The organism is Clostridium merdae, from assembly GCF_900176635.1.
GTDB classification, from domain to species: domain Bacteria; phylum Bacillota; class Clostridia; order Oscillospirales; family Acutalibacteraceae; genus Faecalispora; species Faecalispora merdae.
The window spans coordinates 1-230686 of the sequence record NZ_FXLN01000003.1; the positions used below are offsets into that span (position 1 = coordinate 1).

Here is a 230686-nt window from a genome sequence, read left to right on the forward strand (position 1 = left end):
TAACGGGCACTGAAAACTGAATAAAGAAGAAACAGAAGTAAAGCGATTGAGCAAGGCCCAACCAAGAAATATGGTCAAGCCCTCGACCGATTAGTACTGCCAAGCTAAATGCATTGCTACACTTACACACGCAGCCTATCAACCTTGTAGTCTTCAAGGGGTCTTACTAGCTTAAGCTATGGGATATCTTATCTTGGAGTCGGCTTCACGCTTAGATGCTTTCAGCGTTTATCCGATCCGTACATAGTTGCCCAGCTATGCTCCTGGCGGAACAACTGGTGCGCCAGAGGTACGTCCATCCCGGTCCTCTCGTACTAAGGACAGCTCTCCTCAAATATCCTACGCCCACGACAGATAGGGACCGAACTGTCTCACGACGTTCTGAACCCAGCTCGCGTACCACTTTAATCGGCGAACAGCCGAACCCTTGGGACCGAATACAGCCCCAGGATGTGATGAGCCGACATCGAGGTGCCAAACCTCCCCGTCGATGTGGACTCTTGGGGGAGATCAGCCTGTTATCCCCAGGGTAGCTTTTATCCGTTGAGCGACGGCAATTCCACTCTCATACCGCCGGATCACTAACTCCAACTTTCGTTACTGCTCGGATTGTCATCCTCGCAGTTAGGCTAGCTTACGCGTTTACACTCTAAGGCACGGTTTCCGTCCGTGCTGAGCTAACCTTTGAGCGCCTCCGTTACCTTTTAGGAGGCGACCGCCCCAGTCAAACTGCCCGCCTAACAATGTCCCCCGGCCGGATTCACGGCCGCAGGTTAGAATTTCAACCATTTAAGAGCGGTATCCCAAGGATGACTCCACCATAGCTGGCGCCACGGCTTCCAAGTCTCCCGCCTATCCTGTACATAAATGATCAAAACCCAATATTAAGCTGCAGTAAAGCTCCATGGGGTCTTTCCGTCTTGTCGCGGGTAACCGGCATCTTCACCGGTACTACAATTTCGCCGGGCGGGTAATTGAGACAGTGCCCAGATCATTACACCATTCGTGCGGGTCGGAACTTACCCGACAAGGAATTTCGCTACCTTAGGACCGTTATAGTTACGGCCGCCGTTTACTGGGGCTTCAATTCAATGCTTGCACATCTCCTCTTAACCTTCCAGCACCGGGCAGGTGTCAGCTCCTATACTTCATCTTTCGATTTGGCAGAAACCTGTGTTTTTGCTAAACAGTTGCCTGGGCCTATTCACTGCGGCCACATTTCTGTGGCACCCCTTTTCCCTAAGTTACGGGGTCAATTTGCCGAGTTCCTTAACTACCCTTCTCCCGTTGGCCTTAGAATTCTCTTCCTGTCTACCTGTGTCGGTTTGCGGTACGGGCGCCTTAGATATACATAAGACTTTTCTCGCCCTCGTCCAAGCATACTTCCCTACTCTAATTTCGGTCCCTTACGCCCAGGTCAACCAACGCCTGGGTTATGCCCTTTCAAGGTGTCCTCTTACTTAAATCTTTTGGCGGCTACGGAATATCTACCGTATGTGCATCGGCTACGCCTTTCGGCCTCACCTTAGCTCCCGGCTAACTTGGAGCGGACGAACCTTCCTCCAAAAACCTTAGACTTTCGGCCAATATGATTCTCACATATTTCTCGCTACTCATTCCGGCATTCTCACTTGTGTAAAGTCCACCAGCGCTTCCGCTCTGACTTCACCCCTTACACAACGCTCTCCTACCATAATACCATAAGGTATTATCCCAAGCTTCGGTATACAATTTAGCCCCGTTAAATTTTCGGCGCAGGGGCACTCGACCAGTGAGCTATTACGCACTCTTTTAATGAATGGCTGCTTCTAAGCCAACATCCTGGTTGTCTGTGCACCCCCACATCCTTTTCCACTTAACTGTATTTAGGGACCTTAGCTGTGGGTCTGGGCTCTTTCCCTTTTGACAATGAAACTTATCTCACACTGTCTGACTCCCGTACATCAATTATCTGGCATTCTTAGTTTGATAGGGTTCAGTAACCTTTCGGCCCCTAGCCCATTCAGTGCTTTACCTCCAGTAATCTAATACGAGGCTAGCCCTAAAGCTATTTCGGAGAGAACCAGCTATCTCCGGGTTCGATTGGAATTTCTCCGCTACCCACACCTCATCCGCTACCATTTCAACGGGAGTCGGTTCGGTCCTCCATGGAGTTTTACCTCCACTTCAACCTGGACATGGGTAGGTCACCCGGTTTCGGGTCGAATACAACTGACTTCATGCGCCCTATTCAGACTCGCTTTCGCTACGGCTCCAGACCTTAAGTCCTTAACCTTGCCAGTTATACTCACTCGCCGGACCATTCTACAATAGGTACCCGATCACCCATTGACGGGCTCTCGGTGCTTGTAAGCACAAGGTTTCAGGTTCTATTTCACTCCCCTCCCGGGGTTCTTTTCACCTTTCCTTCACAGTACTATTCGCTATCGGTCACTGAGTAGTATTTAGGCTTGGAGGGTGGTCCCCCCGTATTCCCACCGGGTTTCACGTGTCCGGCGGTACTCTGGATACAGCTAGCCGACTCAAAATTTCGCATACGTGACTCTCACACTGTTTCGTTGGCCTTCCCATGCCATTCTGCTATCTCTTGTCGTACATGTTGCTGTCCGAACCCCAGAGGTATTGCTACCCCTGGTTTGGCCTCTTCCGCGTTCGCTCGCCACTACTAGCGGAATCTCTGTTGATGTCTTTTCCTCGCCCTACTTAGATGTTTCAGTTCAGGCGGTTCCCCCTGCATGACTATGTATTCATCATGCAGTGACTGGACATGACTCCAGCCGGATTGCTCCATTCGGAAATCTATGGATCAATGCCCACTTACGGCTCCCCATAGCTTATCGCAGTTAGTCGCGTCCTTCATCGGCTCTCAGTGCCAAGGCATTCCCCTTGCGCTCTTTGTAGCTTGACCATGTGATTTTCTTGGTTCTTGCTATTTTATCAATACAGCTTTGAACTCGATAAAACTGTATTGTTTGGTAAATTGTAGATTTAGATAAAAAACAATTTTTCTCGCTTTATCTGCTTCTTTTCTTTATTCAGTTTTCAATGTCCGGCCACACGAGTGTGGTTTTCGTCACGATTAACAACCCCGAAGATTATCTCCCCGCAGTTGCACTCTTGATTCAACTACTGTGTGTCTGCATTATGCAGTTGTTACCACTTGCGTGGTTGGTGGGCTCAAGTGGACTCGAACCACCGACCTCACGCTTATCAGGCGTGTGCTCTAACCAGCTGAGCTATGAGCCCATATCTTCGGCTAGAGGCCGTCGGCTTTCGCTGCCTCTGTTACCCGTTTTGTTCCAGACCAAGTCTGGTGGTGGAGATGAACGGAATCGAACCGATGACCCCCTGCTTGCAAAGCAGGTGCTCTCCCAGCTGAGCTACACCCCCATATTCTATTGAACACGAAGCTTCTCTCCGCTGGTGCGGATTCCTTCATTCCATGAAGTTCCTGATGTTACTCAGGGCCTTCAAAATTAAACAACGATAATAGACTGAGTTCCGTAATCCTGACCTTTGGATGTCTGAATCAACCGTAGCTGGTTCATGTCTCCATAGAAAGGAGGTGATCCAGCCGCACCTTCCGATACGGCTACCTTGTTACGACTTCACCCCAGTCGCCAATCCTACCTTCGACAACGTCCTCCTTGCGGTTAGACTATTGGCTTCGGGTATTACCGGCTCCCATGGTGTGACGGGCGGTGTGTACAAGGCCCGGGAACGTATTCACCGCGGCATGCTGATCCGCGATTACTAGCAATTCCAACTTCATGTAGGCGGGTTGCAGCCTACAATCCGAACTGAGACCGCTTTTGGGGGTTTGCTCCACCTCGCGGCTTGGCTTCCCTCTGTTAGCGACCATTGTAGTACGTGTGTAGCCCAGGTCATAAGGGGCATGATGATTTGACGTCGTCCCCACCTTCCTCCGTTTTGTCAACGGCAGTCTGATTAGAGTGCTCTTGCGTAGCAACTAATCACAGGGGTTGCGCTCGTTGCGGGACTTAACCCAACATCTCACGACACGAGCTGACGACAACCATGCACCACCTGTCTCAACTTTCCCCGAAGGGCACCTAATGCATCTCTGCTTCGTTAGTTGGATGTCAAGACCTGGTAAGGTTCTTCGCGTTGCTTCGAATTAAACCACATACTCCACTGCTTGTGCGGGCCCCCGTCAATTCCTTTGAGTTTCAACCTTGCGGCCGTACTCCCCAGGTGGATTACTTATTGTGTTAACTCCGGCACGGAAGGGGTCAGACCCCCCACACCTAGTAATCATCGTTTACGGCATGGACTACCAGGGTATCTAATCCTGTTTGCTACCCATGCTTTCGTGCCTCAGCGTCAGTTAAAGCCCAGTAGGCCGCCTTCGCCACTGGTGTTCCTCCCGATCTCTACGCATTTCACCGCTACACCGGGAATTCCGCCTACCTCTACTTCACTCAAGCTCTCCAGTTTCGAACGCAATTTGTGGGTTGAGCCCACAGCTTTCACGCCCGACTTAAAGAGCCGCCTACGCACCCTTTACACCCAGTAAATCCGGACAACGCTTGCTCCCTACGTATTACCGCGGCTGCTGGCACGTAGTTAGCCGGAGCTTCCTCCTTGGCTACCGTCATTATCTTCACCAAGGACAGAGGTTTACAATCCGAAAACCGTCTTCCCTCACGCGGCATTGCTGCATCAGGCTTTCGCCCATTGTGCAATATCCCCCACTGCTGCCTCCCGTAGGAGTCTGGGCCGTGTCTCAGTCCCAATGTGGCCGTTCAGTCTCTCAACCCGGCTACCGATCGTCGCCTTGGTAGGCCTTTACCCCACCAACTAGCTAATCGGACGCGAGTCCATCTTTCAGCGGATTGCTCCTTTGATACCAGTGCCATGCGACACCAATATGTTATGCGGTATTAGCGTTCTTTTCAGAACGTTATCCCCCTCTGAAAGGCAGGTTACTCACGCGTTACTCACCCGTCCGCCACTAAGTAAGAGCTAAGCAAGCTTCTCTCTTACTCCGTTCGACTTGCATGTGTTAGGCATGCCGCCAGCGTTCGTCCTGAGCCAGGATCAAACTCTCTAAAATATAGTATCAAAACGGCCGAAGCCGATCTAATCAATTTTAGAGCATTTTGTATCTGCTCAATTAGTACGCTTTCGCGTTTCTTAGGTTTTTATAGAGTCCTAAGAACTCTTATCCGGAAGTACTCACTCCTCGTCTCCGAGAAGCTTTCTCTCAAAAAATTACGGGTTCTTTTGTCTTTCTCGTTGTTTAATTTTCAAGGTCCTGTCTCTGTCGATTTTTTCAGAAGAGATGCTTTGTATTATATCACAGCGTTTTTCGCTTGTCAAGCATTTCTTTTCTTTTTTCGACATTCTTTTCGTCATTACTGACGAAGCGGCTTTTTCGAATTTGAAAACTTTCGTTCATCTTATCGAATTTTCGCCCCCGTCTCTCGACGGCTTAGCTATAATACCATGACCACAATACAATGTCAACTCTTTTTTTCACTTTTTTTCAATTCTTTTTTCAATTCCCCCTTTGGCGTCGATTCTTGAACTATATAAGCTCTTTTGCTATAATGGAAAGCACTCTAACAAAAGGAGGCCTTTGCTATGCCAATTAAAGTTCAAACATCTCTGCCTGCTATCAATGTTTTAGAATCGGAGAATATCTTCGTAATGACGCAAGAGCGAGCCATGGCTCAAGATATTCGCCCTCTAAAGATTGTGATTTTGAACCTAATGCCAACTAAAATAGAAACTGAGACTCAGCTGCTTCGTTTGCTGGGCAACTCCCCTTTGCAGGTTGATGTTGAACTCATGCATATGGCAAGCCACTTTTCCAAAAACACCTCTTACACGCACATCGATACTTTTTATAAAACCTTCGACGAGCTAAAGAATGAGAAATTCGACGGAATGATTATCACTGGTGCGCCAGTGGAACTGATGGATTTTGAAGATGTGGATTATTGGAATGAGCTTTGCGAGATTTTTGCCTGGAGCCGAAAACACGTGTATTCGCTCCTAACAATCTGCTGGGGAGCTCAGGCTTCGTTATATTATTTTTATCAAATCCCAAAATATACCTTATCGAAAAAACTTTCTGGAATTTTTAAACATCGCGTACTCACACCAATGCATCCGCTCATTCGTGGATTCGATGATGTATACTTTGCACCACACTCACGAAACACCGAGGTTAAGAGTGATGATATAAGCAAGCACGATGAATTAGTGATTCTCTCGGAATCAGACGAAGCGGGCGCCCACATTATCGCAAACAAAAACGGCAGACAGTTTTTTGTAACTGGTCATGCAGAGTACGACCGGGAGACTTTGTCAAACGAATACTTTCGCGATGTAAACAAAGGCATTGAGCCTGAGGTACCCGAGCATTACTTTCCGAATGATGACCCAACACAAATTCCTCCCCTCACATGGAGAAGTGGTGCAAGCCTCTTAATTTCAAATTGGTTGAACTATTATGTATATCAGCAGACCCCTTACGATTTGAAAGATCTCTCGGAATAAAGCTTATTGAAAGCCTTTTATCGAACTCCACTTTATATAGGAGTGTACGTTTTAAAGTACAAACATTACAATATATAGATAAAATAGTGGAGCTCTGCCTGATAGGATTCAGACAGAGCTCCACTTGCCATATTTGGAGGATCAACTACCATGTATACGCACACTTCCAATTGAAAGAGGGAAAATCAGAGTTCTTTTTTCAATTCATTTAAAGAGAGTACCAAAACTGTTATGTCATCATCGTGCCCGTCGTTTCTGCGCTTCATTGCTTGAGAAACAATTTGCTCTGCCAGCTCCTGCGGCACAGTACCCTTCCATTCGGTGACCATCTCACGCACCCAGTCGTCGCCAGAAGCCACAACGCCATCTGAGAACAGCACCAAAAGATCACCCGAAGATAGGCGAACTGTTTCTTTCGCAAATTTTGCTTCCGTTAAAATGCCAACCGGTAAGGAAGGCGTATCAATAATAACGGCTCGTCCATCTCTACGCATAATGCTAACAGCCGCTCCCGCTTTCATTAATTCTACTTTTCCATTGAACAAATCAATTGCGGCAACATCTAAAGTAGCAAGAGATTCATCTCCCGATTTCGCTAAAAGTGCAGAGTTCACTATTTTTAATGCACAATCAAAACCGATGCCTGCCTTCACTAGCTTTGCCATAATTCCCGCTGCCATTGCGCCATCAACCGCAGCACGACCACCGGTTCCCATTCCATCACTGATAATGGCAATTTGGCGCCCGTTTCCATCCGGGAACATCTCTTGGCTGTCTCCGCAAAGCTGACCGTTCCCGCTCACATGCTGGTAGAATCCGCTCTGCACACGGTACACGGGTCGTTCGCTCATCTGCATTCTGCATTTACCTTGTGCGGTACTAATGCAGGGCATTTCGAAGGTTCGCCCGCATGCTTGTGAAATATGCCTTGTCAGCTCGGCTTTGTTCAGGCGAGCCTTGTCCACCTGTGCCGCTTCTGCTTCAATGGTCATACGGTCGTAGCGGTCTACCCGGCAGCTCACATCAATGGGGATAATCCCACTCTCCGTCATTACCTCGCTGACACGCTGAGCAGCCGTAAAATCAAAACGCTCAAACAGCTCGAGCTCCTCCGCCATATTTTTTAACATTTGAGAGGTAGTATCGAATTGGTCTGCTACAACACCGCGTATCTGCGCCACACGCCGCTCTGCCGCTTCTCGGGTTAAAAACTCCGTGTACTGGCTGTTAAGGTTTTCTACGATTTCGCTCATATGGCTGCAATGGTCGGTAAACTGCTTCGGGAAATCATCTTTTGTTATTTTCCCATTTTTACGTAAAAGTTGAGTTAGGGTTCCAAACGCACGCATGGTTTCATCGTAGTTACGCTCCCAGCAGTACACCCGAAGGCCGCACCGAACACAGGTATTGTCTATTACACGATTGTAAACGGCGTTAATGTCTGGGGCACTGAATTTGTCGAGCCTGCGAGAGACCTCTTCTACGGAATCCGAAATACTCTCCAGTGCCTGCGAAGCATAGTCCAGCTTCATAATAACGGAGCGGCGTAAGCCCTCACTATGTAATAAATCTGCTGGGCGAGAGAATACAGTGGTAAGCCGACTGCCAACATCTCTTGGCCAGATCATATAGATAACACTTGCAGCCATCACTTCATACAGCCCAATCAGAACCGATTCACGGTTGCCAACCTGCAAGGAGGCCACTGCATTTGAAATAACAAACGCGCATGCAGCTACGAGTCTTCCCAAAGGCGAAAACACACCCGCCATTAGTCCACCAAGTGCATATGCGCCTGACAGGTAGCTCACCCCGGCAGTAGACAGACTTAAAATAACGCCCGCTCCAATTCCGGTAACACTGCCACCAGTCACACCGCCATAGCGTGCGGCAAGCAAAATGCCGAGCACTGCCAGCACATGCCCCAAAGAAAGCCCGCCAACGGTAATGCTGGAAAATGCCAGAATCAAAATTCCTGCGGAGAGCGTAACACATGCTAAATCCTGACTTTTCATTGCGGTAAGGCCTGTCCCTTTTAACAGCAGGTTTCCCGCACGAACCAAAAAATAGGAAGCGCCAGCCGCCAGCATGGATTCTGCCACATACATTGCAATGCCTGCGGCATCCGTTCCATTTACAATCGCCATGGCCATTCCCGTCATTAATATGGGCGAGGCCGAAATCAACGGAGCAAAAAACGGGTGCATCCGTAGTTTTACTAAATCGTTAAGCGTCCAGCGAATGGCCGCAGCCGCAAGCAACGCAGCAACATACCGCACAGGGAACAACGTACTGGAGGGCAACAAATAGCCGAGCAGAACACCCAGCACCATTCCCCACATACCGCCAAACGGAACCGCCGCAATTGCCGCAACGCCAAACGGCGCATACCTCCCAAACACAATTGCACGTGAGCAGGCAAAACCAATAGCAAAGCAAGCAGCTTGTACCATTAATTTTTTCGCGACCGGTGTCTCTAGCAATTCCCCAACCGAAAGTCTCTGCCGAACAACAGCTTTTTCTTTCATCTTATCCGCACCACCAATTTCTATCAGACTTGTCCTTTCATTATACATAGCGTATAGTTACATAATTGTCACAACACGCTGTTTTATTTTGGCAAAAATTGCCGTAGATTTGTTAAAGTGTGCAGAATTGATTCTTTTTCCAAATTGTGTTAGACTATTTGCAAAGATTTTAGCTGGAAAGGTCGTTTTAGCTATGGAATATTCATTTTCGGACCGAGTACAATCCCTGAAGCCTTCCGCCATTCGTGAAATTCTAAAATCAGCGACTGCACCGGGTATGATTTCTTTATCCGTAGGGAACCCTGCACCGGATGCTTTCCCCGCAAAAGAAATTGGAGAAATTTCTTCGCAGATTTTTCAACAGCGCCCCATCGACGCATTACAATATAATGTGACCGAAGGTTACCCTCCACTGCGAAAAACGCTTTCTTCTTATTTAAAGGAGAAGCACGGAGCGGGGCGTGAATTTGACGACCTGCTCATTACCTCAGGCGCACAACAGGTAATGGACTTAGCAACAAAATCCCTTTGCAACGCAGGGGATGTTATTATTTGCGAAGCACCAAGCTTTATTGGTTCGCTCAATTCGTTCCGTTCTTACCAAGTTCGCCTGCGCGGCGTGCCGATGGAATCGGACGGAATGAACCTTATTGAGCTGGAGCATGCATTAAAGGAAGAGCCGAAGGCTAAAATCATTTATACTATCCCCAATTTTCAAAATCCCTCCGGCATTACCATGAGTGCCGAAAAGCGGCGCGGCCTTTATGAGCTGGCAAAGCAGTACGGCGTTTTGATTTTGGAGGATAACCCATACGGTGACCTGCGCTTTACAGGCGAGGAGATTGCACCCATTAAAGCACTGGATGAAGACGGCCTTGTAATTTACGCCGGCTCTTTTTCAAAGGTGATTTCCCCCGGTATGCGTGTTGGCTATACACTTGCTCCTGCACCCATCATTCAAAAAATGGTGGTTTGTAAGCAAGGCGAAGATGTTCACACCAACATTTGGTCACAGCTTATCTGTGAAGAATTCTTAACTAAATATGATTACGAAGCGCATCTTCAGCGCATTCGCGGCGTATATCGTAATAAAGCAAAGCTGTTGCTAGAGCTTGCAGAGCGTTGCCTTGCGCCTTATATCACCTGGGAACCAATTGAGGGCGGCTTATTTCTATGGTGCCGCCTACCCGATGAGATTAATATGATTGATTTTTGCCGCAAGGCGATGGAGCGCAAGGTTTGCGTTGTGCCGGGCAATGCCTTTTTAGTAGACGAAACCCAGCCTTGCCAGTCGTTCCGAATCAACTACACTGCCCCCACCAACGAGCAGCTTACACAAGGTATTGAAATATTGGGCCAGCTTGCCAAAGAGCTGTGCACAAATGAAAGATAGGAGTCCCACTCATTATGGAACTAGAAACGCAACCAAAACAAATTATTTTTAGTGCCGTACAGCCCAGCGGCACCATTACTCTGGGCAATTATTTGGGTGCCATCCAAAACTGGGTAAAAATGCAGGAGGATTACCGCTGCGTATTTGCATTGGCAGACCTTCATACCATTACCGTTCGCCAAGACCCAGCTACCTTCCGCCGGCACACACTCGAGGCCTATGCACTTTTTCTTGCCTGTGGAATCGACCCCCAAAAGAGCCTCTTCTTTTTGCAGAGCCAAGTTCACACCCATGCAGAGCTTGCTTGGATTTTAAACTGCTACACTCAGTTTGGTGAGCTTTCCCGTATGACGCAATTTAAGGACAAATCTGCAAAGCATGCAGACAATATTAACGCCGGGTTATTCACCTACCCCAGCCTGATGGCGGCAGATATTTTGCTGTATCAGTCGAACCTTGTGCCGGTTGGTGCAGACCAAAAGCAGCACTTAGAGCTGGCAAGAAACATCGCCGAGCGTTTTAATGGCGTATACAGCCCCACCTTCACCGTGCCAGAACCATACATTCCAAAGGTTGGCGCGCGCATTATGTCTCTCCAAGATCCCACTCGTAAAATGTCTAAATCCGACGAGAATGCAAATTCCTATATTGCTATCCTTGATAAACCAGATGACATTCTGCGTAAATTCAAGCGTGCCATTACCGATAGCGAAGCAAAGGTTCATTTTGCACCCGAAAAAGATGGTGTGAATAACCTGATGGGAATCTACTCAAGCGTTACAGGTCTTTCCAACGAGCAGATTGAAGCCGAATTCGAAGGCAAGGGCTATGGCGACTTTAAAGTACGGGTGGCCGAGGCCGTGATCGAACAGCTTCGCCCGGTGCAGGAGCGCTACACAAAGCTGATTGATGATAAGGCGTATTTGGAGCAGTGCTACACCGAGGGCGCACAGCAGGCACTGGCAATCTCTCTTCGTACACTTAATAAAGTGATGAAGAAGGTTGGTTTCCTTCCGAAAAAATTCTAATATCTTATGCTGATTTAAAACAAGAAGGGTACCTCCGTCACACAGGAAGTACCCTTCTTCATTTTATGATTTTATTTTGTATTGTACCTGCAATTATTTCTCATTAACTACGCTTTTCATAATAAATACCAGCAATCATATCTACCAAGAAACCAACATTCCATATGACTGCAGTCGCAATCAAAAAGGGAATCCACCCTATGTTGCTGGTAAGCTTATAAACAACGGCGAATACTCCCGTAGCCAGCAGCAAAAATATTTGCAGAACCTGAAATGCTTTTGCGCCACTCTTTAACTTAATGAGTCTATTTCTTTCATCCTCTTGTTCTATTTTGTCTTGAACCGTTGCCTTTTTTGAAAATGCCCGCACAAATCCATTCACTCCTAACAAGAGAACAACAACTGAAATTAAAATGTCTTTGATTTGCCCCATGAGAAAATCATCTGGCGAAAGAATTGAATGATACAGATTAAAAGCTGCAATCAATGTCCAAAAAACTCCCCAAACAAGACCTTTTCGATTATAAATCTTCATACTGTATATCCTCCACCTCTTTGTTTTCTTTTAAGCAGCACAGATATTCCACGTTTGTTTCAAACACCTCGGCCATTCGATATGCTAGCATGAGCGAAGGGCTGTATTGCCCTTTCTCAATCGAAATTATCGTCCTTGATGAAACGTGTACCAAATCGGCCAGCTGTTGTTGCGTCAATTGAGCTGCCGTACGAAATTCTTTTACCCTTGTTTTCATATTTTTCCTTTCCCCATATATGAAGTAAGCTTCGTATGAAGTTTACTTCATATTATAATAAACAGGAAAAAATGTCAACATAATTTCTTTTAGAAAATCCTCCGGTATTTCATGCAGAGCAAAGCTCTGCATGAAATACCGGAGGATTGTTTTAAATAGAGTTTCTATTTGACCAAAAAATAAGTATATTTTAAATGAGTTAGTATTCCAAAACTAAGTGCGTGTACGGAAAACTCGACGAGAACCGGGGTACGACGGCGTGAACAGGCGCTTAATTTCTGGCATCTGTTTCTTTGTCTCTTCGTAGCCTGCCTCCATACAGGTTTCCATCATATTAAAATCGAGCAGGCGAGTATGATCCGGCAGGCGGGGTGTAATTTGCATTTTCTCACCGTGTGCCACGTATTCCTGCAAGCGCTCCTGCATTACGGACAACGAATGGGTCGCAACCTCCCAAATGTTAATTTGTTCCGGCATTCGGTACGCTTTTCCTACGTCTACGGCAAGCACACTCGGCTCACCTGCGGCGATTAACAGATTGACCGGAAGCACATCGGTTACTCCCCCATCCACCAAGCACAAATCACCAATTTGCTTTGGTCGGAAGACCGCAGGTACTGCCGAGGTTGCACGCAACACCTCACAAATGCGAAGTCCTGAGTTCCAGCGCACACGCTCCATTTGCTGAACCCCTCTTAAGTGGCTGGTGCACGCAAGAGTAAGCCCCGACGTTAGGTCTGCACAGGGGATAACCGTAAGCATGTTTAAATCTCGCATCATCTTCCCACCGGTAAGCCCGCAAAAGTAATCTTCCAATCGGTTTCCCTTTAAAAAGCCAGAAAAACGAACCTCTCTCCCGCTTATAAGCTGCGGTACAGCGCGTAGCAATCCCCAATAATCTGGGTCCAGTAAAGAGCGCCCTCCTTTTGCTAGCTCCTGTATAATACCGCGCAGCTCATGGGCAGAGTAACCGGCTGCGTAAAGCCCAGCTACAATTCCGCCTGCGCTTGCACCTGCAATGGAATCGGGTACCATTCCCGCTTCTTCCAGTGCCAGCAGCACCCCAACATGTGCCGCACCACGAATCCCCCCACCTGAAAGTGCCAATCCAAAAGACATGTCCAACCCCTCCGTTTGCTGCTGAATTTCTGATACAGCTCTTCCGCGAGACAAACCGCCCTCCCCTTTTCTTCCAGAGAGGCGGCCGCCTTGTTAACACGCTATGCCGTTTCAGTTTGCAATCCTTAGTCATTGATATGAGCAGCAGTCGAAGATTTTTCCTATAAAATAAAATTTTGGTGGCTTTTTCTTTGGAGCGAAAGTGTTATTGCATAAAGAACAGGAAAAGAACAGAATATATGCAATATATCCCAATTTAATCCCGCAAACGTATTTACTAGATTGAAAAGTTGTCGTAATATAGATAAAAGAAGAATTCTGCAATTTCATAATGCTTTCTAAGACTATATAGTGACTCGATTACAAAATGTTCGCAAAGCAACGAAGTTTTATGATAGCTGGAGTAAGTTTGCTGTTAAGCTTTCATCTATCCTTCAGTTGGATTTTATAATTGGTAAGATGATAAATGAATCAGTACATAAATTTAGATAAAAAGGGGGGCCTTTGGTGCCGGCTGACACAGAAAAAGCGAGAATACAAGAAATTAAGGATACGTTATCGCGTCTGTTTACCATGATTTCAGAAGACGGCAGGCTTAAAAATTACAGTGCGCGCTGGCTGGCTGAAGTCACGGATTACGCCCTGTGGTTTGAAGAGAAGTACAAATATAAATTTCGCAACCCGCAAAATTCCCTTGTTGTAAAAAAGGGAGAGATTTATCACTGCAATTTTGGCCGGAACATCGGCTCTGAGCAAGATAAGTTTCGCCCTGCAATTGTGCTGCAAAATGATAAGGGCAACCTGCATAGCCCTACTACTATAGTGGCACCAATTACCGATGAAACAAAGGCAAAGCTGCCTACCCACATTTATATTCGCCGCCTAAAGCCGGACTGCCCCGTTCGCGGCGTTATTTTAATTGAGCAAATGCGCTGTATTTCAAAGAACCGCCTGAGCAACCGTATTGATGTTATCGATACAAAATCTGCTTCTTGGGAACAGGTGATGGATGCTATTAAGGTTGAGTTGGATTTGTGTAAAAAGAATTGACAGCGTGCCTGAATCGTGCTATTATTGTGGCATATACATAAACTTCTGTGTTACAGGAGTGACCCGTTCTGGCGGGGGTCTGATAAAAATATTCCATGTATTCTGAGGGATTCGGGCGATACTCTTGGAGTTTTATAGCATGGATGTTTTAGAAAAAGGAGTCAACACGTTGTTGACTCCTTTTTCATATGCTTTTTCACCTTGTTAAGTAGTATAAAATCTAATAAAAAGAACCCGCCGTGTAAAACAGTGGGTTCTTTTCCGTTATTGGGGAATGTTAAGAAAAGGAACGCCCGGTACCGTGAATCACACGGTCATTGAGTTCTGCTAGCTTTGCGTCGTTCCAGCGGTCCGTACCGCCAACCAAATAGCCTGTAATTCGCCGAATGCGGTCAAAAGCCACTGGTTCAAGCTCGTATTTTAAATTCACAAACTCACCGTCGAGTTCCACTTCCATCGATTTAATGTGCCGGCCCGGATGATTCTCTTGTACATAATCAATGTAACGATTCAGCTCTTCCCGATTGAGCTCCCCGCCGGTAACAATCACATTTTCGTACATGTAGATCCCTCCTAATCGGATTCATGCTCTTAATATACCTTATCTTGTGTCAAAAGTCAACACACAACATATATATAGAGCGAAAAAGACATGAAATAAGAAAAATCAGCCCCTATGCCCGTGTTTCTGTATGTTTCTATTCTTTTCAGCAATACTAGAAAAATATCCTTGGGAAAGGAAGGAATACGCATGATATGGGATTTTTTACAACGTAAAGTAGGGTTTTACGCCCATAAACAAAGTGGCGGAAATATGCAGCAAGAAAAACAAAGCAAAGAAGAATCTGGTAAAAAAAAGGATTCGCAAGACCCTGAAATTACCGATTATCTAGAAGATAATTTGTCATATGTAAAAAACGCATTGGGAAACAGTGGAGATATTAAAATTCACCGTTTTCGTATTGGAAAAAGCCGAGAATGCGCCGCTGCCCTACTGTTTGTAGATGGACTGATTAACCAAAAGGTTATTTCAGACGAAATTATGTATCCGCTCTTATCAATGGAATATACCATTCCCTCTTCCCGGCAAGAAGGAAAAGACCGTATGAATCAGCTCCAACAAAAAATTCTATGCTCGGGCGATACACAGGTTTTGCTGAAACTTTCGCAGGTTATGGCAGGTATTTTATCGGGAGACGCCGTTCTGCTTGTAGAAGACTGTTGTATGGGCCTGAGCGTAAGTGCAAAAGGCTGGGAAAAGCGTGGTGTTTCAGAGCCGGAAACCGAATCAGTCGTACGTGGCCCAAGAGAAGGGTTTACCGAAAATTTTCGTACAAACACCTCCTTGCTGCGCAGAAAAATCAAAAGCCCCAGTCTGCGCATGGAACAATTGACGATTGGAAAAAAGACGCTCACCAATGTTTGCATTTGTTATTTGGACGGAGTGGCTCAAGATGAGGTTGTTAACGAGGTTCGAGATCGATTGAATCGATTAGACATTGATTCTGTGCTGGATGCCGGATATTTAGAAGAATATATTGAAGATGCGCCATTCTCTCTTTTCCCCACCGTTGGTTACACCGAAAAGCCAGACGTGGCAGCAGCAAAAATACTGGAAGGAAGAGTCGCGATTATAACAGATGGCAGCCCATTTGTTTTAACCGCTCCCATGCTATTTGTGGAAGCATTTCAAAGTGCGGAGGATTATTACATTCGCCCTTTGTTTGCCAGCACCATGCGCCTTCTACGCTATGTGGCGTACTTTATCTCTGTGTTCTTCCCCGCCATTTATATTGCTCTTACCACATTTCATCAAGAGCTGATTCCAACCACGCTTCTGCTTACCATTGCAAGCGCTCGTGAAGGTACGCCCTTCCCCGCTTTTTTTGAAGCACTTATTATGATATTCTCGTTTGAGATACTTCGCGAAGCCGGCTTGCGCCTGCCAAGGCCAGTTGGTCAAGCGGTTAGCATCGTTGGCGCCTTAATCATGGGCGATGCGGCAGTTTCAGCCGGCCTGGTGGGAGCACCGATGGTAATTACCATTGCATTAACCACCGTTGCCGGTTTCGTCGTGCCGGAACAGAACGATTCTATGTCACTATTGCGAATCATTGCAATGATATTTGCTGCCGCTCTGGGCGGCTACGGCATTTGCCTGTGCTTTTTGGGCATCTTGGTTCATTTGGGTGCTCTCTCCTCCTTTGGAGTCACTTACTTTAACGGTCTCTCCATTTCAAGGGATTGGCAAGACAGCATCGTGCGTATGCCTTTGTGGGCCATGACCAAGCGCCCCACACGTCTTGTAAGTAAAGACGTTACCCGAAGAAAGTTTTTTATCCCACCGAACCCAAGGCCTCATAACCGCCCTAGCAGCGGTACATCTCACTCCGGTACGGGAGGGAATGGCTCATGAGACTCAAATTGAAACGCATATTTTGCTTGTTGTTTTGTTTTGTTCTGCTCTGTACGACCGGCTGTTGGGACAATAAGGAGCTCGACGGCCTTTCAATTGTAACCGGAGTGGGAATCGACGCAAGTAAGGACCCCGGCGATTTAGACCTTAGTTTTGAAATTGCTACCGTAGAAAATGGCTCCAAAAAGGATGGCGGAGGCGGAGGCGAAGCGCCTTATATTATTCGTGAAGCAAAAAATCGCTTCATTTTAGGCGGGATGGATTCTCTGCGATACGGGAACAGCCGAGAACTATTTTTGCACCATAATCAGATCATCATTTTTGGCAGCGATATTGCGAAAGCAGGACTAAAAAATTATTTAGATACGTTCATGAGGAATACGGAAACCCGTATGGAGGTTTGGGTTATCGTTGCAAAAAACGATGCCAGATCGATATTATCAACCGAAACCAAGCAAGATAAGGTAACCTCTGTTGCTCTATCTCGTATGATTCAAAACGAAAGACAAATCTCCACCTATTCCAGCACCAACATGCTTCAATTTACCTCTCGCCTGGTAGACCGCTCAACTGCACCGGTTACTTTAGTAGTGGAACGCAAAGAAGAAAATGGGCTGCAAACACTCAATTTCAGCGGCATGGCAGTGTTCAAAGATGATGTTCTTGTCGGGATTATGGACATGTACCAAATGCAAGGCTATATTCTCAGCATGGGTAAAGTAAATGGCGGCAGTGTGGAGCTTCTTACGAAATACGGAAATGCAAATTTAAGTATTACCAGCTCTGACTGCGAAAAGAAAATCATTCTGGGTGAAAACAACAGCATTACGTATCAATTAAAAATTAAGACAAATTTAGCAGTCGGCGAGCTGCAAAATTTTCGCAGCATGAGTATTAATCGTGTGATTGACTTATTGAATGCAGAAGCAAAAAAAGACTTAACGACTAAAATAAAGGCCAGCTTTGCAGAGTCACAACGCTTGCAGTCTGATATTTACGGGATTGGTGCGCATATTCACAAATACTACCCTAAGCAGTGGAAAAACCTGGAGGGCGCTTGGTCCGCTGTTTACCCCACCATTCAGTTGGAACTGGAGGTAGAAACCAACGTAAATTACAGCGGTAAAATATCAGAATCTTTGAATATGAGAGAGGGGCACGAATGATTACGGAAACAAAAAAGGTTCACGGTCTTGATTTTATGTTTGCCGTGGCTTGCTATATTCAGTCTTCCTCCCTACTATCCTCTTTCTTTGCCTCAATTACACGGCAAGACTCTTGGCTTATAGTTCTATTTGCTCTTGTTGTTTGCTGCCCCATCATTTGGTTTTATAGCAAGCTCATTGAACGGTTCCCAGATAAAAACCTCTTTAGCATCATGCAAAAAATTTATGGTAAATATTTAGGTAAATTCATTTGCGCTATGTATCTCATCTTTTTTATTGTTTTGACCTCCTTAAATTTAAGTGATTTAAGTCAATTTGTACAAGCAACCATTATGCCAAAAACACCACTCATTGTTGTTTCATTTACCTTCCTGCTCACCAGTGCGTGGGGAATTTATGGCGGTGGAATGCGCCAGATGGTAAAGTACGGTTTTCTCATGACAATGATTTGCTTATTTGTTGTAATAGCTTCCATTCTTCTTACGCTAAACGTGATGGAATTCGATAACTTTCTCCCCATTCTTGACCTAAATCCAAAGAAATATATTCAGGCTACCAATATTGTAGTAACAATCCCAATTTGCGAAATTGTTATTTTCTTAATGACCACAAATCAAGTTCGAACAGGGAAGCACGGCTACTTCCCTTATATTTTTGGTGGTGTGGCCATCGGCTGCTTTACCATATTACTGGTCATCATGCGCGACATTGCTGTTCTTGGCAACACTATCTCCCTCTTTTCTCTGCCCTCGTTTGAAACCCTGCGAATGGTAAGCGTAACACAAACCCTTAGCCGTATGGAGATTGTGTTTGCTTTTATCTTAATTTCTCTCTTATTTTTCAAAGTCACATGGCTTTATTATGTAACCGTGCTCAGTGCGGCACACGTATTTCGCTTTCAAGACCACCGCAGGCTGATTTTATTAACCGGAGCATTGGTAGTAGCCTCAGGTTTTATTTTGTACCCAAACCCTCTTGCCCACAATGAATCTGGTCAAAAGATTGCCCCTTTGCTTTGGCCTGTCTTTGAAATCATATTGCCCATTCTCACACTCGCTATCGCCAAATTTCGTGGGATTACCACAAAACAAGCAAACAGTAATCAGCAAAACAACTCTGCCAAGACAAACTCAAACGACACAACAGGTACACAATCGGTACCCGGCGGCAAAACTCCTACAAGCAGCAACAGTGGTTCCAAAGGGCAAGAGAAACCAAAATCCGATTCTTCTTCCCCAAGTGCTTCTTCCGGGTCAAACGGAAGCGTCAAATCGCAATCCCAATCTCATCCCAAACCCAACTCCTCTGGCTCTGGTTCTTACCAGTCGCAGTCTGTTTCATCATAGAAAGGAGACGGGCTATGTTTTTCGTTATTATTCTTTTTTTAATATTTCTCGCCAAAGATCTCCCTCCACTCATTCAAAGTAAGAATCGGCATGACCTGATTATCTATTGCATTTTGTTTGTATTTGTCTTCTCAATTGCCCTACTCCGCTCCATTGGGATTCCCATCCCCAGCATTATGATGATACTGGGTGAAGTCATGACAAAAGCTGGCCTCACGTATTAACGCAGAAGATGTTTTATGGTATAATATTGGCAACGGCATTTAACGACCGCTATATGAATATTGCAATTGTTTTCGGGGGGCGAAGCAAACGCTCCCCCACATCAATCATTTATAAAATACCAACTTGCTTACAGAAAGTAGGCTTACTTATGAAACTCGATATACCGTTACCAGTGCAAACGATTCTGCGCCGCTTCTATTCCGCCGGGTTTGAGGCCTCGGTCGTTGGAGGGTGTGTTCGAGACAGCCTTTTGGGGCTAACCCCGAAAGACTGGGATATTACCACCTCTGCAAGACCCGAACAGGTGCAGCATGTATTGGGGGATTTTAGGCTTTTGGCAACGGGGCTCAAACACGGTACCGTAACTGCCCTTAGCGACGGCATGCCAGTGGAGATTACCACCTACCGAATTGACGGAACATATTCGGACAACCGCAGGCCAGACAGCGTCTGCTTTACGAACCGCTTAGCAGACGATTTGTCTCGTAGAGATTTTACTATAAATGCAATGGCATACTCCGAGCAAAACGGATTGACCGATTGCTTTGGAGGGCAGGAGGATTTACAAAATAGTATTCTGCGCTGTGTTGGAGAACCCGACCGACGCTTTGAGGAGGACGCCCTGCGAATTCTGCGCGGGCTGCGTTTTTGCGCTGTTCTTGGCTTAACGCCAGAAAGTGCAACTGCACAAAGTATGCAAACGCATTGTAGGTTATTGGATCACATTGCGAAAGAGCGCATTGGCAGTGAATTCATCAGGCTCCTCTGTGGTAATTATGCCCCGCAGGTTTTGCGGGAATATCCGCTCATCGTCGGCCAGATTCTACCCGAAATACTCCCCATGATTGGCTTTGAACAGCATAATCCCCACCATATTTATGATGTTTGGGAGCATACACTCCACGCTCTGGACGTAATACCGGCAGACCCGGTTCTTCGCCTTGCCATTTTACTGCACGACAGCGGCAAGCCTTATACCTATACCCAAGACAAAAAGGGAGTGGGGCATTTTCACGGGCATGGCTCTGTGAGTGTAGAACTAGCCCAACAGGCACTTACTCGGCTTCGGTTTGACGGAAAAACCACCCGCCGTGTGTGTTCGCTCATTCGTATTCACGACATGCCCCTTCAGCCTGATCCTGCTTGGATTCGCCGTCGTTTGAGCCGAATGGGAGAAGAGGATTTTCGCGCATTGCTTGAAATACGCCGAGCAGATAGTCTTGCCCAGAACCCAGCCTACCGGGACAGGCTTACCCAGCTCGATGCCCTGCTCCCTATATTAGAGCAAATCTTAGCAGAACAGCAGTGTTTCTCCTTAAAAGATTTATGTATTGATGGAACAGACCTAATCACCCTTGGGCTAAGGCCCGGCCCTATGGTCGGCGAGCTGCTCAAACAGCTTTTGGATGCCGTCATTCAAGGGAAAACTGCGAACGAAAAGGAGGCTTTGCTTACTTTAGCAAAGCAGATACTCAATGAAAAGCATCGTTGAACATACCATTCCTCCGGTTTACAATGAGCATTCCAAAATTTTGATTCTGGGTTCTATCCCATCTCCCAAGTCGAGAGAGCAGGCATTTTATTATGCTCACCCGCAAAACCGGTTTTGGACAGTGCTCTCCGCTTTGCTCGCGGCGGAACTGCCGAAAAGCAATATCGAAAAAACAGACCTTCTTCTGCGAAATAATATTGCTTTATGGGATGTTCTGAAAAGCTGCTCCATCGAGGGGGCAGATGACTCCAGCATTACAGAGCCGCAATTAAACGACCTTACACCCATTTTAAACACCGCCAACCTGCAAGCGGTTTTCACCACCGGGGGTAAGGCTGCTGGTTTTTACCGGAAGGCATGGCTCAAGCAAATTCCACTACCGTTTATTCCTCTGCCCTCCACCAGCCCCGCAAACCAAGGCCGATACCCGTTGGAAAGACTACTGGAGGAATACAGAGTCATCCTGCCCTATTTACAGGAGTGAGTAACATTACACCGTTTTCTATTTGAACACAAGGAACTGATAATATAAAAAGCTCTTCGCAGCGTGCGAAGAGCTTTTTTCATGTACTGTATGAATCGTGAAGGCATCACCCCACTCGTTCCAAATCTTTTTTCAGTCGTTCAATAATTCGCTTTTCAAGGCGAGAAATATAGGATTGCGAAATCCCAAGGGTATCTGCTACCTCCTTTTGTGTGTGCTCTCGGCAATTATTCAGGCCAAACCGCAGCTGCATAATTTGCTGCTCTCGGGAAGAAAGATGACCCACCGCATCCAACAGTAAGTCCTTTTCCACCTCCTTTTCAATTCCTTTATTCACGGTATCCTGCTCACTGCCCAAAACGTCAGACAGTAACAGCTCATTGCCGTCCCAGTCTACATTCAGCGGGTCATCTATGGATACCTCATTTTTCAGTTGAGAGCTTTTTCGTAGGAACATTAATATTTCATTCTCAATACAGCGCGACGCATAGGTCGCTAGTTTTATATTCCTTTCGGGGCAAAAGGTATTTACCGCTTTAATAAGACCGATTGTTCCAATCGAGATAAGGTCCTCCACACCGGCAGCACTGGATTCAAACTTCTTCGCTATGTAAACCACCAAGCGAAGATTGTGTGTTATTAGGGGTTCTCGTGCATTTTCTCTGCCATTCCGAACATTATCCATAACAATGGATTCCTGTTCCGGCGTTAGGGGTGGGGGAAGCGTTTCAGGGCCATTTATGTAGTGCAGCTCCGCTGTGGGCCAAAAACGCCAAATCAGGCGCAATAGCCACCCCCTGATACCGGAAATCCGTTTTTCCATTCCCTTTTTCACAACGATATCTCCTTTCTGGCAATCCTCTTGCCTTGTGTCATCAACTCCGGATTCAGCAATGCGCTAAACCCTGTTGTGCCCAGTTTCTGGGCGGAAACAGCCAAGTATACCTCTCTGACTGTAATCCTTTCTTTTGCAGTCTGAATCTCAATACAATCCGGCCGAAAAGCCGGAAGAACGCCCTCTCCTCCCACGGAACGAAACGGTACCAAACGAAGCCCCGGCTGCACCTCTTCTCGCTTTTCTCCTGCCGTTACCATAAGGTATGATCGCACCGCATTGGGAACCAATTCTTCAATACAGTGGTATTCTGCCACCATAACCGGATACCCGGAAAACGGCTCCTTCAGACTATTACCTGTATCTATTTTCGTCGTAAGGCGTACACTTTTGCCCTTTACATAAATGGTAACATAACAAAAAAGTGCGGTGGGCTGCCTTTGGCCGGTTAAGCGATTGAGCAAAGTGACTCCTGCATAGCATACAACCGTTAATGCCAACAACATCAACGGAGAAATATTAAAATAAAGAACCGAGTTTTTTAGAATCATTCCACTCGGTGCTGCCAAATACCAAAGTGCAAGCATTGCACCCGCAAAGCCAAAGCTAGTAAGAAAGAACCCACCAACGGTTCTGAAAAAAAAGAGCCAGGAGGATGCCCCAAACGCCGTAATTACAATAAGAGCCGAAAGTACCAGCTTAATGAGAAAAGAAATCAAAACTGGTATGGGCGGAAGCAGAATAATGAGTGAACCAAAAGCTCCAACGGCGGCACCCAATACCATTCGCAGCCGGGAAGCTGAAATATGAAAGAACTTTGCAACAGTTAAAAGTAAAAAGTAATTCACAAAAAGGTTGACGGCGACTAAAACATCTACATAGATTATTTGTTTCATACCATCCCCCCTCTTTTTGCGCTGCAAAATTATTATAGCCGCTCAAAACGGCTGTTTCTGTCAAAACTTGTTTCTAATCTTTTGATTTCTACCTGCAAACTTTTCTTCTTTTTGCATGGTGTCCTATTGACATTCCTATTGAGTCATAGTAAAATTAAATCGTAAGTAGTAAGTAATATGTAATAAGTAGATATGAGGTGCTTCTCTTATGAGAAAATTGTCTTTTACGCAAGAATACCTGTTATGTGCTCTTACCCCCAAGGGAACACTCCCCACCCTACGGTATACCGAGGTGGCCTCCTGTTTGGTTGCTGGTGGTCTTTTAGAGCTACTATATTCCGACATCATTTCGATTGAAAAAAATAAGCTCATCATTCATAAAGAGCTGCCAGACAATCAGTCGTATTTAAAGCCATTATATGCCTCCTTACAAAGCAAGAAGCCACTTAAAATAGAAGATGTTGCCGCAAAATACCTGTTTTCTACCAGCACTCTTCTAAATGAGTATTTAAAGTCTCTTTCTGTTCCTTTGGTTGACCAACAAGTCGTTCAGCCGGAAACGGGAGGCGTATTTCGCAACAAACCGCTTTATATACCCAATCAACAAGCGGTGGAGAAGGTTGTTGAAAAAATACGAGCAGAGTTTCTGGAAGGTGGCCCGGTTGATGATGAAACCCTTATCCTCGGTCTACTCCTCCACAAAAGCAGCCTATTGAAGAATTTCTTTTCAAAATTTGAATCTGAAACTCTAAAAAAACGTATAGAAGAAATGAAAGAAGCGGAAGCCAACTCTGTAATTAAAAAAATAGTCGACTATGTTGATACAATGATTGCAGTTATCGCATCCCTTGGGTAATGGAGGGAAGCGACTTATGTCTAGACAAAGGCGACTAGAAGTAATCGAAGCTGCTGAATATGTAACCATCGGCGAGCTGGTTCGGCTTACCGGCGCAAGATACAGCACGCTCAAATACTACACAGAGGAAGGGATGCTGCCTTTTGAGCAGGAAGAAGAAAACCTTACCCGCCGCTACAAGAGAACAGCAGCCATTATGCGAATTGAGTATATTAAACAAATGAAGCAAAATGGGTACTCCATTTCTCAAATTAAAAAAATGCTTTGCCCCGAAACGTAAACATGCAAAATAAAGCTCCGATTTGCGTACTGATATTTTTCGTATGCAAATTCGAGCTTTATTTGTTTTTATTGCAGTAAAGTCTTATTTATATTTCTATTATTTTATAAATAATTATAATATTATACTATAATTATATTAACTAATGTATTTATATTAATATAAGATTAAATTCTTCTATTGCAGCTCTAAAAGATAAAACTACAAGAAAGTGTTGCCAAAATAATCTTAATGTAAAAACATATTAACTATATAATTCTTATTTAAATGTGCTTTTTCTATTGTGAATGTATACATTTTTTAGTTTTTCGATTCCTGCATTTTCTATTTGAGATAATAATTATTGTGTACAATAGCGTCTTTTTTCGCAGAAAACCACTCGTTCATTGATATAGTTTTAGAATTTTATTTTTCCAAATAAAAGGTCTTTCGTATCTGGTGAGATGTGATATAATGAAAAAGAATAAATTAAGAATATGTAAAGAAATGATTATGTTTTCATGTAAGGGGAGTGTAAATGACTGTATCATTAGCAGAATTTGTATCGTGGATTTCGGCTTACCCCATGCTGGGAATTACTGCTCTGCTCACTACGGGAGTAATTCTTGTTAACGGCTGGACGGATGCCCCAAACGCGATTGCCACCTGCGTATCTACCCGCGCAATGGCACCAAGACCCGCTATTTTAATGGCAGCGGTGTTCAACTTTCTAGGCGTTTTTGTAATGACCTCAATTAATGCGAGTGTTGCCGCAACCATCTATAATATGGTTGACTTTAGCGGAAACCCCCACGAAGCTTTGGTTGCCTTATGTGCGGCACTGCTTGCGATTGTGATTTGGGCCACCGCAGCTTGGTGGTTTGGCATTCCCACAAGTGAAAGCCATGCGCTAATTGCCGGTCTTTCCGGAGCGGCAATTGCTTTGCACGGTGGTTTCTCCGGTATTAACGGCTCCGAATGGATTAAGGTTGTTTATGGCCTTGTTCTTTCTACCATTCTAGGTTTTGTAATGGGTTGGGGCACCGCGAAGCTTACGCATAGAATTTGCCGCAATATGGACCGCCGGCGTACCACCTCGTTTTTTCAAAAAGCACAAGTTGGCGGCGGTGCTGCAATGGCATTTATGCACGGCGCACAGGACGGCCAGAAATTCATGGGTGTTTTTATGCTGGGTATGTTCCTTGCAAAAGGTGAATCAAATGTAGGGAACTTTCAAATTCCGATTTGGCTCATGCTCTTCTGTTCTATTATTATGGGTCTTGGCACCTCCATTGGCGGCTACCGTATTATTAAAGCCGTGGGAATGGATATGGTCAAGCTCGAAAAACACCAAGGCTTTACGGCAGACCTTGCCGCAGCAGGCTGCCTTCTCATTTCCTCTTTAACCAGCATCCCGGTTTCCACCACCCACACCAAAACAACTTCTATTATGGGTGTTGGCGCTGCAAAACGTGTATCGTCTGTAAACTGGGGCATTGTAAAAGAGATGGTTTACACTTGGATTCTCACCTTCCCCGGCTGCGGTATTATTGGTTACTTGATGGCGAAACTGTTTATGACGATTTTTTAAATCCGGCAAATGCCGACACCTTGACGAAACAGGAGAATCGAAACTATGGCAAGAAAAAACGATCAATATTATTACAGTGTATTGTCTGAGGGCATCGATTACTGCACACAGGCAGCCGACCTTTTGCTGGATACATTAAAGAATTACCACCCCGAGAAAATGGATGCCTGCATTCGGGACATGCACGCCATTGAGCATGCCGCGGATTTATCGAAGCATGTGATGATGAGCCGTTTGGTAAAGGAATTTATTACTCCCATTGAGCGTGAAGATATTATAGAGCTGGCGCAAACCATTGATGACGTAACCGACGGTATTGAAGACGTTGTGCTCCGCCTTTACATGTTCCACACCAAAACCATTCGCCCGGAGGCATTGGAGTTTGGCGCCATTATCGTTTCTTGCTGCAAGGCGATGAAAGCAATGATGGAGGAGTTCCACAACTTTAACAAATCGAGCTCCATCCACCAGATTATTATTGATATTAACCGTATGGAAGAAGAAGGCGACAAGCTTTATACACAGGCAATTCATGCCTTGTACGAGAACCCGACGGATCCGATTGAAATCTTTACTTGGACAGAGATTTTCAACCACTTTGAGCGCTGCTGCGATACATGCGAAGATGTTGCGAATGTAGTGGAAAGCGTTATTATGAAAAACACCTGATTAACAAAACAACATATAAATTTGCGGCGGGCAGTGATAAACTGTCCGTTTTTTATTTTTGAAAATTTAGTACTGTTCTATTGTTTTCTGTTTGGTATAATCATTTCTAACACCTCTTTTTCCATATTCTTAACCATTCCTGCTTTTTTAAAGCACCTCTCTTTTTATGGTTTTCCATGCAAATTTGTATTATTTCAACCAAAACCATTTGCTTTTCCCTATTAAAATAAAGTCCCAAAGCCTGCTATTCATTAGCAGGCTTTTTTCTTTTGTATATGGCTGTATTTACCAATACATATTCTTTCAGTTTGTTAATTCTTCTCTACAAGTCCTAATTTGTCGAAATTCATATAGTTTGCCTGAAATCACTTGTCGTTTTTTGAAGGTCTTTTCTTTATTTATCATATTCCTCAAAAGATTTTGATTTTCCGGCATATTGGTAGAGCCAATATTGTTTCATAATTTTTGTATGATGGTTATTATTATTCAATTATAATCGAAATGCACAATTTTTGATATTGACAAAGCACTTTTTCCAGAGGATAATAAGTAAAAGTGACTTGGCAAGGGGAGTGTCTTGTCATTCCATGCGTATTTTGGTAGTATCAATTATCAAGAACGCCAATAAGGAGGAGCAATTGTGTTTTTGCAATTTATTCTTGCGCTTCTGCCGATTTTATGGCTTGTAGTGTCTCTATGTTACATAAAAATGCCTGCCTACAAAGCCTGTCCAGTAGCGCTCGTCATCACTATCCTGCTAGCACTCTTGTATTGGAAAACCCCCGGGGTTGAGGTATTTACCGGCGGGCTGGAAGGCGCAACTATGGCGCTTTGGCCCATCTCTCTTGTAATTATAGCCGCTATTTTTACATACAACCTCACTGTTAAGACCGGGGCTATGGCACGTATTCAAAAAATGCTGACTTCCGTTTCAAACGACAAGCGAGTACTGGTTCTTATCATTGCTTGGGGCTTTGGCGGATTTATGGAGGGCATGGCTGGTTTTGGAACCGCCGTTGCGATTCCCGCTAGCATTTTGTGCGGTCTTGGTTTTAACCCTATTTTCGCAGCTGTTATCTGTCTTGTGGCGAACGCCACGCCTACCGCATTCGGCTCCATTGGTATCCCTACTGTTACAGCCGCTTCGGTTACCGGCCTTGATACACAGGCAACAGCGATTGTAGTTTCAATGCAGTTATTTTTAATGGTAGTACTTACTCCCTTACTGCTGGTTGTCATTACCGGCGGGGGACTCAAAAGCCTCAAAAGCAGCTGGCATATTGCCTTAATTGCTGGCCTTGGGTTTGCGACTGTTCAGTTTTTTGCTGCCCGATTTATTGGTGCAGAGCTGCCTGCGGTAACCGGCTCAGTAGCCAGCATGTTGCTAACCATTGGCGCAGCAAAAGTCTTTTGCAAAAATACTCCCGAGGAGTACCAGCTATCCCCTGAAACCAAAGAAGATTTACAAAAGCAACCTCTCCCCAGCTTGCGCGAAGCTTTGATATCGTGGTCGCCCTTCCTTTTAATTTTTGTATTCCTTCTTACCGTTTCAAAGCTCGTTCCTTCTGTTTACAATGTACTTGCCTCCGTAAAAACCAGTGTAGTCATTTACTCGGGCGCGGGTGCTTCCCCCTATACCTTCTCGTGGCTTACCACTCCCGGCGTATTAATTTTTGTCGCCGCATTCTTAGGAGGATTACTGCAAAAAGCAAGTCTATCTGTCATGGGCCAGGTATTGCTTCAAACCCTTAAGCAAATGATTAAAACGATGATTACCCTGGTTACCATCCTTGCAGCTGCAAAAATCATGGGCTACAGCGGTATGACTCGTGACATCGCAGCTTTCCTCGTAGTTACCACCGGTGCTGCTTACCCACTTGTAGCTCCCTTAATTGGCTCCATTGGAACCTTTGTTACTGGCAGTGCTACATCCTCCAGTGTACTCTTTAGCTCACTACAAGCTGAAACAGCCCGCGCAATCGGTATGCAGGAGATTTGGCTGGTTGCCGCTAATACTATGGGTGCAACAGCCGGTAAAATCATCTCTCCCCAAAGCATCACCATTGCAGTGGCCTCTACAGGTACCAGCGGAGAGGAAAGCAATATTCTTCGCATCACCTTAAAGTATTACCTGCTTTATATCGTGGTGTACGGTCTTATCTCTTACTTTGGCTACGGCCTACTCGCTTTCATTTAATCATACCTTGGCGTCTGCTTTTCAAATTGATTCTATGCCCCAAACTCCCCTTTGGGTATCCATTGAATTCGACCGTATGCTTTTAAAGCAGCCGCCTTTATCTTGAAAAATTTTCATTACTTGTATTTAGGAAAGGAACATGCAGTATGAGCCAGTACAATAAGGTTACACCGGAATTAATTGAACAGTTCCGGAAAATTGCACCCAATCGTGTGTCCGTCAATGCAGACATCAACGACGATTTCACACACGACGAAATGCCCATCTATGGTAAAGCATCCCCAGAGGTCGTTATTGAAGCTACCTCTACCGAAGAAGTAGCGGCTGTTATGAAGCTCTGCCACGAAAACAGCATCGCTGTCACCCCTCGTGGTGCAGGTACCGGTTTAGCCGGCGGCGCTGTTGCTCTTTGCGGAGGAGTGATTCTCTCCACCACTAAAATGAATCAAATTTTAGGCTATGACAAAGAAAACCTAAATGTTCGCGTTCAGTCCGGTGTTCTACTGAACGATCTAGCGGAAGATGCAATGAAGCAAGGTCTTCTGTATCCCCCGGATCCGGGCGAAAAATTTGCAACAATTGGCGGTAACGTAGCCACCAATGCCGGTGGTATGCGCGCTGTGAAATATGGCACAACCCGCGATTATGTTCGTGCAATGACCGTGGTTCTGCCTACCGGTGAAATTGTAAACCTCGGCGCGAGCGTATCGAAGAGCAGCAGCGGCTACAGCCTGCTGCACCTGATGATTGGCTCTGAGGGAACACTCGGTATCATCACCGAACTAACACTCAAACTAATCCCTCAGCCGAAAGAGGTTGTCAGCCTGATTGTTCTGTTCGAAAATTTGGATGAGTGCATTGCAGCAGTACCTCAAATTATGCTGGCTCACTTGCAGCCGCAGGCACTGGAATTCATGGAGCGAGAAATAGTTATTTCTTCGGAAGCATACCTTGGCAAGAGCGTATTCCCGCAGGAGTTTGAAGGCAGCCAAGTGAACGCTTACCTGCTGATTACCTTTGATGGTGAGAACGCAGACCAGCTAGATGAAATCATTGAGAAAGCATCTGAGGTTGTTTTGGAAGCCGGTGCTCTGGATGTTCTGGTTGCAGATACACCTGCTCTCAAAAAAGATGCTTGGGCTGCCCGCAGTTCGTTCCTTGAGGCGATTGAAGCACAGACGAAGTTACTTGACGAATGCGACGTTGTTGTACCTACCAGCAAAATTGCTAAATACCTCAACTACATTAAATCCATTGAAGCCGATTATGGCTTTGAAGTGAAAAGCTTTGGTCATGCTGGAGATGGTAACCTGCATATTTACACCTGCTCCAACGACATGGAGCTCGATGAGTTTAAAGCTCAGGTTCACGACTTTATGAAGAAAGCATATGCCAAAGCAACGGAGTTTGGCGGCCTTATCTCCGGCGAGCACGGCATTGGCCACGGCAAACAGGCTTATCTTTCTGAAATGGCAGGCCCCGTTAACATGCGCCTGATGAAAGAAATTAAAACGGTATTTGACCCCAAAGAAATTCTCAACCCCGGTAAAGTTTGCCTCAAGCTGTAAGCAAATAAAGCATTTTACTGTGGTCGTTCTCCTGAACGAATTCAAAAGAACGACCACCCAATAATAAAACAACCTATAAAATGAGCGGAGGAAAAAGCGATGGCATACATCATTTCAGAAGAAGGCCAAGAGCTGCTAGGTGCAGTAAAGGAATTCTGTGAAAAAGAAGTAAAGGAACAATGTAAAGAATTTGACAAAACCGGTGAATGGCCGAAAGAGATTTATGATAAAGCAATTGAAATGCAGCTGCACATGCTCGAGGTTCCCGAGGAGTACGGCGGAATGGGTCTTGATCGTGTCTCCATCGCTGCTTTGATTGAGCAAATGGCAATTGCAGATTCTGGCTTTGCCACCACTATCTCCGCCAGCGGCCTTGGCATGAAGCCCGTTTTAATTGGAGGAACTGAGGAGCAAAAGCAGCACGCTTGCGATTTGATTGTAGACGGCGGCTTCGCTGCATTCTGCCTTACCGAACCCGGTGCAGGCTCCGATGCTTCCGCTGGTAAAACCACCGCTGTAAGAGATGGCGACAGCTACATTCTAAACGGCCGTAAGTGCTTTATCACCAACGGTGCCGTTTCTTCCTTCTACTGTGTAACCGCTATGACAGATAAGTCTGCCTGTACCAAGGGAATCTCTATGTTCTTTATTGAGAAAGATACGCCCGGTCTTTCCACCGGACATGAAGAGGACAAAATGGGTATTCGCACCTCCAACACCTGCGACGTTGTTTTGGAAGATTGCCGCATTCCCGCTTCTAACCTAATTGGCGCTGAGGGTCAAGGCTTCTCCATCGCGATGAAAACCTTGGATCAAGCACGCGCTTGGATGGGTTGTATTGCAACCGGTATTGCGCAGCGCGGCATGGACGAAGCAATCGCGTATGGCAAAGAGAGAATTCAGTTCGGCAAGCCAGTTCTGAAAAACCAGGCATTGCAGTTTAAAATTGCCGACATGGCCATTAAGATTGAAACTGCCCGCCAGATGGTGGCACATGCTCTCACCCTGATGGACCTTGGCCTGCCTTACAGCAAAGAATCTGCCATTGCAAAATGCTATGCGTCTGACATTGCAATGGAGGTTGCCTCCGAAGCGATTCAGGTATTCGGTGGCTATGGCTTTAGCCGTGAGTACCCGGTTGAGAAGCTTCTACGCGATGCAAAGATTTTCCAAATCTTTGAGGGAACCAATGAAATACAGCGCATTGTTGTTGCCAACAATACCATTGGTCGCTTTTAATTAGAGCCCCACTTTGGGTGAACCATAAAACTTAGAGGATAAAACCAGTTTGGGGTGATTTACCCCGCCACCCCTATTGGGATAAAATCCCACTTTACATTTTAGCTTCTAAACCGTTTAAAACAGGAAATCCGTCTCCGCTTTTCGTGGAGACGGATTCAACCGCTTTACTATTCTGCAAGGAGAACAAACACATGGAAATACTCGTATGTATCAAGCAAGTGCCGGATGATACGGCAGAAATCCGCCTAAAGGCAGATGGAACCCCAAACCTTGACGGTGTGCCTCAAATCGTCAACGCATTTGACACCTACGCACTCGAAATGGCAACCCGCTTGAAAGAAGCCGTTGGCGGTGAAATCACCGTGATTAGTGTTGGCGGCGAAAGTGCACGCGATGCTTTGAAAAATTGCCTCGCCGTAGGTGCTCAACACGCTTTTCTGCTTACCGACCCCGCCTTTGAAGGCTCCGACAGCCTAGGCAAAGCACGCATTCTCGCAGCTGCTAAAACAAAGCTGGAAGAAAAAGCGGGCAAACCCTTTGACCTGATTTTCTGCGGACTGGAAGCAACCGACAAAGCAACTGGACAAACTGGTGTACAGCTTGCCGAGGTTCTCCATTTACCCCTTATCACCAATCTAATTGATATTTCTTATGAGAGTGATACCGTTACCGCAAAGCAGGAGACTGATTTTGGCTACAATCTGATTGATGCCAAAGCCCCGTGTGTGGTTACCGTAAATACCCCCGCCTACGCTCCCCGTTACCCTACCATAAAAAGCAAGCTTGCCGCGAAGAAAATGCCCATAGACCCAATCTCCTTGGCAGATTTGGGTGAGCAAGCGGAAAGGGTTGGCGAAAAAGCCGCCCTTACCCGTACGGTACGGTATACCGAGCCTGCCCAAAAGGTGGCCGGAGTTAAAATTAAAGAAGAGACCTGCGAGGAATCCGCCTGCCGGGCCGTAGCGATGATGGTCGAAGCAAAAGCGCTGTAAGGGAGTACTGAAACATGGAATTAAATCTGAATCAATCCATACTTGCATATGTAGAAACAAACGGCGGTAAACCCGTGAATGTAGGCTTAGAACTGCTTTCACTTGCCAGAACCATTGCGGATGCTGCCGGACAAAAGGTAACTGCTGTTCTGGTTGGCAGTGAGCTTTCAGAAGCCGCTCAGCGTGTTGCCGCGCTTGGCACAGACCAAGTGATTGTCGTGGATGCTCCTGCATACACCGCTTTCTCGGTAGATGAGTACACCGGTGTGCTGGAACAGCTTATAAAGGAAGAGAACCCCGCCGTGTTCCTGATGGGTAACACCTTGCAGGGAAAAAGCATCTCTCCCCGCCTTGCCGCACGTTTTGAAAGCGGATGTGTTGCCGACGTAACCGCTATTACGGCACAAGACGGCAAACTCCACTGGGTAACACCCTGCTTTGGCGGAACCGTACTGGCAGAAGAGGTAATAGATAACTCAGCCATACAGTTTGCCACCGTTCGTACCGGCGCATTCTCTAAGCCGGAAGCAAGTGCAAGCCTTGCTGAAATTGTAAAGAAGGATGTTGCTGTTGCTCCGGATTCCATTCGCACGCAGATTCGTGAGGCAGTAAAGGAATTGACCGAAAGCGTTAACCTAGAGGACGCTGAAGTGATTGTATCTGGTGGTCGCGGCATGGGCAATGCCGAAAACTTTAAGCTCGTAGAAGAGCTTGCAGCCCTTTTGGGCGGTGTAGTTGGTGCAACTCGCCCCGCTATTGAAGAGGGCTGGGTCTCCAGAGCACACCAGGTTGGGCAGTCTGGTAAAATTGTTGCGCCGAAGCTGTATATTGCCTGTGGTATTTCCGGCGCAACACAGCATGTCTCTGGTATGTCATCCTCCGGCTTTGTTGTTGCAATCAATAAAGACGAGGATGCCGCTATCTTCGACGTTGCAAACGTTGGGATTGTTGGCGATGTAGGTAAAGTAATTCCTGCAATGATAGAAGAAATCCGCAAGACAAAAGCAGAGGCTTAATCTATTTTGTTCCCCCTCCCCGTTTGCCTGTTCTCTCCACACTGTTAGAGCAAATGCAAAAGTGCTTTGTTCTTTATTCGCGTCTTTCCTACACCAGCAGTGCAAACGGTTTATTTACTCTTTTTCCGTTGCTAAAATAAGAAAGCAGGGCAGATTCACATCTGCCCTGCTTTCTTATTTCCAATTCCAAATCTATTATTCTTTTCATTTACGTATGGTCATTCTTGTTCCAGTTCTTGCTGAACCTGTTTAAAGTCTGCCATAAAGCCCTGCTCAAGCATATATTCATCAATGAGCTCAAAATGGTCTTGTACCGCGAGTGATAAATGCACTTTGTTTCTGCGGCATAGGGCATTTACGATTTGTTCGTGCGCATATTGCAGCTTGTGGCCTGTATCATCATGCAACAGTATGTTGCAACGCAGGTCGTGTATAAAACGGTCGATAGAGTCAGAGAGCGCACGCAAAATTTGTATGATTAATTCATTGCCCGAAGCAATTGCAATCAGCTCGTGCAGCTCCTTATCCAAAAGGTCGGCCTCCACGCCATCACGGGCATGGAGTTCCTTTACAATCTCTTTGAGTCTTTCTAATTGCTCCTCTGAAATACGGTCTACCGCCAGCATAGCGGCCTCCAACTCGAGCCCCCTGCGCAGCTCTGCCAATTGCCGGTAGCTGATTCTCTGTAATAAAGATAAAAGCCCAAAGGTGTCTTTCAGGCTTTGGCTAATGTCGCAGCAAATAAAGTTACCTGCTCCGTGTTCACTTCGTATAAAACCCATGTGCTCCAGCAGGCGCATTGCTTCTCGCACAGAATTACGCCCTACGCCCAACTCTTCCGCCAGCTTCCGCTCCGGTGGAAGTGGCTCCCCAAGCGAAAGGCTTCCATCTTTTAGCTTTTGCTGTAAATAATCCAATACTTTTTCGTAAGCCTTAACGCTCTTTTCCTTTTCCATGTCAGAGGGCCTCCATTGTTGATATTCCAAATATGTGTTAAGTTTCGCTTTGGTTTTACTCATTGAGTTAGGTTGTCAAAATCGTATAGAGTGAAACGAGCTTTAAAAAACATGTACTCCGTTTCTTATATACTAAGCCAATGATTCCATGCTCTCCCAGCTAGCAAAAGCTTGCTTTTGCTTGTAGCGTGACGTTATTATAACACATTTTCAAGAATTTTCGTAGCTCTCTGTAATTCAGTTTAAAAGCACAATGGATAAAGTAAGCTTTTTAAACCCGAATACCCTCTGTCCTCTCCTTTACCGCCTTAAGACCTCTCTCGCAGCGGTTTCCCCAGGCATCCAGCAGTTCATCGCCCCGGTAAAAACGTACAATTTCACAGTGATTAGGGCAACAGGAGCACTCACCAGCGCGTGTAGTGAAGGTCATCTCCAAAAGAACAGGATCAAAAGGATGTTCCCGCTCGGCTGAGCGAGACAAAATTGCGGCGCCGATTGCGCCCATCAAGTGAGAATCGGTATCTACCGTTACTCCGGCATGCAGTTCCTCCTCAAAGGCTTTTACGACCCCTTTGTTTTTGCTTACCCCGCCCTGAAACACAATTGGTTCTTCAATGTGCTTACCCTTACCTACATTGTTTAAATAATTCAATACAATTGCGCGGCAAAGCCCTGCAACAATATCTTCCTTGCTATGGCCGGTTTGCGCCTTGTGTATCATATCGGACTCCGCAAACACGGTACACCTTGCTGCTATTTTTGATGGTGATTGAGAACGCAGGGCAATGTCTCCCAGCTTTTCCACCTCCAGCCCCAGGCGCTTTGCCTGAGAAGATAAAAAGGCGCCGGTTCCTGCCGCACAAAGCGTATTCATTGCATAATCGGACACCACCCCACCGCGAATTAAGATGATTTTGGAATCCTGCCCGCCGATTTCCAGAATGGTACGTACACCCGGGTGGCGTGAAAGCGTACCTACCGCATGAGCCGTAATTTCATTTTTAACGACATCGGCACCCAGCATACTGCCAATTAAGCGCCTGGCAGAGCCTGTTGTTCCCACGGAACGCACACTTACTGGGCAAGGTGCCTTTTCAAATAAGATGCTTACAAGGCGCTTTACAGCGCCTACGGGGTCTCCCTCCGTCCACAGGTACTCTTCTGAGAGCACTTGACCGTCTTCCCCCAAAAGAACCCCCTTCGTTGAGATTGATCCAATGTCAACCCCCAGAGACACGGGCAGTTCCATACGCTTTTTTCCTCCTCATTTCAATCATATCGGCAAAGGCCTCCAGCCTTGTTTCTACGCCTACTTCACTTGTGTTGGCATCAAAGCTAAGGTGGAGTATCGGAATGCCATAATCCTGCTCAACACTGGTTAAAGCAGGCGTTGCATTAAGCTCTGGAATACAGCCGAACGATTTCATGTGAATAAGCCCATCGTACCCCAACTCTGCGTATTGCTTCGCCTGGCACACACTGTCTACTCCATTTGCCCCTACCGTATATTTTAAATACCCTCCGCTTTCGCGCAAAGAGATACGATCTTTCTTTCCGAACAATAAAAAAGATACACTCATACGTCTGCTCACGCTAATATTTCGGTGAGCAAGCTGCTTTTCAATATAGAAGTTACTAAACGGCTCCATTAGGGTATATAGCTCCCCAATAACTCCTACACGAAGTGGCATACCTATTTTTTTTACGGGGATTTTTTCAGCGGCATGCGCATACTTCTGCTTTATTCGCTCTAGCTGCAGCATAGTTTTTGGTTCGCTTAACTCTTGAAGTAGCTCTCTTTGAAGCTTTTCAAAGGAGCCCGGAACGACTTCAAACCCAACATTTTCACGAATATAGTAATCCAAAGCATCCATAATACGCAGGCTTTCGGCAGTACGCATCATTACGCTTACGATTTCACGCAAGGAAAGCGGGCACTCCAATTTTCGGAGCACCCGATAGATTGCCTCCGGTCGAATAAGGGCACGAGAGAAGCAAAGAAATTCAAAGTCATACCCCAAATCATGCAGGATTTGCTCCTGTACCTCACCATAATACCCGTAGCGGCAGCCAAGCCCCGTTTGTAGCAGCACATTGGCGCCCTTTTCTAAGGCTTCAATATAATTTCCCATATTAAATTTAAATGGGGAGCAAACAAAATCTGGGCTGTATTTACTGCCCAGCTCAAGTGTGCGTTGTGTAGTAGGCGGGGCAGAAATCACCAATCGCCCCGGGAACAGCTCTTGGAGCATGGTGCGAATTACCACATGGTAATCCCCCATATGGGGGAAGCTAAACACGAATTCTTTTTTCATTTGCTTTTTTCCTCTCCCCTAATATATCCAAAAAGCTTTCAATGCGGGTTTGAAGCCCTGCATCGGACTGATGCTCATCCATAAGAAGCTGAATTACCGGAATCTCGTGAACGCGGCGTATCACCAGTTCATTTACCAAAGAATCCGTTCCACAGGGAAAGGCCGTAAGCAAAATAACGCCATCCACACGGTGCTTGTACAGCTCAATTGCGCCAATCATCTCTTTATTCATTGTCCAGTAAAGCTGCTTTGAAATCGCTTTGGATTTTTGGCTGCAAGTGCGCCGATTACAATAATCAGAGAATAAAACGGTACCGTTTTGCTCCTGAATCATACGACAGATGGGCTCACCAATGTACGAATCATGGCTGATATAGGGCTGCCCGGCAATTAAAATCTTGAGGCCACCGCCATCACACACATGCTCCTGCTGTTCCATACAGGCCAAGTCTTGCTGAAGCTGATGCTGCTTTGCCCGCTGATATGCGCGAAAGCACTGGTCTGGGCTTTTGCCAAGCTGGCGCCCCATACTACAAAACCCTAAAAATTCCGCCCCCGGTCTGCTGCCCTTTAGATTATAAGTGATCAGCTCGGCATGGGGAAATGTATGGCGAACAATGTCATACAGCCCTAAAAAGCGAACACAAAACTCTTCACTGCCCCGTGTTCCTTCAAAACGTGGCACCATAATGTAATCGCACTTTGGAAGTAAAGACTCCACGTGACCTAAAAACAGCTTCATTGGCAGGCAGTTTTCTGTTTCTGAACGGCGTGTTCCATTCTCTAATATGCTTCTGCTGGTATTACTGCTTACAACAACCTCGCACCCTAACTCTAGAAAGAACGTTTCCCACAAAGAACCATACCGATAATATAAAAATGCTTTTGGAATTCCGATTTTCAATATTAATCACCCAAAAGCTATTATGGATTTTTTCCCTGTAAGTATTCATTTTGAACACCATTCCTTTGTATTCTAAATGAATAAGTAAAAAAAGATAAAACAAAAAGAACCATTCATATCTCATGTGAGAATATGAATGGTTTATTCTAATATAGCAATATTTTAATAAACAAGTTAAAATGTAGCATACTTAAACATAGGTTTCTTCATACAACTTGGTCTCTGCCAGCATTTTTCGCCTGATACAGCTTTTTATCTGCCAAATGTATCAATTCTGCCACATCGATTTGTGATTTATGTAAGGTAATGGTTTCTACTCCAATACTACACGTAATATCAATCTCACCATAAGAAGTACGAAAAACATGGCCACGAATGGAATCGCGAATTCGACAGGCAATTTGCAGGGCGGAGTCTCTCTCCCAACCGGGTAAACAAACTAAAAACTCATCTCCACCATAACGGGCAACCCAACCATTTTGCGTTGAAACCAGCTTTTTAAGCAAAACTGCAATGCCCTGTAAAACACAGTCGCCAGCCACATGGCCATTGTGGTCGTTAATCTTTTTAAAATAGTCAATATCCATAAACAAAATGCTAAGCGGCTGTTTTTGCTCCATACAATAATTTAAATCAATAGGCAAACGAAGATCAATATAACGCCGATTATATAAGTGTGTTAAAAAATCGGTATAAAGCGTATCAGGATTCACATTTTCGTAACCGCTTCTGTCATACGGCCGCACGGTTCGCCGAACCGAAACCAGCGTGCATTCTCTATCACCCACAGCAAGTGGTATTCGGGTAACACTGCAAATGGAGGATTCGTCTGCGGTAAAGCTCAATGCAGCACCCGGGCCAAAAATGAGTTGGTAATCAAAATTTTCTTCTAATCTGGTGGAAAAAAGATTTTCCGTATTCTCGCCCCATAAATTATCATATAGTATTAATCCGCAATTGGAGTCTACAAGGTAAATGGAAGACGAAAAGGCTCTTAAAACACAAAGCAGATTCTTTACCTCTGATAATGATTCTAATACCATTTTTTCCCTTTCTACTGAATCGGCTCGCTAAGTTTTCATTTTAGCAACCTGCTTCCGACTCAAGAGCAACAAAATAATTGTTAGCTACTCAGACCGCATTTCTCCTCAACAGCAGCCAGGCAGTTGCGGAATTTCGACGCTTTTAAGGGAAGAGAAGAAGGGAATATATAATTTTCCGCAAACCAACAATACACTTAATACGTGTTTTTATTTAAATTATACATATAATATTTGTGCAAGTCAATACGTAAATAGACCGTGTGATAATATCGTTTTCGTATCATTATATGTTGAAGGAAGGGTTGAAATGAAAGCAATAAATCAAATCATACGTGATTTACGCGAAGATAAAGATTTAAGACAATCAGACATAGCAGCCGTCTTAGGAACAACACAACAGCACTATTCTCGATGTGAAAAAGGTGAATCACAGCTTTCAACTCGCTCCATTATTGCACTAGCCGATTTTTACCAAGTTTCTACAGATTACCTGTTGGGGCGAACCGACTGTAAGCAAGGTGTGGATGTTCTGAACCAGCAGATCACAGGGGATTTTTCAACAGGCCGTTTTTTAACTGATCTACTTTCCCTGAGTATTGTAGGGCGCTATGCCGTAGTGGATTACTTAAAGCTTCATCTTCTCAAAGAGGAGGTGGAGCAAAAAAAACTCTTATAAAGGTTTTCAGTAATTAAATAGTATTTACTACTTCAGCCAAAAAGTCAAGCGAATAAAGAAAAGGAAGCAGCGCAAATGCGCTGCTTCCTTTTCTTCATTCATCAAATCAGTTGCCAACTTCCAAGCTAATCTGATTAAATTGATTGAGAATATCATCCGTAGACATTGCTTCCTTCTTCTCGTCTGCGGCATCTATTACGGCCTGCCCTTGGTGCATCATCAGCAGGCGATTGCCATACTGAATCGAATATTTTAAATTATGCGTTACCATCAGGGTCGTCAGCTTTTTTTCTTCTACTAGCTCCTGTGTCAACCGCATTACATTTTCAGAAGAACGAGGGTCGAGTGCCGCTGTGTGTTCATCTAAAATGAGCAAATCAATCGGTGTCATGGTAGAAATCAAAAGAGCCAGCGCTTGCCGCTGCCCGCCGGAAAGACTCCCCACCTGTACGCCAAGCTTATCTTCCAGCCCTAAGTCTAGCCGCTGAAGCAAGGTGCGGTATTCATCGGTGCGGCGACGGCTCACTCCACGGGAAAGGCCATAAAATGCGCCCTTATTGTCGGCAAGAGCCATATTTTCTAAAATAGAGAGCTCTGGGCAGGTTCCCTTTGAGGGGTCCTGAAACACTCTTCCAATGGATTTGGAACGTTGAAATTCCTTTTGGTTACTAATGTCTTCCCCTTTGAGCAATATGCTGCCGCTGTCCGGCAGGATGCTGCCGCAAATGAGGTTGAGCATTGTCGTTTTACCGGAACCATTGCTGCCTACTACCGAAACAAACTGCCCGGGCAGAATATCCAGATTAAAATCGGAAAATAGAACCACTTCACTTACCGAGTCCGGAGAAAACACCTTGCAGATGTTCCGCAGACTGACCATGCTGTCAGATTTGTGTTGGGTTAACGACATGTGGATGCTTCCTCCTTCCCGAAAATGCCCGGTTCCCTACCAGAGCAAACGTAAACAGTGCTGCCATGAGCAGCTTGAGGTAATTAGTGGGCAAGCCAAGCTGCATTGCAGCTACCAAGCAGGTTTTATAAAGTATGGCACCAATCACCACCATGGCAGTGGGGCGAATGAATTTGATTTTACCAAGCAGGCTGGTACCAATAATTACGGAGGCAAGTGCCATAACCACCATACCGGTGCCGCCGTAAATATTTGCGGTTTCTGTCTGCTGTGCCAAAATGGAGCCTGACAAAGCAGTACAGCCATTGCCAATGGCAAGCCCGGCAATTTTCATGCGACCGGGGTCTTTACCAAGCGAAATCACATACTGCGGGTTATTGCCAGAAGCACGCAGAAGCAAACCCGATTTTGTATTGAGGTACGTATCCAACAGCACCTTCACCAAAACAACCACCAGCAGTGCAATAAGCGCTACCCGGTAATTCTGTAAGCTTTGAGGCAAAAGGCTTGCAATCGGCCCCGACGTAAACACCGTAGGCTTATTGTAAAAGGGAAGTACCGCAGAGCCCCTTGTAATCACAAGGTTTACACTCCACAGACCCGTCATTACCAAAATACCAGAAAGCAGGTCGGTAATATGCAGCTTTACATGTAAAAGCCCGGTAACACAGCCGGCTGCTGCACCAGCTATAAATGCGGCTAGGCACGCTACCCAGGGGTTCACACCGCCAGCAATCAAAGCCCCTGTTACACAGGCCCCCATTGGAAATGTACCGTCAACCGAAAGGTCTGGGAACCCCAGAATTCGGTACGTAATATACACGCCCATTGCCATAATTCCGTAAATCAGGCCTTCCTCCAACACATTGAAGATCAGACCAACAAAAACATCCATTCGCCGTTACCTGCTTTCCGTACAAATCATATTTTCATGCAGCATCCCAGCCGCGCTTACGCTATTATTTGCTAGAAGAAGCCGAATTTTCTTTTACAGCCTGTGCATTCTGGTAATCCTTCGGCAGAGTCATACCAAAGATATTTAAAACATCTGCATTATATACCGGTGCAAAATCCTTTACTACATATACCGGTGTTTCAGAGGCTTTCTTTTCGCCCTTTAATATGGAGGCAGCCATTTTACCGGTTTGATTGCCGAGCGCAACATAATCGATGCCCTGAGACGCCAGGCAGCCATTCTTTACCTGCTCAATTTCAGAACCGAACACCGGAATATTGCCCTTATTTGCAGCCTGCAATACAACCTGCAGGTTATTTACCACATTATTGTCGGTAAAGTTGTTGATGCAGTCTACACCCTTGCTTACAAGGGAAGCGGCGGCAGACGCAACCTCTGACGCATTCACAATGCCAGACTCTACCACTTCTAAATTGTATTTCTTCGCTACCTCTTTCAGTGTGTTGAGCTGGCTGACCGAGTTCGGCTCGCTGGTGGTGTAAAGCACACCAATTTTCTTTGCCTCGGGCAGGAAGGAACGAATCATTTTCACCTGCTCCTCCAAGGGAAGAACATCGGAGCTGCCGGTAATGTTGTTGCCGGGCTTCTCAAGGCTCTTTACCAAACCAGCAGAAACGGGGTCCGAAATTGCGGTAAACACCACTGGAATCTCCGTGCTTTTTGCGGCACTGTAAGCAGACATTGCCGCTGGGGTTGCAATACCAACCAGCATATCGTATTTGGAAGAAACCATGTTCTTCGCAATCAGGTCACTGTTTGAGGCATCTGCCTGCGCATTTTGAAAATCGATGGTCAGGTTTTTGCCTTCTTCAAACCCGGCATCCTTGAGGCCCTGTACAAAGCCCTTATAGCAATTATCGAGCGAGGGGTGCGTTGCGTATTGAATCACGCCGATTTTCATAGCTTTTGCATTTGCTCCAGAAGAAGCGGAGTTACCATTTGAGCATCCGACGAAACCTGCGGCCATAACCGCTGCCAGGGAAACTGCTACAATTTTATGAATGAACTTTTTCATTGAAATACCAAACCTTTCTCTTTGCAATGTTTTATTTCTTTTTTCATTTTGGTCGGGTTCGTTTTTCCACCAGCCATCCGGCATTACGCCACACCTCCTATTCGGCAATAAAAAAAGCCCTTGCCCCTGATTACTCAGGGACAAGAGCATTCACTCCTGCGGTACCACCCAAATTGACGCTTGCGCGCCCTCTTGTTTCACATACCCAATCGATATGTGCTCCGCTGGTAACGGGTAGAGCCCCCGTCGCAGACTACTTAGGAATAATTCCCGTTCGCCCCGCCCTCATAAGTCCATTCACTAAGCGATCTCTTACCGCAATCCCACCATCTGCGGCTCTCTGAAAAAAAATCTTGCCCAGCTACTACTCTTAATCATTGGTTTTATTATTGCACCTATTATATGACGCAACATTTCATTTGTCAACACCACAAAATTTATTTTTATTTGCTTGTGCATGCCCAAATATAGTCCAAAAATTGACATTAAGAGTAAAAAACGGTAAGGTAATATACACTACTGCTTGTGTTTTTTAAATTAAAAAGCATGTTAAGTGCCAAAGCGCTTCACTAAATCAAGTGTAAATTAGAAGAAACTGACACAATATATAGCTGTTAGATTGTGTAAATCACTCAATTTATGGTAAGGCAAAGCGTTTCGCTTGCCAAAAACAGAAATCTGCATTACAATAGGAAAAGAAAAAAGTAGTTAAGCAACCTAACTAAATAAATCACGTTCCACATATAGCGTTTAGTCGTACAATCAGACGGCTAAAAACACAAATGCAAAACAGCCAAATATTGCGGAGGAAACGATAGGATGAGAATCGGTCTTGACGTAGGTTCCACGACCATTAAATGCGTCGTGCTGAACGATGACAATCAAATTGTATACCAATCTTATGAGCGGCATTTTTCACAAATAACAGAAAAAATGGCGGAGCTTCTGCGCAAAATTCAGGCAGAGGTATTAAAAGGGGCGCCCGCTTATTTATCGGTATCCGGTTCTGCTGGAATGGGAATTGCACAAACCTGCAATTTGCCTTTTATTCAGGAGGTATATGCTACCCGCGTTGCGATGGGCAAGCTTATACCGGATGCAGACGTGATTATTGAGCTGGGCGGCGAAGATGCTAAAATTCTGTTTTTAACTGGCGGAACCGAGGTTCGCATGAATGGTTCTTGTGCCGGCGGAACCGGAGCTTTTATTGACCAAATGGCAACCCTTCTCCACATTTCTTTGGAAGAAATGAACGAACTGGCGGCGCAGCATGAAAAAATTTACACCATAGCATCACGCTGCGGTGTATTTGCAAAGTCTGATGTTCAGCCGCTGCTGAATCAAGGTGCGCGCAAAAGTGATATTTCTGCAAGTATTTTTGCTGCGGTGGCGAATCAGACCATTGCGGGACTTGCACAAGGCCGCCCGATTCGCGGCAAGGTGATATATCTTGGCGGCCCTCTTACCTTCCTTTCGGAGCTGCGGCAAAGCTTTGACACAGCGCTAAAGGTAACCGGGGTTTGTCCGGAAAATTCGTTGTATTACGTTGCAATGGGTGCTGCATTCAGCAGTGAGGACGAAGTCGATTTAAACACCGCACTAACAAACATAGACGCATACAGCGGCAAAAGCGATTTTTTGTCCATCCCCTCCCTGTTCCGTGACGAACAGGAGTACCGCGAGTTCCAAGAGCGCCACCAAAGCTGCCGTGCAAAGCGCGGAGACATTGCACTATATAATGGAAAGGCTTACCTCGGCATTGACTCCGGTTCTACTACCGTAAAAGCAGTGATACTGGGAGAAGATGGTGAGCTTTTAGACTCTATTTACCAAAGTAACTCCGGCAACCCGGTACCTATTATTCGGGAATATCTGATGAACCTGTACGAACAATACCCTAATTTAAAAATCTGCTCCTCCGCCGTAACCGGTTATGGCGAGGAACTGCTGAAAAACGCATTCAATCTGGATTTTGGTATTGTAGAAACAATGGCACACTTTACCGCCGCTAAATACTTTATGCCCAATGTAGACTTTGTAATCGATATTGGCGGACAGGATATGAAGTGCTTTAAAATTCGCAATGGAGCAGTGGATAATATCTTCCTCAATGAAGCCTGCTCCTCCGGCTGCGGTTCCTTTTTGCAGACCTTTGCAAACACCCTCGGGTACGATATTGCAGATTTTGCCCAAAAGGGATTATTCGCAAAGCACCCGGTCGATTTGGGCTCTCGCTGTACAGTATTTATGAACTCTTCCGTAAAACAAGCACAAAAAGACGGTGCCACTACGGAGGATATTTCCGCAGGACTTTCCGTAAGCGTTGTAAAAAATGCGATTTATAAGGTCATCCGGGCGGCTTCGGCTGATGAGCTGGGCAAAAACATTGTGGTACAGGGCGGCACCTTTTTAAACGATGCCGTGCTCCGCGTGTTCGAAAAAGAGCTTGGTGTAAATGTAATTCGGCCTGATATTTCGGGACTCATGGGTGCGTTTGGTGCAGCACTGTACGCAAAAGGGCATGCAAATGAAACCAGCTCACTCTTATCGCTTCAAGAGCTAAGAGAGTTTACGCATGAGGTTAAGGTCGCTACCTGCGGCCTGTGCAGTAACCACTGCCGACTTACCATCAATAATTTTGGAGAGAATCGCCGCTTTATCGGCGGTAACCGCTGTGAAAAGCCCGTTACCCGCCAAAACAAGGAACCGGCACTCGACATGTACACCTACAAGCTAGAGCTGCTGCAAAGCTACCAGCCGGTTCCCGGCTCACGCGGAAAAATCGGTATCCCTCTGGGGCTCAATTTTTACGAGCTACTGCCGTTCTGGCACGCATTTTGGACGACTCTCGGCTTCGAGGTCATCCCCTCCCCCCTCTCAACCCGCACATTGTATTTGGATGGCCAACACACCATACCGTCAGACACCGTGTACTTCCCCGCAAAGCTGATGCACGGGCATATCGAGGCTCTGCTACGGCAAGGAATCGACACCATTTTCTACCCCTGCATGTCATATAATATGGATGAAGGGCTGGGGGACAACCACTACAATTGCCCTGTGGTTGCGTACTACCCGGAGGTGCTCTCGGCTAACGTGGAGGATTTAAAGAAAACAACCTTTATTCACGATTATGTGGGAATTCACCGTAAGAAAGATTTCCCGGTGAAGATGAATCAGATTTTAAGCCAGTATTTTACCGGCATATCCCTTCGTGAGGTTCAAAAAGCAGCCAAAGCCGCTTACGAGGAATACGACAGCTTTTTTGCAAAAATACACAAAGAGGGCAACCGTATTATTGATGAGGCAGAGCGTCAGCACAAGCCCATTATTGTACTAAGCGGCCGCCCCTACCACCTTGACCCAGAGATTAACCATGGTATCAATAAGCTAATTACCAGCCTCGGTGCCGCAGTGATTTCGGAAGACGTCATCAGTGACCGCGTTCAGAAATTCCGAACCGGAGTGCTCAACCAATGGACATATCACTCTCGCTTATATGCGGCGGCAAAATACATTGGCACCCGGCCAGATATGAACCTGGTGCAACTCGTTTCATTCGGTTGCGGCGTTGACGCCATTACTACTGATGAGGTACGAGAAATTCTGGAAGCAGAAGGAAAAATCTACACACAGATTAAGATTGATGAGATAACCAATTTGGGAGCGGTGAAAATTCGGCTACGCAGCCTGTTTGCCGCATTGGAACAGTGAGGTGAACAATCTTGGCGGAACTCAAAAGAGATAATACGGGGCGTATCCTGTTTACAAAAGAGATGAAGCAGGAATATACCATTCTTTGCCCGCAAATGGCTGAAATCCATTTTTCGCTGGTAGTAAACATCTTCCGCAACTGCGGTTATAATATGGTATTATTAAAAAATGATGGCCCTAACGTTGTGCACGAGGGTTTAAAGTATGTGCATAACGATACCTGCTATCCCGCTTTGCTAGTGATTGGTCAGTTCATGGACGCGCTGAAAAGCGGCAAGTACGATTTAGACCGTACCGCTCTTATCATTACACAAACAGGCGGCGGGTGCCGTGCCTCCAATTACATTCACCTGCTGCGCAAGGCTCTGCGCCGCGCCGGTATGGAAAACGTGCCAGTTGTTTCGCTGAACCTTTCCGGTCTGGAACATAATCCTGGCTTCTCGGTAACACTGCCGATGCTGCGCCGCATTGTCGCAGGCCTTGTGTATGGTGACCTATTAATGCTGCTCGATAATCAGGTAAAACCTTACGAGATTAAGAAGGGCGAAAGCTCCGCTCTTGTTCAAACATGGATTGAACGGCTCTCGGACCAGTTTAACCGCAGTGAGGGGTATTCCCTAAAGCAGCAAAAGGCAAATCTGGAAAAGATTGCGGCGGAATTTGCTGCCATTCCCGTTGAACGTGTGCCAAAGGTACGCGTAGGAATCGTTGGCGAAATTTTTGTAAAATACTCTCCTCTTGGCAACAACCAATTAGAGCAGTTTCTTGCCGAGCAGGACTGTGAAGTGAATGTTCCAGGCATATTAAACTTTGCACTCTTTAAAGTGGATAACCGTTTGGAAGACATTAAGCTATACGGTGGTAACCCGATAAAATATCGTGTGGTAATGACTTTGATGGATTACCTGTTAAAAATGCAGGAGATCTTGATTGCTGCCGTGAAAACCCAGCCTTGCTTTGAAGCACCCATGAACTATGCTCACACCAAGACACTCGTTAAAGACGTAATTGGGTATGGCAACAAAATGGGAGAAGGTTGGCTTTTAACCGCGGAAATGCTGGAGCTGGTAGAGTGCGGTTTTGAGAATATTGTTTGCACACAGCCATTTGGCTGCCTGCCCAACCACATTTGCGGCAAGGGCATGATTCGCCGTATTAAAGAGATTGATGACCGTGCTAATATCGTACCCATTGATTACGACCCCAGTGCAACACGAGTCAACCAAGAAAACCGCATAAAACTCATGCTTGCTGTTGCACGTGAAGCGTTAAAACAACGCACACAAGAAGCAGAAACTGCAATGGCACATTAGAAAGATAACTAAAAAAATCAACTTTGTTCCCCGGATTCCCTACCGGTACAAAGTTGATTTTTTCTTATTTTTCTGTTAGGATAATCATTATCAAATATCCTTGCAAAAGCAGTGATTCCGTATCTACATCTGTTTTTAGCCTCAGCAACTTTGGAGTGATACTTATGTTAAAACAGGAGGAACAACACGTGAAAAAGTTCGTCCAGGAATTTAAAGAATTTGCAATGCGGGGCAATGTCATCGATTTGGCAGTCGGTGTTATCATTGGTGGTGCTTTTGGTAAAATTACAACCTCTTTGGTTACCAATATTATAACCCCCGTGCTTTCGGCAATTACCGGAAAAATTAATTTAAGTGACCTTGCTTTGAAAATACCGGATGCGTTTGGAGGCAAGGACATTGTAATTGCCTACGGCGCGTTTGTACAAAACATACTGGATTTTGTGATAACCGCACTCGTCATTTTTATTATGATTAAACTGATGAACCGGCTACGCCAAAAGAAGGATGAAGAACCCGCCGAACCGGAGGTACCCGTACTAAGTAAGGAAGAAGAGCTTCTAACGGAAATTCGGGATTTACTCAAAAAAAAGAATATCGATGAAACTAATATTACGAAGAGAATTGAATAATTTGCGTGACAAGCTTATAAAACGCCCTCATATAAAAGAGGAGTCTGGTTTATTCCAGACTCCTCTTTTAGCATTATGTATTATACTTTTACCGTGCTCATATTCGTAATGGATTCCTGCACGGAGCCAACCAAATCGAAAATCTCTTGGTACACGTTGGAAGACCGCTGTGATAAATTTCCAATCTCTTCTGCAACAACCGAGAACCCCAAGCCAGCCTTTCCCGCATGAGCAGCCTCAACTGATGCATTGAGTGCCAAAATGCGTTCCATAGTTGCTACCTGCTGCAAATCCCGTGTCATTGCCTGTATCTTTTTTATCTCTTCTAGAGAACCCTCAATTTCTTTATCAAAAACCTCTATCTTTTTAGAATTCAGCTTTCGTAAATATTCGAGGTTCACTAATTGGTTTACAAACAGGCTCAATAAATTTGCCGCCGATCGAATCATCTTCTCAGAACGGACCGGCACTGTCTGCACCGCCTCAATGTAACGGTCTTCATTAATTCCCAGCTCCCGCGCTATCTGCCTAATATGCTCCAAATCCGGCGTTCCGGGCAGCACTTGCCCACCGATAATCGCACCTACCTTTTCTCCCTCCACAATAATGTCCGAAGCAAAATCCATTAGTCCGGCATGACAGAAATAGGTTCCAGCTCCCTCATTATCGCATTTTACGCAGCGCCGCTGGCCTTCCTCTACGCCACGGGTGTATTTCATACAAAAATCGGTAAAATTACTGCCCTTTGTAATGTAGTTCCCTTGCGAATCTACCGCTATTGCAGCCAGCCCGGTAGCATCTGAAAACAAATCTTGAATCTTTTGCAGCATGTCCAAATCTAAAAATGCTTTAATATCCATTTTTCTCATCCTTGTTTTAAAGTATTTTGCCGCAGAGGATTTTACGAGATAAGCATATCACAGTTTTCGTACTATTTCATCTATTTTTTTCCACTTTCTAACCAATTTTCATATCTTTGTACAATATTGATTCTTTATTGATATATTTGTTGTTAATTTATCCCAACTACATAGCCTATAGCCAATGGTGTCTCGCAAACACGCGCACGGGTAATCGCTTTCCGGTAGAATATATAGAACCTTTTGCAATCAAAATTTATTGAGAATTGCAAACAAAACTAATTTTATTATTTCATAAAATATGCTATACTTTTTTCAAAATATTACCAAGCGAAGAATACCAACCTGCACATCGTCTTCCTGAAAAAACGCAGCTATAAACACCCTGTAAGATTGGAGCTTCTGCCCCACCAGAATCCAATGGCCACAGCGTTTTACGGGGGGAGAAAACCCACAAAGCACCATGCGGTACTGCAAGCCAACTATTTTTATACCCCGGCAAGAACGAGGAGGGAATTCATAACATGAAACGAAAACGGAAACAAATCGGCAGCCTATTTCTAGCAGTGTGCATGGTACTAACTATGCTGCCCATTGCGGCATTTGCTGAAACAGGTGAAACAGAATCCGCCGCACCTACGGGTGAAAGCGGAACTATCACCTCTTTTGCGGAGTTAGATAGCGATATATCCACGCAAGCGGTGGAAAAAGGCACAGCCGAGAGCGAGCTGAACCTGCCAAACAAATTGTCGGTTATGGTTACCAGTAGCTCCGCCATAAAGGCCGATGTAAGCAGCTACAACACATCAACGAGTGACGCTCCTACGAGTGACGCTCCTACGGGTGACACTTCTACGAGTGACGCCCCTACAAGTGATGCTCCTACGAGTGACTCCCCTACGAGTGACACTCCTACAAGTGACGCTCCTACAAGTGACGCTCCTACAAGTGACGCTTCTACGGAAAGTGTTGCCGAGGAAGAAACCGTACCGGAAGAAAAATCAATAGAAACTACCGTGCCGGTATCAGGCTGGGACTCCACCCCCGCCTATGACGGCAACACCGAGGGGGATTATACCTTTACCCCGAAGCTGAAACTACCCGAGGGCTTGACCATAAAATCAGGTGTAGAAGCCCCTACCATCACCGTGAAGGTGGGGGATGCAAAGGAACCGGCACTCGCACCGAAAGGCGCGATTATGCCCCTAAGTACCAAAACTGATGATATTATTATTAACGAAACGAATTTCCCGGATGAAAAGTTCCGGGATTGGCTGAAAAGCAATGCTATTACCAAGGAGGCAGCGGCCGATGATATACTAACGCAAGACGAAATCGCTATGTTTTGGTTTTTCAATATGTCCAATCTACAGATTGCCGACCTTACAGGCATTGAACATTTTACCTCTCTAACGACTTTGATCTGCTCCAACAACCAGATTAGTGAACTGAATGTGAGCAGCCTAAGTAAACTGATAACCCTAGACTGCTCCAACAACCAGATTAGTGAACTGAATGTAAGCGGCCTGACAGCGCTGCAAACCCTGCTCTGCTTGAGCAACCAGCTTCGCGAACTAAATGCGAACGGATTAACGGCTTTAAAAGAACTCTACTGCTACAGCAACCAGCTTCGCGAACTAAATGTGACCGACCTAACGGCTTTAAAACAACTCTACTGCTACAGCAACCAGCTTCGCGAACTGAACTTGAGTGGCCTGCCAGCGCTGCAAACCCTGCTCTGCAACAGCAACCAGCTTTGCGAACTCAATGTGACCGGCCTAGAAAGGCTGGAAAATCTATATTGCTCTCAAAATCAAATTAGTAAACTGAATGTGACCGGCCTGTTGGCGCTGGAACGCCTAGAATGCTCTAGCAACCAGCTTCGCGAACTCAATGTGACTGGACTAGAAAGGCTGAAAAATCTATGCTGCCCTCAAAATCAAATTAGTAAACTGAATGTGACCGGCCTGTTGGCGCTGGAAGACCTAGAATGCTCTAGCAACCAGCTTCGCGAACTCAATCTGACCGGCCTAGAAAGACTGGAAACTCTATACTGTTCTCAAAATCAAATTAGTAAACTGAATGTGACCGGCCTGTTGGCGTTGGAACACCTACAATGCTCTAACAACTACATTTCTTCGGAAGCTGACATAACAGGCCTCGATAAGATCATTACGAAAAACTTCTACTTTGGACATCAGACTCCCTACACCGTCACGTTCCTCTTAAACGGCGGCAACCGCAATGGCGGCGGAGAGCTCATTCAGATGGTTGCAAGGGGCGAATCCGCAAGGCCACCCATCGTCTCTCGCAGCAACTATACCTTTGCTGGCTGGGACAAAGACCTTTCTAATGTAACTTCCGATTTAACCATAACGGCCAACTGGTTCTATAATGGCGGCGCAGGCAGCTCCGGCAGCACGGTGACTGCAACACCCGAAATCCCCCTCGACCAACCAGTAACTGTAACGGTTCCTGTGGTGGTCTCAGCAAGTAAAAACGGCACGGCAATTGCCACCATCCCTGAGAATTCCCTTACCGATGCCCTCTTAAAGGTTCAGGGCAGAACCACACACAGCATTACCGTCGCACTCAATATCACCATGCCCAAGCAAACCACCTCACTTACTACGAATTTGACCCAAAACTCATTGAATTGCCTTGTGGGTGCAGGAGTAAACTTACTGGAGGTAAACGGGGCACCGGTTAACCTTGGCCTTGATAAGAACGCCCTGAATCAAATTTTGAGGCAAAGCGGCGGTGGTAACATTAGCATTACCATTTCCCCGGCGAACGGGTTATCTAGCGAAGCAAAATCACTACTGGGGAACAGACCCACATACAGCATCACCACCCAAACCAGTAAGGACGGCAAAACCGTGAATGTAACCAGTCTTTCTAACGGAACCGCTACCCTTTCCATCCCCTACACACCGAGTAAGAACGAGACTGTTGGATACCTGTTTGGCGTGTATGTGGATACAAACGGCAAAGCACAGCGCATCCCCGGCTCCGCCTATGACGCAAACAGCAAAAGACTGTTGATACCCACTAACTACCTCTCAGTGTATGGCGTGGGCTACACAGCCCCAAGCGCCAAGTTTACCGATATTGGAGACCATTGGGGCAAGGATGCCATTGATTATGTTGTTGGCAGAGGGCTTCTCTCCGGCACAACAGAAACCACCTTTGCCCCCAACACTGCCATCACACGGGAGGCGTTGGTAACGGCCCTCGGCAAGCTGGCAAATATTGATACCAAGGCTTATACTGGGAACCACTTTTCCGATGTTAAATCAGACAGCGCGTGGCGCCCCTACATTGAGTGGGGATACAGTAAGGGCATCCTACAGGGGATAAGCGGTAATCTGTTCGCCCCTGACCAAGCAATTACCCGTGAGGAAATTGCGGTTATCTTTACAAACTTTACCAAAGCCACCGGCTACACCCTGCCCGTAACCCGCGCCGCTGTAACGTATGCCGATGCGGGAAGCGTCGGGAACACCTACAAAACAGCAGTCACAGCGATGCAGCAGGCAGGCATTTTGATGAGTGGTAGCGAAAACCAGTTTCACCCGAAATCCACCCCCACCCGTGCGGAGGTCGCTGTCATGCTCCACCGTTATATTAGGCTGACCATTTCGCCCGCAACAACACAGGGCTGGGCTCTGAACGATGCGGGGCAATACGAGTATTATAAAAATGGCGAGGCACTCACCGGTACACAGACCATTGATGGCGCAATCTATTTCTTTGGCACCGATGGAACGCTGAAAACCGGCTGGGTACAGAATGGCGGTAATATGCGGTATTACTCCGGCAATAAACTGCTGGTAGGCTTTGGGAACATTACCGTAGATGGGACCAACAAAACCTACTACTTCGACACCTACGGGAACATGGTAACCGGCAAGTGGCTTCAGATAGACGGAAAATGGTATTATTTAAACGCTGATGGCACACTTGCGAGAAGCACCACCATCGACGGTTATGCGATTGATGCGAACGGCGTGAGAAACACAAAATAAATTAAAACAAAAGGACGCACAGATTGAACATTCAATCTGTGCGTCCTTTTTCTTATTCATTGGTTCAAGTGTTGGCCTATTTATTAAGTGGCTCGAATTACTATCTCTCCCACTTTTTTGCGAGGGCCAAAATCTGGTCGGTAAAACGCGCTAAATCCTTATTGGTGCCGCCCTCATTGCGTAGAATGGTTTGGTAAAGCTGGCGCTCCGCAGATAACAGGCGCTGAAATGCAGATACAAGCCTGCGCGCTTTCGCCTTTTGGGGCTGCTCATCCCGCTGCAAAGATACATCTACGCCAAAATCCAGCTCTTTGTCTGCCAGCAGGTCAAAGCGGGCTTCAAAGTTAGGAACATACACTTCGTAGCCCAAATCATCGAGCTCTTCCGAAAATGCCAAGCAGGTTTCACGTTCCCCATGCACAATAAACACTCGCTGTGGCTTTGGCTGAAATGCACGCAGCCACTCAAGGAGACCATCGTGGTCGGCATGGCCGCTGAGCGCGCGGAAGTTATAGATTTGCGCCTGCACAGTAATCTCTTCCCCAAACAGCTTTACTTCTTTAATGCCGTCTACCAGCAAGCGTCCCAGTGTACCGTTTGCCTGGTAGCCAACAAATAGAACTGCACACTCCGGCCTCCAAAGGTTGTGCTTTAGATGGTGGCGAATCCGCCCCGCTTCGCACATACCACTGGAAGAAATAATCACCTTGGGCGTTTTATCAAAGTTGAGTGCACGGGAATCTTCCACACTCTGGCTGATTTTGAGGTTGGAAAAGGAAATCGGTTTAAAACCCGAACGAAGAATTTCCAGTGTTTCTTCATCCGCGTAGCCGGTAAGGTCACCGCTGAAAATACGTGTTGCTTCTGCGGCGAGGGGGCTGTCCACATATACTGGGAAATCGGGGAAGCTTTTCACCAGATGCCGCTCTTTAATCTCACGTATAAAATAGAGAACCTCCTGTGTTCTTCCGACCGCAAATGCAGGAATTACCACATTGCCGCCATTGGCAAGCGTTTTATCAATTAGCTCTGCCAGCTGGGGCGTATAGTCATCCACATGCTCGTGCTGCTTTAACCCATAGGTAGACTCCATTATGGCAAAATCCGCTTCGGTAACATATTGCGGGTTGCGAATTAACGGTTGATTTTTATTTCCAATATCTCCTGAGAAAACAACCTTTTTCGTTACATCACTCTCGGTGAGCCAAGCCTCTGTAAATGCAGAGCCTAGCAGATGACCGGCATCCGAAAAACGAATTTTAATGCCCGGTGCTGGCTCAAAAATTTCGCCATATTCATGCGGCTCTAAAAATGAAAGAGTAGTTTCAACATCTTCCATGGTGTAGAGAGGCTCTACCAGCTCAAGCCCGGCACGCTTGCCCTTGCGATTTTCGTTTGTCGCATCCATATCTTGAATGTGCGCGCTGTCTCGCAGCATTATGGAAAGCAGCTCACAGGTTTTACCCGTCGCATAAATTTTACCTTTGAACCCTTGCTTTGCTAATAAAGGGAGCCTGCCACTATGGTCAATATGTGCATGGGTGCAAATAACAAAATCCACGGAAATAGGCAAAAACGGCAGTGAGCGATTGTCTTTTTCATCGCGCCCCTGCTGCAAACCACAGTCCACCAAAAAACGAACGCCGTTTGCGTCCACACAATGGCAGCTTCCGGTTACTTCTTTATCTGCGCCGAAAAAAGTTAAATACATAAAAACGCCTCCCTTAACCATTTATCCATCTAGAATAATAACAAGCTATTGGAATTTGAATGCAGAACCAGAAAAGAAAAAAGAACATTTGCTAAATTATAGAGTAGATTGCAGCATCGAATTTCTCATCTAATTATATCAAAACTCCTTATCTCAAAACAAGCTTTTATTTTTGATAGAAGAATACCGGGGTCAGGCAAAAACTGCAAGACCCCGGCAAAAATTATTTTGTTACCTTTGGAGCAAGGAAGCCCTGGCGGTACGCATTGAGCAGTAATGTTAAATCGTAAATCTGGTTGCTAATATCGTTACCGTTATCCGTATCCATAACCATCATGCGGGCAAAGTGCGTTTCGAAAATATCGGAACGAGACTGTATGTCTTTATTCTCTTCAAGAGCACTGCGCACTCCATCAAATGGCTGGTGAGATTTAATGCGCATACCGTGCGAATTATAAATAAGTGTATAACCAGCAATCCCCGTTGTAGGGTGGTATGCCTCGCAGAAGCCGCCATCAATTACAATCAGCTTTCCATTGCCCTTAATGGGGCTTTCTCCATCACCGGCACGCACCGGTACATGCCCATTAATGATATGGCAAAACGGGGTGTTCAGCCCAAATTCTTTGAGCAGCATCACACAAGATTCTTCCTCGTTGTACCACTTGTAATACGGGTTTTTCTGCTCCGTCCAAGAGCTTTTATCGTCAATAAACATGCGCTCGAAGGTCGTCATTTTCTCACGCCCAAAGAGTGGTGAATCTTTACCGCTCCACAAATACCACATATAATCCAGGCAAAACGGTTTGTCTGCCGCAGTTTGCGGTGCAAAATAGGCGCGGCGCACAATTTTATCCGAAAGATCCATCAGCTCTTTTCCCTTAACAATGCGGCCGCCTACGTTTACACTGGTCAGCTCACCGTCATTTGTCATAGGAATGCAACCATGGAACAACAAGTTCTGGTTAAAGCACTTGTACATGCCGCCCTTTGCGTACAAGAATCGCATGTGGCGGTGCAAACGGTCACTTTCTTTAAAATCTTCCAAGAGACCGCGCAGAATGCTCTTTTCTTCTTCCGTCAGCTCATAGGGAGACTCATTGTGAATGGTTGGGAACTGCGTGGTATTGAGCGTGTAGGTTTTACCCTCAATTTCAATGGTGCCATTCTCATAATTGATTTTATGAAGAAGCATACGGTGCTCCATTTGGAACTCTGGGTGCCGGAGAATTAATTGCCCCTCCAGCTTAAACAGAATAATAGAGATTGCCTTGCGAATCGCATGGTTTAAATCGTCGCATTCGGGGTATTGCTCTTTGGCGAACATCGCCAGCTCACGCATGCTAATTCCATAGCCACTCTCTAAGGTGGCAAGGTTCCCGCCTGCTACGGTGTTGCGCACAACGGCGGCGGCGCACGCCTCACTGCCGGAGGCCGCACCCATCCATAGAATATCGTGGTTACCCCACTCAACATCTACCGCATGATGCTGCATGAGTAAGTCCATAATACGGTCTGCGCCGGGTCCTCTGTCAAAAATATCCCCTACAATATGAAGGTGGTCTACGGCTAGGCGCTTAATGAGTGAACAAAGTGCGGTTATGAATTCATCCGCATTATTAATGCCGATGATGGTATCAATAATTTTTGCATGGTACACCTGCTGGTTGCTGTCTTCCCCGGGCTGAGCATGCAAAAGTTCGTCGATGATGTAGCTAAACTCCGGCGGCAAAGCTTTTCTCACTTTAGAACGTGTATACTTTGATGCCGTGATACGGCAAACACCGATTAACTGGTGCAGCGTTTTCTGATACCATGCATCCATGTTCTCTTCCGACTGCTTAATGTAACGAAGCTTTTGCTCCGGGTAATAAATCAGAGTGCAAATTTTAGAACGTTCTTGCTCGTTGAGCGTCTTCCCAAATACCAAATCTACCTTCTCGCGAATAACACCAGAGCAATTATTCACTATATGGTAAAAGGCATCGTACTCACCGTGAAGGTCGCTCATAAAGTGCTCGGTGCCCTTTGGCAAATTTAAAATCGCCTGAAGGTTGATAATCTCAGTGCAAACCGCCTGAATGGTCGGATACTCCACCGCCAGAAGCTTTAGATATTTCAGTTCATGTTCTGACAGATGGCATTCTGTACCGCGCATGACTCACATCTCCTTTTCATCCGTTAATTCTGAATTGCCCCAAAAAATATTTCTATACTAATTGGCTGATTTTCTTTTCAAATCTTTTATAAATCCAGCTCCAGCCCTACGGGACAGTGGTCACTGCCCTCTATATCTGAATAAATTATGCTGTCACCCAGCTTTTCGCGAAGCCGCTCTGAAATGAGGAAGTAATCGATACGCCACCCGGCATTATTTTGGCGCGCCTTAAACATGTAAGACCACCAAGTGTATGCACCGGCTTTATCTGGGTACAGCTCTCGGTAGCTATCCAAAAATCCGCTCGCCAAGAGCTCGGTAAACTTCCCTCTTTCCTCATAAGAAAAGCCAGAATTACCAATATTGCTTTTGGCATTTTTCAAATCGATTTCTTGGTGGGCTACGTTTAAATCTCCGCATATAATAACGGGCTTCTTTTCATCCAGCATCATCACATACTCACGAAAGGCATTTTCCCATTCCATGCGGTAAGAAAGGCGAACCAGCTCCCGCTGTGAATTGGGCGTGTATACATTCACAAGGTAATAAGACTCAAACTCCAATGTTATAGCGCGGCCTTCCCCGGTATGTGCGGGGTTTTGTATATCGTAGTTAACGGAAAGCGGCTTTGTCTTTGTAAATACCGCCGTACCGGAATAGCCTTTTTTCTCTGCGGAGTTCCAGTATTGAAAATACCCCGGTAGATTGAGCTCTGCCTGCCCCTCCTGCATTTTTGTTTCTTGCAGGCAGAAAACATCCGCATCTACCTCACTAAAAAACGTGAGAAAGCCTTTGTTGAGGCAAGCCCGAAGTCCGTTCACATTCCAAGAAATCAATCTCATACTGCTGCTCCTTTTGCACAACGGCAGAACTCCCGCTGTAAAATAATTGCTAATTTCTCTTAATATTCTGTATTTCCTTGCTGAATCCGCATATAACGTTTATAATAGTACTACTGATTTTTTCTACCCCCGGCATGAAAAAATCCCCGTCACCCGTATTAGCCGCACATTACGGAGCGGGCGGCAAACAGCAAATAATAAATGGAGGAATTTTAGATGAATCCTGTTGTAACAATTGAAACCAACAATGGTGTAATTAAAGCTGAATTATACCCTGAAGTTGCACCGAACACCGTGCGCAATTTTATTTCCCTTGTAAAGAAAGGCTTTTACGATGGCACCATTTTTCACCGCGTCATTCCTGATTTTGTGATTCAGGGCGGCGACCCGGAAGGCACCGGTATGGGAGGCCCCGGTCACCACATTCACGGCGAATTTACAAAGAATGGCTTTAAAAACGATTTAAAGCACACCAAGGGTGTTCTTTCCATGGCTCGTGCCTCCAGCCCGAACAGTGCTGGTTCCCAGTTCTTTATTATGGCCGGCGATGTTCCTTATCTGGATGGCAACTATGCTGCTTTTGGTAAGGTTATTGAGGGTATTGAAGAGGTTGACCGTATTGTTGCCTCTCCCCGCAATGCACAGGACCGCCCGAAAGAAGACCAGGTTATGAAAAAGGTAACGGTAGATACCTTCGGCGAAGAGTACGAAGAGCCGGAAACACTTTAAGCATAAGCATAAGCATTTATTCGATTCAAAAGCGTCTTTGCTCTTCTGGGCAAAGGCGCTTTTTTATAGGAAAGCTAATTGTAAAAACCAACAGATTTCCTATTAAATAGTATAACATAATCCCTAAAAAGTAAAGGATAGATAAAAAAACAACGGTCTTTTTTATCTATCCTGATTATATTTTCTATGAAATAATTAACTATTATTTTTTGTTTTATAATTTAGTATTTCTTTTTGAATTATTGAATGCAAGCTTCATTTTATCAAAAACAAAAGTAGCCAAAATTAAGCTTATTACTATAAAAAAACAATTCGAATCTGCCATTTGAAAGCGGCAAAATTCGAATTGTCTTCGCAAAAATATTGCACTGTTTTGCATTCCGTATGTTCCACTTATTTTTAACATGGGAAGGAGGGGGAACCTAATGTTCTCCCTCTCTCCCGCATGGAAAATAAGTAAAAATCGTTTCTTGAACTCTTATTGAAATAGTGACAGCAGAATACCGGCAGCAACTGCGGAGCCAATTACTCCGGCAACGTTCGGGCCCATTGCGTGCATGAGCAAATAGTTGCCCGGGTTTGCCTTTTGCCCCTCAACCTGAGAAACTCTGGCAGCCATGGGAACCGCGGAAACACCAGCGGAACCAATGAGCGGATTAATCTTTCCTCCGGAAAGGAAGCACATCAGCTTGCCAAGCAAGAGGCCGCCAACGGTGCTAAAGCAGAACGCCATAAGACCGAGGAAAATAATCTTGAGTGTAGACGGGCTAAGGAACTGCTCTGCTGTTGCAGTTGCACCAACCGTTACACCGAGGAAAATGGTAATAATATTAATGAGCGCATTTTGTGCGGTGCTGGAAAGTCTCTCGGTTACGCCGGATTCTTTGAACAGATTACCCAGCATTAACAAGCCGATGAGAGGGGCCACAGAGGGCAGCAGCAAAATGCAGAGGATAGTAACCATAATTGGGAAGCAGACCTTCTCCAATTTGCTTACTTCGCGCAGCTGGGTCATCTTGATTTCGCGCTCTTTCTTAGTAGTCAGCGCACGCATAATCGGAGGCTGAATGAGCGGGATAAGCGCCATATAGGAATACGCAGCAATCGCAATGGAGGGCAAAAGATCTGGAGCGAGCTTTGAGGTTAAGTAAATGGCCGTGGGGCCGTCTGCTCCACCAATAATACCAATGGAGGCCGCCTCCTGCGGGGTAAAGCCCAAGGCAATTGCCACAACAAAAGCAATCACAATACCAAACTGTGCTCCCGCACCCAAAAACAGGCTGCTGGGGCGTGCAATCAACGGGCCAAAATCGGTCATGGTACCAATCCCCAAAAAGATGAGTGACGGGTAAATACCGAGCTTAACACCCTGATATAAGTAATAGAGCAAACCGCCGGCTTGTCCATTTGCCGGTCCGTCCATAAGCCCTGTAATCGGCAAGTTAATGAGCAGCATACCAAATGCAATCGGCAAGAGGAGTAGCGGCTCGAATTTTTTAACAATCGCAAAATAAATGAGTACTAATGATAATACAATCATGATAACGCTTTGCCAGGTAAGAGCCGCAAAACCCGAACTCTGGAGCAGCGTTTGAATCGCCTCAATAAACAATGTCCTTCCCCCTATCTTTGATCTGTTTTTTCTGTTTTTTTGCTCTCTATCTTACGGATGCCAACAGTAAAAATACTAATTAAGATAAATAGCACCGCCAAGATTCCAAAAACAAGGGCCATACAGAAAACACCAACCAATACGGCTTCCGACACAGTCATGTTAAATCCTCCCTTTCTCTCAACGCCATTACCGGCGAAATTGATACCAAAGAGAAGGCCGCTCTGTAAGAAGCAAAGGAAAAAGACGACAAAAAAGGATGGTATGCTTCTTTACAGAAGCTTCCCACCCTTAAAGCTCAAAATCTTGAAAACAGAAACAATACAGCATTTCTGCCCAACCGGTATTTTGTGTTTTTTCAATTTGTGTCCATTATACCCAACCCATTGCGAGAAGTCAAGCTTTTCTGCAAAATAGATTTTTTTACCTCTTAGAAAGAAAGCGAAAAGCCAACACCAACCTCTTTTACAGACACTTTTTGGTGAATCGCCGAACGCACGGAAAACGAGGTGCAATGGCACGGGTAAAGCCTTCGTATTCCAGATTTTTCAAAATAATCGATTGTTTTCTCTACTCTCTCATTTACCTGAAACAAGTGAAAACCGCCGATTACACCCGCCACAGTTTGTGTACCGCAAACCCGCTTTGCCTGCTCAATAATATTGCAAATGCCGCTATGTGAGCAACCTGTGATGATAAAAACACCGTCTTCCCCAAGGTAGGCTAAAGCGGAATCATCCATTACATAATCCTCACAAAAGCCTTGTCCCTCTTCTTGCTCTCCCAAAGCCACGCGAGGCTCAAAATCGCACACTGTGGGAATTTCCCCAAGAAAATAAAGGTGCTCACTCAGGCGCATGGGCTCTTTGGTTAAGGTAAGGTGACTGATTTTGCCGACCTCCTGCTCTGTAAAAGCCGCGCCTATGCGATCGGCATCATATCGTTTTGCTTTCCAAGTGTCCGGGTGCGAAATAATCTCTACGTTTGACAAGTCGTATTCATTTTGTAAAAACTCCAAACCACCGGTATGGTCGTTATGTCCGTGAGAAAATACGATTTTTGTTAGGGTACTAAGGTCGATTCCCATTTTGCGTGCATTTTTACCCGCAATATTGGAGTAGCCCGTGTCCAGCAAAATTCTTTCATCGCCGTCCTCAATATAATAGCAGGCACCGGGCTCCCCTAAGTAGTATTGGTTAATATAAGTGTTATTGTCTACCAGAACCGTAAGCTTCAATTCCATGCCCCTTTCCCTGATTATTTTGTTATACAATAGCATACGATTCTAGCTATTGTATCTTTTTTAGGAATAAAGGAAAACTCTATTTTCCCCTCTATCTTTACGAGCTCTCTCTACAACATGCAGTTCAGAAAAAAGGCACCTTACAAAGTAAGATGCCTTTTTCGCAGCCCAAAACAGAACGGAACGGTGACGTTCCAAACAACATTTCTCACTGCTGATAAATCAATGTATTATGTGTAATTACAGCTCTGTCTTCCACAGGCCATGCAGGTTGCAGTACTCAAAAACCGTAACCGGCTTCTCACCATCCTGCAATGTAAATACAGCTTTCGGAGCCTCACCGGGCTGCAGTGCGGTGCGGTGGCCTCCAGTAGAGGTCAACAGATAAATCCACTGAATAAAATGCTCCGGCTGCATGGGGTGCTCTACGCTGCCAACAACCGCAGTAACAGTATTTCCATCAACGGTTACAACGGGTACGTGCTTCTCTGTTGCGGCATCGGTTGTATTCGCAACCAGCTCCGTCATTTTCTCTCCACAGCAGGTCATAGGTGCTCCAGAGTTTTGAATCATACCAACCAAGTTACCGCAATGCTTACAGATAAAGAATTTTTGTTCCATGTTTATGTGCTCCTTTCTAATTTTCGTAAAGCGGCGTTTGCCGTTATTCTGATTATATACGAAATGAGCAGTAAAATCTACCTTAATTGACAAAATTGTCCTAAAAAATAATATTAATTCCCATTTTACTTTAAATCCGTTATTTTTACCTGTTTGGCTACAATTAGCAAGCGTCCATCTTCCCTAGAATACTCACAGGTTGAGAGCAATAGAAGCGAATCATCAAAGGCAACTTTCACACCTGTTTTATATATTTCATGCCTTTCACACGCTGAAAGAAAGCGGTGAAACTCCTCTTGATTCCTCGGAAAAGCCGCCTGTGTATAATCAAAGGCATCGGGGTTATTCAGCAATGCAGTGGTTTTTACCACCATCGCTATTTGATATTCCCCGTACTGCTTCAGCGTATCAAACTGAATCACCGGGTGCGATTGGTAAAAAGCTTTGTCCTCATACGCTACCAGTGCGCCAAATATTCCTTTGTTCTTGGTATGGTGACCATAGAGAAGCACGTTACCCTTCGTAAAATCGCTCCTGGAATCAGCATAAGGAACACCATAAGAACTGTTTTTACGCTGAAAATCGTGATTCAGGTAAAAATCTGGCTCTTTGGGCGTGAACATAACCGGGTAACTAATAGAAGTACCTTCAATTTGAACCCAACCAGCAAAATCGGGGTTCTTCTTTGCGAGAGAACCATACTTTTCAAAGGGAGATTGAGGAACCGCCGCCGGAGTAATGGACTCCCCGACGGCAGGTACTACAACTGATATTGTTCCGCGTAAATTCTCAAATTCCTCGTCAGCCGCTCTCTGGCTTTGGTTATCCAAGAGTAAAACACTACCAGAAACCAAAGCCATTATGCCGAACAGGATGCACCCGGCCGCGGCGAAACGGCGTTTTAACGACCACTTATTTGCCAATATAACGTCCCTTTTTTCTCTCTACCAATAGTGAGATAACGGAATAACCCAAACCCGCCAGAGATAGCCCCAACAGCAGCGCCCACAAAGGAGAGGCTCCGGTAAAGCCTGTTTGAGGCCCAAACGTTCCGCCTCCCTTAGGAACATCGTCGTCTGGAATGTTTTCAACCGGCTCGGTTGGTTTTGTTCCGCCACCACCCAAAGGCACCTCTTCCGGTGGAATGAATTCCTCGCGAAGTTTATTGACAAAGTTTATTTTTGTGCCAACTCCTGAGATGCGTACTGTCTGCGCTTTGGGGAGTTCGTATCTGTCCGTTACTCCCTCTTCTGCAATTTCACGGATGGTATACGTTCCTTTGGGCAGCTCTCCCGTCATAATGCGACCATCCGCATCGGTTACAAAGCGTTGAGTATAGGAATTGCCATCCGTAATCTCAAAGGTAAAGCCGGAGAGCACGCCATCTTCAGAGGTTTTTTGAATCACGATATAGCCCTCACCGCTGCCGCCTCCGGGGTTACCACCTCCGCCACCACCTCCACCGCCGCCGGAGCGACGGGTATTGGCAATTAGAATGGGGGTGCCACTGTCATCCATTGTAACCGCCTGTTTGTTCTGATTCACCGTCACGGTAAACACCGCGCTGGTATTTACCAAATACCTACTGGGTGCCGCCACTTCGGCAATCTTATACGTTCCATAGAGCAGATTTGTGAAAGTAAAAGAACCATCATTTTCACTCAAAACCGTAGCAATTGCCTTGTCTTTCACCAGATTCGTTTCTGCTGCGTTAAACAGGCCAATGGTTGCACCGGCCAATGGTAGACCAGAATCAGCAATCACTTTTTGACCCGTAATAGAGCCAATGGGGGTATTGAAAAAGTCTGATACAGAACCGTTATTGCTAACTGTAACTGCCTGCCCTTGAGTAGTGATAGAGAAGTCATACGAATGGAGTTTGTTTTTCTCATCCACATCGGGCAGGTAACCCGCAGGTGTCGTGGTTTCTTTTACATAATAATCGCCTACAATCAACTGATTATCTGACGAAAGGTACCAATCACCCACAGCGTTTTTGGCTGGAATATCCAAAGCGGAAAGCTGGTACAACCCAGTAGTACTATTGCTCTCCGTTAGATAAGCCACCGGGACGTCGCTGATTTTGCTGTACACTGTAAATTTCGCGCCTGACACAGGAACGGAATCAGCGGAATCCTGTTTTTGTAGCGTTACTGTTCCACGGGTACGAACATTGGTTACGATATAACCCGTTTCATCCGAATGGGTTAAGAAGTCGCCCCCCGTCATAGAAAGTTGACCACTTGTAGAAATTGTGATGGCAATTGTTCCGCCGATTTTTTCAAATCCATTCGGAGCGGTGCTCTCCTTGAGCTCATAGGTGCCGGGGTCTACATTTTCAAACTTTACAGAACCTGCTTGATCGCTGGTCGCTTCCTTGGCTTGCAAATTCGCTCCAGTTAGTGTGAACTTTGCCCCTTGCACAGGATTCCCATCATCACTCTGCTTTGAGAAGGAGAATGAATAAGCACCCTCTCCCTGATTGTTTTTGGGTTTGTTTTTGATCACAAGTGGGTTGGTGTAAGTTCCAGCCTTCTTTGTTATGGTACCATCAGGATATAATCCTTCTGGAGAGACATTTTCAGTGAACACAAAGTATCGGACTGTTGTATCCCGTAAATATCCACTTGGTGCCTGTGTTTCTTCCAGTTGATACAATACATTTTTGTTAAGATACAGGAAAAAAATCTTACCCGTCGATGGAGTTGTTTTTGTGAGCTCCGTGTCTTTATCCACCACCCATCTACCGCCCTCTTGTTTCATTTGGGTTAGGGTAAACTGTGCGCCGGATAAACGGAAATCGGGTGACTCTTCTGTACCAGTGGTATTGGTACTGGTTTTCAAGATACGCAGCTGCGCGCTGGTGTTGGCATTGGCAATCTGATCCATAGTCAATGTTTGGGCACCGTTGGCCTGCTGTTCTCCTGTTTCTGTTGAATCTCCCCCACTCCAAGCAAGAGAGGCGCTGTTAGACATTTTATCTTTTGATGTCACTTCACCGACCACCAAAGTGGTAAACGTGATCAGCAAGGGGGTATGGGCATATGTTTTGGGAATTTGAAAAGAGAACCCAGAATTCGATACTTTTAAATTTGCAAATTGGTCTTTCAGCTCATTCCCAATTACATATTTTTTTAATGAGGATGTTGGGCCTGTAATGGGGCCCGTACTTGAAATACTGTCTGGATTTACCTGCTTAATTGACAGAGAATCTTGATCCAACTGGAACCATTCCTTTAGGTGATCTGTTAGGGTGGCACCCTCCATATCCACTCCGTCGGCGTTCAATAAAATCTGCCAGTCTACACGGTAAACCGAATCATCGTCTTTGTATTTTCCGTAAACATATTGCCCTTGTTTCCCAATAGAAGGAACGCGAACCTTATGCGTCGCATTTTCAATGGCATCAATGGTTCCGTTTGCTTTCCCTGTGGGATTCACAATTTCGCCAGTCAATGAGCAATCATTTGTAAAGGAATACTCTTTTAGTTCCTTTGCAATCTCCCTGCGGTAATCCTCCTTTATAATAGTGGAAAAAACCATTACATAGGTATCATCAAAGGCATTTTCGAACTCAAATTGTACCTTCTGGCGTGGTATTATATCCGAACTAAATTCATCACTCTTCATTTTTATGGTCTGACTACCGACTGTTATGGTCTCTTCGGAGCCATCACTCGGAACAAACTGATTTACAGTTTGTGTTGTTACCGTACCATTCGAACCATCCGGATTCTTTGCAATTTGCTTAATCTCTAACAATTTACCAAACTCCGTATTGGTTGGTACGGTATCCGTTAAAATAGCTCCCGCCGCAATACTCGAATGGTTTGGGTTGACGGTAACACGCCAGTAAAGCTGGTGGTTTGTATAATCATAGTAGTTTGTTTCTTTATCGGTATACTTACCATCTGTAGTAAGGCCGATATTGTCTTTTATGAGAATGGTGTTGCTAACACTCTTTTCCGCTGTACTCGAATAGTCTTTGTCTGAGGGCAAACCATCCCCTGTGATTGTTGCTTTGTTTGTCAGCTTGCCAGCATTTTCGCTGTTTTGATTTAGAATTGACGGGTCGACAACAGTAGTTTTCAGTGTAATCTCATAGACCTGATCCTCTTCAATATCGCCAAGGGAAATTGTCAAGAGAGTTGTATGCGATTCTTCATCAGGCGTTAACGTATAGAACGGTGCATCCGTGCCATCCTTTGTGAATGTAATCGTTTTATTCGCTTCACCCTTTTGCTTCAGCACTGCGGAAAGGCTTTTAAAAACCTGCGAATCGTCTTGCAGTACATCCGTAATAGTAGCGTTTTTAATTTCTAAGTGGCTGTAATTGACTTTAAATGACCATGTCATTTCTCTGTTACTCTTTTGGTAGTTGCCTGCCTCTTTTTTAAGCACAGAATAATCCATCTCATATTCTTTTTTTATGTTAAAAGAAAAAGAGGGTAGCCCGGTTTCGGACCCACCGGTACCGCCTGTTCCGGGGTCATATTCAACACCTTTCCATAACATGGTAGCTTCATTTTTTAAATTCTTATCGGTATACGTACCATCTGCGGATGCAATTGCCACCGTGGAATAAGTGACCTCCAATGGTTTGTTTAGTTCACTTTCCGCCATAGGAATGATTAAAATTGCTTCATTCTTGCTGGCATTGGTGTAATAAATTGCCTTGGAGCCAGAGTCTGTCAACTCACTTAAAAAGTCCAGCGTATTTTTCAGGTTTGTTTGATTCTCCCCTGCTTTTAGAATAGTTGCATACGTCATTGGAGAAGAGGGCGTGCTTACCACTGCCGTACGCTCGTCATCATTCACGGTGAATTCTAGTTCATTCTTGCTATTCAGCAGGTATTTATGGGTTTGATCGATCCCTTGAATGGAGTCGACTAGATACACCGTACCGTTCTTACCCGTAAAATACGTGTTAGCTGTAATCGTCCATTTCCACTCCGGACTATTCAGACCAACTCGCTCACCCTTTTTATTCATAAAGCTTCCGCTCAATGTTGAAGTCACCTGTTCACTAATTGCCTCCGGTTTGGAGGGATCCTTCCCAAACAGCTGCGCTTTATTGTTAAAAGTAAGTGTGGGAGAACCGTTTACAATCTTCATATACTCCTGGTATTTCTCAGAAGTTAACATGGTAGTAATCGCAAGTGTAATCTCAGTTACATCCGCAGAATCCGGAATGGTATAAGTAAGCTTATCATTTTTATCAATGAAATACTTTCCTGCTTCGGCCTGTTCTGCTGGCAACACGTTGGCATCGATTACAGCAGGTGTACTGCTTTCAACTTCAACTTTTGTTACCACCAATCCCTTTGGGATTGAATCTACTATGGTCATGGCATTCAAAGTTTTGTTCGCCGGTGCCTTCGCAGTAATGGTATAGGCTAAAAATTGATTTGAATCCGCCGCGCTAATGTCGGATGCTGTTTTTGTAATGGTATATTTTTCATCATCCTCACCGGGTTGTGTTCCACCACCAGTGAAATTAACATCAACGTCAATTTTATCCCCTTTTTCCTTAATCACAGGTTCTTTGGTGCCTTCACCGGTTTTTGTAATCTCGAACCCGATAGATGCCGCGGCAGAGACATCTTTCCACTTATAAACGCGTGGGTCGAGTTTCGCCGTAACAGTCAGTAAGTTCGGTTTGCTTGCATCTGCCTGCGTAATGGAATACGTACCAACTTGTTCGTCCTTTAGCTCACCACTCTGAACTTTTAATGCCTTTGGGTTTCCAAGCAAGCTTTCTGGCAGCTGAAAGGTATTGTCAGCTAGAGACAATTGAAAGGTGAATCCGCTTTCTGGCAGTTTGGCTGCATATTCTTCAGGAATGGGGTCTGTGTCATTCCATTCCCCGATTATCCCATCAATTTCTTCATCCCCAAGCTCTGGGTGCACTGCTTTTACAGCTTCTCTCATCTTCGCCTGAAGCTGGTCATTGAGCAATGAAAAATCAAAGGACAACTTAAATAACTCTTTTCCATCTGGAATACTGGCAGAAAGGTTCGAAGATTTAAATAAATCCTTGGGGTAGCTTTTCTCCAGTAGATTAACCGCTGTTGTTGTAGCCCCTGAGCCACCGTCTGCCATAGCAACAAAGGGGAGCATTTGAAGTGAAACTAAAAGACACATAATAACCGCAGTCACTTTTTTACCAATCCATTTTTTCATGTTAATACCTCCTCAAAAATATGCTCCACCTCATTGTAAAAATAAGGGTCTTACCGCTTTTGTAATTGCACATCTTCTATCCTTTTTTAACATTTTATCAGGTGTAGCGCATGCAATACAATAACAATTTTCATTTTTGTTATTATCACAATTTCCATGGTCACAAACCGGTAAATTACCGTTTTTATTCTATTATTTTTCCTAATTATATATTGCACCGTCTCTCCCGATATTCTTACCATTAACGTTCTTTTCATTGGAGCCAAAAAGATAATCCGATAAAAGAAATATCCGTGCGTTTTTTTGTAAAATAGTAAGAATATTTGCAAATCTTCTTGCTTTCCGTTATGGTTGGAAATACACTGTAAGAATAGAAAGCAACCCGCTCATTGATTTGCAGGTTCGCAGAGAAGGAATGAAACACACTATGATTCAAAAACATCAACTTAAAACAGTATTACTACACTTCATATTGGTACTAGCCCTGCTCTTTACAGCAGCAGGAATTGGCTTTCTACTGCGGGGTTTCGGCCTGCCGGAGGCCAACATTGTAATTGTATTCTTCTTAGCCGTTTTACTTATCACGCTTTTAATCTCCAGCTATGTTTTTGCCATACTGGCTTCTGTACTGGCTGCATTTTTATTTAATTATTTATTTACAGAGCCATATTTCAGCTTTGCTGTAAATGCCCCCAGCTATATGGTCACACTATTTATCATGAGCATAGCGGCTCTGTTAACCAGCATGGTAACCTTCCATGCAAAGAAAAACGAACGCAACGCAAAAGAACGCGAGCAGGAATCGCGTGCCCTATATGCTTTAACCAACCTGCTAACGGAAGCCAAAACCTATGCGGAAATTGCAGAGATGGCAGCAGATACCATTAGCAAATCAGTTTGCACCGGTGCTGCCTGCCTTTGTTTTGATGATGACGGCAAGCCGGACTCAAACTATGTTCAGTGCCTGCCGGGGCAAGTGCTGCACCGTGAAACAGAAGATACAAATAGCCTGCTGGAGCGCCTTTCCGAGCTGGATAAAGGTTATGTAGTCGGCCCTGAATTCTGTGACTGGCCAATTTACGCAGAAGATTCCATACTGGGGTTAATCCGGTTGCCAAAAGAGAACGCACAGCGTTTGTCTGCGGCACAAGTACGCATACTTCGCTCTATGATTGAAAGCACCGCACTGGCGATGGATCGCTTCTCGGCCTCTGCACAACAGATTCGCCTCCATGAAGAAACCGTACAGGAACGCTACCGCGTGAATTTGTTACGGGCAATCTCACACGATCTTCGTACCCCCCTCGCTGGTATGATTGGCACCTCTGAAATGCTGCTCGGCATGACCAACGCGGATGACCCTCGAAGACAACTTATGGAGGGAATCTCAAAGGATGCAGGCTGGCTTCACTCTCTGGTCGAAAATATTCTCAGCCTCACACGCTTGCAGGACGGCAGGCTTACCATCCAAAAAGAGCGGGAAGCCGCTGAAGAAATCCTTGGTGGAGCTGCTCGCTACGTGATGCGCCACCACCCCGGCTACGATATTGAAGTGCACGCGCCCGAAGAGCTTTTTCTGGTTCCTATGGATGCAAAGCTTATCAGCCAAGCACTTATCAACCTGCTGGAGAATGCGGTAAAACACACCGACCCACCCGGCGACATTTGCGTGAGTGTGGAAGAAGATAAAATGAACCAAGCGGCTGTATTTACAGTTCGTGACCACGGCAGTGGAATTGGTGGAGCCGATCTTCCCCATATTTTTGAGCTGTTTTACACCTCACACGCAAAAGAAGCGGATTCCCGAAAAGGCGTTGGATTGGGATTAGCCATTTGTGAAACAATTGTAAAAGCACACGGCGGAAGTATTTTTGCACGCAACCGCACGGATGTCCCCGGAGCGGAATTTGTATTCAGCCTGCCATTGGAGGTAGAAGACAATGAGTGAACACGCACATAAAATACTGGTTGTGGAGGACGACAAGCAAATTCAAAGCTTTATCAGCTATGCGCTCGAGCAAGACGGTTTTTCTTACCTGTGTGCAAACAACGGGCACAGTGCCATGAGTCTTTTAATCTCAGAGCCAATTGAGCTTTTACTGCTGGATTTAGGTCTGCCGGACTGCGATGGTATGGATATTATTAAACGGGTACGCGAATGGTCCGACATGCCCATTATTGTTGTTTCAGCCCGCGACCAAGATAAAGAAAAGGCGGCGGCGCTCGACGCCGGAGCGGATGATTACCTAACAAAGCCATTTTCCGCCACAGAGCTTTTAGCACGCATCCGTGTTGCAATACGACACCTGCGCAGGCAGGGCGGCGATAAAACACAGGCGGTCTATCAGGTTGGCGAATTAAAGATAGATATGGAAAAAAGGCTGACCTATTTAAACGGGGCAGAGCTTCACTTAACCCCCATGGAGTATACCTTGCTGCAACTGCTTTTTAAAAATTGCGGCAAAGTTCTAACAACCCAATACATCATTCGTGAGGTTTGGGGAGTCGGCTACGGGAACGACACACAGGCTCTGCGCGCTTTGATGGCTGCCTTACGCCGAAAAATCGAGAAAAACCCTGCAAAGCCACGGTATGTGGTAACCGAAATTGGCGTTGGTTACCGACTAGTAGATGAATAAATTATTGATAAATAAAGTTTGTAAAAACAATGTGAAATAACTCATGAAAAAGACCGTATGCGGAACAATATCCGTTATACGGTCTTTTTTCTATTTAAAAATCAATATTTCATCTTTTATATGGATCCTCACAGCATTCTCACACCTATGTCTGCCTTTTCACACGCAACTCACACACTCTCCGCTACAATAAGAACGGAAATTGAGAAAGGCAGACAAACGAGGTGATACAGAATGAAATCCGCAACAACCATTCAACAAAAAGAACTGAGCCTGCTTTGCCAAAAAGCCCGGCTGCTGTTGGAAGAACAAAATTACACGGAATGCGAACAGCTGATTTCGAACGCCATGGGAACCTACCCCCATGCACCGCACCCCCATAATTTAATGGGGATACTTTTGGAGCAGGAAAACGACGTCCTCGGAGCGATGCGGCATTATCGGTCCGCTTGGGCACTGGATCCATCGTATTTGCCAGCCAGATACAATTTGAACCGGTTAGGCAGTCTCACTCCAGACGGCAACTGCGCGTTTGATGAATCAGACTGTAATGAACCGCTTCATCTCGCATTTACTACCCGGCGGGATCCCAACGGAATTATACATGTTATGGAACGGAGAGCAGAACGATGACGAAACAAAAAGAACAAAACACAACTCAACCGGCTGCACCCCCGGTAAATGATCTCCCTCGTAAAATACGGCAGCTACCCGTAGCAGAGGTCTTTGGTGCTTTGGAGACCACCCAACAGGGTATTTCCTCCGAGCAGGCGCAGGAACGCCTGAAAAAATACGGAAAAAACACCCTGCAAGAAAAGAAAGGACAGCCGCTCATTTTTAAGTTCCTTTCGAACTTTACACACCTTATGGCAGTTCTGCTATGGTTTGCCGGTATTGTGGCATTCATAGCCGGTATGCCTGAGCTTGCAATTGCCGTGTGGATGGTTAACGTCATCAACGGTTTATTCAGCTTTTGGCAGGAGTTTCGAGCTGGAAAAGCAACCGAGGCACTTAAAAAGCTTTTGCCAGATTACGTTCGTGTTCTGCGTGGCGGTGAAGAGGTTCGCCTGCTCGCAGAGGACCTTGTTCCCGGCGACATTATGCTGCTTTCCGAAGGCGATATGATTTCAGCCGATGCGCGCCTTGTGGAAGACAACGACCTGCGTGTGAATCAATCTACGTTAACTGGTGAGTCAAACCCCGTGCATAAGGGGCGCGACCAAGTGCTTCGCACCGACATTTCCACCGCAGAATCCCCGAACCTGGTTTTTGCAGGCACTACCGTTTCTTCCGGTACCGGAAAAGCCATTGTTTGCACCACCGGAATGGACACAGAATTTGGCCGTATTGCTGGTTTAACGCAAAGCCTAAAGGATGAATCGAGTCCTCTGCAAAAAGAAATGGGTAACCTCACAAAAAAGGTTTCTGCTATTGCGGTCTCCATTGGTATTTTATTCTTCCTTTTAGCAATCTTCCTTGCAAAATCTCAGGTAGTGGCCGCATTTATTTTTGCACTGGGTATGATGGTTGCATTTATCCCAGAAGGCTTACTCCCCACCGTTACTCTATCGCTCGCTATGGGCGTACAGCGCATGGCAAAACGCAACGCACTCATCAAACGCCTTTCTGCCGTAGAAACGCTGGGCTGTACCACCGTTATTTGCACCGACAAAACTGGTACGTTAACGCAGAATGAAATGACGGTTAGCAACATTTGGCTGGACGGCCGCAATCTGGAAGTAACCGGAGTAGGCTATAACGCTGAGGGCGGCCAAATTTTAGAAGAAAATGGTAGCCCTGCCGACAAGGACAACAGCCACTTAAGCCAGCTGTTAACTGGAGCCGGTTTGTGCTGCGACGCAAGGCTTCTCCCTCCCAATGAAGAAAACAACCATTACACCGTTCTTGGTGACCCCACCGAAGCCGCACTACTGGTCGTTGCAAAGAAAAACGGCCTTAACTTAGATGAGCTTGCAACTTCGATTCCCCGCCTGCGTGAGCTGCCTTTCGATTCAAGCCGCAAGCGCATGAGCACGATTCACCAGCCCATGAGCGGTAGTCGCATCGCCTTTGTAAAAGGCGCGCCGAAAGAAGTGCTCGACCTGTGCACTCGTCAGCGTAAAAATGGCACCGTCGCCGCTATGAGCGAAGACGAGCGCAGCCAAATCATGACCATTAACGATGAATACGCCAAAAAGGGATTGCGTGTACTTGCAGTGGCAATTCGCGAATTGACTGGTGACATTGCTCTGCCAACCAGCCTGAGCGAATACACCCCCGAAATGATTGAGCAGGATTTAACCTTCCTTGGCCTAATTGCCATGGTAGACCCGCCTCGTCCCGAGGTTGCCGCCGCCGTAAAAAAATGTCATAAAGCTGGCATTCGAATCATTATGATTACCGGAGACTATGGCCTCACCGCGGAGAGCATCGCACGTCGTATCGGCATTGTTTCTGGCAGCCATCCCCGTATTATTACCGGGCTGGAGCTAGAGACAATGAGCCAGCCTCAGCTGGAAGATGCTCTCAAGGATGAAGTGATATTCGCCCGCGTTGCACCGGAGCAAAAGCTACAGGTAGTAAGCGCCTTGCAGGACATGAAGCAGATTGTTGCCGTAACCGGTGATGGCGTGAACGACTCTCCTGCCCTGAAAAAGGCAGACATTGGCGTGGCGATGGGTCGCTCCGGAACAGACGTAGCCAAAGAAGCCGCCGATATGATTTTAACGGACGACAACTTTGCTTCCATTGTTAACGCGATTGAAGAAGGCCGTGCCGTATACAGCAACATCCGCCGGTTTGTGCTGTATATCTTCACCAGTAATATGTCCTGTGCCGTGCCCATGGTATTGTACTTGTTCTCTGGCGGGTTGATTCCTCTGCCGTTAACCATTATGCAGGTGCTTGCGATTGACCTTGGAACCGACATGGTTCCCGCAATGGGTCTTGGCTCTGAAGCACCGGAGGAAGGCGTCATGGACGCACCCCCGCGCTCTAGCAAGGACGCACTGCTCAACCGCCCCTTAATTATTCGGGCATTTCTCTGGTACGGTATGCTGGAAGCAATTTTCGGTATTGCAGCCTACTTCTTCCTCAATTACCTGATGGGCTGGCCCGCTGTACCGCTCGCTGCGGATGGACTTGCGTATCGGATGACCACCTCCATTACCTTTGCAGCCATTGTTCTGTCACAGGTTGGCGCTGTATTTGCCTGCCGTACTGACCGTACGTCCGTTTTTAAAATTGGTGTATTTACCAATCGCTTAATTTTAATCGGCATAGCGGTAGAGTTTACACTCCTTGCATGCCTTGTCGTGCTGCCGCTGCCCTTCCTGCAGAATCTGTTCAATACAGCGCCCTTGCCGCTAAGCCACCTAGGTATGCTTCTGTTTATTCCTTTTGCCATGCTTCTCTTAGACGAAGCCCGCAAAGCGTACCTCCGCTGGTCTGACCGCAAAAAGGCAAACCACCATAATAAACCCAATCACACAATGCCGAAAGACGCAAAAAGGGAGGCTATTCGATGAAAGTTATTATTGTAGGGTGCGGGCGCAACGGCTCCGGCCTTGCGCAGGCCATGAGTAAAGCCGGTCACTCTGTTACGGTTATCGACTCTGACCCAGCAGCGTTTGAAAAACTAGGGAAACAATTTCAAGGAAAAACCGTAGAAGGCATCGGCTTTGACAAAGACGTACTGCAAAAGGCGCAAATTGAGCGTACCGATGCGCTGGCGGCTTTTACCTCCAGCGACGAATCAAACGCCGTAATTGCTCGTATTGCAAAAGAAATTTACCACGTTCCCAAGGTGGTTGCACGGTTGTATGACCGTGAAAAGGCTGAAATTTATAAGAGGCTCGGCGTGCAAACTCTTTCCTCTACCACATGGGGAATTAAGCGTGCGTCAGACCTCCTCTCTTACTCCACCCTCAACCAGGTTTACAGCTTCGGCAGTGGCGAGGCAGAGCTGTTACGTGTTGAGCTTCCCTCCCTGCTGGTTGGTCACCGGGTAACGGAACTAACCGTGGTAGGCGACATCCATGTAGTTGCGATTGAACGCCAGAACAAAACGCTGCTGCCCACTACTGGCACGGTTTTTCAAAAGGGAGACGTAGTGTATATTGCAGAAACGTCTGCTTCTGGTGCCCAGCTCCGTAAGCTGCTTGGCAAAACGATGTGAGGGGGATATAAACATGAAGGTTATAATTGTTGGCGGCGGGCAGGTAGGCTGCTACCTTGCAACGCTGTTAATTGAACGAGGCCATTCCATTAAAATTATTGAGGCAAAGGACAGCCGTATTGAGGTACTAAAAAAGGTTTTGCCGCACGATACGATTCTGCAAGGCAATGGTGCAGAACCCCTGCTTTTAGAAACTGCTGGTATTCGTGAGGCGGACGTTGTGGCCGCCGTCACCGGTTCCGATGAAAACAACCTCGTAATTGGCACACTCGCTCGTTTGGAATATGGCGTTCGCCGTGTGATTGGTCGCGTAAACAACCCCAAAAACGCATGGCTGTTCACCCCGATTATGGGTGTGGATGCGGCTGTAAATCAGGCAGACTTGATGGCACGCCTGGTGGCAGAAGAAATGTCGATGGGCGACATGATGACCCTCTTAAAGCTGCACGGCGGTAAATACTCACTGATTGAGCGCATGGTAAGCCCCGGTTCCCCGGTACAGGGCAAGCTGTTAAGAGACATTCAGCTCCCCACGGAATGCGTTCTCGTTGCCATCATCCGCAATTCCGATTTGCTGATTCCCCGTGGTGAAACCATGCTGCAGGGCGGTGATAAGGTCGTAACCATCGTTCATATTGACCAACTGGAAAATATGGAAAAAATTTTGGGCCCGGCTCAATAAATCAGCTATAAAAGAGTGATTTTGCCAGCTATTTTCTTTCGTTTTACTCGTGCAAATTCCTCTTTTATGCAATAAGAAGCCCCAACCGTCGTAAAACTACGGTTGGGGCTTCCCTTTTGTGAATATTCCGGGTTCCTTTGCAACAGCGAAAGAAACTCTCTCTCTTTATTTCATTTCCTCAATTGCTTCTTCCCTGCCCACCAATTCATAAATGAGTGAGAGGATGTTTTTGGAAGACTGCGATTTATCAAAGCTTTGGCAGGACTGCCGCATTTTCTCAAGCTTTTCACGGTTTTGCAGCAATTCAGAAATAGTACCAGCACAATCGTCACCCTTACGGATACGAACCGCCATATCGTGGCTCATGAGGAAGTTTGCGTTATCCTCCTCCTGCCCGGGAATTGCATCAAACACCGCCAGCGGAACATTACAAGCCAACGCTTCTGAAACCGTAAGGCCACCGGGCTTTGTAATGATTAAATCGGACGCGTGCATATACTTTTCTACTTCATTGGTAAAGAAAACAAGGCGTGTGTGCTTGCAGCCTTTTTTTGGGCTTATGCGGCACTCTTCAATTTTGTCTTCAAATGCCTGGAACAATTTTTCGTTGCGCCCGGTAATTACAATAATCTGGAACGGGAAGTCGAGACAGACAATATCTTCATAAATTTGCAGGATGTTTGAAACACCAAAGCTGCCCGCCATAATTAAAATGGTCAGAACATCGCGCTGCATTCCCAGCTCTTCCAGTAGAGCAGCCTTATCTGCCTTATCAAAAAACACATCGTAAACTGGAATGCCAAACGGGAACACAATCTCGCGGCGAACTCCCATTGCTTCCATATCGGGAATCATGTCCTCATTTGAGACAATGTAAGCATCTACTTTGTCTGAAATCCATGCCTTGTGCGGGCCGTAGTCTGTCATTACACAAATAAGCGGTGCCTTTACATGCCCTTTTTCCTTTAAATGGGAAACCATTTCGGTAACAAAGGGGTGTGTGGCAATAATAACATCCGGCTGGTATTCCTCCAACAGCGGCATTAAACGCACGCCAAACAAACTGTTAAATTTTGGCACCATTTGTGCCAGTGGACTTTCTTCATTCGATTTTTGGTACAGCAAACCAAACATTTTCGGCGTTTTGGTAGCTAAAAAATGGTATCCCTCGCATACTGTTTTATCTAATATTGGGTGAATGGTTTTTAGTGCATCCACCACTTTCACTTCAACATCTGTGGTGTTTTCCAAAAGGTACGACTCAATTGCGTGGGATGCTCGTAAATGGCCGCCTCCGGTCGCCGCAGATAAAATGAGTATTTTCACCTGAAGGTTCCTCCTGTCAGAGCGGAACAATTCCGTTCTGCGTATTTTAAAATACAATTCCGGCCGTGCAGAAAAAGAAAAGGCCTACTTTCCGCAAAACAGCACAGTCAAAGCAAATTTGCTTTTATGCCTGTACTATTTCGCTAGTCTGCCGCATTTCTTGCCGCAGAGCCGCGTATTTATACAATATAGTATTTCCCACTAAGTTTCAAGCCTCCATTTGTAAATATTTTACGGAAAAAAGGGAGTTTTGAAACTTATGTAAAAGCTGTAACTTTACATTCTCTTTAAAAGGCGATAAAATAGAGTCGCGAAAAGCCTTATTGTTATTATTTTTTTCAGCTATTTTCTGGCTTTCTATTTATCTAACATTACGATTATTGGTTTCAAGGAAGGAAGGATTTAACGCATGAACCAAACGGCTCGAACACAACAAGAGGATTCTTTTAATGACTTATATTCTTCTTCCCCGAAACACAGCAAAAATGCCTCTGGCGGTTGGAAAAAACTACTGGCTGCAGCAGCGGGCATTCTTATTTTAGGAGGCGCTGTATTTGCCGGTTATTCCTATTACCAACAGCAAGAACAACAGCGCAACGAAAACAATCTTTTGCAAACGGATCATTATTACACCGGTACGGTTGTAGCCGGTATTGAATTAGGCGGAAAAAGCAAAGAAGAGGCTTTGAAAGCCGTAACGGATGCTGAGCCACAATTTTTGCCTAAAATTAATATAGAGCTTTCTTATGAAGATAAGAACTGGACTCTCACCGCGCAGGATTTAGGGTACCGCTTTAATACACAAGAAGTGTTAGACGAAGCGTATGCCTATGCCAGAACTGGTAGCGATGAAGAGCGTTTAAAGCGAATTAAAGAACTAAAAGCATCACATAAAGAATATAACCTTACTCCCACACACGACGAAGCGGTTTTAAAGCAAAAGCTGGCAGAAATTGAGAAAGCCGTGAACGTTGCACCTGTTAACGCTACCGTTGCATCGTTTGACACCACGACCGCTACCTTCCGTTATGCAGACGGGAAAGATGGCCTTGCGGTAGAAAGCGATTCTCTTTTTTCACAAGTGAACGCACTGGTGAAAAATAATGAATCAGGCAGCATTGCCGTTCCGGTAAAAGCAGTTGCCTTCGACGTAACGCAGGCACACCTACAAGGCCACATGCAAAAGCTGGGTACTTACACCACTACATCTACCAACTCGGCGGATGGCAACCATAATATGAAGCTGGCGGCTTCCGCCATCAATGGCGAAGTCATTAAGCCTGGTGCTGTATTTTCATTTAATACCGCTACGGGAGACACTAACCTGCCGCAAAACGGCTATCGCAAGGCTGTGGCGATTTCCGGTGGAAAAAAAGTAATGGAGTACGGCGGCGGTGTTTGCCAGGTTTCTTCCACTTTATATGGCGCCGCGATTCGCTCGAACATGGCCATTACAAACCGTTCCAACCACATGTGGCAGTCGTCGTATGTGCCAGTGGGTCTTGATGCAACCGTAAGCTACCCTTATTTGGATTTTCAATTTAAAAATCCTACCGAATTCCCGGTGTACATTGTGGCAGGCATGACCGGCACTAAGGTAACGGTTACGTTATATGGCTACCAATCGCCGGACTACGACTCCATTGAGGTGGTTTCGAACAATACTGGTACCGTTGCACAGCCAGCAGACCAATTTGTGGTAGACCAAAGCCTGAAAAAAGGCCAAAAGGTACTTGACCGCAAGGGAAACGCCGGCATTCGGGCCTCTGCAAAACGCATTTTCTACCGTGATGGTAAGGTTGTAAAAACAGAAGCTCTTCCAAACAGCTATTACCGAGCCATTGCGAATATTTATAAAGTGGGTCCCGGAACGGAAGGTACGGCATCTTCCGCTACTGCTTCCTCTGCGCCGCCAGCCTCTTCAGCGGCGGCAGGCAAACCAGCTTCCTCTGCACCGGCATCCCATGCACCATCCTCACAGGCTCCGGCATCTTCCCACACGTCATCCTCTCAGCCAGTTTCCTCGCAAAACGATCCTGAGGTTCCAGATGCTTCCGAACAAGTGGAGGCAGGCCAATAACTGCCTTTGAGTGGGCCAATTGCCTGTTCCCGCAGCCGTCATGTATCAATTTACATGAAAAGCGGGATACTAAGACTTGAATGAAAGGAGAAATGAGCTTTGCCGAATCATAACAATCAGAAAGACCCCAAAATCAGCGTGGTAATTCCCGTCTACAATGTGGAGCCTTTTATCGGCAAGTGTCTTTCCACTCTGGTTCACCAAACATTTCAAGATTTTGAAATTATAGCCGTTAATGACGGTTCTAAGGATGGCTCCCTTGCCATTCTTCGCGAATTTGAGAGGAACTATGCGAACATTGTTGTAATCGACCAGGCGAACGCCGGAATGTCGATGGCCCGCAACCGCGGGATGGAACAGGCCAGAGGAGAATACCTCTGTTTTGTAGACAGCGACGACTATGTCTCCCCTTACTTTTTGGAGGAACTATACCACGCCGCTACTGACAACGATGCGGACATTGCCTGTTGCTATTATTATTACCATTTTGTCCGTTCCGATGTATTGTACAAGTACCCCTTCCGCTGCCACGGTGTTTTCAGCCGTGATGTAGCTATGAACAAGCTTTTGCATGACACCCAGATTCAAAGTCTGGTTTGGAATAAAATTTATAAGAGAACTTTGTTTACCGATTACGATATTACCTTTCCTACCATGGCATTTGAAGATTTGGCGACTGCGAATAAATTATTTTCTCATGCAAACAAGGTTGCCGTTATAGACAAAGCGCTGTATTATTATAGCCAGCAGAGCACAAGTACACTGGCTACCATTAACGCGGACAAGATTAACGATTTTATTCGCGCTACTGCCATGGTTCGAACCACACTCGAGAGCGTGGGGGTTTACTCCGACTACGAAAAAGCCTACCGTGCTCTTTGCCGTAAAACCGGATTTTGCTGTGTGTATTATGTTTTGAAAATGCACCTGAGAGAGCGAAAGGGCGCGAACTGTTTAAGTAACTTGAACCGTGTGCGCCGCGGTATTTTTTATTGCAGCAGCAAGCAGTTTACACTGCAAGGTATGCGCCGCTATATGCCGGATGTTGCAGTGTGTCCCCCAGCACTAAAAGAGAATTATTCCACCCGTTAATGAGGGCGCGCCGAATGCGCGCCCTTTTCTCCGTTGTACTCACTCTACTTATTTTAGATTACGGAAAAGGCTTGCTATTTTTGAGCAATGAGCCATTCCAATTGGAGGAATATTTGAAATGAAAGACGGTTTTTTCAGAATAGCCGCTGCTACTCCGGTGATACGCATTGCGGACTGCCAGCACAACAGCACAGCCATCATTGAACTGATGCGTCAGGCGGAACAGCAAAAGGTAGGCGTTGTTGTTTTCCCCGAGCTGTGCATCACTGGCTACACCTGCGGCGACTTGTTTCGCGACAGCACCTTAATTGAGGGCGCACAGGAGGCACTCACTCGTATTCTGAAAGAAACACGAGATATGCAAACCATTGCGGTAATTGGGGTTCCCGTTGCACTCAACGCAGAGCTGTATAATACCGCCGCAGTAATCCATCAGGGTAAAATTTTGGGGCTGGCCACCAAGCGCAGCATTCCAAACTATTCCGAGTTCTACGAAGCACGCCATTTTTCGCCTTCGCCCGCCACCTGTGAAATCTCGTTTTGTGGGCAAAACACCCTGCTTGGCGGTGATTTACTGTTTTGCTGCCGCTCGATTCCAGAACTGGTTCTAGGAGTAGAAATTTGTGAGGATTTGTGGATGCCTGAACCACCCTCCGCAAAGTTGACCTCCTGCGGCGCTACCATTATTGTAAATCCCTCCGCGAGCGATGAAGTCATCGGCAAAGCCTCTTACCGCCGCTCCCTCGTTGCGGGTCAATCTGCGCGGCTGGTAGCTGCCTATGCGTATGCAGACGCGGGCGAGGGAGAATCCTCAACAGACATGGTATTCTCTGGGCATAACCTGATTGCAGAAAATGGCAATCTGTTGGCGGAGGCACCTTTATTTACCACCGGATTGCTGTGTGCCGATATTGATTTGCAGCGCTTGGTGCAGGAACGCCGCCGCATGACCACTTGGCAGAGCGGCAGCGGCTGTACAACCATTCCGTTCAATCTAAGTCCCGCTCCTCTTGAGCTACACCGCACCTTCCCCTGCCTGCCGTTTGTTCCTTCCGACTCTGCGGATTTATACGAGCGTTGCGAGCTGATTTTAAATATGCAGGCAGAGGGGCTGAAAACCCGTCTTCGCCATACCGGTGGCAAATCTGCCGTAATTGGCCTTTCTGGCGGGCTGGATTCCACACTAGCTTTGCTGGTTGTGGTACGAGCATTCGATTCACTTCACATTCCCCGTGAGGGAATTACCGCTGTTTCTATGCCAGGCTTTGGTACCACCAGCCGTACCAAAAACAACGCTTCTGGGCTTGCGGAAAGCCTTGGCGTTACTTTCCGCGAAATCTCGATTGCTGCCGCGGTAGAACAGCACTTTAAAGACATTGGCCACGACCCCAAGGTTCACGATGTGACCTATGAAAACTCGCAGGCAAGAGAACGCACGCAAGTTTTAATGGATATTGCAAACCAAACGGGTGGTATCGTTATTGGTACCGGCGACCTTTCAGAGCTTGCACTTGGCTGGGCAACCTATAATGGCGACCATATGTCTATGTACGGTGTCAATGCCTCTATTCCCAAAACCTTAGTGCGCCACTTGGTACGCCATGCCGCCGAATATAGCGAACCCACGGTACGGGAGCTGCTGCTTGATATTTTGGATACCCCGGTAAGTCCCGAGCTTCTTCCTCCGGTAAACGGAGAAATCTCTCAAAAGACCGAGGATTTGGTTGGCCCATATGAGCTGCACGATTTCTTCCTGTTCTATATGCTGCGTTTCGGCTTCCACCCAAAAAAGATTTACCGTATGGCATGCATGGCGTTTGCAGGAAGCTACGATGACCAGACCATCAAAAAATGGATGCTGATTTTTTACCGCCGCTTCTTCGCCCAGCAATTTAAACGCTCGTGCTTGCCGGATGGCCCCAAGGTGGGAACGGTCACCCTTTCTCCACGCGGAGACTTCCGCATGCCGAGTGATGCAAGCTCCCGTTTGTGGCTAGATGAAATTGAAGCACTATAATTGGATTCTTCCCCTTTTCAACGAATGAAAAAATGCGTCTTTGAATACACCTGTTAGTACAGGTTGTAGGAGGAGGCGCTTTTTTTGAACATTTCTGCGACAATTGAAAAACTAAACGATATTCTCCATCCCCTGCTTTGGGGGTGGCCAGTTCTCGCTGCCATTTTGCTTGCGGGAGCCAATTTCACCTTTCGCTCTGGCTTCTTTCAATTTACTCATTGTAGTTTGTGGGTTAAAAATACATTTGGTAAACTTTTAAGCCGAGAGTCACGTAGTAAGGAGGGCATTTCACCCTTTCAGGCGGTCTCTACCGCACTGGCAGGCTCCATTGGAACTGGCAACATTGTAGGGGTCGCCACAGCCATAACAATTGGCGGAGCCGGTGCTATATTCTGGATGTGGATTTCTGCACTGCTTGGAATGATGACCATTTTCTCTGAAAACGTTCTAGGCATGAAATACCGAATTAAAAATTCAGACGGCACCTGGATGGGCGGCGCAATGTATTATTTGGAGCGCGGCATCCACAGCCGGGGGCTTGCTATTATGTTCTCCATTGGCTGTGTGCTGGCATCATTTGGGATGGGTAACATGGCGCAGTCAAACTCCATTGCCGGTGCTCTGCAAGACAGCTTTGGCATTGCTCTGCCCGTTACCGGCGTGGTGCTTGCTGTTTTATTAATTATTATGACCTTTGGGGGCATTCGCCGCATTGCCCGCGTATCAGAATTCCTAGTACCTTTTATGGCAATCGGTTACCTCGTTGCGGCTGGCATTGTTCTATTTTGCCACCGTCAGGTACTGCCAGCGGTTTTTCAACAAATTATAGAAGAAGCGTTTGGCCTGCGTCAAGCCGCGGGTGGAATTGGCGGCGCCGCCATGGCAAACGCATTAAAAACCGGCGTTTCCCGTGGAGTATTTACCAACGAAGCCGGGCTTGGCAGCTCCGTAATGGCGCACTCCGGCAGTACGCTGAAAGAACCGGTGGAACAAGCCATGTGGGGCATTTTCCAAGTGTTTCTCGATACGATTATTATGTGCACGATAACAGCACTCGTTATTTTATGCAGCGGTAGTCTGGAGAGCGGTAAAGACGGAGTCGCGCTCTCTGCGGCGGCTTTTTCGTCTGTATTCGGCAACTATGGTGGGGTACTCATTTCTATTTGTATCACTCTGTTTGCATTTGCAACCCTGTTGGGATGGTCTTATTACGGCGAATGTGGGGTACGCTACCTAGTTGGTAACCGGGCTGTACCTGCGTTTCGCATTTTATTTGCCCTTTCCGCCATTGCTGGCTGTACGCTGGATTTACACCTTGTGTGGAATATCAGCGATATTTTCAATAGCCTGATGGCATTCCCCAACCTAATTGCACTGTTCCTACTGAGTGGCGAAGTCATAGACGAAACCTCAAATTATCTCGCAAAGTGCCGCCAGCGTAAAAAAGCAGAGGGAAAACAGCGCAAAACTGCCAAAAAGCAACCGAATTATAGGCTGCGCATTGAAAAATAGCGGAGTCATACATTAAAGCTATACCACTAAATAGATAAACCCTATATGTCTTATATGACTTTTTCGTTGACAAATACGGAAACGGTTCCTATAATAAATGTATCCCCATTAAACAAGAGCGAAACAAATAAACAATACCCGCAAGGCTTGTAAAATGCTTGGCGGCCACACAGCAAAACGCGCGCACTTTTGCTGTGATGATGAGCATTTTAGAACACTTGCAACCGCACAAATTCCATTTGAGCTGGCAAGAGAATTCTTTTTACAAAACCCTGTTTGAACCGCGATGCTCCCCATTTACTAACTGCGCATTTTGGTATATACTATTAGGGTTATTGTAGAAAAGGAGGGAATCTTGTGGCATCTCAAAACTTGATTGAGATTCAAGATTTGGAAAAGACATTCCAAACAAAAAACGGCACTGTTCACGCCTTAAAAGATATTAATCTGCAAATTCAGCAAGGGGATATTTTCGGTATTATCGGTATGAGCGGCGCCGGTAAAAGTACTTTGGTACGGTGCATTAACCTACTCGAGCGCCCCACGGCTGGCCGTGTATTGTTTGAAGGCAACAACATTGCCATGTTAAACGACGTTCAGCTTCGTACAGTACGCCGTTCAATGGGGATGATTTTTCAGCAATTCAACCTGCTGATGCAGCGTAACGCAGAAGATAACATCTGTTTTCCGCTTGAAATTTCAGGCGTAGACAAAGCAACGGCTAAAAAACGTGCAACAGAGCTTCTGGAGCTGGTTGGGCTTTCTGACCGTGCAAAATCATACCCCTCTCAGCTTTCTGGCGGCCAAAAGCAAAGAGTAGCCATCGCCCGGGCTTTGGCATCAAACCCGAAGGTTCTGCTTTGCGACGAAGCCACCAGTGCACTTGACCCCACCACAACCGCATCTATTTTGGCTTTGCTGAAAGACATTAACCAGCGGCTGGGCATAACTATTATCATTATTACGCATGAAATGAGTGTCATCGAGCAAATATGCAACCGCGTTGCGATTATTGACAAGAGCCATATTGCCGAGGTTGGCAGTGTGGAAGAAATCTTCTTTCACCCCAAAACAGCGGCGGCACAAAAACTGGTTTACCCGGATGGCCGCAAGAGCGAACCCTTCTCAGCTCAAGACGCCTCTTCCACCAGCTACCGCATTGTATTTGACGGTAACTCCTCTTTTGAGCCCGTTATTGCAGATATGGTGCTGGAGTTTAAAATTCCCGTAAATATTATCTATGCGGACACGAAAAATATAGACGGGAAGGCATTTGGCCAAATCGTAATTCAGGTGCCCCAGCAAGAATCCCTACGGGAGAATATGCTGCGCTACCTGCAAAGACGTGGGCTAACTGTTGAGGAGGTGACCGGCCATGTTGGATAATGCAACGATTCAAATGCTGCTGGTTGGCATAGGCGAATCGCTTTATATGACGCTCTTTTCCGCTATATTCAGTTACATTATTGGTTTGCCGCTTGGCATACTGCTTGTAATCAGCGCAAAAGATGGTATACGCCCCAATGCACCGGTTTATAAGACCTTAGACATTATTGTAAACATTACACGTTCCATTCCGTTCCTAATTTTAATGGTTATGATTATTCCGGTAACACGTGCTATTGTGGGCACCTCGCTTGGTTCCACAGCAGCTATTGTTCCATTAACCTTCTCGGCGGCTCCCTTTATCGCCCGAATGGTGGAATCCTCCTTAATGGAGGTTGATAAAGGTGTGATTGAGGCGGCTCACTCTATGGGTGCCTCAAACTGGCAAATTATTAAGAAGGTGCTTATACCAGAGGCTTTCCCCTCTTTAATTAACGGTGCAACCATTGCATTCGCTACCATTTTGGGGTATTCGGCAATTGCGGGATTTGTAGGCGGCGGCGGTCTTGGAGCCATTGCGGTGAATTACGGCTACTACCGCTATCAAACAGACATTATGCTTATTACCGTTGCTCTGCTGGTGGTACTTGTACAAATTTTTCAAGAAATCGGCATGCGCTTCGCCAGTAGAAGTGACAAGCGCAAATTCTAAAACAGATACGAAACGTATGGAGGTATATTATTATGAAAAAAATTCTTTCTCTACTATTAGTGGCAGCTCTTTCTGTTTCAGCTCTGGCTGGCTGCTCCAATGGTTCTTCCAACAGCAGTGCAGCTGCAGCACCCGGCTCTAGTTCAGCAGCAGAGCTGAAAACCATTAAAATTGGTGCTTCCCCCACACCTCATGCAGATATTTTGAAGAAAGCAAACGAGCTTCTCAAAGCAAAGGGCTACCAACTGAACATTCAGGAATTCAACGATTATGTACAGCCCAACCTTGCACTTGAAAACAAGGAGCTGGATGCAAACTACTTCCAGCACATTACCTACCTCAATGATTTTAACAAGGAAAAGGGCACACACCTTGTTTCTGCCGGAGATATTCACTACGAGCCATTCGGCATTTATGCAGGCAAAACCAAAGCCTTGGCCGATTTGAAAGACGGCGCAACCATCGCTGTTCCCAACGATACTACAAACGAAGCTCGTGCACTTCTTCTGCTGCAAGACCAGGGTCTGATTAAGCTGAAGAAAGATGCCGGAATCACCGCTACCAAGAATGATATTACTGAGAACAAAAAGAACCTGAAGATTCAGGAAATTGAAGCGGCACAAACCGCCCGTTCTCTGCCTGATGTTGACCTTGCCGTTATTAATGGTAACTATGCCATTGCAGGCGGCCTAAAAGTTGCTGACGCGCTTGCGGCTGAATCCGATGCTTCTCTGGCTGCTACTGCTTATGTAAATGTAATTGCAGTGCGTGAAGGCGACCAAAGCAAGCCCGAAATTAAGGCTCTTATCGAAGTGCTTAAAAGCGATGACATTAAAAAGTATATTGAAGACACCTACGCAGGTGCCGTTGTTCCTTCCAAATAATCATCGAATTATTATGATAAGAAAAAGGATGCTGTTTTACGCAGCATCCTTTTTCTTTTAGAGTATTTTTGAGAGAAACCGCAATTGTGTATTAAGTATTCTAAAACACAGTCGATATAAAAAGGGAGTAAGTAAGAATCAAACAAGCTGGAGGTTACGAATGTATACGTTAGGAGTGAGTGAATCCCCTCAAATACAAAAGGGGAAATCCAATACCGGATCCAAATTAGATGTTCCCAATTGGAATACTACCCCGCATAAAGGAATGGAACGGCCATCCGATACTGAGTTTGATTCTATTATTGATAATCTGGCAAAATTACTGGCGGAAGCACATTACCAGCAGGATGACAGTAAATATAACCGGCTATGGTCTGTTGCTGAAAATGCAAGGGCTCAGTATATTTCTGCCGTATCGCCCGATCGAGCTGCTTTAGCAAACGAAGCGCAGCAATATTTTAACAAATCGAGCAATGAACCCAATAAAAACGTTAATGGACCAAAAAATATTATTGATTATCTAAATCAAAAAGACCGTATGGAAAAGCCAACCAAGGACGGCCGTTACAACATTTCTCTAAACTCTGGCACAATGGTGGTAACCGGCTCAGATTTAGAGCCAAACACCTTTGATTTAAAGTGCAGTCCACTTGGTCAAACAGTGATGAGCCATAACCCATATGGATGGACTTGGACAGCAACACCGCAGGAACAAATGATGAGCAGCAGCTTTCTAAATCGACTGAACTCTGCGGAGGACAAATATTACCGTGAGATTTCAGGCATTCGGTTTTCGCCCTCTTTACCAACGGGCATAGAAAGCACTGGCAGCCGGTTGGATACCAGAGCGTAATAATCTCATCTACTTTCAATTGATCACAAAACGGGGTACTCTATTGTTAAGAGTTACTCCGTTTTCTTTTTATAACATTTAAATTATTTTAATTTAGGTATTGACTCTGACGCGGCGTCATAGCTTATGATTCTTTTTGAGAGGAGGAATTTCAAATGAATATCAACGAGGTTGCAAGTCTAACTGGCCTAAGCGTGCGCACGCTCCACCACTATGATAGAATCGGCCTCTTAATCCCGAAAAGAAACCGTGAAAACGGGTACCGGGAGTATTCCGACGAAGATTTGAACCGGCTGCAGCAGATACTATTCTTTAAGGAATGCGGATTCCCCCTCTCTGTCATCCGAGAAATGCTCGAAAACCCCGGGTATAACCAAGAACAAGCGTTTGAGATTCAAAAACAGTATTTAATGCACGAGCGTAAACGGATTGACACCATGCTCAATACCCTACTCAAAACTCACCAAACATGGAAGGGAGAAATCACCATGACACCAAAAGAAAAGTTTGAGGGCTTTGACCTTTCAAAAAATCCTTATAAAGAGGAAGCCAAACACCGTTGGGGCGAAGAGGCCGTTGAAAAAAGCAGCCAAACAATTGCCGTATTAGGGAAAGAGGGGCAAGAAGCTCTTTCAGAGCAAATGAACGAACTATTCCGTACACTTGCCGAGGTTCGCCATTTGCCGCCAGACTCACCCGAGGTAATGGAACAGATGGATGTGTATTATCATTTTCTGAACGACAACTTTGGCTACCACTACTCACCAGAAGCCTTTGCAGGGCTAGGCCAGCTTTATGTAAATGACACTCGATTTACAGATAACATTGACCGCTTTGGCGAAGGGCTGTCTTTATTCTTGTCGCAGGCGATGGAGCATTATTTCGCCAAGCAAAAGAAAACGAATTAAGCGATTGTTCCCTCGAAAACTAATCTCTCTAAAAAGGAAAGGCGAGCCTGCTTTGGCTCGCCTTTCCTCTTCTTCACTTCTCAATCTTTTACAAACGTGCCTTGCTCCAGCTCCAAAAAGGCTTGCTGTAATTCTTGGCGCGTATTCATTACAATGGGGCCTCCCCACGCAATGGGTTCGTTTAGTTCAGGGCCACTGAATACTAGAAAACGCACACCTAGTTCACTCGCGGTTACAGAAAACTCATCGCCCTTGCCATAAAGCACCGCATGCTTTTCGGGAACTTCACCATTCTGCTCGGCAAAGCTGCCCGCCCCACGCACCACATATAAAAAGACGGTATGATTGGTAGGCGTCGTGCACGTCCACTCACTGCCGGGCTTTAGCTCTACATCGAGCATCGTCATCGGAACATATTCCCCTTGCCCAGGGCCATTGGTTCCCTTGTAGCTACCGGCAATTACCCGCGTTATACCTGCATCATTTTCTACTGCGGGTACCTGCTCTGCCCGAATGTCGTGGTATTTCGGTACTGTCATCTTATCCTTTGCCGGTAGGTTCAGCCAAAGCTGAACGCCTAGCATACGGGGGCTTTCCTTCGGCATCTCTTGGTGCAAAATTCCCCTGCCTGCCGTCATCCATTGGCAACAGCCGTTATCAATACTGCCGCGGTTTCCGAGGCTGTCTTGGTGCTCTATGGTACCCTCTATGAGGTAAGTGACCGTTTCAATTCCACGATGGGGATGCCACGGAAAACCCTTCACATAATCTGCCGGGTCTGTTGAATCAAAGGCGTCTAACATTAAAAAAGGGTCAAATTCTTCTACGTCCGGTCGGCTAATCACACGCACCAAGCGCACCCCCGCACCATCGTACTGTGTGCTGCCGGTTACTGTTTTACGAATTGCTCTTCTCATGCTTTGTTCCCCTTTCAGTGCTCATAAAATGATAACCATTCTTACATTTGAAGTATAGCACAGTTTCGCACATTTTACCATACCCTAAAAGCAGCCATTTGAATGTGACTTTTCTCTATTTTTGTGCTATACTAACATACAGAAAGGATGTGTTATCAGTGGATAAAATGATACCACGGGATAAAATGAGTAAATCGCAGCGAAGAAAGCTAGACCTGCAAAAGCGTGCCAATTGGGGCGGCCTAAACCCCGTAACCCGAAAAACACAAAATGCAAAAGCATATAACCGTAAAAAGACTCAAAAAGGAGTGGAGGATGATATCCGCTGTTTTGGGTCTTTTTCTTTACCCATTATTTCAGTAGTGCTTCTTCCCATTCTTTCTCTCGGAAACCAACCAAAACAATTTTGCCATCAGTTACAATTGGTCGCTTAACGAGCATTCCATCCGTTGAAAGCAGCTCGAGCTGCTCTTCTTCACTCATTCCCGGCAGTTTTTTCGAAAGCTGCTGCTCGCGGTAAAGCAAGCCGCTGGTATTAAAAAACTTACGCATAGGCAAGCCGGATGCAAGCTGCCACTGGGCAAGCTCCTCTTTCGAGGGATTTTGCTCTTTGATGTTGCGCTCCTGTATTGCAATGCCATTCTCCAAAAGCCAACGCTTTGCTTTTTGGCAGGTAGTACATTTGGGGTAGCACACAAACAATAACTCCATTATGCTTCCTCCTGTTGCTCTAATACACGCTGTACTCGGCCTACAATGCCAGAATCCAGCATTACTTTTATTCCGTGAGGGTGGCTTGGGCTTTTGGTGAGTAAGCGAGAAACACGCCCTCGGGTTAATTTGCCCGTTCGCTGGTCTTGCTTTTGAACCACATCCACACATGCGCCAACCGTTATATTTTTTCTTTGGGTTCCATCCATTAGTACTGTACACCCTTTCTATCAGACAACAAATTAGCATAGAGAAAAATTACGATTTCACTCTTTTATTTATAAAGACAGCAACACTTTGCGCATAATTATACGATATAATAAATAAGAAGATTTCAATTTTTAGCTTTACTTTTGCTTACGCTGTGATGGTTATGAAAGCAGCTGCTTTCATAACCTCTATACATTCAAAGCTTTGCTTTATTATAACATAAAACCAAGAAAGCGAATACTTCCATATCATAACTACCAACATAAGGCTTGTAACAATTTCACTTTATTTGGCAACTCTTTATATGTGAAAGCAAAAGTGCCTGAAATTAGAATGAATTTTTTACTTCTTTTGGGTTCGTTATCCCGTGACAAACCTTACGTTTCGTTGTATAGTATAACACATTACTACGTTTATTTTTAATTTCTTGCGCTTTGCGTCCCAGTCCGATGGTGGACAGCCCCTGTTTCGCCGGTACTTGTATCGTACCCTAGACCATTATAGCTATAAAGGAATTGGTGTGATTTTATTGCACAGCAAAACGCTTCATATTATAAAACAAAAATCAATTTATTTATTAGAAAAATACCTATCTGGTAAGAGTATTCACTACCAGCAGATTCTCGCCCTGGCTCTCCCTGTATTTTTAGAGCAGGCATTTATTTTGGGTATCAACTTTTTTAACACCGCACTTATCAGCACCGCAGGTGTGAATGCGATCAGTGCCGTTAACATGGTGGATTCCCTCAACCTGCTCATGACTACTGTTCTAGTTGCGGTGGCAACCGGCGGAACCGTTGTTGTGGCGCAGTACCAAGGAAGCCATAACAACGAGATGGTGTCACGCTCTACGGAACAAACGGTATCTGCAGTGCCCCTTTTGGCGCTTGCCATGGCTCTTATATTGATTGTATTTCGAGACCCTGTTTTGTGGCTGTTGTTCGGCAGTGCCGATGCAGAGGTTTTTTCAAATGCCCGGCTTTACCTGCTCGGCAGTGTTCTTTCTTACCCTGCATTTGGAATTTACCAAGGCAGTGTATGCTGCCTGCGTGGTGTAGGTCGTACCCGCCCCGCCTTGGCGCTCACACTCATTACAAACGTATCTTACGTGCTGCTCAACCTACTATTTATTTCCGTCTTCCATTGGGGGGTTATCGGAATGGCAGTTGCCATCAACATTGCACGTTGGCTAGGTGCGCTCTGTTCCCTAATCTTTCTAATCCGCTTAGACGATACGCTTCACTTTAATTACAAAGGCGCTTTGCGCCCAGACCGCGATATACTTCGTAAAATCATGTTTATCGGCCTCCCCTTTGCCGCAGAGCAGGTATTCTTTAACGGTGGCAAGCTGCTCACGCAAACCTTTATTGTTGCGCTTGGAACCTTGGCGATTACTTCTAACGCAATTTGCTGGTCGATTATTATGATTCTGCAAATTCCGAGCAATACCATTAGTCAGGTAGCTGTAACCATCATCGGTCAGTGTATGGGTCGGCGGCAAGTTGACGATTCCCGAAAATTCATTCGTTCCTTTTTAATACTCTCCAGTCTTTGCTATGTATTTATGCTGGTGCTTGTACAGCCACTGTTACCAGGTCTTATCGGAGTTTTCAACCCGCCGGAGCAGATTATACCCGAGATACGCCGTATTGTAATTGTAACGGCACTCGCCATGCCCTTTGTATGGTCCCCTAGCTTTATTATACCAGCATCAATTCGAGCGGCAGGAGACGCCAAGTTCAGCTCCATTGTTGCACTTATCTGTATGTGGTCTTTGCGCGTAGCAAGCGGTTGGCTGCTGGCAATCCCGCTTGGCTTTGGTCTTATTGGCATTTACCTTGCTATGATCATTGAGTGGGGTGTTCGCGCAATCATCTTCTATCACCGTGTAAAGGGTAACAAATGGTATGCGCACCACCTAATCGACTAACCTACACGGAGAAAGGATGGCATATGCTACCGGAATATACCTTCATTCGCTCCAAACGCAAGACCCTTTCACTAGAGGTCACCCGAGATACACAGGTGATTGTAAGAGCTCCTATGCGCTGTTCGAAAGCGGTAATTGAAGAATTTGTGGCCCAGCGTGAAAGCTGGATAACAGACGCCATGGAGCGCCAGCGCGAACGGGCGCTCCAACACCCTGAACCAACTATGGAGGAGCAAAAGCAGCTTTTGTTGCGTGCAAAAGAAATTTTACCGGAGAGAGTCGCCTATTACTCCAAACAAATGGGTCTTGCCCCTACCGGTATCCAAATTACAGGCGCCGCAACTCGCTTTGGCAGTTGCAGCCCCAAAAACAAGCTATGCTTTTCTTGGCGGTTGATGCGCTATCCCACGCCAGCGATAGAGTATGTCGTGGTTCACGAGCTAGCACACATTCTCCATAAAAACCATGGGAAAGAATTTTACGCACTGATAGCGTCTGTTTTGCCAGATTATAAGGAACGCTGGCAATTACTAAAAGAATAAGGATAAAATCGAAAAAAACAGAACAAACCAGCACTTTTTGCATAGAAATTGCGCAAAATCCATTGACATAGCATACAAGTTATGGTATCATAACTCTCGCACCTTGTGTTGGAGGGGTGTCCGAGTGGTTTAAGGAGCTAGTCTTGAAAACTAGTGATCCCGCAAGGGACCAAGAGTTCGAATCTCTTCCCCTCCGCCATTCATTTTTATGGACAAACCTAAAATAAAATAATTTGGAGAAATACCCAAGTGGTGAAGGGGCTCCCCTGCTAAGGGAGTAGGTCGGGTAACTGGCGCGAGGGTTCAAATCCCTCTTTCTCCGCCAAAACCGCAATAACGTTATGTTATTGCGGTTTCTTTGTTATAGTTAAATTAATTTGTTTCAATAAAGAATTATTTATTTCTATTTTTTAATATTATCAATCAAATCCTCTCTACTGTAACTATCAGTAAGGGGATTTCTTTGCTATATGGCATTTTATGAAGCTTGCCTTATGCGAACCTCGATTCAGCAACTCTCACAATTATTAACAAAACAAATTTACTCACACGCATGGGACATGTCAAAAAAACTTAACATATTATGAAAAGCGCTGTTTTATTAAGCCAAATAGTTAATTTAATGAAAAATATAATACGGGAGAATGTTTATGAGTAATATTGCACTACAAATAGAACGTAGCAGTGCTGGTTCCGTTGCAGTTGAGGAAAACGTTTTCTTTGAATCTATCGTCTATTCTGCCGGAAATATCAACTACAACGCTCTCACCGGAATAATTACCTTCAATGAAACCGGAAGATATATGATTGAATGGTGGGTAGCAACGCAATCCTCAAGATCTACAAACGGGATAGTGTTCGCACTTTCTTCTTCTCAGGGAGATTTTCTGGAAGGAAACTCTCCTGCTAAAACAAGTGAAGTAGTCGGAATGGGAATTATAGATGTTACTGTTGCACCAGTTACAGTATCATTAGTAAATGCAAGTGATGCAATCGTATATTATTCAACTTTCATTCCTTTGTCGGCTACTCTTGTGGTAATAAAGGAGGATGACTCTACAACAGGTCCCACCGGTCCTACTGGACCTACCGGACCAACAGGCTTACCCGGCGAGACCGGTCCAACCGGGCCCACTGGTCCCACTGGTGTTGGCGAAACTGGTGCTACCGGGCCAACGGGACCGACTGGTCCCACAGGTCTAGGCGAGACTGGCGCGACCGGGCCTACTGGGTCCACTGGCCCCACAGGTATTGGCGAGACTGGTGCAACCGGGCCGACTGGGCCCACTGGTCCCACGGGTGTTGGCGAGACTGGTGCAACCGGGCCGACTGGCCCCACAGGTGTTGGCGAGACTGGTCCAACCGGGCCGACTGGACCCACTGGTCCCACGGGTGTTGGCGAGACTGGTGCAACCGGGCCGACTGGCCCCACGGGTGTTGGCGAGACTGGCGCAACCGGGCCAACAGGGCCGACTGGGCCCACTGGTTCCACGGGTGTTGGCGAGACCGGCGCAACCGGTCCTACTGGCCCTACCGGACCAACAGGCTTACCCGGCGAGACCGGTCCAACCGGGCCCACTGGTGTAGGCGATACAGGCGCTACCGGGCCAACGGGACCGACTGGTCCCACTGGTGTTGGCGAGACTGGTGCTACCGGGCCGACTGGGCCGACTGGGCCGACTGGTCCCACTGGTGTTGGCGAGACCGGCGCAACCGGGCCTACCGGGCCTACTGGGCCCACTGGCCCCACGGGTGTTGGCGAGACTGGCGCGACCGGGCCTACTGGGTCCACTGGCCCCACGGGTGTTGGCGAGACTGGCGCGACCGGGCCTACGGGTTCTACTGGCCCCACAGGTCTAGGCGAGACTGGCGCGACCGGGCCGACTGGGCCTACGGGTCCCACGGGTGTAGGCGAGACTGGCGCAACCGGGCCAACAGGGCCGACTGGCTCCACTGGGCCCACGGGTGTTGGCGAGACCGGCGCAACCGGGCCTACCGGACCTACTGGACCCACGGGTGTTGGCGAGACTGGTCCAACCGGGCCTACGGGTCCTACTGGCCCCACGGGTGTAGGCGAGACCGGCGCTACCGGGCCGACTGGGCCGACTGGCCCTACGGGTGTTGGCGAGACTGGTCCAACCGGGCCGACTGGACCTACGGGTCCCACAGGTGTTGGCGAGACTGGCGCGACCGGGCCTACGGGTCCTACTGGGCCGACTGGACCAACTGGCTTAACAGGAGATACGGGTCCAACCGGAGTGAGTGGGGTTCGATTGGCCAGCTACGTCAGCTCTAGCAATGTGACTATGTATCCTCCTATAAGCACAAGGGTACCTATATTGTCTGTTTCTGCAGCGGTGTCTGCAGGCAATCAAGTGAAAGTAAATTACTCATTCACCGTGTATATTGCTGCCACAGAGTTCTATCAATTTTACTCGGTCTATGAGTTATATCGTGACGGGGTCATGCTTTATCAAAATCCTATAAATCAAGCAGGAACTGTTACTAATAGTCCCGGTGGAAATCCTATAACCTATAATATATCAGACACTTATATAGACGTAGCTCCAACCACTACAACCTCCACTTATGAAGTGCAGACCTATGTTTACAACGTATCTAACGTCACAATAATGACCTCAAGCTATAACAGTTCTATTAACTTGCTTATCATCTAGCTTCAAAAGCAGGTAGCCTTGAAATTTCAAAGCTACCTGCTTAACATATGAAAAATTATTATCAAGAACAAATTGGTAACGTTCCAGCAGTTAAAGCCACTTCTTCTTTTTAAAAAAGATAAGCATGCCAATCACAATGCCCACCATCAATGCCCATACCATGGGGTACCCCCACGGCTGGCTTAGCTCCGGCATATATTTAAAATTCATGCCATACACACCCACAATAAAGGTAAGGGGAATAAAAATGGTAGAGATAATGGTAAGCACCTTCATGATTTCATTCATGCGAAAGCTAATGTTGGAGTAATGCAGGTCAGCTAGGCCAGAAAGCAAATCGCGGTAGGTTTCAGTGGAATCGATGGCCTGTATAATATGATTATAAACATCGCGCAGGTACGGCTCAGACTCCGGCGCAATCAGCTCACTGGATTCTTTATCCATGAGTGAGGCAACGTTGCGAAGAGGCCAGATATGCCGATTAACCAGCAGAAGATGTTTTTTAATGGAGCGGATTTGCAGCAAGTGCTGCTTACTTGTCCGCTCCATAATGCTGTCTTCCAAATCATCAATTTGGTTGCCAATGGTTTCAAGAACATCAAAGTAGCCATCCACAATGGCATCCAACAGCAAATAGGCCAAATGATCCGCTCCCATGGAGCGCACACGACCATCCACCTGAATGCGCCTGCGGATGCTCTCGAAAACATCTCCCTTGGTATCTCCAAAGGTAAGCACATAATTGTGCCCGAGCAAAATATTGGTGTGCTCTATGATTAACGTTTCACCCGAAAAATAAATCATCTTTGTTACAATGGAGAGAAAACCATCGTATTCTTCTACTTTGGCGCGCTGAAATTGATTGCGAAGATTATGAATCACCAAAGGGTGAATGTGAAATACTCTTCCCAGCTCTTTTAAGAGTTCTTCACCGCATGGGCCATCTACATTGACCCAGCGCACATGGTTCGTTTCAATATTCGCTAATGGGTCGAGGCATGGCGCGGAACGAACATCCCAAAATTTTATGTTGCAGGCCTCTGCGTTATAATCAAAGATTTCAACTGAAGGAGTCTCTTTTTCTGGAACAGAACTGTATCTTTCTTCCACCGGCAATACCTCCCACCAATCCATGTTTGCAAAGTCTCGCTATTCCATATGCTTATTATATCACTGTTGAGCCCAGCTTTTCTTTGTAATCTTTATAAGTTCTTTCAAATTTTAAGAAATATTTTGGTTGCATCTGGTAAATTCTATTACTAAGCTGTAAAATGAAGGCAGTTGGTATGAAACCCAGCAAGAATGGAAATAATTCCTAGTGATTACAAAAAGAAAGGATGTTATTTATGAAAGCAATGCTCGATAGATCTGGTTGCATTTCTTGTGGTCTGTGTCCAGAAACCTGCCCCGAGGTATTCCGTATGGGAGACGATGGCGTAGCAGAGGTTTATGTGGAGGATGTTCCAGAGAGTGCGGAGGCATCTGCCGTAGAAGCACAGGAAGGGTGTCCTGTTTCCGTTATTACCGTAGAATAAACGAGTATAAAAAGCTGAGGTCGCCTTATAAATGGCGGCCTCAGCTTTTTCTTTTTTACCCTATTCACTTAAATACATCGTGCGAAGCAATTGAATACCAGACTTTGTACGAAACACTTTCGTAAGCACTTTTCGAATTGCACCTTCACTCAGCGCATCTTCATATGCATTCACTAGAAAATCGGCTTCTACGAGTATTTGATGATCCACCTGCTCAATGGAATTGTAAGTATGGTGGTGACCCACCAGCCAGCAAACCCGGCTTACAAACGCCTGCGAATAGCCAAGCGGAATTAAAAGTGCTTCGGCTTCCGGCGGGCCTTCCAGCTCTTGGTACTTGCCGGCACTGCTATTATATTTCTCTTCGCTGCGCTTAATTCCAATGTCGTGAACCAAGGCAGCAACCTCAAGTATTTCTTGTGTTTTCGAATCAAGCTGCTCCAATTCCCCGATTAATTTGGCGAACTGATGCACCTTTAAAAAATGCTGAATTCGTTTTGGGTCACCAGAGTAATAATCAATCATACGAATTGTAACGTTCTGTATACCTGTCATCTTATACCACTCCTTTTGCCCTGCCATATCCTTTTCTTCTTTTATAGCACACGAATGGCATTCCTGCAACCAAATTCTGCATTCGCTAGACCTGTTCTTGCGTCAATTCACTGTCTTTCTGCGCCTGCTCCTGAATCTTTTTTTGGAACAATTCCAGGTTGAGCTGCAGCCGCTCATCCCCCGGGCGCTTGGCAATTGCCTCCTGCCCGTATTCCAGCGCTTTTTCATACAGCCCAAGGTAATAGGCAGAAATAGAGCCTAAATCGTAAAAATCAGCACCCCAGCAGTCTGGCTCCATCAAATAGCTTGTGCTTTTTGTTGGAATCGCCAGTGCAAGCTGTACGGTTGAAAACACCTGAGCCCAGTTATTCTGCCGGTACGCCAATTTGGCTAATGGCAAGTACGGCTCACGTTCCGTGGGGCATTCATTAACTGCACGGAGATGCCACGCCATTGCTTCACTGCTATTTTGCAGCCAGTCGTAGCTTTGAGCAATAAAGCGCATGGCAGCGCTTCGTTCTTCCTTCCACATTGCGGTAGGAATATTTAAATACTGTTTGAGTGTTTCTATTGCTAATTCAAATTTTTGGTAGTACATATATTCTCGCCCTAGCCAGAACGTCGCTCGGTCATCCAGCGGATTCTCTTTTACAGACAGCTCCAGCAAAGGAAGATATTGGCTTCTGGGTTTTGTTACATCCGGGTAGTGATGAAGAACCAATTTTTCAATCCACAATTCTTTTTCCGTACCCTCCCCGGTATACTGTAAGACCTCATGTACTGGTCTTACCCAGTGAAAGTCGTGCCGGCGGTGAATTTTTTCTCTGATATACTTTTGGTCGGGTCTTCCGTCGTCATGGTGACTCCAAATGTATGGGTACGTTACTCTCGTATACTCTGGTTTCCATTCCGATTCCAGAACGTCTCTCCACCCCGGCTCGTGAATTTCATCCAAATCAATGGAGACGCATATTTCCATATCATCCGGAACATGGCTCAATGCACGATTGCGCGCTTCATCAAAGCGCCATGGGTTAATCACTTCTTCATAAACGACTGCACCGCGCTCTTTGAGCTTTTCAACCGTATTGTCTGTGGAACCAGTATCCAGCACAACGACCAAATCTGCCTCTTTCACCGAATCCATCCAACGGTCTACAAACTTTTCTTCATTTTTACAGATGGCATACACACAAATTTTATAGTCACCCAAGCACATTCTCCCCCTTTTATGAATCAACTTCTACAAACAGTATATGAGCAAAACGGGGGGATAGTGCTGAACAGGGCAGCCGATTTAACGGCTGCCCTGTTCAACAATTTATTCGGTTATCGTAATTTAAACCAAGGAGGCAATTGCACTCTCACGGCTGCCGGCAAGCAAATCGATTACCGGAATTTCAATCATGGTATATGCACCGGGCTGTTGGCGCGTAGCGGCTCTCGCGCACGCAACCATAACCTGAGAGGTAAGCGCCGGGTTATTAATGGACATATGGAATTCAAAGCGCTGGTTGTCTGTTTTGCCAGAAACACCCTTTCGCTCCATGCTCACACCATGCCCTTTGTCGATTACCGCATTAATGTCCGGTACTTGAATCACGTGGGTTTCATCGTGCGCAAAATAATCGTCGCTCTTAATTGCAGCAGAAACCGTTGCAAGGTCTGCACCATCCTCCAGCTGTATGTACACCATACGTCTGTGTACGCCGGTTCCCAGCGGAATCGTCATTGAAAGTGCGCCCTGCACTCCTTTTATTGCTTTCGCTGCAACGGTGTGACCCATGCTCATACCGGGGCCAAAATTTGTGTAGGTAATCCCCTTGGGAGCGCAAGCCTGCATTAACGCACGCACTATTGAGTCACTGCCCGGGTCCCATCCAGCAGAAATCACAGCTACTCGTCCGCTTTCTTTTGCTGCTTCATTTAACGCCTTGTGCAGGCTGGGAATCGAGGTGTGAATATCGAAGCTATCTACGGTGTGAATGCCCATTGCAAGGTACTTTGTTGCGTATTCCTGCACACTGCGGGTAGGCACGCAAAGCAGAGCAACGTCTACCTTCCCCAGTTCGCTTATCTCTTGAACAACTGGAATTCCCTCCAGCTCTTTGGGAAGCTCTGAAGCGCTTCTCCGTACAATTCCTGCCAGCTCCATATCTGGTGCGGCAAGAACAGCCTCCAGCGCATATTTACCGATATTGCCATATCCAACGATAGCAATTTTTGTTTTGTTCATAAAAGAACCTCCTTTACTAATCAATTCTATTTTAAAAATAAATTGGGAATAATGCAACTCTTTTTTATAAACAACCTATTAACCAAGAATCCCAAAAGAGGATTTAGATGTGAATAAGTTGACAAGCCTGCTCATTCACTTTATACTATTGTTGAATCCCTTGCAGAGAGTTTTGCACCGGATTCCTTAAAACAGTGAATAACACCGCCATTTGCGCCAAGTATTCTCTTGCGAATTTGCCGGGAACAAAAACCGATGAAATGAATCTAACGGAAAAGCTTTGCTGATCTGAAAGAAATGGATGGAACGCCCTTTGGGAGTGACCCGTCTGTTTTCATGCGCTTTGATCAGACCTTATTGCCTTTCCGAGTAAAATCGGAGAGGCTTTTTTAGTTTCAAGGAGGAATGTATCATGAACCGAGTTGCCGTTATTAGCGCTATTTTAGAACAGCCAAATTTGTGCCAGCACGAATTCAACCAAGTAATTTCTTCTTTTCAGGGCATCGTAAAGGGACGTATGGGAATCCCAATGCCAGAGGAGAATATGGCCGTTATTTCTTTGGTTGTAGTAAGCAGTACCGATGAAATTAACAGTCTTACCGGGCGGCTGGGCAGGTTAGAGCATGTAACCGTTAAGACATCCATCTCAAAGAAGGAGGTCGACTAAATGGAGCAAAACCAGGCCCCACGCTCGGTAAGTAGCCATATTGCTCTCTTTGGCAGGCGAAACGCGGGAAAATCGAGCCTTATTAATGCGCTGACTGGCCAAAATCTTGCCATCGTATCTGACCAGCTCGGTACTACGACGGATCCAGTTTATAAAAGCATTGAGTTATTCCCGCTAGGGCCATGTGTGTTAATTGATACCGCAGGGCTTGACGACACCGGAACACTGGGCGAGCTGCGGCGAGAAAAATCGCTGGAGGTTCTGAGCAGAACCGATATAGCGGTGTATGTAGCAGACGCCCAGACTGGTCTTGACCAAAACGAGGAAGAATTTATACAGCATCTTCGCCAGCGAGAGCTCCCGGTAGTTCTTGTTTGGAACAAAAGTGACCTTGCGTGTCTACCTGCTCCGAAGGGGGCAATTGCCGTTTCTGCACAAACCGGACAGGGATTAGAGCAATTAGTCTCTGTTCTATCCAACGCAAAGCCACAACAGAAAGCCCCCGGCTTGCTGGATGGCCTTGTGTCGCCCGGTGACATCGTCCTGCTGGTAACTCCCATTGACTCCTCCGCTCCCAAAGGGCGGCTGATTTTACCGCAGCAGCAGGTATTGCGGGCACTCTTGGAGTTAGGCGCACCTGCATTGGTCGTTCAACCGGAGGAGATTCCCGCCGCACTTGCTGCCCTAGCCGCTCCACCTGCTCTGGTGATTACCGATTCGCAGGCATTTGCCCGGGTAGCAGAGCTACTGCCCTCAAGCATGCCCTTAACCTCCTTTAGCATTCTATTTGCCCGCGCAAAAGGGGATTTGTCGGAGTTGGCGGCAGGGGCACGTGCCATTGCCTCTTTGAAAGACGGTGACCGCATCCTAATTGCGGAGGCTTGTACCCATCATCGCCAAGAGGATGACATTGGTAAAGTGAAAATTCCACGCTGGTTACTCCAGAAAACTGGAAAAGAACTGCACTTTGATTTCACATCCGGTCTTGGCTACACAAAGCAGCTCTCAGACTATGCCCTGGTGGTTCACTGCGGTGCGTGTATGATTAACCGAGCAGAGATGCTAAACCGCATTGAGCAGGCACGTGTGGCAAATGTGCCAATTGTAAACTATGGGGTACTCATTGCCTATGTAACGGGTATTCTTGACCGTGTGCTAGAGCCAATCCCCGAAACCCAACAAAAGGAGGCCATTCATGCGTAACCTGAGCCGTATGAACCGTGAAGAGCTTGCGGAGTTTATTCGCAGCGGCGGTGGAAACGACTACGAGGAGCTAATGCAGGAGGCGAATCGCCTTCGCCGCATCAACTATGACCGTGACGTATATACCCGTGGATTAATTGAGTTTACAAATTACTGTCAAAACGACTGCCTATACTGTGGTATTCGCCGCAGTAACCCAAACGCAGAGCGTTACCGCCTAACAGAAAGCCAAATATTAGAATGCTGTTCTTTGGGGCGTGAGCTTGGTTACCGCACTTTTGTATTGCAAGGCGGTGAAGACCCATACTTTACGGATGAACGCTTGGAACGCATTGTGTACGCCATACGAAGCACCTACCCAGACTGCGCCATAACCCTTTCTGTTGGAGAGCGAAGCCGCGAATCTTACCAACGGCTTTATCAGGCGGGTGCACAACGTTATTTACTTCGGCATGAAACGGCGAACGACGAGCATTACCGCAAGCTTCACCCAGAGGCAATGTCTCCCGAAAACCGCAAGCGATGTCTTTGGGATTTGCGCGAGATTGGCTACCAAGTAGGTGCAGGCTTTATGGTAGGCTCTCCCTACCAAACAGCGGAGTATTTAGCGGACGACCTGCTTTTTTTACAGGAGCTTCAGCCGCACATGGTCGGAATCGGGCCATTTATTCCGCAAAAGGATACACCCTTTGGTACTTTTTCTTCTGGCACATTAGAGCAAACCATTTTAATGATTGCAATGCTTCGAGTACTGTTGCCCGGCGCACTTTTACCGGCAACTACCGCAGTTGGAACACTAGACCCCCTTGGGCGTGAAAAAGTATTGAAAGCTGGCGCGAACGTAGTGATGCCAAATTTATCACCGACGGACGTACGCAAGAAATACCTGTTATACGATAATAAAATCTGTACCGGAGATGAGGCGGCAGAGTGTCGTTTCTGTATTCAAGGCCGCGTTGAGCGGGCTGGATTCCGCTTGACGGTGGGCCGGGGCGACCATGTAGATTGGAGAAAACAGCATGATGCAGTTAAACCATAATGCCATTTACGAGTTATTAGAGAAAGCGAAGCAAAGTACCTATGAGCAGCGTGAGGTAGCGGTAAAGCGTGCCGAGAACGGAGAAACGCTCGATTACTTTGACATTGCCCTACTTCTGGAAATAACAGAAAAAGAACTATTAGACCGTATTTATAAAACTGCCGGTGAGATTAAACGAAAGATTTACGGCAACCGGATTGTGCTGTTTGCACCGCTGTATGTTTCAAATTTCTGCGTAAACAACTGTGTTTACTGTGGTTTTCAGCACTGTAACGAAATGCCACGCCGCCGCCTGACCCGGGAAGAAATTCAGCAGGAGGTTCGCGTGCTGGAGCGAATGGGTCATAAACGCCTTGCCTTGGAGGCGGGAGAAGACCCCAAAAATTGCGACATTCAGTACATTTTAGATGCGCTCGATGCCATCTACGAAACGAAGCTCGACAACGGAAGCATCCGCCGAGTAAACGTTAACATAGCCGCAACCACCGTAGAAGAATATAAAATGCTGCAAGAAAAAGGCATTGGTACCTATATTCTCTTCCAAGAAACCTACCACAAACCCACCTATGAGGCAATGCACCCCCACTGCCGCAAAAGTGACTACGACTACCACCTCACCGCATTTGACCGCGCAATGCAAGCTGGTATTGAGGACGTAGGCGCAGGTGTTCTATTTGGCCTGCATGACCCCAAGTTTGAAGTTCTGGGACTTATGATGCACAATGCTCACCTCGAAGAGCGATTCGGTGTGGGCTTCCACACCATCTCCATGCCGCGTTTAAAGCAAGCGGAGGGTATGAGCCTCAAGGATTTCCCCTATTTACTCGACGATGAAACTTTTAAGCATTTAGTAGCAATTCTGCGCATTGCCGTACCTTACACTGGCATTATTATGTCTACCCGTGAAACGGCTGAAATGCGGGACGAAGTGCTGCGCTATGGCGTATCACAAATCAGTGCGGGCTCCAACACTGAAATTGGTGGTTACAAGCAGGAGGAAGACTGTCCTCAACAGCCTGTTTCAGGGCAGTTTCAGCTTTCGGATGAACGCCGCCCACTTGAAGTGATTAAATCACTCATTGAAAACGGCTACATTCCCAGCTACTGTACCGCTTGCTATCGTCAGGGACGAACGGGTGACCGTTTCATGCAGCTTGCGAAAAGTGGTACAATTCAAAACACCTGCACACCAAATGCACTCATGACTTTACTGGAATACATGCTCGATTACGGAGACCCGGAGCTTTCTTCTATGGGAGAAACTTTATTGCTCAACGAGATTAATAAAATTGAAAATCCCAATGTAAAACGTATCGTAAACCGTAACATTGAGCGCATGCGTGCCGGAGAGCGTGACTTATTTTTATAACTCTTCCTATATAATTACAAAAGGCGGCAGTATCTGTTCTAGATACTGCCGCCTTTTGTAATTACAGCTTTGCTTTGCTAAAATGGTAGATTGAATAAAGCCATTGACTCTGGTAAAATGCAGTTGAATAGATATAAATATGGAAATAGGAACGGATGAGGTGTTATGATGAAGCGGATCATTCGCAGGAACATGACCGATTTACCTTATAGTCTGCACGATGCTAGAGTAATTGGCTTTGAGGTAAACGAAAATATCCTCCAAATGAAGTTTCAAAGTGGATTTGTTTGTACGGTTGCGCCATTTAAACAAGTGGAGGGATTTGTAGAGTTTGAAAAAATCGATTGGGATAGCTGTGTGTATCTACTCGAATATCAGGAAGTGCTTTGTGGAAACCCCGGTCATTTTATCGGTAAGAAAATGGAACTTCGAGAATTTTTAAAGGAGTTCGACAACGCAAGCTTTGAAATTATTGATGAAACCTATGGCTACAATTTGTCTAAATTCAGTGGCTACCTTTCAACAAAGAATTCTTTTGTTGAATGTATGATAGAACTCTACCATTGGGGAGATATGAGTTACATTTTAGAAGAATAAGCTGGCTTACAAAGCCTCTTTTCTCTTTCTAACCGACTCGGTCAATGCAGGCAGAACCTGAAACAAATCGCCAACAACACCGTAATCAGCCACTCCAAAGATGGGAGCGTCAGGGTCTTTATTAATAGCCACAACTACATCAGAGCCGTTCATGCCGACTAAATGTTGAATTGCACCCGAAATTCCGGCTGCAATGTACAGCTTAGGCCCTACGGTTTTACCGCTTTGCCCGACTTGATGCGAACGGGAAATCCAACCGGAATCCACCGCTGCACGCGAAGCTCCTACCGTTGCCCCCAGAGAATCGGCTAGCTCCTGAATCATACGGAAGCCTTCTGCTCCGCCTACTCCGCGACCACCTGATACAATAATCTCTGCTCCCTCTAAATCAACTAACTCTTGGCTCAGTTCGCTAATCACATCTAGAACCTTGGTGCGCAGGCGTTCCTCGGGTATATGGATTTCTTCCCGAAGAACGGTAGCATTATGGCTTTGTAGCGGCTCTGGCTTTTTAAAAACGCCGGGGCGCACTGTGCCAATCTGCGGGCGGTGGTCAGGGCACACAATGGTTGCCATCAGGTTCCCGCCAAAGGCAGGGCGGGTCCAAGCTACATTGCCGCTTTGCTCGTCAATGTCTAGTGCCGTACAGTCTGCGGTAAGTCCCGTTTTCAGCCTGCAAGAAAGACGGGGAGCCATATCGCGCCCATTGCCAGTGGCTCCAATTAGCAAAGTGGTAGGCCCATATTTGGTAATTAACTCATACAATGCATCGGTATACGCATCTGTGGTATAGCGGCCAAATTCGGGACCATCTACCACAAGCACTTCGTCTGCTCCGTATTCTTGCGCGGCTTTTATTGCGGAATTCAATTGTGAGCCAATCACAACTGCTATCAGCTTGCCCTTTTGAGCATCCGCAAGGCGGCGACCTGGGTTCAAGAGTTCAAGCCCCACGTTTTTGGCACTACCACTGGAATCCGTTTCAATAAATACCCACAAATCGTTTGTTTTCGCTTCCATGGTTTCCCCTCCTTTATATCACGCAGGTATCGCAAAGCGATGCAAACAGCTTTTTGCCCGAATCACTGTCGTTCTCTTCCTGAATACGAATTCCGCCTGTCTTTTGAACTGCGGTATACGTTTTCTTTACTTTTGTTGGCGAACCTTTTAAGCCGGCTCGGCTCAAATCTATCGGTAAATCCGCAGAGGTAAGAGTGGGTATTTCTATTTTCTTCGCCGCCAGCTTACTTTTAATGGTAGGGTAGCGCGGCTCATAAGGCAGTTTTGTCACCGTAATTAAGCAGGGCATGGTTACACCCAGCAATTCAAAGTCATCCTCAGCCTCACGTTTAATTTTAGCGGTGTCTTTGTCCGTTGTAATTCCTACGGCGCAGGTTACCTGTGGGTAATCTAGATGCTCTGCAATTTCAGGCCCCACCTGTGCGGTGTCGCCATCTATCGCCTGTTTGCCGCAGAAAATCAAATCAAATTTACCTTCCAGTTCTTCCACCTTTTTAATGGAACAAGAAAGTATGTAGCTGGTAGCCAGCGTATCGGAACCACCGAAGGCACGATCACTCACCAAATACGCTTTATCTGCTCCCACCATCAGGCATTGCCTTAACGCTTCCTTGGCTTGTTCCGGCCCCATAGACAACACTACAATTTTACTACCTGGATTTGCGTCCTTTAGTCTAGCGGCCATTTCCAGTGCGTAAGAGTCGAAGGGATTTACAATGCTGGGTACGCCCGACCGAATCAACGTATTTGTTTGGGGGTCAATACGAATTTCCGCTGTATCCGGCACCTGCTTCACACATACGAGTAGATTCATTTTCGTTCATCTCTTTCCTATGTTGTACCCCACCCAAGGGTCAAAGCTGCGCTTTTCAGCGCGATGATTTTACGGAACCCTATTTACGGATTTCACTAGGCCTTTTTCGAACTATACCGTAAATCAGAACCGAAAAACAGTCGATTGGTACTACCAATTTAATAATAGCTTTGATGGAAAGAAATGTCAATCATAGTTTCTTCCCTGTCAATCTATTATAAATAATTCACAAGTCTTTCTTTCTAACTATCACTTAAATGAAAGCAAGCGAATGAACTTATATACAAAAACGGGACTCATTCCTACACCAATGGCGAGGAATGGGCCCCGTTTTTACCGCTTTCTATAAAAAAGAAGAGGCTAACCAGCCTCTTCTTTTTTTAACTGAAAACAACTATTTATCTACTCCGGAACAACAGCCCTGCGCATTGCCCTTTTCTTCCTCTTTTGCAGTACGGCAAGCCGCACCACACGGCTCAACCTGAGAAAAGGTGTACGAATCAAGCTGTTTACGCACCGACTCCGAAATCTCGGCGTAAATTCGGTGGTACCGGCAAGCCTGGTGTGTACAGGCATATTCATCCTGCTGACACCGGCTAATCATGTATGGGCCTTCTACGGATTCAATGACTTCTCGCAGGGTAATTTGGCTGCCAGCGCGAGCCAACATATACCCGCCGTGCGCTCCTTTAAAGGACTGCACAATACCGTCTGAAACCAATTTACGAAGTATTTTCAGCGCGAACCGCGGTGGAACACAAGTGCCCTCCGAAATACTGCGCGCATCTGCCCTTTCACTGGACGCCGCTAGAAAATCAACAATTCTAACTGCATAGTCCGTTTCTAAAGTCATGTGCATGACAAGGCTCCTTCCATTAATCCAGGAAGTCCTTCAGCTTTTTGCTGCGGCTGGGGTGACGAAGCTTACGCAATGCCTTTGCCTCAATTTGACGAATACGCTCACGCGTTACGTTAAACTCCTTACCCACTTCCTCAAGCGTGCGGGAACGGCCATCTTCCAAACCAAAGCGTAGGCGAAGCACCTTTTCTTCTCTGGGGGTGAGGGTGTCGAGCACCTCGCCAAGCTGCTCACGCAGTAACGTGTGAGATGCCGCATCCGCTGGGGCGGGGGCTTCATCATCGGGAATAAAGTCGCCAAGGTGGCTGTCTTCCTCTTCACCGATGGGGGTTTCAAGTGAAACCGGCTCCTGTGCAACACGCATTATCTCGCGTACCTTATCCACGGGCATATCCAGTTCTAAAGAAACCTCGTCTGCCGTTGGCTCATGGCCATTTGTATGCAGAAGCTGGCTCGAAACCTTTTTAACCTTATTGATGGTCTCTACCATATGAACGGGAATACGGATGGTTCTTGCTTGGTCCGCAATGGCACGGGTAATCGCCTGGCGAATCCACCATGTTGCATAGGTAGAAAACTTAAAGCCCTTGGTGTAGTCAAATTTTTCAACGGCTTTAATCAGACCGAGGTTTCCCTCCTGAATCAAATCGAGGAACTGCATGCCGCGCCCAAGGTAACGCTTGGCAATACTAACAACCAGACGAAGGTTGGCTTCGGACAGACGCTTTTTGGCAGCTTCGTCTCCATTGGAAATACGAATGGCCAAATCAATTTCCTCTTCGGGGGTAAGCAGCGGAACGCGGCCAATCTCTTTGAGGTATACTTTAACAGGGTCATCAATCGCGATTCCTTCGGTAACTAAAGATGCCTCCACGTCCTCACTGTCAGTGGAGGGAACCTCGAGCCCCTCGAGCGGAATATTGGCAAAATCCTCTATGATTTCAACGCCCTGGCTTTCGAGTGTGTCGTAAAATTTTTCAATCTGTTCCGGGTCAAAATCCAGTTCGCCGAGGGCGTCCAGAATTTCTTTCGTTGAAAGCTGTCCTTTGCTTTTTCCCAGTTCAATCAGGTCTCTGATGACTGTTTTCTTATCAGGCATTTCCATTGCTTAGTTCCCCCTATTTTTTCTGCTCCCTAAGTCTTTGCAGATAGTCCCGAATGTCTTGCGGAGCCGCTTTTTGCGGGTCCAGCTTCTGCTTTTCCTGTAAAATTACATTCCGGTACTCTTTTGCGTCCTGAGCAGTTACATGAACCTGATGATAATCTGCCAGCATTTTCGCAACAGAAGAAATCTCTTCCACGGAGAATTCTCCCGCAAGGTCTGTAAGGCCGCATGCCTTGCCATCCTTAATCTTCCCCAGAATGACCGTATATAATCGACGATTGAACGATGTGACAAAATTTTCGGGCGGCAGAGCCGCTTCCAAGGCGCTTGCAGCATCTGGATGCTTCATTACATAAACAATCAGCGCTTCTTCTGCATTGGCGGCTCGCAAATTCTTGCTTTTTTCTGGATTCACTGTGTCGCGAATTCCGGCTGTTTGCTGCTGAAATGCACGAAACTCTTGCCGTTCTTTGTCCTTACGTCGTTTTTTTGAATTTTTTTCTACTTGCTGAAGAATAGAGGCACGTTCAATTCCAATCTCTTCTGCAAGGCGGCCCGCGTATATCTCCTGCTCCATACGGCTGTCGAGCGTTGAAAGAAGCTCTGCCGCACTCGTTAGGTACGCGACCTTACCATCTGTTGTTTGTACATTATGCTTTGCCCGCAGCTTTTGCAGGCGGTATTCCACATCGTTCCCGCTGCTCTCCATCAGTTGCCGAAAACGCACCGGCCCCTGTTCCCCATAAGAACGAATGAATTCGTCGGGGTCTTTCCCGGCGCTTAAATTCAGCACACGAACCGTAAGCCCAACACTTCGTAAAATGGGAATGGCACGCGCGCTTGCCTTTTGCCCCGCCTCGTCTGAATCGTAGCAAAGGTAAACCTCACCGGTATAGCGTGCCAAAAGCCTTGCCTGCTCTGTGGTAAGAGCCGTTCCTAGTGTTGCGATGGCGTTTTCAAACCCCGCCTGGTGTAAGGCAATAACATCCATATAGCCCTCTGCGAGTATGAGACCATCCTTTGCGTTATTCTTTGCAAAATTCATTGCAAACAATCCGGTGCTTTTATGGAAGACAAGCGTGTCAGAGGTATTTAGGTATTTAGGCTTAAAATCTCCTAATGTTCGCCCGCCAAACGCAATTACATTCCCGCGCAGGTCAATAATGGGGTACATTACTCGGGCAAAGAAACGGTCTATCACCCTTCCGGTAGACGCTCTTACCGCTACGTTCGCCTGCAACAGCTCTTCCGGCGTATAACCCTTTGCACTCAGTGTATTCACAAGCGCAAAGCGAGAATCTGGTGCATACCCCAGCCCAAAATGGCGGATGGTTTGCGGTGTAAGGCCACGGCCTAGCAGGTATTCTCTTCCCGGCGTTCCCGGTTCACCCAAAAGCTGGGTGTGAAAAAACCGTGCGGCCTCTCGGTTGATTTCTAAAATTCGTCCCTTCGCCTTGGCTAAGCCTTGGTCCGCTTCATTTTCCGGAACCGTCATTCCAGCCCTTTGTGCCAGCAGTCGAATTGATTCCATGTAATCCAGATTTTCAATGCGGCGCACAAAGGTGATTACATCGCCGCCCGCACCGCACCCAAAGCAATAAAACGAGCCATTCTCGGGGTATATGTGAAACGACGGTGACTTTTCGCTGTGGAACGGACAAATCCCCGAATATGTTCTGCCACTATGCCGCAAATCAATATAGGAAGAAACCACGTCTGTAATATCACTGCGGCTTTTCAGCTCCTGTAAAAAATCATCCGGCAGTGCCAACGGATTCCCCTCCTAACTCAGGTGCTCAATGGTCCCAAGATTTTGGAACGCTGATTTCTTGAAACAGCTCAACGGCGTAACGGTCGGTCATACCGGCAATAAAATCGGCGGCGGCACGTTCATTTCCCTCGCACAGCGCAGTCTCTTGTAAATCCGGCGGCAAGTGCGCGGGATTTTTCGCGTATTCAAACAGGGTGCGAAGTAAAAACGGAACCTTTTCTTCTTCCTTTTTAGCATAAGGATTAAAATAGACCCTTTGAAACATGAATTGCCGCAGCTCTAAAAAGAGAGGAAAAATGGGTTCTTCCATGCGAATAACGTCCCCATCACTCGCCCGAATAACCGACTTTACCAGCGTATCAATTCGCACCGATTTTTTGGTGCCAAGCACACGGGTAATTTGCTGCGGAATGTCGTTTTCATCTAAAACGCCTGCTCGCACTGCATCGTCAATATCGTGATTAATGTAGGCGATTTTATCTGCCAGGCGAACAATACGGCCTTCCGGTGTTTTTGCCTGTGTACCGCTGGTGTGGCACAAAATACCGTCACGAACCTCTTTTGTGAGGTTTAAGCCAAGGCCTTCGTTTTCGAGTTTTTCTACCACACGCACACTCTGCTCGTTATGGCGAAAACCATGCTCACATAAATCGTTTAACACCCGCTCACCTGCATGGCCGAACGGGGTATGACCCAAATCGTGCCCCAGTGAAATTGCTTCGGTTAAATCTTCATTGAGCTGCAAGCCGCGTGCAATGGTACGTGCAATCTGCGAAACCTCCAGCGTGTGGGTTAAACGCGTACGGTAGTGGTCCCCTTCCGGCGACAAAAACACCTGCGTTTTATGCTTTAACCGGCGAAACGCCTTACAATGAATAATGCGGTCGCGGTCACGCTGAAAGGGTGTTCGCATTTCGCATTCTTCTTCCGGCCGTTCCCGACCTTCCGAATTCTTCGCCAATGTAGCATAAGGCGACAAAATTTGCTCTTCAAGCAGTTCTGTTCTCTCTCTTACGGTCATAGTTATCACCCGCAATCCTCTCATAAGGATATACGCAAAGAAGGACTAAAACTCCTGCTTGCATTCAAAATATTTTTCTCCGGCTTCTTCCGCCTCTACCGTTCCTCCCGTTGCATCCGCCAGTCGTTTGCAAAATAGCGGAACCTCTTCCTTCGCCATATGAAAGCGCAGTGTTACAATTTCGGTAAATTCCGAATCATCTACCACGCCGCCACACTCCGGAATGAGTGCCGCTAAAATTCCATATTGTGAGTAATCACATTGTAAGTACAGCAGTGAGCAAAGGCGCATTACTATCGGCTGTGCCGCCTGAACACCAATGGAAGCCGCATGCGAATAGGCTCGCACCAAACCACCTGCTCCCAGCATTACGCCGCCAAAATAGCGGGTAACAACAACAGCGGTGTCTACAATACCAGGCTTTTGAAGAACCTCTAGCACGGGCATGCCCGCCGTTCCCTGCGGCTCACCGTCATCTGAATACCGGCGAAGCTGGCCACCACGTAAGGAATAGGCATACACATTATGGGTCGCATCCCAGTGCTTTTGGCGAATTTCGGTAAGGAAAGAAATCGCGTCCTCCTCGGTTGTAACCGGCCTAACATAGCCGATAAACCGGGAACGACGCTCCACAAATTCCGCACAGGCGTTTTCACGAACGGTTTTGTATTCTGCCATAAGCCTGCCACGCCCTTTTCACAGAATGATAAAAAGACGGGCGGCGCATTGCGCCGCCCCCCATAATTCCAGCTAAAACTTCCGCAGGATGATTCAGGATGATTATTTCTCCTGAATACCGTAACGCTTTTTAAATGTGTCTACGCGACCGCTCGTATCAATCAGCTTTTGTTTGCCGGTGAAGAACGGGTGGCACTTGGAGCATATTTCAACGCGGATATTGTCTTTGGTAGACCGTGTGTCGATCTCATTTCCGCAAGCGCATTTAATGGTCGTCTTCTGGTACTTCGGATGGATTGCTTCCTTCATTCCTGTCACCTCTTTCAACGAAAGTACAACTTAATTAACATAAGTATAACAAAGGAATTTTAGCACAAAGCGATTTAAAAATCAAGTAGTATTTCCAGTAAAATCTTATTTTTTTCTAAATTACAACGAAATTCATTGCGAATAATAGAAATCACCGCAAAAAGTACCGGCTATTTTTTCGATTGTTTGGCAAGATAAGACACATACTCTTCTAGGCAAAACCCCATTTGGCGCATCCGCTGGGCATTTTCTTGCCCCACATAGCGAAAATGCTGTGGCTCACCGTTTTTTTGCGTTACACTCGATTTATTATCTGGGTAGCGCAAAATAAAACCATATTGTGGACCATGCACCAGCAGCCATTTGGATTGCTCCCCACCGGTAAAATCAAAATCTACCGCAAGGCCGGTTTGGTATTCGCTGTAATTGCCACGCTCTACCAACGTCTGCGCTGAGTCCTCTGCACGCACCTGTGTGTAGCCGGAGGCGACTAACTCCTGCACTTTCTTTTTATACAGCTCTTCCTGTTGCTCCGGAGCAACATAGCCTTTGGTTATTTTTAGAGTAACACCGTCGCTGGCTGCTGCATCCTTCATGGGCTGAAAAGCGGCGGCAAGGCGTTTATCTACCGAGACGCCATCCACTTCGGTTAAATCCGGTACCGCATTTGGCATTAAGCCACGCTCGCTGGTAACAAGCAGCAAAAGCTCTGGCGCGTTACTTGCCGTGGCAGACTGCACCGGCTCGGAGTATTCCGCCGCAGACGAGGCTGCAAACAGCTCCTTTTCTAAAGATGGGTGCAGTTGGTACCACACAAGCAGCAACCCCGCAGTAAGTGAGATTAATATAACCACGGCAACCACAGTCATTAAAATCCGCAGGCGCCGAACCTGATTCACTCCACGCCAGCTCGGCTGGCTTTTCAGTACTTTATTTTTGCGGCCGGAACGACCATTTCTATTCCACAGCCCCACGCTCTACATTCCTCCCTTATGGCAGTACCGTACCATTGCAGGTACGTGTTTCATTTCTCCTTTATTGTATATGTTATCGTAAATTTTTTCAATATCTCTTATGATTACAGTTAAGTAACCTATTTTCTTTTACAGCAATAATGTTATGTTTGATTTTTCACAATAAATGATGTAGTATAGTGGGGAAGAAATCAGGATTTTTGCGCCGTGCGCCCAAACGAAAAGCGCCCGTTGAATGGAGGAATTACCGTGAGAAAAACGAAAATCATCTGTACCCTAGGCCCCTCAACTGACAAAGAAAGTGTTCTGCGCCAATTGATGCTGTCTGGTATGGATGTTGCCCGACTGAACTTTTCCCACCAATCTCATGCTGAACAAAAGGTTCGTTCAGATAAAGTGAAGAAGCTGCGCCAAGAGCTAGATGTTCCTGTGGCACTGCTGCTGGACACAAAAGGCCCGGAGGTTCGTATTAAAACCTTCTCTGTCCCGCAAATCACGTTAAAGCAGGGGCAGCAATTTACCCTTACCACGCAGCAGGTGGAAGGTACCGACCAAATTGTAAGTGTAACCTTTGCGAATCTGCCAAAGGACGTTACCCACGGTTCCCACATTTTAATTGATGACGGCTTAATTGAGCTGAGAGTCGAATCCTGTACGGATACCGATGTGCTATGCACCGTGCTCAACGGCGGAACGCTTTCCTCCAATAAAGGTGTAAACGTACCGGGCGTTCAGCTCTCTCTCCCCTTTATCAGCGAGCAGGATCAAAAAGACATTGCATTCGCTGTGCAGGAGGAATTTGATTTTATTGCGGCCTCTTTTACCCGCAGTGCACGTGATATTTTGGAGCTACGCAGTGAACTGGAAAAGCTCAACTGCCACAGCATGCGCATCATCGCTAAAATAGAAAACCGCGAGGGTGTCGATAACATTGATGAGATTATTCGCGTAGCGGACGGAATCATGATTGCCCGTGGCGATTTGGGTGTTGAGATTCCTCTCGAGGAAATCCCCGTAGTGCAAAAGCGCCTGATTAAAAAGGGGTACAACGGCGGCATGCAGGTCATCACCGCTACCCAGATGCTTGACTCCATGATGAAGAACCCCCGCCCCACCCGTGCAGAGGCCACCGACGTTGCAAACGCCATTTATGATGGTACCAGCGCCATCATGCTCTCTGGTGAAACGGCTGCCGGCAAATACCCCATTGAGTCACTCAAGACAATGTCTACCATTGCAGAGCGCACGGAGCGCGATATTAACTACAAATCTCGCTTTATGCAGCTAGTGGGCAAAGAATCCCCTAACGTTACCTCTGCCATTTCTCACGCTACCTGCACTACCGCGCACGACTTGGGTGCTGTGGCAATCATTACGGTTTCAAAGTCTGGCAGAACTGCACGGATGGTATCGAAATACCGCCCCGCCTGCCCCATTATTTCAGGGACAACAAGTGAGACCGTACGCCGCCAAATGAACCTTTCTTGGGGTGTTATTCCCATCATGGTAGACGAGCAAGTTAACACGGATAAGCTGTTTGACCATGTGGTAAAGGTCTCGAAAGACCGCGGACTTGTAAAAGATGGCGATGTTGTGGTCATCACCGCCGGTGTACCGGTCGGCTTCTCTGGCACCACCAACCTGTTAAAGGTACAGATGGTTGGAGACATCCTCGTTTCAGGCCGTGGTGTAAACCAAACCTACGCCTGCGGTAACCTTTGCGTTTGCCAAACGGAAGAAGAAGCCTGGCAACGCTTTAAGCCCGGAGATGTATTGGTTCTGCCTCACACAACCAATAAGCTGATGGAACTGATCCGTTTAAGCTCTGCGATTATCACGGAGCAGGACGGCCTGAATTCTCATGCAGCGATTGCCGGGATGGCGCTAAACAAGCCGGTTATTGTAAATGCAGAAAATGCCACTCATCTTTTGAAGAGCGGCACTACGGTAACAGTAGATGCCATGCGTGGAATTGTTTACAGCGGAATACACAAGCATGAGAAAGAGAACCTTTCGTGACAAAAAAAGAAAGCTGCCGATATAAATCGGCAGCTTTTTCAATATTTTTTGAAAACTACTTGATTTTCAATTTAAAATAGATTATAATAAAGCACGTTGTTCTTGCCGGTGTGGTGAAATTGGCAGACGCGCTGGACTCAAAATCCAGTCCTGGCGACAGGGTATCGGTTCAAGTCCGATCACCGGCACCAAACACACATAACCCGAACATTCACTTTATCGGTGAAGCGTTCGGGTTTGTGCTTTTATTGAACTGAAGAATGAGGGGTAGCCTTTTATGGTTATCCCTCATTTTATTTTATATAATTAAGCAGCTTCATTTAAAAGTGTAGTTTTCATGGAAAAATCGTAAAATATTGTTAGCAGCTATTGACAAATTAAAAAAACATGCTATTATTTTAAATATTATCTATAGCTGCTAGAATTAAGCAGCGGAAAGGAATTGCGATGCGTATAAGCAAGGAACTGATAAAAGCAGCCTCGTTTAACCCAACCAAAAAGAGTACACAAATGTCAATTTTTGATATGTGTCAAAAAATCGAAAATGGAAGTATCTCTTTACCACTATATCAAAGGGATTTAAGTTGGACATTAAAAAAGTGTATTGACCTTCTCAACTATCAACTTATCGGGAAGGCACCTGTGTCCCCCATATCTATGAATACAATTTTGAACACTGAAGAATGTGTACCCCAAGTGTCATTTGTTGATAGAGAAGTAATGTCAGAAATTGTACATAGCCAGATGTCTGTTGTAGATGGACAGCAGAGATTAACTACCAATTATAAAGCATATATTAATCATGATGACCTCAGAAATGTTGCTTTAGATTTAGGAAAAGGTTGTTTTGTCGAAGTGGGGGAAGCGATTCGCAATACACAAATACCCGTAGGTATTTTATTAAACAAAGAGGACAGTGTGCTGTTTGAGTATACTTCAAAAATAAGTTCATTAAAAAGCCCCGAGGTTATCAATGTTTTGCTGCAAGTTCGAAGCAAAATAAAAAACTACAACTACACAATAAATTCCGCGGAAGACTTAACTGAAGATGAGCAAATTGAGTGGTTTGAAGTTTTAAACAATGCCGGAAGTCGTGTAAGTATTGTGCAAATGAGGTTTTCCAAGCTCAAAGCACATGGTATTGATATATATAAACAATATACCAGCCTTTTCAAAGAGAGATTAATTGAATCTGGATATGGAGATTTTTTTACTCCCCAGAAAACCAGTGTATCATATCCGATTGCGGCGCTGAATCCTGCTTTTGAAATGCTGACTTCTCGCACGCATTCAGTCAACTGTGCACCTATATCTTCCGATACCAAGGAAAATCAAATTTGCACTTTGCCCCCCAGTACCTTAACAAAGTGTTTTTCTATGACGTTAGATGCTTTAGATGTAGCGCTTGATTTTATTAACGACAACGAATTGAAAGAGCCTATACGAATCGACTATATTAATTATCTCCTTGGATATTTTGTTTTCAATGGAAATGAAATATCGGGTGATGACAAAGAATTTTTGATTAAATGGTACGATAAAGTTAATTTTACAAACAAATCCAACTCTGCTCGGCGTGATATTTTTACAAACTTAATTGCAAAAAAAATGCCGTAGTAGAACCCTTTTCAAATTCACATAACCCGAACATTCACTTTATTGGTGAAGCGTTCGGGTTTGTGTTTTTATTGAGCTAAAACGGAACGAGGAACAGCCTTCGCGCGGCACAGGTTATTGCTGAGTACCTAGGTGATACCGAAATCATCTCTATGCGATGCGACCCAAAGGATGTTTCGTCAGAGGACGCCGAACGGATTGGTTTTGTTTTCCCGGTGTATCACTGGACGATACCGGAATATGCGATTCATTTTGTGGAGCAAGTAAAGCTGAACCCAAAGGCATACATTTTTGCAGTTTCCATGCCTGGGCTAATTAACGGAGGCTGTCAGGATAAACTTGCAGAGCTACTAGAGCAAAAGCATTGCACACTTTCCTATGGAGAAAAGGTGTACAGCGTTGCCAATTATGTAGCCATGTACCCACCGTTTCCGAATCCAGCCAAGCATGTTCCAAAGACGGAAGAAAAGCTTACATATATAGCACAAGAAGTTACTAAGAAGAAGCCGAGCAAGCATCCACAAGCGAATGCAATGACAAGATGGCTCGCACCTCAAATGATGCAGAAGTATATTGAGCATTGCCCCACAAACGACAAATATTTTTCTGTTTGGGACGACTGCATTTCCTGCGGCTTATGCGCTAGGGTATGCCCTTGCCATAATATCCGTTTTGAAAATGGCAAACCAACCTTTCTACATCAATGTAGCCAGTGTATGGCTTGTATCTCTTTTTGCCCCAAACAAGCAATCAACTTCCCCAAATTCACAAGGAAACGGAAAAAATACCACAATCCACACGTTACCGCAGCAGATGTTGCTTCAAACAAGAAACAATATCCACCGAAATAGTACGGTAGCTTTGAGCGTATGCATTTTTATGATGATAAAGAAGAACCCGCACAGATGAAAAATCTGCGCGGGTCTTTATCTAAGCAATGTTCTTTTATTCTTGTAAGTGAGCTAAAATAGCATCCTTGGCATTGAAGTAATACGAATCTGAGCCTACCACATCCGTAATTCCGGCGCGGTCCAGCATTTCTTTTACGCTTGGCTGAATGCTGGAAAAAAGTATGGTGACTCCCTTTTCCTGCTGTTCCCGACAATAGTCCAGCAAAAACGCAACGGCAGAGGTATCTACAAAGGGTACACCACGCATAGACAAAATCAACACGTCTGCATCTGCCTGAGCCAGTCCGGTTTCAAACTGCTCCAAGGAACCGAAAAAGACTGCTCCCGTAATATAAGCCACTTGAATATGGCGGCTAGCCTCTGTGGGCAGCTCCAGCCGTTTTGAATCCAGCTCACTAATAGAAATTTGAAGATTCGAAATATGAATGACAAAGATGGCAATGGAGAAGAGCACACCCACTGCAATGGCAATGGTCAGGTCAAACAGAACAGTGGTCAGCATGGTAATTACGAATTTAGAGATGCCGCCCTTGAACTTATGAACGCATAAATACCGGATGCTTTCCCATTCATTCATGCGCCATGCGGTGACCATCAACACACCGGCAAGTGCCGCCATGGGAATTTGCGACATGAGAGGGCTTAGTAAGAACATAGATAACAGAAGAACTGCGCCCTGTATGACACTAGTTAATCTCGTTTGGCAACCCGATTTTATCGCAACACTGGTTCGGGCGATTGCCGCCGTAGCGGGAACCCCGCCCAAAAAGGGAAGTAGCACATTGCCCACACCCTGAGCCACCAGCTCGCGGTCGGCATTCATTCGTTCTCCCTTCATGCGCCCTGCCGCTGCACCGCATAACAGGCTTTCAATCATACATAGTACTGCAATACTCACTGCAGGCAGTAGAATGACCTCAAGCTGCATCTGCGACAAAGAGGCAAAGCTTAAGCGGTTGGTATGTATTAAGGTCTGAGGAATTGTGCCTACGCTCTGAACCGGCAACTGAAACACTGCAGAAAGCACCGTAGCAATGATTACCGCAGCCAGAGAGCCTGGTACTTTGGCACCCAATTTTGCAGGCCATAGCATCATCAGCGCAATCACAAACAGGCCGATTGCCAGGGAGTACCAATTGGGGGTCACTCCCCTTTGCACCATTGATGCCACACGCTCCAGCGCGCTGTTCCCGGTAAGTGTTACCCCAAACAAATTGCCTACTTGCCCCAGTGCAATAATGATAGCGATACCGGAGGTAAATCCTGAAATAACTGGGGTTGGCAAAAAATACACCAAGTTCCCTAAATGAAAAAGCCCCGCCAGTATTAGCATAAGGCCTGCTAATAAAGACGCAGCGAATAAAGTGTCTAATCCATAACGGGCTGCCAAAGGAACCAAAATAGCAGTCATAGCTCCGGTTGGGCCAGAGATTTGAAAGGATGCGCCGGAAAGTGCGCCAATCACAAAAGCAGAAATAATTGCCGTAATTAGACCAGCAGCGGCATCTGCTCCACTGCCTACACCAAAAGCCAATGCCAGCGGTAGCGCAACCGCCGCAACGGTAATTCCCGAAAGAAAATCCTTGCGCAGTGCGGTGGTTCCATACCCATGAAATTCTCTTTTTAAATCTGCCGCGTAATCCGTAACCAAGTGAAACAATTGACTCCCTCTTTCTTAAGCTATCGTATCAATCCAGACCTTTAGAATGATAGCAAATTGCCCGGGGGGTGTCAAATAAACTGCCCCAATTTTGTATGACAAACTACAAACACAGCAAAAATATTCCTACAAATTTTAACCTTTGTCCTTATTTTATGATGACATCATCCAAGCAGTAAAATCAAACAAAGAAAGATGCCTAAAGAATTTTTACCAGCAATCAATTCTTTGGGTACATCCATGATTTTGCATTAAATAACGGTTTTTTTGAACGATATATTTTCAAAAAATTGCACTTTGAAAAACAACTGCTAAAACGGAATATGTTTGCAAACTTTTATTTCTATTTCACTGCTTTATTCCCTTGGCACCGAGCAAAAATGTAGCTCGGTACTAAGACGATATAAAAAGGGATTCCACTCTTTTTCCAATTTCCTATCCAGAAGCTTTATATGTTATAATGGCTTTATTATATTTAGAAAAGTTGAGTTCACCTATGAAAAAATTATCTCGGTTTTATGTTGAAATCACAAATGTATGTAATTTATCGTGCAGTTTTTGCGTGGGCAACGTTCGTACCCCGCGGTTTATGAGCACGGATGAATTCACACATGTCGTCCAGCAGGTAAAACCGTATACGGACTACATTTATTTGCACATTTTAGGGGAGCCTTTGGCACATCCCCAATTGGATAAGTTTTTAGCTGTGGCACACCATTTTGGCATAAAAGTAAACATTACTACAAACGGTACGTTACTTGCAAAAGTACAGAATGTACTTCTAAATTCTCCCGCATTGCGAAAAGTAAGCGTATCCTTACACAGCTTAGAGCCGGATAGTACTTATCGCAAAGAAGATTATCTAAAAGATGTGGCGACGTTTGCTACCGCTGCAACGGCCAAAGGGATTCTTTGCGAGCTAAGAATGTGGAACCTTGGTGCGAACAACATTGATAATGAATCGATTCTCACCCCGCTATGCCATCTTTTGGGATTAACTGCTGCGGCAAAAGAATTGGCACAAAGGGAGCTTTGTAACAGCGGCAGTACAACACTGGCACCGAACCTTTATCTTGGGAAAGCGGCGCGATTTACGTGGCCAAGCATGAATGAACCGCGTACGGAGCAACCCGTATTCTGCTACGGACTGCGAAACCAAGCGGGAGTACTAAGCGATGGCACGGTCGTGCCCTGCTGCTTAGACAGTAAAGGAGATATTGCATTAGGGAATCTTTTTCAAACACCTCTTGCTCAAATCCTGTCGGGAGAACGTGCCCAGGCACTCTACCATGGATTTTCGGCACGCCAGCCTAGTGAGGAGCTCTGCCGCCGCTGTGGGTATGCAACGCGATTTTGATAAAAATGGTCTGTCTACTATACTGTTGCTAGGCGCACATTAAATCAAAAAGCCTGCTATGATGAAAGAAAAAGCTTTCATTCATAGCAGGTTTTTTTGTTCAATAACTTAAAAACATTAGAAACCCAATAGCTCTTTTTTCTTTAAATTAAACTCAACTTCTGTAATAACTCCAGCATCGAATAACTCTTTAAACTTTTTTATTTCATCAGCCGAACTAATATTATTCGCCATAACAGGAGCAGTTAACTGATTTCGAAGTGCTTCTATTTTATCTTTAATTTGTGCAACTGTTTCATTATCTATCTTCTTAAAGACAACTGTGTTTTCATCGTTTATAGCTTCTTTGAGCCCGTTTGTATTTTCGACACCACCAGCTAATGAAAACTGTATGTACCCATTTGTTATGTTACCGCCATTTTTAACTTGAATACCGCTAATTTGATTTAGATATATTTCTTTATCTCCCTTATTAAAGCCTTGAGTCATTTTGGCCAAAAAACCTTTGCGCCTAATTACTACTTTATTGGAATATACCTCCAATTGTCCATTGACCCCATTCAAAACCAATATTGCATTTTCCACAATTATCCCCCCTTAATATATTATTAATATAGTATAATAACAATAAACTTTAGTCAATAGTTAACTAAATAAAGCTATATTTAGAAATTGGTATAAAAAAGAACGACCGTGAAACGGCCGTTCAAAAGATAATCAATTATTTAATTACTCGCATCTTTCAATATCAAACATTTTAATTGCCTGTATACAGGCAGTCTGCCCTATCCCAATTGATTACATGGAACCAATTGTCGATATATTCGTTTCTCAAATTAATGTACTGTAAAAAATACGCATGTTCCCACACATCAATTACAATCAGAGGGCAATACCCCGCAGATAAGGGAGAATCTTGATTCGCTGTTTCATAAAGGCTTAGATTCCCATTGCAGTCCTTTACAAGCCAAAGCCAACCGGAGCCGAAAACAGCCATTGCCTTTTCTTTAAATTTTAGCTGAAACACGTCAAACGAGCCAAACTGCTTGTTGATTGCCTTTTCAAGCTCGCCTATTGGTGCGTTGCCTTTTCTACCCGGCCGTAACGATGCAAAAAAGAAATTGTGGTTCGATACGCCTCCGCCAAAATCAATTATCTTTGTTCGAACACTGGGGGGCAATGCGCTCTTATTTCGCAGCATACAATCCAGCGTTAAGCCTTGCAGCTTGGGGCAATCTTTTAATACTGCATTTAACTTTTCAACATAAGCTTTTACCAGCCGATCGTGGTGAACCTGCATGGTTTGCGCATTGATATATGGCTCCAAAGCATCATAGCCGTAAGGCAACGGCTTGAGCTCGAACTCATAACAATTTTCAGACATAAACGCCCTCCTAACAAACGAGAAGATATAAAATCATACCATTGTATGCTTTTGATTTTTTATATGCTACAACAGAATACTCGTATCGACTCAAAATGCGAGCAGGCTTACCCTTACCCGTATTACTTTTCTTTCAATACAATTATCTTACTAAAGTTCATTTTTGGCAGGGAGAATCGAATTAAAAGAACAATCAGCAAGGTTCTCGCTTGTAGATCCTCGCTGCCTGTTTTTGCCTAAGCCCAAAAGTCAAGCCTTGTATGTCGAATAAAATCCGAGTATAATTATTATTCGTGTCTATAAAAAGGAAGGATGAACAGAGTGGACGAAATTAAGCAAATTTACATTGGAGACAGCTACTCGGACTTTCTCCGTTATTGCGATCTTCATAGCCTAAAACTCATGCGCGACCTGATAAACTGCCGGTTCGAGGAGCTGCCGGGGCTAATTCAAATTTCCCCCTCGCTTTTAAGCCGCATCAAAGCCGTGTATGTTCTTTATATCAAGAAACACCCGGAATGCCTGGCAACTGTAAAAACAGCCAAACCGAAATCCGCGTCTTCCATGGAGGATTTAAAGGATAAGCTTCTAGTTATTTTTCAGCAAAATGCGAATAAGCTCATTCGTATTACAGACATTACCAAGGCACTTGGCAAAGGAGCCAAACGCGGAGACATTATTCATGTGCTGGAACACCAAAGCTGGTGCCGTATTGTGGATAATACCACCTTCTTTTACACCCCGGCAGATTAAACCGTTAGAGAAGAGAGCACTTATGCTCTCTTTTTTTATACCCTCTTTGTGTCATATAATTTCACGCAAACTCTCACGCGGTAGCGGTATAAAGGAATCTGTGTTATAATAACGGTATTGAAAATAACAAATTTAAGGGTAATACTCTTTTTATAATTGCGAACGAAAAGGAGCCTTACATGCTACTATCGGCTGAAAAAATCTCTAAAAATTATGGGATGAAACAACTGCTAAAGGATGTTTCCCTTTATTTAAATGAAGGAAACCGGGTTGGTATCATTGGAATTAATGGAACCGGCAAAAGTACTCTGCTTAAAATTTTAGCCGGAGTGGAACCACCGGATGAAGGCACCATTTCTACTAATCCAAACATACAGCTCTCTTACCTGCCGCAAAATCCGCCATTTCAAGACCATTATACGGTACTCGAGCAGGTTTTTGCCGAGTTTCCCTCTCAATTTCGTGATCTAAAAGAATACGAAGCAAAGTCGATGCTCACTCGCCTTGGGATAACCGATTTTGAGGCAAAAATGGGTACGCTGTCCGGTGGTCAAAGAAAACGCGTGGCACTGGCTACGGCACTCATACACCCGGCAGACATCCTCATTTTGGACGAGCCCACCAACCATTTAGACAGTGAAATGGTCTCTTGGCTGGAACAAAAGCTGACTCGCTTTAACGGCGGCCTCATTATGGTAACCCATGACCGCTATTTTCTGGAGCGAGTAGTAAACCACATTGTGGAGTTATCCCGAAGCCAGCTTTACACATACGAGGCAAACTACTCCAAGTATTTGGAGCTCAAAGCTCAACGAGAAGAGATGGATGCAGCTAGCGAACGCAAGCGGCAATCCATTCTGCGAAAAGAATATCAATGGATTATGCGGGGCGCACGAGCCCGCAGCACGAAAAGCCGGAGCCGTATTGAACGCTACGAAGCGCTCAAAGACCAAGCTGCGCCTGAAACGGACGAAACGGTTCAGCTCTCTCACCTTTCTAGTCGCTTGGGTAAGAAAATTATTGAGCTGACTCATGTAACAAAGTCCTTTGATGGCCGCACTGTACTACGCGATTTTTCGTACCTGATGGAACGCGATGACCGAATTGGCATTGTTGGTAGAAACGGCGCGGGAAAATCGACTCTACTGAACTTAATTGCAGGTCAAATTCAGCCTGATGAAGGTACCGTTGAGGTTGGGCCTACTGTTAAAATCGGTTATTTCTCGCAGGAGAACCGAGAGCTAGACCCCAAGCAGCGAGTGTACGACTTTATTTGCGAGGTCTCGAATGAGATAAAGACCGAAGAGGGAACCTTTTCGGCCTCCCAAATGCTGGAGCGTTTTTTGTTTACCCCCGATTTGCAATATTCTCTGATTGGCAGACTCAGCGGTGGTGAGCGCAGACGCCTCTATCTTCTCAGCATTTTAATGTCTGCTCCCAACATTTTGCTACTAGATGAGCCAACGAATGACCTCGATATTGAAACACTTACGATTCTGGAAGACTATTTGGAGTCTTTTGCAGGCCCTGTGCTTGCGGTATCTCACGACCGGTATTTTTTGGATAAGGTCGCAACCACTCTCTTTGAGGTTACCGAGGGAGGGATTCTTAACGAGTACCAGGGCAATTACAGCGAGTATGAAGAAAAACGCAAAGAAATGCATCAGCCTGCTCCCAAAAAAGAATCGAGTACACCTAAGGGAGCTCCGAAAAAACAGCAGAAGCTAAAATTCTCTTTTAAAGAACAACGAGAATTTGATACCATAGAGGAAGACATTTCTGCATTGGAAACGAAAATAGCGGAATGTGAAGTAGAATCTCGCCTAGCTGCCAGCGATTACGTTCGTCTTCAATCTCTGATTGACCAAAAAGCTGAGCTAGAAACACAATTAGAGGCAAAAACAGAGCGTTGGCTATACCTCACAGAGCTAGCTGAGAAAATTGCGGCTCAATTATAGCCTGCGAAAAACTGCCTTTTAGGAGTACCCTATGGAACAGAACGAAGACCCGCATTTCTACGCTTATATGGTACGATGTGCCGATGAAACGCTGTACAGCGGCTACACCACAAACCTGAGCCGCCGAGTTGCGGCTCACAACAGCGGTAACGGCGCTAAGTACACCCGATCTCGCCGACCGGTGAAGCTGGTATGGGTAGAGCAGTACTCCACAAAGCATGAAGCTATGCAGCGAGAGGCCGCTCTTAAAAAGCTGAAACGAGCGGAAAAGCTGCGACTACTGGAGCAAGTAAGGCGATGTGGTGTAAATGAATTCATTGGAGGCGGCGGAAACGCGATGGAATTACTGGATATTGTTGATAAAAACGGTCTCCCTACCGGAGAAACCGTAGAACGAGAGTTGGCGCACCGCAATGGAATTCGCCACCGCACCTCCCATGTGTGGATTTTACGAAAGCAAAACAATACCATACAAGTACTTCTGCAAAAGAGAAGTACTAATAAGGATTCGTACCCAGGGTGCTACGATATTTCAAGTGCCGGTCACATTCCCTGTGGGGAAGATTATCTTGACTCTGCCCTGCGGGAATTGCAGGAGGAGCTTGGTATTCATGCCACCGCAGACGAACTTCAGTATTGTGGCTGCCGCCATATTGAATTTCATGGTAATTTTCACGGGCAAAGTTTTTGGGATAATCAGGTCAGTAACATTTATGTTTTATGGCGAGATTGGGACAAATCTCAATTTCAGTTGCAGGAATCGGAAGTTGAATCTGTTTTATGGATAGATTGGGATACCTGCCTCGATATGGTTAAGAATAACCGTGCTCCCCATTGCATTCGTGTTTGCGAGCTAGAGATGGTCTTTTCTTCTGCCGGTCTACTATAAATGTAAATAGAATAAGTGCAGAGCTTCTTTATTATTTAGAAGGCTCCACTTTTTCTGCTAAAACAAACAATTTATTTATATGCTTCCTAACACCAATGCTATTTTAAGTACAGATAGAAAGGTTGGTTTCAAATGAAAGATACCGCGAACCAACGGTTTTGGGAACGAATGGCGAAGCTGTATGCACCATTTATGAAAAGCTCTGAAAGCCTGTATCAAGACATATGCTCCCACTGCCAGCCTTATCTAAAAAAGGATATGGATGTTTTGGAGCTTGCCTGCGGCAGCGGACAGTTTTCTTTTCCATTAGCCGCTAATGTACAGACTTGGATAGCAACTGATTTTTCTTCCAATATGGTTTCGCAGGCAAAGAAGCAAAGTGCACCATCGAATCTTACTTTTGAAGTTCAGGATGCAACTAGCCTGCCCTACCCGGACGAACACTTTCATGCGGTATTCATTGCAAACGCACTGCATATTATGCCTGAGCCAGAAAAAGCAATGGAAGAAATTCACCGTGTATTAAAACCAGATGGGACTCTGCTTGCCCCTACGTTCTTATGGAATGAAAGTCGACAGACGCTCGGTTCTTGGCTTGTCTCAAAAGCAGGGCTTACCGTGTACCGAAAATGGAACGCGCAGGAGTTTGAACGATTCATTGAGTCACATGATTTTCGCGTAGTAGAACGAAAGATATTGGGTGGCGGACTTCGCCCGTTAAGCTGTATGATTGCAATAAAGAATCAAAATATAACGGACACCAGCAGGAATTAATAATCTTTTTGATTATTAATTCCATTTTTTGTTGAAATTAGATAGTTTTGGTAATATAATAAGAGTAATGCCTTCAAATCTACTCATTAGAGATAGTCCAAACATCATTTGCTTGTATAAGAGACATATCGAGAAGTGAGGAGGAAATTATGGAAGCACTCCGAAACCAGGAAGAACCCCTCAAAACCTCTAATTACATTCAAACTATGGAAAGGCTATTACAAGTTGTTCAGCAATTATCTGCCGCACACGATATTCATACGGTTATGAACCTTGTTCGCCATTCAGTACGTGATTTAACACAAGCGGATGGTGCAACCTTTGTATTGCGTGAAGAGGATGATTGCTTTTATGCACAAGAGGATGCCATCTTCCCACTATGGCAAGGGAAACGCTTCCCAATCCAGAGTTGTATCAGCGGTTGGGTCATGCTCAACCGTTCCCCAGTTATTATTGAAGATGTATACAGTGATCCCCGCATCCCCATAGAAGCATATAAAAATACATTTGTAAAAAGCCTTGCAATGGTCCCTATAAAAACAATAGAGCCAATTGGCGCAATTGGCTGCTACTGGGCAAAACAGCATTATGCAACTCCTGAGCAGTTAAAAGTTTTGCAAGTGTTGGCCGATTCCGCAACAATTGCCCTCGATAATATTCATTACCAAAATATTTTTGCAGAAAAAACAAAGCAGCTTGAAAACGCAATTGACGGAACTCTGCTTGCCATTGCTAACATGGTTGAACAAAAAGATTTATATACCGCAGGCCACCAAAAGAGAGTCGCAACCATAGGGCTTGCTATTGCACAAGAGCTTGGCTGCAGCTTAGAGAGCTGCGAAAAAGTATTTCGTGCGGGAGTGGTTCACGATATTGGTAAAATCGGAATCCCCAGTGAACTGCTTGCAAAACCCGCTAAACTAACAGACATTGAATACGCGCTTATTAAAACTCATGCTGAAATTGGGTATATCATTCTGAAGGATGTACCCTTGCTTTCGGTAACAGCAGAAATCATTTTACAGCACCATGAAAGATACAACGGGAGTGGATATCCCAATGGACTAAAGGGCAACGAAATACTCCCGGAAGCACAAATTCTTGCTGTGGCAGATGTGTTTGAATCTATGATTTCACACAGACCCTATCGTGCTGCCCTTGGAGTAGATGCCGCCATAGACGAGCTAGTTCAGAACAAAGGGATACTCTACCACCCAGATATTGTAGATGCAATTGTACATCTTGTTAAAACAAAAGGGTACAAAATACCAGAATAGCAAATGCTTTACAAAAGTAGTGCCCAACAGAAGAAATATCTGTTGGGCACTACTTTTGTAATTTCAAGCAATCATGTATAGACTAGAATTTAACCGAGTCTTTCTATAAATAAAAACGCTCTGTTCTATATTATTTTTATGGGAGGGTAGTTCCCCCCTCTACTAACGTTACGTTGTGCACAAATTCGGTTACTCCACCTTCTTTATGCTCTATTTGGTAGACGAGAGAGTTCACAATCGATTTTGAAATTGCATAAAAGTCTTGGCAAACGGTAGTGAGTCGGGGATGCGTTAGCTCAGAAGGCTCTGATCCATCATAACCCACGATTTTCAATTGCTCCGGAACCGGAATTCCACGAAATAGAGCCTCTTGCAGCACCCGAACGGCCACACTGTCTACCGCAAATACTCCGTCAATTTTTTTGCTAGCTGTAATAACAGATTTCACAACATGATTGTACTCTACACGCGATAAAAATTCATTCCCTTTTATTTTTAAACTGGAGCAACGAATACCATTCTTTTTAAGCGTTTCTCGAAAAGCGATATGTCTTTCCATCAACGCGGTTTTCCCACGGCTCATTCCAATCACATGCACCACGTTTTTGCAACCGCTCTCAATGAACTTTTTTGCAGCTAGCTCACCACCTAGCCGATGATTGGAGGTAACATGTGGAATCCTCTCCCCAAGATTTCGGTCAATTGAAACAATGGGAAGCGTTAATTTTTGATAATCTGAAGTATCCTGTGCAAAGCTGTACACAATAATACCATCCACCTTATTTTGCCGCAGCATTGCTAGGTACTCTTTTTCTTTCGCGGGATTCCCAATGGTATTGCATAATATCATCTTATAGTCCCGTTTGTTGAGTTCGCACTCTATGCACTTTGTGAGCCGGGCGAAAAAAGGATGACTTACGTCTGGAATAAGCAAACCAATAATAAATGTTCTTTGCATAAATAAATTTCGAGCCACTTGATTTGGGTAATAGTTCAATTCCTCAATTGCGCAGTTCACTCGCCGATACATTTCTTCTGAAATATAGCCGCGTTTATTGAGCACCCGCGAAACAGTGGTTACTGAGACGCCGGCTCTATCCGCCACATCTTTTATACCTGCCATTTTACCCATCAATCCTTCTTTTTGGTATTCTTGTATTCTCCTCAAACTTACTATAGTGCACAACACACATGTGTGTCAATTAGTTACAATACAATTATAAAATGAAATTTAAATGATAAAGTTTTAATTTACATAGTTTAAATGATTAATTTAAAACAATTTACTAAATTTTAGATTGATAAATAAAAAGGAATGGGGTATTCTAAACTCGAAATCTAATTTAAGAAAGTAGATGAATTAATTATGAGCATCATTACATGGATTGTATTAGGTGCGTTAGCAGGATGGATTGCAAGTATGATTGTTGGTAAAAACTCTGAAATGGGTGCGTTTGCAAACGTATGCATTGGCATTGCAGGCGCATTTATTGGCGGATTTATATTTAACATGGCTACTGGTGTAGGCTTCACCGGTTTTAACGTTTGGAGCTTAGTAGTAGCAACGGTTGGAGCCGTTATTCTATTGTTAATTATTAATGCCTTTCAGAAAACCAGACACGATAAAATGGATCAACCTGTTAATCGCTAACGTATTCCAAGAACCCCCGCTGGAATTATCCAGCGGGGGTTCTTGTTGTAATTCATTTTTATTTGGATAAAAACTAAACACGTAAAATAAGGTCTTTCCATCGTTTTATCAACTTTCTCTATTTTTACGCTGGTACGATTCTTTTACATCTGTCATATCTAATAAATAGTCGATACTAGTGTTAAAATACAAAGACAACTTCTTTAATATTTCGATGGGTATATTAATTTTTCCTAATTCATAATCAGAGTAGGTTGTTTGGGCTATATTAAGTATTTGCGCCATTTGCTTTTGATTTAAGTCTTTATCTTCTCGCAAGCCTCGAATATTCTGGTACATAGTATCACCTCGAAATTATTAAACCATAACGTAAATACCGTTATTGATTTTTAACGGTATTTACGTTACAATCTGTTAAAGGGGTGAATATTATGTCAGACTATAAAGAAATGTATTACTTATTATTTAATAAAATCACTGATATTGTAACTGATTTACAAGAAATACAACGGCACACAGAAGAGCTATACATAAAAACAGAAACGCCACTCATCAAATTAAGTTTGAGAGAAAAAGAATGAGAAGAAAAGAGACCACAAACCCGCATAAATATAGGGTTTGTGGTCTTTTTTATTATATTTTTATTATTCCCACTCAATCGTAGCCGGGGGCTTACTGGTAATGTCGTAAACGATGCGGTTTACACCGCTTACCTCGTTAATGATGCGGCTGGAAGCTTTCTCCAGAACATCGTAGGGAATTCTTGCCCAGTCTGCCGTCATAAAATCGGTGGTGGTCACACCGCGAAGTGCGATGGTAAAGTCGTAAGTGCGGCCGTCGCCCATTACGCCAACGCTCTGAATACCGGTGAGCACTGCAAAGTATTGGTTGATCTTACGGTCAAGACCAGCTTCGGCAATCTCCTCGCGGAATATCGCGTCGGCATCGCGCAGAAGATCAAGCTTTGCCTTTGTAATATCGCCCAATACGCGAATGGCAAGGCCAGGGCCAGGGAATGGCTGGCGGAAAACCAAAAACTCCGGAATATCAATTTCCAGGCCAACTCGGCGAACTTCATCTTTAAACAAGTCGCGCAGAGGCTCTACAAGGCCTGTAAAGCCGATATCTTCCGGTAAGCCGCCAACGTTATGGTGACTCTTAATCACAGCTGCTTCGCCAACGCCGCTTTCCACAACGTCCGGGTAAATAGTACCTTGGCACAGGTAATCCATATGGCCAAGCTTTTTCGCTTCTTCTTCAAAGACGCGAATGAACTCTTCACCAATGATTTTACGCTTTGTTTCGGGGTCAGAAACACCTGCAAGGCGGTTTAAAAAGCGATCCTGTGCATTTACACGAATGAGATTCATGTCAAACTGCTTGCGGAACACCTGCTCTACCTGGTCGCCCTCATCCTTACGCAGAAGACCATGGTCTACGAAAATGCAGGTCAAATTCTTACCGATTGCCTTATGCACCAAAACGGCGGCAACGGAGGAATCCACACCGCCGGAAAGTGCACACAGCACCTTTTTATCGCCAACGCGTTCCTTAATCTGGAGAATAGCATCCTTGGCAAAGGTGTCCATTCTCCAATCGCCGGAGCACTCACACACGCGGTACAAAAAGTTCTTAAGGAATGCATTTCCGCACTCGGTATGCTCTACTTCCGGGTGGAACTGTACGGCATAAAGCTTCTTCACTGCACAATCCATCGCTGCCACGGGGCAAGCAGCGCTGTGCGCGCGCACTGTAAAGCCCTCTGGAAGCTCCACAATTTTATCCGTATGGCTCATCCAGCATACACTGGTTTGTGCTGTGCCATGGAACAGCTCGGAAGAAAGGTCAAACTCCACCGGAGTTTTTCCATATTCCTTTACCGTAGAGGGCTCCACCTTACCGCCAAGTTTAAATGCCATAAGCTGCGCGCCGTAGCAAATACCCAAAACCGGAATTCCTAGCTCGAAAATCTCCTTCTCACAGCTGGGTGCTCCCGGGGCATAGGCACTGTTAGGGCCGCCGGTGAAAATAATCCCCTTATAGCCCGCCTTTTGAATCTCCTCAATTGGCGTTTTGTACGATTTGATTTCGCAGTACACATTGAGGTCGCGCACACGGCGAGCGATGAGCTGGCTGTACTGGCCGCCGAAATCTAATATTAAAACAGCCTCGTTTTGTATCGTCATAAAACTCCCCTATTCTATTCCACTCTTATTCCACAGTTACGGATTTTGCCAGGTTACGCGGTTTATCAATATCGCAGCCCTTCATAGAGGCAACATAGTATGCAAGCAGCTGAAGCGGGATAACCGCAAGAGACGGCCGCATAATTTCACAGGCAGTTGGCACAGAGAATAAGAAATCCACGTCCTTACCAATGTCCTGCGCATTTTCTTCTGTTGTAAGCCCCAGTACCAATGCACCTCGGCTTCTTACCTCAATAACGTTGCTCATCATCTTATCCAAAAGCTGCTGGTGGGTTGCAATGGCAACAACCAACGTGCCTTCTTCCATCAAAGAGATGGTTCCATGCTTGAGCTCTCCAGCAGCATAAGCCTCGGAATGGATATACGAAATCTCTTTGAGCTTTAAGGAACCCTCAAGAGAAATGGCGTAATCCAGATTACGGCCGATGAAGAAAATGTCCTTTGCGCTGAAATGCTTGGAGGCAAAGTACTGAATGTCTTCTTTATTTGCAATTGCAGTCTCAACCTTATCCGGCAGGTCATGCAATTCCTGAATATAATTGGCATACTCCTCGGGCGTAAGGCGACCAAGCAGGTCTGCCATATAAATAGCCAGCAGGTAAACAACAGCAAGCTGTGTGCTGTAAGCCTTTGTAGTTGCAACTGCAATTTCAGGGCCAGCCCAAGTATACAAAACATCATCCGAGTCATTCGCAATGGAACTGCCGACCACGTTTACGATAGAAATCACGCGTGCGCCGAGGCGTTTTGCTTCACGCAAAGCAGCCAGCGTATCTGCTGTTTCACCCGATTGGCTAATGACAATCACCAGAGAATTGCTGTCTAAAATCGGGTGGCGATAACGGAACTCCGAAGCAACATCAACTTCTACGGGAATGCGGGTCAGCTTTTCAATGACATATTTAGCAACAACACCAACATGGTAAGCCGAACCACAGGCTACAATGCTAATGCGATTAAAATTCTTTAACTGTTCTGCGGTAAGGGTTACATTATCAAGTACAATACGGCCATCTTTAATACGGGGAGAAATTGTGTCGCGCAGAGCCTTGGGCTGCTCCATAATTTCTTTAAACATGAAGTGCTCATAGCCGCCCTTTTCCGCAACGGAAAGATCCCAATCCACATGAACCAGTTCTTTTTCAATTGGCTCTTTCTCCATATTGCAGATGCGCACACTCTCGCGGGTCAGCTCCACAATCTCGTTGTCCTTCAAGCGGTAAAAATCGCGAGTGCGATTCAAAATAGAAGGAATGTCGGAAGCTACATAGTTCTCATGCTCGCCAAGGCCAACCACAAGCGGGCTGTCTTTGCGAACCGCATACAGCTTCTCGGGGTCATCCACACATAAAATACCCAATGCGTAGGAACCCTGCAAACGAGAAATTACTCGGATAAAGGCATCGAGAATATCGCCATCGTAGTAGTATTCCAAAAGCTGTGCCACTACTTCGGTATCCGTTTCAGAAACAAAGCTGATTCCCTTTTTGATGAGCTTCTCTTTAATTTCCTGGTAATTTTCAATGATGCCGTTATGAACAACCGCAAATTTACCGGAATTACTCACCTGGGGGTGAGAGTTTACGTCGGAGGGTTTGCCGTGGGTTGCCCAGCGGGTATGACCAATACCAACAGAACCTGTTAAGGCTTTGCCGCCATCCACCAAATCGCTAAGCACCTGCAGGCGCCCCTTGCTTTTTACAACACGCAGAGCGTCTCCCGTATATACTGCCATTCCTGCGGAATCATACCCGCGGTATTCCAGCTTTTCCAGACCGTTTAACAAAATGGGCGCCGCCTGATCACCGCCGATGTATCCAACGATTCCACACATGATAAATGCCACCTTTCTTTCCCTGTGATAGGATTACAATGTAAGTACGTTTTGTTCTCTTCCCTATTCTAACCGAGAGAGAACGCGTTAATATGCCGATTTGTAGGCTCAAATAAGAAAGCAATTAAAAATAGGAAGAAGCGCCAACCAATTTTTCAAGTTGACGCTTTTATTACAATCCCAAGCAAATAACTGGATTGAATTACCGGTAGATAATATCGCTGCGGGCAGGGCCATTCGAAACGATTTTCACCGGAACACCAATCTGCTCCTCCGCAAACTCAATGTAGCGGCGGGCATTTTCGGGGAGATCCTCATAGCGGGTAATCCCACGCAGGTCGCATTCCCAACCGGGCATCATCTCGAGAACCGGCTTGCACCGGCGAAGCTGAGAGGCGGGCGGGAAATGGTCAATGCGCTTACCGTCAAGCTCATATGCCACGCAAACGGGAATCTCTTTGAGGTAGCCGAGCACGTCGATTACGGTCAGCGCAACACTGGTAGCACCCTGTGCTGCACAGCCATAGCGGGAAGCCACTAAATCGAGCCAACCCATTCTGCGCGGGCGGCCTGTTGTAGCGCCAAACTCGCCACCATCACCACCGCGGCGGCGCAGCTCGTCGGCCTCGTCACCAAAGATTTCACTCACGAACTCACCGGCGCCAACCGCACTGGAGTACGCTTTCACTACCGAGATAATCTCTTTAATCTCATACGGCGGAACACCGGCGCCAACCGCACCGTAGCCTGCCAAGGTGGAGGAAGAGGTTACCATGGGGTAAATTCCAAAATCGGGGTCTTTCAGTGCGCCAAGCTGGCCTTCGAGCAAAATGGTCTTGCCATCTTTCACTGCCTGATGCAGGAGTGTAAAGGTGTCTGCCACATAAGGCTCAATTAGCTGGCGGTATTCCATTAGCTTATCGTAAACGGATTCCACCGTAAGGGGCTCTTTGTGATACAAGTGCACATACAGTGCATTCTTTACATCTAATACTCTTTGAATTTTGTCTTTCAGCTGTGCTTCATCGTCATACAGCTCGCTGACCTGAAAGCCAATCTTCGCGTATTTATCGGAGTAAAACGGCGCAATGCCGGACTTCGTAGAACCAAAGGACTTGGAAGACAACCGTGCTTCCTCCAACGCATCCATTTCAATATGGTAAGGCATTACGATTTGCACACGGTCTGACACCATCAATTTCGGCTCTGGAACACCGCGCTGACGCAGGGAATCCATCTCCTTAATCAGGTTCTCAACACTCAGGGCAACACCGTTGCCAATAATGTTAATTGTGTGGTCGTAAAACACGCCCGAGGGGAGCTGGTGCAGCGCGAACTTGCCATATTCGTTGATAATGGTATGGCCCGCATTACTGCCGCCTTGGTACCGAATTACGATGTCGGACTGTGCCGCCATAACATCGGTAATTTTCCCTTTTCCTTCATCGCCCCAGTTAGCGCCTACTATTGCTTTTACCATTAGAACTGCTCACTCTCCGCCGGTGCCGCACCAGCAAATTTTTCCGCTGCCAGCGGCTTTTCATTCGGCAGCAAATCCATTGGACTCAAATGACCCAAAGGCACGTATGCACTCATTTTGGCATTTGTTCCAATCGCGCTCAAAACGCTTTGCTTCTATCATACCACAAAACACCTAAAAAGCCTATAATTTTCTTTTCAGCTGATTCGAATTTAACGTTTTGTTTACAAATTGATTTCTGCTTTTTCGAGTTTAATGGAATCATATTCCTTTAATAGAGAATTGACAACTTCACCAATGAACTCCTCCGTTTGTACACCGGCACAACCCGTATATTGGGAGGGGTCTACAAGACCGGATAATTCCTCGCGTGTTACTCCAAAAATCGGATCTGCGGCAATACGGTCTAACAAATCGTTTTCGCCACCCTGCTCCTTAATTACCTTTGCTGCCTCCATGGAATGCACACGAATCTGCTCGTGCAGCTGCTGGCGGTCTGCGCCACGCTTTACGGCATCCATCATGATATTCTCGGTTGCCATAAAGGGCAGCTCGCGCAGAAGATGCTGCTCGATCACCTTGGGGTAAACCACAAGGCCGTCTGCCACGTTGCTGTACAAATCGAGAATTCCATCCACTGCCAAGAATGCCTCCGGCACGCTCAAGCGCTTGTTTGCGGAATCGTCGAGTGTACGCTCAAACCACTGGGTCGCAGTGGTAATGGCAGGGTTCAGGCTGTCAACAATTACATAGCGTGCCAAAGAGGCAATGCGCTCACTGCGCATCGGGTTTCTCTTATACGCCATTGCAGAAGAACCGATTTGCCCTTTCTCGAAAGGCTCTTCAATTTCTTTCATGTGTTGTAATAGGCGAATATCGTTCGAGAATTTGGTAGCACTCTGGGCGATTCCGCTTAAAACCGAGAGAATCTGGCTGTCGAGCTTTCTCGAATACGTTTGGCCAGAAACCGGGAAGCAAGAGTCATAACCCATTTTTTCCGCTATTTTGCGGTCGAGTGCCTTTACCTTTTCGTAATCACCGTCAAACAGCTCTAAAAAGCTAGCCTGCGTACCGGTGGTACCCTTAGAACCGAGAAGCTTTGCCTTGCTAAGCTGGTATTCCACATCTTCTAAATCCATTAAAAGCTCTTGAATCCAGAGTGTGGCACGCTTGCCAACCGTAGTGGGCTGAGCGGGCTGGTAATGCGTAAACGCCAGCGTGGGCAGGTCTTTATATTCCATTGCGAAATGCGACAGAATGCGAATGACCCCAACGAGCTTGTCTCTTACCAGACGCAGTGCCTCCGTCATCACAATCACATCGGTATTATCTCCCACATAGCAGGAGGTAGCACCGAGGTGGATAATAGGGCGTGCCTTCGGGCACTGCTCGCCATAGGCAAAAACATGAGCCATTACATCGTGGCGCACAATTTTCTCACGCGCTGCGGCAACATCATAATTAATGTCATCGACAAAGCGGCGCATTTCATCAATCTGCTCTTGTGTAACGGGAAGACCCAGCTCCATTTCAGACTCCGCCAGTGCAATCCAAAGGCGGCGCCAGGTTTGGAACTTTTTGTCCGGCGAAAATAAAAACTTCATTTCGGTACTGGCATACCGTGCCGAAAGAGGGGATTCGTACGTATTTCTCAATGCTGAAACCTCCAAGCGTATTTCCAATCAAAATTAAGAAAGAAAATTCCTTTTATAAGCCAGCGTTTACTCAAATAAAATTAATTTCCACGATGGCTTACTAAAAGAAGGAATCTCTTATTATAAGCGCTGTATTGGTGTGCAGTAGCTTTGCGGCCTGTGGTCAATCATCTCCTGCGGAATCTCAGTGGGGTACTTCCCGGAGAAGCAGGCATCGCAATAACCCGAACACTTGCCTTTCAGCATGTCGGGCAGGTTGTCGAGCGACAAAAATGCGAGGGAATCTGCATAATTCATCTGAGCGATTTCTTCAACAGTATGCTTAACGGCAATTAAATCTTCTCTGGTGGGAATATCGGTCCCATAGTAGCAAGGCCACAAAAAGGGCGGCGAGCTAATGCGCAGGTGAACCTCTTTTGCTCCGGCATCCTTGAGCATAGACACAATGCGTCCGCTGGTGGTGCCACGTACAATGGAATCATCTAATAAAACTACTCGCTTGCCGCGCACTTCGCTCTCGAGAGCGTTGAGCTTAATTCTTACACTTCGCTCGCGTTCCAATTGTGTGGGCTTAATAAAGGTACGGCCAATGTACGAGTTCTTTACAATTCCCTTTTGGTAAGGGATGCCAGATTCCTCACTGTACCCAATCGCGGCATCGATTCCAGATTCCGGCACACCAATTACCACATCGGCTTCCACCGGACTTTGGCGAGCGAGCAAACGACCAGCCTCTTTGCGGGATTCGTAAACACCGAGGCCGTCAATTTTGCTGTCGGTACGGGCAAAATAAATATACTCGAACACACACAAGGAGCGATTTGCCGGTTTTTTATTGTAGTGGTATTTTAGCCCACTGGGGCCCGCGGCAATCAGCTCACCGGGCTCAACATCGCGCACAAATTCCGCACCCACGGCATCAAGTGCACAGCTTTCGGACGCAAACACAATATCGTCGCCGATTTTACCCATACAAAGCGGGCGGAAACCATTGGGGTCACGTACGGCAATCAGCTTCTGCGGGCTCATAACAAGCAGAGAAAACGAGCCCTCCACCTTCTGCATGGCACGGAATACCGCTTCTTCAATGGAAACCGCGCCCACTCGCTCTCGGGCAATCATGTAAGCGATAACCTCAGAATCAATGGTGGTTTGAAAAATGCAGCCGTTTTTCTCTAGCTCACGGCGTAACTCATGGGCGTTGGTTAAATTGCCATTGTGGGCAATTGCCAGCGTACCCTTAATATAGCGCATAACAAGTGGCTGGGCATTTTCACGAACACTGTCTCCCGAAGTGGAGTAACGAACATGAGAAAGCGCGATTTGCCCGCCCAGACGATTCAGAACCGAATCGCTGAACACTTCGGACACCAGCCCCATGTCTTTGGAGTAAGAAATCACGCCGCTGTCGTTCACGGCAATGCCGCAGCTCTCTTGCCCACGGTGCTGTAAAGCCAAAAGGCCATTATAACAGGCATAAGCAGGCGGAATCTCTTTTCCGTCCTTACTGTAAATCCCGAATACACCGCATTCCTCGTGCGGCTTCCAGGAGGTATCTTCAAAATTCGTCAACGAATTCACTCCTCATTAGTCTTTGCAAAGGTATTTTTAGAACTACCACCTAAAAAAGACGGTGGGTTTCTCTCTCTGCCTTAGGCAGAAAGAGAAACCGTCCCTTTTACTGTAAGTCGCTTTCAAAAGCGGCTGTATTTGCATTACAGGCCAATGCGCTTCATCACTTCGGCATAAGCCTCTTCCACGCCGCCTAAATCGCGGCGGAAGCGGTCTTTGTCGAGCTTCTCGTGAGTGTTGATATCCCAGAAGCGGCACGTATCGGGGGAAATTTCATCCGCAAGAATAATTTTGCCGTCGCAGCGGCCGAACTCAAGCTTAAAATCGATGAGCTCAATATTGACAGAGCGGAAAAATTCGCACATCAGCTCATTGATGCGCAGAGCCATTTCACTAATGGTGTCTACTTCTTCCTTTGTTGCAAAGTCTGCGGCAAGAATATGGTATTCGTTCACCATGGGGTCGCCTAGGTCATCATTTTTATAGCAGAACTCCAGCACTGGGGTGCGCATGGGAGTTCCCTCCTCCAAACCAAGGCGCTTGGCAAGGCTGCCGGCAGCTTTATTGCGGGCAATCACCTCAAGCGGAACAATCTCTACTTTTTTCACAACCGTTTCACGGTCGCTTAGCTCTTCTACAAAATGAGTGGGAATACCGTTCTTCTCCAGCATTTGGAACATAAAGTTGGACATACGGTTGTTTACAACACCCTTGCCCACTATGGTTCCCTTTTTCAGGCCGTTGAATGCGGTAGCATCATCTTTATAATCCACAATGTATAAATTGGGATCCTCCGTGGTGTACACCTTTTTCGCTTTTCCCTCGTAGAGTAATTTTCCTTTTTGCATGATTCTTTTCCCCCTGTTCTTGTTTCCGTATGCAGGCTTTTCTAAAACTCGCACACATTCGTTTAAGACAGATCCGCTGGCAGGCGCCGCGGGAATTTATTAGAATCTCACGCCGATTCGGCAGTATTTACTGCCGACGGCTGAGAGAGACTTAAAACGACTAGGGCTTTCTCTTATAAGAAAACCAGGAAAGAGGATACTTTGGTAATATCAACCACAGAAAGATTGGTGCTCTCCACATGCTGCACGCAGCGCAGGAAGGCATTGGCTGTATCGAGCGAGGTAAGGCACGGAATACCGGCCTCCACCGTATTGCGGCGAATGAAGAAGCCGTCGCGGCGGTGCTCGGCGCCCTTGGAGGGCGTATTGATAACCAAATCGATGGTGCCGGAAAGGATGACATCGAGAATATCGGGAGATTCACCGCCTACTTTATTTAGGCGGGTATTTGGAACGCCGTTCTCTTCCAAATACTTAGAGGTTCCCTCAGTGGAATAAATGCTCCAGCCAAGGTCACGCAGTCCCTTTGCAAGAGGAAGAACCTCTTCTTTATCCTGATCCTTTACGGTGATAATCACATTGCCATTGGTAAGCAGGTGCATACCCGCTCCCTGGAATGCCTTAATCATGGCCTCTTCAAAGCTTTTTGCAATACCGAGCACCTCACCGGTCGATTTCATCTCCGGCCCAAGGTTTACGTCTGCCCCGTAGAGCTTTTCAAAAGAGAACACCGGCATTTTAATGGCAATGAGTGCTTTGTTTGGCTGTAAGCCATACTGGTAGCCCATCTCCGGCAAGGTTTCACCAAAGAATGAGCGAACCGCAAGGTGAACAATCGGAATATCGGTAATTTTGCTAATATACGGCACGGTTCTGGAAGAACGAGGGTTGGCCTCAATGATATAGACCTGCTCATCCTTTACAATGAACTGGATATTTAGAAGACCCTTTACCCGCAGTGCAAGTGCCAGCTTTCTGGTGTAATCCACAATGGTGTCTTCCACCTTCTTTGAGAGGCTCTGTGCCGGGTAAACGGAGATACTATCTCCCGAGTGAACGCCCGCGCGCTCTACATGCTGCATAATGCCGGGGATGAGAGAATCTACGCCGTCGCAGACGGCATCCACCTCTACTTCAATACCCATGAGGTACTTGTCCACCAAAATGGGGTGTTCCTGCGTGATGGTGTTAATAATTGCAATCTGCTCGCGAATGTCGTTGTCGTTATAGGCAATATCCATTCCCTGCCCGCCCAGCACATAAGAGGGGCGAACCAATACGGGGTAGCCAAGTTCATTTGCAGCTTTGAGGGCTTCGTCGCAGGTAAATACCATACGTCCTGCGGCGTGCGGAATCCCACATTTTGCAAGAATGGCATCAAAACGTTCACGGTCTTCTGCTTCATCAATGCTGTCAAAACTGGTACCAAGCAGCGGAACGCCCATTTTTTCAATGGCTCCTGCCAGCTTAATGGCAGTTTGACCGCCGAACTGAACGACGGCTCCATCGGGCTTTTCCAGTTCTACAATATGCCAAACGTCCTCTGGAGTCAAGGGTTCAAAGTATAGTTTATCTGCTATATCGAAATCTGTGCTGACTGTCTCCGGATTATTGTTCACAATAATGGTTTCAAAGCCAAGCTTTTTGAGTGCCCACACACTATGCACCGAGCAGAAGTCAAATTCAATACCCTGACCAATTCGAATGGGTCCGGAACCGATAACCATAATTTTCTTACGGCTATTTTGAGGGCGTGCTTCATTTTCATCGCCATAGCTTGAGTAATAGTAGGGTGTTTCTGCCTCAAACTCTGCGGCGCAGGTATCAACCATTTTATAAACAGGCTGAATGCTCCACTTGGTTTTCAGCTCACGAATTTCTTCAACGCTGATACCGGAGAATTTCCCAACCGTTTCATCCAAAAAGCCGAATGACTTGGCTTTCAGGAGCAGTTCCTTACTCATGGGTTCATTGACCAGACGCTTCTCCACCGCAATAATGGACTGAAGCTTTTGCAGGAACCAACGGTCGATTTTGGTCACGCTGTGAATTTTCTCCACCGCAAAGCCACGGCGCAGGGCTTCTGCTACCGCAAACAGGCGGCGGTCATCCACTGCGTGAATGCGTTCCGAAACGTCTAGGTCTGAAAGACCGTCGAGCTCGGCATCGGTTAAATCGTACATGTTCTGTTCTAAGCAGCGAATCGCTTTCATGAGGGCCGCTTCAAAGGTGGGTGCAATTCCCATTACCTCACCGGTCGCCTTCATCTGGGTGCCTAGGCTGCGACGGGCATGAACAAATTTATCAAACGGCCACTTGGGGATTTTTACAACGCAGTAATCGAGCGTCGGCTCAAAGCAGGCATAGGTTTTCTTTGTAATGGCGTTCTGAATCTCATCGAGCGTATAGCCCAGCGCAATCTTGGAAGCCACCTTTGCAATCGGGTAACCCGTTGCTTTGGAAGCCAGCGCAGAGGAACGGCTCACGCGGGGATTCACTTCAATAACGCAGTATTCAAAGCTTTCCGGATTCAGAGCAAACTGAACATTGCAGCCGCCCTCTACCTTCAGCTCGTTGATAATTGCAATAGAGGCGCTGCGCAGCATCTGAATCTCTTTATCTGCCAGAGTCTGGCAGGGCGCAACCACAATAGAGTCGCCGGTGTGAACACCAACGGGGTCGAAGTTTTCCATGTTGCAAACGGTGATGCAGTTGCCGTTGCCGTCACGAATTACCTCATACTCAATCTCTTTCCAACCGGAGATACAGCGCTCAATGAGAACCTGCGTTACACGGCTGCGGTGCAGGCCCAGAGAGGCAATAGCGTGAAGCTGCTCTTCTGTGTAGGCAATACCGCCGCCGCTGCCACCTAGCGTGTAAGCCGGGCGCACAACTACCGGGTAGCCAATGCGTTTTGCAATGAGGATACTGTCTTCTACGGTTTCTGCAATTTCGCTTTCGGCACAGGGCTGCTGAATGCGCGCCATTGCTTCTTTAAACAGCTCACGGTCTTCTGCCATACGGATAGTATCGGCATTGGTGCCAATCATGCGAACATTATGTTCGGTTAAGAAGCCGGTTTCTTCCAGCTCAACTGCCAGATTCAATGCATTCTGACCGCCAAGGGTCGGCAGAACACTGTCGGGCTGTTCTTTTAAGATAACCTTTTTCAGGGTGTCAATCGTAAGCGGTTCAATGTATACCTTATCGGCAATCTCGCCATCAGTCATAATTGTTGCCGGATTGGAGTTAACGAGGATGACCTCTACCCCTTCTTCACGCAACGCACGGCATGCCTGTGTGCCTGCATAGTCAAACTCTGCGGCCTGACCTATGACAATAGGGCCAGAGCCAATAATTAAAACTTTCCGGATGCTATCAATTTTACTCATATGCGGCCCCCTCCCATCAAATCCATAAAGCGGTCAAACAAAAATCCTGTGTCGAGCGGACCGGAGCAAGCCTCCGGGTGGAACTGCACCGAGAACACACGGCCATTCTTATAATCAAGGCCTTCCACGCTCTGGTCGTTCATGCTCACATAGCTTACCTCTGCAATAGCAGGGTTAATAGTGCCTGCATCCACCACATAGCCGTGGTTCTGCGAAGTAATATACACGCGGTTGGTTTTCAGTTCTTTTACCGGGTGGTTAATGCCACGGTGGCCATACTTGAGCTTGTACGTATTCGCTCCCTGCGCAAGCGCCATGAGCTGGTGCCCCATGCAAATTGCAAAGGTGGGAATACCGCTGTCATACACACGCTTTAATTCTGCTACCTCTTTTACGCAAGCCTGCGGGTCACCCGGGCCGTTTGAAAGCATGATGCCGTCTGGGTTCCACGCCTTAATTTCCTCAAACGAAGCCGTGTTTGGGAAACGGCGAACTGTGCAGCCCCGGCGGGTTAGGGAACGAATGATGTTCTGCTTGGTACCGTAATCGAGCAGTGCCACTTTCACAGAGCCATTGCCATAATCGCGTGTATCTTTGGTGCTTACCAGTGAAACGCCGTTCGGCACACAATGAGCTTCGATACTGCGCTTCATTTCTTCCTTATCAATGGAATCGCCAAAGCAAATCATGCCTCGCATGGTACCGCTCTCCCGCAGGCAGCGGGTAAGCGCGCGGGTGTCTATTCCGCTGATTCCGGGAATGTGGTTGTTCTTTAGGTATCCATCTAAATCAATATCGCAGCGAAAATTGCTAGCGATTCCCGAAACAGAGTGAACGATAAACGCCTCCACCCAAGGGCGCTCTGCTTCGGCATCTTCATAACAAATTCCGTAGTTGCCAATCATAGGGTAGGTCATTACCACGCCCTGGCCAGCATAGCTAGGGTCTGTGAGAAGCTCGGTATATCCGCACATAGCGCTGTTGAATACAACCTCGCACAAGACATCGCGCGGTTCCCCAAAGCCCTGACCCTCACAGGTCATTCCGTTTTCCAACATCAAAATTGCTTTCACGCTAAAACCACCATTTCTTCGCGCCGCTATTTTACAGTTACTGTGGCAGCGCGCGACTTGCCACAGCACGGAGTAAGTTAAGTTTCATTGGCGGTATCCCCCCGCCGGTAGGCCCTGCTGCCGAGTTCTCCTCTCGGCCGCCAAACAGCCAGAGCTGGAGCATTCCCGGCGGCAGGGCCGCTGTAACCTGAATTGTGACGGTTAGGCTTGAAAGGACTCGATGATTCTTGCCACAGCCTTTTCCGTGTTTTCTTTGGTATTAAAGGAGGTAAGGCGGAAGTATCCCTCGCCATTTAGGCCAAAGCCGGAACCCGGAGTACCAACAACGCCCGTTTTCTCCAGCAATAAATCAAAGAATTCCCAAGAGGTAAGACCGCCGGGAGTCTTAAGCCAAATATAGGGGGAATCGATACCGCCGTACACTTCAAAACCTGCGGAAGCCAGACCCTCGCGAATGATTTTCGCATTGTTTTGGTAATAGGCAATATTTTCACGAATCTGCTTTGCACCCTCTTCGGAATACACCGCCTCTGCCGCACGCTGAATTACGTAAGGCACACCATTCATTTTGGTGGATTGACGGCGGCTCCAAAGGCGATTGAGAGATGCTCCGTCGAACTCCAGCTCCTTAGGTACTACGGTGAATGCACAACGGGTACCGGTAAAGCCCGCGGTTTTCGAGAAGCTACGAAACTCGATGGCACAGGTTCTTGCGCCTTCAATCTCATAGATGCTGTGTGGTACATTTGGAGTTGTAATAAATGCTTCATAGGCAGCATCAAAGAGGATAAGAGACTTGTTCTCATTCGCGTAATCCACCCATTTTTTCAGCTCTTCTTTGCTAATGCCCACACCAGAGGGGTTATTGGGGAAGCAAAGGTAAATTAAATCGACCGGCTCTTTGGGAAGCTCCGGCAGAAAGTTCTTTTCTTTTACGCAGGGCATGTACACTATGCGGCTCCAGCCCTTGCCCTCCACATATTCACCGGCACGGCCAGCCATTACGTTTGTATCAACATATACGGGGTAAACGGGGTCGCAAACAGCAACTACGTTGTCCTGCCCGAAAATATCGCCAATATTGCCAGTATCGCACTTGGCACCATCACTGACAAAAATTTCGTCGATATCAATGTTAACACCGCGCTTGATAAAATCATTCTCTGCAATGGCCTTGCGGAGGAATTCGTAGCCACACTCCGGGCCGTAGCCACGGAAGCTTTCCATTTTTCCCATTTCGTCGGCGGCATTCTTCATTGCGTCGACTACTGCCTGCGGCAGAGGAAGTGTAACGTCGCCAATGCCCAAACGAATGATGGGGCGATCGGGATTATTTTTCACAAATTCATTGACTCTCTTCGCGATATCAACAAAGAGGTAACTTGGCGGAAGCTTCACGAAGTTTGAATTGACCTTTAGCATACTACAATCTCCTTTAATATCGTTTCCTATATCCATTCGGGCAGTTCTTAATCGATTTGCCCGTCAAACACAAATTCTGCGGGGCCCTGCATAAAGACCTCGTCCGTTTCCTCATCCCAACGGATGTTCAGGTCGCCGCCCTTTAGGTGAACGAGTACCTGCCGCCCGGTTTTTCCGCCCAGCGCACAAGCAACTGCAACCGCACATGCGCCGGTGCCACAAGCCCATGTTTCGCCGGAGCCGCGTTCCCAAACACGCATTTTCACTTCGTTCTCCGCAATCATCTGCACGAACTCGGTATTTACACGCTGGGGGAACATATGGTGAAATTCAAACGAGGGGCCAATTGCCTCAAGCGCAATGGCGTCCACATCATTTACAAAGGTTACGCAATGCGGGTTACCCATTGAAACGCAGGTAACACGGTATTCTTTGCCTGCGACCTCCAGCGGATGGTCAATCACCTGCTCCGGCTCAAACAAGGTCGGTATTTTTGCGGCAATCAGCTCAGGCTTGCCCATGTTAACCGTTACGCTGGTAACGTGGTCGTTTTCATCCACGGTTAAAAACAGTGTTTTCACACCGCTTTGGGTGTCTACTGTTAGGGTTGTCTTTTTGGCAATGCCACGCTCGTACGCATATTTGCCCACGCAGCGAATCCCGTTGCCGCACATCATGGCGCGGGAGCCATCCGCGTTGTAAATATCCATTGAGCAGTCTGCCTTATCACTGGGGCCGATAAGAATGATTCCATCGGAGCCAACTCCAAAATGCCTGTCACTCAGGCGAATGGAAAGTGCGGCAGGGTCTGCTATGGGCTCATCAAAACAATTAAAATATAAATAATCGTTGCCGATGCCGTGCATCTTTGTAAACTTCAAACCTTACTCCTCCTCTATGCGATACAACTCTGGCTTTGCCTTTTGTGCCCATCCCAGCAGAAATAATTAATAACGGGTCTGCTTTAGAACAACTCCAGCACAATAGCCGCAATTTCTATAAGCCGTTTTCCCGTATCCATACTCTTTTTTTGGATGAATCGATGTGCCTGTGCTTCCGTAAAATAATTGCGCTCCATTAAAAGCAGCTTTGCTCGCTGAAGAAGCTCTTTCGAATCTTCTTCAAAATTCCTGCGAACCGGTATCCCCGGTTCTGGAAGATTTAGAAGCATATTAACAGAAGCAGTTAAATCTGGTTTGTTCAGCGGTGTCATTAGGCATGCCGATTCCAGCTCTGCGGCTATTTCAGCTTGATGCGGTTTTACCACAAAGAGAAAATCGTAGCTTGGGGCCATTTGCGGAAGCTCCCACGCCGCCATAACGTCCTGCAAATCGAGCGTACTCACAACCACTCCGCCACGGTAATGGTAACTGGTCATTTCCAGAAGCTGAGCACCCGTGGTGCAAGTGCCGTACACCAGCACTCCTCCTGATTTTAACACTGCGCCAATCCGTCGGGCAGAGTCTTTATTTGGATTTGCAACAATTACACTGCCCATTCACGGTCACACCCCCGTTGGAAAAATTGGTACCTTAGCGGCTGCTCTCAGAATTTCTCGAGATATTCCTCTAGCTCCCATTGGGTTACCGTGCTGTTAAAACGGTTCCATTCCTGCTCTTTGGCTTCAATGTACTTTTGGTACACATGCTCACCCAAAACCTCGCAAAGAAATGGCTCTTGCTTTAATTCCTGAACCGCTTCAATCAGATTCGCGGGGAGGCAGTCAATTTCTTTCTCTTGCCGTTCGTCGGGCGTCATATCGTATATATTGGAACCAACCGGAGCGGGCGGTTGCAGCTCCTCACGAATACCCTCGAGCCCGGCGGCAAGCAAAACCGCCAGCTGCAAATACGGGTTTGCCGCAAGGTCTGGGTTGCGTAGCTCAACGCGTGTGCCAATTCCCCTTGCACTCGGTACGCGTACCAAAGCACTGCGGTTGCCGGTCGTCCATGCAATGTAGCGGGGGGCTTCATAGCCTGTTACAAGGCGTTTATAGGAGTTTACAATCGGGTTTGTAAACGGGCAGATAGCTTTTATATGGCGAATTACACCCGCAATAAAGTGGTGCGCCAATGAGCTAAGCCCGTTTTCACTTTCGGGGTCATAAAACACATTTTCCCCGTTTTTAAAGAGAGAAATGTTTGTATGCAAACCCGAACCTGCCTGACCAGAAAGCGGCTTTGGCATAAACGAGGCGCAAAGACCATGCGCATTCGCTACGTTTTTCACCACCATTTTAAAGGTCATCATTTGGTCGGCGGCACACAGTGCCTCCTGGTATTTAAAATCGATTTCATGCTGTGCCATCGCAAGCTCATGGTGAGAGGCCTCTACCTCGTAGCCCATTTCTTCCATGGTAAGGCAAATATCGCGGCGGGCACTCTCTCCCAAATCGGCAGGGCCAAGGTCAAAATACCCGGCAGTGTCGTGTGTAACGGTAGTGGGGTGCCCAAACTCATCCGTATTAAAGAGGAAGAATTCGCACTCAAGCCCCACATTGAGGGTAAAGCCCATATCGGCAGCATTTTTAAGAGCTTTTTTCAATATAAAACGAGGGTCACCCTCAAAAGGAGTTCCATCCGGCTTGTAAACATCGCAGATTAAACGGGCAGTTTTACCGCCCAGCTGCCTGCTCCACGGCAGAATCAGGAACGTGTCTAAATCCGGGTGCAAATACATGTCGGATTCCTCAATGCGAACAAAGCCCTCGATAGAGGAACCATCGAACATGCACTCATTGTCCAGAGCCTTTTCGATTTTCCCGCTGGTGATGACCACGTTTTTAATCGCGCCGAACATATCGGTAAACTGCAGTCGGATAAAGCGGACGTTATTTTTCTGAATCTGCTCCAGAATATCCGCCTTTGTATACCTGCTCAAACACCTCTACCTCCTTAAAAATAAAAACAGCAAGGCCGCTCTTTGTCAGAACCTCCTCGCTGTTTCAAAATTTATGAATAATATCGTATATATTGTAACTATTTATACGTTACTTGTCAATCGTTTTCCGAGTACTTCTCTTATTTTATGGTAATGCACAAATTTCCCCGTTTCGCCGATTCATTTCCTGCCTTTCTCACAGATTACAGGCCATATTTCACCTCAATTCTTCCACCTTGCTGCTTTGCAAGAATGCACAGCCCTAACGATTTTTCTGCACAAATTGCCAGATACAAGAAGATTTTTTTGATTATTATGCAGGAATTTCATTGAAAAAATGCAGATTCATGCCTAGTTTCGCATACATAGTAAGCTTGATATGCAAGGATGCCCATGTAAGGCTATCTTGTGTGCGATCGAAAAAAGAACGCTATCTCTTTACAAATTTAACTTTGCTAACTTTAATTGACAAAAAACAGTAGAAACGAGCGTAAAACGCGCCCAAACAGCGGTGTATTGGGATTTTCTATCTAATTTGATGCAAAATACCAATCATTATAGATTCCTGAAAAAAGAAAGAAATCATCTCAATTGTTACTGAATAATTATTCACTAACGCCGTAATAAATCAGGTTATTTTTCTCTCAAAACATGCAAAATAGTAAAATTCAATTGTAATAAATATATTTATTAGGGTGGGCTTAAAGCGGTCTTACGTTACCGTCAAAATTTTATAAACGACACATTTTACTTCAAAATAAGCGGGCTTTGCTTGATTTTGCGCTCTTGTTTCTGCAAATGTAGTTTTAACAAAAAAGAAATAAATACAGACTTTAGAAAAGGCAATGAAGATTAATCTTCATTGCCTTTTCGCTCCGCTTCATCGCAGAGAGCTATTCAATTATTTGCAGTCGTAGCAAGCCTTACCCGGGTAACGGGAAGATTTATCCAAGCCCTCTTCTATGCGAAGAAGCTGGTTGTACTTTGCAACACGCTCACTGCGGCTGGGAGCACCGGTCTTAATCTGGCCTGCGTTCATCGCAACCGCCAAATCAGCAATGGTGGTGTCCTCTGTTTCACCGGAACGGTGAGACACAACGGCAGTATAGCCTGCGCTATGAGCCATTTTAATAGCATTGAGTGTTTCAGTCAAGGAACCAATCTGGTTGAGCTTAATCAGAATGGAGTTACCGCAGCCGAGCTCAATACCCTTTTGCAGGCGCTCCGTGTTAGTTACAAACAAATCGTCGCCAACAAGCTGAACCTTGTCACCCAAACGGTCGGTCAGCTTCTTCCAGCCATCCCAGTCTTCTTCGTCAAGGCCATCTTCAATGGAGCGAATGGGATATTTGGAAACCAAATCCTCCCAGAATGCAATCAATTCATCGGTGGTATAGTGCTTCTGGCTCTTCGGCAGCAGGTAGGTGCCTTTATCGCTCTTCCATTCGCTGGAAGCCGCGTCAATTGCCAGCATGAAATCATCATAGGGCTTGTAGCCAGCCGCCTCAATGGCACGAAGCAGGTACTGAACTGCCTCTTCGTCGCTCTTCAGGTTCGGCGCATAGCCGCCCTCGTCGCCGACCGCAGTGGAGAGACCTTCTTTTTTCAGAATTGCTGCCAGAGAATGGAATACCTCTGTGCACATACGCAGGCCTTCACGGAAGTTCGGAGCGCCAACAGGCATAATCATAAACTCCTGAATGTCAACATTGTTTGCCGCATGAGCGCCGCCATTTACAATGTTCATCATAGGAACCGGAAGAGTGTCAGCAGCAGCGCCGCCCAAGAAGCGGTACAGCGGAACACCCTGTGCCTTTGCAGCGGTCTGTGCAGCAGCAAGAGAAACTGCCAGAATCGCGTTTGCACCCAGGTTCGATTTATCCTTGGTTCCATCGAGCTCAAGCATCGCAGCATCAATGGCAGCAACATCAGAAACGTCCATGCCAATCAGGCGGTCACGGATGATGGTGTTGATGTTTGCAACAGCCTTCTGAACGCCTTTTCCGCCAAAGCGGGCTGCGTCCTTATCTCTTAGCTCCAACGCCTCAAACTGACCCGTAGAAGCACCGCTGGGAACAGCCGCACGAGCTGATACGCCATTTTCCAGTAAAATCTCCGCTTCAACGGTTGGGTTTGCGCGGGAATCCAAAATCTCCCTGCCTTTTACGTCTTTGATTTGATAAGCCATAAAACCGCTCCTTTATATTTATTGGCAGCATCTTAATATGCGCCGGTATAGCAGCTTAGTGATAGAAAAGCAAGCTGATATTGCCTTCCACACCCATAAATATATCATATGTTTTTATTTTGTCAAGCGAATTATAAGCAATCGGACATACAAGAATTCATTAGAAAAATAGCCATTTTTTCCTCACTAAAAGTGGAGGCGAATGCACGGTATCTCAGTATTGGTACGAAATAGAATTTAGCCCAATGCCACATCTAGTATCATCATCAAAACAAAACCGCCCATTACGCCTAGTGTTCCCACATTGGAATGCTCCCCGCGGCTAGCTTCGGGTATGAGCTCCTCTACAACAACATAGAGCATTGCACCTGCCGCAAATGCCAGCAGCCAAGGCATGAATGAGAGCACATGGCTTGCCAGAAGAATGGTGACGATTGCAAACACCGGCTCTACCGCACCGGAGAGCATCCCGCCCAAAAAGGATTTGGATACGCTAAGGCCTTCTTTTCGCAAAGGCAAAGAGATAGCGGCACCCTCGGGGAAGTTTTGAATTCCCATACCGATGGCAAGTACAACCGCCGCACTAAGTGCTCCCTGCTCTCCACTTTGCATTGCGAGTGCAAAAGATAGCCCCACGGCCATGCCCTCTGGAATATTATGTAGGGTAACGGCTAAAAACAATAGCGTAGTTCTCTTCCATGAGGAAGAAACACCCTCCGGCTGGCTTTCTCCCAAATGCAAATGCGGGAGCACATTATCCAATGCCAAAAGAAAGAGGCCACCTAATATGAAGCCTCCCGCAGCGGGAATCCACCCTACCTGCCCTTGTTGTTCTGCTTGTTCTATCGCTGGAATTAACAGCGACCAAACCGAAGCAGCAATCATAACACCACTGGCAAAGCCCAACAACACCCTTTGTACATTTTCGTTAATCGTACCACGAAAGAAAAACACGAGCGCCGCACCCAACGTAGTCATAAAAAACGGGAACGCAAGGCCAAACGTTAGCCAAGAAACTGAGTTCATAACATCTCCTATTCTATTTCTAAAAGAAAAACAGATTGCGCACTGCATATGGCGCAATTTCCCTGCCATAAAGCAGAGCCAAACCACACATAGTAAAACAGGGTGATACTTTGTGAAAGCAGAAAATTTAAAAGATTTGATTCGCAGAAGCAGCAGTAGCAGGCAATTTTTTATGTCTCTGCCCGTTCCGGATCAAATGGAGCTGCACCGGTACAACGAGCATGTTAAAACAGCGGACCAATTGCGCCGCTATGCCGATTACCTGCAAACCAATGGTCATTTATAGTTTCCACTTTTACCGGTGTAACAAAAAAGGGTTTGTCCTGTTGGGCAAACCCTTTTGCGGTTCATGGACTAAGGTGGTAACAACCATGTGAATTACACATAATGTTACGCCGTTATCCGTTTACCCACAGACTGTTACTCTTACAGTACTAAGCTGGGTGCCGCATACACTCTGGCTGCCAACTCTTGATCCAGCAGGTACAAGCCCTTGGAGTCCGAACCGAACAGCTCTATTTTTTTAATAATCGTTTCTGCATTGGTCTCTTCTTCGCCCTGCTCTTTTACGAACCAGTCAAGAAACTGCATGGTGCGAAAATCTTTTACCGTATAAGCCTCTTCATAAATTTTATGAATCAGGCTGGTTACATATTGCTCATGTGCAAGCGAGGCCTTTGCTGGGCTAATTAAATCACTAAATTTTGTATCGGGTTTTGCAATTGCCTCCAAAACGATTTTCTCGTTATTGTTCTGCAAATATTGCAGGAACAGCATTGCGTGGTCACGTTCCTCCTGCGCCTGAATCTGGTACCAATTGGAGAAACCATCCAGCCCTTCGTCCTTATAGTAATTGGCAATATCCAAATACAAATAAGCTGAGAAGAACTCTTTATTAATTTGCGTATTGAGCAGCTCTACTACTTTTTCATTTAACACAAATATCACTCCTTTGGTTTTTTAACATTTAACTGCCAGTATGGCTTTACCCGCAATATATAACATATTATTGAGAAGCTAAACCATTCCTTTGCAGTGAAAAAACGATTGTATTTATATATTCTTATTATACCATGTTGCCTTTGTAAAACAAGACTACATAATAGAAAAAATGCCAGCATTCCCATTCATCTTCTTGGTGAAAATTGATAATCAATCTTATTTTTAGAAAAATTGCTTTTTCTTTATAAGCTTTAAATCCTCCTCATAAAACACAACGCCCAGAACCGCTTCAATATCCTTTACAATCTTAGCGTCAATCAAGCCTTGTTTTGCCATTGTGTCTAAAATGCTCACGGCATCTTCATGAGAGAGTGCGGGGCGGTAGGGTCTGTCTTCCGTTAATGCTTGGTATATGTCTACACAAGCAAGCATACGAGAGTTAAAATCAAGCTGCTCCGCAGTTAAACCGTAGGGGTACCCCTTGCCATTGAGTTTTTCGTGGTGGTTCGCTGCCCATTCAGTAATATCTTCAAAGCCTTGCACCATTTCAAGCGCCTTGCGGGTGTAATAGGTATGCGATTGTACCACATCAATTTCTTCCCGAGTAAGGCTTCCGGGTTTATCTAATATTTCATTAGGTACCATAATCTTCCCTAGGTCGTGCAGATCTGCTGCAATGCGCATTTTCCAATACTCATCTTCTCCATAACCATAGTACCGGCACAAGATGCCCACTTTTTTACTGATACCGCGAGAGTGTCCGCCAGTAAAGGGGGACTTCGCATCAATAATATTACTGTACAGCTGTGAGATACGGCGAATATTGCGAAAACCAATTTCTTTGGTTTGCTGGGGAAGCAGCCGCTCCAGCTCCGCCTCAATAAACATGGGCTGCATATTGAGCCAGAATTCCCCATGCTGCGATACGCGATAAAAGAGCTGCAATAGCTCGGGGTCGTAAAGGTGCGAGTCTTTTTGCAGCATCGCCATAATGTCGCGTGTAGGGTTCCCCTGTGCATACTCCACTGCAATTCGGTTTGCCAAAGAGATTAAACGAGAGTAAAAAGGAATATCTTCTCCTGTCTTACCAAAAAAACCGCTTCCATCGTAGTTTTCATGGTGATACAAAATAACACCGGAAATGGGGTTGTTAAAGGGGAAGAAAGACACGTTTTCTTCCCCTATTTCACAATGCCGAACATTATTTTCTAGCCCAGCCATATTGACCGGCCCTCTGTCTAACAAAGAGCGCGTAATTCCATTGTCGTGCAAAAGTGCATAAGAAATTAAATCAAAAAAGTCTGACTGCGGAAGATTTAATAATCTTGCAATTCGAGCGCAAATATACGCTACATGTCTGGTATGATTGGAAACGTCTTTGAGTAAATCTCTTTCCACAAAATCCAAGGTAAAGGAAAAGGAAAGTAGCATTTGGTTCACATTTAGTTTCATGATTCAGCCTCTTAATTTCGCATCCGATTGCTTAGCTATGTAAGTATAATTCCAGAAAAATAATATTTGTAATTATTTTATCGGATGTTTCGTCTGAAAATGAATGATTTTAGGAAAAAACTTCCATGCCCTTAAAATTAAATACGGTACTTCGACTTCCAGTCGATAAGCTGCCGCAATATTTCATCACGGGATTCTCCCTTTTTCAGCGCCATGTCGTCTAAAAGGCGGTAAAAGCTAGGAAAACCCGTACCAAAGGGGTCTTTCACCTGCTGAATTCTGCGGTCCATTTTTTTAATTTCATCCTGCGTCACAACATTACCCCCTATTTTAAATAACCTTTATTCACTAAATTCCCTTTTTACACCGCATTATTGAAAAGAAACGAATTTTCAATATTTTATTTACAAAATATTCTTATTTATTTGTTATATTATAACATGGTTAAGAATATTAATCAATTTTGCTTCACATAAAATAACATAAAATGAATATTTCTCTTTTGGAATTTTGACTATTCTACATAATGAAATGCGACTTCTTAGCTGTTTGCTTTCTAATTTGCTATTAAATCTACAAAAAAAGAAAGGCTAAATGACATAGCCTTTCTTCACAATATGAGCAAATAATTTCTATTAATAAAGCTTCTAATTTATTCCTGCTTTTCGTGGTATAAGCTTCTTAGCAATGCGATTTCCTTTGCATAGCCAGGAAGCTCATTCGGTGTTTCCAAATAAAAAGGAAGATTTCGCAAAACCGGATGATTGATGATACGTTCCATTGCAGAAAGGCCCAGACTGCCCTCACCAATTTTTTGGTGGCGGTCTTTATGGCTACGAAAGGGATTCATGCTGTCGTTGAGGTGAATGGCCTTTAACCTGCTAAGGCCTATTTCTTTGTCAAACTGGGTTAGTACACCATCCAAGTCATTTACCAAATCGTAGCCGGCATCATACACATGGCAAGTGTCTAAGCATACGCCCATCTTATCCTCTAAAGAAACTTGGTCTATTATTTGGCGTAGCTGTGAAAAAGTGCAGCCTACCTCAGTGCCTTTCCCAGCCATTGTCTCAAGCAGCACCGTAGTGGTTTGCTCTGGAGTTAATATGGCATTGAGCACCTCCGCAATCAGTGCAATACCAACCTCTTCCCCTTGGCCGGTGTGGCTGCCGGGGTGAAAATTATAATAGCTGCCGGGAAGGTATTCCATCCTCTGCATATCATCCTGCATTACCATGTGTGCAAACTCTCTTACCTTAGGGTCGGCAGAGCAGGCATTCAAAGTGTAGGGAGCGTGAGCCAATATGTGGCTGATTCCCTCCTGCTTTGCTAAATCGCGAAGCGCGGCTGCGTCGTTTGGGTCAATCTCTTTTGCCTTGCTGCCACGTGGATTGCGCGTGAAAAATTGAAATGTATTAGCACCAATGGAGAGTGCATCCTTCCCCATTGCGTAAAACCCTTTTGCAGACGATAAATGGCACCCAATTTTTAGCACGGTACTTCCCTCTTTTCTATATATTTCATTTTTCATTTGTAAACGAATCGATAAATTAAAAGTCATTCTTCATTTATAGATTTCAGTATACCCTTATTTACAGTTTTTGTCTCCCTTCTTTTTCTATATCAATAGAATTGATACTATTATTCTTTTGTTCTCACTTTCCAAAAAATTTCTGTCCATTGACAAAATAGAGGAATCGTGTACTATTATTAACCATGCACAAACCGGAAAACCCGTTTGTGGGCAATTGGCCCACCCCAGAGAGGAGCACACATGAAATTTCAAAACATGCGTAAAGTCTTTGTAAAAGATTGGCGCAGAATACTACGAAATCCCGTCGCTTTAATTATTACCATTGGTATTTGTATTCTCCCGGCACTCTATGCTTGGGTAAATATAAAAGCGTGTTGGGACATATATGAGAACACTGGCAATATACCGGTTGCCATCGTCAATAACGACCGCCCCGTTGAATTTCACGATAAAGAAGTAGACATTGGCAGCGGCGTCGTTGACAAGCTAAAAGAAAACAATAAAATTGATTGGAAATTCGTGAGCAAGCGCCAGGCAGACCTTGGCCTTGCAGACGGCACCTACTTTGCCTCCATTGAGCTACCCGAAGACTTTTCGGATAGCTTTACCACCATGTTTTCAGAAAACCCTGTCAAACCAAAGATTATTTTTAAAATAGATACAAAAGTAAACCCTGTTGCTGAAAAAATTACAGAAGGCGCAAAAAACACCTTAGTACAAGAAATTAAAACGAATTTTGTTTCTACGGTGAATGAGGAAATTTTCTCTTCGTTAAACCCTGTGGGTGAAGATGCGGATAAAAACCTGCAAAACATTATTAAGATGAAGGATGCCATCGTAAACCTGAATCGAAATATGGATGTTATTACGTATTCGCTTGATAATTTGAATACGAATTCCATCAATCTAAATCAGTTTTTAGTCAGCATGAATGCTGCGTGGCCAATGGTAGAAAGCAGCCTAGAAACAGCAAATAAGAACGCAATCAGCCGGCAAGAGCTTTCGCGGGATGCGCAGAAGCGGCTCGACAATTCTCTAACTTATATGGATACAAACCTTACCTATGTGCAAACCTCTAGTGAGCGTATTCACGCGCTGCTTACCGAACTGAATGATGCCGCAAAAGAGGGCAGCACCGCAAAAATGGATACCGCCTTTTCGAATTTGGATGCGGCTTTTGAAGGTATGACTTCCTCGATTGACGCAACCTCTTCCTACCTTAAAAAGTACCGCCAAATCGACTGGGGCAAGGATGCGGAAAGTGCACAGAAAAACTTAACCACATTACGTGCTGCTCTGGTAAAAACACGCTCCCAATTGGTGGAGCTGCAAAAGGGGCTGAAAAGCCTGGATGCAGGCTCAAAAGCCTTTTACGATTATTTAGACAAAACGGTTCCGGAACTGGCAAAACAAGCACAAGCGCTTGACCAGTCCCTCAGCTCTATGATAGCGACGCTTGAGGCACTTAACAGCTCGTTAAATTCCCCCGAGCTGCAAGGCTTAATTAACTCCCTTAAATCGTTGCAAGATTCCGGTATGGCAAAGAATTTGATTCTAACTCTTAAACAGCTTCAGGCCTCCCGCAATTCCACTGCGGATGCAATTGCTTCCGCAAATCAAACCGCAGCTACCGTTATTGGACTGATTGACGATGCCATCCCGAAATTAGATAAAGCAAATGAGTTTTTGAAAAAAGTGGAGGGCAATCAAGAGGATAAAACAAAGCAGCTCACAAAAATGATACGTTCGCTTGATTCCGTTGCTGCCGAGGTGGACAGTATGCGGGGCAAGCTTAATACCATTCATAAACAAGCAGATGCCGTGGCTCAGATTACTGCCGGTAAGGCGAATACCATAAACGACGATTTATATCTGATGGAAAGCCAATTTACCACCCTTTTAAAGGACTATAATGATAGCATTCGCGGCGACGTAAATGTAATCGGCCAGCGTTTGGTATCTTCCGCAGACAATGCCGCCAAAATTTCGCAGACTACGCAAAAGCTGGGCACTGAAATTGGCACCATGTTAAAGACGGCGCAGTCCGGCTCAGAGCTTTCTACTGATGTAACCGGTACATTAAAAAGCAAGCTGAAGGAGTTTAAGGGAAGTATTGAATCTCTTGGCAGCAAGCTGGAGCTGATCGACAATAACGACATTGTACAGATTATCTCCATTATGCAAAGCAACCCCGAGTTTATGGGTGATTTTGTAGCGAAGCCGTTTGAGCAAAATGTTGAGTATATTAACGCCATTCCTAATTATGGTTCTGGTATGGCACCAATCTATACTACCCTGGCGCTTTGGGTCGGCTGTCTCATTTTAAACTCCATCTTAAGGTCCCGCCCGCGCGATATGGAGGGGCTCGAGCACTTATCGTTGCGCGAAAAGCATTACGGTAAAATGATGACCTTCTGCTCTATGGCGCTTATACAGGGGCTTGTCATCTCACTTGGCAATATTCTTTTATTAAAGATTTATGTAGTAAACGCCTTACTATTTGTTATGGTCGCCGTGTTCTCCTCGCTTGTGTTTTGCATTATCACGTATACCCTGTATTCCACACTGGGCAATGCCGGCAAAGCTCTGGCAATTGTTTACATGATTTTTCAAATTCCCGGCAGTGGAGGAACCTATCCCATCCAAGTGGATCCCCCTATATTCAAAATTCTTCAGCCGCTGTTCCCGTTCTCTTACACCGTGAGTGGCTTGCGCGAGGCGATTGGCGGCCCCCTCACCAGCCAGGTTCTTTTGGATTTTTCTGTACTAGGGCTGTTTGCCGTTGTGTTCCTCATTTCTGGGTATTTTGTTGTTCAGAGAATGGCGGAACCGGTGCATCGCTTTGAAGAAACATTTGAAAGCTCCGGCCTAGGCGAATGAAAGGGAATGTAACATGAAACGACTCAAAAAACTGGGGGCTATCCCCGCTAAAATAAAATCGGGACTGCACTACATTGTTCAAAACCGCATTCGTCCCGTTTTTATGGTCTTTTTTCAAGATATGCGCACCATCCGCCATAACAAAGCCACACTTGCCGTAGTCATTGGTTTATGTATCCTCCCCTCCCTTTACGCTTGGGTCAATATTTACGCCTGCTGGGACCCCTACGCCAACACCGGCAATCTCCCGGTGGCAATTGTAAACAACGACGAAGGTGCTGTGGTAAATGGAGAGATTATCAATGTGGGCGATAAAATTATAGAGGAACTCAAAGAGAACAAATCAATCGGCTGGCAATTTGTAAGCGATTGGCAAGGCAACTATGGCCTAAGCCAAGGGGATTACTACGCCATGATTGAAATTCCCCGTAATTTTTCGCAGAGGCTGGCGAGCTTAACCACGTCTACTCCACAAAAACCAGTTTTAACGTACCGTGTAAATGAAAAGCTTAATGCCATTGCTTCTAAAATCACAACGGTTGCAAAAGACCGTCTTATTGAAAGCATTGAAAGCAGCTTTGTAAAGACGGTGAACGAAAAATCGATGGATATTATCAACGAGAAAACAGAGGATACTGATATATCCCCCTCCCGGCTAGAGGATTTAAAATCGACTCTTAAAAAGGCAGACGGAGATATTTCCAGCGCCAAATCCATTATCGACGAAGCCAGCAAAAATACCAAAAGCTTTCAGATCTACCTTGATGAAGCAGCGGCGCTTTCCCCCACCATTTCAGACCAAATCAGTGGTTTGCAACAAATCACATCGTCTGCGGCATCACTTACCCAAAAAACACAAAGCACCGTACAGTCAATTGCCGCTAATATTAGTGCGGATTTGAACCGTATGCAGGAGCTTAACCAACAGAACCAACAGCTCATTGCCGCACTTCGCGGCATCAATAACAATACGCTGGATGAAAACACCAAGCGCATTGCCCAGCAAAACATTACCCTTTGCAAATCGATGGATATTCTATTAAAAACGGATATAAAGGACCTTACCGAGCTAAACAAAGCGTATGATATGAGCGCGCTTACCCTGCTGATTAACTCGTTAAAGTACGCTGACCGCCTTGTAAATACCCAGCATGATTTGCTCCAGAAAATAGTGGATTCCAAAAACAGCACCTCAAAGGAAGCAAGAGATGAAATGCTTACCACTCTTGCGAAGCTAAGTGACGAAAATGCTCAGCTTACCAGTAACCTTGCAACAACCTATTCCACGCAGGGAGCACCGCTCCTCAGCAGCCTAGGCAACAGCATGGTGCAGTCTCTTTACAACACCAGCGACCTAATTGGCTCAACAATGGCAATCGTTCCCCAGCTGGATGCTCTTGCGGCACTTTCAAAGGCTTCCAGTGAATTATCACTGCAGCGCGGTATACAAATGACAGATTTGCTCAATACCCTCCAAAAGGATTTAAACCACGTACTCGAGAAGCTAGATGACATCTCAACCGAAGACCTTGAAACCTTGCAGGACTTAGTAGAAAACCACCCGGACTCCATTGCAGATTTTATCTCTTCCCCTCTGAATGTAGTGGAGGAAGAAATCTATAAGGGCGGTACCTTTGGGGAAGGCCTTACCCCGTTCTATTCTGTTCTTGCTATTTGGGTGGGTGCGTTGCTTCTTTGCGCATTCTTAACGGTACACTGCAAAGACCCCGAGGGCTACCATTTAAACCTGAAGCAAAAGCATTTCGGCAAAATGAACCTATTCTTATTCTTGTCGCTGATTCAGTCAACCATCATTACTGTGGGTGACGTTGTTGTTTTGGGGGTACGGCCAGAAAACTTTGGATTGATGATGCTGTTCAGCGTACTATGCTCTATCACATTTGTGGTCATTATTTTCACTTTGGTTTCTTTGTTCGGGAATGTTGGCAAGGCAATCGTCGTAATTATGATGGTGTTCCAAATTGCGGGCGCCGGTGGTATTTACCCCATTCAAACCAACCCACATGTATTTGGTGTATTGCACCCACTCTGGCCGTTCACCTACGGTATCAATGGCTTCCGTGAGGCAATCGCCGGCCCAACCTGGGAAAGCGTTTATGAGAATATTCGGTCGCTTCTTTGCTTCATTCTGGTATTTCTTCCCTTGGCTGCGCTGAAGAAACCCCTTCATAAAGCAAATACACTCTTTGAGAAGATGTTCCAGAAATCTGGTATTTAATTTACCTAATTATTATCTAAAAAGGATTGACAAACGGATGGCCTTGTATTAGCCTAAGAGTAAGTAATATGTCGAAAAAGGAAGTGCTGGTTTGAACACAATAGAATTCCCAAGCGCAGTTGCTATCTCTGGCGGCAGCCCCTCTCAGCTTGCAGGCAAATCTGCGCCGCAAAACGGCACCTCTTTTTCCAGCGTTTTCAATTCTGTTCAGCAAGGAACCAATTTGGATGCAATCTTTCAAAGGGCTTCCCAAACCTATGGCGTTTCTTTGAATTTGCTTAAGGCGGTTGCAAAAGCAGAATCCGATTTTGACCCGACGGTGGTCTCCACTGCCGGAGCTCAAGGTATTATGCAGCTTATGCCAGGTACCGCAAAAAGCCTTGGCGTTAGCGACCCGTTCGATGCGGAACAAAATATTATGGGCGGTGCAAAATATTTAAGTCAGCTTCTGCGTAAATATGAGGGTGACGAAACCCTTGCTGTTGCCGCATACAATGCAGGTACAGGTAATGTGAAAAAATACGGCGGTATCCCCCCATTTAAAGAGACACAGAAATATGTGCAAAAGGTGATGAAGCTGTCCGGGTCCGAGTTAACAGCCGGTACGGCTCCCCTTACGGCACAGGTAAATACAGCGGATGAGCGTTACCCCCTTACGGCAATTAGCGAAGGGGTTTCTCCCTCAACCATGGGTGCAACCACTGCGGAAAGCTACCTGATGTTGAAGCTGTACCAGCATCAGGCATTACAGGCTTTATTTACAGATACAGAACAATCGCAGAGCCCTATGGCTAGCTTATTTTCAGACTCCATGCTTTCGCAAGATTCCTCTGCTAATCTGTTTTCAAACCCAACCGAGGAAGCACTTACGAAATTATTCTAAAGCATGCTTAGACTCAATTTCGATGGTTTACAAAAAAAGTGGGCGTACTGTCTGTTCAATTAGCAGGCAGTATGCCCTTTTTGCAATTGAAATGCTGCAGTTAATACATTTTAGCTATATTGGCCACTCCTCTATACTGACTGCGCGTTGTTCTTTCCAACACCCGTACCGGCTAAAGTAAGTTTGAACTGGGGATATTACAAGGAGCAAAACGAACAAATCATATGAAAAGCCCCCGCTGTGCCCGACAGCGACGGAACTATAAAAGGAGTAATACATGTTAGAACTAAATGGAAAATACAACACGGCAAAAGTGTTCACGGAGGTGGTGGATCAAGCATCCATTACCCAAATCATCGAGCTGTGTAATCAAGAGTTCACACAAGGCAGCCGCATCCGCTTAATGCCGGACGTTCACGCAGGAGCGGGCTGCACCGTAGGCACAACCATGACCATCAACGATAAAATTGTTCCCAATTTAGTGGGAGTGGACATTGGCTGCGGGATGGAAACGGTAAAGCTGCGGGAGACCCATATTGAGCTGCAAAAGCTAGATAAGCTCATCTATGCAAAAATCCCCTCCGGCTTTGCGATTCGAAAAAGGCCGCACCGTTATATGCAGGAGCTAGACCTGACAAAGCTATATTGCTACAAAGAGATCAATACTCTGCGTGCAGAAAAAAGCCTTGGCACTCTTGGCGGAGGCAATCATTTTATTGAAATGGATATGGATGACGAGGGGCGTTATTACCTGGTGGTACACTCCGGCAGCCGCCACTTGGGGCTGGAGGTCGCAAATTACTACCAGAACGAAGCTTACCACCAGTGCAACGGCAGCGGCGAAGAAGATGCGCAGGCGCTTGTTGAGCAGTTAAAGGCAGAGGGACGAGAAAAGGAAGTTCAAAAAGCCATTAAGGCTTTAAAAAACACCAAGCGAACCGCTATTCCCAAAGCACTTTGCTACCTCTCCGGCGAGCTGTTTGACCGCTATATTCACGACATGAAGCTCATTCAGCAATTTGCGCTATTGAACCGCAAGGCAATGGTAGACGAAATCCTCCGTGGAATGGGTTTGCATGTGGACGAAAGCTTTACCACCATTCACAATTATATTGATACCGAGGCCATGATTCTGCGAAAGGGCGCTGTTTCTGCCAAGGCAGGTGAGCGCCTGCTTATACCGATTAACATGCGCGACGGCAGCATTATTTGTGTAGGGCTTGGCAATGATGACTGGAACTGTTCCGCACCCCATGGCGCTGGCCGCCTTATGAGCCGGGGCGCGGCAAAGCAGAGCTTTACCGTTTCGGAATACAAAAAGCAGATGGATGGTATTTATACAACCTCCGTGGGAAAATCCACACTGGATGAATGCCCCATGGCTTACAAAAGCATGGAGGACATCGTTGCGAACATTGGCGATACCGTAAAAATAGAGAAAATTATTCGCCCGGTCTATAACTTTAAAGCCGGCGAGGAATAAGCCGCTAAAGGAGAGAAGGCCTTGGGTAACTGACACCCAAGGCCTTCTCTTTTGCATCTGCCACGTTGCTTTGCAATATTTTAAATAATAATGCCATTGCAGTGGTCAATCTCATGCTGAATGATTTGTGCCGTCCAGCCCTTAAATGTTTTTAACCGCTCCTGAAAGCTTTGGTTATGGTAGCGTACCTTAATGGATTGATAGCGCTTTGTGGGGCGGGTACCCACCAATGAGAGGCACCCCTCCTCGGTTTGAAAAGGTTCGCTCGCTTTTATTATCTCCGGGTTAAAAAGAACAAGTGCTGTTCCCTCATCATCCACAACAATAATGCGCTTTTGCACTCCAATCATATTAGCGGCTAACCCAACACAATGTTCTGCATTCGCGGCAAGCGTATCAAGTAAATCCTCTGCAACGTGTAAATCGGCAAGTGTTGCTGGGTCTGACGGCAGGCGAAGAAAGAGTTCGTCTTTTACAATATCTCGTATCATTTTATACTCACTTTCTATTTGGTCATTAACATTAAGATACATGAGAGCATCTATTGAGGGAGCTTTTGTATTACAAAAGTGACTCCCTTGTTTTTATTTGACTCGGCATATATACTAAAAGAGATTATATTACGACAATACCGTATCAATTCACTATCATTTATTGTAGCATACAAAAGCAATACTAAGGTGGGTGATAAAAATGACGAGCAAAATCTTATTGGTAGACGACGAAAAGGATATTGTGAATTTAATAGAAGAGGTTTTGCAGCAGGACGGCTTCCTATCGATTCAAAAAGCTTACACTGGGCTTGAAGCACTAGAAACTTGCCGGGAGTTTCATCCTGATGTTGTTGTGCTGGACGTTATGCTCCCTGACCTTGACGGCTTAGAAGTATGCAAAAAGATACGTGAATTCTCTTACTGCTCTATTCTGTTTCTATCCTCTAAAAATGATGATATAGATAAGATTCTTGGTCTTTCTAGTGGAGGCGACGATTACATTACCAAACCGTTCAGCCCACGGGAAGTGGTCTTTCGTATTAAGGCGCAGCTTCGCCGTCAGCAATACCAAATATCTAGCGGTGCTGGCGTTAACAAGCTCCTAGAGGTCGGCCCTCTTTCTCTCAATCGCGATAGCTGCCGCATTTATAAATACAACAAAGAGCTTGACCTTACAGGCCGGGAATATCTTCTGCTATCCTATTTTATAGAGAACGCGGATAAAATCATCAGCAAAGAGCGTTTATATGAGCAGGTATGGGGTGAATACAGCAGTATTTGCGATAATACCATTATGGTTCACATCCGCCATCTCCGTGAAAAAATGGAAGATGTGCCATCCGCTCCCCGACAGCTTATTACGGTGAAAGGCTTGGGGTATAAACTAAAGAAAAGGATTGATTAAATGAAGAAATCTGGCTTTCGCACCATTTTTCACGTTTACCTGATTTTCTTCCTGTCGCTGCTTGGTGCAATAATAGCGGCAATGTGCCTTTTCTATTTTTTAATTACGGTAAGAACACCGAGTGGCTCCTTGGTAAAAAGTGATTGGCCAAAAACAGTTACAGAAGAATTCAACAAGCAGATACTATTTACGGATGGCAAAGTGCATATTAGGCAGGCAGGCATTGAGCTGCTGCAAGAAAATCGTATTGGATTACAGGTGTTAAACCCTGCTGGGCACGAAATATACCACTACCAAAAACCAGAGCAGGCAAATTCCAACTATTCCAACACGGCACTATTACGGCTTCAACAGACAGGGCAATTCGAAAATAGTGAAACCTCTACTTTGATTGGGAGCGTAAAAAATAGTGGAAATGATTATACTTATCTCCTCCATTTCCCCTTTAAAATCTCAATGGTTACCATGTATTTCAGCGGGGATAATTTTGGAGGTGGAAAATCGATTGTTCTGCTCATTGTAAGTACTCTTTTCATCATTGTACTTGTTTCAGGTATCTTTTATGGATTTTGGACAACCCGGGTCATGAGCCGTTTAACGGCCGCAATGAAAGAGATTGCCGCGCGAAGTTATTTTCCCATTCCGCCTCATGGCGCGTTCGGAGATGTATACAATAGCTTAAATGCCTTGAATACAGAAATAAAAGCAAGCGATAAGCTGAGGGAACAAACTGAAAAAATGCGCGAAGAGTGGATTTCGAACATTACCCACGATTTAAAAACACCATTATCGCCCATTAAAGGCTACGCCGAACTATTGCAGGAGCGCGGCGATAAAAACGAGGGGCAGATCGTGCGCTACGCAAGTGTGATACAGAAAAATGCAGCTTACATGGAGACATTAATCGAGGATTTAAAATTAACCTACCAATTAAAAAATGGCATGCTACCTTTCAATAAGCAAGAAGAGAATGTCACCCGCTTCTTAAAAGAATTAATTATTGATATTTTAAACAACCCGGCATATGAGCATCGTACCATTCATTTTGAACCGACTGAAGATACTATTTTATATTCCTTTGACCATACTCTTTTTACCAGAGCGTTTCAGAATTTAATCCTGAACGCTTTTGTGCACGGCGTTGAAAATACGGAGGTCACCCTGCAAGTGAACCTCTCGAATTCCATTCTCTTCATCACCGTGTCTGACAATGGAAAAGGAATGACGGCAGATGAAACCGAATCGCTCTTTGAGCGGTACTACCGGGGTACCAGCACCGAGCACAAGCCGGAGGGAACGGGCTTGGGGCTTGCTATTACCAAAAGCATTGTTGAGCTTCACGCAGGCACAATTTCCGTAAACAGTATACCGGGTATTGGAACCAAGTTCCAGCTTCAATTCCCGATTCATTAAGGTTTATTAAGCTTCTCTAAAAAGTAAATTAAGGTTGGCAGTGTATCCTTTTGAAAGGATCACTGCCAGCCTTATTCTATTTTATTGGCTTTTTTGCCCTTTATATATTTTAAATCTACTTCAATATTAACTTAAATTATTATGCTAATAGAAAGCAGGTGCTTCGTTGAAAATCATCTCCAAATATATCGTAACCAATTTAAAAGAACACAAAACAAGAACTGCCGTTATGCTACTTTCTATTCTTCTTTCTACTACACTACTCTTTGTTTCTTTTTCCATCGGCGCATCTTACGAGAGCGCCCAACGGAAAATGGCGCGGGGCATGGCTGGCAGCGCAACGATTTCTGTTACCTCCACTAGCAAACAGAACTCGTTAAAGTTAAGTGCGATCCCTTCTTTATCTTCGATCGGAGCAAGCGTTGGCATGCTGCAGGAAAACGCCTTATACCACGAAAATGGCTACTACGAATCCATTGACCTAATAGCCGCAGACCTATCACAGCTAAATCAAATAAACAAGCCGCGTTTGATAGACAACGGCGAGATTACGGAATTTACCGGCAATAGCATTATTCTGCCAGACCGTTTCACTGCGAAATACGGGATTCAAAAAGGTGACACCATTACCCTACAAATCAAAGGAGGTAATTTTACTTTTAAGGTAGCCAATATCGCTGCTTACGATACTGTTTTTTTGCGTCACACAAGAGGAGCAACGGCGCTTTTACCACTTTCCACATTCATGGAGATTTTAGGCAACCCAAACGGATACAGCGAAATCTTAATAAAGCCTGCCGAGGGAGTTTCTACCGATGATTTGCTAAGGGAGCTAAGGACAAAGCTTTCTGCCAGCGAATTTCAGGTCTCAAAAATAATAAACGAATCCCAAATAGCGGTTGATGCACAACAAAAATCGATGCCCTTTTTCTTAATTAGCTTTTTCTCGCTGACCATTAGTATCTTCATTATTTATAGCAGTTACAAGGTAATCACATTAGAACGGTTACCGGCAATTGGTACCTTTCGCAGTATTGGCGCTACTCAAAAGGCAGTTACCCGTATTCTTCTTTGGGAAAGCCTGTTATACGGTGGCTTAGGTGGGCTTTTGGGTATTCCGGTAGGGATGCTTATCCTAACATTCATTCTACACGGAATGGGGCAATCCCTCTCTCAAAGAATTGAAATTCCAGTTGTAATCACCCCGCTGAGTATATTCGTCTCTTTTGCTATGGCGGTTGCCGTTTCTCTGCTCAGTGCTTGGCTGCCGGTGCGACGGGCAAGTCGCCTGCCAGTTAAGGATGTTATTTTAGGAACGGTTGAAGAAAAACGCATCCCCCGCCGCTTTCTTGTGGGCTTCAGTGCTGTCTTATTTCTCCTCTCTGTATTTTTGCCAAAGACTGTATCAGGGGAATTGTTATATGTGGCAGGCGGGTTCTCTTTATTCGGGATGATTACGGCGACGATATTCCTCATCCCGCCTATAACCAATTGGGCTTCCACTGTTCTGGAGCGCGTATATGGGATTCTTTTTCAAAACGAAGGCAGGCTTGCCGCCCGGAATATGAAGGAAAACAAAAGCATTGCACAGAACATCACCCTGCTTTTCATCAGCATTTCTGCGGTGATTGCCATTAGCGTTGTAGGCAATTTTGTAACGACCTATATTAGCGATGTTTTTAAAGGCGCAGAGCTACAAGGCTTTGCGGATGCAGAAATGGAACCTGAATTTGTGGAACGGGTAAAAAAGCTGGACGGTATTGAGAAAGTTCTTCCCCTCTATGTATTTAAAAATGAGCTAGAGAGCAATAAAAAGCTATTCTCCCGACTGGAAGCTACGGATAATCTGGAATGGTATAGCTCCATGTTTGCACTTCACTACTCAGAGCGGAGCATGCAAAAAAATGCTGTCTCTGAATTTGAATCAAAACGCTCCATTATCGTAAATGAAAGCTTTTTAAAACGCTCCGGTTTCTCTATTGGCGAAACTCTCACGGTTTCAAATGGCAGACGTTCAAACTCTTATGTTATCGTCGGCAGCTTTAAGTCCCGTGCAACCGATGTCGAGGCCGTGATTCCTTCAAACTTTGCAGTAGCCGATTTTGGCAAGAACAGATATGGATTTTTAGCCTATACTGCCACTGACCCCGACGCTATTATGGTGCAGCTCCGCAATTTGTTTGGGGATACTCCGAACTGGAGCAGAACCGTGCAGGAATTTAACACAGATGCGCTTTCTACCGTGGGCGCCTTTTTGCAGCCCATGCACAGCATGACCTATTTTATTCTGCTGCTGGCAACCATTGGGGTTATGAATAATCTTTTCATTAGCTTCATGCAAAAACGGCGTACCATTGCAGTGTATAAATCTGTGGGACTAAGCAACCGACAGAACAGGAAAATCCTATTGCTCGAAGGCTTTACCTCGGGTTTAATGGGTGCTGCCATTGCCATAGCCGTATCTTATATGGAGATACAAACCATTTTTTTAGTTGCTGGGCCTAAGATTGCAATGGTACCAGAGCTGAACGCTGTAACCTTCCTCACCGCCGGTGCCATGGGAATACTGGTCACTTTGCTTGGTTCCATTGTTCCCATTGTGAAGAGTCGTAAGATGAAATTAGTGGAAGAGATTAAAATGGAATCGTAATAAACAAGGAGGGCTTACCAATGACACCATTAACCAATACCATTTCCGTTGAGTGCAAACACATTGTAAAAGACTTTCCGTTTGGGAATACCACAACTAAGGTGTTGAGTGATATAACCTTGCAGGTGATGCAGGGGGAGTTTGTATCCATTATGGGGCCATCCGGCTCGGGTAAAAGCACACTCCTTTATATACTAGGAGGTTTGGATTCCCCCACAGGTGGCTCGGTTCTCTTAAACGGAACCGATATTTCCCGTTTTACGGATGAAGCTATGAGCCGGTTTCGGCGGCAAAAGATAGGCTTTGTCTTTCAGTTCTATAATCTCATCCCCAACCTGAATGTGGAAGAGAACATTATGCTCCCCTTGCTTTTAGACGGTAAAAAAATGAGGGATTACCAGAATTCGTTACAGCGCATTTTGGAAGTAGTGGGTTTATCAGATCGGCGTACCCATACCCCCCGTGAGCTCTCCGGCGGGCAGCAGCAGCGTGTGGCCATTGCCCGCGCGCTCATCACAAGCCCTGAAATTCTATTTGCAGATGAACCTACCGGAAATCTCGACAGTAAAACCGGAGCCGAAATTATGCGCTTGCTATACGACATTAACCGCGAAAACAGGCAGACAATTATTATGGTGACGCATTCGCCGGAGGCCGCCAAAAACAGCAGCCGAACGATTACCGTTCGAGATGGAGTGATTGAGTAAGCCTGTTTTAACTGGAATCTACTGTAATAAAAACAGCTGTGCATTTTCAGTCAAAACACAGCTGCTTTTTATTATTTAATATACTCTGAATGATAGGAACCTTAAACAATGCTCTGTATTGTATCAACCATCACCTGTAAAGAAACAGTTTCATTCAATTGCAGAGAATAAGAATATCCATCCTTGTGCCATGTTGCAAGCGTATACTGATTATCATTCCCTACTGATTATCATTCCCTTTAATTGTAACGCTGCAAGCGTTTATTACGCGGATTTCCACACTGGTAAAAGTATTGTAATTGCCGCTAATCTCGCTTTCTCCGGCCGCCATCCTTAAAACAGCAGTGTTTGTTGAGCCAGTGTATTCGACCTCGGCAATTTCATCCCAATAAGAAGTGTATTGAATTCTCTCAATTTACAACTTTCCAATTTGTTTTACACCAAAGCCTAAAGCGTTCGATAAATCCTTACCAGTGTCGTACGACACAATATTAGGCGCTGTGTGTTCCAGCGGTTTACTGGGTTCACTGAGCATATTTTGAACAATGAAAGAACCAACCACCAAGATCAGAAAGCAAGCGGCTAGGGGTAAAAGCTTTTTGTAAAAAGGGAAAGCTACCACTTTTTCAGGGGCTTTCTCTCGTTGCATATATTAATATTTTCGAGAATTCTATTTTGCATTTCATCAGTTACTTTGATATTTTTATCGCTTCATCATACCGATTCCTCAAAGTCGTATACCTCCCTTAGCACCTTTTTGAGCTTTGCCCTCGCTCTTTGCAGTTGGGAGCGAACCGTTGCCTCATTCTTACTTAAAAGCAATGCAATTTGTGCCGTAGTGTAACCTTCGTGGTAATACAAATGAACCACTTCCCCGTATTTTTGGGGAAGTGGTTTTACAGCATCCCACACAAAAGCCAAATCTTCCGTCTCGGCAGCCGCTAGAGTATCACTTAACTCATCCGTCTTTCTTTTTTTATTATAAGTTAACTTGTTTTTACTTAAATTAATTGTTACGCGTAACAACCATGCTTTTTCATGATTCACAGATTCTAATTTCGGCTGTGCCCGAAGGAACTGAATTAAAGTTTCCTGCAATACATCCTCGGCATCGCTCATATTGTGCAGGTAGGAGTACGCCAGTCGCAAAACACTATTTGCATAGGAATCCATTAGTCGTACTGCCTGCTCATCAATTTGCTCACTGCGCAAATCACTCTGTATTTCAATTACACTGTGCTTCCCATTTATGTAAGTATCCAATAAAAGAGCTTGTAAACAAGCTCTTTTATTGAGCGCCTATCTCCCCTTTGCTCGTATTGCAATCGATAAGAACGAACCATAATGCTACCTTTCTTGATAACAAGAGTAGGGATACTGCATGGATACAGTACCGCCAAACATGCTATCGTGTACGTTATTTAGTGAAAACCATTGACTAAATACCCCAGAGTTTTCGTATCTAACCCTTTATCTGCTGTAATAGAGTAGCTAAATTTGTCGTTCACCCAGGTTGCCACGTTAACCATACCGTCTTTCCCCTTGATCGCGACGGATACATCTCCAACTGTGAGTGTCTTTTTCTCGCTGTACTCATTATAATCGCCGCTAATGTCCTCACTGCCCTTCGCTTTACGCATTACAATGCTGTTCTCCCCGTTGCTAAAAGTGAATTGAATTAGCTCCTTTTCAATGCCATCAATGCTCTTTTGCGAATAGCCCTCTGGCATTTTCTCAGGAAGTGTCACTGAAAAAAGAGCCAGCTTTTCCGTATCTTCCAACGTTTTCGCTGGTGCAAAAGGGTTGGGCGTTTTCACATTATCCGAGCTGGCAGCATTTGCGTTGATACTGCGAATCATCTCACTCATCGTTTGACGATCCATCCCCTTGCTCTCGGAATTCGCATAAATGGAGAAAGAATCATCCCCGTATTTCCACGTAGCCAAATATATTTTCCCGTCATTTCCTTTTACCGCAACCGTGAGGTCGCCAATTTCTAATGTGCTATTCTCTTTATATTCTGTGTAAACACCGCTAATATCTTCCGTTCCTCTGCCCTGACGATAAACAATTTGAGCCTCTCCATTTTTATAGATAATTTGAACGGTACTGTCCTTTATCGCCTGAATAGCGTCCTCAGTATAACCATCCGGTATGCTTTTGGGAACCAGGACGGTAAAGCCAGCCAGCTTTTCCGCATCTGCGATGGTTTGACAGTCTACCCACGGGTTAGGGATTTGTTGGGTACTCGAATTCTTTTGTGGGTCATCCTTTGCCTCCGGTTTCTCTTGTGTACAAGCAGTAAATGAGAATGCCAGAACGGCACAAAGTAGAATCGCAATTCGCTTCTTCATTCTATTCTTCCTTTCCTTATGCTTTTGTTCTTTTAATCGGTATACAATTGAGACTCTTAAATGTTGCAATCATTTCATATTTTTTATTTTTCTCTTATTATAAATCAATCTTTTTCGTTTTCCATGATGTAGTAGCGTGGCTGACCCTTCGATTTTTTCTTATATTCAATGGCTTGCACTGGGCAGCCGCAAATACAAGCCATGCAGTGCGTGCAATTTCCGTTCCAATGGGGCTTATTCTCTACCATGGTAATGTTGTTTAGGGGACATCGCTTTTCGCATAAATGACAGCCAACACAGCGGTCCCCTACCGCAAAGCCTTTATCAGACACCATGAAGGTATAAAACAAAGGGTTTACCGGTCCGCTTTTTAACCGGTCAATCAAGCTGGGCGAAATGATAGGAAAAGACTTACCTTGAGCGATAATGCTAGCAAGCTCTGCAATTCGCGGCACAGAGGCTGCCAGAATCGTTTCTGCCTCCTCTTTAGTTGGCGTGGGGAACATCGCCAAATAGTTTTCGGGCATCACCACTCCAGCCAGACCAAGAAAGGTAAATCCCTTTTTCTCGCAGAGAGCCTTGGCATAGGGAGCGGCATTGCCGCACTCATCTCCGCATGTAAGTACAAAATAAGCATTCTTGCTGCCGGTAAACGTGGTCTTTTTCATCCACTGCTCTACAACGCGGGGCATTCTCCAAGAGTAGGTAGGTGTTACAAAAACAAACGGCTTTTCTGAATGGAGACTCTCCTCCGCGCCGGCTTTTAGGCTTTGATTCATCGAAAAAAGAGTATCGCCGCAACGTTGTACAATTTGTTTGGCCACCCGGTGGCTGTTGCCGGTACCGCTAAAGTAACAAACCAAAGAGACCCCTCCTAAAACACCTTTTTTTCTGCCATTATAGCATACACACGACGAAAGAAAATAGGGATACGATGAAACTTACAGTACACGGCTTCCCTTTTTCTGTATGCTTAAGATATATATTTTAAAAAGGTGTGGTAAATGATGCAAATTGGCGGTATTGGAGGCAGCGGCGCGGTTTACGACCCCACGGCTTATACCAAACACGATGAAGCTTCGGGATGCAGCCCCCCTCTTCCCCCCACCCTGCTGCAATACAATATTTTGAAAATGCAAGAGCAAACTCACTTTCTACCATTAAGAATTTGGAGCAATAGTTTGACTTTTACTGTCACTAAGTAGAAAAACCTGCAATCAAAGATTGCAGGTTTTTCTCTACCATACATAGTCCATTGCAACAACGAGGACGGCTTAAACACTGTCTTTCATTTATCGTACCGATATGCCCGAACGGATGTAACAATCATATTTAACAGCAATGCAAACAGTATCATTGCCAACATAATTAAATGGAAGGGTGGAAAATAACGACCAATTTCCTCGCCATTCACATTAAACATCGCACGGAAAATTATGTTGAAATTCGGGTTTAAGATTCTATTGTTTGTAAAAAACAAGGTGGCTAAAATGCCCGTGGAAAGGTCGGCTATAATTGTGGCCACCGCTAATTTTTTACTGTATCGGCGCTCAATAAGACGATATATTTCGTAGGCAGTACCAATAAGCACCCATATAATAATCAAATACCATACTTCTTGAATATATCCTTGGTTGAAAGCGGGAATCCAACCGGTACCCTTTGTATAGCCGCCAATAAGGTGTGAGAAACCCAACAATAATACAGCAGCGGCAACGTACCAAAAAATGTTGATAATGGGATTGTATATTTTAATCTGCGCGCGTTTATCGGGCACAGCAGGGAGCTTTGATAAAAAATCCCCCTCATGAAACTTGACCTTTTTGTGTTCAAGTATTGCAAAAACCACAACAATCCACACAAAGGCTTGCACCGCGGCACTCACAGCTCCAGATAGCATCTCCGACACCATATTTGAGATAAAGGCAGAGTTATTTTCAACGGATGGTTGAAACCCAGAAAAAGAGGAAATCAAAATTGCAAAGGCAACCCCCGCGAAGGCAATTGGCAAAACAATTTTTACGATTCTTTTAAACCACAGAAAATAAATACCGCTAATAAGTGCTTTGCTCTCTTCCCCGCTGTACTTAACGGCAAGCTCCTCCGGTGAGCCAAGCTCCGTTAAAACAATGCGTATGTCCTTGTCGGTTGGTTCTTTTTCACCGCATCGTGCGTCAAGCAGCTCCGAAATCATGTTTTTCAATTCCATTTCAACTTCTGCTTGTAATTTGGTAGGCAGATTACAGGTTACGGCGTAAATATATCGATTGATTAAATCGTTGTTCATGAGATCCCCTCCAGTATCTGGTTCATGTTTTGTACGGTGCTATGCCAGTGATTTTTTAATTCGCTAAGAACTTCCTTGCCAAAACTTGTGAGATTGTAATATTTGCGTGGCTTTGCACCGCCTGTGTCCCATGAGCTTTCCAATAATCCTTGCCCCTCTAATCTACGAAGCAATGGGTAAAGTGTGTTTGCCTCAATGGAGATTCCCGTATTGGCCAATTTTTCAATTAGTCCATAACCGTAAGTAGGTTCGCTTAAATTGGCAAGAACACAGAGGATGATGGTTCCTCGCCGCAGCTCTCCCAAAAAACCATTGATAATTTCTCTTTTATCCATGTATTAACCACCTAACATTATTGCGTGTATATATCATATAGTGCGTCACACAATATGTCAATTGGTAAAATTTGATACTCCTACTATTTTTTTAAATTCTAAATATTTATTCAATCTTTTAATTAATTATTATTTCGATATTGATTTTAATAAAATTTAATATATAATAAATTATATTAAACAAATTATGAAAGGAAAGTTTATATTGGATATTAATAAGGTTCCTATGTGGCTACTTTCTCTTGAATTAGAAGATGCTGCATTTCTAAAAAATTTTGTGTTAACTTCTGGTTCTTTAAAAGAAATTTCAAAATTATATAATGTCTCCTATCCTACCGTTCGTTTACGGTTAGATAAATTGATTCAAAAAATAGAAATCGGCGATCAACAAGAAGAAGAACCATTTCAAACCTTTATTAAAGGCTTAGCCGTTGATTCTCGAATTGATTTGGATACTGCAAAAATTATTATAGAAAAATATAAAAAAGAAAAGGAGAAAAAATGATGGAACTGTTTATTAGCTTAGGCATTGCCGCAATATTAATGGCACTAGAGTATCTTCTTAGTGCTAAACTAAAAAATCCTTTTTGGGGTGGAATCATTCCTTTGATTCTAATTATCGCAACAATTTATATTTTTTCAAGCAGACTTCTCCCATTGAACAGAGACTCACTTTTTCCATTTATCTTACTTATTTCTTTTATGCTCGGGGATTGGATTTCTGGCCGTGAAAAGTATAAAAAAAATCAGCAGAAAGAATTGGATAAAATGAAAGCGAAAGACATGGGTGATTAAACAATACGATAAACAGCCTCTGTTACACTATCTATAAGTAAGTTTCACAATTCTTTCATAGCTAGTAACATAAAATTAAAAAACCCGTGAGGAATACAACATGAAGCAGTTTACTACTGAAGAATTAAATGAGGCGCTCCGTGCTATTAATTCCATTATTCATAAGTGTGAGAAGGCGCAGGAAAAGTTCCCGGAGGGGAATTCACAGCATACACTTCTCAAGAACCGGTTAAACGCAATGGCTATTTCAAAAGCGCTGATTACAGAGGAGCTCTACAAATTGCCCACGGAAACACCAGTATTTTGTTGCGAAGATTGTAAACCGGAGGTGCTCATCTCGAACTTAGAGCACCTGCACACAACGGAGTTAGGGGCAAAACGCATTCAAAAGAACCTGCGTCTCAATACAGAGGATGTAGTACTATGGTGCAAAGAGAAAATCAAATCTGCGAACGCTTCCATCACAAGAAGAGGCAAAAACTGGTACATTACCGTGGATGGCTGTGAATTTACCGTAAATGCGTACAGCTATACGATTATTACTGCACACAACCTTAAGTCATAATAGTGGTGGTCTGATTGAAATCCCCGGTGTTTTTTCCTTGCTATTTGCACTTACTGCAAGGTTCAGGTGGCTTAATTCTTTATGTGTGCCTTTTAAAATGATGTTATAGGGAATTATTGCGATTTAATAAGAAAGCAGAAAATCCCCTTCATACGTTTCCGATTGGGGGTTGATAAAATAATACGCTCATAAATCACTCATAGGTAAAGGAAAGCTTATCATTATAGCAGACAGAAAAGTGAAAACACCCCCACAAATTTCGGCATAAAATTTGTGGGGGTGTTTGTGTGATTCATTGAGAACCATTGTAGACAATACGAAAATCTAAATCGCTTTTTTCGCCTTGCATATTTGAAACAAGTAAAAGAGGTGCTGCTATTTTTCTGCAACCATAATATAAGAATTGCCAGGAATTTTTACAACCGATTCTGTTGAAGCGTTTACATTATCAAATACAGGGGTTAAGTTTGGATCAAAAACAATCACTCTGACTTCTGGAAACCTTGCGTTAATAGAAACTTCGTTTTCCTTATCGCAAAATAGCCAGTTTGTTTTATCGCTTCCTTTTTTTAATATGTCATTTAGAACGTCTTCGCTATATTTTTTTGCAGTAGATGACAGTACATAATTACTCCCACGGAACGAAATGCTGCTTTTGTTCTTTTGTATTAGGCTACCGGAATCTCGGGCTGTTTCATTCACAGTTGTTGCTAGACTTTCACTTACTGTTTTAAAGGGGGTTTGTCTTATAAACGTAACAAAGCCTGTTGTAGTAGGGTCTACTGTTAACGGAGAAATCATATCCTGCATGCCGGAAAGAGTAGTTGGGTTAATATCTTCTTTTAACCAAAGTGTGCCGTTTAAGCGTTCCCACCCGTACGAGCTGCTCTGCGCCTCAACCTTTTGCGCATAAACCACTTTATAGTTGGAGTAATCTGAATTGAAGTGCCGCATCAAAAAAGTCTTTCCATTTATGGTCTCAAACGAAAACTTTTCATAAGCGCCATTTGTTTGCGGAGAAGAGAAAGTTCCGTCATCCATATAAGTGTAAGGAATTTTGCCTGCTTCATTGCCAATTTTGCTTAATGGAACAAACGGTAAATTCAATCTGTTTTCTGAAATCGTAATATCAAAAGCCAAGGCACCGCCAATGATAGAGTATTTTCCCTGCATGTCTAACATTTTTTGTGGTGTCACTGCTGCTTTCATGTTAGAAGCCTGTGAAGAAATCTGTGTTTTCTTCATGTCGCCTTTGAGAACGAGAAGATCTGTAACCAATTGTTCTACAACATCCCCACTCTGCGCAGGATTTGTTGCAAATCCGACAACAACAAGGTTACTTTTAGGGGCTACAACAATTTGAGAAAGGTAGTCTATAGTTCCGCCATTTTTGGAGTAAACAGGAAGATTGCCATAGGGATAACTCATATAATCCCAACCCAAAGCATTAAAAACGGAGTTTTCTTTTAATGCGGAGAACATCGCCTGATTTTCACAAAACAATGCAATATGCTTGGTATCCAGTACGCTATTTTGTGGCGATAAAATCTGGTTTCCAAACAGGGCAAGCGTTTTGGCATCCATAGCCAGCCCACCTGTTCCGGCCAGGGCTTCAATTACCACTTCCCGTGGCTGTACTTTGCCGGAAGCGTCCGTTTTCCGTACAAATTTATCGGTAATGATTTGATCTGCTGAAAGATGGATGGAAGGCACCTTCATAGGGGCAAGAATTTTATTGTTGATATAAGTCGCATAATCCATACCCGAAACTTTTTCTACAATTTTCTGTGCCAAAATAAAGCCTTCATTGCAGTATACCGGGTATTCACCCGGATTCGACTTGAGTGTTTCATTGGCTAAATTTTCAATTAGATGTTGGTAATAACCCTCATTTGTACTTTCGTATAAAAAAGTGTCTTCATATTGCGTGCCCGGCAAACCAGAAGAATGATTTAGGAGCATGCTAACCGTAATCGAATGATATCGCTCGTCCTTCATTTTAAATTCTGGCAAATACTGTGTAACGGGAGAATCCAGTTGCAAACTTTTTTCTTGATCCAAATTCAAAATTGCTGCGGTGACAAATATCTTAGAAACGGAACCGATATTTGTAATACTTTCTGCATTCCAAGTCTCCTTGGTTTCTTTATTAATAAATCCGAATCCCTTTTCATAAATCGGCTTTCCATTTTGCATTACCAGTAGCATGGACGGAGAACCAAGTGTTTCCCACGTTTAAGTCAACTTCTCCTCTGCTTTTGCATAAGCACTTTTATAATCAACATCCTGTTGTGCGGGTTCCTGATTTTGCGGACTACTGTTTGTTAAGCCTGAGTTGCAGGCAGTAAAGGACAAAACTGCTATTGAAACAAATATCATAGAAATTACTTTTAAAGTTTTAATCATTTTTCATCTCTTTCTCTTACATATAATTATATAATTTTTTTAACGTTTGTATTTGTAACTCAAGTAGCTCTTCGGTTACAATATCCAACCCTGTATTTTTCATTAAGGTCTGTGAAAAGGCTTGCCTCTTCTTAAATTTTTTGAATGAGCATGGGAAAATAATTGTATCGCACCAAGTATTCAGGAGCAGCAAGAAAACCTCAGCGCATTCATAAGGCTGCAATACATGAAGAGATCCATCCTCATTCCCCTCCTGTATGAGCTCGCCTATGAGCATGGCAGTATCGCTCAAATTAATTCGCATCATGGTTAAAATTATTTTTGCGTCATCCATCTTTTCTGCAATGGGTCCATCTAAAGTATGAAGGTCTTCCGCACCTATACTACGAAATAATATGTTCTCTAATTTTTCTTTTCCAGAAAGTCCTTTCATGTCATCTAGCCATTCTAGAACGACTTTTTGACTGGCCTTTGTTTGAGCATCAATAACGGCGTAAAAAATATCTTCCTTTGATTTAAAATGGTGGAATATCGCACCTTTTGACATTCCCACTTCATCAACAATATTTTGTATGCTGGTATTCATATAGCCCTTTTGTGAAAAAAGTTTCGATGAAACATCGAGTATCTTCTCAATGGTATTTTCGGAATTATATTTCTTGCTAATCATAAAAATTTTCCTTTCATAAAAACCGACCGTTGGTATTTTTATTGTAACAATCAATAGATGTTTGATATGTCAATTGGTATATTTTGAGTAAAAAGGCTCTATTTATTGATACGTAGGTTTTAGATTACCGGTAGAATCAATGATTTTTTCAACAAAAACAAACCCACACATGATGAAATGTGTGGGTTTGTTATAAACAACCTGTTGCGCGTTTAAAATCTTTGTATACCACTATTTATTCGTACAAGAAATGCCGCGCTTCGTTCATGGCTATGTATTTCTTGTGTGATTTGCTTAATTAAAGTTGAGGGCCTCTAACAGATAAAAATCTTATTTTTGCACCAACTGCCCCTCATCCTGCTGAAGCGTTTCATTTTTAACCATTGTCATTTTTCCCGCCTTTATTAACAATATAACAGCTAAAACGATAAAGGGAAGTCCACCAATAAGGCCGGTAATTGCCGGACCAAGCAGTGGGTTATATCCACTCTTTGCAAAAAAACTTGGCAGTGCTGCACCTGCGTTAACTGTTGAATGGATCATGGCGGCTGGAATGGCGCTTTCCAGTTTAATTGATACATAGCCTTCTATAATTCCAAGTACAACGCAAAAAACAATCATGACTAGAATACCGAGCACTGGGTAGCCCCAATAGGTGGTTCCATAATTGTGACCCATCACGATAATGGGTAAGTGCCAGATTCCCCATATTGCTCCAGAAATAATTAACGATGCCCTGTCAGAAAAAAACAAGCGCAGTTTCGGGAGCAGATACCCCCGCCAGCCAAGTTCTTCCCCCATGGTAGGTATGATATTTACAATCGGAGCGATGAGAACAAAAATCACGACTTGAACCGTTAGCAGTGTGGAAGCCGCAAGCTCCTTCTCACCACTCGAAGCTATAACCCCTTTTAAAGCTGTAAGCTCTGGGTCAAACGAACCGGGGAAAATCAAGAAGTAAATCGCTCCGCTCAGGAGTAACAAGACTGTTGGGCCAAAGTACAAAAGCAGATACGCTCTCCCATGCCCCTTGATGTGCGGTCGAATATACATATTCCCAAAGCCTTCTTTTGTTATGAGCCGTGTTAATAAACTGCACAGCGCAGGTATAAACATAGCGACCGCCACAATTACTACTGACGCCCCTCTTCCATAGGGTATCCCACATATTGGTACCATCAAAAACACGATCCATGAAAGAATAAATGTAAGCGCAATGAATATAAACAGTCGTTTTTTTGCCGCCAATTTCTCGTGTTCCATAATCACATTACCCCTTATTTTAGATTATTCGCAGTTGCGTTGAAGCTTTTCAGTGATACACTGAAAACGTGGTTCATCTGAGAGAACCGAAAACACCGGATTATTAACAATCACATCATACATGCTTTTCCTGATGGTTTTTTCATCCCGTGGAAGATCCGTTCCTAGATCGAGTTGATCCAACCATTCGTGCAGACAATCAAAAAAAGCATCGCCATGCAATCGAAGAGGATAAATATCGCTTATCACAATTTCAGTGTACTTTTGCAGCATTTCAAGCGCCTTATCATACTTTTTCTGAACAATAAATCCCTGCGCGGCTGAAATATAAAGGCCGACCAGAACACCGGGATGCAAATGCCTCATATCAAATGTTTCCGCTATGACAAGCGAGCGCCGCAGTACCTCGTCGAATTTGGATGGGACATCCGCACATAATGTAAGATAAGCGGTAAAGAAATTGAACAGGACGACGATATTCTGAAACATTCCAACCTGCAAAACGGATTTTGCCTCCTCGGTGCGCCCTGTCATTTGGTAAGCGGAAGCCAAAAGCGATTCAGGAGGCAGCGCAGGCGCGACTGATCCATCCAGCAGCTTTAGCACAGAATCGGGATTCCCTGATATAAGGTTGCATAAAGCTTCCATAAACAAAGCCATCCTGGTAATCAATACATCGTCGCATTCCTCTCTAACCCGGATAAAAAGCCCCTTGGCTTCCGCAGTCAAAGACGCCGCTTTCTGCGCGTCCTTTATCAATTCTATATGATTAATCATCAAAATTCCCATTTGCAGCAGCAAAGGAAAGCACGAATAGTATTTTTTGATTGTCTTTCGGCAGGCATCCATTACAGAATCAAACGGTTTTGACGTAAAATCATCCGACAGACTTCGGTACAGCTTTCGAATATCCTCTTTTGTCATCTGTGGCTTATAATCTATCAATTCATCAACGCTAATATTAAAGTACGCAGCCAGCTGGGGAAGAAAGGTAACATCGGGATAGCTTTGCTCTGTTTCCCATTTGGAAACGGACGCCTTGGACACACCAATGTAATTTGCCAGTTCATCCTGTGTGATGCCTTTTTCCTTGCGCTTAGAAACAAGCACTTTTGCAATATTAATTTCCTTCATATCAATCACCTCTGTTTATATTTTAGTTGGTAGGCAGAAAGGAATCAATGGATTTGCAGTTGATAAAGGTTGAATAAATCAACCTATGCGATACTTTTAGCCAAACTATTGTCAATTATAGTATTATCCTCCATTTTTATGGTCATCAGTAATCCATTTTAATTGGTTGATGTAGATTTATTAATATAAAAACATTCCTTTCAAAATGTATACAAAAAGACACGACAGCTTTTTAACCGTCGTGTCCTTGCATTGTTTTATTTGTTTCGTGTAAGCCCCAATCCTCACTTAATCGTTTGTAAGAAACTCTCCCTCAACAGATTAAAAACCGCATAAATAAAAGTTGACAAATTCTTTTATCGAAAACTTGCCAACTTTTTTGTGTCATTCGGTCATATCAAATTTCAAAGTCTGGTTATTTCCGTTAGCCCAATCCTTAATCTTTTTTATATGTGATTTAAATCCAACTCCGGAAGGATCGATCATTACAAAAAACAATAATAATGAAACACTGCCGAATACGTATTTTATAATTTTCCGCATAACCTCTATCCTTTCTGTTGGTCAATTCACTTTTACTTAATATTGCTTAGTATAACATAAAAATAGGTTGAAACAAATACAAAGCTGCATGTGTTTCAACCTATTAATTTTGGCGGAGACGGTGAGATTCGAACTCACGTGCCCTTGCGGACAACCTGATTTCGAGTCAGGCTCGTTATGACCACTTCGATACGTCTCCAAGTATAAACTACAAGTACACTATTCCGGCACCTGTGTCCGTGCCTATTTATTTTATAGAGAAAGTATGCAAAAGTCAAGCACTTTTATTGACTTCAAGTCTCACGAACGGTACAATAACAGTAAATCATAGGAGAGGGGTAACTTTCATGCTGCAAATACAGGAGGCTGTCTATAAAATAGCTTCACTTTCCATATATCGGGGCGTACTGGAGCAAAACGTACCAAAAGCGTTTATTAAGCTGCTGCGTGCGTCTCTCAATGAGAATCCCGAGCTCTTTTTGGCTGCTTGGGGAGAGCTTATTTCTACCCTTAGTGCAAAAAATGCCGAAACAAAGTTCTCTTGGGCATTCACGGAACCGGTTTTATATGATGAGAATGCGTTCTCGCTTGCATACGCAGGCGGGGTTGAGCCTTCTTCTTTTATACAATCGGCCGCATTACGAGATTTAAAAATACTCAAAGAGCTTTCTGCGATTACGGCACAAGATATTTTGGCCGCAAGCACACTATCAAGCAATCTGAATTTACCCTTGTGGGAAAACGGACAAGCCATTGAACCGCTGGAGCAAGAACAACCAGAAAAATGGACAATATGTCTAAAAGAATTTTACAATCAGAATGGCTGCGGCCGCTTTGCCCGCAACCGCGCTTTTATTTGGAGAAACGGTGTACTTTCCCCTGTTCTGCATCCCGACCCAACACTTCTCAAAGATTTAAAAGGCTATGAGCTTCAGCGAGGGATGGTACTCGAAAACACAAGTGCTTTTGTGCAGGGTCTGCCTGCCAACAACTGTTTATTGTACGGCGATCGTGGCACAGGAAAATCCTCTACTGTAAAAGCACTGCTGCATGAGTTCCCCACCCTGCGGCTGATTGAAATGCCAAAGGCAGATATTCCTCATTTCCCTCAGTTAGTCGAGCTTTTGGCTGGGCTGCCAATGCGTTTTATTGTGTTTATCGACGACCTTTCCTTTTCAAAGCAAGATGACACCTATGCTTCTCTGAAAGCCGTACTGGAAGGCGGCTTAGCTTCCAGACCGGAAAACACGTTGATCTACGCCACCTCTAATCGGCGTCATCTGCTGCGTGAAACCTTTTCGGACCGAGAGGGAGACGAAATACACCGTGGCGATACCATTCAGGAGAGCCTTTCTCTTGCAGATCGCTTTGGCCTTTCCGTGCGATTTATGCTGCCAGACAAGGCGCAATACTTAGATATTATTGAAAAACTCGCGCACCAGCACGGCATTACAGAGCACCTTCCAGAGCTTCTCATTGGAGCGGAACGCTTTGCTTTGGAACGCGCTGGGCGTTCCCCACGCTGTGCACAGCAATATATTCGCCTTGTAGAATCTCGTATTCGGCAAGGGAAACGTATTTTATAAAACTGCTTACTTTGCAAATCTTCATATTTTATTTATAATTTTATGGTACCATTTTGTCATTGTAAGACTGAAAACATAAGATTCTGGGAGGATTGTATGGGAAAATGGAAACGAACGATTGCAGGAATCGTTTCGGCGGCATTAATTGTTTCTGCTTTTGCAGGCTGCTCAGGGCAAGCGGATATTAGTTCCGGCCCAACTGAAAAGGATTTCCCCGTGGCAATCGGGACAGTAACACTTAAAAACGAACCCGCTGGAGTTGCCGTTTTTTCACCGAACCTTGCCGATGTTATTTTGGCCATGGGCTATGAAATTTCACTAAAAGCAAAATCCAGCGATTGCGGCCAGAGTGATCTTTCTGTTCTGCCGAATGTAGACCCCAAGGATGCGACAGCGGTAAAAGCAACTGGTGCAACCTTGGCTTTGTTTGATAAAAACCCTGGCGACGATATTACCGCCGCATTGCAGAAAGAGGGAGTTCTTTCTCTTATTCTTCCCTCTGCCACAAGCCGTGCAGATTTGGAACGCCTTTATTCTGAGGTTGGCTCTGCAATAAAAGGTGGCTCCACCGGCTACCAAAAGGGAGTAAAAACCGCGAATAACATCTTTTTAACGCTGGATGATATTGCACGCGTAATTCCGGAGTCCAACTCCCCAGTAACCGTATGCTATTTGTACGATGCGAAAGGCAAAGCAGTAACGGGTGATATGCTCGCCAGCAAGCTGATTGAAAGCGCCGGACTGGTTAACGCTTTTGCAGGCAGCAGTGGTGGGCAAGCCACCACCGAGGCAATGACCATTTCGAACCCGCAGTACATATTCTGCGCAGAGGGTGTAAAAAAAGAGCTTGAGCAGTCTGCCGACTACAAAAAGCTGGAAGCTGTTCAAAAAAATCGAGTACTTGAGATGAAGCCGGAATATATGGAATACCAAGGCCGAGGAATGATTCAGGCTGTAAGCTTTATGGCGGGAACGGTTTACCCACAGCTTCTTGAAGGTACCCTCCCCTCCTCCAAGCCCTCCAGCTCCTCTTCATCCAAACCGTCATCCTCAAGTTCAAGCGGCAGCAGCAGTTCTTCTTCATCTTCCAGCAGTTCCGCTTCCAGCTCCAGTAAAGCACCCGCATCGTCTTCCAGTAGTGCAGCCGCAGGTGCGGTTCCCTCCGGAACGTATAAGCGTGGCGATAAGAGCGACGCGGTTAAGGTACTGCAAACCCGCTTGGATCAATTGGGATATATGTTTACCGCCATTAACGGTGAATACACACAGGGCACAGAACAAGCCGTTAAGGATTTTCAATACCTAAACAAAATGGAGGTCACCGGCATTGCTGACCCAAACACAATTGCAAAGCTGAATTCCTCTGATGTAAAAATAAGAGAAAAGCAATAGCTAGTAAAAGGGAACACGCCTGTTTCGGCGCGTTCCCTTTTTTTACAGCCACAGTATGTTCCGGTGCTAAGATATTTTATTAATTTGAAGTAAAGATGAAAAGTTATTTTATGAAATTTAAATCGATTAAAAGGGCGTTTTCACCTGAAAACGCCCTGATTGATTTTATTTTAAATAAACAGGCTGCAATTGTTTGCCATCCACAGCACTGAGTGCCGCAGGTAGCAATAGACCAAAATCTGCCACCACAGAGGTAGGTTTATTTACCGGGTCATCTTGTGCCATCGGGACAAAATAATAATTCTTCGTATTCATTAAGCGGCCCACATTTTGAGCTGCTGCGCTGAGTGCATCGTTGGTTGACATGGCTAACAACACTGGCCCGCCAACCCGCAGATGCGATTTTGCCGCCATTGTTACGGAGGTGTCTGTTATTCCATGCGCCAGCTTTGCTAAGGTGTTCCCGGTACACGGGGCAATCAAAATTAAATCGACCAAACGCTTTGGCCCAATTGGTTCCACCTGAACAATCGTGTGCCAAATTTCGTGGTCGCATAGCTCTTCAATCTTTCGATTCCAGTCCTGCGCACGGCCAAAACGCGTGTCAGTAGAATAGGCATTATCCGACATAATCGGAATTAGTTTATGCCCCTCTTCTATTAAATGGCGCATCTTTTCCACCGATTTTTCAAAGGTGCAGAACGAGCCTGTTAATGCATAGCCTATGGTTAATCCGCTCAAGGCTCTCACTCCTCCATCATGTTGTAAATAGTCCTTTTAATTACCTCACCAGCCGCCTTTGGGGCAGCCTTACCCGGCAGAGACAAAGCGGGAATCACACGAATCCCAAGCTTCTCCGCCGCCTCCGAATCCACACCACCGGGAGCAGACGCCAAATCGATTAAAATCGTATCCGTGGGTATGGCAGATAACACCCGCCTAGTAAACACACGGGCCGGTATGGTGTTAAAAATAATATCGTATTGTTCTTTTTGGCAGATACTGCCGGTGTGCACCGGCTCATAGCCGTACACATCGATCCATGCAAAGTCCTCTGGTCGGCGGGCACTTACGGTAACGTTTGCTCCAAGACCACGCAGCATGTAAGCAAGTGCTTTCCCAATGCGGCCAAACCCCGCCACAAGACAGCGAGATTTCCCGATAGAGCCGGGGTATTCCTTCATGGCTATTTCAATACTTCCCTCTGCTGTAAGCGCTGCATTGCGCACCGCCAGTTCTTCTCTGGCAAAATAATCGCTGGTGTCTATCTCCTGCCATAGCTCGCTGGTTAAATACAGCCGATCCATCATTCCTCCAAACACTCTCCTATTGCGCATTAGTTGTGCAAACTCTTCGTCAAGCTCAATGAGTTCACTGCTATACGGCGTATTCAAATGCTGCCCATCCCGCGTGACCGGCAAAGGCAAAATAATTGTGTCGCAAACCAAGGCCAGGTCCCTAAGCTCCGCAGGCCGAACTCCTTTTAACCCTGCCGATTTATCAAACCCATAGGCATATACCGTATATCCGTCAGCCGCGATGGATTCCGCCAGCGCTATTTGCCTTTGATCGCCGCCGATCACTCCAAAGCTGTTCCATTCCAAGCTTCATAACCTCCTATTTCGTCTGCTAAAATATAGTATGGGTTTATGGGTAGCGGTGTGATTGCATAAAAGAATACAAGGATGGTTTTTCTGCCAGAAAATCAAAAAAGATGTTTATTTTATGGGGGGAAAGCAATATAATAGATAGGTAAGCCTTTTTGCACCAAAAGCAACGACGTTTCAATTTTTACGCGCCAAAGATTGGCGATTACAGGATAAAAGGAGTCCACAACTTATGAATCATGATATTTTAGAGCAGGTAAGGCGCATCCACTTTGTTGGCATTGGTGGCTCAGGCATGTGTCCTCTCGCAGAAATTTTACACCATGAAGGCTTTGAACTTACGGGGTCAGACATGAATGAATCTGATACGCTCGAACGAATTCGTTCTTACGGGATTCCCGTTACTATGGGGCACAAGGCTGAAAATATTGGCAATGCAGAACTAGTGGTATATACAGCTGCAGTAAAGCATGACAATGCCGAATTAATGGCTGCTGAAGAGCGCGGCATCCCAACCATTGAGCGCTCCGTAATGCTCGGAATCGTCAGCCGCCGGTACAAGAACTCGATTGCCGTTTCCGGTACCCATGGCAAAACAACCACAACTGCAATGATAACACAGGTTTGCATTGACGGCGGTGTGGACCCCTCCGCAATTATTGGTGGGAAGCTCCCCGCTATTGGGGGCAATGGCCGCGTTGGCAAAAGCGAAACAATTATATGTGAGGCCTGCGAATATGTAGACACCTTTCTTCAGCTTTCACCCGCAATCTCTGTAATACTAAACATTGATGCAGACCACCTTGATTATTTTGGTACGCTGGAAAACATCATTAAATCCTTCCACCAATTTTCTTCCCAAACTAGCCGTTTGCTGGTAATAAACGGTGATGACCCAAACTGCCGCAAAGCAGTGGAAGGCATTCAAAATGCCAGAATCATTACATTTGGCATGAACGAAAACAATGACTATTCTGCTCACGGCATTTCTGATTTGCCAAAAGCCTGCGAAAGCTTCTCCCTTTACAAAAATGGAGAAAAGATTTCGGATATTACCCTTTCCGTACCCGGAAAGCACAATGTGCTCAATGCTCTGGCGGCGGCGACTGTTGCGGATTACTTGGGGATTGACCCCAAAACCGCGGCAGAAAGCCTTGGTCGCTTTACCGGCGTGCACCGCCGCTTTGAAATACTGGGCAAATTTGACGGTGTAACCGTAGCCGACGACTTTGCTCACCACCCAACGGAGCTCAACGCTACACTGACGGCCGCATCCCGTATGGGCTTTCGTGCCGTATGGGCATTGTTCCAACCGCATACCTACTCGCGTACTTACCTGCTGCTTGAGGATTTTGCAAGGGCATTGTCCATTCCGGAGCATGTGGTGCTATCCCCCATTCTGGCTGTTCGTGAAACGAACACGTACCAAATCTATGCAAAGGATCTTGCTGATAAAGTGCCGGGCTGCGTATGCCTAGATACTTTTGAAGAAATGGCAGATTACGCAATGGAACATGCACAGCCGGGTGATTTAATTCTTACTTTAGGCGGCGGCGACATTTATAAATGCGCTAATTTGATTGTAGAGAAATACCAGAAGGCTGGCAAATCGGCAGAAAAGGTATGCTGCACTGTTGCTCAATAAGAAACTGATTTCAAGATAAATGAACAGCCATAAGAGTTTTTTCTTATGGCTGTTTTATTTATTATATTTTTTATATATACAAAAAAAACAGGCTTCTATGAAAGAAACCTGTTTTTTACTTAATAAGCGGCACTCAACGGGTTGAGCACGCCATAATTTTTGTTTTCCATATCGTCAATGAATTTAATTGCTTTACCGGCACCCACTGCTACGCAGTTCTCCGGGCTTTCCGGTACAAATACCTTCATCTTCGTTTTTTTGCTAATTAGCGTATCAAATCCATACAGCTGTGCCGAACCGCCGGTAAGGATGATACCGTCGGTATCAATGTCGCCCATCAGTTCGGGAGGCGTTTTCTCGAGCACCTCCTGTGCAGTACGAATAATCTGCATGGCAGGCTCGAGCAGGGCCTCTAAAACCTCATCACAGCTAATATCTGCCCATTGCGGCAAGCCGGTGAGCATGTTACGACCCTTTACACGGTAGGTTACCACTTCTTTACGGGGGTATACGCAGCCAATGGCTATTTTAGCCTCTTCCGCCATACGCAGGCCAATTAAAAGATTATACTTGCGGCGAACCAGCTTAATAATGGCTTCGTCAAACGCATCTCCTGCCAGCTTGATGGACCGTGCAATTGCTACACCACTTAGCGAAATAACGCCCATGTCGGTCGTGCCTCCGCCAATATCAATCACAAAGCAGCCATGCGGGTTCGAAATATCTACTCCGGCGCCAAGTGCTGCGGCTACCGGCTCTTCAATCAAACAGATTTTACGTACACCAGAAGCGCTGATTGCATCTACCACCGCGCGTTTTTCTACCTCGGTAATATCGCAGGGAACACTAACGACCACGCGCGGCATTACCACTTTACTGCCACTTACCTTTTTTAAATAATGCTGTATGACATACTGTGCGAGTGCAAAATCAGAGATAACACCGTTGCACAGTGGGTGTACCACCGCAATTTTGGAAGAGGTTCGGCCTACCATGGCGTATGCTTCACTGCCGATTGCCACAATTTCGTCTGTGTCCTGCTCATATGCTACAACGGACGGCTCAGAGAGTATAATCCCCTTACCATCCAAGTAAATTTTAATTGTTGAAGTTCCAAGATCGATTGCAATGTCTGTTCCTAGCACTGCGCCGGTCACCTGCCTTTATCCCATTTTTGCCGCGGGCATGCTCGCCTGTTTTCGGCAACATTTAATATATTATTATAGAACATTCCTGTTTGTTTTTCAACTGGAAAAGGATTCCTGCCCAGAGGGCACGCGGCATGCTGCTGCACAAAGAACCTCCTCTGCACCGGCACTGTACAGAACAAAAGCGCATTCCCCCAGCGTAGCACCCGTTGTTAGAATATCGTCTACCAACAAAATGCGTTTACCTTGTACCAAATTACCCGGCAAAAGGCGGTAAACGCCGCGCACATTCTCTTGGCGGTCTTTTTTGTGAAGGCGGTGCTGCTCGTGGTTTTCCACATTCTTCTCCAATAGTGTGGAATAAGTAAGCCCGGTTTGTGCGGCGATTTCACGTGCAATCAGCTCCGATTGATTGTACCCTCTCTGCCGCAGCCTTTCACGGGAAAGCGGTACGCTAGTAATACCATCGGCGCGGGTAAGAAACGTGCTCTGCTTTAGCTGAGTGACTATTCTCTGTGCAAAAAAATCCGCTTGCTTTGGCTTATTGTGAAACTTAAATGCAATCATCGCTTTTCGCAGTGCACCGTTGTAATCGTCCGGAGCCATGCAAACTAGAGTTTTCCCGGTTTGCGGCTCAATCATGCGTGCGTTCCAATGGGAAGGCACAAGCGCCCCCTCACAAACTTCGCACCATTTCATGCCGGGCAAAATGATTTTACGGCAAAACATACAGCGTGGCGGGTAAACAAATTCTAAAACGCTACTCCAAAATTGATTAAAGCTCATGCACGCTTTCCTCCGCCAAGAACCAGCCCATCCCAGAATACCGCAAAGTTTTGCGGTTATTGTTCACCATCGCTTCAATCACATGCTCCATTCCCACTAGAATTAAAAGGGTTTTTGCACGAGTGATGGCGGTATACAGCAGGTTGCGGTAATTGAGCTGAGACGGTCCTGTGTAAAGTGGGATTACCACGGCCTGAAACTCATTACCTTGGCTTTTGTGAACCGTCATTGCGTAAGCCAAATCGAGCTCTGCGGCACTTTCCAGTGGGTAGAGCACATAGCGGTCATCCATTTGTACTGTGAGCGTGCCGCCGCGTTTGTCAACCTCAATCAGTGTACCAACGTCTCCGTTATATACACCCTCACCAGAGGTTCCGTCCGAGCGCATCCAAGTAAGGTTATAATCGTTTCTTATCTGCATTACTTTATCGCCCACACGCAAAACTGTTCCATTTACCGTAAGCTCATTTTTATGGGGTGCGGGTGGATTCAGCGCCTGCTGCAAGCTGCGGTTCATTTCTTCTGTGCCCACAGCACCGCGTTTGCCGGGGCAGAGCACCTGAATATCTACCGTTGGGTCGTAGCCATAGGTTCGCGGTAAGCGCTCCGTGTATAAACCTACCACCGTTTCTGCAATTTTATCTGCCTGCCGCAGCGGGAGAAAGAAAAAATCGCCGGTACGGTCGTACAGCTCGGGCATTTCACCTGCGACCACCCGGTGCGCATTTCGAATAATTAAACTGTTCATCGACTGACGAAAAACCTCTTGAAGCTGAACCACAGGGAACTTACCACAGTGTATCAAATCCCTCAGCACGTTGCCCGCGCCCACAGAGGGAAGCTGGTCGCAGTCTCCTACCAATATCAGACGGCAGCCCAGAGGGAGCGCATGCAGTACACTTTCAAACAACTGCACATCCACCATGGAAAGCTCGTCGAGCACCAGTGCATCGCATTCCAAAAGGTTCTTTTCATTGCGAGCAAACGTTGGAGCATCACGATCGTTCCATTCTACCTGAAGCATACGGTGGATGGTCTTTGCCTCCTTGCCCGTTACTTCAGACATACGCTTCGCCGCTCGCCCGGTGGGCGCCGCCAGTAATACCTTTTCCCCTTGCTCTTCCAATATGGAGATAATCGCGTTGAGCGCCGTGGTTTTACCGGTTCCGGGGCCACCGGTTAAAATCAGCATGCCTTTTTCCAGTGCTTCCCGCACTGCCTGCTTCTGCCCATCGGCATACGCAATGCCAAGCCGAGCTTCTACCGCCGCAATGTAACCATCCACATTGCGCAGAGATTGCGCCGGGTACCGCAGACACATTAAAAGCCGCCCCGCACAGTACGCCTCCGCCTGATAGTAACGTGGGAGGAACACAAACTCCCGTTCGCCAAGCAGTTGAGGGATGAGTACATGCTCCTCCTTTAGCTCCTGTAACACAGAGACAAGGCGCTCCGGCTCTACGCCAAGCATACGGGAAGCCGCTGGTATCAGCTTGTCCTGTGGCAAGCAGGTGTGACCATTGTTCGTGTTATGGCGAAGCACATAATGCAGACCCGCACGCAGGCGCGAGAAATCATCCTGCTCTACACTGGCAGATTCGGCAATGAGGTCGGCACGGCCAAAATCGATGTCCACGCCATCCGCACATAATAAAAATGGATCGGTACGAATCAGCTCTTTGGAGGATGGGCCATATTGCTTCCAAACTCGCAGTGCTTCTTCCGGCGTAATGCCAAAGCCGCCAAGGTACAGCATTATTTCGCGAATTCCATAGATTCGCTGGAATTCCTGTGCTATTTTTTCTGCCTTTGCCTTGGTAAGCCCCTTAATACTCGAAAGACGCTCGGGTTCTTTTTCCATAACCTCCAGCGTGTGCTCACCGAAAGCCTCCACCAAGCGCGCTGCGGTAGCCGGGCCAATTCCTTTGACTGCACCAGAAGAAAGGTAACGCAAAATAGCATCCGCTGTTTTGGGAGCAGAACGCTCAAACGCCTCTGCTTTAAACTGCTGGCCAAAGCTTGGGTGATGCACCCACGTGCCAATTGCCCGCAGTTCTTCGCCGCAACCAACCCAAGGGAGGGTACCGACTACCGTAATCAGTTCCTCCCCTGCTTTTAGTTCCAAAATCTTGTAACCATTATTCTCATTGCTAAAGACGATTTCTTCTACCGTACCGGTTAGTTCGAGCAATTGTTTTTCCTGCATATTTCCATCCTCGGCTAGATTGCTATTGTTTTCAGTATACCGCTTTTTCTATGTATTTGCAAACTCTGCGCGCAGGGTTTCGGGTAAATCTGCTGCCATACAAAGGCGTACACTGGGGTTCGCCAGCGCGAAGGATTCGCACACCGCTCTTGTTTCTTTATCCATCCCACAATCCACACAAATTAGCTCTCTGTGCCCTGTATGGCGCAGCCAGCGCAAACGCTCCAACGCACCGCGTAGCCGGTATTCCACTCTGCTATCGTTGCCTGAAACACACACCAGAACGGTGATTTTTTCTTCTCTGGCAGGGCGGGTCAGCCAGAACAATACAAAACGGCACAGCTCAGTAAGCCCTAGAACTGCGAAAAACGCCACCAGAATTCTGCCGATCATATCTTCCATGTATATCACCTCATTGTTATGATATGCGAAGGAAGAAAAATTGACAGTTAGAATAGGCTCGACCACCTGGATAAAGAAGCTCCCTATTGATGAGGGAATTAGTGTGGCTAATGGATTCTGCTGGATGGCAGAATCTCTAAGCGGACGAGAGAACTGTTGTATTTTACGCTCCGATACAAGGCTTCTACTGGCGCAGGGCTTTGCTCTCGTGCCATATTCATTGTTTCTTTTTATTATAGTGAGTGGTTTCTTAATTATAAAAGTAGTTTTGCGCTCATGCATAAGGGTTTATGCTGGCGCAGGGCTTTGCCCCTTATGCCGGGGCGGGCACCTACTTTCACAAAAGGGTGAAAGTAGGCAAAGGCCTTCCAAAGGGAGAGTATCGATTCTCACCCTTTGGATTCCCTCTCAACGACCAAAGGCTCTGCCTTTGGAATCCGAGTGAGCTCCCGCTCTGCATCTTATTTCCGCACAGGAACAAGCCTGTGCGTTGCAGATTGTACGTAAGGTTTTGCACTGTTGCTTACAAATTAGAAAAAGAAATGTTGCGATTCAGGTTTCTGCGAGCCAACGAGAGCGCTCTAAAAATGACCGCCGACAGATGAAATCAGTTAGCATGTTTTTTTATCATGGCTAGGAGTGTGGGCATTTTTAATGGAGCGCCTTACCAGTAGCTATTGTTTTACACCTTGGGGTCGTTTCCCAAACGGATTCCAAAGGCGGAGCCTTTGGTGAGTCTTTCCGCCTTTTCTCCTCATCGAGAAAAGGCGAGCCTGCCCCGGCTTGAGGGGCGAATGAAAAGAAAGAAGAAGCTCTGTGCGGCGGCAACCGCTTTAAAATCTTATTAAAAGTTTATAAGAAGAATACAGGCTTATAAAAAGTAAACTTACCTATTCTAACAATATAAAAAGAGGAAAGCGAATGCTTCCCTCTTTTTCTACTGCTGTATTTAGTTAAGCAAGAGCAGCCTTTAGTTGCTCTGTTTTATCGGTCTTTTCCCATGCTACGCCCAAATCTTCGCGCCCCATATGGCCGTAAGCAGCCAAGGCTCTGTAAATTGGGCGGTTGAGCCCAAGGGACTGAATTAGCGCAGTCGGGCGAAGGTCGAACACCTTTTGAATGGCAGCCTCCAATTCAGCGCTGGAATACTTTGAGGTACCAAAGGTTTCTACCAAAATAGAAACCGGTCGTGCTACGCCAATGGCATAAGCGAGCTGAACCTCGCATTTCTCAGCAATGCCTGCGGCAACAATATTCTTTGCTACATAGCGAGCCGCATATGCCGCAGAACGGTCTACCTTCGTCGGGTCCTTACCGGAGAATGCGCCGCCGCCGTGGCGACCAAACCCACCGTAGGTATCCACGATAATTTTGCGCCCAGTCAAACCGCTATCGCCAACCGGGCCGCCTACCACAAAGCGACCAGTGGGGTTAATATAATATTTGGTGTTTTCATCCAGCAAGTCGGCGTTAATGACCGGATGAACCACATGCTCAAGAATATCCTTATGGATTTGCTCCTGTGTTACATCGGGGTCGTGCTGAGTAGAAACAACAACTGCTTCCACGCGAGTGGGCTTATCATCCACATACTCTACGGTCACCTGTGTTTTTCCGTCTGGACGCAGGTAAGCAAGCTTTCCCTCTTTACGCACAGCCGCCAGGCGCTTTGCCAGTGCATGAGCAAGGTAAATCGGCAGCGGCATCAAATTGGTGGTTTCATTGCAAGCAAAACCAAACATGATTCCCTGGTCGCCAGCACCAATCAAATCATTTTCATCCGTTGCGCCACCACGTGCCTCAAAGGACTGATTCACACCCATTGCAATATCGGGGGACTGCATATCAATCGAGGTTAAAACGCCGCAAGAATTGCCATCAAACCCGTACTGTGGGTCATCATAGCCGATGTCTCGAATTACCTCACGAGCAATTGCGGGAATATCCACATAGCACTCGGTTGAAATTTCACCCATAACATGAACCAAACCAGTGGTAGCAGTTACCTCGCAGGCCACATGAGCCTTATCATCCTGTGCTAAGATGGCGTCTAAGACTGCGTCAGAAATTTGGTCGCAAACTTTATCGGGATGACCCTCTGTTACGGATTCAGATGTGAAAAAATATTTTGACATAGTAAGCCTCCTAGATAATTAAAAGTTGAAAATTTATAGAAAATAAAAAACCACCGCTTGGAGAAGCCAAACGGTGGGAAGCAACCTCATCTGCCGGCTTTATCCGCAGGATTTGGCACCTTTCGCTCATTGCGTAGGTTGCCGGACATCACAGGGCCTGTTCCCTCCGTCACTCTTGATAAGGAATTATTCTGTTGTTTGTCGTGTAAAAAATACCTCAGACAAAAAATAAACTTCATAGTCTTTATAAAATATGCAAATTAAAAAGCCAAACAGATTATTATAACTTCCGCAAGTACTCCAATAATAAGACACGCTGTGCGGTAAGCCCATTATAACATATTATATGAAGAATACAAAATAAATGTCGAAAAAATATCTGCTAAACCGGATGAATCATTTCACGATTTTTTTGAACAAATGGCTGTAACGATTTAAAAAGGACTGCCGCAATCGCACTGTTTAGACCTGCCTTTAGCAAATTAAACGGAATAATTGCGGGCCAGATTAATGTGTCGAGCACTGCCTTGGGCATGCCAAAAAAATGAACAGTAAAAATGTAGTTCATAGGTACCATGAGTGCAGTCATTGCCAACGTGCCAAGTACCATACCAATTACTGCGTCAGCAAATCGTTGCTTCTTTTTGTAAAACTCGCCAACCAAATAGACTAAAGCGCCGGAAGCCAACAGGTGCATGACCAGGCCAACCCAACCATTGCTGCCAAAAAACATTGCTTGAATAACAGAAACCACAAAAAGCACCAAGAAAGCAGGGCCAGAGCCGAACAGTAACGCTGCAATTAATATGGGGGCATCCGCCATATCGTACTCTAAGAAGGGTGCAGCAGGGATTAATGGAATTCGTACGAAAGCAATGAGCACGACTGAAATTGCGGCTAATACAGCTAGCTGGGTCATTTGAATAATGCTTTTCTGGGTCATGGGTTTGTTCATTTCTTATTTTTCTCTCCTTTTTTCGCTGTCAACGAAAAAAAATCCCGCAGAAAATCTGCGGGACAAAACAAACGCAAAAACGCGCAGTTCTTCTTCCATCCGGACTATACCGTCGGCTTTGGAATCTCACCAAAATCAGCACTCGCTCGCGGGCTAACGGCACAAGGCCGCATTACCGCCGGTGGGGAATCACACCCCGCCCCGAAGACAGCTTATTTAATTTGTTGTATTTATTATATCCCTCTGATATTTATTTGTCAACATGGTTTTCACCATTTTCCATTATTTTTACGAATAATTATTAATTTCAAATTAATTTGTGCACGTCTAAAACAAGTTTACTGAATTGTCTATACCTATTTGGTTAAAGCTATTCCATTTTTTAATATTTATGCTCTGTATAAGTGTTTTAAGTAAAGCATCACACACTCACTAAGTAAGATTTATAAACAAAAAGCCCCCAACCAAAAAGGTTGGGGGCAATCAGACAAGTTAAAACCTGTAATTAAGCAGTTGTAACGCCAGTAACAACACCGGAGCCAACAGTACGGCCGCCTTCACGGATAGCGAAGCGAAGACCCTCTTCAATAGCGATGGGGGTGATCAGCTCAACGTCCATGTCAACGTTATCGCCAGGCATGCACATCTCGGTGCCCTCGGGCAGAGAGATAACGCCGGTAACGTCAGTTGTTCTGAAGTAGAACTGGGGACGGTAGTTGTTGAAGAACGGAGTATGACGGCCGCCTTCTTCTTTGCTCAGGATATAAACCTGGCCCTTGAACTTTGTGTGCGGGTGAATGGAACCGGGCTTAGACAGAACCTGTCCACGCTCAATTTCAGTTCTCTGAATACCACGCAGCAAAACGCCAACGTTATCGCCAGCCTCGGCGTAATCCAGAATTTTTCTGAACATTTCGATACCGGTAACAACAACCTTGCGGCGCTCTTCGGTCAAGCCAACAATCTCAATTTCTTCAGATGTCTTCAGCTGGCCACGCTCAACTCTACCGGTAGCAACAGTACCACGGCCGGTAATGGTGAAAACGTCTTCAACAGGCATCAAGAAGGGCAGGTCAGCCTTACGCTCAGGAGTGGGGATAAAGCTATCAACAGCATCCATCAGCTCAAGAATGCACTTGTACTCAGGAGCGTTGATGTCAGTGGAACCACATTCCAAAGCCTTCAAAGCGGAACCACGAATAATCGGGGTATCATCGCCCGGGAACTCGTACTCATTGAGCAGGTCGCGGATTTCCATCTCGACCAAGTCCAGCAACTCAGGATCATCAACCTGGTCAGCCTTGTTCATGAATACAACGATGTGCGGCACGCCAACCTGACGGGAAAGCAGAATGTGCTCTCTGGTCTGGGGCATGGGGCCGTCAGCAGCGGAAACAACCAAGATAGCACCGTCCATCTGAGCAGCACCGGTGATCATGTTTTTAACATAGTCAGCATGCCCAGGGCAGTCAACGTGAGCATAGTGGCGAGTTGCTGTCTGATACTCAACGTGAGAGGTGTTAATCGTGATACCACGTGCTCTCTCTTCGGGAGCCTTATCGATATTCGCATAATCAACGAATTCAGAAGTACCATTCAGGTTAAGAACCTTAGTGATAGCAGCGGTCAATGTGGTTTTACCATGGTCAACGTGGCCGATGGTACCAATGTTTATGTGCGGTTTGTTTCTTTCAAACTTTGCCTTTGCCATTGGAAATCCTCCTTTTATTTTTCAATTATTCATTTCATTATAAGAACCTATAAAGCGTGGGCAAGCCCAACGCTATAAGAAAGCCATATGGCTCCCTGATTCTCATTACAAGGCTACGCCTATTCTAACAAGTTGGGTATGAAAAATCAAGCCCTTTGCACTTGTTAGTCGTTCTTTTTGTTACGGTCAGAAATAATGCTTTCCGATACAGACTTCGGCACCTCAGAGTAGTGTGCGGGCTCCATAACATACTGGCCGCGGCCCTGTGTTTTGGAACGCATGTCGGTCGCATAACCGAACATTTCAGAAAGCGGAACTTCCGCGTTGATCTGCTGTGCACCAGATACAGCATCCATGCCCAGAATCATACCACGGCGGGAGTTCAGGTCGCCGATAACGTCGCCCATATACTCATCCGGAACAGTAACAACAACCTTCATGATGGGTTCCATCAAAACCGGGTCAGCTTTTCTCATAGCCTCTTTGAACGCCATAGAACCGGCGATCTTAAATGCCATTTCAGAGGAGTCGACCTCATGGTAGGAGCCATCATACAGGGTAACCTTTACGTCAACAACGTTGTAGCCTGCCAAAATACCGGTTTGCATCGCGCCCTGAATACCTTGATCGATAGGAGCAATATATTCTTTCGGGATCGCGCCGCCAACTACAGCATTCACGAACTCGTAGCCCTTGCCCGGGTTGGGCTCAATACGAATCTTAGCATGACCATACTGGCCTTTACCGCCAGACTGTCTTGCATACTTCGTATCAGCATCGGAGTTTCTGCGAATAGTCTCTTTGTAAGAAACCTGGGGCTTACCAAAGTTGGCCTCAACCTTAAATTCACGCAGCAAACGGTCTACGATGATTTCGAGGTGAAGCTCGCCCATGCCGGCGATGATGGTTTGGCCAGTCTCTTCATCGGTGTAAGCCTTGAAGGTAGGATCTTCTTCTGCGAGTTTCACAAGAGCAAGACCCATCTTTTCTTGGCCAGCCTTTGTTTTCGGCTCAATTGCAACACGAATAACAGGCTCCGGGAATTCCATAGACTCAAGGATTACCGGGCTCTTCTGGTCACACAGGGTGTCACCAGTCACGGTATTCTTGAGGCCAACCGCCGCTGCAATATCGCCCGCATACACGGTATCAATATCCTGACGATGGTTTGCGTGCATCTGCAAAATACGGCCGATGCGCTCGTTGTTATCCTTCGTAGAGTTGTACACGGTAGAACCAGCCGTGAGTATACCGGAGTATACACGGAAGAAGCACAGCTTACCAACGAAGGGGTCGGTAGCAATCTTAAACGCCAAAGCAGAGAAGGGCTCTTCATCCGAAGAATGGCGAACCTCAGCCTCATTGGTGTCAGGATTTACTCCCTTAATTGACTCAATGTCTGTTGGAGCAGGCATATAATCAATAATCGCATCAAGCAGCTTCTGAACGCCCTTATTTTTATAGGACGTACCGCAGGTAACCGGAACCATGTGGTTCGCCAGAGTTGCCTTGCGGATGCAGTCACGGATTTCTTCCTCTGTAAGAGCTTCCCCGTTGAGGTACTTCTCAAACAAAGCATCATCCTGCTCAGCCACATGCTCTACCATCTCGGTGTGGTATTTGTCCGCCAGCTCTTTCATATCCTCGGGAATCTCTTCCTCGCGAATATCTTTGCCCAGATCATCGTAGTAAACATAAGCTTTCATGTTTACAAGGTCGATGATACCGCGGAACGTATCTTCACTGCCAATTGGCAGCTGAATCGGAACCGCATTGCACTTGAGGCGGTCCTTCATCATCTGTACCACGCGGTAGAAGTCGGCACCCATAATGTCCATCTTATTTACATAAGCCATACGGGGAACCTTGTATTCCTCAGCCTGACGCCATACGGTTTCAGACTGAGGCTCAACTCCTCCCTTTGCGCAGAAAACGGTAACAGAACCGTCCAATACGCGAAGGGAGCGCTCTACCTCAACAGTAAAGTCAACGTGGCCAGGAGTATCAATAATATTGACTCTATGCCCCTTCCAAAAGCAGGTAGTCGCAGCGGAGGTAATAGTAATACCTCTCTCCTGCTCCTGTGCCATCCAGTCCATGGTAGCGGAGCCGTCATGGGTTTCACCAATTTTATGGTTAATACCCGTATAATACAGAATTCGTTCTGTGGTAGTCGTTTTACCAGCATCGATATGAGCCATGATGCCGATATTTCTTGTCATTTGAAGCGATACCTGCCTCGGCATAGTTTCCTCCTTAAATCTGAAAAATGTATCCGCTCATGATTACACACGGAAAATCTTTCGGTCAGCGCCGGAAAATTACCACCTGTAATGAGCAAACGCCCTGTTGGCCTCCGCCATCTTATGCGTATCGTCACGCTTTTTGGCAGCGCCACCGGCACCATTAATCGCATCAAGGATTTCTCCGGCAAGTCTTTCTTTCATGGTCTTTTCAGATCTCAATCTCGAATAACGAGTGAGCCAACGCAGACCCAGCGTTTGTCTTCTCTCAGGGCGAACCTCCATAGGAACCTGGTAGGTAGCACCGCCAACACGGCGAGCCTTAACCTCTAGAGAAGGCATTACGTTCTCCATAGCCTGCTCGAAAACCTCGAGCGGCTCTTTTCCTGTTTTCTCGCTGATAATATCAAATGCACCGTATACGATTTTCTGGGATACACCCTTTTTACCGTCCAGCATAATGTTATTAATCAGTCTGGTGACAAGCTTGGATTTGTAAAGCGGATCGGGCAAAACATCACGTTTCGCTATAGAACCTCTTCTTGGCACTTTACTTCCCTCCTTCACAAAAATGATATCATAGGTACTCGAAAGGACAAACTCCCGTGGGCCGAGAGACGCTCTTATCTATTAATACAAAAATCTATCAATATAAAAACGCCGCAGGTGTGCATGTGCACGCAGCCGTAAGGTTTCTGTCATATTCGGTTTTTAGCCCTTTTTCGCAGCGCCGGGCTTCGGACGCTTCGCACCGTATTTGGAACGGGCCTGCATGCGCTTTGCAACACCCTGGGCATCCAGAGTACCGCGAATAATGTGGTAACGCACACCAGGCAAGTCCTTTACACGACCGCCGCGAATCATTACAACACTATGCTCCTGCAGATTGTGACCAACACCAGGAATGTAAGCACTAACTTCAATTCCGTTGGAAAGACGCACTCTGGCAATCTTTCTAAGAGCCGAGTTCGGCTTCTTCGGTGTAGCGGTCTTAACAGAAGTACAAACGCCGCGCTTTTGAGGGGAATCCTGATCGATAGCAATACGCTTTTTGGAGTTCCAACCTTTTAATAGCGCAGGGGCCTTAGCCTTTCTTTCGCTGACTTCTCTGCCCTTGTGGACCAACTGGTTAAACGTGGGCATATGACACCTCCTCACTAAAGATTTATATGTTAAACAGGAATATTCTTCCCGTATTAACCGAATTGATACTATGGATGGCTTGTCTTTGCTCAATATAAGCAAGTAAAATTTTTACAATTAAATGGCGATTTCCCCGATTTCTTACCGAAAAAAAGAAAGTGAAAACGGAGAATTATAAGAATGCCATTTGTAAAAAATTCACAAGAACACAGCGGAATCCTGCCCTTTTTACGTTGCTTTGAGCAGGATTTTCGCTGTTCTTTTTACAAATCATCACAATTGGTTATTTTATCACGATACCGCGTCGTTTGTCAATACCGGGTTTTCGCACTCAACCTCAACATCGCCGTAGCATTTCATGCCGGTACCGGCGGGAATCAGCTTACCAATACAAACGTTTTCTTTCAGGCCGAGCAGCGGGTCAACCTTGCCTTTGATAGCGGCATCAGTAAGAACACGTGTTGTCTCCTGGAAGGATGCAGCGGAAAGGAACGAATCGGTAGCCAAAGAGGCTTTGGTAATACCGAGCAGCATGGGAGTAAAGGTTGCAAGCTGCAACTCAGTTTCGCCTGCGTTTATGCGCATTTGAACTGCCTCGTTCTCTGCCTCAAGGTCGCTCTTATCTACCAGTGCACTGGGCAGCAGGTTCGTGTCGCCTGCTTCTTCAATGCGAACCTTCTTCATCATCTGGCGAACAATAACCTCAATGTGCTTATCGTTAATATCAACGCCCTGCATACGGTAAACGCGCTGAACTTCCTGAATCAGGTAATCCTGCACGGCCTGCGGGCCGCTGATCGCAAGAACGTCGTGCGGGTTCACAGAACCTTCTGTCAATCTTGTACCCGCCTTAATCTCCTGTCCTTCCTTTACGCTAATGCGTGAGCCGAAGGGAACCAGATACGATTTTTGGTCGCTGTTCTCACGGTTGGTGATAACAACGTGGCGGTTCTTCTTGATTTCTTCAAACGAAACCACACCGGGAATTTCACTGATGATAGCAAGGTGCTTCGGCTTTCTTCCTTCAAAGAGCTCCTCAATACGAGGCAGACCCTGTGTAATATCTTCCGCACTGGCAACACCGCCGGTATGGAACGTTCTCATGGTCAACTGCGTACCAGGCTCACCAATAGACTGAGCCGCAATAATACCAACAGCCTCACCAACGTTAACCGGCTGGCCGTTTGCAAGGTTTGCGCCATAGCACTTTTTGCAAATACCGTGTCTTGCATGGCAATTCAGAATCGAGCGAATCCTAATATGAGTTGTACCCTTCGATACAATCAGTTCAGCCTCCGGCTCACCCATCAGCTTATCTTTTGAAACCAGCAATTCGCCGGTCTCTTCATCCACAAAGTCTTCCACAAGGTAACGACCCTGCAAACGCTCGGTGAGAGGCTCAATGGATTCTTTACCCTCGCGAATATCGAATACCTCAAGGCCTTCCATCGTACCGCAGTCGTCTTCACGAATGATGACTTCCTGCGAAACGTCAACCAGTCGGCGGGTCAGGTAACCGGAGTCCGCCGTTCTCAGAGCGGTATCAGCGAGGCCCTTACGAGCACCACGAGAAGAAATAAAGTATTCCAAAACGTTTAGGCCTTCACGGTAGTTTGCCTTGATAGGAATTTCAATGGTACGACCGGAGGTATTCGCAATCAGTCCGCGCATACCGGCGAGCTGACGAATCTGGCTCATCGAACCACGGGCGCCGGAGTCTGCCATCATAAAGATGGGGTTGTAGCGATCGAGCGCGTGCTGTAGAGCATCCGTAACCTCGTTTGTGGTTTTCTCCCAAATCTTCAGAACAGCATTGTAGCGCTCCGATTCGGAGAGCAAACCATTTCTGTACTCATCGGTAACCATATCGATTTGGTGGTCAGCCTCTTTAATGAGTGTCTTTTTCTCACCAGGAATGGTAGCATCGCTAACAGCAACGGTGATGGCACTCTTCGTTGAGTATTTATAACCCTGCGATTTCACGCTATCAAGCACTTCAGACGTTTTCGAAGTTCCATGCACACGGATGCAGCGGTCAATAATTTTGCCAAGCTGCTTCTTACCTGCCAAAAAGTCGATTTCGAATTTCAGGCGGTTTTCTGGAATGGAACGATCTACAAAGCCCAAATCCTGCGGGATGGGACGGTTGAAAATGATGCGGCCAACGGTGGTATCAACCAAACCGGTAACAAGCTCACCGTTAATCTCGAGAGAACGGCGCACCTTAATCTTGGCATGCAGCTCAACCACTCCTGTGTCATAAGCCATCAAAGCTTCATCCACATCGCGGAAGATTTTGCCCTCGCCCAGCTCGCCGTCCTTATCTAGGGTCAGATAATAGGAGCCCAGAACCATATCCTGTGTTGGAACTGCAACCGGGCGTCCATCGGAGGGCTTGAGCAGGTTGCCGGCAGCCAGCATCAAGAAGCGAGCTTCGGCCTGTGCCTCTGCGGAAAGCGGCACGTGAACCGCCATCTGGTCACCGTCGAAGTCCGCATTATATGCGGTACAAACCAACGGGTGAAGCTTTAATGCACGACCCTCAACCAGAACCGGTTCAAACGCCTGAATACCCAAGCGGTGAAGCGTAGGTGCACGGTTCAATAAAACCGGGTGATTTTTAATTACGATTTCAAGTGCATCCCAAACCTCGGGCTTTGCACGCTCAACCGCTTTTCTCGCCGCTTTAATGTTACCAGCAAGACCGGTTTCAACCAAGCGCTTCATAACAAAGGGCTTAAACAGCTCAAGAGCCATTTCTTTTGGCAGACCACACTGGAACATCTTGAGTTCAGGACCAACAACGATAACCGAACGACCAGAATAGTCAACACGCTTACCCAGCAGGTTCTGGCGGAAACGACCCTGCTTACCCTTCAGCATATCCGAAAGGGATTTGAGCGGGCGGTTGTTCGGGCCAGTGACCGGGCGGCCGCGACGGCCGTTATCAATCAGAGCGTCAACAGCTTCCTGCAGCATACGCTTTTCATTGCGAACGATAATATCCGGCGCACCAAGCTCCAACAGTCTTTTCAGACGGTTGTTACGGTTGATAACGCGGCGGTACAGGTCGTTGAGGTCGGAAGTCGCAAAGCGGCCGCCGTCAAGCTGTACCATGGGGCGAAGATCGGGCGGAATAACCGGAACCGAGTCCATAATCATCCATTCGGGGCGGTTGCCGGAAAGGCGGAACGCCTCCATAACCTCGAGCCTTTTCAGGATGCGAACGCGCTTCTGCCCAGAGGAATTCTCCAGCTCGACCTTTAGCTCCTCAGACTCTTTTTCAAGGTCAATCTCCGCAAGCAGAGTCTGAATTGCTTCAGCGCCCATGCTTGCCTTGAAATCGTCCTCATATTTTTCACGCATATCGCGGTATTCTTTTTCGTTGAGCATTTGCTTCTTTTGCAGCTCACGCACATTACCTGGGTCGGTAACAATATAAAGGGCAAAGTAGAGAACCTTCTCCAGCATACGAGGAGAGATGTCCAGAATCAATCCCATGCGGGAAGGAATGCCCTTAAAGTACCAAATGTGAGAAACAGGTGCAGCCAGCTCAATGTGGCCCATGCGCTCACGGCGAACCTTTGCGGTTGTTACTTCAACGCCGCAGCGTTCGCAGATTTTACCCTTGTAACGAATTCTCTTGTATTTTCCGCAGTGGCACTCCCAGTCCTTCTGCGGCCCGAAAATTCTTTCGCAAAATAAACCATCACGTTCCGGTTTCAGGGTGCGGTAATTAATCGTTTCGGGCTTTTTTACTTCGCCGTGCGACCATTCGCGGATGGTATCCGGAGAAGCGAGGCCGATTTTCATTGATTCAAATACGTTAAATTCCATGTTGCAACCCCCTGTTTATTCCATATCATCGCTAGTAGTCGTTTCGCTTTCGAAGGGATCCTCCTCGTCATCTTCTGAGAACAGATCCGCTTCCTCTTCGTAGGAATCGTCCAGGTCGGGATCTTCCACTGTATATCCATCGAAATTATCCTGTGTGGCAACCGTAGGCTCATCAAAATTGTCGCCAGACGGTGTGAATCCAACATCGTCGTCGTAGTTCACCTGAAGGTCAACTTCTTCGTTATTAGAGTCAAGCACCTTAACGTCCAGAGCCAGAGACTGCAGTTCCTTAATCAGAACCTTAAAGGATTCCGGCACGCCGGGCTTCGGAATGTTTTGTCCCTTTACAATGGCTTCGTACGTTTTCACACGGCCTACCACGTCATCGGACTTAACGGTCAGAATTTCCTGCAAGGTATACGCAGCGCCGTAAGCTTCCAGCGCCCAAACTTCCATCTCTCCGAAGCGCTGACCACCAAACTGTGCTTTACCACCCAGCGGCTGCTGAGTAACCAAGGAGTAGGGGCCTGTGGAACGAGCATGGATTTTATCATCAACCAAGTGATGGAGCTTGAGGTAATACATATAGCCAACGGTAACGGGGTTGTCGAACAGCTCGCCGGTGCGGCCGTCTCTCAGCTCTACCTTACCGTCTTCTCTCATACCGGCCTCGCTCAGGCAAGCACGAATATCATCTTCATGCGCACCGTCGAATACGGGGGTCATGATTTTCCAGCCAAGTGCTTTTGCTGCACGGCCAAGGTGAACTTCCAAAACCTGACCGATGTTCATACGAGACGGAACGCCCAGAGGGTTCAAAACAATATCGAGCGGGCGGCCATCCGGCAGGAAGGGCATATCCTCTTCTGGCAGAATGCGAGAAACAACACCCTTGTTTCCGTGGCGACCTGCCATCTTATCACCAACCGAGATTTTTCTCTTCTGAGCAATATAGCAGCGAACCACTTTGTTAACACCAGGGCTCAGCTCATCGTGGCTGTTTTCACGGGTGAACACCTTTACATCCACAACAATACCGTATTCACCATGCGGTACACGCAGGGAGGTATCGCGAACCTCACGAGCCTTCTCACCGAAGATAGCTCGCAGCAGGCGTTCTTCCGCAGTCAGCTCGGTTTCACCCTTGGGAGTTACCTTACCAACTAGAATATCACCGGCACGAACCTCAGCACCCACGCGGATAATACCGTTCTCGTTGAGGTCACTGAGCAAATCTTCGTTTACGTTCGGAATATCGCGGGTAATCTCTTCCGGCCCAAGCTTTGTGTCGCGGGCTTCGATTTCATATTCTTCAATATGAATGGAAGTGTACACATCTTCGCGAACAATCTTTTCATTGATAAGAACAGCATCCTCGTAGTTATAACCTTCCCAGGTCATAAAGCCAATCAAGGCGTTTTTACCAAGGCTGATTTCACCGCCGTCGGTTGCAGGGCCATCAGCGATAACTTCGCCTGCCTCAACCTGCTGGCCACGGTCTACCAGCGGAACCTGATTAATACATGTTCCCTGGTTGGAACGCATAAACTTAGTAACGCGGTAGGTGTCTACCTCGCCGTTATCCGCTGTGATGCGAATTTCGTCTGCACTTACACTGCGAACCACACCGGCACGCCTTGCAAGCAGGCAAACACCGGAGTCAACACCGGCCTTGTATTCCATACCGGTACCAACAATGGGGCTCTCGGTTGTCAGCAGCGGAACTGCCTGCCGCTGCATGTTGGAACCCATCAGCGCACGGTTGGCATCATCGTTCTCAAGGAAAGGAATCATTGCGGTTGCAACAGACACAACCATACGGGGAGAAACGTCCATAAAGTCGGCACGGGCGCTTTCTACCTGCACAAACTCATCGCGGTAACGGCCGTTAATCTTGGGGTGAACAAAGTGGCCTTCTTCATCCAACGGTTCGTTGGCCTGCGCCACAATGTAATCATCCTCAACGTCGGCAGTCATATACTCTACTTCTTCGGTAACGCAGCCGGTTGCCTTATTCACACGGCGGAACGGTGCTTCAATAAAGCCATATTCGTTAATGCGTGCAAATGTAGCAAGGTACGAAATCAGACCGATGTTCGGGCCTTCTGGCGTTTCAATTGGGCACATACGGCCATAGTGGCTGTAGTGAACGTCTCGAACTTCAAATCCGGCGCGGTCACGGGACAAACCACCGGGTCCCAACGATGACAGACGGCGCTTATGCGTCAGCTCTGCAAGCGGGTTATTCTGATCCATAAACTGAGACAGCGGAGAGGAACCGAAGAATTCCTTAATTGCCGCTACCACAGGACGGATGTTAATCAGTGAATGAGGAGTCAGGATTTCCAAATCCTGTGCCTGCAAGGTCATTCTTTCACGAATGACGCGCTCCAAACGGGAGAAACCGATGCGGAACTGGTTCTGCAGCAGCTCGCCAACAGAGCGAATACGGCGGTTGCCCAAGTGATCAATATCATCAATATGGCCAAGGCCCATTGCAAGGCAGTTTAAGAAGTTAATCGACGAGAAAATATCGTCAATAATAATGTGCTTAGGTACGAGCTCATCTGCACGGGCACGCAGAGTTTCTTTCAACTCTTCTTCGCCATCGCAGCTTTCCAGAATCTCAACCAACACACTAAAGCGAACGCGCTCGTTAATGCCGCACTCTGCTTTTGCATCAAACGGAACAAAATCGTTCAGGTTTACCATGCCGTTCGAAATCACTTTGATTTCACGCTCGCCCTGCTGCACAAACGCAGTAGATACACCAGCGTTATCAATCTGCATGGCTTTTTCAAGTGAAATAACTTCACCAGCCTCGGCCATCAGCTCGCCGGTAAGCGGGTTAATGATGGGGCGCGAAAGCTGCTGGTCGGTAATTCTGCCAGCTAGGTTCAGCTTCTTATTATATTTATAGCGACCAACACGAGAAAGATCGTAACGTCGTGCATCGAAGAACAGCCCGTTAATGTGCGTTTGAGCACTCTCAATGGTGGGCGGCTCACTGGGGCGCAGCTTGCGGTAAACCTCAAACAGAGCCTCTTCGGTATTCTTGCAGGGGTCTTTCTCAATGGTTGCCAGAATGCGGTCATCCTCGCCAAAGTACTCGCGGATTTCCTCATCCGTAGAAAGGCCGAGCGCACGGATAAACACCGTGATCGGGATTTTGCGGTTCTTATCAATACGAACATAGAACACGTCGTTCGCATCGTTTTCGTATTCCAACCAAGCACCGCGGTTTGGGATTACAGTAGCACTGAACAGCTCTTTACCAGTCTTATCGTAATCCATTTTATAATAAACGCCGGGAGAACGAACTAACTGCGATACAATAACGCGCTCCGCACCGTTAATCACAAAGGTTCCACTGTCTGTCATAAGCGGGAAATCGCCCATGAAAACCTCGGATTCTTTAATTTCTCCGGTTTCCTTATTCAGCAGGCGGGCCGTTACCCGAAGAGCCGCAGCGTAGGTAGTATCACGTTCCTTACATTCCTCTACACTGTAATTAGGCTTGTCATCCAGTTTGTAGTTTACAAAATCGAGAACCAGGTTCCCGGTGTAATCCGTAATACCGGAAACATCGCGAAAAACCTCTTTGAGGCCCTCTTTTAAAAACCACTGGTAGGAATTCTTCTGTACCTCGATCAAGTTCGGCATGTCCAAGACTTCATCAATCCGGGAGAAGCTCATACGAGTATTCTTGCCTAGTTGTACCGGTTTGACATTCACCATTGGCTCAATCACTCCATTCATATATTTCACCATCTTTGTCGGATAAACAAACTTTCCTGCCGGCGACACCACCGCTTCGGTAAAATTTTAAAAGATGCTCTTGCCTTTTTCCAAAAAGCGTGTTAGAATAGACCTAAAGTTAAGGGAAAAAGTATACGTTTCCATGATGATGCAGTATATTATTTTATTACAATATAGTGCATTTGTCAAGTATATCCTGAAAGATAATTGGAATAATTCTAACCAAATAAACATATTCTAGTATTTTATTGAATAAAAGAGAGATTTTCGATCCTTTTCGCATAGCGAAAGGGATATTTTTATGTCCAAATCCCAATCAGTGCTTTTATTGACAATCGTCTTAAACAGAGTATACTGAACTGGAAACACCTAATACGGGCGTGCCCGTTGGTGATAATCTAGGTCAAAAGGAGCGAAAAGCGATGAGTGAAACCTGCAACCATTCCTGTAGTAGCTGCAGTTCAGACTGTGCCAGCCGTACCGAACCGGCAAGTCTTTTAGAAGCACCCCACAGCCAAAGCCGTATTAAAAAAGTAATCGGTGTTGTGAGCGGTAAGGGCGGTGTTGGTAAATCCTCCATTACAGCCATGCTTGCTGTGCTAGCAAACCGTATGGGTTTGGTAAGCGGCGTATTGGACGCAGATATAACCGGCCCCTCCATTCCAAAGCTATTCGGCATCACCGAAAAAGCAATGGCAAACCAGAATGGGATTCTCCCCGTCTTGAGTGAAACAGGAATCAAGATGATTTCCGTTAATCTTTTATTGGATAACCCAACCGACCCCGTTTTATGGCGTGGCCCAATTGTAGGCGGCGTGGTAAAGCAGTTCTGGAAGGACGTTATTTGGGGCGATGTAGACGTTCTGTTTATTGATATGCCTCCGGGAACGGGAGATGTCGCGCTGACCACATTCCAGTCGATTCCGCTGGATGGCATTATCTTGGTCACCTCTCCGCAGGAGCTGGTTTCGATGATTGTTTCGAAAGCAGTAAAGATGGCAGAGATGATGAACGTTCCGATTCTTGGTCTAATAGAGAATTACTCTTATGTGGAGTGTCCCGACTGCAATAAAAAGATTGCTGTGTTTGGGGAAAGTCATGTGGATGAGATTGCACAGGAACATAACCTAAAGGTTCTTGCCAAGCTGCCTATTGACCCCGCCTTGGCAGCAGCGTGTGACAGCGGCAACGTAGAGGGCTACCCCGCCTCTATTCTCGAAGAAACAGCCGATTTGGTTTCTGAATGGAAGAAACCCGAGAAGCAATAATGAAGTATGAAAAGGACCTCTCTTCCCGCGATTGCGGTGATGGGAGGTCCTTTTTCATTATATAAGCAGCAGTTTGATCTTAATAATGAAGATTTTAAAGCGGCTAGTACCGCAGAGAAATTCTTCTTTCTTTTCATTCGCCCCTCAAGCCGGGGCAGGCTCGCCTTTTCTCGATGAGGAGAAAAGGCGGAAAGACTCACCAAAGGCTCTGCCTTTGGATTCCGTTTGGGAAACGACCCCAAGGTGTAAAACAATAGCTACTGGTAAGGCGCTCCATTAAAAATTCCCACTCTCCTAGCCATGATAAAAAAACAAGCATCGGATTCCATCCGTCGGCGGTCATTTTTAGAGCGCTCTCGTTCCCTCGCAGAAAACATGTATCACAACATGGTTCTTCACATTTACAAGCAACAGCGCAAAACCATACTCACAATCTGCAACGCACAGGCTTGTTTCCTGTGCGGAAAACAGATGCAGAGCGGGAGCTCACTCGGATTCCAAAGGCAGAGCCTTTGGTCGTTGAGAGGGAATCCAAAGGGAGAGAATCGATACTCTCCCTTTGGAAAGCCTTTGCCTACTTTCACCCTTTCGTGAAAGTAGGTGCCCGCCCCGGCACGAGGGGCAAAGCCCTGCGCCTAAGCGCAAAACTTCCTTTACGAACAAAACAATAACTCCCCGAATCAAAAGAGAAAATGAATATGACATGAGAGGCAAAAAACTGCGCCTAAGCGCAAAACTTCCTTTACGAACAAAACAATAACTCCCTGAATCAAAAGAGAAAATGAATATGACATGAGAGGCAAAAAGCTGCGCCGTAGTGCGGTAAGATATTAAAAATCGACTTAGGGTTCTAATACAGAAAAGTAAACCATCCTCATCACATTGCCCCAATGGTTTTCAAACAGCAGCTCTGCTGGGTAAACCTCACGCCTGCCTAGATTCGATACAATAACATGCTCACCGTCGGCATCCTCCGCCCACCCGGTAATCGTCATCCAATGCCAGTTGTTTTCTCTCATTTTTGGGGAACGGTGCTTTAATAGTAAAAGTGCTACCGGGTTCCCGTTGGCAATCGCTTCTTTTAGAAAGCGCATCCGCCCCTCACGGCTTTGGTGGTGAAATAAAGTATGTGCCTTAAGCATGGTGCCGTTGTCACCGGCAAATAATAAAAACTTGTGCACAAACTGCCGTGCCACGGGGAAGCCCATCGGCCCGGGAGTCATATAGCGGTACACTTTTTCCATCAACTGCATGTAATCACTTTTGGAGAACCGCTCTATATCCCCTTTGTAAAGACCGCGGCACTCCGGATGCTGAGACGCATAATAGGCAGCCAAATTCGCACCCGCCACACTGGCACAGCCCGCAGTGCGTTGGAACGCCTGCAAAAACCACGCCTGATTCCCTCCGTACCCCGCTTGTACATTATTTTCCCACACAATAGGAAACGGCAGCTCATGAATACCCATAGCAGTACCTCCGCTCAAACTCGTCTACTTTCGCGCTCTTTTTCATTATATGCGGACAACGTCTCTGCGCGAATTCTGAATTCACTGCCAAGTCGCCCATCTCTGATTTTAACCGTATAATATGCCTGCATGTTGCATGTGTCAATGCTAACCCCATGTTATAGAGTTTTTATGCTAACATTATATTTAAAAACAGTTGCTTTTGCAACATACAAATGTCTCCTATTTTGGTATACTATCATTAACTTAAAAATATCCGCCAATAAAGCCGAACTGAAAGGACGGAATGAATATGAACAAGTACTTTAAACTTACCGATACGGTTTACGATATTACTGAAAAATACCCCGAGGCAAAGGAGCTCTTGATTTCTCACGGATTTGAACAGCTGAAAAACGATTTAATGCGTAAAACCATGGGGCGCACTATCTCACTAGAAACAGCTCTGAAGAGCCGCAAAATCAACCCAGAGCTTTTTGTTCAGAAGCTAACTGACGCAATCGAACAAGAGCAGTATTCCACTGGTACCGGGCTTTCCGCAATGAAAAAAGAAAGCGGTGCTGAGATTCGGGTAGAGGGCGTTCTTCCCTGCCCCATACGCTTGCCTTTGCTGGAAAAGCTTGAAAGTTGGCTGAAAGAGAACGGCGACATTGCCGCGAAGACCGACTATGATTTAAAAGCCGCCAGCATGGGGCTTGATGGCACAAAAGAGCGTGTACTCGCCGCACACGGAGACGCCGAGAAGCTGTCTGACCTGTATCTTTCCGCCGGATTTGACCTATTCTTCGACCACAAGCTGATGGGTCGTTACCGTGACGCTGGTGTGTTTGAAGACATTTCTGGTCTTGAGCATTTAAACCCCGATTTTGAGAACGAGCATATTAATTTAAGAGACCCTAAGGGTCAATACACCATTATTGGTGCCGTAGCCTGCGTATTCATGGTAAACACGCAAGTTTTGGGCGACCGCCGCTTTCCCTCCAGCTGGGAGGACCTTCTCAGCCCGGAATTTGAGAATAGTATCTCTCTTCCAGTTCGAGATTTGGACATGTTCAACGCGCTTACCCTGCACATTCGCCGCTTCTTTGGCAAGGAAGGCGTTGAGAAGCTCGGGCGCAATCTGCTGAGTGGTATGCACCCGGCGCAGATGGTAAAAGCCGGTAAGCAGCAGCAAGGCCCTGCGGTTTCCATTACTCCGTACTTTTTCACCCAAATGATTGACGACAAAAGTCCGCTTGTACCGGTTTGGCCGAAAGAGGGTGCCATTATAAGTCCCATTTTCCTCCTTACAAAAGCAGCTTCCAAAGATAAGGTAAAACCATTTGTTGATTTCCTTTTCTCCAAAGAGGTTGGCGAGTTAATGTCTGTAAACGGCAAATTCCCGTCCACCAATCCACTTGTAAACAATCATCTTGCCCCAGAGCAATCCTTTCTGTGGCTAGGTTGGGACTATATTCACGAAAATGATATTGGCGCATTAATCTTGGAAACGGAGCGTGATTTCTATGCCGCTGCCGGAAAGGAGTTTGTATGAATCTAACGATATTCTCTGGTCCTCCTTCCTCGGGTAAGACCTCTGTTATTTTAAAAACCATTGCCACTCTCCAGGGGCGCGGCATAAAAGTGGGCGTCGTAAAGTTCGACTGCCTGTACACCGATGATGACGTCGCTTATGAAAAGGCGGGTGTTCCTGTCAAAAAGGGGCTCTCCGGTGCACTTTGCCCCGACCATTTCTTTGCCTCCAACATTGAGGAGATTGTAAAGTGGGGCAACCGCACTGGGCTTGATTTGCTAATTAGTGAATCTGCTGGATTATGCAATCGCTGTTCCCCCTATCTAAAAGAAATCAAAGGCATTTGTGTGATTGATAACCTTTCGGGCATTAACACCCCAAAGAAGATTGGCCCTTTGCTGAAATCTGCCGATATTGTGGTCATTACCAAGGGGGACATTGTTTCGCAGGCAGAGCGCGAGGTGTTTTCTTCCCGTGTTAGCTCGGTCAATCCCCGCGCGATTGTAATGCACGTGAACGGTCTGACCGGGCAAGGTGCTTACGAGCTTGGTACGCTGGTTTACGATGAAGAAAAGCGTGTGGATTCTGTACAGGGAATGCAGCTTCGCTTCCCAATGCCCGCCGCCCTTTGCTCCTACTGTTTGGGTGAAACACGAATTGGCGAGAACTACCAATTGGGGAACATAAAGAAAATCGACTTAGGGGAGGATTTGGCATGATGGAGCAAACCATTGCACAGCTTCTCACGGAATACCCGTTTGTTTCAGCTTATTTTAATCAAAACAAGCTGGATGTTGCCGGCTATGAAGCAATGACCTTCCCACAGTTTTTAGAGCATTTCTCACCACTAGAGGTGGAAGAAATGGCAATCGACAAAGAAAACCTTTTAGCCGACCTACCCATATACATTCAGCAAATGAAGGAATTTCTGGGGATGGACGCTTCTTCTCTTGTTCATTCCCTCACCATACTGCCGGGGCACGATAAAAATGGTGTACCAGAAGGATTTGACCGCCTAACTGTAAGCAGCTCGCAGATTATCTCCATTGTTGGGCCAACCGGCTCCGGCAAAAGCCGCCTCTTAGCAGACATTGAGTGGGCGGCACAGGGAGACACCCCCACCGGCCGAAGTATCCTCATAAATGAGGAAAAACCAGATAATAAATGGCGGTTTTCCTCCGGCAACAAGCTGGTTGCCCAGCTTTCTCAAAACATGAACTTTGTAATGGATTTAACAGTACAGGAGTTTTTGGAGCTACATGCCCAAAGCCGCTTGTGCGACAATGCCGATACGGTGATTGCCCGCATTATTGAAGAAGCGAACCACCTTGCCGGTGAAAAATTTCGTTTGGATACTCCCGTAACTAGCCTCAGTGGTGGGCAGTCCCGTGCACTCATGATTGCCGACACCGCAATCTTGAGCACTTCACCTATCGTTTTGATTGATGAAATTGAAAATGCGGGAATTGACCGCAAAAAAGCGTTAAAGCTCCTTGTTGCCGAGGATAAAATTGTACTCATGGCTACGCATGATCCCTTGCTTGCACTGATTGCAGACCGCCGAATTGTAATTCGCAACGGCGGTATTCATAAAGTAATCACCACCAGTGAGCAGGAACGCGAGCTTTTGGGAAAATTGGAGAGTATGGATGCCATTATTCAAAACACCCGCCACAAGCTGCGGGATGGTCAGCTTCTCTCTACTGCACTTTTATCTTAATACTTTTGAAAGCTATTATATTAAAACATTCTTTTCAAAGTCTCCTACGAATATATTATGAAATGTATAAAGCCGCCACGATTAATATCGTGACGGCTTTGCTTCTTCTAAGTGGAAAAAAGTATCTTCTGTTATTAAATGGCCTTTTCAGCCTTTACACGCTTGAACGAGATAGATAAAAACACAGCGGGTACCTTTGCTTCAAATCGAAGAAGCTTCCCGGTGACTGGGTGGCGAACTTCCAACAGTCCTGCGTGCAGGCCAAGGCGTTTAAAAGGGCTTCCCTTTGCGCCGTATTTTTTATCGCCCACAACTGGGCAGCCTTTTTCTTTCATATGAACGCGAATCTGATTTTTACGCCCAGTTTGCAGAAAAACATCTACCAATGAGTACCCCGGCGCAACTCCAATTACTTTATAGTCGGTAATCGATTCTAAACCCTCGTCGCTTTTTTCTCCGGAGTAAACCATTAAATTCTTTGTTTCATAAAGCCAAGTGTGAATACGCCCGCTCATTGGTTCGGGACACCCCTCCACTACAGCGGTATACTTTCTGGTTTTCACCAAACTGCTCCAATTGTCTTGCATTGCATATTTCATCTCGGAGGTTTTTGCCGCAAGCAATACACCCGAGGTATCTCGGTCAAGCCGGTGAACAATAAAAATGCGGGAGTTTGGGTCGCTTTGCTGCACATGCTCCGTCATTTGGTGGTAAGCCGTGCGTTCTTTTTCTTTCTCATTCGAAATAGAGAGTAGGCCAGCAGGCTTATTAATGACCAAAAGCTCGTCATCTTCATACAAAATTTCAAGTGCTCTTCCACCTGCAGCGGGTACCTCTGGTGCCCAGCGAACCTGAACAGCTTGCCCCGGGCGCACGGGGTAGTCGTAGCGGGTTGCAACACGGTTATCTACCAAAACTGCACCGCGCACCAGCAGCGACTTAATATTGTTACGTGATTTTCCCCGCAAATTATCGCGTAAAAAATCAATCAGAATTCCGGCTTGTTGCACCTGTAACACAACCGGCGCACGCGGATTCTTTTCTCGGGGCTTCTCTTTCTTTTTCATGGGGTCCCCTTTCTTTCTTAAAAAGAGCAGCAGTATTGCCGCCCTGTTAGCGGATAATGTGAATTTCAGCCTTACGTGGAGGGGCGGCTGGCAGTTTGTTTTTAGGCCAGCCAAGTGCGAGTGTTCCGTAAATATCGTGATCCTCCGGAATCGCAAGTTCCGCCATCAGGCTTCGAATGACCGGCTGGCGTGTTAAACCGGGAAGATGATTGAGCCAGCACGAGCCAATTCCAAAAGAATGAGCGGCCAGCATCATATTTTCCAACGCAACAGCCGTATCGGCTAAAGCGTTCACATTTTCACGTTGGTTTGAAACGATTACGTAAGTAGGCGCACGAAACAAAAATTCGGAGTCCTCCCGTTCTGCCTTTGTTTTTAGGAACGAAACGTACGGGTGGGTATCTTCCTCTATTGTAACAGCGCGTAGAGCATTGCGAATTGCTGTATTAATGCCCGCCATCACCTGCGGATTCTGCACAGCGGTAAACTTCCATGTTTGCAGGTTTCTGCCGGAAGGTGCATAGGAACCTGCAAGAAGAATTTGATTCAGGCTTTCCTCCGGAATCTGCCGTTCCTCAAAAGAACGAACGCTGCGTCTGGTAAGAATTGTATCCATCACTGGGTTCAATTTAGACCGCTCCTTTCGCGAGTCTTCCAAAACAAACAAGTGAAATACAGATATACTTTTATTTTATTATAACGCAGATCGTAATTCTTGTCGATAAAAGTGGAAGCAGCAGAATTCTCATATGAAGTTTTTCGGCAAATGTGAGGGTATTGAGAAAAACGAATCCTTCTTTCTATATATTATTACAATATGAAGTAGAGGTTAAACAAATGATAAATGTATTTTTATAATTAATTATATTGTTTTAAAAGGGAGCTGAGTGATATTTCACCCGGCTCCCTTTTTATTACTTTCTATCATATTTACCCTTTATCACTATTTCAAGTTTCCGGCAAGCGTCCATTTTAAATAAACACAGGAATGGATGTGCTTATATGAGAGGCTCCTCTACTTCCGCCACATCTGCACAAATCTCTTCTCTCAGCTGAAAGCCACTAATCTCATGCCGAAGAGTTTCTGCCTGAGCCGAAAGCTCCTGACTGGAGGCCGAGCTTTCCTCCGCAGTTGCAGCGTTTGTTTGTACCACAGCGGAGACTTGAGAAAGCCCTGTGGAAATTTGCTCAATTGCCGCAGTTTGCTGCTCAGAGGCCTTTGCGATATCTTTTGTTATGTCGCCAATGCGCCCTGCCTTTGTAAAAATCTCTTTTAGAATGTTGGCAGTTTCATCTGTGATTTTGGTACCCTCTTCTACCATAGCATCAGACTTTTGGATAAGCAACTCCGTCTTTTTCACTGCTTCCGTAGATTTTGCAGCGAGCTCTCTCACTTCATCTGCAACCACGGCAAAGCCTCTTCCGGCAGCACCTGCTCTTGCAGCTTCAATTGCGGCATTTAGGGCCAAAATATTGGTTTGCGCCGCTATGTCTTCGATCACCTTGGTGATTGTGCTAATCTGCGAGGAAGCATCGTCAATGCTTTCCATCGATTCTTCCAAGCGCTTCATATGGGAAATGCCCAACTCAAAGCTCTCATTGGTTTCTGCAACTAGTTGTGAGGCCTTCCCTACATGCTTCATATTCTCTTCTGCCTGTTCCGATACCTTCATAACAGAAGCAGAAAGCTGCTCCACCGTTGCGGCCTGCTCAGTTGCGCCGGAAGCCAACGCCTGCGCAGCGTTTGAAACCTGTGCCGCTCCCGCGCCTACCTGGTCCGCTGCAAGCCCAATTCTGCAAAGCGTGCTGTTGAGTGAATCAGATATACGCTCCAACGCTTCGCGGATTGGCGCAAAGTCGCCAACATACTCCTGCTCTACGGAAATTCGCATGTCACCGTCAGCTAATTTGGTGAGCAGTGCGGAAATCTCTTTTATATAGCCTTGCAAAACCGTGGCAGTTCGCTGGAACACTTCGCTTAAGTACCCAAGCTCATCGGAGGAATCCACGTGGTAATCCACACTTAGATTGCCCTGCTCCATATTTTCTGCCGCAGCAACCACGGTACCAATTGGTTTCAGCGCACGGCGCAGGGTAAAAACGATTCCGTTGGCAATACCAATGATTCCTAAAACACCAATTGCAATGAGCAGTGCCAGTATAAAATACACCTGCCGCAACGCATCATCTTTCGTTACAACAAAAGCACTAGAAAGCGGGGTGTCTACCCCTGTAATCTTTACTGGAATATGTACAATATAACTCTCCTTTTTAAAAAGAGAATCTGTTGCCTCCCACTGCTGCTGCTTGCCTTCTTTTGCTACCGTTATTATCTCGTCGTTTACTCCACCTGTAGCAAATTCTGAGCCCATAACGGAAGCGTTTTTGGAGTTCGCCAAGTACACCCCTTTACCGGAAAGTAAGTAGGTGTAGGCTTCTTTGTATTCACCGGTATCGAACTCGAGTGAGTTAATCGTATCCACAACAATATCGCAGTTGGCAACGCCCAAAAATTTGCCAGTGGAGGAAAGAATGGGATTGCTTATCGTAATCAGCCATACTCGTTTGCCATTACTAAGGTCGTAGGTATACGGCTCTGTAATATGTGGCTTTAATGTTTCTTTTGTCGGCAAGTAATAATCACTCTTGCCGTATGTACTGTAATCTGCCAATTCATCCAATAAAATAGAGCTGCCATTGCGGTAATAGTAATACGACTTGCCGTCGGGCGTATTGGGAACAAACGCATTTGGCTCCCACGCTGTATAAACGGAGAAAATGTGATCATCCGCTAGAACACTCTTCATCATACTCTTTGACAGCTCCACTTTATTGCTTATTAAAATGGAAGCATCGTACAAATCGGTAATAGAACCACTCAGTGCCTGCGCACGAGCCTGCATGGCATTCATATAGTCTGAAGATAGAGCAGCGTTGTTTTTTGCTAAAGTAGTTATTCCTGCACGGGTCATGTCGCGCACCATTGAAACCATCTGTACTCCCAAAACCACAACCATAATCGTGATGACAGCCGTCGTCATGAGAAGTAGCCTGGCAGGAATGCGGAACGTTAGTCGGCGAGTAAGGGGCACCGATTTTAAATATGTGTTTGCTTTTGAAGACAACTTCTCTTTTCTTCTAAACATTGTTCCACATCTCCCTTTAATAAAAATAAATTGATAGATATTTATGACAAAATATAAACATCGACTGTAAATTTAAAATAGGAGTTTTATATTTTTTGCAAGTTTTTTTCAATGAAATTATCAACGCTTTTCATAACACGCTGAAACGCTATTCAACCTCTTCTAAACATGATGTTTCAGGCAAATCTTCTTGCAACACTTTTTCTTCCGTTGTACTCAATGCCGTAATTCCCTGTGCATTCGCTTCCTTTTTTGCCAAGCGAACATAAATAAGGCTGTGGAAAATTACAATTACAATCCAGCCAATACCGGTAGCATAAGACACTGCACTCATGCCCATGCTCGAGATAAACAGGTACGATAAAATAACCCGCAGCGAAATATGAATCGTTGTACCGATCAGCGGTATATTTACCATACCGCTGCCACGGTAAAAGCCAACAAAGGCACTTCCTGTATAGCTTAAAAAATAGAAAAAACAAAGAATTTGAAGATAAGTAGTTCCATAAGAAATCGTCATTGCACTGCCGCTTGGCACAAACACGCGCATAAGTGGTTCCGCCGTAAAAAATAAAATGGATGAGAGCAACACCGCTATGAGAAGCATCCCTCTAAGGCCTGTAAAAAAGCCTTTCCTTGCGCGCGGGCGTTTCCCCGCACCGGTATTCTGCGCCACAAAAACAGAGATGGCCTCTGCCCCACTTTCACCTGCCGCTAGCACAATTCCCTCAATGCGAGTGGTAGCTGTATAGGCTGAAATGGCTGCAAGCCCCATCGTATTCACCGCACCCTGAACCAACAGCTTGCCTATGTAAAGGCTGGATTGATGCAAGGCCGAAACAAGAGAGAAACGGGTAATTTTCATAATTAAAGAACCGTCGTACCGCATGTCTTCACGCCCTATCCGCAAAAAGGAAAGTGTTCTACGAATATACAGAAAGCACAGCAAAGCGGAAATAATTTGAGCCAATACGGTAGCGAGAGCCGCACCCCGAACACCCAAATTCAGGTGCGCCACGAATAGAATTGCTAACAGCAAGCTAACTGCAATAGATATGAGTAAGAACACCAGTGCAGCACTTGTATTGCCGATTGCACGTAAAACAGCGGCAAAAAAGTTATAGAGAAAACAAGCAATAAGCCCCAAAAAAATGGTGTTTAAATACTCAACTGCAAAAGCGGAAACCTCTGGAGGTGTTTGAATTAGCCTAAGTAGAAATGGCGTGCAGGTAAGCCCCAGAACACCAATGAGCACGGTGAATGAAAGGCCAAATACCAACGATAAAAAGATTGCCTGCCGCAACGCCGGGTGATCTTTCTTTCCATATAGAGAGGCCATAATGACTGCGATACCGGTACAACAGCCGCCCAATATAAAAATGAACAGATTCATTACTGTTCCCGCGATGCCAATCGCCGCAAAGGCCGCTTCACCCAAGTACCGTTCCACAATGATGGAAGAAATAATGTTGTAGAATTGCTGTAAGATATTGCCGAATAGCAGTGGAAGAGCAAGCCGCACTAATATGGGTTGTATCTTCCCTTCGGATAGTGTGATGTTGGATGCCATAGTAAAAGAGTTCCTCCCGGGTTACAAATAGCTATATTATACCACAGGTGCAAAGCACCGTTGCGGTATATTTCTAATTGGCGAAGCTGGTAAAAAGCCGCTTGCGGGATTTTTACCACAGGTGCGAAGCACCGTTGTGGTATATTTCTAATTGGAGAAGCTGGTAAAAAGCCGCTTGCAGGGATTTTTACCACAGGTGCGAAGCACCGTTGTGGTATATTTCTAATTGGTGAAGCTGGTAAAAAGCCGCTTGCAGGGATTTTTACCACAGGTGCGAAGCACCGTTGTGGTATATTTCTAATTGGCAAAGCTGGTAAAAAGCCGCTTTTTGTAATTGGCGAAGCCAGTAAATAGACGCTTACGGGATTTTTATCTATAAGCACAATAAAATAGCTATTTAAGGTAATTATACCATATTTTTCTATTTTTTGTATAAGGTTATCCTCCAAAATTGCTTTTAAAAGTTTGTTGATAAATAAAAAGGCAGGCAGTGCCAAAAGCACTGCCTGCTAATTTTGTCATGTGGTTATTCTTTTTTCATCATTTAGCATCCGACTTTTTTGCCAAGCTGCGCGTTACCACAAAATTAACGTCGAGCCCCAATAGATTTGGTACAACAATATCGCCCACGTGTACAGGGGCCTTTAGTGTAATACCGTTAAGTAATCGCATAGCCTCAAAAATATCCTTTTTGGGGATTTCTCGGTCTGTTTTTACCGGAACTCGCTCAATGGAAGCACCCTCTATTTTCACCGTGGAGGTTACTGTACGGGTAGGGGCAGTCAGTTCTTTTTTGCCGTATACTTCTCCCCTCGGGCAGGAATTACCAGTAACCTTAAACCCGGTTTTTTCATCCACATGCAGGCGGCACCCCTTGGGACAAACAATACAAACCAGCTCTGTCATGCGTCAATCCTCCTTCTCAATTGAAACCGTTAGCTCACCGTTTTCCGCTTTTTGCAGCAAAGACAGCGGCAAAGAAATTTTCTCCATCTCACCGGGGGCTAAGTGCTCCCGCGGATACGAAGCGATGCGGGTCTCACCGCTCTTAATCATAATTTTGGCACTGCGTAATACCTGATTCACACGGAAAAATACATCTACCGCTTTTTCAACTCCCTGCGGGCGAATTTTCTGCGGTACGGTATACCCTACTCCAAACCCATTGGTAATACGCAGAAGCCCCTCTTCACTTGGACTGCCGTTTTTACTGCACAACGCTGCTGCCTTACCAGCGCGCTGGCTTTCGGCTGTTACAAAATCCACTAAGTCGTGCACATGGGCAACATTGCCGCATGCAAACACACCGGAGGCGCTAGTCTCCATATTCTCATACACAACTGGGCCGTTAGTGCGTGGGTCAATTTCAAGTCCCGCCTGCCGTGACAGCTCATTTTCTGGAATAAGGCCAACGGATAGCAAAACGGTATCGCAGTCTAACACCTCTTCCGTTCCAGGAATCGGCATCCGATTTTCGTCTACCTTTTGTACTACCACCTGCTCCACACGCTTATCGCCCCGAATATCTGTAATGGTGTGCGATAAATGGAGCGGAATATCGTAATCGTTGAGGCACTGCACAATATTGCGCATGAGTCCGCCAGAGTAAGGCATTACCTCATAAACTCCAAGTACCTTTGCGCCCTCCAGAGTAAGGCGGCGCGCCATGATTAGGCCGATGTCTCCCGACCCTAGTATAATCACACGGTTACCAACACGGTCGCCCTCTAGGTTCATATACAATTGAGCTGCTCCTGCTGTGAATACACCGGCTGGGCGGCTTCCGGGTATGCCAATGGCACCACGTGTTCTTTCTCGGCACCCCATTGCCATTACAATGGCATTTGCTTTGAGCTCCATATACCCACGCTGCGGGTTAATGGCATAAATGGTGCGTTTTTCACTTAAATCAAGCTCAAGTACCATCGTTCCAGTGAGTACTTCAATATCGGTTTTCTTTATTTCATTTATAAAGCGTTCCGCATATTCCGGCCCAGTTAGCTCCTGCTTAAAATAATGCAGACCAAAGCCGTTATGAATGCACTGGTTTAAAATACCGCCAAGGTCGCTCTGGCGCTCCAAAAGCAGAACACTTTCAGCTCCGTTCTGTCTTGCAGAGAGGGCAGCCGCCAAACCGGCTGGCCCACCGCCAACCACAATTACATCGTATATCTGCTTCACTGTTCCGCCGCCTCCTTCTGCTCTTTGGTTCGGCCAAGGATAATATTCATGCCTGCACGATCCAGAGGCACCTCGCTCTCCGGAATACCCAGCTCACGGGCAATAATCGCTTGTACTCTTGGCCCGCAGAAGCCGCCTTGGCAGCGCCCCATACCAGGGGTACAGCGGCGCTTGATGCCGTCTACCGAGCGTGGAGCGAGCGGGCGGTGCATTGCATCTACAATCTCGCCCTCTGTAACAGTTTCACAGCGGCACACGATGGTACCGTATAATGGGTTACGCATAATCGCCTCACCACGCTCCTTGGCACTCAGCGATTTAAAGCGTAGTACACGGCGCTTGGCTACAAAATTAGGGTTCGGTTCAAGCTCTAACCCTGCACCGTGCAGCATTTGCACCATTTCTCGCGCAATCGCAGGGGAAGAAGTAAGACCGGGGGATTTAATACCGGCAATGTGGAAAAAGCCCTTGCAAGCTTTCGATTCCTCCACAATAAAATCATCCTGCGTAGAAATTGCACGTACACCCGCAAAATTGCGGATGGAATCGCGGAAATTGATGTTCGGCACACTGCGAACCGCCGCCTGCCTTACCGCATGAAGCCCGCTGGCGGTGGTGTCTGCATCGTCTGCATCCACATCCTCTGCATTGGGGCCAACAATCAAATTGCCATGCACCGTAGGCGAAACGAGAACGCCCTTACCTACCTTAGTAGGACATTGGAAGATTATATGCTTTACAAGCTTGCCCTGTGTGGTATCCAGTACAAAATATTCACCGCGGTTTGGGGTAATGGTAAAGCTTTTATCTCCTACCATTTTCGCAATTTGGTCTGTATACACCCCGGCAGCATTCACAACAAACCGAGCCTGCACCTCACCCTGTGCGGTTTGTAGGGTAAAGCAATCAGCATTCTTTTTTATGCCGGTTACTTCCGCATCCAGCATCACTTTTGCGCCGCCATCCACAGCGGCCTCCGCCTGTGCAATTGCCAGCTCCCACGGATTTATAATTGCTCCACTGGGTGCCCAAAGTGCAAACAAAGCATCGTCACTCAGGGCGGGCTCCATTTGGTGCAATTCTTCTTTTTCAACGATTCGCAGTCCTGGAACACCGTTCTCTATTCCTCTGTGGTACAGTTTTTCTACTGTTTTACGGTCTTCTTCCGAAAACCCAAGTACCAGCGAACCGATTTTATCATATAGAATATCCAGATCTTTGCAAAGCTGCTCAATAATCCGGTTTCCCTCCACATTACAGCGGGCCATTACAGTACCCGGCTCCGGGTCGTACCCTGCGTGAACAATCGCGCTGTTTGCTTTGGTAGTGCCGACGCTAACGTCGTTCTCCTTCTCCAAAAGCACCGCGTTCACCTTGTAGCGGCTTAGCTCATACAGCATCGAACAGCCGCACGCCCCACCACCGATGATTGCTACATCAAACATCTGTAAACCTCCTAAAAAGTAACGATTCGGGCAAAAAGAGCCAAGCAAAGCAGACCCAATTTTTACATGAGTCTAGTTTGCCCGGCTCTTTCTCTCAATTCTCGGCAAATTTCAGTTTATGCCATTGTAAGGGGATTGTCAAGGGATTCTTTGTGTGTTTAAAAGATTGCTGCTGCAAGCCAAGCGCCCAACAAACCGCCGCAAATGGGGCCTACTACTGGAATCCAGGAGTAGCTCCAGTCGGAGTCTCTCTTGTCTTTAATGGGAAGAATTGCATGTGCAAGACGAGGGCCAAGGTCACGAGCAGGGTTCATTGCATAACCTGTGGTGCCGCCGAGGCTGGCGCCGCAAGCAAAGATGATTGCACCTACACCGAAGGTTCCCATTGCGGCAACGCCGTTTACGGGAGTTTGTGCGATACCCAGAATTGCAAATACCAGAACAAAGGTTGCAATTACTTCGCTAATAAAATTGTTGGTGTAATTGCGGATGGCAGGGCCGGTGCAGAAAACGCCCAGCTTCGTGCTGCCGTCATCGGTAGCATCAAAGTGGTCTTTGTACATAACCCAAACCAAAATAGCTCCCACAAAGCCGCCTACCATTTCAGCAACAATGTAGCCGGGAACAACCGACCAAGAAAGCTTGCCGATGGCTGCAAGGCCAAGCACCAAGGCGGGGTTGAACACCGCGCCACTGGCGGTAAAAATAAGTGCGGGAATTAAAACTGCGCAAGCCCAGCCTAAGGTTATTACAACCCAACCCGAGTTTTGGCCTTTTGTTTTATTTAGGATGACGTTTGCGACTACCGCATCGCCTAACAGAACCAACAGAGCAGTGCCTAAAAATTCATACAGATAGTTTTGCATAAACAAATCCTCCTCTATTTGCTTTTAAAACCGTGTTTTAAAGCCCGCAGTACTTTTTATTTGGCCGCCCAGCCAAAGGAACGCTTCACGGCATCTTTCCAGCCGCCAACCAGTTCTTCACGCTTGGCTTCTTCCATATTGGGAGTAAACGTTCTGTCAAGCGCCACATTTTGTCGAATATCTTCTTTGTCTTTGTAATAACCAACTGCAAGACCAGCAAGATACACCGCGCCCAGAGCCGTGCTTTCAATTACCTTCGGCCGCAATACGTCAATACCCAGAATGTCGGACTGGAATTGCATCAAGAAGTTGTTGGCAGATGCGCCGCCGTCCACGTGCAGCTCTTTGAGCACTACGCCCGCATCAGCTTCCATCGCCTTCATAACGTCGTAGCTCTGGTATGCAAGGCTTTCTACCGTTGCACGAATAAAATGCTCTTTCTCAACACCGCGGGTCAGACCAACAATAATACCTCTGGCATACTGGTCCCAATAGGGAGCGCCTAGGCCAACAAACGCAGGTACCACATAAACACCGGCACTATCCGGTACTTTCTTGGCGTAGGTTTCGGTAAAGGCGGCATTATCAATCATCCGCAGGCCGTCACGCAGCCACTGAATTGCCGCTCCGGCTACGAACACGCTGCCTTCCAGTGCGTATTCCACCTTGCCGTCGAGTCCCCACGCAATGGTGGTAAGCAGGCCATTCTTGGAATCAACCGCTTTTTCGCCGGTGTTCATCAAAATAAAGCAGCCTGTTCCGTAGGTATTCTTCACAAGTCCAGACTCAAAGCAGCACTGACCAAACAGAGCAGCCTGCTGGTCACCAGCAATACCGGCAATCGGAATTTCTCCGCCCAAATACTCGGAATCTACATTGCCATATACGTAGCTAGACGGTTTTACCTCTGGCAGCATGCTCTTGGGAATTCCCAGCTCTTTGAGGATTTCGTCATCCCACTCCAACGTATGTATATTAAATAGCATGGTACGCGAGGCGTTGGTGTAGTCGGTAACATGGCGCTTACCCTTTGTCAGCTTCCAGATTAACCAGCTGTCTACCGTACCAAACAGCAGGTCACCTTTTTCGGCCTTTTCACGAGCACCCTCTACGTTCTCCAAAATCCAGCGAACTTTCGTACCGGAGAAGTAAGCATCAATAATGAGTCCGGTCTTTTCTTTCACGGATTTTTCTAAGCCCTTTGCCTTAAGCTCATCACAGTATTCCGCAGTACGGCGGCACTGCCACACAATGGCATTGTAAACAGGTTGACCAGTGTGGCGATCCCAAACAATGGTTGTTTCGCGTTGGTTTGTAATACCAATCGCTGCGATGTCTGAAACATCCACATTGCACCGAGCTTTTGCTTCAGTTAAAACCGCAAGCTGGCTCGACCAAATCTCCATGGGGTCATGCTCCACCCAGCCTGGGTGGGGGAAAATCTGCGTAAATTCTTTCTGTGCCACATTGATGATGTTCCCCTGCTTATCAAAAATAATGCAGCGTGAGCTCGTGGTTCCCTGATCCAAAGCGATTAAGTATTTACCCATTTACAAACTCCTCCTTAAATTAACTCAACAAATCGAGTATCACTTATTTTTTCATACCGTGCCACCCAACAGGGGCTGTCACCCAAACATGAGACATCCCAGATACAGCGTTTTTTTGAACCCTCGGCTTTCTTTAAGAATACCGATATGCACCGTGAACCGGCTGGCCGCTACTTATGTAATAAGGTTTGCAGCGTCACTTTGCCTCCCATCTTTGCCGTTTAGTGCACCTGGCAAACAAACTCCGTTCTCTGGCTTTGAAAATCCGCTATAATTGATACCGCTACCTCCTATTTCCATATAATTTATAGTTTCAACCGTTTGCAGTGCAAACGTAGGGTCTCTGTTTTATCGTTACTTGTTAAAAAAAGCAACAAAAACCAAAGGGACTCTCCCTTCTTTTTTGCTGCTCTCATATCTCGCATTCTATTCAATTGTATGTTGGAAAAGCCTACATATTCCAAAGTGCTTTACAACTTGTTGACACGCCCATCGCTCCTACCGCAAGGCTGTCTACCGCGTTTTTCTTAGTTCGAATTAAACCGCCCGCAATGACCGGCACGGTGGAACACTGGCTGATTTGATGAATGATTTCAGGAATGATACCCGGTAATATTTCAATTGCATCTGCATCGCCATTACGTACCGTTTTGCGAACTGTCTCGTACGATTTCGAGTCGAGAAGAAAAAAGCGCTGTATTACGAATACCCCTTCTTCTCTAGCGTGCTTAGCCACAACCGCTTTTGTTGTGATGACTCCGTCTGGGCCAAAATGTGTTTTTAAGAATTGGATTCCACTGCGGTCATTTGCTACACCTTCCAATAGGTCAATATGTATATACATCTTCTTGCCTTTTTGGTGCACCTTATGGATAAGCTCTTTTAACTCACAGATATTACCCGACAAAAGAAAAATTACTTCACAGGGGGACTCTAACGCCTCCTCTAAATCGGAGGACTCAAAAATTGCCGCAATTAACGGGTTGCGTTCCAGTGCTTCCGTAAATTCTGAATTCATTTTTCTACCTCTTGTTTTCTTCTCTATTCCTTCGAACTACACCGCCATAACATATATATGCAGCAAATATGAAAAACTGAATAAAAAAGCGCACAAAAAACGGCCAGGCCGTTTTCTGCACGTCACAATTCTCAACGCAGACATTTGGTACCTATACACAATGAACTTTTTAGTCTTTTAAGCATTATACCCTGTTTTTTGAATAAGTTCAAGGCGCAAAACATACAAAATACACATAGTCCATCTGTGGCAATTACCATAAATTAGCATATTTTGCTTCTTCATGGTGTCTGATAATTAATTCACATTATATGTTTATTTATTCACAAATGAAAACTTGTGTAGCACTGATAATTCCGCTCTTTTTATTCCTTTCTAGCTTAGAAGAAAAACACCTAAGCTTGTTCTGCATCACTTGGCACAATACTAAACTCTTCCTGTTCTATTTGCGAAGGCTCTTCCTCATTATCCTCAAGAACTTCTAATTCTTCTTGCATTATTTTTTGTTCTTGAACCTCTTTTTTGCCATACGTATGGATATAATCAATCAAAAAGGAAGATACCGTTACCGTAATCAGCGAATAACCAATGCGACCCAGCGGAATATAAGAAAGGGAAAGCAGTAGAACACTTAAATCCGTAGCCAAATATGCCCTAGAAATGCGGCAGCGCAGCAGCTTTGAAATGGTAAGAGCCAAAGCATCGTCTCCTCCGCTGGAGCCTCCCTGCCTTAAAATCAGCCCGCACGCAACACCCACAAACAAACCACCTAATAGAGCCGCTAATAGCGGGTAGGGTGTAAGATTCGGTAATAGCGGTGGTAAACTCTCCCACAAACGAAAAAATGCTGCAAGGCTAATGGTTGAAACGGCAGATACCTTAATAAACTCCCACCCCAGCAACCGAAAGGCCAGTGTGTAGCAAAGCAAATCGAGCATGGGAGACAAAAAGGATGGAGAGAGACCCGTCCAGTGGTTTAGCAGGAGCACTAATCCAAGCACGCCGCCCTCGGTAATATCTACCCTTTGGTGAATGTTTGTAATGCCAAACGAACCGATTGCTGTGCCGAGCATAATAAATAACATGCGCTTTCCTGTAAACAACTCTTTGTTACGAAGATAGCTCTCATTTAGTTTATCCGTAACCGACATCCCATTCTGCCTTTCTTAAAATATTGAAATCACATTTACCTTTTCTATATAAAACCACTCCATAAGTATACCCCATTCCTTGCCACGTTGCCATAGAAGCAATTATTTTTTACAAGCAATCTACTTCTATAAAAGAATGTTGTTAAAAAAATTTGAAATATCTCCATTTTTCAATTGACGCATACAATAGCGTTACGGTTATAATAAGAGAAAAAAAGAAACTGGGTGCCTTTTGGTACTTAAATAAAAATGGAATTCCGAAGAGAGGAACATAACATGGAGTTAAACGATTATAAAATGGGGATGGGCACCTGGAAGCTGGCAGAAAACCACAGCCCGCGCTCGGAGGAATATAAAGCACTCTCCTTTGGATTAGAAAACGGCCTTACACTCATCGACACTGCCGAAATGTACGGGAATGGAAGTTCGGAGAAGCTGGTGGGCGAAGTGATTCGCTCTGTTCCGCGTGATTCCATCTATTTGGTTTCGAAGGTTTACCCGCACAATGCGTCAAAACAAAAGATGAAAGAAGCTTGCCATGCGTCTTTACGGCGACTTGGAACCAATATGCTAGATTTATACCTTCTGCACTGGCGTGGAGATATTCCTTTGGAAGAAACGGTCATTGCCTTTGAAGAGCTAAAGCGGGAGGGGTGCATTCGCGACTGGGGCGTATCAAACTTTGATGTAGCCGATTTGGAAGAGCTTTGGAGCATACCAGGCGGGAACGCTTGCGCCGCAAACCAAGTGCTTTATCACATTGCCTCCCGCGGCGTGGAGTATGACTTACTCCCGTGGCACCAAGAACACCGCATCCCGCTGATGGCGTATTCCCCTTTGGCGCACGGAGAGCATTACCGCAAAGCGGTTGCCACTAGTACAGCCCTACGGGAAGTTGCGGAGAGGCACGAAGCCTCTATCTATCAAATTATGCTCGCGTTTTTGGCACAGCAGGAATACGTTATCTCACTGCCCAAAGCTGCCAGCCTTCTACATGTAAAAGAAAATATAAAAAGCCTGAACATTCACTTAACCGAAGAAGATAGAAAAGCGATAAATCGCGATTTTGCACCGCCTACTGAAAAAACCGAACTCGATATGCTGTAAACGAAGCGAAGGAGCCGTGTCCACAATGAGCAGAAGAAAACAGCTAAAAATGAAGCCGGTTGGCGTAAAGCATCTGGAGCAATATAATCAGCTTTTACGGTATGTGTTTCAGGTAACGGACCGGGAGCTGCACCAAACCGGTTGGGAAGACGATGAAATTATGAAGACTAAATTTCCCGTTCTTCAGCAAGCCGATGTACTCGGTTGGTTTGATGGCGATAAGCTCATTTCGCAGGTGGCAGTATACCCTTGCCAAGTGCGTATTTTTGACCGCACCTACCACATGGGCGGCCTTACTGGCGTTGGTACCTACCCGGAATACTCCAACCAAGGCCTCATGCACAAGCTGCTGTTCAAAACGTTGGAGAACATGCGCAACAAAAAACAGTCCATATCCTATTTATATCCGTATTCCATCCCCTATTACCGAAGAAAGGGCTGGGAGATTATCTCTGACCGCATCACCTATGAGATCAACGATTACCAGCTTCCCAAAAACAAGCAGGTTCCCGGTGAGGTAGAACGAGTGGACACCGAAAGCAAAGAGCTGCGGCGGGCGTACCACCGCTACGCCATGCAAACGCATGGCTCCATGCTGCGCGACGACCTAGCGTGGGACGAATATTGGCGTTGGGATTTGGATGACCTGATGGCAGCGATTTATTATAACGAAAAGGGCGAACCGGACGGCTACGTGCTCTATTGGATTTCCGACGAGATTTTTCGTATTAAAGACATGATTTTTATGAACGAAGAAGCGCGCAGCGGCATGTGGAACTTTATTAGTGCTCATTTTTCAATGATTTCGAAGGTCGTGGGCGATATTTATACGGACGAACCGCTGGCTTTTCTTTTGGAGGATGGAGATATTAAAGAAACCATCTCCCCTTACTTTATGGCACGTATTGTAGATATTGAGCAGTTTATCTCTCAATACCCATTTAAACCAGATACCGGGGAGCGGGAATGGACATTTACGCTTGATGACCCAATGCTCTCATGGAACCAAGGCGTTTTTACGCTCAAAATCACACCAGATGGCAAAGGCAGTATTACTCGCAGCACAGAGCACGGAACCGACAAAACCGATATACAAACGATGACAACTATGCTGCTGGGCTATAAAAGACCGGACTATCTGCATAAAATTGGGCGCATCCATTGCAGCCCAACCACGGTAGATATGCTGGAGGACGCCATAGAGCAGCAAACTCCCTACTTTTCGGATTATTTTTAAAAATTGCGAACTGTTATTGTTTTCAAAAAATTCATAATTTATATACAACTTCGCTTCTTTTTTTCTGTATTATTATTACAAAGAGAAATGAATCATTGAAGTAGACAAGCTTCTCCGCCTATCTTAATTATTTATTATTCATTTTTGGAATACTCCTGTTTTAGATAAGCCCAAATACGCTAACTCTGTTACAGGAAGAGGCAATGATCGTTCTCTACCGCCAGAACGCCTTGGCTGTGGCCCGACAGACCAAGACAAAGGAAGTAAGTTATAATAAAACAAGCAGCGTGAGACCGGTTTTACCGACTCGCGCTGCTTTTCTTTATAATTTCTTTGAAAAAAATGTCACTTTCGGTTTGATTTTGGAATCAAGGAATCCAGCGGCCACCATGGTAGCATATCCACTCCTTTGCCCCGTAGCGGAGAAGCTTTTGCATTGATTTTTCTGCCTGCGCTAAATCAAGCGCAAACTGCGGGTTTGCAATAACCGGCACTCCGTTTTCCAATGCTACGGCATCACCGGTAATCATGGTTTCAAACTGCTTGAGGTACAAAGAGGTATGCCCCGGTGTATGGCCGGGCGTTGCGATTACTGTGCAGCCACCGCACCAATCCAGTTCTTCATAGTCGCTTACTTCAACATCTACAGGAACTGTCTGTACCCTTTCTAAAAGTGCACAGAAGGCTCTGCCAAACTCCTGCTGCTCCGGCGGCAGCTTTTTTTGCATGGCCTCAGCCTGTATCAGCCGTAACGATTTTTCTGCACCGGAAATGTACGGTGCCTCACCCCCACTTGTTACGATTTGAATCTTCGGGTACTTTCTTTTTAAATCTGCCAGAGCGCCCATATGGTCGTGGTCTTGATGAGTAATATATACATGGGTTAAATTCGCTGCCGAAAGCCCGTTTTCTATTAATGCCTGCTCTATTTGAGAAAGAAATCCAACATATCCGCAGTCTATCAGCACTAAGTGCAATTCATCCTGCAATACAACAGGATGAATCGTCTCCTGTACTCCTCCAAAT

At 45.8% G+C, this 230686-nt stretch carries 187 protein-coding genes, 6 tRNA genes, 2 rRNA genes, 1 pseudogene, 2 riboswitches and 2 other annotated features (1 of these 200 cut by a window edge); of the genes and pseudogenes, 84 read left to right on the forward strand and 112 right to left on the reverse strand.

The features are described from left to right. Window positions 1-70: 70 nt before the first annotated feature. The 4 genes from CAN90_RS01950 to CAN90_RS01965 form a co-directional block, all read right to left on the reverse strand. Window positions 71-2908 (reverse strand): 23S ribosomal RNA (locus CAN90_RS01950). A 261-nt stretch (window positions 2909-3169) separates the two neighbouring features. Next, window positions 3170-3246, reverse strand: a tRNA-Ile gene (locus CAN90_RS01955). A gap of 68 nt (window positions 3247-3314) precedes the next feature. Continuing rightward, window positions 3315-3390 (reverse strand) — tRNA-Ala (locus CAN90_RS01960). Window positions 3391-3558: 168 nt separating this feature from the next. After that, window positions 3559-5077, reverse strand: a 16S ribosomal RNA gene (locus CAN90_RS01965). Together the 16S and 23S rRNA genes with 2 tRNA genes alongside form the textbook arrangement of a ribosomal RNA operon. Before the next feature lie 530 nt (window positions 5078-5607). Here CAN90_RS01965 and metA point away from each other — a divergent pair. Beyond that, entirely contained in the window at window positions 5608-6528 is a 921-nt protein-coding gene (metA, locus tag CAN90_RS01970) for a homoserine O-acetyltransferase MetA (RefSeq protein ID WP_085832166.1), read from the forward strand. A 185-nt stretch (window positions 6529-6713) separates the two neighbouring features. Here metA and CAN90_RS01975 read toward each other — a convergent pair whose 3' ends face one another. Further along, a complete protein-coding gene (locus tag CAN90_RS01975; RefSeq protein WP_085832167.1) occupies window positions 6714-9056 on the reverse strand; it encodes a SpoIIE family protein phosphatase in 2343 nt (780 codons plus the stop codon). 193 nt (window positions 9057-9249) lie between these two features. On the opposite strand from CAN90_RS01975, the gene CAN90_RS01980 reads away from it, so the two are divergent. Together CAN90_RS01980 and trpS are read left to right on the forward strand one after the other, a co-directional pair. Next, a complete protein-coding gene (locus CAN90_RS01980; protein ID WP_085832795.1) occupies window positions 9250-10449 on the forward strand; it encodes an aminotransferase-like domain-containing protein in 1200 nt (399 codons plus the stop codon). Between the two features lie 14 nt (window positions 10450-10463). Then, window positions 10464-11477, forward strand: coding sequence for a tryptophan--tRNA ligase (trpS, locus tag CAN90_RS01985; RefSeq protein WP_085832168.1), 1014 nt, complete (start codon window positions 10464-10466; stop codon window positions 11475-11477). Between the two features lie 103 nt (window positions 11478-11580). Here the strand turns inward: trpS and CAN90_RS01990 are convergent, their stop codons facing one another. The 3 genes from CAN90_RS01990 to CAN90_RS02000 all read right to left on the reverse strand — a co-directional run bounded on the left by CAN90_RS01990 (window position 11581) and on the right by CAN90_RS02000 (window position 13348). Next, window positions 11581-12012, reverse strand: a complete 432-nt coding sequence (locus CAN90_RS01990; RefSeq protein WP_085832169.1) for a hypothetical protein — start codon at window positions 12010-12012, stop codon at window positions 11581-11583. Next, window positions 11999-12229 (reverse strand): helix-turn-helix transcriptional regulator, encoded by a 231-nt coding sequence (locus tag CAN90_RS01995; protein ID WP_085832170.1) that lies wholly within the window; start codon window positions 12227-12229, stop codon window positions 11999-12001. The genes CAN90_RS01990 and CAN90_RS01995 overlap by 14 nt, the downstream gene beginning before the upstream one ends. 213 nt (window positions 12230-12442) lie before the next feature. Then, the gene (locus tag CAN90_RS02000) at window positions 12443-13348 is read right to left on the reverse strand and encodes a patatin-like phospholipase family protein (RefSeq protein WP_085832796.1); all 906 of its coding nucleotides are present in this window, start codon (window positions 13346-13348) and stop codon (window positions 12443-12445) included. A 507-nt stretch (window positions 13349-13855) separates the two neighbouring features. On the opposite strand from CAN90_RS02000, the gene CAN90_RS02005 reads away from it, so the two are divergent. After that, window positions 13856-14398 (forward strand): type II toxin-antitoxin system PemK/MazF family toxin, encoded by a 543-nt coding sequence (locus CAN90_RS02005; protein ID WP_085832171.1) that lies wholly within the window; start codon window positions 13856-13858, stop codon window positions 14396-14398. 277 nt (window positions 14399-14675) lie between these two features. Here CAN90_RS02005 and CAN90_RS02010 read toward each other — a convergent pair whose 3' ends face one another. Then, on the reverse strand, window positions 14676-14960 hold the full coding sequence (locus tag CAN90_RS02010; protein ID WP_085832172.1) for an anaerobic ribonucleoside-triphosphate reductase: 285 nt from the start codon (window positions 14958-14960) through the stop codon (window positions 14676-14678). A 252-nt stretch (window positions 14961-15212) separates the two neighbouring features. Here CAN90_RS02010 and CAN90_RS02015 point away from each other — a divergent pair, with 252 nt between their 5' ends. From CAN90_RS02015 to CAN90_RS02040, 6 genes are all read left to right on the forward strand, one after another. Further along, on the forward strand, window positions 15213-16814 hold the full coding sequence (locus tag CAN90_RS02015; protein WP_242953548.1) for a spore germination protein: 1602 nt from the start codon (window positions 15213-15215) through the stop codon (window positions 16812-16814). Further along, window positions 16811-17980: a Ger(x)C family spore germination protein gene (locus CAN90_RS02020; RefSeq protein ID WP_085832174.1), complete on the forward strand. Its 1170-nt coding sequence runs from the start codon at window positions 16811-16813 to the stop codon at window positions 17978-17980. The genes CAN90_RS02015 and CAN90_RS02020 overlap by 4 nt, the downstream gene beginning before the upstream one ends. Beyond that, window positions 17977-19326: a GerAB/ArcD/ProY family transporter gene (locus tag CAN90_RS02025; RefSeq protein WP_085832175.1), complete on the forward strand. Its 1350-nt coding sequence runs from the start codon at window positions 17977-17979 to the stop codon at window positions 19324-19326. The genes CAN90_RS02020 and CAN90_RS02025 overlap by 4 nt, the downstream gene beginning before the upstream one ends. Before the next feature lie 14 nt (window positions 19327-19340). Then, window positions 19341-19550 (forward strand): hypothetical protein, encoded by a 210-nt coding sequence (locus CAN90_RS02030; RefSeq protein WP_085832176.1) that lies wholly within the window; start codon window positions 19341-19343, stop codon window positions 19548-19550. 149 nt (window positions 19551-19699) lie between these two features. Beyond that, a complete protein-coding gene (locus CAN90_RS02035) occupies window positions 19700-21043 on the forward strand; it encodes a CCA tRNA nucleotidyltransferase (RefSeq protein ID WP_085832797.1) in 1344 nt (447 codons plus the stop codon). Next, window positions 21027-21527 carry a DNA-deoxyinosine glycosylase gene (locus CAN90_RS02040; protein ID WP_085832177.1) on the forward strand — a complete coding sequence of 167 codons (501 nt, stop codon included), beginning with the start codon at window positions 21027-21029 and terminating at the stop codon, window positions 21525-21527. Before CAN90_RS02035 ends, CAN90_RS02040 begins: the two co-directional genes overlap by 17 nt. A 106-nt stretch (window positions 21528-21633) precedes the next feature. On the opposite strand, the gene sigE is transcribed toward CAN90_RS02040, so the two are convergent. After that, complete coding sequence (sigE, locus tag CAN90_RS02045) at window positions 21634-22362, reverse strand: RNA polymerase sporulation sigma factor SigE (RefSeq protein ID WP_143750785.1); 729 nt, start codon at window positions 22360-22362, stop codon at window positions 21634-21636. Next, the gene (locus tag CAN90_RS02050; protein ID WP_085832178.1) at window positions 22359-23258 is read right to left on the reverse strand and encodes a sigma-E processing peptidase SpoIIGA; all 900 of its coding nucleotides are present in this window, start codon (window positions 23256-23258) and stop codon (window positions 22359-22361) included. Before CAN90_RS02050 ends, sigE begins: the two co-directional genes overlap by 4 nt. A gap of 208 nt (window positions 23259-23466) precedes the next feature. Here CAN90_RS02050 and CAN90_RS02055 point away from each other — a divergent pair, with 208 nt between their 5' ends. The 9 genes from CAN90_RS02055 to CAN90_RS02095 all read left to right on the forward strand — a co-directional run bounded on the left by CAN90_RS02055 (window position 23467) and on the right by CAN90_RS02095 (window position 33648). Next, a complete protein-coding gene (locus CAN90_RS02055) occupies window positions 23467-24114 on the forward strand; it encodes a GPP34 family phosphoprotein (protein WP_085832179.1) in 648 nt (215 codons plus the stop codon). Window positions 24115-24130: 16 nt separating this feature from the next. Further along, complete coding sequence (locus CAN90_RS02060) at window positions 24131-24394, forward strand: helix-turn-helix domain-containing protein (protein WP_085832180.1); 264 nt, start codon at window positions 24131-24133, stop codon at window positions 24392-24394. Between the two features lie 517 nt (window positions 24395-24911). Then, the gene (locus CAN90_RS02065) at window positions 24912-25964 is read left to right on the forward strand and encodes an inorganic phosphate transporter (RefSeq protein WP_085832181.1); all 1053 of its coding nucleotides are present in this window, start codon (window positions 24912-24914) and stop codon (window positions 25962-25964) included. Window positions 25965-26009: 45 nt separating this feature from the next. Beyond that, window positions 26010-26633 carry a DUF47 domain-containing protein gene (locus CAN90_RS02070; RefSeq protein ID WP_085832182.1) on the forward strand — a complete coding sequence of 208 codons (624 nt, stop codon included), beginning with the start codon at window positions 26010-26012 and terminating at the stop codon, window positions 26631-26633. Between the two features lie 640 nt (window positions 26634-27273). Continuing rightward, a complete protein-coding gene (locus CAN90_RS02075) occupies window positions 27274-28830 on the forward strand; it encodes an L-lactate permease (protein ID WP_085832183.1) in 1557 nt (518 codons plus the stop codon). A 146-nt stretch (window positions 28831-28976) separates the two neighbouring features. After that, on the forward strand, window positions 28977-30398 hold the full coding sequence (locus CAN90_RS02080) for an FAD-binding oxidoreductase (RefSeq protein WP_085832184.1): 1422 nt from the start codon (window positions 28977-28979) through the stop codon (window positions 30396-30398). A 99-nt stretch (window positions 30399-30497) separates the two neighbouring features. After that, window positions 30498-31637, forward strand: coding sequence for an acyl-CoA dehydrogenase family protein (locus CAN90_RS02085; protein WP_085832185.1), 1140 nt, complete (start codon window positions 30498-30500; stop codon window positions 31635-31637). A 194-nt stretch (window positions 31638-31831) separates the two neighbouring features. Continuing rightward, the gene (locus CAN90_RS02090) at window positions 31832-32632 is read left to right on the forward strand and encodes an electron transfer flavoprotein subunit beta/FixA family protein (protein ID WP_085832186.1); all 801 of its coding nucleotides are present in this window, start codon (window positions 31832-31834) and stop codon (window positions 32630-32632) included. Window positions 32633-32646: 14 nt separating this feature from the next. After that, window positions 32647-33648 (forward strand): electron transfer flavoprotein subunit alpha/FixB family protein, encoded by a 1002-nt coding sequence (locus CAN90_RS02095; protein WP_085832187.1) that lies wholly within the window; start codon window positions 32647-32649, stop codon window positions 33646-33648. A 218-nt stretch (window positions 33649-33866) separates the two neighbouring features. Here the strand turns inward: CAN90_RS02095 and CAN90_RS02100 are convergent, their stop codons facing one another. The 5 genes from CAN90_RS02100 to CAN90_RS02120 all read right to left on the reverse strand — a co-directional run bounded on the left by CAN90_RS02100 (window position 33867) and on the right by CAN90_RS02120 (window position 38866). Beyond that, complete coding sequence (locus tag CAN90_RS02100) at window positions 33867-34604, reverse strand: FadR/GntR family transcriptional regulator (protein WP_242953549.1); 738 nt, start codon at window positions 34602-34604, stop codon at window positions 33867-33869. Between the two features lie 271 nt (window positions 34605-34875). After that, complete coding sequence (locus tag CAN90_RS02105; RefSeq protein WP_085832189.1) at window positions 34876-35853, reverse strand: acyl-CoA dehydratase activase; 978 nt, start codon at window positions 35851-35853, stop codon at window positions 34876-34878. Next, window positions 35825-36919 (reverse strand): hypothetical protein, encoded by a 1095-nt coding sequence (locus CAN90_RS02110; RefSeq protein ID WP_085832190.1) that lies wholly within the window; start codon window positions 36917-36919, stop codon window positions 35825-35827. Before CAN90_RS02110 ends, CAN90_RS02105 begins: the two co-directional genes overlap by 29 nt. After that, window positions 36897-37823, reverse strand: coding sequence for an acyl-CoA dehydratase activase-related protein (locus tag CAN90_RS02115; RefSeq protein ID WP_085832191.1), 927 nt, complete (start codon window positions 37821-37823; stop codon window positions 36897-36899). Before CAN90_RS02115 ends, CAN90_RS02110 begins: the two co-directional genes overlap by 23 nt. A 206-nt stretch (window positions 37824-38029) precedes the next feature. After that, window positions 38030-38866 carry a GGDEF domain-containing protein gene (locus tag CAN90_RS02120; RefSeq protein ID WP_085832192.1) on the reverse strand — a complete coding sequence of 279 codons (837 nt, stop codon included), beginning with the start codon at window positions 38864-38866 and terminating at the stop codon, window positions 38030-38032. 307 nt (window positions 38867-39173) lie between these two features. Here CAN90_RS02120 and CAN90_RS02125 point away from each other — a divergent pair, with 307 nt between their 5' ends. Beyond that, window positions 39174-39542, forward strand: coding sequence for a helix-turn-helix domain-containing protein (locus CAN90_RS02125; protein WP_085832193.1), 369 nt, complete (start codon window positions 39174-39176; stop codon window positions 39540-39542). A 106-nt stretch (window positions 39543-39648) separates the two neighbouring features. Here CAN90_RS02125 and CAN90_RS02130 read toward each other — a convergent pair whose 3' ends face one another. From CAN90_RS02130 to CAN90_RS02140, 3 genes are all read right to left on the reverse strand, one after another. Further along, on the reverse strand, window positions 39649-40452 hold the full coding sequence (locus CAN90_RS02130) for an ABC transporter ATP-binding protein (RefSeq protein ID WP_242953550.1): 804 nt from the start codon (window positions 40450-40452) through the stop codon (window positions 39649-39651). Next, window positions 40427-41347, reverse strand: a complete 921-nt coding sequence (locus CAN90_RS02135; RefSeq protein WP_085832194.1) for an ABC transporter permease — start codon at window positions 41345-41347, stop codon at window positions 40427-40429. Before CAN90_RS02135 ends, CAN90_RS02130 begins: the two co-directional genes overlap by 26 nt. Before the next feature lie 64 nt (window positions 41348-41411). Then, entirely contained in the window at window positions 41412-42527 is a 1116-nt protein-coding gene (locus tag CAN90_RS02140) for an ABC transporter substrate-binding protein (RefSeq protein ID WP_085832195.1), read from the reverse strand. Between the two features lie 49 nt (window positions 42528-42576). Continuing rightward, window positions 42577-42830 (reverse strand) — a binding site (T-box leader). 432 nt (window positions 42831-43262) lie between these two features. Here CAN90_RS02140 and CAN90_RS02145 point away from each other — a divergent pair. The 3 genes from CAN90_RS02145 to mscL all read left to right on the forward strand — a co-directional run bounded on the left by CAN90_RS02145 (window position 43263) and on the right by mscL (window position 48102). Further along, on the forward strand, window positions 43263-46157 hold the full coding sequence (locus CAN90_RS02145) for an acyl-CoA dehydratase activase (RefSeq protein WP_085832196.1): 2895 nt from the start codon (window positions 43263-43265) through the stop codon (window positions 46155-46157). A gap of 11 nt (window positions 46158-46168) precedes the next feature. Beyond that, entirely contained in the window at window positions 46169-47470 is a 1302-nt protein-coding gene (locus CAN90_RS02150; protein WP_085832197.1) for a 2-hydroxyacyl-CoA dehydratase, read from the forward strand. Between the two features lie 164 nt (window positions 47471-47634). Then, window positions 47635-48102 (forward strand): large-conductance mechanosensitive channel protein MscL, encoded by a 468-nt coding sequence (gene mscL / locus CAN90_RS02155; RefSeq protein WP_085832198.1) that lies wholly within the window; start codon window positions 47635-47637, stop codon window positions 48100-48102. A gap of 80 nt (window positions 48103-48182) precedes the next feature. Here mscL and CAN90_RS13855 read toward each other — a convergent pair whose 3' ends face one another. Beyond that, entirely contained in the window at window positions 48183-48962 is a 780-nt protein-coding gene (locus tag CAN90_RS13855) for a PocR ligand-binding domain-containing protein (RefSeq protein ID WP_085832199.1), read from the reverse strand. Between the two features lie 524 nt (window positions 48963-49486). Between CAN90_RS13855 and CAN90_RS02165 the strand changes: the two genes are divergently transcribed. Continuing rightward, window positions 49487-52990, forward strand: coding sequence for an S-layer homology domain-containing protein (locus CAN90_RS02165; protein WP_085832200.1), 3504 nt, complete (start codon window positions 49487-49489; stop codon window positions 52988-52990). A gap of 100 nt (window positions 52991-53090) precedes the next feature. On the opposite strand, the gene CAN90_RS02170 is transcribed toward CAN90_RS02165, so the two are convergent. From CAN90_RS02170 to CAN90_RS02180, 3 genes are all read right to left on the reverse strand, one after another. After that, entirely contained in the window at window positions 53091-54701 is a 1611-nt protein-coding gene (locus CAN90_RS02170) for an MBL fold metallo-hydrolase RNA specificity domain-containing protein (RefSeq protein ID WP_085832201.1), read from the reverse strand. A 223-nt stretch (window positions 54702-54924) separates the two neighbouring features. After that, window positions 54925-56859, reverse strand: a complete 1935-nt coding sequence (locus CAN90_RS02175; protein WP_085832202.1) for a fructose-1,6-bisphosphatase — start codon at window positions 56857-56859, stop codon at window positions 54925-54927. A gap of 86 nt (window positions 56860-56945) precedes the next feature. After that, a complete protein-coding gene (locus CAN90_RS02180; RefSeq protein WP_085832203.1) occupies window positions 56946-57701 on the reverse strand; it encodes an exodeoxyribonuclease III in 756 nt (251 codons plus the stop codon). Window positions 57702-57917: 216 nt separating this feature from the next. On the opposite strand from CAN90_RS02180, the gene CAN90_RS02185 reads away from it, so the two are divergent. Then, window positions 57918-58430: a peptidylprolyl isomerase gene (locus tag CAN90_RS02185; protein ID WP_085832204.1), complete on the forward strand. Its 513-nt coding sequence runs from the start codon at window positions 57918-57920 to the stop codon at window positions 58428-58430. 478 nt (window positions 58431-58908) lie between these two features. On the opposite strand, the gene CAN90_RS02195 is transcribed toward CAN90_RS02185, so the two are convergent. From CAN90_RS02195 to CAN90_RS02220, 6 genes are all read right to left on the reverse strand, one after another. Then, window positions 58909-60042 carry a sodium ion-translocating decarboxylase subunit beta gene (locus CAN90_RS02195; protein WP_085832206.1) on the reverse strand — a complete coding sequence of 378 codons (1134 nt, stop codon included), beginning with the start codon at window positions 60040-60042 and terminating at the stop codon, window positions 58909-58911. Between the two features lie 11 nt (window positions 60043-60053). Continuing rightward, window positions 60054-60203 (reverse strand): OadG family protein, encoded by a 150-nt coding sequence (locus CAN90_RS02200; RefSeq protein WP_085832207.1) that lies wholly within the window; start codon window positions 60201-60203, stop codon window positions 60054-60056. 118 nt (window positions 60204-60321) lie between these two features. After that, window positions 60322-60384, reverse strand: a sequence feature (sodium ion sensor (DUF1646 type); this cis-regulatory element may regulate processes involved in with the transportation of sodium ions). 88 nt (window positions 60385-60472) lie between these two features. Then, complete coding sequence (locus tag CAN90_RS02205; RefSeq protein WP_085832800.1) at window positions 60473-61279, reverse strand: MBL fold metallo-hydrolase; 807 nt, start codon at window positions 61277-61279, stop codon at window positions 60473-60475. Window positions 61280-61525: 246 nt separating this feature from the next. Then, window positions 61526-61906: a desulfoferrodoxin family protein gene (locus tag CAN90_RS02210; RefSeq protein ID WP_479723225.1), complete on the reverse strand. Its 381-nt coding sequence runs from the start codon at window positions 61904-61906 to the stop codon at window positions 61526-61528. A gap of 125 nt (window positions 61907-62031) precedes the next feature. Beyond that, window positions 62032-62829 carry a class B sortase gene (locus tag CAN90_RS02215; RefSeq protein WP_242953551.1) on the reverse strand — a complete coding sequence of 266 codons (798 nt, stop codon included), beginning with the start codon at window positions 62827-62829 and terminating at the stop codon, window positions 62032-62034. Next, on the reverse strand, window positions 62819-68089 hold the full coding sequence (locus tag CAN90_RS02220; protein WP_085832208.1) for a SpaA isopeptide-forming pilin-related protein: 5271 nt from the start codon (window positions 68087-68089) through the stop codon (window positions 62819-62821). The genes CAN90_RS02215 and CAN90_RS02220 overlap by 11 nt, the downstream gene beginning before the upstream one ends. A 427-nt stretch (window positions 68090-68516) precedes the next feature. On the opposite strand from CAN90_RS02220, the gene CAN90_RS02225 reads away from it, so the two are divergent. From CAN90_RS02225 to CAN90_RS02250, 6 genes are all read left to right on the forward strand, one after another. Continuing rightward, window positions 68517-70037 carry an ATP-binding protein gene (locus tag CAN90_RS02225; protein WP_242953552.1) on the forward strand — a complete coding sequence of 507 codons (1521 nt, stop codon included), beginning with the start codon at window positions 68517-68519 and terminating at the stop codon, window positions 70035-70037. After that, a complete protein-coding gene (locus CAN90_RS02230; protein WP_085832210.1) occupies window positions 70030-70728 on the forward strand; it encodes a response regulator in 699 nt (232 codons plus the stop codon). The genes CAN90_RS02225 and CAN90_RS02230 overlap by 8 nt, the downstream gene beginning before the upstream one ends. A gap of 234 nt (window positions 70729-70962) precedes the next feature. Then, complete coding sequence (locus CAN90_RS02235; protein ID WP_085832211.1) at window positions 70963-71361, forward strand: hypothetical protein; 399 nt, start codon at window positions 70963-70965, stop codon at window positions 71359-71361. Beyond that, window positions 71358-74255, forward strand: coding sequence for a cation-translocating P-type ATPase (locus CAN90_RS02240; RefSeq protein ID WP_085832212.1), 2898 nt, complete (start codon window positions 71358-71360; stop codon window positions 74253-74255). The genes CAN90_RS02235 and CAN90_RS02240 overlap by 4 nt, the downstream gene beginning before the upstream one ends. Next, the gene (locus CAN90_RS02245; protein ID WP_085832213.1) at window positions 74252-74905 is read left to right on the forward strand and encodes a potassium channel family protein; all 654 of its coding nucleotides are present in this window, start codon (window positions 74252-74254) and stop codon (window positions 74903-74905) included. Before CAN90_RS02240 ends, CAN90_RS02245 begins: the two co-directional genes overlap by 4 nt. A 13-nt stretch (window positions 74906-74918) precedes the next feature. Next, window positions 74919-75587: a potassium channel family protein gene (locus tag CAN90_RS02250; RefSeq protein WP_085832214.1), complete on the forward strand. Its 669-nt coding sequence runs from the start codon at window positions 74919-74921 to the stop codon at window positions 75585-75587. A gap of 165 nt (window positions 75588-75752) precedes the next feature. Here CAN90_RS02250 and CAN90_RS02255 read toward each other — a convergent pair whose 3' ends face one another. Next, complete coding sequence (locus CAN90_RS02255; RefSeq protein ID WP_085832215.1) at window positions 75753-76913, reverse strand: MGDG synthase family glycosyltransferase; 1161 nt, start codon at window positions 76911-76913, stop codon at window positions 75753-75755. A 409-nt stretch (window positions 76914-77322) separates the two neighbouring features. On the opposite strand from CAN90_RS02255, the gene CAN90_RS02260 reads away from it, so the two are divergent. The 9 genes from CAN90_RS02260 (at window position 77323) to CAN90_RS02300 (ending at window position 88297) form a co-directional block, all read left to right on the forward strand. Then, the gene (locus CAN90_RS02260; RefSeq protein ID WP_085832216.1) at window positions 77323-78993 is read left to right on the forward strand and encodes a VanW family protein; all 1671 of its coding nucleotides are present in this window, start codon (window positions 77323-77325) and stop codon (window positions 78991-78993) included. Between the two features lie 99 nt (window positions 78994-79092). Continuing rightward, window positions 79093-80085: a glycosyltransferase gene (locus tag CAN90_RS02265; RefSeq protein ID WP_085832217.1), complete on the forward strand. Its 993-nt coding sequence runs from the start codon at window positions 79093-79095 to the stop codon at window positions 80083-80085. Between the two features lie 118 nt (window positions 80086-80203). Further along, window positions 80204-82102, forward strand: a complete 1899-nt coding sequence (locus CAN90_RS02270; protein WP_085832218.1) for an NAD(+) synthase — start codon at window positions 80204-80206, stop codon at window positions 82100-82102. Between the two features lie 84 nt (window positions 82103-82186). Continuing rightward, window positions 82187-83614 (forward strand): alanine/glycine:cation symporter family protein, encoded by a 1428-nt coding sequence (locus CAN90_RS02275; RefSeq protein WP_085832219.1) that lies wholly within the window; start codon window positions 82187-82189, stop codon window positions 83612-83614. 357 nt (window positions 83615-83971) lie between these two features. Then, a complete protein-coding gene (locus tag CAN90_RS02280; RefSeq protein ID WP_085832220.1) occupies window positions 83972-85000 on the forward strand; it encodes a methionine ABC transporter ATP-binding protein in 1029 nt (342 codons plus the stop codon). Next, window positions 84990-85652, forward strand: a complete 663-nt coding sequence (locus tag CAN90_RS02285) for a methionine ABC transporter permease (RefSeq protein WP_085832221.1) — start codon at window positions 84990-84992, stop codon at window positions 85650-85652. Before CAN90_RS02280 ends, CAN90_RS02285 begins: the two co-directional genes overlap by 11 nt. A gap of 32 nt (window positions 85653-85684) precedes the next feature. Continuing rightward, window positions 85685-86536: a MetQ/NlpA family ABC transporter substrate-binding protein gene (locus CAN90_RS02290; RefSeq protein WP_085832222.1), complete on the forward strand. Its 852-nt coding sequence runs from the start codon at window positions 85685-85687 to the stop codon at window positions 86534-86536. A gap of 160 nt (window positions 86537-86696) precedes the next feature. After that, entirely contained in the window at window positions 86697-87389 is a 693-nt protein-coding gene (locus CAN90_RS02295) for a hypothetical protein (protein WP_085832223.1), read from the forward strand. A gap of 155 nt (window positions 87390-87544) precedes the next feature. Further along, on the forward strand, window positions 87545-88297 hold the full coding sequence (locus CAN90_RS02300; RefSeq protein WP_085832224.1) for a MerR family transcriptional regulator: 753 nt from the start codon (window positions 87545-87547) through the stop codon (window positions 88295-88297). Window positions 88298-88377: 80 nt separating this feature from the next. Here the strand turns inward: CAN90_RS02300 and CAN90_RS02305 are convergent, their stop codons facing one another. The 3 genes from CAN90_RS02305 to CAN90_RS02320 form a co-directional block, all read right to left on the reverse strand. Further along, window positions 88378-89214 carry a pirin family protein gene (locus CAN90_RS02305; protein WP_085832225.1) on the reverse strand — a complete coding sequence of 279 codons (837 nt, stop codon included), beginning with the start codon at window positions 89212-89214 and terminating at the stop codon, window positions 88378-88380. Between the two features lie 351 nt (window positions 89215-89565). Beyond that, window positions 89566-89925 carry an arsenate reductase family protein gene (locus CAN90_RS02315; RefSeq protein ID WP_085832227.1) on the reverse strand — a complete coding sequence of 120 codons (360 nt, stop codon included), beginning with the start codon at window positions 89923-89925 and terminating at the stop codon, window positions 89566-89568. After that, window positions 89925-90134 carry a YwbE family protein gene (locus CAN90_RS02320; RefSeq protein WP_085832228.1) on the reverse strand — a complete coding sequence of 70 codons (210 nt, stop codon included), beginning with the start codon at window positions 90132-90134 and terminating at the stop codon, window positions 89925-89927. Before CAN90_RS02320 ends, CAN90_RS02315 begins: the two co-directional genes overlap by 1 nt. A gap of 521 nt (window positions 90135-90655) precedes the next feature. On the opposite strand from CAN90_RS02320, the gene CAN90_RS02325 reads away from it, so the two are divergent. The 5 genes from CAN90_RS02325 to CAN90_RS13655 all read left to right on the forward strand — a co-directional run bounded on the left by CAN90_RS02325 (window position 90656) and on the right by CAN90_RS13655 (window position 95285). Beyond that, window positions 90656-92065 carry an MATE family efflux transporter gene (locus tag CAN90_RS02325; RefSeq protein ID WP_278335032.1) on the forward strand — a complete coding sequence of 470 codons (1410 nt, stop codon included), beginning with the start codon at window positions 90656-90658 and terminating at the stop codon, window positions 92063-92065. 23 nt (window positions 92066-92088) lie between these two features. After that, a complete protein-coding gene (locus CAN90_RS02330; RefSeq protein ID WP_085832230.1) occupies window positions 92089-92607 on the forward strand; it encodes a M48 family metallopeptidase in 519 nt (172 codons plus the stop codon). Between the two features lie 110 nt (window positions 92608-92717). Beyond that, window positions 92718-92806: transfer RNA gene (locus tag CAN90_RS02335), tRNA-Ser, on the forward strand. 36 nt (window positions 92807-92842) lie between these two features. After that, window positions 92843-92932 (forward strand) — tRNA-Ser (locus CAN90_RS02340). Window positions 92933-93257: 325 nt separating this feature from the next. Further along, window positions 93258-95285, forward strand: a complete 2028-nt coding sequence (locus CAN90_RS13655; RefSeq protein ID WP_187138283.1) for a collagen-like domain-containing protein — start codon at window positions 93258-93260, stop codon at window positions 95283-95285. A gap of 90 nt (window positions 95286-95375) precedes the next feature. Here the strand turns inward: CAN90_RS13655 and corA are convergent, their stop codons facing one another. After that, window positions 95376-96395, reverse strand: coding sequence for a magnesium/cobalt transporter CorA (corA, locus tag CAN90_RS02350; RefSeq protein ID WP_242953554.1), 1020 nt, complete (start codon window positions 96393-96395; stop codon window positions 95376-95378). Window positions 96396-96631: 236 nt separating this feature from the next. Between corA and CAN90_RS02355 the strand changes: the two genes are divergently transcribed. After that, window positions 96632-96820, forward strand: a complete 189-nt coding sequence (locus CAN90_RS02355) for a ferredoxin (RefSeq protein ID WP_085832232.1) — start codon at window positions 96632-96634, stop codon at window positions 96818-96820. Between the two features lie 60 nt (window positions 96821-96880). On the opposite strand, the gene CAN90_RS02360 is transcribed toward CAN90_RS02355, so the two are convergent. The 3 genes from CAN90_RS02360 to CAN90_RS02370 all read right to left on the reverse strand — a co-directional run bounded on the left by CAN90_RS02360 (window position 96881) and on the right by CAN90_RS02370 (window position 99611). After that, complete coding sequence (locus CAN90_RS02360) at window positions 96881-97375, reverse strand: HD domain-containing protein (protein ID WP_085832233.1); 495 nt, start codon at window positions 97373-97375, stop codon at window positions 96881-96883. A gap of 85 nt (window positions 97376-97460) precedes the next feature. Further along, complete coding sequence (locus CAN90_RS02365; RefSeq protein WP_423236543.1) at window positions 97461-98594, reverse strand: tetratricopeptide repeat-containing glycosyltransferase; 1134 nt, start codon at window positions 98592-98594, stop codon at window positions 97461-97463. A gap of 120 nt (window positions 98595-98714) precedes the next feature. Further along, entirely contained in the window at window positions 98715-99611 is an 897-nt protein-coding gene (locus CAN90_RS02370) for a diaminopimelate dehydrogenase (protein ID WP_085832235.1), read from the reverse strand. A gap of 412 nt (window positions 99612-100023) precedes the next feature. Here CAN90_RS02370 and CAN90_RS02375 point away from each other — a divergent pair, with 412 nt between their 5' ends. The 5 genes from CAN90_RS02375 (at window position 100024) to CAN90_RS02395 (ending at window position 104486) form a co-directional block, all read left to right on the forward strand. Further along, a complete protein-coding gene (locus CAN90_RS02375) occupies window positions 100024-100278 on the forward strand; it encodes a TM1266 family iron-only hydrogenase system putative regulator (protein ID WP_085832236.1) in 255 nt (84 codons plus the stop codon). Then, window positions 100279-101481, forward strand: coding sequence for a [FeFe] hydrogenase H-cluster maturation GTPase HydF (gene hydF / locus CAN90_RS02380; RefSeq protein WP_085832237.1), 1203 nt, complete (start codon window positions 100279-100281; stop codon window positions 101479-101481). Next, window positions 101474-102520 carry a [FeFe] hydrogenase H-cluster radical SAM maturase HydE gene (gene hydE, locus CAN90_RS02385; protein ID WP_085832238.1) on the forward strand — a complete coding sequence of 349 codons (1047 nt, stop codon included), beginning with the start codon at window positions 101474-101476 and terminating at the stop codon, window positions 102518-102520. The genes hydF and hydE overlap by 8 nt, the downstream gene beginning before the upstream one ends. Beyond that, window positions 102504-103889, forward strand: a complete 1386-nt coding sequence (hydG, locus tag CAN90_RS02390) for a [FeFe] hydrogenase H-cluster radical SAM maturase HydG (RefSeq protein ID WP_085832803.1) — start codon at window positions 102504-102506, stop codon at window positions 103887-103889. Before hydE ends, hydG begins: the two co-directional genes overlap by 17 nt. Before the next feature lie 165 nt (window positions 103890-104054). Continuing rightward, a complete protein-coding gene (locus CAN90_RS02395; protein ID WP_242953555.1) occupies window positions 104055-104486 on the forward strand; it encodes a hypothetical protein in 432 nt (143 codons plus the stop codon). A 6-nt stretch (window positions 104487-104492) separates the two neighbouring features. Here the strand turns inward: CAN90_RS02395 and CAN90_RS02400 are convergent, their stop codons facing one another. The 9 genes from CAN90_RS02400 to CAN90_RS02440 all read right to left on the reverse strand — a co-directional run bounded on the left by CAN90_RS02400 (window position 104493) and on the right by CAN90_RS02440 (window position 113037). Then, complete coding sequence (locus CAN90_RS02400) at window positions 104493-105506, reverse strand: electron transfer flavoprotein subunit alpha/FixB family protein (RefSeq protein WP_085832240.1); 1014 nt, start codon at window positions 105504-105506, stop codon at window positions 104493-104495. A gap of 13 nt (window positions 105507-105519) precedes the next feature. Beyond that, window positions 105520-106320 (reverse strand): electron transfer flavoprotein subunit beta/FixA family protein, encoded by an 801-nt coding sequence (locus CAN90_RS02405; RefSeq protein WP_085832241.1) that lies wholly within the window; start codon window positions 106318-106320, stop codon window positions 105520-105522. A 394-nt stretch (window positions 106321-106714) separates the two neighbouring features. Beyond that, on the reverse strand, window positions 106715-107179 hold the full coding sequence (locus CAN90_RS02410; RefSeq protein WP_085832242.1) for an RrF2 family transcriptional regulator: 465 nt from the start codon (window positions 107177-107179) through the stop codon (window positions 106715-106717). Window positions 107180-107195: 16 nt separating this feature from the next. Next, complete coding sequence (rpoD, locus tag CAN90_RS02415; RefSeq protein WP_187138298.1) at window positions 107196-108278, reverse strand: RNA polymerase sigma factor RpoD; 1083 nt, start codon at window positions 108276-108278, stop codon at window positions 107196-107198. Window positions 108279-108297: 19 nt separating this feature from the next. Beyond that, on the reverse strand, window positions 108298-110055 hold the full coding sequence (dnaG, locus tag CAN90_RS02420) for a DNA primase (RefSeq protein WP_085832244.1): 1758 nt from the start codon (window positions 110053-110055) through the stop codon (window positions 108298-108300). Window positions 110056-110080: 25 nt separating this feature from the next. Continuing rightward, on the reverse strand, window positions 110081-111076 hold the full coding sequence (locus CAN90_RS02425; RefSeq protein ID WP_085832245.1) for a deoxyguanosinetriphosphate triphosphohydrolase: 996 nt from the start codon (window positions 111074-111076) through the stop codon (window positions 110081-110083). 45 nt (window positions 111077-111121) lie between these two features. After that, a complete protein-coding gene (locus CAN90_RS02430) occupies window positions 111122-111754 on the reverse strand; it encodes a YigZ family protein (RefSeq protein ID WP_085832246.1) in 633 nt (210 codons plus the stop codon). A gap of 102 nt (window positions 111755-111856) precedes the next feature. Further along, window positions 111857-112063: a 50S ribosomal protein L31 gene (rpmE, locus tag CAN90_RS02435; RefSeq protein WP_085832247.1), complete on the reverse strand. Its 207-nt coding sequence runs from the start codon at window positions 112061-112063 to the stop codon at window positions 111857-111859. 170 nt (window positions 112064-112233) lie between these two features. After that, complete coding sequence (locus CAN90_RS02440; protein WP_085832248.1) at window positions 112234-113037, reverse strand: M15 family metallopeptidase; 804 nt, start codon at window positions 113035-113037, stop codon at window positions 112234-112236. A gap of 249 nt (window positions 113038-113286) precedes the next feature. On the opposite strand from CAN90_RS02440, the gene pyk reads away from it, so the two are divergent. The 4 genes and pseudogenes from pyk to CAN90_RS02460 form a co-directional block, all read left to right on the forward strand. Then, entirely contained in the window at window positions 113287-115056 is a 1770-nt protein-coding gene (gene pyk / locus CAN90_RS02445) for a pyruvate kinase (RefSeq protein ID WP_085832804.1), read from the forward strand. A 104-nt stretch (window positions 115057-115160) separates the two neighbouring features. Further along, window positions 115161-115247, forward strand: a tRNA-Leu gene (locus CAN90_RS02450). Window positions 115248-115566: 319 nt separating this feature from the next. Next, on the forward strand, window positions 115567-116673 hold the full coding sequence (locus tag CAN90_RS02455) for a DUF262 domain-containing protein (RefSeq protein ID WP_085832805.1): 1107 nt from the start codon (window positions 115567-115569) through the stop codon (window positions 116671-116673). Between the two features lie 95 nt (window positions 116674-116768). Further along, window positions 116769-117524, forward strand: a pseudogene (locus CAN90_RS02460) (EFR1 family ferrodoxin); the annotation flags it as partial. Window positions 117525-117618: 94 nt separating this feature from the next. On the opposite strand, the gene CAN90_RS02465 reads toward CAN90_RS02460, so the two are convergent. Then, window positions 117619-119244, reverse strand: coding sequence for a SulP family inorganic anion transporter (locus CAN90_RS02465; RefSeq protein WP_085832250.1), 1626 nt, complete (start codon window positions 119242-119244; stop codon window positions 117619-117621). 496 nt (window positions 119245-119740) lie between these two features. Between CAN90_RS02465 and CAN90_RS02470 the strand changes: the two genes are divergently transcribed. Beyond that, window positions 119741-120601 carry a radical SAM/SPASM domain-containing protein gene (locus tag CAN90_RS02470; RefSeq protein WP_085832251.1) on the forward strand — a complete coding sequence of 287 codons (861 nt, stop codon included), beginning with the start codon at window positions 119741-119743 and terminating at the stop codon, window positions 120599-120601. 117 nt (window positions 120602-120718) lie between these two features. On the opposite strand, the gene CAN90_RS13860 is transcribed toward CAN90_RS02470, so the two are convergent. Continuing rightward, window positions 120719-121186, reverse strand: coding sequence for a DUF4429 domain-containing protein (locus CAN90_RS13860; RefSeq protein ID WP_143750786.1), 468 nt, complete (start codon window positions 121184-121186; stop codon window positions 120719-120721). A 172-nt stretch (window positions 121187-121358) separates the two neighbouring features. Next, entirely contained in the window at window positions 121359-121985 is a 627-nt protein-coding gene (locus tag CAN90_RS02480) for a superoxide dismutase (RefSeq protein ID WP_085832252.1), read from the reverse strand. Window positions 121986-122297: 312 nt separating this feature from the next. Between CAN90_RS02480 and CAN90_RS02485 the strand changes: the two genes are divergently transcribed. From CAN90_RS02485 to CAN90_RS02510, 5 genes are all read left to right on the forward strand, one after another. Then, window positions 122298-122738, forward strand: coding sequence for a hypothetical protein (locus tag CAN90_RS02485; RefSeq protein WP_242953556.1), 441 nt, complete (start codon window positions 122298-122300; stop codon window positions 122736-122738). 179 nt (window positions 122739-122917) lie between these two features. Continuing rightward, window positions 122918-124696: an ABC-F family ATP-binding cassette domain-containing protein gene (locus CAN90_RS02490; protein ID WP_085832254.1), complete on the forward strand. Its 1779-nt coding sequence runs from the start codon at window positions 122918-122920 to the stop codon at window positions 124694-124696. Window positions 124697-124727: 31 nt separating this feature from the next. After that, window positions 124728-125585, forward strand: coding sequence for a GIY-YIG nuclease family protein (locus CAN90_RS13900; RefSeq protein WP_341456294.1), 858 nt, complete (start codon window positions 124728-124730; stop codon window positions 125583-125585). A gap of 132 nt (window positions 125586-125717) precedes the next feature. Continuing rightward, window positions 125718-126359 (forward strand): class I SAM-dependent methyltransferase, encoded by a 642-nt coding sequence (locus tag CAN90_RS02505; RefSeq protein ID WP_085832255.1) that lies wholly within the window; start codon window positions 125718-125720, stop codon window positions 126357-126359. Window positions 126360-126508: 149 nt separating this feature from the next. Next, window positions 126509-127636, forward strand: a complete 1128-nt coding sequence (locus CAN90_RS02510; protein ID WP_085832256.1) for an HD domain-containing phosphohydrolase — start codon at window positions 126509-126511, stop codon at window positions 127634-127636. 136 nt (window positions 127637-127772) lie between these two features. Here the strand turns inward: CAN90_RS02510 and CAN90_RS02515 are convergent, their stop codons facing one another. Next, window positions 127773-128759 (reverse strand): LacI family DNA-binding transcriptional regulator, encoded by a 987-nt coding sequence (locus CAN90_RS02515; RefSeq protein ID WP_085832808.1) that lies wholly within the window; start codon window positions 128757-128759, stop codon window positions 127773-127775. 243 nt (window positions 128760-129002) lie between these two features. Here CAN90_RS02515 and CAN90_RS02520 point away from each other — a divergent pair, with 243 nt between their 5' ends. Further along, window positions 129003-129287: a GlsB/YeaQ/YmgE family stress response membrane protein gene (locus CAN90_RS02520; RefSeq protein ID WP_085832257.1), complete on the forward strand. Its 285-nt coding sequence runs from the start codon at window positions 129003-129005 to the stop codon at window positions 129285-129287. 108 nt (window positions 129288-129395) lie between these two features. Here CAN90_RS02520 and CAN90_RS02525 read toward each other — a convergent pair whose 3' ends face one another. Continuing rightward, window positions 129396-129626, reverse strand: coding sequence for a helix-turn-helix domain-containing protein (locus CAN90_RS02525; protein WP_085832258.1), 231 nt, complete (start codon window positions 129624-129626; stop codon window positions 129396-129398). A 92-nt stretch (window positions 129627-129718) separates the two neighbouring features. Here CAN90_RS02525 and CAN90_RS13660 point away from each other — a divergent pair, with 92 nt between their 5' ends. Next, window positions 129719-129868 (forward strand): hypothetical protein, encoded by a 150-nt coding sequence (locus CAN90_RS13660; RefSeq protein WP_187138284.1) that lies wholly within the window; start codon window positions 129719-129721, stop codon window positions 129866-129868. Between the two features lie 63 nt (window positions 129869-129931). On the opposite strand, the gene guaA is transcribed toward CAN90_RS13660, so the two are convergent. The 15 genes from guaA to CAN90_RS02595 form a co-directional block, all read right to left on the reverse strand. Continuing rightward, window positions 129932-131467, reverse strand: coding sequence for a glutamine-hydrolyzing GMP synthase (gene guaA / locus CAN90_RS02530; protein ID WP_278335035.1), 1536 nt, complete (start codon window positions 131465-131467; stop codon window positions 129932-129934). Between the two features lie 31 nt (window positions 131468-131498). Next, the gene (glmS, locus tag CAN90_RS02535) at window positions 131499-133328 is read right to left on the reverse strand and encodes a glutamine--fructose-6-phosphate transaminase (isomerizing) (RefSeq protein WP_085832260.1); all 1830 of its coding nucleotides are present in this window, start codon (window positions 133326-133328) and stop codon (window positions 131499-131501) included. Between the two features lie 202 nt (window positions 133329-133530). Continuing rightward, window positions 133531-134808, reverse strand: a complete 1278-nt coding sequence (locus CAN90_RS02540; RefSeq protein ID WP_085832261.1) for an adenylosuccinate synthase — start codon at window positions 134806-134808, stop codon at window positions 133531-133533. Next, complete coding sequence (locus CAN90_RS13570; protein WP_159450349.1) at window positions 134808-134951, reverse strand: hypothetical protein; 144 nt, start codon at window positions 134949-134951, stop codon at window positions 134808-134810. Before CAN90_RS13570 ends, CAN90_RS02540 begins: the two co-directional genes overlap by 1 nt. 81 nt (window positions 134952-135032) lie before the next feature. Then, a complete protein-coding gene (gene purB / locus CAN90_RS02545; protein WP_085832262.1) occupies window positions 135033-136463 on the reverse strand; it encodes an adenylosuccinate lyase in 1431 nt (476 codons plus the stop codon). A 120-nt stretch (window positions 136464-136583) separates the two neighbouring features. Further along, a complete protein-coding gene (gene purF, locus CAN90_RS02550; RefSeq protein ID WP_085832263.1) occupies window positions 136584-138035 on the reverse strand; it encodes an amidophosphoribosyltransferase in 1452 nt (483 codons plus the stop codon). Window positions 138036-138178: 143 nt separating this feature from the next. Next, the gene (gene purC / locus CAN90_RS02555) at window positions 138179-138883 is read right to left on the reverse strand and encodes a phosphoribosylaminoimidazolesuccinocarboxamide synthase (RefSeq protein WP_085832264.1); all 705 of its coding nucleotides are present in this window, start codon (window positions 138881-138883) and stop codon (window positions 138179-138181) included. Between the two features lie 173 nt (window positions 138884-139056). After that, a complete protein-coding gene (gene carB / locus CAN90_RS02560) occupies window positions 139057-142275 on the reverse strand; it encodes a carbamoyl-phosphate synthase large subunit (RefSeq protein ID WP_085832265.1) in 3219 nt (1072 codons plus the stop codon). Continuing rightward, on the reverse strand, window positions 142272-143348 hold the full coding sequence (locus CAN90_RS02565; protein WP_085832266.1) for a carbamoyl phosphate synthase small subunit: 1077 nt from the start codon (window positions 143346-143348) through the stop codon (window positions 142272-142274). Before CAN90_RS02565 ends, carB begins: the two co-directional genes overlap by 4 nt. A 201-nt stretch (window positions 143349-143549) precedes the next feature. Then, a complete protein-coding gene (locus CAN90_RS02570) occupies window positions 143550-144770 on the reverse strand; it encodes an LL-diaminopimelate aminotransferase (protein ID WP_085832267.1) in 1221 nt (406 codons plus the stop codon). A gap of 47 nt (window positions 144771-144817) precedes the next feature. After that, window positions 144818-145651, reverse strand: a complete 834-nt coding sequence (gene dapF / locus CAN90_RS02575) for a diaminopimelate epimerase (RefSeq protein ID WP_085832268.1) — start codon at window positions 145649-145651, stop codon at window positions 144818-144820. Between the two features lie 83 nt (window positions 145652-145734). Then, window positions 145735-146268: an ANTAR domain-containing response regulator gene (locus tag CAN90_RS02580; RefSeq protein WP_085832269.1), complete on the reverse strand. Its 534-nt coding sequence runs from the start codon at window positions 146266-146268 to the stop codon at window positions 145735-145737. 47 nt (window positions 146269-146315) lie between these two features. Further along, complete coding sequence (gene glnA, locus CAN90_RS02585; RefSeq protein WP_085832270.1) at window positions 146316-147650, reverse strand: type I glutamate--ammonia ligase; 1335 nt, start codon at window positions 147648-147650, stop codon at window positions 146316-146318. Window positions 147651-148551: 901 nt separating this feature from the next. After that, window positions 148552-149838, reverse strand: coding sequence for a phosphopyruvate hydratase (gene eno, locus CAN90_RS02590; RefSeq protein WP_085832271.1), 1287 nt, complete (start codon window positions 149836-149838; stop codon window positions 148552-148554). A gap of 237 nt (window positions 149839-150075) precedes the next feature. After that, complete coding sequence (locus CAN90_RS02595; RefSeq protein WP_085832272.1) at window positions 150076-150864, reverse strand: ZIP family metal transporter; 789 nt, start codon at window positions 150862-150864, stop codon at window positions 150076-150078. 112 nt (window positions 150865-150976) lie between these two features. Here CAN90_RS02595 and CAN90_RS13665 point away from each other — a divergent pair, with 112 nt between their 5' ends. Continuing rightward, window positions 150977-151150, forward strand: a complete 174-nt coding sequence (locus CAN90_RS13665; protein WP_187138285.1) for a hypothetical protein — start codon at window positions 150977-150979, stop codon at window positions 151148-151150. A gap of 140 nt (window positions 151151-151290) precedes the next feature. Here the strand turns inward: CAN90_RS13665 and CAN90_RS02600 are convergent, their stop codons facing one another. From CAN90_RS02600 to CAN90_RS02610, 4 genes are all read right to left on the reverse strand, one after another. Next, complete coding sequence (locus CAN90_RS02600; RefSeq protein WP_085832273.1) at window positions 151291-151803, reverse strand: ferritin; 513 nt, start codon at window positions 151801-151803, stop codon at window positions 151291-151293. A gap of 225 nt (window positions 151804-152028) precedes the next feature. Then, on the reverse strand, window positions 152029-153258 hold the full coding sequence (locus tag CAN90_RS02605) for an HD-GYP domain-containing protein (RefSeq protein ID WP_085832274.1): 1230 nt from the start codon (window positions 153256-153258) through the stop codon (window positions 152029-152031). 137 nt (window positions 153259-153395) lie between these two features. Further along, the gene (locus CAN90_RS13670) at window positions 153396-153572 is read right to left on the reverse strand and encodes a hypothetical protein (protein ID WP_187138286.1); all 177 of its coding nucleotides are present in this window, start codon (window positions 153570-153572) and stop codon (window positions 153396-153398) included. Between the two features lie 338 nt (window positions 153573-153910). Further along, window positions 153911-154753: a deoxyribonuclease IV gene (locus CAN90_RS02610; protein ID WP_085832275.1), complete on the reverse strand. Its 843-nt coding sequence runs from the start codon at window positions 154751-154753 to the stop codon at window positions 153911-153913. A gap of 279 nt (window positions 154754-155032) precedes the next feature. Between CAN90_RS02610 and CAN90_RS02615 the strand changes: the two genes are divergently transcribed. The 4 genes from CAN90_RS02615 to CAN90_RS02630 all read left to right on the forward strand — a co-directional run bounded on the left by CAN90_RS02615 (window position 155033) and on the right by CAN90_RS02630 (window position 162277). Continuing rightward, window positions 155033-157672 (forward strand): YhgE/Pip domain-containing protein, encoded by a 2640-nt coding sequence (locus tag CAN90_RS02615; protein ID WP_085832276.1) that lies wholly within the window; start codon window positions 155033-155035, stop codon window positions 157670-157672. A gap of 13 nt (window positions 157673-157685) precedes the next feature. Then, window positions 157686-159911 carry a YhgE/Pip domain-containing protein gene (locus CAN90_RS02620; protein WP_085832277.1) on the forward strand — a complete coding sequence of 742 codons (2226 nt, stop codon included), beginning with the start codon at window positions 157686-157688 and terminating at the stop codon, window positions 159909-159911. Window positions 159912-160002: 91 nt separating this feature from the next. Then, window positions 160003-160794 carry a lytic transglycosylase domain-containing protein gene (locus tag CAN90_RS02625; RefSeq protein WP_085832278.1) on the forward strand — a complete coding sequence of 264 codons (792 nt, stop codon included), beginning with the start codon at window positions 160003-160005 and terminating at the stop codon, window positions 160792-160794. Between the two features lie 277 nt (window positions 160795-161071). Next, entirely contained in the window at window positions 161072-162277 is a 1206-nt protein-coding gene (locus CAN90_RS02630) for an RtcB family protein (RefSeq protein WP_085832279.1), read from the forward strand. 80 nt (window positions 162278-162357) lie between these two features. On the opposite strand, the gene CAN90_RS02635 is transcribed toward CAN90_RS02630, so the two are convergent. Further along, window positions 162358-162768, reverse strand: coding sequence for a peptide deformylase (locus CAN90_RS02635; protein WP_085832280.1), 411 nt, complete (start codon window positions 162766-162768; stop codon window positions 162358-162360). A gap of 202 nt (window positions 162769-162970) precedes the next feature. Here CAN90_RS02635 and CAN90_RS02640 point away from each other — a divergent pair, with 202 nt between their 5' ends. From CAN90_RS02640 to CAN90_RS02655, 4 genes are all read left to right on the forward strand, one after another. Continuing rightward, window positions 162971-163675 (forward strand): response regulator transcription factor, encoded by a 705-nt coding sequence (locus CAN90_RS02640; RefSeq protein ID WP_187138287.1) that lies wholly within the window; start codon window positions 162971-162973, stop codon window positions 163673-163675. Further along, window positions 163676-165088 (forward strand): sensor histidine kinase, encoded by a 1413-nt coding sequence (locus CAN90_RS02645; RefSeq protein ID WP_085832281.1) that lies wholly within the window; start codon window positions 163676-163678, stop codon window positions 165086-165088. Window positions 165089-165254: 166 nt separating this feature from the next. Continuing rightward, window positions 165255-167738, forward strand: a complete 2484-nt coding sequence (locus CAN90_RS02650; protein ID WP_187138288.1) for an ABC transporter permease — start codon at window positions 165255-165257, stop codon at window positions 167736-167738. 20 nt (window positions 167739-167758) lie between these two features. After that, on the forward strand, window positions 167759-168445 hold the full coding sequence (locus CAN90_RS02655; protein ID WP_085832282.1) for an ABC transporter ATP-binding protein: 687 nt from the start codon (window positions 167759-167761) through the stop codon (window positions 168443-168445). A 415-nt stretch (window positions 168446-168860) separates the two neighbouring features. On the opposite strand, the gene CAN90_RS02660 is transcribed toward CAN90_RS02655, so the two are convergent. The 6 genes from CAN90_RS02660 to CAN90_RS02690 form a co-directional block, all read right to left on the reverse strand. Then, window positions 168861-169094, reverse strand: coding sequence for a hypothetical protein (locus CAN90_RS02660; protein ID WP_085832283.1), 234 nt, complete (start codon window positions 169092-169094; stop codon window positions 168861-168863). 65 nt (window positions 169095-169159) lie between these two features. Then, on the reverse strand, window positions 169160-169708 hold the full coding sequence (locus tag CAN90_RS02665) for an RNA polymerase sigma factor (protein ID WP_242953557.1): 549 nt from the start codon (window positions 169706-169708) through the stop codon (window positions 169160-169162). Between the two features lie 158 nt (window positions 169709-169866). Then, window positions 169867-170799: a DUF4367 domain-containing protein gene (locus CAN90_RS02670; RefSeq protein WP_085832284.1), complete on the reverse strand. Its 933-nt coding sequence runs from the start codon at window positions 170797-170799 to the stop codon at window positions 169867-169869. Window positions 170800-170903: 104 nt separating this feature from the next. Beyond that, window positions 170904-171662, reverse strand: coding sequence for an EFR1 family ferrodoxin (locus CAN90_RS02675; protein ID WP_085832285.1), 759 nt, complete (start codon window positions 171660-171662; stop codon window positions 170904-170906). A gap of 425 nt (window positions 171663-172087) precedes the next feature. Continuing rightward, entirely contained in the window at window positions 172088-173086 is a 999-nt protein-coding gene (locus CAN90_RS02685; protein WP_085832287.1) for a hypothetical protein, read from the reverse strand. After that, window positions 173083-173421, reverse strand: a complete 339-nt coding sequence (locus tag CAN90_RS02690) for a PadR family transcriptional regulator (RefSeq protein ID WP_085832288.1) — start codon at window positions 173419-173421, stop codon at window positions 173083-173085. Before CAN90_RS02690 ends, CAN90_RS02685 begins: the two co-directional genes overlap by 4 nt. A 205-nt stretch (window positions 173422-173626) precedes the next feature. Between CAN90_RS02690 and CAN90_RS02695 the strand changes: the two genes are divergently transcribed. From CAN90_RS02695 to CAN90_RS13910, 3 genes are all read left to right on the forward strand, one after another. Then, window positions 173627-173926, forward strand: a complete 300-nt coding sequence (locus tag CAN90_RS02695) for a DUF2089 family protein (protein WP_085832289.1) — start codon at window positions 173627-173629, stop codon at window positions 173924-173926. After that, window positions 173923-174216: a hypothetical protein gene (locus tag CAN90_RS02700; RefSeq protein ID WP_085832290.1), complete on the forward strand. Its 294-nt coding sequence runs from the start codon at window positions 173923-173925 to the stop codon at window positions 174214-174216. Before CAN90_RS02695 ends, CAN90_RS02700 begins: the two co-directional genes overlap by 4 nt. 100 nt (window positions 174217-174316) lie before the next feature. Beyond that, on the forward strand, window positions 174317-174781 hold the full coding sequence (locus CAN90_RS13910; protein ID WP_085832291.1) for a DUF3781 domain-containing protein: 465 nt from the start codon (window positions 174317-174319) through the stop codon (window positions 174779-174781). Window positions 174782-175156: 375 nt separating this feature from the next. Here the strand turns inward: CAN90_RS13910 and CAN90_RS02710 are convergent, their stop codons facing one another. From CAN90_RS02710 to CAN90_RS02730, 6 genes are all read right to left on the reverse strand, one after another. Beyond that, a complete protein-coding gene (locus CAN90_RS02710) occupies window positions 175157-176989 on the reverse strand; it encodes a serine hydrolase domain-containing protein (protein WP_085832292.1) in 1833 nt (610 codons plus the stop codon). Window positions 176990-177016: 27 nt separating this feature from the next. Continuing rightward, window positions 177017-177187 carry a hypothetical protein gene (locus CAN90_RS13575; RefSeq protein WP_159450350.1) on the reverse strand — a complete coding sequence of 57 codons (171 nt, stop codon included), beginning with the start codon at window positions 177185-177187 and terminating at the stop codon, window positions 177017-177019. Between the two features lie 16 nt (window positions 177188-177203). Further along, complete coding sequence (locus tag CAN90_RS02715; protein WP_085832293.1) at window positions 177204-177857, reverse strand: TetR/AcrR family transcriptional regulator; 654 nt, start codon at window positions 177855-177857, stop codon at window positions 177204-177206. 330 nt (window positions 177858-178187) lie between these two features. After that, complete coding sequence (locus CAN90_RS02720; RefSeq protein ID WP_085832294.1) at window positions 178188-179120, reverse strand: CPBP family intramembrane glutamic endopeptidase; 933 nt, start codon at window positions 179118-179120, stop codon at window positions 178188-178190. 24 nt (window positions 179121-179144) lie between these two features. Then, complete coding sequence (locus CAN90_RS02725; RefSeq protein WP_085832295.1) at window positions 179145-180254, reverse strand: helix-turn-helix domain-containing protein; 1110 nt, start codon at window positions 180252-180254, stop codon at window positions 179145-179147. 653 nt (window positions 180255-180907) lie between these two features. Next, window positions 180908-180996, reverse strand: a tRNA-Ser gene (locus CAN90_RS02730). 148 nt (window positions 180997-181144) lie between these two features. On the opposite strand from CAN90_RS02730, the gene CAN90_RS02735 reads away from it, so the two are divergent. After that, a complete protein-coding gene (locus CAN90_RS02735; protein WP_242953558.1) occupies window positions 181145-182383 on the forward strand; it encodes an ATP-binding protein in 1239 nt (412 codons plus the stop codon). A gap of 96 nt (window positions 182384-182479) precedes the next feature. Beyond that, window positions 182480-183775: a peptidoglycan-binding protein gene (locus tag CAN90_RS02740; protein ID WP_085832296.1), complete on the forward strand. Its 1296-nt coding sequence runs from the start codon at window positions 182480-182482 to the stop codon at window positions 183773-183775. 165 nt (window positions 183776-183940) lie between these two features. On the opposite strand, the gene CAN90_RS02745 is transcribed toward CAN90_RS02740, so the two are convergent. Next, window positions 183941-184516 carry a dipicolinate synthase subunit B gene (locus tag CAN90_RS02745; protein WP_085832297.1) on the reverse strand — a complete coding sequence of 192 codons (576 nt, stop codon included), beginning with the start codon at window positions 184514-184516 and terminating at the stop codon, window positions 183941-183943. Between the two features lie 5 nt (window positions 184517-184521). After that, window positions 184522-185379 carry a dipicolinate synthase subunit DpsA gene (dpsA, locus tag CAN90_RS02750; RefSeq protein ID WP_085832298.1) on the reverse strand — a complete coding sequence of 286 codons (858 nt, stop codon included), beginning with the start codon at window positions 185377-185379 and terminating at the stop codon, window positions 184522-184524. A gap of 235 nt (window positions 185380-185614) precedes the next feature. Here dpsA and murC point away from each other — a divergent pair, with 235 nt between their 5' ends. After that, window positions 185615-187027 carry a UDP-N-acetylmuramate--L-alanine ligase gene (gene murC / locus CAN90_RS02755; protein ID WP_085832299.1) on the forward strand — a complete coding sequence of 471 codons (1413 nt, stop codon included), beginning with the start codon at window positions 185615-185617 and terminating at the stop codon, window positions 187025-187027. Window positions 187028-187146: 119 nt separating this feature from the next. Here murC and mreB read toward each other — a convergent pair whose 3' ends face one another. From mreB to rpoB, 12 genes are all read right to left on the reverse strand, one after another. Then, a complete protein-coding gene (gene mreB / locus CAN90_RS02760) occupies window positions 187147-188172 on the reverse strand; it encodes a rod shape-determining protein (protein WP_085832813.1) in 1026 nt (341 codons plus the stop codon). A gap of 99 nt (window positions 188173-188271) precedes the next feature. Continuing rightward, window positions 188272-188961, reverse strand: a complete 690-nt coding sequence (locus CAN90_RS02765; RefSeq protein ID WP_085832300.1) for a ComF family protein — start codon at window positions 188959-188961, stop codon at window positions 188272-188274. After that, window positions 188951-191167 (reverse strand): SF1B family DNA helicase RecD2, encoded by a 2217-nt coding sequence (recD2, locus tag CAN90_RS02770; protein ID WP_085832301.1) that lies wholly within the window; start codon window positions 191165-191167, stop codon window positions 188951-188953. The genes CAN90_RS02765 and recD2 overlap by 11 nt, the downstream gene beginning before the upstream one ends. A 48-nt stretch (window positions 191168-191215) precedes the next feature. Beyond that, the gene (locus tag CAN90_RS02775) at window positions 191216-191569 is read right to left on the reverse strand and encodes a glycosyltransferase family 2 protein (protein WP_085832302.1); all 354 of its coding nucleotides are present in this window, start codon (window positions 191567-191569) and stop codon (window positions 191216-191218) included. A 953-nt stretch (window positions 191570-192522) separates the two neighbouring features. Next, the gene (metK, locus tag CAN90_RS02780; RefSeq protein ID WP_085832303.1) at window positions 192523-193704 is read right to left on the reverse strand and encodes a methionine adenosyltransferase; all 1182 of its coding nucleotides are present in this window, start codon (window positions 193702-193704) and stop codon (window positions 192523-192525) included. Window positions 193705-193787: 83 nt separating this feature from the next. Beyond that, window positions 193788-193889: riboswitch (SAM riboswitch) on the reverse strand. A 197-nt stretch (window positions 193890-194086) separates the two neighbouring features. Then, window positions 194087-194659, reverse strand: a complete 573-nt coding sequence (locus tag CAN90_RS02785; protein WP_085832304.1) for an ECF transporter S component — start codon at window positions 194657-194659, stop codon at window positions 194087-194089. 83 nt (window positions 194660-194742) lie between these two features. Next, window positions 194743-194872, reverse strand: a riboswitch (FMN riboswitch). A gap of 292 nt (window positions 194873-195164) precedes the next feature. Beyond that, the gene (gene tuf / locus CAN90_RS02790) at window positions 195165-196370 is read right to left on the reverse strand and encodes an elongation factor Tu (RefSeq protein WP_085832305.1); all 1206 of its coding nucleotides are present in this window, start codon (window positions 196368-196370) and stop codon (window positions 195165-195167) included. A gap of 164 nt (window positions 196371-196534) precedes the next feature. Further along, window positions 196535-198616: an elongation factor G gene (fusA, locus tag CAN90_RS02795; protein ID WP_085832306.1), complete on the reverse strand. Its 2082-nt coding sequence runs from the start codon at window positions 198614-198616 to the stop codon at window positions 196535-196537. Between the two features lie 75 nt (window positions 198617-198691). Then, window positions 198692-199162 (reverse strand): 30S ribosomal protein S7, encoded by a 471-nt coding sequence (gene rpsG, locus CAN90_RS02800; RefSeq protein WP_187138289.1) that lies wholly within the window; start codon window positions 199160-199162, stop codon window positions 198692-198694. Between the two features lie 162 nt (window positions 199163-199324). After that, window positions 199325-199756, reverse strand: a complete 432-nt coding sequence (gene rpsL, locus CAN90_RS02805; protein ID WP_009060375.1) for a 30S ribosomal protein S12 — start codon at window positions 199754-199756, stop codon at window positions 199325-199327. 291 nt (window positions 199757-200047) lie between these two features. Continuing rightward, entirely contained in the window at window positions 200048-203593 is a 3546-nt protein-coding gene (gene rpoC, locus CAN90_RS02810) for a DNA-directed RNA polymerase subunit beta' (RefSeq protein ID WP_085832308.1), read from the reverse strand. A 15-nt stretch (window positions 203594-203608) separates the two neighbouring features. Then, window positions 203609-207331, reverse strand: coding sequence for a DNA-directed RNA polymerase subunit beta (rpoB, locus tag CAN90_RS02815; RefSeq protein WP_085832814.1), 3723 nt, complete (start codon window positions 207329-207331; stop codon window positions 203609-203611). Between the two features lie 443 nt (window positions 207332-207774). Between rpoB and CAN90_RS02820 the strand changes: the two genes are divergently transcribed. After that, window positions 207775-208620: an Mrp/NBP35 family ATP-binding protein gene (locus CAN90_RS02820; protein ID WP_085832309.1), complete on the forward strand. Its 846-nt coding sequence runs from the start codon at window positions 207775-207777 to the stop codon at window positions 208618-208620. Between the two features lie 486 nt (window positions 208621-209106). On the opposite strand, the gene CAN90_RS13580 is transcribed toward CAN90_RS02820, so the two are convergent. Beyond that, a complete protein-coding gene (locus CAN90_RS13580) occupies window positions 209107-209283 on the reverse strand; it encodes a hypothetical protein (protein WP_159450351.1) in 177 nt (58 codons plus the stop codon). 179 nt (window positions 209284-209462) lie between these two features. Further along, entirely contained in the window at window positions 209463-210089 is a 627-nt protein-coding gene (locus tag CAN90_RS02825; RefSeq protein WP_085832310.1) for a hypothetical protein, read from the reverse strand. A 292-nt stretch (window positions 210090-210381) separates the two neighbouring features. Between CAN90_RS02825 and CAN90_RS02830 the strand changes: the two genes are divergently transcribed. From CAN90_RS02830 to CAN90_RS02840, 3 genes are read left to right on the forward strand one after another with little or no spacing between them, the layout of a single operon-like run. Continuing rightward, window positions 210382-211623, forward strand: coding sequence for an ABC transporter substrate-binding protein (locus CAN90_RS02830; RefSeq protein WP_085832311.1), 1242 nt, complete (start codon window positions 210382-210384; stop codon window positions 211621-211623). Then, window positions 211620-212321, forward strand: a complete 702-nt coding sequence (locus CAN90_RS02835; RefSeq protein ID WP_085832312.1) for a GTP-binding protein — start codon at window positions 211620-211622, stop codon at window positions 212319-212321. The genes CAN90_RS02830 and CAN90_RS02835 overlap by 4 nt, the downstream gene beginning before the upstream one ends. Next, entirely contained in the window at window positions 212318-213322 is a 1005-nt protein-coding gene (locus CAN90_RS02840; RefSeq protein ID WP_085832313.1) for an ATP-binding cassette domain-containing protein, read from the forward strand. Before CAN90_RS02835 ends, CAN90_RS02840 begins: the two co-directional genes overlap by 4 nt. A 134-nt stretch (window positions 213323-213456) precedes the next feature. Here CAN90_RS02840 and CAN90_RS02845 read toward each other — a convergent pair whose 3' ends face one another. The 12 genes from CAN90_RS02845 to CAN90_RS02900 all read right to left on the reverse strand — a co-directional run bounded on the left by CAN90_RS02845 (window position 213457) and on the right by CAN90_RS02900 (window position 227316). Continuing rightward, window positions 213457-214389 (reverse strand): RluA family pseudouridine synthase, encoded by a 933-nt coding sequence (locus CAN90_RS02845; protein ID WP_085832314.1) that lies wholly within the window; start codon window positions 214387-214389, stop codon window positions 213457-213459. A 46-nt stretch (window positions 214390-214435) separates the two neighbouring features. Continuing rightward, window positions 214436-215008 (reverse strand): nitroreductase family protein, encoded by a 573-nt coding sequence (locus CAN90_RS02850; protein ID WP_242953581.1) that lies wholly within the window; start codon window positions 215006-215008, stop codon window positions 214436-214438. Between the two features lie 379 nt (window positions 215009-215387). Beyond that, window positions 215388-217535 carry a methyl-accepting chemotaxis protein gene (locus CAN90_RS02855; protein ID WP_085832316.1) on the reverse strand — a complete coding sequence of 716 codons (2148 nt, stop codon included), beginning with the start codon at window positions 217533-217535 and terminating at the stop codon, window positions 215388-215390. Between the two features lie 148 nt (window positions 217536-217683). After that, window positions 217684-219105, reverse strand: a complete 1422-nt coding sequence (locus tag CAN90_RS02860) for an MATE family efflux transporter (RefSeq protein WP_085832317.1) — start codon at window positions 219103-219105, stop codon at window positions 217684-217686. Further along, window positions 219057-219602, reverse strand: coding sequence for a hypothetical protein (locus CAN90_RS02865; RefSeq protein WP_085832319.1), 546 nt, complete (start codon window positions 219600-219602; stop codon window positions 219057-219059). Before CAN90_RS02865 ends, CAN90_RS02860 begins: the two co-directional genes overlap by 49 nt. 43 nt (window positions 219603-219645) lie before the next feature. Beyond that, window positions 219646-220011, reverse strand: a complete 366-nt coding sequence (locus CAN90_RS02870; RefSeq protein WP_085832320.1) for a DUF1667 domain-containing protein — start codon at window positions 220009-220011, stop codon at window positions 219646-219648. Window positions 220012-220014: 3 nt separating this feature from the next. Continuing rightward, window positions 220015-221286: an NAD(P)/FAD-dependent oxidoreductase gene (locus tag CAN90_RS02875; RefSeq protein WP_085832322.1), complete on the reverse strand. Its 1272-nt coding sequence runs from the start codon at window positions 221284-221286 to the stop codon at window positions 220015-220017. After that, window positions 221283-222731 carry an NAD(P)/FAD-dependent oxidoreductase gene (locus tag CAN90_RS02880; RefSeq protein ID WP_085832324.1) on the reverse strand — a complete coding sequence of 483 codons (1449 nt, stop codon included), beginning with the start codon at window positions 222729-222731 and terminating at the stop codon, window positions 221283-221285. Before CAN90_RS02880 ends, CAN90_RS02875 begins: the two co-directional genes overlap by 4 nt. A 158-nt stretch (window positions 222732-222889) precedes the next feature. Then, the gene (locus CAN90_RS02885; RefSeq protein WP_085832325.1) at window positions 222890-223597 is read right to left on the reverse strand and encodes an MIP/aquaporin family protein; all 708 of its coding nucleotides are present in this window, start codon (window positions 223595-223597) and stop codon (window positions 222890-222892) included. A 56-nt stretch (window positions 223598-223653) separates the two neighbouring features. Continuing rightward, window positions 223654-225147, reverse strand: coding sequence for a glycerol kinase GlpK (gene glpK, locus CAN90_RS02890; RefSeq protein ID WP_085832327.1), 1494 nt, complete (start codon window positions 225145-225147; stop codon window positions 223654-223656). 451 nt (window positions 225148-225598) lie between these two features. Then, entirely contained in the window at window positions 225599-226165 is a 567-nt protein-coding gene (locus CAN90_RS02895) for a glycerol-3-phosphate responsive antiterminator (protein WP_085832329.1), read from the reverse strand. 395 nt (window positions 226166-226560) lie between these two features. Next, on the reverse strand, window positions 226561-227316 hold the full coding sequence (locus CAN90_RS02900) for a YitT family protein (RefSeq protein ID WP_085832330.1): 756 nt from the start codon (window positions 227314-227316) through the stop codon (window positions 226561-226563). A 276-nt stretch (window positions 227317-227592) separates the two neighbouring features. Between CAN90_RS02900 and CAN90_RS02905 the strand changes: the two genes are divergently transcribed. Together CAN90_RS02905 and CAN90_RS02910 are read left to right on the forward strand one after the other, a co-directional pair. Continuing rightward, window positions 227593-228423, forward strand: coding sequence for an aldo/keto reductase (locus CAN90_RS02905; RefSeq protein WP_085832331.1), 831 nt, complete (start codon window positions 227593-227595; stop codon window positions 228421-228423). Between the two features lie 25 nt (window positions 228424-228448). Then, window positions 228449-229660 (forward strand): GNAT family N-acetyltransferase, encoded by a 1212-nt coding sequence (locus CAN90_RS02910; RefSeq protein WP_085832332.1) that lies wholly within the window; start codon window positions 228449-228451, stop codon window positions 229658-229660. 368 nt (window positions 229661-230028) lie between these two features. Here CAN90_RS02910 and CAN90_RS02915 read toward each other — a convergent pair whose 3' ends face one another. After that, on the reverse strand, window positions 230029-230686 hold the 3' portion of the coding sequence (locus CAN90_RS02915; RefSeq protein ID WP_085832333.1) for an MBL fold metallo-hydrolase. 35 nt of this gene lie beyond the right edge of the window; only the last 658 of its 693 coding nucleotides appear in the window; the start codon falls outside the window, past its right edge; the stop codon is at window positions 230029-230031.

What these genes read in the sequence shown, in the direction of transcription:
- CAN90_RS02640 (WP_187138287.1), top strand. Translation starts at nt 162,971, where the DNA reads ATGACGAGCAAAATCTTATTGGTAGACGACGAAAAGGATATTGTGAAT.
- CAN90_RS02330 (WP_085832230.1), top strand. Translation starts at nt 92,089, where the DNA reads ATGCTACCGGAATATACCTTCATTCGCTCCAAACGCAAGACCCTTTCA.
- CAN90_RS02735 (WP_242953558.1), top strand. Translation starts at nt 181,145, where the DNA reads ATGCTGCAAATACAGGAGGCTGTCTATAAAATAGCTTCACTTTCCATA.
- glpK (WP_085832327.1), bottom strand. Translation starts at nt 225,147, where the DNA reads ATGGGTAAATACTTAATCGCTTTGGATCAGGGAACCACGAGCTCACGC.
- CAN90_RS02270 (WP_085832218.1), top strand. Translation starts at nt 80,204, where the DNA reads ATGAAAGACGGTTTTTTCAGAATAGCCGCTGCTACTCCGGTGATACGC.
- CAN90_RS02840 (WP_085832313.1), top strand. Translation starts at nt 212,318, where the DNA reads ATGATGGAGCAAACCATTGCACAGCTTCTCACGGAATACCCGTTTGTT.
- rpoB (WP_085832814.1), bottom strand. Translation starts at nt 207,331, where the DNA reads ATGGTGAATGTCAAACCGGTACAACTAGGCAAGAATACTCGTATGAGC.
- CAN90_RS02040 (WP_085832177.1), top strand. Translation starts at nt 21,027, where the DNA reads ATGAAAAGCATCGTTGAACATACCATTCCTCCGGTTTACAATGAGCAT.
- CAN90_RS02510 (WP_085832256.1), top strand. Translation starts at nt 126,509, where the DNA reads ATGGAAGCACTCCGAAACCAGGAAGAACCCCTCAAAACCTCTAATTAC.
- CAN90_RS02200 (WP_085832207.1), bottom strand. Translation starts at nt 60,203, where the DNA reads ATGACTGTGTCGGAAGCCGTATTGGTTGGTGTTTTCTGTATGGCCCTT.
- CAN90_RS02880 (WP_085832324.1), bottom strand. Translation starts at nt 222,731, where the DNA reads ATGTTTGATGTAGCAATCATCGGTGGTGGGGCGTGCGGCTGTTCGATG.
- CAN90_RS02645 (WP_085832281.1), top strand. Translation starts at nt 163,676, where the DNA reads ATGAAGAAATCTGGCTTTCGCACCATTTTTCACGTTTACCTGATTTTC.
- CAN90_RS02080 (WP_085832184.1), top strand. Translation starts at nt 28,977, where the DNA reads ATGAGCCAGTACAATAAGGTTACACCGGAATTAATTGAACAGTTCCGG.
- CAN90_RS02240 (WP_085832212.1), top strand. Translation starts at nt 71,358, where the DNA reads ATGACGAAACAAAAAGAACAAAACACAACTCAACCGGCTGCACCCCCG.
- mscL (WP_085832198.1), top strand. Translation starts at nt 47,635, where the DNA reads ATGTTAAAACAGGAGGAACAACACGTGAAAAAGTTCGTCCAGGAATTT.
- CAN90_RS02425 (WP_085832245.1), bottom strand. Translation starts at nt 111,076, where the DNA reads ATGACCGTAAGAGAGAGAACAGAACTGCTTGAAGAGCAAATTTTGTCG.
- metK (WP_085832303.1), bottom strand. Translation starts at nt 193,704, where the DNA reads ATGTCAAAATATTTTTTCACATCTGAATCCGTAACAGAGGGTCATCCC.
- hydE (WP_085832238.1), top strand. Translation starts at nt 101,474, where the DNA reads ATGCGTAACCTGAGCCGTATGAACCGTGAAGAGCTTGCGGAGTTTATT.
- CAN90_RS02140 (WP_085832195.1), bottom strand. Translation starts at nt 42,527, where the DNA reads ATGCCGGATGGCTGGTGGAAAAACGAACCCGACCAAAATGAAAAAAGA.
- CAN90_RS02060 (WP_085832180.1), top strand. Translation starts at nt 24,131, where the DNA reads ATGTCTAGACAAAGGCGACTAGAAGTAATCGAAGCTGCTGAATATGTA.
- CAN90_RS02895 (WP_085832329.1), bottom strand. Translation starts at nt 226,165, where the DNA reads ATGAATTCAGAATTTACGGAAGCACTGGAACGCAACCCGTTAATTGCG.
- CAN90_RS02485 (WP_242953556.1), top strand. Translation starts at nt 122,298, where the DNA reads ATGAACAGAGTGGACGAAATTAAGCAAATTTACATTGGAGACAGCTAC.
- CAN90_RS13575 (WP_159450350.1), bottom strand. Translation starts at nt 177,187, where the DNA reads ATGATTAAAACTTTAAAAGTAATTTCTATGATATTTGTTTCAATAGCA.
- CAN90_RS02430 (WP_085832246.1), bottom strand. Translation starts at nt 111,754, where the DNA reads ATGGCAGAATACAAAACCGTTCGTGAAAACGCCTGTGCGGAATTTGTG.
- CAN90_RS02065 (WP_085832181.1), top strand. Translation starts at nt 24,912, where the DNA reads ATGACTGTATCATTAGCAGAATTTGTATCGTGGATTTCGGCTTACCCC.
- CAN90_RS02165 (WP_085832200.1), top strand. Translation starts at nt 49,487, where the DNA reads ATGAAACGAAAACGGAAACAAATCGGCAGCCTATTTCTAGCAGTGTGC.
- CAN90_RS02095 (WP_085832187.1), top strand. Translation starts at nt 32,647, where the DNA reads ATGGAATTAAATCTGAATCAATCCATACTTGCATATGTAGAAACAAAC.
- CAN90_RS02120 (WP_085832192.1), bottom strand. Translation starts at nt 38,866, where the DNA reads ATGGTATTAGAATCATTATCAGAGGTAAAGAATCTGCTTTGTGTTTTA.
- CAN90_RS02660 (WP_085832283.1), bottom strand. Translation starts at nt 169,094, where the DNA reads ATGCAACGAGAGAAAGCCCCTGAAAAAGTGGTAGCTTTCCCTTTTTAC.
- CAN90_RS02820 (WP_085832309.1), top strand. Translation starts at nt 207,775, where the DNA reads ATGAGTGAAACCTGCAACCATTCCTGTAGTAGCTGCAGTTCAGACTGT.
- CAN90_RS02765 (WP_085832300.1), bottom strand. Translation starts at nt 188,961, where the DNA reads ATGAGCTTTAATCAATTTTGGAGTAGCGTTTTAGAATTTGTTTACCCG.
- CAN90_RS02300 (WP_085832224.1), top strand. Translation starts at nt 87,545, where the DNA reads ATGAATATCAACGAGGTTGCAAGTCTAACTGGCCTAAGCGTGCGCACG.
- CAN90_RS02520 (WP_085832257.1), top strand. Translation starts at nt 129,003, where the DNA reads ATGAGCATCATTACATGGATTGTATTAGGTGCGTTAGCAGGATGGATT.
- CAN90_RS02860 (WP_085832317.1), bottom strand. Translation starts at nt 219,105, where the DNA reads ATGGCATCCAACATCACACTATCCGAAGGGAAGATACAACCCATATTA.
- CAN90_RS02180 (WP_085832203.1), bottom strand. Translation starts at nt 57,701, where the DNA reads ATGAGATTGATTTCTTGGAATGTGAACGGACTTCGGGCTTGCCTCAAC.
- purC (WP_085832264.1), bottom strand. Translation starts at nt 138,883, where the DNA reads ATGCAAAAAGGAAAATTACTCTACGAGGGAAAAGCGAAAAAGGTGTAC.
- CAN90_RS02315 (WP_085832227.1), bottom strand. Translation starts at nt 89,925, where the DNA reads ATGGAGTTATTGTTTGTGTGCTACCCCAAATGTACTACCTGCCAAAAA.
- CAN90_RS02480 (WP_085832252.1), bottom strand. Translation starts at nt 121,985, where the DNA reads ATGTCTGAAAATTGTTATGAGTTCGAGCTCAAGCCGTTGCCTTACGGC.
- CAN90_RS02635 (WP_085832280.1), bottom strand. Translation starts at nt 162,768, where the DNA reads ATGATACGAGATATTGTAAAAGACGAACTCTTTCTTCGCCTGCCGTCA.
- CAN90_RS02525 (WP_085832258.1), bottom strand. Translation starts at nt 129,626, where the DNA reads ATGTACCAGAATATTCGAGGCTTGCGAGAAGATAAAGACTTAAATCAA.
- CAN90_RS02090 (WP_085832186.1), top strand. Translation starts at nt 31,832, where the DNA reads ATGGAAATACTCGTATGTATCAAGCAAGTGCCGGATGATACGGCAGAA.
- CAN90_RS02375 (WP_085832236.1), top strand. Translation starts at nt 100,024, where the DNA reads ATGAACCGAGTTGCCGTTATTAGCGCTATTTTAGAACAGCCAAATTTG.
- CAN90_RS02210 (WP_479723225.1), bottom strand. Translation starts at nt 61,906, where the DNA reads ATGGAACAAAAATTCTTTATCTGTAAGCATTGCGGTAACTTGGTTGGT.
- CAN90_RS02710 (WP_085832292.1), bottom strand. Translation starts at nt 176,989, where the DNA reads ATGCTACTGGTAATGCAAAATGGAAAGCCGATTTATGAAAAGGGATTC.
- CAN90_RS02715 (WP_085832293.1), bottom strand. Translation starts at nt 177,857, where the DNA reads ATGATTAGCAAGAAATATAATTCCGAAAATACCATTGAGAAGATACTC.
- CAN90_RS02615 (WP_085832276.1), top strand. Translation starts at nt 155,033, where the DNA reads ATGAAATTTCAAAACATGCGTAAAGTCTTTGTAAAAGATTGGCGCAGA.
- metA (WP_085832166.1), top strand. Translation starts at nt 5,608, where the DNA reads ATGCCAATTAAAGTTCAAACATCTCTGCCTGCTATCAATGTTTTAGAA.
- CAN90_RS02540 (WP_085832261.1), bottom strand. Translation starts at nt 134,808, where the DNA reads ATGGTAAAAGCAATAGTAGGCGCTAACTGGGGCGATGAAGGAAAAGGG.
- trpS (WP_085832168.1), top strand. Translation starts at nt 10,464, where the DNA reads ATGGAACTAGAAACGCAACCAAAACAAATTATTTTTAGTGCCGTACAG.
- CAN90_RS02000 (WP_085832796.1), bottom strand. Translation starts at nt 13,348, where the DNA reads ATGTCTTTTGGATTGGCACTTTCAGGTGGGGGGATTCGTGGTGCGGCA.
- CAN90_RS02455 (WP_085832805.1), top strand. Translation starts at nt 115,567, where the DNA reads ATGTCAATTTTTGATATGTGTCAAAAAATCGAAAATGGAAGTATCTCT.
- CAN90_RS02170 (WP_085832201.1), bottom strand. Translation starts at nt 54,701, where the DNA reads ATGTATTTAACTTTTTTCGGCGCAGATAAAGAAGTAACCGGAAGCTGC.
- CAN90_RS02015 (WP_242953548.1), top strand. Translation starts at nt 15,213, where the DNA reads ATGCAGCAAGAAAAACAAAGCAAAGAAGAATCTGGTAAAAAAAAGGAT.
- CAN90_RS02020 (WP_085832174.1), top strand. Translation starts at nt 16,811, where the DNA reads ATGAGACTCAAATTGAAACGCATATTTTGCTTGTTGTTTTGTTTTGTT.
- CAN90_RS02725 (WP_085832295.1), bottom strand. Translation starts at nt 180,254, where the DNA reads ATGAAGGAAATTAATATTGCAAAAGTGCTTGTTTCTAAGCGCAAGGAA.
- CAN90_RS02295 (WP_085832223.1), top strand. Translation starts at nt 86,697, where the DNA reads ATGTATACGTTAGGAGTGAGTGAATCCCCTCAAATACAAAAGGGGAAA.
- CAN90_RS13910 (WP_085832291.1), top strand. Translation starts at nt 174,317, where the DNA reads ATGAAGCAGTTTACTACTGAAGAATTAAATGAGGCGCTCCGTGCTATT.
- hydF (WP_085832237.1), top strand. Translation starts at nt 100,279, where the DNA reads ATGGAGCAAAACCAGGCCCCACGCTCGGTAAGTAGCCATATTGCTCTC.
- CAN90_RS02025 (WP_085832175.1), top strand. Translation starts at nt 17,977, where the DNA reads ATGATTACGGAAACAAAAAAGGTTCACGGTCTTGATTTTATGTTTGCC.
- CAN90_RS02630 (WP_085832279.1), top strand. Translation starts at nt 161,072, where the DNA reads ATGTTAGAACTAAATGGAAAATACAACACGGCAAAAGTGTTCACGGAG.
- CAN90_RS02515 (WP_085832808.1), bottom strand. Translation starts at nt 128,759, where the DNA reads ATGGCAGGTATAAAAGATGTGGCGGATAGAGCCGGCGTCTCAGTAACC.
- fusA (WP_085832306.1), bottom strand. Translation starts at nt 198,616, where the DNA reads ATGCCGAGGCAGGTATCGCTTCAAATGACAAGAAATATCGGCATCATG.
- CAN90_RS02355 (WP_085832232.1), top strand. Translation starts at nt 96,632, where the DNA reads ATGAAAGCAATGCTCGATAGATCTGGTTGCATTTCTTGTGGTCTGTGT.
- CAN90_RS02700 (WP_085832290.1), top strand. Translation starts at nt 173,923, where the DNA reads ATGATGGAACTGTTTATTAGCTTAGGCATTGCCGCAATATTAATGGCA.
- CAN90_RS02775 (WP_085832302.1), bottom strand. Translation starts at nt 191,569, where the DNA reads ATGGAAGATATGATCGGCAGAATTCTGGTGGCGTTTTTCGCAGTTCTA.
- CAN90_RS02910 (WP_085832332.1), top strand. Translation starts at nt 228,449, where the DNA reads ATGAGCAGAAGAAAACAGCTAAAAATGAAGCCGGTTGGCGTAAAGCAT.
- CAN90_RS02400 (WP_085832240.1), bottom strand. Translation starts at nt 105,506, where the DNA reads ATGGAAGCGAAAACAAACGATTTGTGGGTATTTATTGAAACGGATTCC.
- CAN90_RS02175 (WP_085832202.1), bottom strand. Translation starts at nt 56,859, where the DNA reads ATGCGCGGTACAGAATGCCATCTGTCAGAACATGAACTGAAATATCTA.
- CAN90_RS02830 (WP_085832311.1), top strand. Translation starts at nt 210,382, where the DNA reads ATGAACAAGTACTTTAAACTTACCGATACGGTTTACGATATTACTGAA.
- CAN90_RS02690 (WP_085832288.1), bottom strand. Translation starts at nt 173,421, where the DNA reads ATGGATAAAAGAGAAATTATCAATGGTTTTTTGGGAGAGCTGCGGCGA.
- CAN90_RS01980 (WP_085832795.1), top strand. Translation starts at nt 9,250, where the DNA reads ATGGAATATTCATTTTCGGACCGAGTACAATCCCTGAAGCCTTCCGCC.
- CAN90_RS02010 (WP_085832172.1), bottom strand. Translation starts at nt 14,960, where the DNA reads ATGTACGAAAATGTGATTGTTACCGGCGGGGAGCTCAATCGGGAAGAG.
- CAN90_RS02505 (WP_085832255.1), top strand. Translation starts at nt 125,718, where the DNA reads ATGAAAGATACCGCGAACCAACGGTTTTGGGAACGAATGGCGAAGCTG.
- CAN90_RS02125 (WP_085832193.1), top strand. Translation starts at nt 39,174, where the DNA reads ATGAAAGCAATAAATCAAATCATACGTGATTTACGCGAAGATAAAGAT.
- CAN90_RS02030 (WP_085832176.1), top strand. Translation starts at nt 19,341, where the DNA reads ATGTTTTTCGTTATTATTCTTTTTTTAATATTTCTCGCCAAAGATCTC.
- CAN90_RS02085 (WP_085832185.1), top strand. Translation starts at nt 30,498, where the DNA reads ATGGCATACATCATTTCAGAAGAAGGCCAAGAGCTGCTAGGTGCAGTA.
- CAN90_RS02220 (WP_085832208.1), bottom strand. Translation starts at nt 68,089, where the DNA reads ATGAAAAAATGGATTGGTAAAAAAGTGACTGCGGTTATTATGTGTCTT.
- CAN90_RS02230 (WP_085832210.1), top strand. Translation starts at nt 70,030, where the DNA reads ATGAGTGAACACGCACATAAAATACTGGTTGTGGAGGACGACAAGCAA.
- CAN90_RS02825 (WP_085832310.1), bottom strand. Translation starts at nt 210,089, where the DNA reads ATGGGTATTCATGAGCTGCCGTTTCCTATTGTGTGGGAAAATAATGTA.
- CAN90_RS13900 (WP_341456294.1), top strand. Translation starts at nt 124,728, where the DNA reads ATGGAACAGAACGAAGACCCGCATTTCTACGCTTATATGGTACGATGT.
- CAN90_RS02580 (WP_085832269.1), bottom strand. Translation starts at nt 146,268, where the DNA reads ATGGGCAGTGTAATTGTTGCAAATCCAAATAAAGACTCTGCCCGACGG.
- CAN90_RS02620 (WP_085832277.1), top strand. Translation starts at nt 157,686, where the DNA reads ATGAAACGACTCAAAAAACTGGGGGCTATCCCCGCTAAAATAAAATCG.
- CAN90_RS02055 (WP_085832179.1), top strand. Translation starts at nt 23,467, where the DNA reads ATGAGAAAATTGTCTTTTACGCAAGAATACCTGTTATGTGCTCTTACC.
- CAN90_RS02905 (WP_085832331.1), top strand. Translation starts at nt 227,593, where the DNA reads ATGGAGTTAAACGATTATAAAATGGGGATGGGCACCTGGAAGCTGGCA.
- CAN90_RS02410 (WP_085832242.1), bottom strand. Translation starts at nt 107,179, where the DNA reads ATGCACATGACTTTAGAAACGGACTATGCAGTTAGAATTGTTGATTTT.
- CAN90_RS02885 (WP_085832325.1), bottom strand. Translation starts at nt 223,597, where the DNA reads ATGCAAAACTATCTGTATGAATTTTTAGGCACTGCTCTGTTGGTTCTG.
- CAN90_RS02605 (WP_085832274.1), bottom strand. Translation starts at nt 153,258, where the DNA reads ATGAAACTAAATGTGAACCAAATGCTACTTTCCTTTTCCTTTACCTTG.
- CAN90_RS02035 (WP_085832797.1), top strand. Translation starts at nt 19,700, where the DNA reads ATGAAACTCGATATACCGTTACCAGTGCAAACGATTCTGCGCCGCTTC.
- recD2 (WP_085832301.1), bottom strand. Translation starts at nt 191,167, where the DNA reads ATGCAGGAAAAACAATTGCTCGAACTAACCGGTACGGTAGAAGAAATC.
- CAN90_RS02050 (WP_085832178.1), bottom strand. Translation starts at nt 23,258, where the DNA reads ATGAAACAAATAATCTATGTAGATGTTTTAGTCGCCGTCAACCTTTTT.
- rpoD (WP_187138298.1), bottom strand. Translation starts at nt 108,278, where the DNA reads ATGCCTGATAAGAAAACAGTCATCAGAGACCTGATTGAACTGGGAAAA.
- CAN90_RS13855 (WP_085832199.1), bottom strand. Translation starts at nt 48,962, where the DNA reads ATGGATATTAAAGCATTTTTAGATTTGGACATGCTGCAAAAGATTCAA.
- CAN90_RS02740 (WP_085832296.1), top strand. Translation starts at nt 182,480, where the DNA reads ATGGGAAAATGGAAACGAACGATTGCAGGAATCGTTTCGGCGGCATTA.
- CAN90_RS02110 (WP_085832190.1), bottom strand. Translation starts at nt 36,919, where the DNA reads ATGAAAAAAGAATTCGTGTTTAGCTTCCCCCATATGGGGGATTACCAT.
- tuf (WP_085832305.1), bottom strand. Translation starts at nt 196,370, where the DNA reads ATGGCAAAGGCAAAGTTTGAAAGAAACAAACCGCACATAAACATTGGT.
- CAN90_RS02365 (WP_423236543.1), bottom strand. Translation starts at nt 98,594, where the DNA reads ATGTGCTTGGGTGACTATAAAATTTGTGTGTATGCCATCTGTAAAAAT.
- CAN90_RS02285 (WP_085832221.1), top strand. Translation starts at nt 84,990, where the DNA reads ATGTTGGATAATGCAACGATTCAAATGCTGCTGGTTGGCATAGGCGAA.
- CAN90_RS02245 (WP_085832213.1), top strand. Translation starts at nt 74,252, where the DNA reads ATGAAAGTTATTATTGTAGGGTGCGGGCGCAACGGCTCCGGCCTTGCG.
- CAN90_RS01975 (WP_085832167.1), bottom strand. Translation starts at nt 9,056, where the DNA reads ATGAAAGAAAAAGCTGTTGTTCGGCAGAGACTTTCGGTTGGGGAATTG.
- CAN90_RS02145 (WP_085832196.1), top strand. Translation starts at nt 43,263, where the DNA reads ATGAGAATCGGTCTTGACGTAGGTTCCACGACCATTAAATGCGTCGTG.
- CAN90_RS02900 (WP_085832330.1), bottom strand. Translation starts at nt 227,316, where the DNA reads ATGTCGGTTACGGATAAACTAAATGAGAGCTATCTTCGTAACAAAGAG.
- rpoC (WP_085832308.1), bottom strand. Translation starts at nt 203,593, where the DNA reads ATGGAATTTAACGTATTTGAATCAATGAAAATCGGCCTCGCTTCTCCG.
- CAN90_RS02250 (WP_085832214.1), top strand. Translation starts at nt 74,919, where the DNA reads ATGAAGGTTATAATTGTTGGCGGCGGGCAGGTAGGCTGCTACCTTGCA.
- eno (WP_085832271.1), bottom strand. Translation starts at nt 149,838, where the DNA reads ATGGCTTATCAAATCAAAGACGTAAAAGGCAGGGAGATTTTGGATTCC.
- CAN90_RS02305 (WP_085832225.1), bottom strand. Translation starts at nt 89,214, where the DNA reads ATGAGAAGAGCAATTCGTAAAACAGTAACCGGCAGCACACAGTACGAT.
- CAN90_RS02490 (WP_085832254.1), top strand. Translation starts at nt 122,918, where the DNA reads ATGCTACTATCGGCTGAAAAAATCTCTAAAAATTATGGGATGAAACAA.
- CAN90_RS01990 (WP_085832169.1), bottom strand. Translation starts at nt 12,012, where the DNA reads ATGAAGATTTATAATCGAAAAGGTCTTGTTTGGGGAGTTTTTTGGACA.
- CAN90_RS02370 (WP_085832235.1), bottom strand. Translation starts at nt 99,611, where the DNA reads ATGAACAAAACAAAAATTGCTATCGTTGGATATGGCAATATCGGTAAA.
- CAN90_RS02290 (WP_085832222.1), top strand. Translation starts at nt 85,685, where the DNA reads ATGAAAAAAATTCTTTCTCTACTATTAGTGGCAGCTCTTTCTGTTTCA.
- rpsL (WP_009060375.1), bottom strand. Translation starts at nt 199,756, where the DNA reads ATGCCCACGTTTAACCAGTTGGTCCACAAGGGCAGAGAAGTCAGCGAA.
- CAN90_RS02685 (WP_085832287.1), bottom strand. Translation starts at nt 173,086, where the DNA reads ATGAACAACGATTTAATCAATCGATATATTTACGCCGTAACCTGTAAT.
- CAN90_RS02835 (WP_085832312.1), top strand. Translation starts at nt 211,620, where the DNA reads ATGAATCTAACGATATTCTCTGGTCCTCCTTCCTCGGGTAAGACCTCT.
- CAN90_RS02185 (WP_085832204.1), top strand. Translation starts at nt 57,918, where the DNA reads ATGAATCCTGTTGTAACAATTGAAACCAACAATGGTGTAATTAAAGCT.
- CAN90_RS02870 (WP_085832320.1), bottom strand. Translation starts at nt 220,011, where the DNA reads ATGACAGAGCTGGTTTGTATTGTTTGTCCCAAGGGGTGCCGCCTGCAT.
- CAN90_RS02670 (WP_085832284.1), bottom strand. Translation starts at nt 170,799, where the DNA reads ATGAAGAAGCGAATTGCGATTCTACTTTGTGCCGTTCTGGCATTCTCA.
- CAN90_RS02135 (WP_085832194.1), bottom strand. Translation starts at nt 41,347, where the DNA reads ATGGATGTTTTTGTTGGTCTGATCTTCAATGTGTTGGAGGAAGGCCTG.
- CAN90_RS02470 (WP_085832251.1), top strand. Translation starts at nt 119,741, where the DNA reads ATGAAAAAATTATCTCGGTTTTATGTTGAAATCACAAATGTATGTAAT.
- CAN90_RS02785 (WP_085832304.1), bottom strand. Translation starts at nt 194,659, where the DNA reads ATGAACAAACCCATGACCCAGAAAAGCATTATTCAAATGACCCAGCTA.
- CAN90_RS02070 (WP_085832182.1), top strand. Translation starts at nt 26,010, where the DNA reads ATGGCAAGAAAAAACGATCAATATTATTACAGTGTATTGTCTGAGGGC.
- CAN90_RS02360 (WP_085832233.1), bottom strand. Translation starts at nt 97,375, where the DNA reads ATGACAGGTATACAGAACGTTACAATTCGTATGATTGATTATTACTCT.
- CAN90_RS02320 (WP_085832228.1), bottom strand. Translation starts at nt 90,134, where the DNA reads ATGGATGGAACCCAAAGAAAAAATATAACGGTTGGCGCATGTGTGGAT.
- CAN90_RS02260 (WP_085832216.1), top strand. Translation starts at nt 77,323, where the DNA reads ATGAACCAAACGGCTCGAACACAACAAGAGGATTCTTTTAATGACTTA.
- CAN90_RS02235 (WP_085832211.1), top strand. Translation starts at nt 70,963, where the DNA reads ATGAAATCCGCAACAACCATTCAACAAAAAGAACTGAGCCTGCTTTGC.
- CAN90_RS13660 (WP_187138284.1), top strand. Translation starts at nt 129,719, where the DNA reads ATGTCAGACTATAAAGAAATGTATTACTTATTATTTAATAAAATCACT.
- CAN90_RS02655 (WP_085832282.1), top strand. Translation starts at nt 167,759, where the DNA reads ATGACACCATTAACCAATACCATTTCCGTTGAGTGCAAACACATTGTA.
- CAN90_RS02130 (WP_242953550.1), bottom strand. Translation starts at nt 40,452, where the DNA reads ATGTCGTTAACCCAACACAAATCTGACAGCATGGTCAGTCTGCGGAAC.
- CAN90_RS02570 (WP_085832267.1), bottom strand. Translation starts at nt 144,770, where the DNA reads ATGCTAAAGGTCAATTCAAACTTCGTGAAGCTTCCGCCAAGTTACCTC.
- CAN90_RS02100 (WP_242953549.1), bottom strand. Translation starts at nt 34,604, where the DNA reads ATGGAAAAGGAAAAGAGCGTTAAGGCTTACGAAAAAGTATTGGATTAT.
- murC (WP_085832299.1), top strand. Translation starts at nt 185,615, where the DNA reads ATGAATCATGATATTTTAGAGCAGGTAAGGCGCATCCACTTTGTTGGC.
- rpmE (WP_085832247.1), bottom strand. Translation starts at nt 112,063, where the DNA reads ATGAAGGAAGCAATCCATCCGAAGTACCAGAAGACGACCATTAAATGC.
- CAN90_RS13655 (WP_187138283.1), top strand. Translation starts at nt 93,258, where the DNA reads ATGAGTAATATTGCACTACAAATAGAACGTAGCAGTGCTGGTTCCGTT.
- CAN90_RS01995 (WP_085832170.1), bottom strand. Translation starts at nt 12,229, where the DNA reads ATGAAAACAAGGGTAAAAGAATTTCGTACGGCAGCTCAATTGACGCAA.
- CAN90_RS02105 (WP_085832189.1), bottom strand. Translation starts at nt 35,853, where the DNA reads ATGGAACTGCCCGTGTCTCTGGGGGTTGACATTGGATCAATCTCAACG.
- CAN90_RS02405 (WP_085832241.1), bottom strand. Translation starts at nt 106,320, where the DNA reads ATGAATCTACTCGTATGTGTGAAGCAGGTGCCGGATACAGCGGAAATT.
- CAN90_RS02720 (WP_085832294.1), bottom strand. Translation starts at nt 179,120, where the DNA reads ATGGAACACGAGAAATTGGCGGCAAAAAAACGACTGTTTATATTCATT.
- CAN90_RS02855 (WP_085832316.1), bottom strand. Translation starts at nt 217,535, where the DNA reads ATGTTTAGAAGAAAAGAGAAGTTGTCTTCAAAAGCAAACACATATTTA.
- glmS (WP_085832260.1), bottom strand. Translation starts at nt 133,328, where the DNA reads ATGTGTGGAATCGTTGGATACATCGGCGGTGATCAGGCGGCGCCCATT.
- hydG (WP_085832803.1), top strand. Translation starts at nt 102,504, where the DNA reads ATGCAGTTAAACCATAATGCCATTTACGAGTTATTAGAGAAAGCGAAG.
- CAN90_RS02595 (WP_085832272.1), bottom strand. Translation starts at nt 150,864, where the DNA reads ATGAACTCAGTTTCTTGGCTAACGTTTGGCCTTGCGTTCCCGTTTTTT.
- carB (WP_085832265.1), bottom strand. Translation starts at nt 142,275, where the DNA reads ATGAGTAAAATTGATAGCATCCGGAAAGTTTTAATTATTGGCTCTGGC.
- CAN90_RS02395 (WP_242953555.1), top strand. Translation starts at nt 104,055, where the DNA reads ATGATGAAGCGGATCATTCGCAGGAACATGACCGATTTACCTTATAGT.
- CAN90_RS02225 (WP_242953552.1), top strand. Translation starts at nt 68,517, where the DNA reads ATGATTCAAAAACATCAACTTAAAACAGTATTACTACACTTCATATTG.
- CAN90_RS02845 (WP_085832314.1), bottom strand. Translation starts at nt 214,389, where the DNA reads ATGAAAAAGAAAGAGAAGCCCCGAGAAAAGAATCCGCGTGCGCCGGTT.